We start from the raw sequence: 224,357 nt of genomic DNA on the forward strand, positions 1-224,357 counted from the left end.
GCGGCGGTGACGCGGGCGTCCAGGTAGGGATGGACGTCGGGCCAGACCGCCTGGGCCTCGCGGAGGTAGATGTCGGCGCCGGTCGGGCCGATGCCCGGGAACTCGGTCAGCGACGTGCGCAGCGCCGCCCGGTCGCCGGCCGCCGCCTTGTGCATGCGGCGCAGGTCGCCGCCCCAGCGATCGAGCGCCAGCTGGGCACCCTCCTCCAGTTGGCGGACGGCCGGCCCGCCGTAGCGGATGTAGTGCGCCGCCGCCAGCGCGTGCCAGCGGGTGTGCACGTCGGCCGCCACCATCGCCCGCGGCGAGGTGAGGCCCGCCTTGAACAGCTCCCGGGCGGCGGCCACCGCGATGCTCGCGGAGATCCGGGTGCTGAGCAGCTTGACCAGCACCAACAGCTGGTAGAGCGGCTGCGGCCGGTCGGCGAGCCGGATGCCCGCCTGGTGCGCGTAGGTCTCGCCGTACCGGTCGAGGAGCCGGTCGACCCGATCGTTCTCGGTCATGCGTCCCGGGTTTCCATCTGACGGCGGCTAAACCGGGCTGGGCTTGTCGACCCAGCCCGGTGCGCTGTCAGCCCGCGGTGCACGACCTGATCTGCGGTCGGGCGCTCGAGTTGCCGTTCATCATCGTGGTGAAGCCGAACGTGTTGCCGCTGCCGTTGGAGCGCATCGTCATCACCTGGCCGCTGCCGTCCCAGCTGGGGGAGCCGCTCCAGGTCGTCGAGATCCGCTGCGGGGCGGTGATCGCGACGACGACCGACCAGGTGCTGGCGCCGCTCACCGTGACGCTGGTGTTGTAGCGGTCGCCCCAGACCGTGCCCGGCGTGATCGAAGCGGTGCAGGAGCCGGCCGGCGGCGGTGTGGTCGGGTTGCCGGTGTCCGGCGGCGTGGTGGGCGTGGTGCCGTTGTTGAGGGCGGTGAGCACCGCGTTGTACGCGGCCTTCTTGTTGCCGCCGCCGTCGAACAGCAGCGGGCTCTCACCAGAGCGCCACGAGTCGGAGTCGCGGATCCCCCAGACCGTGATTCCCTTGCAGCGCGCCACCGCGAGACAGTCGTTGACGACGTTGCGGTACGCGTCGGAGGGCGCGTTGCGGATGTCCAGTTCGGTGATGTGCACGTCGACGCCGAGCGCGGCGAAGCTGGACAGCGTCGTGCGGTAGTTGCTCGGGTAGTTGGAGCCGCCGGTGAAGTGCGACTGCAGGCCCACGCAGTCGATCGGCACGCCGCGGCTCCTGAAGTCCTGCACCATCCGATAGACGGCCTGCGTCTTGGCGTCGTTCCAGTTGTCGATGTTGTAGTCGTTGTAGCAGAGCTGCGCGTTGGGGTCGGCGGCGTCCGCGGCCCGGAAGGCGGCCTCGATCCAGTCGTTGCCGGTGCGCTGGAGGTTGGAGTCCCGGCGGGCACCGCTGCTGCCGTCCGCGTACGCCTCGTTGACGACGTCCCACCACGTGACCTGACCGCGGAAGTGGGTGGCGACCTGGGTGACGTGGTTGAGCATCGCCTGGCGCAGGGTGCTGCCGGACAGGCTCTGCATCCAGCCGGGCTGCTGCGAGTGCCAGGCCAGCGTGTGGCCGCGTACCTTCATGCCCCGGCTCGTCGCGTGCTGCACGATCCGGTCGGCGCTGCCGTAGGAGAACTGCCCCCGTTGCGGCTCGGTCGCGTCGATCTTCATCTCGTTCTCGGGCGTGACCTGGTTGAACTCCCTGTTCAGGATGGTCGTGTACGCCGAGTCGGACAGCTTGTTGGCCGCCACCGCGGTGCCGAAGTAGCGGCCGCCGCGCTCGGCCGCCGAAGCGCCGAGGGTGGTCGCCGCGCTGGCGCTGCCGGCGAAGAACATCGCGCCGGCGGCGGCCGTCACCGCGACGACCGAGACGACGACGGTGGTGCGTAGTCGCATCTGGTTGGTCCTCCCACTCATCGATTCAGGTGGATCGGAGTATTGCGACGATGTTTCGAGCCGGTCAATAAGTTTCGGAAACTTCCGGTCCGCTGTTCCGGAAGCGATGAGTTCGCGATGCCGGCGCGGTACATACCTCGACCACCCTTGAAGGAGGAAGATCGAGATGATGTGGAAAGAGCCGCTCGACCGGGTGTACGCGGACTGGGCGCTGGCCGCCTACGCCAACGCGCCGGCGGCCGCGTGACCGACGTCGTCGAGGCGTACCGGCCCGAGCTTCTGGTGCACTGCTACCGGATGCTCGGGTCGGTGGACGACGCCGAGGACGGGGTGCAGGAGACGATGCTGCGGGCCTGGCGGGCGCGGGACGACTACGACCCGGCCCGGGCGTCGCGGCGCACCTGGCTCTACCGGATCGCCACGAACGCCTGCCTGACCGCGCTGGCCGGCCGGTCGCGCCGGCCGCTCCCGTCGGGCCTCGGCGGGCCACCGAGCGACGACCCGGACGCGCCGCTCACTCCCGCGTGGGATGTGCCCTGGCTGCAGCCGTTCCCGGACTCGCGGCTGCCCGAGGAGACCGTGCTCCGCCGTGGCAGCCTGCGGTTGGCCCTGGTCGCCGCGCTGCAGGTGCTGCCGCCGAAACAGCGCGCGGTGCTGGTGCTGCGCGAGGCCCTGGACTTCCCGGCGGCCGAGGTGGCGGCGATGCTCGACACCACCGTGCCGGCGGTCGACAGCGCGCTCCAACGCGCCCGCGCGGCCGTCGCGGCGGTGACCGAGGCGGAGGTGACCGAGCCCGCCGACGCGGCCGTGCGCTCCACGGTGGACCGTTATGTGCGCGCCTTCGAGATCGGCGACGTCAAGGGCCTCGTCCGCCTGCTCACCGACGACGTGGTCATGGAGCTGCCGCCGGTCCCGCTCTGGTACCGCGGCGGCGCCTCCTACGCGGCCTTCATGCGCCGGGTGTACGCGATGCGCGGCGAGATCTGGCGCGTCGTGCGGCTGGAAGCCAACACCCAACCGGCGTTCGCCGCGTACGCCCGTGCCCCGGAGGGCGATTTCGCCCTGCACACGCTGCAGGTCCTCACCGTGTCGGACGACCGTGTCGCGCACAACGTGGTCTTCCAGGACCCCGCGGTCTTCGCCGACTTCGCGCTGCCACCCCGCCTGCCCGCGCCGGCCTAGCATGAGCGGGTGCGGCTCGTGGTTCCTGCCGACGCCGCAGCCGAACACCGCGCTGTGGCGGGTCGCGAACACCACCGACCGGGCCCGACCGAATCGCGGGCGCGCCTCGCGGTGTTGCGCCGCGAGGGGCCTTCTTCGCGCGCCTTCGCGGTAAGGCGACGCTTCACCCCGGACGGCGCCCCGCTCCGCCGCCGCTGAGTGCCGCGCCGTGGACGGCTCGGCCGCCTCGCCGTTCAGGCCGCGTCCGGGTCGCCGCCCGGCGCCGGGCTCCCTAGTGTTGCGTGCCCGCTTTGCTCTGCAGCCAAATACGCAACACCGCCGATCGAAGGTGTTGCGTATTTGGCTGCAGAGCAAAGCGGCGTCGCAGCCTTCGGCCGTGCTCCAGCTGCGTTTGCTCTGCGCCCAGCCACGCGCCGCTGGTCAGCGTGGGTGGCGCGGGGATGGGTGCGGAGCAGGGCGGTCAGGTCGTGCCGGGTGCGGGGTCGATGCCGCGGTTGGTTCTGGCGCCTGCCGATTCCGGCGAAGGCCGGGCCTCCGCTTCCGTCCCGCCGCCCTCGGCGGCCGGTGAGCCACCGTCCGACGGCGGCGGGCCGTCGGTGGGTGGGGCGCCGGACGGGAGCGGCGCGTGGGCCTGGATCAGGAAGAAGATCAGGACCGCGCCCGCGGCGAAGATGCCCGCGGAGACCAGGAAGGCGATCTTGTAGCCGGCCACCGGTGCCTCGGCTGCGGCGGCCGGGCCGAAGTGGGTCGCCGCGTAGCTGGCCGTCACGCTCGTGGCGATCGTGCTCAGCAGCGCCGTGCCGATCGAGCCGCCGACCTGCTGCATGGTGTTGACCAGGGCCGACGCCACGCCGGCGTCGTCGCGGTCCACGCGTTCCGTCGCCGTGTTGATCGCCGGCGCGAAGATCAGGCCGAAGCCGAAGCCCAGCAGTGGCAGGGCCGGCAGGATGTGCGCCCAGTAGTTCGACGTCGAGTCGATGAAATAGAGGTAGACCATGCCGCCCGCGGCCAGGGCCATGCCGGTCGTGATCAGGATGCGGGACCCGAGGATCGGCTGCAGCTTCACGTTGGCCAGCGTCGAGCCGATCAGCACGAAGGCGATCATCGGCAGGAACGCGACGCCGGTCAGCACCGGGCTGTAGCCCTTGGTGAGCTGCAGGTAGAACGTCAGGAACAGGAACACCCCGAAGATCGCGATCGCGGCGAGACCGACGGAGAGGTACGCGCCACCGCGGCTGCGATCGAGCACGATGCGCAGTGGCAGCAGCGGCGCCCGCGACCGGCGTTCGACCTGCACGAACGAGACCAGCAGCACCACCGCGGCGATCAGGCTGCCGATCGTGACCGGATCGCCCCAGCCGTCGGAGGCCGCGCGGGCGAAGCCGTACACCACCAGGAAGAGACCGACCACCGCGCAGAAGGTGCCGATCCAGTCGATCTTCGGTTTGGTGGCCGGGCGCTGGTTGCGCAGGTAGTACTGGCCGCCGACCCAGGCGATGCCCGCGAAGATCAGGTTGACGAAGAAGCACCAGCGCCAGGACACGTACTCGGTCAGCACCCCGCCGAGCAGCAGCCCGACCGCGCCACCGCCGCCGGCGACCGCGCCGTACACACCGAATGCCCGGCCCCGTTCGGCGGGTGACTGGAACGAGTTCGCGATCGTGGACAGCGCCGCCGGGGCCAGCAGCGCGCCGAACGCGCCCTGTGCGGCCCGCGCGATCACCAGCACGGTGAAGTCGGTGGCGGCCCCACCGGCCGCGGACGCCGCCGCGAAGCCGATCAGGCCGATGATGAACATCCGTTTTCGCCCGAAGAAGTCGCCGAGCCGGCCGCCGAGCAGCAGGAGGGACCCGAAGGCGAGGGCGTACGCGGTCACCACCCACTGCCGGTCGCTGTCCGGGAACCGGAGCGCGTCCTGGGCGGCGGGGAGGGCGATGTTGACGATCGTGGCGTCGAGAACGACCATGAGCTGGGCGATCGAAACGATCACCAGGATGGTCCAGCGATGCTTGTGCTCGAACTCGCGGTCGGCGTCGTACCGCTGCGCCGTTGCGGTTTGTGTGGTCATATGTCTTCCTCGGCCGATAAGACCGGAAAAATCACTCTTTAGCGTGGCTCACATCCACGGTATGACGTGATCCGACCACGGCCAGCTACTACGCCGAGTTGATTGTGTGTGCTGGCTCTCCGTCGCGTGAGGCCGCTGCGACAGGGTTTACCGACCGTGGCGGCTGGCAACTCTTCTCCCCACATCGATGGGACCCCCGGAGGAGAAGCGCCATGGGCAAGTTGGCATACAAGCCGGTGGGCATCCTGCTCGGCGTCGCGGCCGGTTCGATCGCCGGCGCGGTGTTCAAGCAGGTCTGGAAAAGGGTGGCGGGCGACGACGACGCCCCCAACGCCACCGACGAGGACCGCGGCTGGGGCGAGATCCTCGCCGCGGCGGCCCTCCAGGGCGCGATCTTCGCCCTGGTCAAGGCGGCCGTCGACCGCGGTGGCGCGGTGAGCGTCAAGCGCGTCACCGGGCGCTGGCCGGCGTAACGGTTTGGGTCCCTGAGTCTGCGAGCTCAGGGACCCGCTGGCCGCGAGTCCGTACGATGGTGTCCGCCATGTCGACGCTCGCGCCCGGCCTTCGCCTGCACGACCGGTTCCTGCTGGTCGCGCGGATCGGCGTGGGCGGCATGGCCGAGGTGTGGCGGGCCGACGACACCGTGCTCGGCCGCCCCGTCGCCGTCAAGGTGCTCGACCCGTCGGTCGGCAGCGACACCACGATCCGCCTCGCCACCCACCGCGAGGCGCGCGCCGCCGCGGGCCTGACCCACCCCCACATCACCCGGGTGTACGACTACGGCGAGGCCGCCCTTCCCGCCGGCGGCCTGGCGCCCTATCTGGTGATGGAACTGGTCGAGGGCGCCGACCTCGCCGAGCGGCTGGCCGCCGGCCCGCTGGCGTGGCCCGAGGCCGCGCTGATCGCAAGCCAGGTGGCCGCGGGCCTGTCCGCCGCCCACGCCGCCGGGATCGTCCACTGCGACATCAAGCCCGGCAACGTCATGCTCACCGCCGGCGGCGTCAAGATCCTGGACTTCGGCATCGCCGGCCTGGCCGGCAGCCCGGAGAGCGGCGTCCGCTACGGCACGGTCGGCTACCTGGCGCCCGAGCGGCTGGCCGGTGCCGAGCCGACGCCCGCGGCCGACGTCTACAGCGTCGGGGTGCTGCTCGCCGAGGCCCTGCTCGGCCGGCGCCCCGAATCGTCGCGCGGCGTGGCCCAGTTCCCGGTCCTGCCCGGGGTGCCGACGACCCTCACCCGCGCCGGCGCCGCGTGCCTGGCCGCCGACCCGACCGCCCGCCCGTCGGCCGCGGCCCTGGCCGAAGCGCTCGCCGACCTGGCCGCCAGCTCCTGGCGCCAGCCCACCAGCGGCGCGGGGGCGGCCGGCATGCCGGTCAGCGGCGGTGGCGCCTTCGCGGGCTCGCCGACCAGCGGTGCCGGGGCGGCGGCGCAGCTGCCCGCGAACGGGTCGCGACCAGCGACGTCGGGCCGCGCCGTGGTGCCGGCGCCGACGAGCCTGATCCGCGGGCGCGCGGCCGAGCTCGAACCCGTCCGCGAGGCGGGCCCGACGCGCAACCCGATGCGGGCGGTCGCCGTCGGCGGGATCGCCGCGGCCGTCGTCGTGGTCGCCGTCGTGCTGGCCATCGTGGCCAACCCGGGCGGCGACGGCACACCCGGCGGCCAGGTCGCCCAGGCCGGCGCCAGCCCGCAACAGCCCGCGGGCGGCCCGGTGGCCGCCCCGAGCACAAAGGCCCCGGAGCCGACCCCGACCGACGACGCCGGCGCCATGGCCGCCTTCGAGGCCGCCCTGGCCGAGGCGGTCGACGAGGGAAAGATCGACGAGAAGGCCGCCGAGCGCATCTCGGACCGCCTAGACGACCTCCGCGACGCCATCGCCCGCGGTGGCGACGTCGGCCGGGAGGCCCGCGACCTGCGCAGCGAGCTACTGCGCGACCGCAACAAGGAACACGTCGACGAACTGGTCCGCCGCCAGCTCGTCCGCCTCCTGATCCCCTTCACCAGCGCCGACGACGACAACGACCGCTGACGCCCCGCGCGGGCCGGAGGTCCGGCGACTAGAGCAGGCCCGCCTTGCGGAGCGCGTCCGCCATGGCGCTGTTGACCGGGGCCGGCGTCGACGGGCGGCCGCCACCCTGGCGTCCGCCGCCGCGCTGGCCGCCCTGGCTGCCGCCACCTTGCCGACCACCGCCGCCCTGGCCGCCACCGCCGCCCTGGCCGCCGCCACCACGCTGGCCACCGTCGCGGCCGCCCTGACCGCCACCACCGCGCTGACCACCGCCACCGCCGGAACCCCGCTGGCCACCGCCGCCACCGCCGCGGCCCTCCGGGCGGCCGCCCTGGCGCTGCTGACCAGGCTGCCGCCCGCCGCCCTCACCACGACCGCCACCGCGCGGCGCGCCGGTCCCCGGCCCCTCGTCCAACCGCAGCGTCAACGAGATGCGCTTGCGCGGTACGTCGACGTCGAGCACGCGTACCTTCACCACGTCCCCGGGCTTGACCACTTCACGCGGGTCCTTGACGAACGTCTTCGACATCGCCGACACGTGCACGAGCCCGTCCTGGTGCACCCCGACGTCGACGAACGCCCCGAACGCCGCCACGTTCGTGACGACGCCCTCCAGCACCATGCCCGACGTCAGGTCGCCGATCTTCTCGACGCCGTCCGCGAAGCGGGCGGTCTTGAACGCCGGCCGCGGGTCGCGCCCGGGCTTCTCGAGCTCGCGCAGGATGTCGGTGACCGTCGGCACGCCGAACACCGCGTCGGCGAAGTCGCCGGGGCGCAGGCCGCGCAGCAGCGGCCCGTTGCCGATCAGCGCCGGGAGCTCCGCGCCGACCGACGAGAGGATCCGCCGGACCACCGGGTACGCCTCCGGGTGCACCGACGACCCGTCCAGCGGGTCGTCGCCACCCGCGATCCGCAGGAAGCCGGCACACTGCTCGAACGCCTTGGGCCCGAGCCGCGCCACCTCCTTGAGGGCGGACCGGTTGCGGAACGGCCCGTTGACCTCCCGGTGCGCCACGATGTTGGCGGCCAGGGACTCGCCGATGCCGGAGACCCGCGACAGCAGTGGCGCGGAGGCCAGGTTGACGTCGACGCCGACGCCGTTGACGCAGTCCTCGACCACCGCGTCGAGCGAGCGGGACAGCTTCACCTCGGAGAGGTCGTGCTGATACTGCCCGACCCCGATCGACTTCGGGTCGATCTTCACCAGCTCGGCCAGCGGGTCCTGCAGCCGGCGGGCGATCGACACGGCCCCGCGCAGCGAGACGTCCATGCCGGGCAGCTCCGCGGCGGCGTACGCGGACGCCGAGTAGACCGACGCACCCGCCTCCGACACCATCACCTTGGTCAGGCCCAGCTCGGGCCGCGCCGCGATCAGCTCGCCGGCCAGCTTGTCGGTCTCCCGCGACGCCGTGCCGTTGCCGATCGCGACCAGCTCGACCTTGTGCTCTGCCGCCAGCCGGCCCAGGGTGGCCAGCGCCGCGTCCCACTTGTTGGCCGGCACGTGCGGATAGATCGTGTCGGTCGCCACCACCTTGCCGGTCGCGTCGACCACGGCCACCTTCACGCCGGTACGGAAGCCGGGGTCGAGGCCCATCGTCGCGCGCGTGCCGGCGGGGGCGGCGAGCAGCAGGTCACGCAGGTTGGCCGCGAACACCCGCACCGCCTCGTCCTCGGCCGCCTGGAACAGCCGCATCCGCAGCGACATGTCGAGGTGCACGACGATCCGCGTGCGCCAGGCCCACCGCACCGTGTCGAGCAGCCAGCGGTCACCGGGGCGCCCCTGGTCAGAAAGCCCGAAGTGCCCCGCGATCCGCTGCTCGTACAACACCGGTCCGGTGGCCAGCGTCCCGGCCGCGACCGCGTCCGCCTCCTCGGCGTCGGGCTCCAGGATGAGGTCGAGCACCTCCTCCTTCTCGCCGCGGAACAGCGCGAGGATCCGGTGTGACGGCAGCGAGGTCAGCGACTCCGCGAAGTCGAAGTAGTCGCTGAACTTGGCGCCCGCCTCTTCCTTGCCCTCCTTGACCTTGGCCCGCATCCGGCCGCGTTCCCAGACCTGCTCGCGCAGCCCGCCGATCAGGTCGGCGTCCTCGGCGAACCGCTCGACCAGGATCGCCCGGGCGCCGTCGAGCGCGGCGGCCGCGTCGGCCACCCCCTTCTCGGCGTCGACGAAGCCGGCGGCAGCGGCCGCGGGGTCCTGCGACGGGTCACCGAACAGCAGGTCGGCCAGCGGCTCCAGGCCGGCCTCGCGGGCGATCTGCGCCTTGGTCCGCCGCTTCGGCTTGAACGGCAGGTAGATGTCCTCCAGCCGGGCCTTCGAGTCGGCGGCGTGGATCTGCGCCTCGAGCTCGGCGTCGAGCTTGCCCTGCGACCGGATCGACTCCAGGATCGCGGCCCGCCGCTCGTCGAGCTCGCGCAGGTAGCGCAGCCGCTCCTCGAGCGTACGCAGCTGCGTGTCGTCGAGACCGCCGGTGGCCTCCTTGCGGTACCGGGCGACGAACGGCACCGTCGCCCCACCGTCGAGCAGGTCGACGGCCGCGCTGACCTGCGTTTCGCGTACCCCCAACTCGCCGGCGATGCGGGCTGGGACGGACGGCGCTGGCGCCTGGATCTGGTCGGTCACGTCCGGCATTCTGCCGGACCGGTTCGTTTCCCGTGGCCAGTGGGTAGAAGCCACACCGAGGGAGGTACGCCAATGCTGGCCGAGCGACTGCGGGCCGTCGCGCCCGACGCACTGGTCGAGGTTGTCGACCACCACGTCCGCTCGGAGCTGGGCGGCTTACGCGCGGACGTGCTGCTGGCCGACTACCGGATCACGGGACTGTGGCCGGTGCTGCGGCCCGACGACCCGACGGCGGGGTTGCTCGCCGAGCAGACCATCGCCGCACGCTGCTTCGCCAGCCAGGACGCGCTGGTGGAGGACGTGCCGGAGACGCCGGGCGTACGCCTGTACGTGCCGCTGTCGGTCTGGGGTGAGCGGCTGGGGATCCTCGTCGCAGACTTCCCCGAGCGGCCCGACGACCTGACCGTCCGGCACTGCCACGTGGTCGCCGACGACCTCGCCGTCGCGCTGCGGGCCGCCGACCGTGACACGGACCGCTACCGCCTGGCCCGACGCCGCCAGCGGCTGTCGATGGCGGCCGAGATGCAGTGGGACCTGTTGCCGGGCCGGTGCGTGACCGACCACGGCTACGTGCTGGCCGGCCAGCTCGAGCCGGCCTACCGGACCTCCGGCGACAACTTCGACTGGGCGATCAACCGCGGCCGGCTGACCGTCACGATCGTCAACGGCAACGGGACCGGCCTGGCCGCCTCGGCGTTGACCTGCCTCGCGGTCAACGCGATGCGCAACGCCCGCCGCTCGGGCGGGACGCTGGTCGAGCAGGCCGAGCTGGCCTCCGACACGCTGTTCGCGGCCCATCACGGCGCGCGACCGGTGGAGGCGTTGCTGCTGGAGTACGACGGCGGCACCGGGCACGTCAAGGCGATCGACACCGGTTCGCCGAAGGCCTGGCGGGTCCGCGGCGGCGCCATCGCCCCGGTCGTGCTCGAGCAGCAGCTGCCGCTGGGCATGTTCGAGGAGACGCGGTACGGCACGCAGAGCTTCGAGCTCGACGTCGGCGACCGGCTGTTCATGGTCAGCGACGGGGTGCACGACGCGTCGCCGGGCGGCCGTCCCTCCTACGGCGAGCGGCACCTGGCCGCCGCGATCCGGGCGGCCCGACTGTCCCCGCCGGCCCAGGCGATCAACTCGGTGATGCGGGCGCTGAACGACTACCACGGGGACGTGGAGCTCGAGGACGACGCCGTCATCGTCTGCCTCGACCGCACGCATCCCGTCAACGGGACCGAAGGCACAGTGGATCAGTTCACGTCAAGGCGCATGGCGGAGGCGGCGTCCGGGTAAGTCAGCGATTCAATCGGCGGAACAACGGTTCCGTCGACTCGGCGAGAGGCGACGGGGATGGACCGCGGGACTAACCTGGCCAGCTCCATCGAGGCGGCCTCGGAGGCGCTGGTGAGCGTCCTCGAGGCGGCCCGCACGCGCCAGGAGTCACCCGTCTCGCCGACCCAGGTCCGGGTCCTTTCCATTATCAACGTGCGCCCCGACACCAACGTCAACCGACTCGCGGAACTGCTCGACGTGGTGCCGTCGTCGGCGAGCCGGCTGTGCGACCGGCTGGAGGCGGTCGGTCTGCTGCGGCGGGCCGCCGACGAGCGCGACCGGCGCGAGGTGCGGCTGGTGCTCACGGCGGCGGGCGCCGCCGTGCTGCGGGAACTGCGCGAACGCCGGGCCCAGGCGGTGCAGGCGGTGCTCGACCGGATGCCGCACCGCTCGCAGCACGACCTGCTGGTGGCCCTGCTGGCCTTCGGGCACGCTGCCGCGCAGGTCCAGGCCGAGTCGACGCAGCCCCGCACCGCCTAGCGCCGCGTTATCAGCGCGATCTCGCGCGCCGCGGCGGTGGCGGTGGCGTCCTGGGCCAGGGTGATCAGCGCTTTCCACAGGGCCCAGCCGCGGCCGCGCTGCCAGGTGGCGTCGTCGACGCCGAGCGCCTCCTTGAAGGCGACGCGGGCGGGCGCGTCGAGGAAGGTCCAGGCGATCACGGTGTCGCAGGCCGGGTCGCCGACGCCGGAGGTGCCGAAGTCGATGACGCCCGCCAGGCGGCCGGCGCGGACCAGCAGGTTGCCGGGCGCGAAGTCGCCGTGGAACCACACGGGGCGCCCACGCCACTCGGCGGCCAGCGCGGCGTCCCACTCGGCGGTGGCGGCGGCGCCGTCGATCCGGCCGTCGAGCGCCGCGATCGATTTCCGGGTCTCGTCGTCGTAGTGGTCGAGGGCCGCGCCCCGCCAGAAGCTGTGCCGCCCCGCGGCCGGCTCGCCGCCGGTGTCGACGCCCTGCAACGCGGTGGCGAAGCCGGCCAGGTCGACCGCGAAGGCGGTCAGGTCGGTGACGGTGTCGCGGCGGGCGGTGTCGCCGTCGACCCAGCGGTTGACCGACCACGGCCACGGATATCCCGCCCCGGGCCGGCCGTGCCCGAGCGGCGCCGGGATCGGCACGGGAAGGTGCGGCGCGAGCACGGGCAGCCAGCGTTGTTCCTTCTCGACGCTGGCCACGTAGCCCTCCGCGCTCGGCAGCCGCGCGGTCATCCCGTCGCCGATGTGGAACGTCCGGTTGTCGTTGCCGCCGACCGCCACCGGCGCCACCGGCAGGTCGGCCCATTGCGGGAACTGCTCGGCGAGCAGTCGCCGGACCAGCGCGACGTCGATGATCACGGCTCGATGATCGCCGTCGCGGCGGTGGGCGGGCAATGGATTAAAGCCGGTCGCCCGAGAGCACGCTGGAGAAGCCGCGGATCAGGCGGAGGTTGGCCTGCCCGCCCAGCGCCGGCGGGATCACCGAGGCGAGCCGGCGGGTGAGCGGGTTGACGGGCTTGTTGGTGGTCTCGCGGGCGGCCATCCGGGAGACGCGGCGCACGCGCCGGGCCCTGGTGCGCTCGTAGGCCCGCAGGTGTGCGGCCGTGCCGCCGGCCTGGATCGCCGCCCGCAGCAGCCAGGCGTCTTCGAGGGCCTGGTTGGCGCCCTGGGCCTGGGAGGGCGGGAAGGCGTGCGCGGCGTCGCCGAGCAACGTGGTGCGGCCGGCGCCCCAGGCATCGGGCACCTCGTGGACGACGTGCGGGAAGCAGCCGAGGTCAGTGTCCGCATAGGACGCGAGCAGGGTGCGCACCGGGGCGGGGTAGGCCGCGAACCGGGCGCGCAGGTCGGGTTCGGCTTCCGTGCTGTCGAACCACCATTGGAGCAGCCCGTTGCCGGCCGGCATGAGACCGACGAGCCCGGCGGGGCCGACGTAGAGGCGCGCCGTCGTGCCGGCCGCGATCTCCGGCAGCACGGGGGTGAGGCCCTGCCAGGTGGTCCAGCCGACCTCCCGGGCCGGCGGCCCGCCCCGGACCGCGGACCGGGCCCCGTCGGCGCCGACCACCACGTCAGCCCGGTGCACCGTCCCGTCCACACCGACCAACGCGGCCCTCTCTGGCCCGCCCTCCGCGTTCGCATTCGACCCGCCCTCGGCGTTCGTGTTCGGCAGGCCTTCGGCATTCGTGCGCTGATCGGAGGGCGCGGCCTTCGCGCGCGCCTTGCCGGCGCCGGCGCTCGCGACAGGATGCCCGTACCGGATGGTGCCGTCGGGAAGTCCGTCGGCCAGGTGGCGCAGCAGCCGGTTGCGCGGCACGGTGAGGACCGGGAAGCCGGTGCGGCGGTGGAGCACCGTGAGGTCGAAGCGGAAGATCGGCCGGTCCCGCTCGTCGCGCGCCTCCAAGCGGTCGATCCGGCCGCCGATCCCGTCCGGCAGCGGCGCGCCGAGCGCGGCCAGCGCCGCCGCGCCGTTGCTGTAGATCGTCACGGCCGCGCCGCCTTCACGGAGGCCCGGCGCGGCTTCCAGCACCCGCACGGCAAGCCCGTCGCGCACCAGGCCGCCGGCCAGCGCCAGCCCGCCGATCCCCGCGCCGGCGATCAGAACGTCCAGCATCTTCGCAGCTTAGAGTGGTGCGGCAAGTGCGGACATCGGGGACAATGAGACATGGCGTCGATGGCAGACAAGATCCGCGATTTCCTCCGCAGCCCCCGCGGCCAGCGCATGGTGCAGCAGGGCCGCGCCCAACTCGCCAAGCCCGAAAACCAGCGCCGGCTCCAGCAACTGGCCAACCGCCTGCGCAGCCGCGGGCGTTAATCCCGAGCGGTTCATGGCCAGGGGCGGCTAGCCTGCCCTGGCCATGACCACGTTGCCGCCCGTCGCGCACCTGCACGTGCACCTCGAGAGTGCCGTGCGGTGGTCGACGCTGGGCGAGATCGCCACGGCCAACGGCATCGCGTTCCCCGACCACCTGCGCGGCGGCGCCCACCGGTTCACGTCCTTCGGGGATTTCTTCGACCAGAACCAGCTCGTACGCGAGTGCCTGCGCCGCCCCTCCGACTTCCACCGGGTCGCGGTCGAGTTCTGCGCGGACCAGGTGGCCCAGGGCGTGGGTTATGTCGAGGTGTCGTTCACGGCGGCCGCGCACGGCGAGCGACTCGGCGACCTCGGCATGCCGCTCGCCGCGGTCCTCGACGGGCTCGCGGAAGGCGGCGAGCGCCACGGCCTCGACTGGAAGGTCATCCTCGACACCTCCCGCCGCCGCTCGGTCGAGCGGGCGTGGCGCACCCTCGACCTGGCCCGCAAACACGACCGCGTGGTCGCCGTCGGCCTGGCCGGCGACGAGGACCACCCGGCCGCGCCGTTCGCCGCGGTCTTCGCCGAGGCGCGGGAGGCGGGCCTGCACGTCGTGCACCACGCGGGCGAGGCGGCCGGCCCGGCCAGCATCCGCGAGGCGCTCGACGTGGGCCTGACCGAGCGCCTCGGCCACGGCATCCGGGTGCTCGACGACCCGGACCTGACCGCCGAGGTACGCGACCGTGCAATCCCGCTCGAAGTCTGCCCGACGAGCAACGTCGCACTGGGCTTCGTGCCGTCCCTTGTGGAGCACCCGTTGCCCCGCCTGCGCGCGGCCGGCCTGACGGTCACCCTCAACACCGACATCCCGGAGATGGTCCACACCACCCTGCGCGACGAGTACGCCGCCGCCGCGGCCACCTTCGCCTGGACCGCCGCCGACCTCGCAGAGCTCGCGCGGGCCTCGATCGACGCCTCCTTCGCCGACGCCGCTACGAAAGCCCGCCTCCGCGGCGAAGGAACGGTCCGTTCTTAACGCTTTCTGCATAGGAACGGTCCGTTGCTAACACGTTCCGCGCGGCGCGCGTTAGCAACGGACCGTTCCTATGCGAAAAGCGTTAGTAACGGGCCGTTCCTTGCTCTGGCCGGGTGGCGGAAGGCCCCTCGCCGTCGCCGACGGTGAGGGGCCTTTCCTCCGGGGGGAGGCCGGAAGCTCTCAGCGGCCGCGGACCGTGGCGCCCAGGACGTCGCGGTTGAGGGCGCCGATGACCGTGAGGGGGATGCCCTTCGGGCAGACGGCCGTGCATTCGCCGGTGTTGGTGCAGCCGCCGAAGTCGGCCGCGTCGTGGGCGGCGAGCATCGACGTGGCGCGCTGGGCGCGTTCCGGCTGGCCCTGGGGGAGGGCGCCGAGGTGGGCCACCTTCGCGGCCGTGAAGAGCATCGCCGAGCCGTTGGGGCAGGCGGCCACGCAGGCGCCGCAGCCGATGCAGGCGGCGGCCTCGAAGGCGGCGTCGGCGTCCGGCTTCGGCACCGGAGTCGCGTGGGCGTCGGGGGCGCTGCCGGTCGGCGCGGAGATGTAGCCGCCCGCCTGGATGATGTGGTCGAACGCGCTCCGGTCGACCACCAGGTCCTTGACCACCGGGAACGCCCGGGCCCGCCACGGCTCGACGTCGATCGTGTCGCCGTCGCGGAAGTGTCGCATGTGGAGCTGGCAGGCGGTGGTCAGCTTCTGCGGGCCGTGCGCCACGCCGTTGATGACCATGCCGCAGGCGCCGCAGATGCCCTCGCGGCAGTCGTGGTCGAAGGCCACCGGCTCCTCGCCGGCCGCGGTGAGCTGCTCGTTGAGCACGTCGAGCACCTCCAGGAACGACATGTCCGGTGACAGGTCGTCGACCTGGTAGGACACCATCGAGCCGCGGCTGTCGCGGTCCTTCTGGCGCCAGATGCGCAGGGTCAGGTTCACGAGTAGCTCCGCTGGCTGGGTGTCTCGTACTCGAAGGTCAGGTTCTCCTTGTGCAGCACCGGGGGAGAGGCGAACTCCCAGGCGCCCACATAGGAGAAGTGCTCGTCGTCGCGGAGCGCCTCGCCGTCGGGCGTCTGCGACTCGGCCCGGAAGTGCCCGCCGCAGGACTCGGTGCGGTGCAGCGCGTCGACGCACATCAGCTCGGCGAGCTCGAAGAAGTCGGCGACCCGGCCGGCCCGCTCCAGCGACTGGTTGAGCTCGGCGCCCGTCCCGGGCACGCGAACCCGCGCCCAGAACTCCGCCCGCAGCGACCGGATCAGCTCGATCGCCTTGCGGAGGCCGGCGTCGGTGCGCTCCATCCCGCAGTACTCCCACATGATCTTGCCAAGCTCGCGGTGGAACGAGTCGACCGAGCGGTCGCCGTCCACCGCCAGCAGCGCCGTGATCCGGTCGGCGACCGCGGACCGGGCCTCGGCCACCGCGGGGTGCTTCGGGGTGAGCTTCTGGAACGGACCGTCGGCCAGGTACGCGCCGATCGTGTTGGGCAGCACGAAGTAACCGTCGGCGAGCCCCTGCATCAGCGCGGACGCGCCCAGCCGGTTGGCGCCGTGGTCCGAGAAGTTGGCCTCGCCGATGACGAACAGCCCCGGGATCGTCGACCGCAGGTCGTAGTCGACCCACAGCCCGCCCATCGTGTAGTGCACGGCGGGATAGATGCGCATCGGCGTCCGGTACGGGTCGTCGCCGGTGATCCGCTCGTACATCTCGAACAGGTTGCCGTAACGTGCTTCCACAGTGGACCGGCCCAGCCGCTCCAACGCGTCGGCGAAGTCGAGATAGACGCCGCGCCCGCCGGGGCCCACCCCGCGGCCGTCGTCGCAGACGGCCTTGGTCGCCCGGGAGGCGATGTCCCGCGGCACCAGGTTCCCGTACGCCGGGTAGCGCCGCTCCAGGAAGTAGTCGCGCTCGTTCTCGGGGATGTCGGCCGGCGCCCGCGTGTCACCGGCGGAAGCCGGCACCCACACCCGCCCGTCGTTGCGCAGCGACTCGCTCATCAGCGTCAGCTTGGACTGGTGGTCGCCGGAGACCGGGATGCAGGTCGGGTGGATCTGGGTGAACGCCGGGTTGGCGAACAGCGCGCCGCGGCGGTGCGCCCGCCAGCTCGCCGTCACGTTGCAGCCCTTGGCGTTGGTCGACAGGTGGAACACGTTGCCGTAGCCGCCGCTGGCCAGCACGACCGCGTCAGCCAGGTCCACCGTCACGGCCCCGGTCTCCAGGTCGCGCACCACGATGCCGCGGGCCCGGCCGTCGACGACGATCAGGTCGAGCATCTCGTGGCGGGTGTGCATCTGCACGGTGCCGAGATTGACCTGCCGCTCCAGGGCCTGGTAGGCGCCGAGCAGCAGCTGCTGACCCGTCTGGCCCCGGGCGTAGAAGGTGCGCGACACCTGGGCGCCGCCGAAGGAGCGGGTGTCGAGCAGGCCGCCGTACTCCCGGGCGAACGGCACGCCCTGCGCCACGCACTGGTCGATGATCTCGACGGAGACCTCGGCGAGCCGGTACACGTTGGACTCGCGGGAGCGGAAGTCGCCGCCCTTGATGGTGTCGTGGAACAGCCGCTCGACGGAGTCGCCGTCGTTGCGGTAGTTCTTCGCGGCGTTGATGCCACCCTGCGCGGCGATCGAGTGCGCCCGCCGCGGGCTGTCCTGGTAGCAGTAGCAGCGCACCCGGTAGCCGAGCTCGCCCAGCGTCGCCGCCGCCGAGCCGCCGGCCAGGCCGCTGCCCACCACGATCACGTCGAGCCGGCGCCGGTTGGCCGGGTTGACCAGCCGACCGGTCGACCGGCGCTTGGTCCAGCGTTCCGCGAGCGGCCCGTCCGGCGCCGCGGTGTCGGCGATCGGGTCGCCTTCGACGAAGAACTCACCCGGGTACGTCATGCGGGTCCCACCCATCCGACGAGTACGGCGAACGGCACCACGAGGAAGCCGGCGCAGAGGAGGATCGCGAAGCCGAGCGCGGCCACCCGGGCCCGCTGCTCGCCTTTCGCGGTGCGCTGGCCGAGCGTGCGCAGGGCGCTGAACAGCCCGTGCCGCACGTGGAAGCCGACCGCGACGACGGCCAGCGCGTAGAACAGGGTGACGGGCCAGCGGCTCGGCGCGAAGCCGGCGGCGACGTTGGCGTAAGGGGTCGCCGGGTTGCCGACCGGGTTGACCGTTCCGACGGTCAGGTCGAGCAGGTGCCAGACCAGGAACAGCAGGATGATCACGCCGCCCCAGCGCATCGTGCGGGCCGCGTAGCTGCCCTGCACCTTGGGCCGGTGGGCGTAGCGGACCGGCCGGGCCCGTTTCGCCCGCAGCGCGAGGGCGGTGGCGGCCCAGGCGTGCCCGACCAGGGCGGCGGTGAGCACGAACCGCTGGATCCACAGGTACCACATGTGCGGCAGGACGGGCGCGCCGATGTCGCGCAGCCAGTGGGCGTAGTGGTCGAACGACTCGGCGCCGAAGAACACCTTGAGGTTGCCGGCCATGTGGGCGACCAGGAAGAGGAGAAGCAGCAGCCCGGTCACCGCCATGACCTGCTTCGCTCCTACCGTCGAGCGGTAGGACCGCGGCGCTTTTGTCGCCACGGCCGCGCGGTCGCGCGTACCCGATGCCACCATGCATCCGACGCTAGGGCGGCCTTAGTGATGCGTCCAATGCATGGCGATAGCAGTGCCGATAGCGCTACGCTATCGAAATGCGCCTGGAGCAGCTGCGGTCGTTCGTGGCGGTCGCCGAACTACGACATTTCACCCAGGCGGCCGTCGCTGTGGGTGTGGCCCAGCCCTCACTCAGTAAGCAGATTCACAGCCTCGAAGCGGAGCTGGGGGCGCCGCTGTTCACCCGGCTGCCGTCCGAGGTGGAGCTGACGCCCGCCGGCGAGACGCTGCTGCCGCTGGCGCAGCGGATCCTGGCGGACGCCGAGACGGCCCATCGGGAGGTACGCAACCTCGTGGGCCTCACCCGCGGCCGGGTCCGACTGGGGGCCACGCCGAGCCTGTGCACCTCGCTGGCGCCACGGGTGCTGCGCCGGTTCCACGCCGCCCATCCCGGCATCGAGCTGCGGGTGGCCGAGGGCGGCTCGCAGGAGCTGGTCAGCGCGCTGTCGCACGGCGAGCTCGACCTGGCGCTGGTGGTGCTGCCGCCGACCGGCATCGACCCGGCCCTGGAGGCCGCGCCGATCCTGGAGGAGGCGCTGGTGGTGGCGGCCGCGGCGGGCACGCCGCTGCCCGACCCGATGCGGATCGAGGACCTGCGCGACCGGCCGCTGGTGATGTTCCGGCCGGGCTACACCCTGCGGGACGACGCGATCGACGCGTGCCGGCGGGCCGGTTTCGAGCCCACGTTCGCCGTCGAGGGCGGCGAGCTCGACGCCGTGCTGGAGTTCGTCGAGGCCGGGCTGGGTGTGGCCGTGGTGCCGGAGATGGTGCTGGCCAACCGGCCCGGCCTGCGCTGCGTGCCCCTCGCCCCGCCGGGCCTGCGCCGCACCATCGCGATCGCCCGCCGCCGCGGCGTCGCCCTGACCCACGCGGCGGCCGCGTTGCGCGACGTACTGCTCGCCGAGGTCTAGGGTCGGCGAACGTGAAAGCTCTGCGCGATGTCGCGGCCCGCATGCTCGGGCGCCCCACGCCGCCCCGGGTGGTCCCGACCGGCTCGGTCCGGCAGCAGCGGCGGATGCCCGCCCCGCTGCGGCGGCGCTCCGACCGGATGCTCGACTACTCGCCCGAGCTCGACGGCCGCGCCGACCCCGGCGAGGTGGTCTGGACCTGGGTGCCCTACGAGGAGGACCCGCGGCAGGGCAAGGACCGCCCGGTGGTCGTCGTCGGCCGTCGCGGGCGCACGATGCTCGGCCTGATGCTGTCGTCGAACGACCGCCGCGACGGCCAGCACGGCTGGCTGCCGCTGGGCGCCGGCTCGTGGGACCGGGACTCCCGACCGAGCTGGGTGCGGCTCGACCGCGTGCTCACCGTCGACGAACGCGGCATCCGGCGCGAAGGCTCCATCCTGGACCGCGGCCGCTTCGACCGGATCGCGGCGAAGCTCCGCACCGACTACGGGTGGCGCTAGGGTCTGTCTCGAAGTCCTGACCGGGCTGCGGCGGACCCAGCCGCCGCCTGGAACCACGCCGGTCACGACCGGATACAACACCGGTATCCGACCGCGCCCGGCGCGGCCCCAGCCGACGCCTGGGCCTGGCCTCGCTCCGGCCATGACTTCGAGACAGACCCTGGCCGCACTGCCAGATCGACGACACTTTCCCGAGGCGGTCTCGGGTTACGGTCGGGCCGTGAGCGAATCATCAACGCATGCACATGTTCTGAGTCGGCGCGGTGTGCTGGCCGGCATGGGCGCCGTCGGCGTGGCCGCGGGCCTCGCGGGCGTCGCCGCCGCGCCCGCTGTCGCCGCCGCCGCGACGCCCACCACCCCGGGCGCCGCGCTGGCCAGCCTGCTGGCCGGCAACGCCCGCTTCCGCTCCGGTCACGGGCGCCACCCGCACCAGACCATCGCCGACGTGCACCGCCTCGCCGCCGGCCAGGACCCGTTCGTCATCGTGCTCGGCTGCGCCGACTCGCGGGTGTCGCCGGAGGTGCTCTTCGACCAGGGCCTCGGCGACATCTTCGACAACCGGGTCGCCGGCAACATCGTCGACCCGGTGGTCACCGGCAGCATCGAGTACGCGGTCGCCGAGTTCGCCTCCCCGCTGCTCGTCGTGCTGGGCCACGAACGCTGCGGCGCGGTGGCCGCGACCGTCGAATCGCTGGAGAGCGGCACGACGCCGCCGGGCTCGATCGGCGCGATCGTCGAGGCCCTGCGGCCGGCCGTCGAGCCGGTGCTGCACGAGCCCGGCGACACGGTCGAGAACGCGGTGCGGGCCAACGTCCGCTACCAGGTGCGCCGGCTCGTCGCCGGGAGCGCCATCGTCCGCGACGCGATCGCGGCCCGCACGCTGCGCGTGGTCGGCGCCCGCTACGACCTGGACACCGCCGCGGTCAGCCTGCTCTGACCCGCGGTGGCGCACCGCCCCTCCGGTCCACCCAGGCCGACCGGCAGGGGCGGTCGCGCAGCGGCCGGGGCAGTGCGTAAAGGTGCGGAAAGCGTTGAGAAGGGGCCCTTCCTTCGCGCGCGGCCAGCGCGAAGCGTGCGTTAGCAACGGGCCGTTCCTATGCGGAAAGCGTTAATAAGGGGCCGTTGCTTCGGTTGAGGCTGTCGGTACGAGGGCGGCGGCCTGGTCGAGTTGGGTGAGCTCTGTCGGGGTCATGGTCGGGTTGGCGCGGCGCATGTCGACCACCCAGGCCAGGGCGCCGGGTGACGGTGGCGGCAGCGCGGATCTGAGCGCCGCGAAGCCGTCGACGGCGATCTCCGCCAGGGCCGGCTCGTGGGTCCACAGCGTCACCTGCGCCATGATCAGCAGCGTCATCGCCACGTCGCGGTCGGGTGAGCCTTCGATGGCGTTCGCCCAGTCGAACAGCACCGGGCCCCGGCTCGTCAGCATGACGTTGTCGGGGTGCAGGTCGAGGTGGATGATCCGCGCGCCCGACGGGTCGGCCGACGGCGGTGGCAGGGCGTGCAGGCGTTCGTGCAGCTCGGCCAGGATCGCGGCGCCGGTCGTGGGGTCGGTGGTGCCGGCCAGGAAGGACGCCAGCAGGGTCTCGCCGTCCAGGCGTTCCATGACCAGGTCCGGGCCGGACGCGTCGTGCACCTTCGGCACCGGGAAGCCCGCCTCGGCCAGGTAGCGCATCAGCGCCGCCTCCCGCCCCGCGTCGCGGCCGTGGCGGGAGCGGCGGAGGACCCGGTCGGGGCCCAGCGCGTACACGTCGCAGTCCCGGCCTGATGCGATCAACTCCATGGGACGCCATCATGGCGGGCCCAGGCCGCCAGGTCGAGGGCGCGCAGCCGGTGCGGGTCGGCCAGCACGTTGATCTCCGCGATCCGGCCGTCACGGACGACGAACGACATGATCGAGATGACCTCGCCGCGCGGGGCGATGACCGCGCCCGGGGTGCCGTTGATCAGGGCCGGCCGGATCGCCGGGAACAGCTGGCCGCCGATCCGGGCCTGGCCGGCCACGGTGGTGGCGCCGCGAATGATCATCGAGATCGCCGGGCGGGCCGTGCCGCCGTCGGAGCGCAGCACCACGTCCGGGTCCAGCACCGCGACCAGCGCGTCGAAGTCGCCGGACCGCGAGGCCGCGTAGAACGCGTCGACCACCGCGCGCTGCCGGGCCAGGTCGGCGTCGGGCGGCGGGGCCGCGTCCTGCACGCGGCGGCGGGCCCGGCTGGCCAGCTGCCGCGTCGCGGCCGGCGAGCGGTCGACGATCAGCGCGATCTCGTCGAACGCGACCGCGAACATGTCGTGCAGCACGAACGCCAGCCGCTCGGCCGGTCCGAGCGTGTCGAGCACCACCAGCAGCGCGAGCCCGACGGCGTCGGCCAGCAGCGCCTCGTCCTCCGGTCCCACCCCCGACGCCGGGCTGACCACCGGGTCGGGGACGTGCGTGTCGAGCGGCAGCTCGGGCCGGGTGGCGCGGGACCGCAGCATGTTGAGGCAGATCCGGCCCACGACGGTGGTCAGCCAGCCGCCGAGGTTGACCACCTCCGCCGCGTCGGCGCGGGCCAGCCTCAGCCAGGCTTCCTGCACCGCGTCGTCGGCTTCGCTGAGCGAGCCGAGCATCCGGTAGGCCACCGCCCGCAGGCGCCCGCGGTGCTCCTCGAAGCGCCGCGCCAACTCGATCTCGTCCACCGGTCACATCCTTCCCCGGCCGCGTGTCATACCGGTAAGAGGGCCAACTCAAAGGGGGAAAAACGGTGGAAAATCCGATTCTGGTGACCGGCGGTACGGGCACGCTCGGGCAGCACGTCGTCGGGCGGCTGCGCGACAAGGGCGCCGAGGTGCGGGTGCTGACCAGGAACCCGCGGCCGGCCGGCGACGGCGTCCACTACGTGGCCGGCGACCTCGAGACGGGCGAGGGCGCGGCGGCGGCGGTCGAGGGCGTACGCACGGTGGTGCACCTCGCCGGCACCCAGAAGGGCGACGACGTCAAGGCCCGCCACCTGATGGCCGCCGCGGCCCGGGCGGGCGTCGGGCACGTGGTTTACATCTCCGTGGTGGGCGCCGAGCGCACCCCGGTGACGAGCGGGGTGGACCGGGCGATGTTCGGCTACGTGGCCGCCAAGCGCGCGGCGGAGGAGATCGTCGAGGCGTCCGGCGTGCCGTACACGACGCTGCGCGCGACCCAGTTCCACGAGCTCGCGTTCCAGGCGGTGGCGGCGATGGCGAAGCTCCCGGTCGTGTTCGCGCCCGGCGGCACGCGGATCCAGCCGATCGCCGCCGACGAGGTCGCCGCTCGGCTGGTCGAGCTCGCGCTCGGCGAGCCGCAGGGACTGGTGGCCGAGATGGGCGGCCCGCGGATCTACTCGTTCGCCGACCTCGCCCGCTCCTACCTGCGGGCCACCGGTCGCCGGCGGCCGATCCTGGCGGTGCCGGCCCCGGGCGGCGCGGCCCGCGCGTTCCGCTCCGGCGCCAACCTGACCCCGGACCACGCGGTCGGTCACCAGACCTGGGAGGAGTTTCTCGCCGAGCGGGTCTCGCGTTAGCGTGCCGGGGTGCGGATCAGGGTGGACGGCGCGGCCTCGCCCGCGGACGGGGTCGCGCTCTGGCCGGCGTACGACGAGATCTTCGGCGACCACCCGTCCTTCGAGAGCTGGCGCGACGGGGTCTGGGACCGGCACCGCCGCCGTTCCGGCTTCCGGCTCGCCCGCGCCCTCACGGCCGGCGGCACGCTGGTCGGGTTCGCCTACGGCTACACGGGCGAGCCCGGCCAGTGGTGGACCGACAACGCCCGCGCGGCGCTGCCGCCGGACGTGGCCGACGCGTGGCTCGGCGGCCACTTCGAGCTGGTCAGCATCGGCGTGGTCGCCGCCGCGCGCGGTCGCGGCATCGGCCGCCGCCTGCTGCGCACGTTGCTCGACGCCACCGATCACGACCGGCTCCTGCTGATGACGACCGCGGACGCCGACGACCCGGCCCGCCGCCTCTACGCCGCCGAGGGCTGGCAGGTCATCGGCCCGGGCATCGGCGCGGCCACGGTGATCATGGGCAGGCGCCGCTGACGGTGGCTGTCACACCGCCTCGGCCGCGTCCATCGCCTTGTAGATGCGTTGTTCCGACACCGGGTAGGGCGTGCCGAGCGCCTGCGCGAAGACGTTGACCCGCAGCTCCTCGATCATCCAGCGGATCTCGGTGACCGCCTCCGCGCGCCGGCGGCTCGGGGACAGGGCGGCCAGCATGGCGTCGTATTCCTTCTGCACCTGGGCGATCCGCGCCTGCCCGGCCCGGTCGCGGGCGGGATCCTGGCCGAGCCGGTCGAGCCGGCGCTCGATCGCCGCGAGGTAGCGCGGCAGGTCGCCGAGGTGCGTCCAGCCGGTCGCGGTGACGAAGCCGGGATAGAGCAGGCCGGTCAGCTGCGCCCGCACGTCGCTGAGCGCGCCCAGCGCGTCGAGGGAGGTCATCCGGCTGATCCGCTGCTCGACGGTGTGCTGCGCCGCGAGCGCCCGCTGCACCCGGTCGACCACCGCGACCACGGTATCGACGAGGTCGGCCCGGACCCGGTCGCGCAACGCCGCGAAGGCCTGCGGGTCCCAGGCCGGGCCGCCGGCCTCGGCCACCAGCCGGTCGACGGCCGCGCCGGCGCAGTCGCGGAGCAGGTCGGGGACGCTGCGGTGCGGGTTGCGGGACAGCGCCAGCTTCTGCGGGTTGGTCAGCCGGCCCTGCAAGAACGTCGCGGGGTTGGGCAGGGTGAGCAGCAGCAGCCGCCGGGTGCCGGCGACCATGGCCGCGGCCTGCTCGCCGGCCGTGTCGAAGACCTCCACCCCGACGGTGGCGCCCTCGTCGACCAGCGCCGGGTAGGCCGTCACCCGGAAGCCGGCCCGGTCCTGCTCCAACGTCGCGGGGAGCGGCCCGATGTCCCAGGCCGTCAGCCCGGTGCGGGCGATGCCGGGGGCGGCGGCGGTGACGGTCGCGCGTACCTCGGCCTTGAGCTGGGCCTGCAACGCCGCCAGGTCCTTGCCGCGGGCCACCTCGCGATCGCCGTCGACCACGCGGTAGGTGAGCTTGAGGTGGTCGGGCACCCGGCCGTAGTCCCAGGCGTCGTGCGGCACCGTCACACCGGTCATCCGGCGCAGCTCGTGGGTGACCGCGTCGACCAGCGACAGCCCGGGCGCCGGCGTGACGCGGGCCAGCACGGCCCGGGCGTAGTCGGGGGCCGGCACGAAGTTGGTGCGGATCGCCTTGGGCAGCGAGCGCAGCAGCGCGATCACCAGGTCCTCGCGCAGGCCCGGAACCTGCCAGTCGAAGTCCTCGGGGCGCACCTGGCCGAGCATCGGCAGCGGCACGTCGATCGTGACACCATCCGATGTGGAGCCGGGTGCGAACTCGTAGGACAGCGGCAACGGCGCCGACTCGGAGCGCCAGACGTCGGGATAGGCGGCCGGGTCGACGTCGCCGCGGCCCGCGTTGACGAGGAACTCCCGCGTGAAGGTCAGCAGCGCCGGGTCGGTGTGCCGGGCCTTCTTCCACCAGGTGTCGAAGTGCCGTCCCGAGACGACGTCGGCCGGGATCCGCTGGTCGTAGAAGGAGAACAGGGTCTCGTCGTCGACCAGGATGTCGCGCCGGCGCACCCGGTCCTCCAGCGCGGCCACCGACTCCAGCAGCGCCGCGTTGTCGCGGAAGAACCGGTGGTTGGTCTGCCAGTCGCCCTCGACCAGCGCGTGCCGGATGAACAGCTCGCGGGACAGCGCCGGGTCGATCCGGCCGTATTGGACCCGCCGGCCGACGACGATCGGCACGCCGAACAGCGTGACCCGCTCGACCGCGACCACGGACGCCTGCTTCTTCTCCCAGTGCGGCTCGCTGTAGCTGCGCTTGACCAGGTGCCCGGCCAGCGGCTCGACCCACTCGGGCTCGATGCGCGCGTTGACCCGGGCCCACAGCCGGGAGGTCTCGACGAGCTCGGCCGACATCACGTAGCGCGGCGGTTTGCGGGCCAGCGCCGAACCGGGGAAGACGGCGAAGCGGGCGCCCCGCGCGCCCAGGTATTCGCGTTTCTCGCCCTCACGCAGGCCGATCTGGGAAAGCAGCCCGGCCAGCAGCGACTGGTGCAGCCGCGCCGGGTCGGGCGACGACGAGGCGACCAGGCCCAGCGACTTCGTCGTCTGGCGCAGCTGCGCCTGGATGTCCTGCCACTCGCGGACCCGCAGGTAGTTAAGGTATTCGGCCCGGCACAGCCGGCGGAACGCGCTCGACGACAGCTCGCGCTGCTTCTCGCGCAGATGCCGCCAGAGGTTGAGGTACGCGACGAAGTCGGAGTCGGGGTCGGTGAACCGGGCGTGCAGCTGGTCGGCGTGCGTGCGGTGCTCGACCGGCCGCTCGCGGGGGTCCTGGATGGACAGTGCGGCCGCGACCACGGTGACCTCGTCGAGGCAGCCGTTGCGGTCGGCCTCCAGCACCATCCGGCCGAGCCGCGGGTCGACGGGCAGCTGGGCGAGCCGCCGGCCCGACTCGGTGAGCCGCTTGGCGTCGTCGAGGGCGCCCAGCTCCTGCAGCAGCGCGACGCCGTCGGTGATGTTGCGCCGGTCCGGCGGGTCGATGAACGGGAACTTCGCGACGTCGCCGAGCCCGATCGCGGTCATCTGGAGAATGACCGAGGCCAGGTTGGTACGCAGGATCTCCGGCTCGGTGTATTCGGGGCGCGACAGGAAGTCCTGCTCGTCGTAGAGCCGGATGCAGATGCCGGGCGAGGTGCGGCCGCTGCGGCCCTTGCGCTGGTTGGCCGACGCCTGCGACACCCGCTCGATCGGCAGCCGCTGCACCTTGAGCCGGTGGCTGTAGCGGGAGATCCGCGCGGTGCCGGGGTCGACCACGTACTTGATGCCCGGCACGGTCAGCGACGTCTCCGCGACGTTGGTGGCCAGCACCACGCGGCGCCCGGTGTGCGGCTGGAAGACCCGGTGCTGCTCCGCGGCGGACAGTCGCGCGTAGAGAGGGAGGATCTCCAGGTGCGGCAGGTCGAGCCGGCCAAGCGCGTCGGCGGTGTCGCGGATCTCCCGCTCGCCGCTCAGGAACACCAGGATGTCGCCGGGCCCCTCGGCGGCGAGCTCGGTGACCGCGTCGCCGATCGCCTGGATCGGGTCGCGCACGACCGAACCGGCGACCTCCTCGTCGTCCTCGTCGTCGACGGCCTCTTCCAGGACCAACGGTCGGTAGCGGACGTCGACCGGGTACGTGCGGCCGGAGACCTCGACCACCGGTGCCGGGTCGCCCGAGGGCTGCCGGAAGTGCTGGGCGAACCGCTCGGTCTCGATCGTCGCCGAGGTGATGACGACCTTGAGGTCGGGCCGGCGGGGCAGAAGTGACGCCAGGTAGCCGAGGATGAAGTCGATGTTGAGGCTGCGCTCGTGGGCCTCGTCGATCACCAGGGTGTCGTAGCGCAGCAGGTCGCGGTCGTTCTGCAGCTCGGCCAGCAGGATGCCGTCGGTCATCAGCTTGACCAGGGTGTCGTCGCCGCCCCGGTCGGTGAAGCGCACCTTGTAGCCGACGGCCCCGCCCAGCGGCACGCCGAGCTCCTCGGCGATCCGGTCGGCGACCGTGCGGGCGGCCAGCCGGCGCGGCTGGGTGTGCCCGATCTGCCCGCGCACGCCCCGGCCCAGCTCCAGGCAGATCTTCGGGATCTGCGTGGTCTTGCCGGAGCCGGTCTCGCCGGCGACGATCACCACCTGGTGGTCGCGGATCGCCGCCGCGATGTCGTCGCGCCGCTCGCTGACCGGCAGCTCGGGCGGATAGGTGATGACCGGGACGGCGGCCCGGCGGGAGGCGACCCGAGCCTCGGCCGCTGCCACCTCGGCCTCGATGGCGGCGATCGCCGCGTCCTTCTTGCCCGTGTCGCGGATCTTGCGGGTGCCCTCCAGCCGCCGGCCCAGCCGGTGCGCGTCGCGCAGGGTCAGGGTGGCCAGGCGGGTCGGCAGCGACGGTGCGGGCGCGTTCATCTCGCGCCCAAGGATAGGCGGGACGGGGTGGATCAGCTCGTGGATATCCGTACGACGTGATCTTTGGCGGTCGGCTCGGTGAAGCGGATCAGCTGCTCACCCTCGGCCTCCACCGCCGCGGCGGCCGCCTTGGTCAGCTTCTCGAAGGCCGTCACCGTGAGCGTCGCCACGCCGCGCTTGGTCTCGGTCGACCACACCCCGGCCACGAGGCCGTCGACGAGCAGCGTCGGCAGCCAGCGCAGGTTGCGGCGGAGATAGACGCGGTCCTTGTAGGCGTCGGGCAGGATCCGGGCCCGGCGGTTGGCGGCGTAGGCCAGCAGCGCGTTGTCGAAGGCCGGCAGGAAGCGGGGCGGCGCGTCCGTGTCGTCGGCCGGCCGGGGCGCGTCGGGCAGGTCCCAGAGCACCCGCCGGCCGCCCGTCTCGCCGAGGGTGACCAGGTCGAGCCGCTCCAGCGCGGCCTTGACCGGCCCGGCCGCGGCGCCCAGCCAGTAGGCGATGTCGTCGGCGCCGGCCGGCCCGAACGCGCCCAGATGCCGGCTGACCGCCGTCTCCCACGCCTTTTCGCTGGTCAGGCGGGCCGGCGTGGGCGGGCCGGCGTGGTAGGCGGCCGGTGTCTTCGCCCCCCACGAGCCGTTGGCCGGCACCTTGACGAAGGCCGGCTGGGCCCGGAACGGCCGCCACTTGTATTCCCGCTGGGCCGCCACCGCCTTGGCGGGCAGCACGTCGGGGTGCTGCTCCACCCACTGCTCCGCGAACGCGGTGAGCTCGTCGCCGGTGCGGGCCTGATCGGCGTACGCGATGGTGGCCTCGAGCATCTCCTGCGCCCGCTCCGGGGTCTCGACGCCGCGCAGCAGCCACCCGCCGACCCCGGTCTCCGCCGCGATCCGCGCCCAGACCGGATGCTCGGCCGCGCTGACCAGGTGCAGCGTGCGACGCATGAGGATGCCGGTGACCACGTCGCCCTTGTCGAGCACGGCCCAGAGGTCGTCGGCGGCGAAGTCGGACAACCGGCTCCACAGGCCGACGGGTGGCGATGACCACTGCTGGGCCTGCAGAGCGCCGATCTGTTCGATAGCCGACACGAGCGGTTTGCCGCTGTGTCGCGTCCCACCAGGGCCCTTGTGCCGGTCGAGCAGGCCCTGGCGGGCCAGCAGCGCACGGTTCAGACCGGCCGTCGTCGCGGTATCTTGGGGAGTTCGCATGGCCCCGGTTTCGCTTCCGGAAGGAACGTCGTTGTCTGAGCGCGTTGATCCTAGTCGCGTCCTCGATCCCACGGACTCGCCTGCCGAGATGGAAGCCGAGCAGAAATATGTGACGGGCCTCTACGACCGGCTCGACGGGATGCGGGCGCTGGCCGAGACGCGCCTGCAGGGCTCCCTCGCCACCACCGGCGGCACGCCGCAGGCCCGGTCGCAGCGCGAGTCGTCGGTGGCCATGTACACCGACCAGCTCGCCCAGCTCTCCGCGGTGGAGAGCGGGCTGTGCTTCGGCCGGCTCGACCCGGAGTCGGGCGCGCCGCTCTACATCGGCCGGATCGGGATCTTCGACGAGGAGGGCGACTACGAGCCGCTGCTGCTCGACTGGCGCGCGCCCGCCTCCCGCCCCTTCTACCTGGCCACCGCGGCCGACCCGCTGGGCATCCGGCGGCGCCGGCACATCCGCTCCAAGGGCCGCACGGTGGTGGCGCTCGACGACGAGGTGCTCGACCTGGCGGAGGCCGCCGGCAGCGCGACCCGCGACGGGCTGGCCGGCGAGGCCGCGCTGCTGGCCGCGGTCGACGCGCGCCGCACCGGCCGCATGCGCGACATCGTGGAGACCATCCAGGCCGAGCAGGACCGGATCATCCGGGCCGACCTGAGCGGCGTGCTGGTCGTCCAGGGCGGCCCCGGCACCGGCAAGACCGCGGTCGCACTGCACCGGGCGGCCTACCTGCTCTACACGCACCGCCGCGAGCTGTCGACGCGCGCTGTGCTCGTCGTCGGTCCCAACCCGACGTTCCTGCGCTACATCTCGCACGTACTGCCGTCGCTGGCGGAGACCGGCGTGCTGCTGTGGACGCTCGGCGACCTCTTCCCCGGCGTGACCGCGCGCGGCGAGGAGCCCGAGCGGGTCGCCGAGATCAAGGGCCGGGCCGCGATGGTCGACGTGCTCGCGGCCGCCATCGCCGACCGCCAGGAGCTGCCGACCGAGCCCACCTCCGTCACGTGGGACGGCGAGGAGCTGACCATCGACCGCCAGCTCGTCGAGACCGCCCGCGCGCGGGCCCGGCGCTCCGGTCGGCTGCACAACCCCGCCCGCGAGGTCTTCCGGGACGCGCTCGTCGAGGGGCTGGTCCAGCAGGCCGCCGCGATCATCGGCACCGACCCGTACGCCGACGACCCGCTCGGTGCGGGCGACGCGCCCGGCGACCCGATGCTGATGGGCGCCGCCGACCTGGCCGACATCCGGGCCGAGCTGACCGGCGAGCCGGGCGTACGGGCGGCACTCGACCGCTACTGGCCGCCGCTGACCCCGCAGCGCCTGCTGCGCGACCTGTTCTCCTCGGCCGACCGCCTGGCCGCGGCGTGCGCCGAGTCGCTCACGCTGGCGGAGGCGGCCGCGCTGACCCGCCCGGCCACCGCGCCGTGGACGCCGGCCGACGCCCCGCTGCTCGACGAGGCCGCCGAGCAGCTGGGCGAGCTGCCCGAGGCGGAGACGGCGGCCCGGATCCAGGCCGAGCGCGTACGCCGCTCCGAGCTCGCCTACGCCGAGGGCGCGCTGGAGATCGCCCGGGGTTCCGCCTCGATCGACGTCGAGGACGAGGACGACCCGGAGCTGCTGCTGGTCACCGACCTGCTGGACGCCTCCCGGCTGGCCGAGCGGCAGGAGGACGACCTGCGCCTCAGCGCGGCCGAGCGGGCCGCCCGCGACCGGAAGTGGGCGTTCGGGCACATCATCGTCGACGAGGCCCAGGAGCTCTCGCCGATGGCCTGGCGCCTGCTGATGCGCCGGGCGCCCAACCGCTCGATGACCGTGGTCGGCGACATCGCCCAGACGGGCGACCCGGCCGGCGCGGCGTCCTGGTCCGAGGTGTTCGCGCCGTACGTGGCCGACCGCTGGAAGCTGGCCGAGCTGACGGTCAACTACCGCACGCCGGCCGAGGTGATGTCGCTGGCCGGCGAGGTGCTGGCCCGGATCGACCCGGCGGCGACCCCGCCCCGTTCGGTGCGCTCCACCGGCGTCGCGCCGGCCCGACGCCCGCTGGCCGACCTGCCCGCCGTGCTCGGCGACGAGGCGGCGGTGATCGGCGAGGGCCGGCTGGCCGTGATCGCGCCGGCGGGACGGGTGGCGGCGCTGGCCGAGCAGGTGCGGGCGGCGCTGCCGGACCTCGCGGTCGCGGTGGGCGACGAGCCCGACCTGGAGAGCCCGGTCGCGGTGCTGTCGGCCCGGCAGTCCAAGGGTCTGGAGTTCGACTCGGTGGTGGTGGCCGACCCCGCCGGCATCGAGAACGAGTCGCCGCGCGGGCTCAACGACCTCTACGTCGCGCTGACCCGTGCCACGCAGCGGCTGACCGTCCTCGAGTGACGGCCAGCCGCCGCGCGGCCCCCCGTTGGCGTTAGGAACGGTCCGTTCCAATCGCTATGCGATTGGAACGGACCGTTCCTAACGCGGGCTCAGCGGAACCGGCGTCCTTCGTCGCGGCGGTAGGCCCAGACCGCGACGGCGCCGGCGGCCACCGTCCACACGGCGAACATGACCAGTGACAACGGACTGGGCCGGAAGTCGCCGACCGCCGCCCACATCAGCTCGACCGCGCCCCGGGTCGGCAGGTACGGGGCGATCGTCGCGATGATGCCGGGCGCCTGGTCGGGTGCGGACATCAGGCCACCGCCGAACGCCAGCGGGAAGAAGATGACCTGGCACACCACCAGGGCCGCCTTCAGCGGCAGGGCGTAGCCGATGGCCAGGCCCATCAGGGTGAACGGCAGGGCGCCGACGAAGACGGTGCCGATGCCGAGCAGCAGGCCGGTGAGGCTGACCGTGGCCTCGGTGAACAGCGCGCCGATCAGCACCACCGGGATCAGCGAGAGGAGCGCCAGCGTCATGCCGGCCAGGATCCGCCCGGTGAACCGGGGGCCGGCGCCGGCGGCCAGGGTGCGCATGTAGCCGTCCCACGGCTGGGACCGGTCCTCGGCCACGCCGACGCCGTAGGTGAACAGGCTGCTGACCATGATGGAGAACGTGACCATCGAGGCAGTGGCGAACGTGGCACCCACCGGGTCGTCGCCGGCGAACGGCACGACGAAGAACAGCATGGAGGCGGCCGGGAAGAACGCCGAGCCGATGAGGGCGATCGGAATGCGGATGGTCTCGAGGAGCTGGTATCTGGCGTGGACCAGGGCGAGCGTCACAGGGGTGGCTCCTTAGGCCGCGGTGGCGAGGGGTTCGGGCTCGGTGTCACCGGTGATCGCGAGGAAGGCCTCCTCGAGCGAGGTCGACGCCACCTCCAGGTCACGGAAGTCCACATCGGACGCTACGAGTGCCCTTACGAGCTGGTCGGAGTCGGGCGTGAGCAGGTGGACGCGACCCTCGCGGCGCTCGACGGCGACGATGCCCGGCAGCGCGGGTGGCTCGGCGTCGGAGGCGAAGCTGACCCGGCGCACGCCGACCATGCCGCGCACCGCGCTCACCGTGTCGTCGGCCAGCACCCGGCCGTGGCCCAGCACCACGACCCGGTCGGCCAGCGCCTCGATCTCCTCCAGGTAGTGGCTGGACAGCAGCACCGTGCCGCCCTCGGCGTGGTAGGCCTTGATGGCGTCCCACAGGCCGCGCCGGGACTGCACGTCGAGGCCGGTGGTCGGCTCGTCGAGGATCACCACGCGGGGCCTGCCGACGAACGCCAGCGCGATCGCCAGCCGCCGCTTCTGGCCGCCGGAGAGCCCGCCGGTCTGCCGCTTGGCCAGGTCGCTCAGGCCGAACCGGTCGAGCAGCTCGGCCCGCGGCACCGGGTCGGGATAGTGCGCGCCGACGAAGTCGACGACCTCGCCGACCCGCAGGGTGGCCGGCAGGCCCGTCTCCTGGGGCGTGACACCCAACGCCCGGCGGGTACGCGGATCGCGCGGGTCGCCGCCGCACAGCGTGACCCGGCCGGAGTCGGGCCGGCGTACCCCGGTCAGCAGGGTGGCCAGAGTGGTCTTGCCCGCGCCGTTGGGGCCCAGCAGCCCGACCAGCTCGCCCTCGGTGACCTGGAGCGAGACGCGGTCGAGGGCCGTGACCGCGCCGTAGCGGCGGCTGACCTCGATCGCCTCGGCGAGGATCATGTCTTCTCCTTGATGTCCGGGGGTTGCAGCAGGGCGCGTACGGATGCGGTGTATTCCTCGAACGCCATCCGGCCGCGGTGGGTCAGGGCGACCAGGGTGACCGGGGTGCGGCCGCGGTGGGTCTTGGTGATCTCGACGTAGCCGGCGTCCTCGAGCTTGCGCAGATGCACCGAGAGGTTGCCGGCCGTCATGGCCAGGATCTCCTGCAAGCGGGGAAAGGCGATCTGGTCACCGGCGCCCAATGTGGACAGAGCCGCCACGACGCGCAGGCGGGCCTGGGCATGGATGACCGGGTCCAGCGGCGTGTCGGTCATCGCGCCGCCGCGCGCCGGTGCCAGCGGCTCGACACCCAACCGAAGACGATCATGCCGCCGCCGGCCGCGACGCACATGAACAGCGACTGCCAGCCGGGGCCGGCCAGCACGCCGGCGACGTTGACGGCCGAGATCCAGGCGCCGAGCAGGAAGAGCTGGCGGTGGAGCCAGACCGCGCCGCCGGCCATGTGCAGGGCGCCGGTCAGGCCCGCCATCACGGCCGACCAGACCATCGTCCGCAGGTCTTCCGGGATCGCGTCGGTGACCCGCACGAGGATCACCGACATGGTGGTGAACGCGATGCCCCAGGCCCAGCCGTAGTAGGCGCCGCGCCGGGCCGACTCGCCGACGAGCTGGCCGTAGGCCCGCGCGCCGGTCAGGCCGGAGATCACGCCGGCGCCGATCAGCAGCACGTTGAGCGCCACCACCGGCACCCACTGGGGCATGTCGACGAAGACCCGGCCGTCGGGGCCGTAGCGCAGGAAGAGCAGACCGAAGCCGATCAGCCAGGCGAACCCCCAGGGCCAGAACCACCAGCGGTCGTCGACGTAGATCTTGCGGAGCGTGGCGGCGCGCTCCGCCTCGATCATCCGGAGTGCCTCGGCCGGATCGCCGGGCGGCTGGTCGTTGTCGGTAAAGCTCTCGGTCACGTAAAGAACTTTACGATACAAAGTCGAGGAGCGCTAGGCTGCGGCGCATGCGCTTCGATGCCCACACGCTGGTGGTGCTGGTCCGTCCCCCGGACGCGCCCGAACTGTCCGAAGACGCGGCCGCGGCGGTCCAGGACGCCCACCTCGCCTACCAGGCCGATCTCGCCGACCGCGGGCTGCTCGTCGTCGCGGGACCGCTGACCGACCAGACCGACGAGCGGCTGCGCGGAATCTGCGTGCTGGCCACCGATCTCGCCACCGCCCGCGCGCTCTACGGGCAGGACCCGGCGGTCCAGGCCGGCCGCCTCGCCGTCGAGGCCATGACGTGGCTGGTGCCGGCCGGTGGGGCGGCGTTCACCGCCGTGCGCCTGCCCCGCTCGACGGCGGAGGTGTAGGTGTTCCCGAACCTGCCGAATTTCCGCGACCTGGCGGGACTGCCGGCCGGCGACGGCGTGATCGGCCCACGGCGGCTCTACCGCAGCGACGCGGTCTCCCACCTGACGTCGGCCGAGGCCGCCCGGCTGACGGGCGACTACGGGCTGGCGACCGTTGTCGACCTGCGGGACGACAGCGAGGTGGCCCGGCACGGGCGCGGGCCGCTCGCGTCGGCGCCGCTGCGCTACGTCCCGGTGCCGCTCGGCGACATCACCGACATCTCCGATCGGGCGGCGTTCTACGTGGGCGTCCTCGCGCAGCGGGGAGAGGTGGTCGCGGCGGCCCTGCGTACGCTGGCCGATCCGGACGCCCTGCCCGCCCTCGTGCACTGCGCCGCCGGTTGCGACCGCACCGGCGTGTTCGTCGCGATCCTGCTCGACCTCGTGGGGGTGCCGCACGAGGTGATCTGCGCCGACTACGCCCGGACGGCCGACGCGGTCGACGCCATCAACGAGCGGCTGCGGCGCGACGCGCTCGCGATGGGCGAGCCCTGGCCGCCGGACTGGCCCGACGGGCTCAACTGGCACCCGGCGGCGCCGATGATGGCGACCGCGCTGGAGCGGATCCGCGAGCGCTGGGGCGACGGGCGTGGCTGGGCCCGGGCGCACGGCCTGACCGACGCGGACATCGCCGCCCTGCGGGGTGCTCTGGTGATCGCCGGGTGAAACCTCGCGAAGGCTCGTTCCGCCCGGCTCGACAGGCGTCCGCCGGTAGCGTCGGAAGCTGCCGACGGTGCAGTTCCGGGGCTGCGAAGGAGTGCCGCCATGTCCCACCATCTCCCGACGCCACAGGCGCCACAGCGCGGTCAGCTGTTCATCGACGACCTCTACGTCTTCGGTGGCGAGCGGTGCACGGTGCTCATGATGGACGTCAACTCGAACGTGACCGGCGCCGAGGTGATGCCGGGCTTTCATCCCGAGGCGCGCTACGAGTTCCGCGTCCACTTCGACGGCGCCGAGCACGAGGACCTGACCTACCGGGTGACGTTCGAGCCGCGCGGCGACGACGGGCAGCAGGCGTACGAGGTGCGCGAGCTGACCGGCAACGAGGCCAACGGTGACAACGGCAGCGGCCGCGTGGTCGTATCCGGCCGCACCGGCGCCGAGGCGGCCGGCGAGAACGTGCGGGCGTGGGCCGGGCGGATCAACGACCCGTTCTACATCGACCTCGACGAGCTGTTCGTGATCAACGCCGCGGTGCGCGACGGCGCCAAGATGGACCTGACCGAGTGGCGGGCGGGCCGGCCCAAGAACAGCTTCGCGGGCACCCAGGTCTACACGATCCTGCTCGAGGTGTCGTACGACCATCCGCGGTTGCGGCCCGGCGCCGAGATCGGCGTCTGGTGCGCCACGAAGCTGTCCGACGACGAGGGCTGGCACCAGATCAACCGGTTCGGGCTGCCGATGATGTGGCCGATCTTCTGGCCCGACGACCTCGACTTCAGCAACCCCGCGAACGGGCGGCACCCGTCGCAGGACTTCAACGAGGACGGCAAGTACATCGCGGAGAAGATCGCCGCCTTCGTCGCCGCCAACAACGGGAACTCGGCCGACCCGGACGGCTACGGGCAGCTCGTCGCGCGCCGGATCTTCCCCGAGGTGCTGCCCTACACGGTGGGCACGCCGGCGAGCTACGGCTTCACGGGGATCAACGGGCGGACGCTGGCCGACAACGCGCCCGAGGTGATGTTCTCGATGATGCTCGACGCCGCGACGAGCTCGGGCCTCGACCCGTCGGTGGCGGCGGACAACCGGCAGGAGTCGTTCCCGTGGGTGGTGCCGGCGGGCTGACTGCGCCAAGGTGGTGACATGAGTACGCGGATGCGCGACGCGATGGGCCAGCGGTTCAAGGAGCTGCGGCACGAACCGACGGAGAAACGGGTCCGGGCCGTGCTCGGCGACGAGACCATTGTGGACACCACCGACGCGGTGCTGGTGTGGGAGCCGCGACGGATCACGCCCACCTACGCGGTGCCCGCGGCCGACCTGCGCGCGTCGGTCACGCCGGCCGGGCCGGTGACGCCGGGCGGGCCGGGCCTGCTGCACCCCGGCATCCCGTTCTCGGTGCACTCCACGCCCGGCGCGGCCGTGTCGATCTCGGCCGGCGGGGTCGAGCGCCCGGAGGCGGGCTTCCGGCCGGACGACCCCGACCTGCGCGACTACGTGGTGCTCGACTTCGACGCCATGGACCAGTGGCTCGAGGAGGACGAGGAGCTGCACGGGCACCCGCGCGACCCCTACCACCGGGTCGACGCTCGGGCGAGCTCGCGGCACGTGCGGATCGAGGACGGCGGCGTGCTGCTCGCCGAGACCACCCGGCCGGTGCTCGTGTTCGAGACCAACCTGCCGGTCCGCTTCTATCTGCCGCGCGAGGACGTGGTGGCCGACCTGACGCCGAGCGACCAGCTCACCTACTGCCCCTACAAGGGCCAGGCGTCCTACTGGTCGACCGCGTCCCGGCCCAACGTCGTCTGGTCCTACCAGCAGCCGTTGCCCGATGCCAGGCCGATCGCCGGCCTGGTCGCGTTCTGGGACGATGTCCTCGACGTCTCGGTCGACGGCAAGCTGCGCGAGCGTCCGGGCGGCGCGATCGTGCGGTCGATGCGCGAGGAGTTCGGGGTCGAGTCCTAAGGCACCAGTTCGATCCAGCCCCGGATGTCGTCGGCGGTCTCGGTCTCGGCGAGATCCGGGTGTTCCGTGGCGACGTGTCGCAGGACGAGCTCGATGACGGCTTCGTCGGTGTCGCCGCGGGCGACGAAGCCACACTCGCATCGGACCTGCCGTGTCATCAGGTCCATTCTTCCGCGACGCGGGAGGTGTCGCATGCACCCGGCGACGCGGGTCCAACTGTGCGGCCCGCTGCTGGTCGAGCTGACCGGGCGGCCGGTGACGCTGCCGGGCCGCCAGGGCCGGCTCCTCTTCGCGTACCTGGTGCTCCACCGCCCCCGGCCGGTCCCGCGCGAGCAACTGGCCGCGGCGCTGTGGGGTGACGCCCCGCCGCCGGCCGCCGGGTCCGCGCTCAACGCCCTGATCTCCCGCGTACGCGCGGCGACCGGCCCGTCCGTCCTGCGGGGCCGCTCGGAGCTGGCCGTCGACCTGCCGCCCGCCGCCGTCGTCGACGTGGAGACGGCCGTGGCCGCGGTGCACCGGGCCGAGTCCGCGGTCGCCGTGGGGGAGTGGCGAAGGGCCTGGTCGGCGGCGCTGACCGGCCGGTTCGTGGCCGCCCGCCCGTTCCTGCCGGAGGCGACGCTCCCGTGGGCGGAGGCGCGCCGGGCCGAGCTGGGCGAGGTCTACGCCCGTGCGCTCGAGTGCTACGCCACGGCCTGCCTGGGCATCGGCGGCGCCGAGCTGCCGGGCGCCGAACGCGCGGCCCGCGACCTGGTGGCGGCGGCGCCGCTGCGCGAGACGGGACATCTGTTGCTGATGCGGTCCCTGGCCGCACGGGGCAACGTGGCCGAGGCGCTCGCCGCGTACGAACGGCTTCGGGTGCGGCTCCGCGACGAGCTGGGCGTCGACCCGTGCGCCGCGGTCCGCGACGCCCACGCCGCGCTGCTGCGGCTGGGCTGACGACGAGCAGGCTTGCGCGGCCGCGACCGTGGTGCGCCATGATGGCGCGATGGAGCTGCTGCCGTGCGGCCACGCCGCCCTGGTCGGGCCGCGGCGGGTGAGCCGGCACCTGTTGGCGCCCGACGCGGAGCTGGGGTATTTCCGGTTGTTCACGGGGCATGGCACCGACTACGAGGTCGTGTGCACCGCGTGCGCGGAGTCCACACCGGACCTGATGGTGGCCTGCGAAGGCTGTGTGGAGCGTTCGGCGGAGGACAACTTCTGCGAGGGCTACCGCGGAACGCCCGCGATCCTTTCCCGGCCGGGCGCGATCGGGGTTCGGTTGGAGCGGCGGAAGCTGCCTGTCGCGCCGCTGGACATCGCGCCGGTCCCCGATGGGTGGCTGCTGCTGACCGAGGCCGGCGTTCTCGGGCGGCCCGGCTTCATCCCCATCGACCTGCCGGCGGTGCCCGCGAAGGGCCATTTCCGCGAGTTGCCGCCCCGCCTGCGCCTGCACGCGTCACCGTCCGGCCGATTCTGCGCCGTGGTCGTCGACTTCGGCCGGCACGGTGTCGTGGTCGACCTCGCCGACGGGCGGGTCGTGGCGTCGCTGGACCGGGGTTCCTACCACCCCGGCACGCAACGGTTCCCGTTCGCGTTCCTCGCGCTGCCGGGCGGCGAGGAGGCGTATGTCCACGGAACCTCATGGAACGTGCTTGCCATCGCCGACGCCGCGACCGGCCGGCGGCTCCACGCTGACGACGGTCGGTCGATGGACTACTTCCACGGGGAGCTGTCGGTCTCGCCGGACGGGCGCTGGATCGCCGACGACGGTTGGGTCTGGAGCCCCGTCGGGATGCCGCTGGTCTGGTCGGTCGCGTCGTGGCTGGCCAACCCGGACGAGCCGGCCGACGGCCGCAGCCGGCAGCGCCTCGGGCAGCGTCCGGACTGGAACGAACCGATCGTCTGGTGCGGCGACCGCCTGGTCCTGCGCGGGCTCGGCACCGATGCCGACCCAGGCCTCATCCCGGGCGCGACGGTCTGTGACCCGACCGGGTCGACGCCCCTGGTCGAGTTCGCGGGACCGGTGGGGCGCCTGCTGTCGGTCGGTGAACGGCTCTTCGCGAGTGCGGAGGACGGGTTGACCGAGTGGGACCCGACCACCGGTGAACGGATCGGGCACGTGCCGGGCTTTCAGCCGGTCACGGGCCACCCCGTGACCGGCGAGTTGCTGGCGCTCGACGGTGCCGCCGCGGTCATCGGTGTGCTGGAGTGACGTGCTGGACCCAGAGGTTCTCCTCGACGTAGACGCCCTTGTCCCGTCCGCGGTCGATGTGGACCAGGTTGAGGGCGTCCGGGACGACGTAGTCGCCGGTCACGGGGAACGGCATGGCGGCCCAGCTCTCCCATTCGGCGACCGTGCCCTCGATGACCATCGAGCGGGCCGCCGGGGCGAGGATGCGGGCGCCCATGCGTTGGTGTGTGCGGATCCACGGGTCGATCGAGAGGCCGTCGGCACGGGTCCATCCGGCGTACTCCGCCATCGACGCCAGCGGGTAGCGGTGTTTCCAGGTCGGCCGCAGCGGCGCGATGACGTGGGTCAGGCCGTCCTCGCGGGCGCGGCCGGTCAACGCCGTCAGCACGGTGGTCGCCAGTCCGCGTCTGTCGTGTGTGGAGCTGACGGCCGCGGCCATGAAGCTGAGCGTCGTCGGCGCCGTGCCGGCCTCGTGTCCTTCGACCGCGCGGACCATCGCGTCGTCGTACCCGGACGGCAGGTCATTGACGTCGCCGGTCCACGCGAGCGGGACGCCCCAGCCGCCCGCGACCACGGCGCCGTCGTCGTCGAGCACCATGATGTCGTAGCGGGCGAAGAACTCCTCGACCCGGCTCAGGTACTGCTTGGGTACGTCGTCGTGGAAGATGAACTCCGGCCAGCGCTCCCGGAACACCTCGGCGGCATGCGCGTCGAGGTCCGGCCGGTCGGTGCGCGTCACGATCTCCACGTCAGGCCGCCGGCATCCGCAGGGTGAGCACGCGCGTGACCTCGGTGAAGCCGGCCCGGTCGTAGAGCCGGCGCGCCGGGTTGCCGTCGGCCACCGACAGGGCGAGCGCCGGGAGGCCGGCGGATCGTGTGCCGTGCAACGCGTGCAGCAGCAGGGCCTGACCGAGGCCGCGCCCCTGCCCACCCGGCCCGACGGCGATGTTGAGGATCCAGGCGCAGGGGTAGGCGGTCCACGGCACCGGCCCGGCGCAGAGCACGTGGCCCGCGCTGCGCCCGTCGGGGCCGACCAGCCGGGCGGACGCCGGCGCGAGCGGCGGGACGGGGTCGGCCGACTCGAACATCCCGCGTACGGTCGCGGTGTCGTTCTCGGTCCAACCGCCGTCGGGATGACCCGGCGCATAAGCCGCCGCGGTCGCCGCGGCCAGATCGTCGTCCCAGCCGGCCGCGGCGAAGGCCCAACCGTCCGGCAACGGCGCCGGCGCGGGCAGGTCGGCCAGGTCGTGCCGCAGCTCGGTGGCCGACCGCTCCAGCGGAACCCCGCCGGCCACCAGCGCGGCCGCCAGGTCGTCGTCGGGCGTCTCCAGCCGCAGCCCGGCCAGGTCGCGGCGCGCCTGCTCGGCCACCCGCGCGACCGGAACGCCCGGCTCGGGCCGGACACCGCCCGCCACGCGTTCGCCGTCGTCGTCGTGAAGCCACAACCGCGCCAGCGCGGTGCCGTCGTCGGCCTGGAGCAAGTCGTCGGTGAGGGGCACGGCGGAAACCCTAAGCGCCGGCTGATTCCGCCGCCAACGCAATCCGGCGCCGGCAGGTGCCGCCACGGGAGCGCACATGCTTCAGCATGTGGCTACATGCCAAACATGTCCGCTCGAAAGGACACTCATCCAGCTCAGCGACACGCCGGATCACCGACACGCCGGCGGCACTGGAGAGTCAAGACCCGCGCCGCGCTCTCTGCCGATGCCGCGGCACAGCGCGGCTTCTATCGAGTCCTTTCGACCGGCGCCACGCCGGCTGGCGGGGCGCAAGCCAGTCGGACGCCGTGAGGTTGGCGTTCCGAAGAAATGGAATGCCTCCGCAAGGTGGGCCTGACTCCGTGGTCACGCCCTTGTTCGGCCGGCAGGCCGAACCACCGAGCAGCTGCTTCGATCGACTGGCCATGCCCTATGGCGCGGCCGTGGCGTTGGGATGCGCGAGCCGCGATCGTTTGATCCGGCCGTCCCTGGCCGATGGGCCGGCGTGGGTGAACTCCGCGACCACGGTGGTCGGGCGGCGCCTGAACAGGCGAGCTTGCGCGTGCCAGCCCCGCGCGCCCTTTGTGACAACCCAGTGCGGGGCAATCGCTCACCGGTCAATTGCCGCAGCAGGGTGACCAGGCAGCAATGACCCGGCGGGCTCGCACGGCAGCCTTCGCGCGGTCTGCTTGGCCCTGAGCGACGGGCCGGCGCCTGTCCAGGTGTGCGGAAAGCCGCTGACGTCCTTGGCCCGGTGGGTCGGGGATCAAGTGCGGGAACGCGGGTTGCCCAAACGGCGACAGACCCGATGGTCGGCGGCAGCTTTTCCGGCCGGCCGTCGCCCACCCCGGTCGGGCTTGACCGACGGTTTTGGGTGGGCGGTGGGTTCTGGTGAGGCGGCGACTACCCAGGTGGTGGATAGGCGGCGGCCTTGGCGCCGGCGGTTGCTTGGCTGTTGGTGTTGGCCGCCGGTTGGGGGCGGACGCCCTGGGGGCTGGTGAGGCGGTGTGACCAGGTGGTGGGGAGGGCGGCGGCTTTGCCGGCCGGCCGTTGTCTACCCGGTCTTGGCTGACGCGGTGGGTGGGTGGCTGGGGTGCGTTAGGCGGCTACGGACCAGGTGGCGCGGAAGGCGGCGGCTTCGCCGGCTAGCCAGCGTTCGACCTGGTCCGACTTGGTGGAGGGGTCGGGGTGGTGGGCTACGCCGCGGCGGAGGTCGACCAGGACCGGGTCGGCGTGGGGGAGGACCTGGTCCATGTGGCGGGACATCAGGTGGAGGGTGGCCATGATGGTTTCGCGGCTCGGGGGTTGTTCGTCCATGTGGAGGCGGACGGCTTCGGCGGTGCCGTCGGGGTGGCGGAGGCCGAAGTGCGGGTTGATCTTGACCGGGAGGTCGCCCAGCATGGCGATCGCGTCGCGGGTCTGGGCCAGCTCCGTGCCCTTTTCCAGGGTCGACAGGTAGGTCAGGGCGCCCGGTAGGAGGGCCTCGTAGAGGGGCTTCCAGCGGGGCTTGACCTCATTGACCACCGCGTGGAGGTGGCGGCCGGCGCCGTGGAAGGCGATGTCGCTTTTGAGGGCTTTGATGAGTTGGCCGTGTGGGTTGAAGCCGGAGCGGGACTCGCGCTGCTTGCGGAGGCCGCCGACGAAAGTGGCCTTGGCCGGGCCCGTGCGGTCGACGTAGCGGGCGAACGCGAGAAGAGTGGCGTAAGGGACGGCGGGTGCGGTCACGTGGCCCTCCAGCTTCCAAGATCTCCGCTGGTCAGCGGCGATTTTCGTACACCTATTCTAATCGAAAGTCGCCGCTGTGCCCACCCGCGTTACGGTCACCGAGGCGACTCCGGCGGCGTCCGAGGCCGCCAGGTCGACCGTGGCCTCGATGGCCCAGTCGTGATCGCCCTCCGGGTCGTCGAAGATCTGCCTGACCTCCCAGCGGTCCGGCTTCTCGTCGATCAGCAGCAGCGACGGGCCACGCGCGTCCGGCCCGACGCCGATGTCGGCGTACTCCTCGAAATAGGGAGAAAGCGCCGCGGCCCATTCCGCGGCCGTGAACCCGTCCGCGCCGTCCAGCTCGCCCAGCGACTCCCAGTCCCGCAGCGCCGCCAGCTCCACCCGCCGGAACAGCGCGTTGCGCACCAGGACCCGGAAGGCGCGGCGGTTGCGGGTCACGGCCGGCGGTGGGCGTTCGACATCCGAGACCGCCTCCTCCACCGACTGCGGATCGCGCAGCCGCTCCCACTCGTCGAGCAGGCTGGAGTCGACCTGGCGCACGAGCTCGCCGAGCCACTCGATCAGGTCCCACAGCTCCTCGGTGCGCGCGTCCTCGGGCACCGTCCGGCGCAGCGCGTGATAGGCGTCGGCCAGGTAGCGGAGCACCAACCCCTCGGACCGGGACAGTCCGTAGAACGACACGAACTCGCCGAACGTCATCGCCCGTTCGTACATGTCCCGGACCACCGACTTCGGCCGCAGCTCGTGGTCGGCGACCCAGGGATGGCCGCGGGCGTACATGTCGTAGGCGTCTTGGAGCAGCGCCGCCAGGGGCCGCGGATAGGTCACGTCCTCGAGCAGCGTCATCCGCTCCTCGTACTCGATGCCCTCCGCCTTCATCGCCGCCACGGCCTCACCGCGGGCCTTGTGCTGCTGCGCCGACAACACCTGCCGTGGGTCGTCCAGAGTGGACTCGATGACCGACAGCGCGTCGAGGAAGTAATCCGGGGACTCCCGGTCCAGCAGCTCGATCGCCGCCAGCGCGAACGGCGACAGAGGCTGGTTCAGCGCGAAGTCGGCCTGCAGGTCGACGGTCAACCGCACGGTGCGCCCGGCCGCGTCCGGCGGGTCCACCCGCTCCACGACACCACCGGCCAGCAACGCCCGGTAGATGGCGATGGCGCGGCGGATGTGCCGCCGTTGCGCGGCCGGCTCCTCGTGGTTGTCGGTCAGCAGGTGCCGCATGGCGGCGAACGGGTCGCCGTGCCGGCCGATGACGTTGAGCAGCATCGCGTGCGAGACGTGGAACGACGACTGCAGCGGCTCGGGCTCCGCCTCGACCAGCCGGTCGAACGTCGGCCGTCCCCAACCCACCGTGCCGTCCGGTGGCTTCTTCTTGACCACCTTGCGCCGCTTGCGAGGGTCGTCGCCAGCCTTCGCCAGCGCCCGCTCGTTGTCGATCACGTGCTCGGGTGCCTGCACCACCACCGTGCCGACGGTGTCGAACCCGGCCCGCCCCGCCCGGCCGGCGATCTGGTGGAACTCGCGCGCCTTCAGCAGCCGCACCCGCGTGCCGTCGTATTTGGACAGTCCCGTGAAAAGGACCGTCCGGATCGGCACGTTGATGCCGACGCCGAGCGTGTCGGTGCCGCAGATCACCTTGAGCAGCCCGGCCTGGGCCAGCGTCTCCACCAGCCGGCGGTAGCGCGGCAGCATTCCGGCGTGGTGCACGCCGATCCCGTGCCGCACCAGCCGCGACAGCACGCGACCGAAACCGGCCGAGAACCGGAAGTTGCCGATGGCGGCGGCGATCGCGTCCTTCTCGGCCCGCGTCGCCACGTTGACGGAGGTCAGCGCCGAGGCCCGCTCGAGCGCGGCGGCCTGGGTGAAGTGCACGACGTACACCGGCGCCTGCCGGGTCTCCAGCAGCTCGGAGAGCGTCTCGTGCAGGGGAGTGACCGCGTAGGAGTAGAGCAGCGGTACCGGCCGCTCGACCGACTTGACCACCGAGGTGGGTCGTCCGGTGCGCCGGGTCAGGTCGCTCTCGAACCGCGACACGTCGCCGAGCGTCGCCGACATCAGCAGGAACTGCGTGTGCGGCAGCTCGATCAGCGGCACCTGCCAGGCCCAGCCCCGGTCCGGCTCCGCGTAGAAGTGGAACTCGTCCATCACGACCTGACCGACATCGGCGTACGCCCCGTCGCGCAGCGCGATGTTGGCCAGGATCTCCGCGGTGCAGCAGATGATCGGCGCGGTCTCGTTGACCGCCGCGTCGCCGGTCAGCATGCCGACGTTGTGCGCGCCGAAGATCCGGCACAGGTCGAAGAACTTCTCCGAGACCAGGGCCTTGATCGGCGCGGTGTAGAAGGTGCGCCGCCCGGTGGCGAACGCCGCGAAGTGGGCGCCGGTCGCCACCAGCGACTTCCCGGAGCCGGTCGGCGTGTTGAGGATGACGTTGGCGTCGGAGACCAGCTCGATCAACGCCTCTTCCTGGTGGGGATAGAGGGTCAACCCGCGCTCGCCGGCCCAGGCCGCGAACGCCTCGAACAGGTTGTCGGGGGTGACCTCGGCGGGCACCAGGTCCGCGAGGGTCGTCACGCCGCGCGCCTGCGGAAGACCAGGTCGAACACGTCGCGTCCCTGCCGGGCGGCCCGTCGTTCGAAGTGGGTGACGGCCCGGTGCGCCGGCCGGGGCGCGTAACCGTCGGTCGTGTTCACCAGTTCGGGGTCGGCCGAGAGGGTCGACAACATCGAGTCGGCGTACGGCGCCCAGTCGGTGGCGCAGTGCAGTACGCCAGTGCCCGGGGCCAACCGGGACCGCAGCAGCGCGACGTGCGCCGGCTGGATGATCCGCCGCTTGTGGTGCTTGAGCTTGGGCCACGGGTCGGGGAAGAAGACGTGGATCGCGTCGAGGCGGTCCGGCGGCAGCATCTGCCGCACGAGGTCGAGCGCGTCGCCGCGGGCGATCCGCACGTTGGTCAGCCCGCGCGCCTCGATGTGGCTGAGCAGCGACGCGATGCCGGGAACGTGCACCTCGACGGCCAGGTAGTCCCGGTCCGGATCGGCCGCCGCCATCGCCGCGGTCGCGTCACCCATGCCGGAGCCGATCTCCACCACCAGCGGCGCGGTGCGGCCGAACAGGGCGGCCGCGTCCAACGGCGCCGCGGACACCGGCACGCCGAAGGACGGCCAGAGGCGGGACAGCGCATCGTGATGCCGATCACCCATCCGCCCGCCACGGTTGTGGAAGGTCCGGATATGGGCGACAGCGATAGCACTCACCGAGCGATTTTGTCAGGTGTCGCGTCGGCGCTCCAAATGCGACAATCGACGCACGGGCGGCAGGGAGGTCAAGATGTCCGGTCGTCGGGCGCTGGCAACAATCGCATTGGTCGGGTGGCTCGTGGTCGTCACCGGTGGGCCGGCGCTGGCGGCGCCCGCGCCGACACCGACCCCGACGACCGAGCCGGTTCCGGCGGGGGTGTTCCTCGAGCTCACCCCCAGCACGGTCGCGGCCGGCTACCTCGTCGGCATCAAGGCGAGCTGCACCGACGCCGACGACGACCCGCCGGGCGACACCGAGGCGGCGACCGTCGACTCGACCGCCTTCGACGAGGTCACCGTCGAGCCGCAGTTCGGGCACCTGACCGGCACGGTCACCATCCCGGCCGACACCCGGGCGCGCTCCTACCGGGTCGTGCTCGACTGCCCGGGCTTCATGGGCGGCACCGCCGAGACCAACCTCAACGTGCTCAACGACAGCCGGCCCAGCCGCGGCCCGGCGACCGGGTTCGGGGGCACGGCCGGCGACGACGACAGCACCCTCGTGCTGACCGGCGGCGTCACCGCGCTCGCGGCCGGCCTGGTGCTGGCGGTGGTCACCCTGCGCCGGCGCCGCGCCGCGTAGCGATGGGCAAGGGCAGGCTCAGCGGCCCGCTGGCGGTGATGCTGATCGCCGTCGGTGGGCTCGCCACGTTCGCCGGGATCCTCCAGAAGGGCGGTTTCGGCCCTGACGACGTGCCGCCGCCCGGCCGGTTCCCGGTGATGGAGCCCAGCCGGCCGGTCGAGATCCGGATCCCGTCGCTCAAGGTCGACGCGCCCGTCCACGACGTGGGCCTGGCCGACGACGGGTCGATCGAGGTGCCGTCGCTCGGCAGGCACAACCAGGCCGGCTGGTTCGAGAACAGCCCGACACCGGGGCAATATGGCCCCGCGGTGCTGGTCGGGCACGCCGACACCCGCACCGGCCCGTCGATCTTCCACGACCTGGCCAAGGTACGACCCGGCGCGCGCGTCGAGGTCGTCCGGCGCGACGACTCGGTGGCCGTCTTCGAGGTCAACTCGGTGGAGAGATACAAGAAGGCCGACCAGCCGATCGACAAGATCTACGCGGACTTCAGCCGCCCCGCGCTGCGCCTGATCACCTGCGGCGGCGAGTTCAAGGGCGGCAGCACCGGCTACGTCGACAACATCATCGTCTTCGCCTCGCTGGTCGAGGCCAGGGACGACTAGAAGTCGACGATGATCGGCGCGTGGTCGGACGGACCTTTGCCCTTGCGGGCCTCCCGGTCGACCACGGCCGCCTCGACCCGGTCGGCCAGCGCGGGTGTCGCGTACACCAGGTCGATGCGCATGCCCTTGTTCTGGTGGAACATCCCGGCCCGGTAGTCCCAGTAGGTGAAGGGGAACGGGCCCTTCATCGGGGTGGGCACCACGTCCCGCAGGCCGGTGTCGAGCAGCGCGGCCAACGCCGCCCGCTCCGGGGCCGTCACGTGCGTGGAGCCCACGAACACCGAGCGGTCCCAGACGTCGGCGTCGGTCGGGGCCACGTTGAAGTCGCCGCAGACGGCCAGGTCGCCGCCGCCGGCCAGGTCGGCGGCCACCGCGTCGCGCAGGGCCGCCAACCAGGCCAGCTTGTATTGGTAGTGCGGGTCGTCCGGCGTACGCCCGTTGGGCACGTAGATCGACCAGACCCGCACTCCGCCGCAGGTCGCCGAGATCGCCCGGGTCTCCGGGTCGGGGAAGCCGGGCTCGCCGGGGAAGCCGCGCACCACGTCGTCGACGCCGACCCGGGAGAGGATGGCCACCCCGTTCCACCGGCCGTCGACGTGCGTGGCCGCGGTGTAACCCAGTTCACCCACCTGCTCCGTGGGGAACTGCTCGGTGGTCGACTTCACCTCCTGGAGGCAGACGACATCGGGCTTCTTGTCGTCGAGCCAGGCCAGCAGGCGCGGCTCGCGCGCCTTGACGGAGTTGACGTTCCAGGTGGCGAGTCGCATGGGTCAGGTCCCCGGGTTGTCGCCCGGCCGGGGCTGGGAGGCGAGGAACCGCTCCAGCTCGGCGCCGAGCTCGTCGGCGGTGGGCAGTGGGCCGGTCTGCGGGCCGAGCAGGTTGTTGCCGGACCGGCCGCGGTTGAAGGCGTCATATTGCTCTTCCAGCGCCTGGACCACGCCGGCCGCGTCGTTGGTCTCCTCGACCTGGCGGTCGATGTCGACCCGGACCGCCTCGGCCGCCGTCCGCAGCCCCTCGGTGGGCAGCAGCAGCCCGGTGGTGCGGGACACGGAGGAGAGCAGCACCTCGGCGGCCGCCGGGTATTCGGCCTGGGAGACGTAGTGCGGCACGTGGGCGGCGAACCCGATCGCGTCGCGGCCGGCCTGGCCGAGCCGGAACTCGAGCAGGTGGCCCGCGCTGCCCGGCACCTGCACCCGCTGGAGCCAGGGCTCGTAGCCGCCGATCAGCTCGCGCCGGGTGGCGTGCGCGGTGACGCCGGCGGGGCGGGTGTGCGGCACCGCCATCGGGATCGAGTTGAGGCCGATGGTGACGCCCACCCGGAAGCGCTCGATCAGCGCCATGACGGCCTTGGTGAACCGTTCCCAGTGCAGATCGGGCTCGGGGCCGCCGAGCATCAGATAAGGAGTGCCGGCGTCGTCACGGAGCATGCGGAGCTCGAGCACCGGGTCGGCGTACTCTTCCCAGTGGTCCTCCACGAAGATCATCGGGGGGCGCCGGGACCGGTAGTCGAGCAGCTGGTCGATGTCGAAGGTCGCGACGACGCGGCTTTCGGTCGTGGCCAGGAGATGTTCGCGGGCGAGCCGGGTGGCGTTGCCGGCGTCGACGAAGCCGGACAGCGTCTGGATCAGCACCGGCTCGCCCAGGTCGGGCAGGTCGCCGGAAAGCTCGTAGAGCGCGTGCGGATCGAGCACCGCGGTCCTTCCTCCTTGAGTGGTGACAGGTTCCGTAGGGGGAACCACGCGTCCATCTTCCTGCATTCCGGCAGCGGCTGACGTGAGGCCGGTCCGCGCTTCGCGCGAGTGGTCATTTCTATACGCAGAGTAGTCACTTGACGACGGGAGCGGCGTCGTGGGGCGGCCGGCGGAGGGTCGGATCGGCCGAACGGAGGACCCGATCGATGGTCACGGTACGTGTAGTCAATACCGGACGAAAGCCCGCAAGGATGCCCACCACAGCCTGATTTCCGACTTGCCTCTTACGCGTGGCTATGTGCGGGCAGTGAGCGCCCGATATCGACTGACCGATTAGGTATTCGGCTTTTGTGGCAACAGCCACTAAATAACAGTGGGTAATCGGCTTGGCGTCTGCCTAGCCTCGTCCAATGCGTGACGACCACACCCTCGAGAACGAGAACGGCGCCGCTACCCCCGCGGACCGTTCAGCCGAAACCCCCACCACCGAACGGACCACCGGCGCCCGCCGCCTCCAGGAGCGGCTCGCCCGCACCGCCGGCTCGATCAAGACCAGCCCGTACGCCGAGCGTGCGGCCGGCATGTGGACCGCTTCCCGGGACCGCATGACCGCCCTGCCCGCGTACGACAAGATGCGCGGTGTCCTGAACGAGCGCGGCCCCGCGCGGGTCGCGATCGCGGGCGGCGTCCTGGCCGCCGTCGGCGTGGCCGCCGCGGCCGGCACGGCCGCCGCCACCTCGGGCGACCACTCGGACACCCGGGCCACCAGCGCCGCCGTCGCGGCCGTGGACTCGGCCAAGAAGGCCGAGATCAGCCACTTCCCGACGGCCCCGCCGGTTTCGGGCGGCGACCACTCGGCCGCCGGCCAGCACGCCGGTGGCTCGAAGGGCGCCGACAAGCCGACCCCGTCGGTGGAGAAGCCGCAGGGCGAGCGCAAGGCCGCCCACGACAAGAGCGAGAAGAAGAGCGAGAAGCGGGCCGAGAAGAAGGCCGCCAAGTCCGTGCGCCCGACCCAGCCGAAGCCGGTCATGGGCCTGAGCCAGACCCAGATGAACAACGCCATGCAGATCGTCAAGGCCGCCGAGAAGCGCGGCATGGGCGAGCGCGGCGCGGTCATCGCCGTGGCGACCTCGATGCAGGAGAGCCAGCTGCTCAACCTGGCCAGCACCGCGGTGCCGGAGTCCTACGACTACCACCACGAGGGTCAGGGCTCCGACCACGACTCGGTCGGCCTGTTCCAGCAGCGGTCGACGTCGGGCTGGGGTTCGGTCAAGAACCTGATGAACCCGTCGTACTCGGCCGGCGCCTTCCTCGACGCCCTGAAGCAGGTGCCGAACTGGGACGACATGCCGCTGACGGCCGCCGCCCAGACGGTGCAGGTGTCGGCGTTCCCCGACGCCTACGCCCAGCACGAGTACCGCGCGACCCAGGTCGTCGAAGCCCTGATGAAGTGACCGCAAGGCGGCTCGCCGCGGAGCGGCTAGCCGGCTGAGGACGGGTCAGATAGCTCGTCAGCTCGTCGGGAGGGTGATCCGGTCGAAGTCCGGCGCCCACCCGTCCGAGTTGCCGAATTCGATGGTGTTCGGTCCGGCTGCCAACGGCAGCCGGACCGTCATCGTCCGCACGGTCTCCCGGCTGCCGGTCGACGGGAAGTCGACCCGGCCGACGAAGTCGCGGTTGACCTCGATCGCGGCCCGCCGCTGCTCGTCGGCCACGTAGGCGATCACCACGTCGTAGTCGCCGGCCCGGGCCACCTGCACCGTGAAGGTCAGCTCGCCGCGCCGGTAGCCGACCCCGGTCACCACCTCGTCGCCCGAGGCCGCGTCGACGTGCCGGGTCCGGGCCCAGCCGTCCAGGTCGGCGTCCTCGGCCTCGAACGACTCCGTCCGCACCTGGACGGTCTCCTGGCGCGCGCCCCTGGTCGGCGTGGCCGGCGGCGTCGTGGCGTGGGCCGGCGCCCGGACCGCGCCCCGGCTGGCCGGCGGCTTCGTCGGCCGGCCGGTGGTCGGCGCCGGCGTCGGCGCCTCCTCCGTCCAGGCCGACGTGCTCGGCGCGGGCAGCACCCGGTCCTCGGGCGACGGCTGGTCGAGGGCCGAGATCAGCAGCGGTACGCCGGCCGCCACCGCGACCGTGGTCACCGAGGCCACGACCGCCAGCATGGTGCGCCGGCCGATCCGGCGCGGCCGGGACTCCGGCGCCGCGGCGGACGGGGGCACCGGCTCGGGATCGTCCGAAATGGCCGGAATCATCTGGGTGACCGCGGCGTCGTCAGCCGCCTCCGGCGGTTCGGCCGGTGGCAGCCAGCCGCCGATCCGCAGCTCGCCGGGTTCCTCGCCGGCCGTGGACATGCGCACCCTCACGGTTGGTGGATCACGGTCAGTCAGGCGGGCACGCTACCGCAAACCGTGGTCGAGGTGAACCACGGAACGGGCGCGCCGGCCGGTCGACGGGTTCGCCGCTGGCGCCGTTGGGGTACAAAGAGTGCTCCCCCACATCCCCCGGAGGACGCCGTGACCCACCCAGAGACGGGTGCCGACACCCCGCCCCCCACGCCGCCGTCCGCATCGGACCCCGCGCCCGCGGTCGACGCCGGCACCAACGCGCCGCCGGCCGGGCTGTGGGAGAAGATGAAGGCCGACCCGCAGTACGCGCCGGAGCACCTCGCGCTCGAGGCGGTGCGCCGGCTCGGCCCCGAGGCACACGAGTGGCAGACCCGGGTGCGCGCGGAACAGCCCGGCATCCCACCGGACGCGCTGGCCGACCTCGCGGTGAAGCGGTTCGTCAACCTGGCCCGCCTCTCCGGCGCGGTCTCGGGCGCGACCGGCATCGCCGGCGCGGTCGTCGACGTCGGCGTGCTCGCCTGGAACCAGGCCCGAATGGTGCTGCACATCGCGGCCGCCTACGGCGTGGACCCGCGCCTCGACGAACGGGCCACCGACCTGCTCGTGCTGCAGAAGGTGCACAAGCTCGCCGAGACCGCGCGGCTGGCGCTGGGCGTCGCGGCCGGCCGCGAGCGGGCGGGCACGCTGCTGCGCGGCGGCGGCACCCCGATGCACCGGGTGCTGGTCAAGCTCGGCGTCAAGCTGGCCCAGATGGCCGGCATCCGGGCCGCCAAGCGGATCTTCGCGAAGATCGTGCCGGGCGCCGCCATCATCCTGGGCACCTGGGCCAACTCGTCGGCCACCACCGACCTGGCCCGCCGCACCCGCGAGCTCTACCGCCCGCAGGCCACCTGGTGGCCGACGCCGCCCCAGCTGCCGAGCCAACGCGAGGGCTGACCGCTGCGCCTAGGGCCTGTCCTGCCGATCAACGCGGCCTGCGACGGGCCCAGCCGCCGCCTGGCGGCGTCCCAGAATCACCCGGATACAACACCGGTATCCGGGCAATTCTGGGCCACCACCAGACGACACCTGGACTCCGTCTCGGCTCACGTTGATCGGCAGGACAGGCCCTAGTCCGTCCAGGATGGACGGACCAGGCCGGCCTCGTAGGCCCAGACCACGAGCTGGGCCCGGTCCCGCGCCGACAGCTTGACCATCGCCCGGCTGACGTGGGTCTTGGCGGTGGCCGGGCTGACCACGAGCCGCGCCGCGATCTCGTCGTTGGACAGCCCCGCGCCGACCAGCGACACGACCTCGCGCTCGCGGTCGGTGAGCTGGTCGGGCGGCGGCAGCGGCGGCACCGCCCGGCGGTCGCGCGACGCGAACTCGGCGATGAGCCGCCGGGTGACGCCGGGGGAGAGCAGCGCGTCCCCGGCCGCCACGGCCCGCACGCCGCGGATGAGCTCGACCGGCTCGGTGTCCTTCACCAGGAAGCCGGACGCGCCGACCCGCAGCGCCTCGAACAGGTACTCGTCGAGCTCGAACGTCGTCAGGATGACGATCCGGGTGGCTGCCAGCGCGGGGTCGGTGGTGATCCGCCGGGTCGCCTCGAGACCGTCGACGCCCGGCATCCGGATGTCCATCAGCACCACGTCGGGGCGGTTCGCGGCGGTCGCCCGTACCGCCGACAGCCCGTCGCCCGCCTCGGCGACCACGGTGATGTCGGCCTCCGCGTCGAGCAGGGCCCGGAAGCCGGCGCGGACGAGCGCCTGGTCGTCGGCGAGCAGCACACTGATCATCGGCCGGATCCTCCCTGATCGGGCAGGACCGCCTCGACCCGCCACCCGCCGCCCTCGGCCGGGCCGGCGGTGAGCGTGCCGCCCAGCGCCGCCGCCCGGGCCCGCATCCCGGCGATCCCGTTGCCGCTCGGGCCGGCGGCGACCGCGCCGCCGCCGGCGCCGTCGTCGGTGACCGTGACCGTCACCCGGTCCGGCGCGTACGCCACCGCCACCGCCGCCGACACCCCGGCCCCGGCGTGCCGACGCACGTTGGTCAGCGCCTCCTGCACGATCCGGAACGCGGCCCGGTCGACCTCGGCCGGCAGCGGCCGCGGCGCCCCGGTCACGGTGGTCTCCACGGGGAACCCGGCCCCGGAGGTCAGCTCGGTCAGCCCGGCCAGCCCCGGCCCGGGTGTCCGCGGCGCCGCCTCCTCGGCCGGCCGCAGCGCCGCCAGCACCGACCGCACCTCACGAAGCGCCTCCGCGCTGGCCGACTTGATCACTGTGAGCGCCTCCCGGGCATGTTCGGGTTGCTGGTCGATCAGGTGCAGCCCGACCCCGGCCTGCACGTTGATCAGGGACAGGTGGTGGCCGAGCACGTCGTGCAGCTCGCGGGCGATCCGCAGCCGCTCCTCGCTCGCCTGCCGGCGCTCCTGTTCCTCCTGGATGCGGCGCTGCTCGGCGCGCATCCGGGCCAGCGCCGCGAGCTGCTCACGATGGCCGCGGCCGAACTCGCCGGCCGCGAGCACGGCGATCAACCAGGCGGCGGCCACGGCGGCCTCGCGGTGCGCCACCGACGACCCGAGCGGCAGGCCGAAGCCACTGCGGAACCACCAACCACAGGCGAGGTACGCGATCACGCCGGCCGTCGACAGCACCAGCGCCGGCACGCGCCGACCCTGCACCACGGCGGAGAAGTAGGCGGCGGTCGCGGCCAGGAACCAGGGGCCGTAGGGATGCCCGGAGAACGCGTAGACCAGGGTCGCCGCGAGCACGACCGCCTGCACCGGCAGCGGGGCGCGCCGCCGCCAGGCCAGCGCGACCGAGGCCACGAGCAGCAGCGCCGCGCGGGGATAGCCGAGCTCGGCGCCCTCGTCGCGGGCCGCCGCCTCCGCGCCGACCACCTGCACCAGGGACACCAGCGTGGCCAGCCCGGCGCCGTGCCGCCCGTAGCGACGGCCGTCCCCGGACCGGGCCCAGGGCGCGCGTGGCCACCGCTCGTCGGCGCCGCGCCCGTGCATGGCACCGACCGTAGGGCACGTTGTGCAAGCGGGGAATCCACCCCGACGCCGGCCCGGGCCTACCGCGTGGGGCGTAGGGACGCCACATCCGCCCCACCCGTCTACTCCTGACGGAGTAGCGGGATAGCCGTCACAGGCCGCAGGCAATCGGTCGCGGAAAGGAGCAGTCTTGTAGGAGGTCGACATGAGCGGAGGGAGCCCATGACCACCCCACACGGCCCGCGGCTACGAGCCTCGGACGCCGAACGCGAGCAGATCGCGACCATCCTGCGCGCCGCCATGACCGAGGGCCGGCTCAACCTCGACGAGGGCGAGCAGCGACTGGCCGCGGCGTACGGCGCGACCTACCGAGACGAGCTCGGCCCGCTGACGGCGGACCTGCCCGACGGCGGTCGCGGGGCGCTCGCGCGTACGCCCGAGGCCGAGGCCCAGTCGAAGGCCGAGATGAAGCTGTTCCTGCGCCGCCGGGCGGGCGTGCTCGCCGCCATCGGGGTGCTCTTCGCCGCGCTGTGGATCGCCAACGGCGCGCTGTTCTTCCCGGTGTTCCCGCTGATCGTGCTGCTGTTCTTCCTGCACTGGGCCGGCCGGGGGCGGCGGGTCTACTACGCCCGCGGCCCGCGCGGCGACTGGTACCAGCAGGGCGACGCACAGGGTCGTGGCGATTGGCGGGGGCGCCGCGACTGGTACGGGCACGGCCGTTACGGGCATTGATGTGACGGAGGTTCCGGCCGGGTAGGGTGCGGAAATGCGCCGCCCGGTCGGAATCGTCGCCCTGCTCGCCCTGCTGGCCGTCCTGGTGACCGCCTGCGGGAAGGACGCGGCGCCGGCCGAGATCGCGCCGACCGGCAGCGTGTCGCCCGGCGCCGGCCTGGCCCCGGTCCCGATCGCCGGCACCGACCACACCGTCAACCTGCCCGCCGGATGGACGGCCGACGTCTATGCGCGGGTGCCCAAGGCCCGCTTCCTGCTCGTGCTGCCCGACGGCGCGCTGCTGGTCTCCCGGCCCGACGCCGGCCAGGTCGTCCGCGTGCCGGCCGGCGGCGGCCACCCCACCACGTTCCTCTCCAGCCTCGACCGGCCGCACGACATGGTGCTCGCCACCGTCGGCGGCCGGCAGTGGATCTACGTCGCGGCCGTGGACCGGGTGGTCCGCTATCCCTACGTGGCCGACGCCGCGACGGCCGGCGAGCCCGAGGTGGTGGTCGACGGCCTGCCCGACGAGAGCCTGCCGGAGCTCGGCGGGAAGTACGGCCACGTGCTCAAGAACATCGCCCTCGACGGCGACACCCTCTACGTCTCGATCGCCTCGACCTGCAACGCCTGTGCCTCCGACACCCGCAGCGACCCGATCCGGGGCGCTATCTACCGGTGGGACGCGACGGGGCACAACGCCGGCAAGGCGCTGGTGGCTCGCGGCATCCGCAACGCGGAGGGGCTGGCGATCGCGCCGGGCACCCACGATCTCTGGGTCGTCGTCAACAACCGCGACAACATCATCGACCCGGCCACCGGGCGCAAGGACACCGCGTACGTCGACAACCACCCGCCCGAGGAGTTCATCAAGATCCGGCAGGGCGGCTTCTACGGCTGGCCGTTCTGCAACCCGAACCCGGACGGCGGCCTGCGCGACATGCCCTACCAGCGCGACCACGAGCTCAACCGGGACGGCTCGGCCGCCGACTGTGCGACGGCGACCCCGGTCGACGTGGGCATCCAGGCCCACTCGGCCCCGCTCGGCCTGACCTTCGTGCCCGATCTCGGCGCCGTGGTCGCCCTGCACGGTTCGTGGAACCGCAGCCAGCCCACCGGCTACAAGGTGATCAACTTCCCGTGGGTCGACGGCCGGCCCGGCGACCAGCACGACCTGGCCACCGGCTTCCTGGGCGCCGAGGCGCCGTGGGCCCGGCCCGTAGACGTCGCCCGCCTCGCCGACGGCGCACTGCTGGTCAGCGACGACTACGGCGGGACCGTGTTCCGCTTCACGCCGCCGCCGTCCGGTTAGCCGTGGCGGGGGACGGGTAGTCGTCCCGTATGACCGGAAACCGTCCCCAGCGCCAGGCCCCCGGGCAGCCGCGCGGCGCTCGGGGGACCGTCGGGCGTCCGTACTCCGCGTTGAACCTGCGACTCGTCCTGGCGCTTTTCGGTCTGGTCGTGTTCGCCGTGCTGTGCTGGCTCGCCGCGCAGGCCGACCAACTGGTGCTGGCTGTGCTCTGCGGTGTCGTGGTGCTGACCGCCGCCGTCGACATCGTGGTCATCCAGCGCCGCCGCCGGGCCCGGCACCGCGCCGAGCCGGGCGTCCACCACTCGCTCTTCGAGTAAGGGAGTCCCATGGCCATCGCCACGACCAACCCCGCGACCGGCGAGATGCTCAAGACCTTCGAGCCGATGGGCGAGAAGCAGATCGACGAGATCCTCGCCAACGCGGCGGAGGCGGCCGCGGAACTGCGGGCGACCAACTTCGACCAGCGGGCGGCCTGGTTGCGCGAGGCGGCGCTGCTGCTGGAGGGCGAGCACAAAGAGGTCGCCCGGCTGATGACGCTGGAGATGGGCAAGCCGATCGAGCAGGCCAAGGCGGAGGTGGCCAAATGCGCGTCCGCCTGCCGCTACTACGCCGAGCACGCCGAGGGTTTCCTGGCCGACGTGCCGGTCGACGCCCGTGCGGTGGGGGCCCGGCGCGCGTACACCCGTTATGAGCCCCTCGGTCCGGTGCTCGCGGTGATGCCGTGGAACTTCCCGCTCTGGCAGGTCATGCGGTTCGCCGCCCCGGCCCTGATGGCCGGCAACCCGGGGCTGCTCAAGCACGCGTCCAACGTGCCGCAGACCGCGCTCTATCTCGACGAGCTGTTCGACCGGGCGGGCTTCCCGACGGGCGCGTTCCAGGCCCTGCTGGTGGGTTCCGACGCCATCGAGAACATCCTCCTGGACCACCGGGTACGCGCGGCGACGCTGACCGGCAGCGCCCCGGCCGGCCGGTCGGTGGCCGCGATCGCCGGCCGCGCGCTCAAGAAGACCGTGCTGGAGCTGGGCGGCAGCGACCCGTTCGTGGTGATGCCGTCGGCCGACCTCGACCGGGCCGTCGAGACCGCGGTGAAGTCGCGCTGCCAGAACAACGGCCAGTCGTGCATCTCGGCGAAGCGGTTCATCGTGCACGCCGACGTCTACGACGCGTTCGCGCGGGCGTTCGCCGACCGGATGGCCGCACTGGTGGTCGGCGACCCGCTCGACCCCGCCACCGACATCGGCCCGCTCGCCACCGAGCAGGGCCGCACCGACGTGACCGAGCAGGTCGACGACGCGGTGGCCAAGGGCGCGACCGTGCTGACCGGCGGCCGGGCGCCCGACCGGCCCGGCTGGTACTACCCGCCGACCGTGGTCACCGACCTGACCCACGACATGCGGATGTACGGCGAGGAGGTGTTCGGCCCGGTCGCCGGCCTCTACCGGGTGGCCACGCTGGACGAGGCGCTCGACCTCGCCAACGGCACCGAGTACGGCCTGGGCAGCAACGCCTGGACCAACGACCCGGGCGAGCAGGAGCGGTTCGTCGAGGGACTCGACGCCGGGCAGGTCTTCATCAACGGGATGACCACCTCCTATCCCGCGCTGCCGTTCGGCGGCGTGCGCGACTCCGGCTACGGCCGCGAGCTGTCCGACCTGGGCATCCGCGAGTTCTGCAACGCCAAGGCGATCTGGATGGGCTAGGCGATCGCAGAATTCTGTTTGCAAAATTATCTCTGTGATTGGTACGGTCCGTCGTATGGCGGATCGCATCATCACCGAGGTCGATGAACTTAAGGCGGTCACGCACCCGTTGCGGGTGCGGATGCTGGCCGCGCTGCGGGCCGACGGGCCGGCCACCGCGACCGAGCTGGCCCGCCGGTTCGACACCGACACCGGCACGACCAGCTACCACCTCCGCAAACTGGCCCGGCACGGGTTCGTCGAAGAGGCCGAGCAGCGCGACGGCCGCGAGCGCCGCTGGCAGGCCAGCCACCCGACCACGTCCTGGGACACGGCGGCCCTGTCGACCAGCGCCGAGGGCCGGGCGGCGATCTCGGTCATGCGGCAGCACCAGATGGCCTCCCTGCAGCGCACGATCACGGCGTACGAGACCGCGCAGACCGACCTGCCCCCGGAGTGGGTGGCCGCCGCCGGGATGAGCGACCTGCCGGCCCGGCTGGCGCCGCGGTCGTTGCACGAGCTCGAGCGGCGGATCGTCGCGGCGATCGAGGAGTTGGAAGCGGCCGACGCCGACGACCCGGAGGCGCGGCGGGTGCTGCTGCACTTCGGCGGGTTCCCCCGGATCGACCCGCCCGGCTGGGCCGACGTGGCCGACGCTGATTCCGCGGAGGAGTCGTGAGCGCCCGGCGCGCCGAATGGCGCTACGCGCTGCTGGTCCTGCTCTTCTGGCTGCCCACCGGCCTCTACCTGGCGACCAAGATCCTGCTGATGCTCGACCGCGGGCTCGGCGTCGCCGCGATCGGCACGGTCGTGCTGGTCTTCTCGCTGACCACCGCGGCGCTGGAGCTCCCGACCGGCGGCCTGGCCGACGTGATCGGCCGGCGCACGGTGCTCGCCGCCTCGGCGGTGGCCAGTTTCGCCGGTCTGGCGCTGCTCGCCGTCGCCGACTCGTTCTGGCTCTTCGTCGCCTCGGCCGTGCTGCGCGGCGTGGCCCGGGCCCTGTCCAGCGGCCCCGACCAGGCCTGGTTCGTCGACACCATGCACGCGGCCGACGGACCCGACGCGGTGCTGACCCCGGGCCTGGCCCGCGGCGAGGCGGCGTCGTCGGTCGGCCTGGGCCTCGGCGCGCTGGTCGGCGGCGCGCTGCCGCTCGCGATCGGCGCCGTCGGCCCACTGCCGGCGCTGGCCGTTCCGGTCGCCCTCGCGGCCGCCGTCGAGATCGTGCGGTTGCTGGTCACGCTGCTCGGCATGCCCGAGCCGCCGCGCCCGCGGACCACGCTGCGGGCGGTGCTGCGTGGGGTCCCGACGACCATCGCGAGCGGCCTGCGCCTCGGCGTCCGCGACGGGGTGCTGGCCCGCGTGCTGCTGGCCGGCGCCGGCATCGGGGTGGCCCTCGCGGCGATCGAGCTGCTCACGCCCGGCTGGCTGGCCGACCTGGTCGGCAACCCCGAACGCGGCGCCTCCACCTACGCCGTGGTGGCGGCGGCCGGCTTCGCCGCGAGCGCGGCCGGCAGCCTGCTCGGCCCCTGGGCCCAGCGCCGCCTCGGCTCGGCCGTCCGGGCCGGCGTGGCCGGCATCGCGCTCGGCGCGGTCGCGCTGCTGGGCGTCGCCGTGGCCGCCCCGCTGCTGCACGAAGCGGCCGTCGGCGTGCCGGTCATCGCCGCCGCCTACCTGCTGCTCTTCGTCGGCCTCGGGCTGACCGCGGCGCCGCAGGCGGCCCTGCTGCACTCCCGGGTCGCCCCGACCGAGCGGGCGACGGTCATCTCGGTCGAGTCGTTGGCCCTGCAGGCCGCGGGCGCCCTCGGCTCCGTGTGCTTCGGCGCCCTGGCCGCCGCCCGTGGCCCCGCGTTCGCCTTCGGCGTCGCCGGGGCGGCCCTGGTCGCCGCGGCCGTCGTGGTCGCGCGCATCAAGGACGCGTCGCCCGCGCCGGTCGCCGAACCGGTCGGCGCGACGCCGTGAGCGGCACCAGTCCACAAAGGATGACCACGGCGGCGAACGGCAGCGTGTCGAGCTCGACCGAGATGGCGAGGAAGCCGACGAGGACGAGGACCGGGCTCCAGACCGGCAGCCGGCGGGCGGCGGCGAGCTGGGCCAGCAGCGTGACCATGCCGAGCACGAACAGGGCCGGCAGCACGGCCTGGGCCACGTCCGGCAGCTCCACGTCGATGGCCGGGAACAGGTCGGTGAGGGTCACCCAGAGGAAGGCGGCGGTCCCGACCAGCGCGCCGCCCAGCGCCACGTCGCGCAGAGCGCGCTGCCAGCGCGCGGCCACCGGAACCAACCGGTGCATGTGCACGGCCAGCACGGCGTAGAGCACGAACGCGACGAAGAAGGCGGTGTGCCCGACGTCCCAGGCGAGCCCGTTGCCGCGATCGCCGTCGAGCCCGTCGACGAACCGCATGATGCCGTAGAACAACACGAGCAACGGCGCGCCGAGGGCGGTGAACCGGATGGTGGAGGTCATGGTCGAAGACTTCCTGGTTCACCGCCCTGAGCGACATCGGGAACGTCCCCCGCCGGTCCCGTAGGGCTTTCACCCGATCCAGTCGAGGAGCTTGGCGCCCTGCTCCTTGAGGGTCAGGACCGAGAAGACGCCGAAGAGCAGGACGCCCCAGATCAGGGCGATCACGCGGATGCCGCGCGGGCGTACCTTCTCCGGCAGGAACTTCTTGTTGATCAGCAGGAGCAGGCCCGAGTAGAGGAACATCATCAGGCCGCCGACGCAGGCCGAGATGACCAGCAGGACCAGCGGCTGGTCGAAGCCGCCGAGCAGGACCGCGATGCCGATCAGGACCAGGCCCCAGACCAGGGCGAAGTAGATCCGGTTCTCGGACGTCCGGCGCAGGTAGCTGACCTTGAGCACGTCGGCCGCCAGCCGGCTGGTGTAGTCGACGATGCCCATCGCCGCCGCGAACAGCGACACCGCGCCGATCGCCCAGAACAGCACGCCGAACCACTCGCCGACCAGCTCCTTGAGGCGCTGGCCCTCGACCTCGAGGAAGCTCACGCTGTTGGCCAGGCCCGGCACCCCGAACACGGTCGAGTAGGCCAGCAGCGACATCAGCGTGATCGTCACCAGGGTGATCAGCACGAACGTGTAGAGCTGCTCCTTGTTGGCCAGCTTCCACCACTGCCGCCAGCGGGCCATGTTGGCCTCGTTGTCCTCGAAGACGAATGCGACCGACTCGGGCGCCGCCTCCTCGCGGCCGGTGACGGGGGAGACGAGGCGCGGCACGTACGCGCCCATGCCGAAGCCCTTGTCGCGGATCCAGTTGGACTGCACCAGGTTCTGGCCGCCGCCCGCGCCGGCGAACACCAGCGCCGAGAGCATCAGGGCGAAGCCGAGCTCGGTCGGGAACTCGGGACGCACGATGTCGTGGCCTAGCGTCGACCAGGCGTCGGTCGTGACCGCGAAGATCAACGCGACCACGATGAACAGCAGGACGAGCCCGACCTTGAGGAACTCGACGCGCTCCAGCACGGTGTAGATCACCGGCGCCAGCGTCAGCGTGATGCCGATCAGCAGCAGCATGCCGATCGCGATCCAGCGCGGCTCGCCGCCGAAGATGTAGGTCACCATCGTGGCCGAGCTCGTCGCCCAGCCGGGCCAGAGGTTGGCGAAATAGGTCATGATCGCGAAGACCAGGCCCCAGTGCCGCCAGGTGCGCGAGAAGCCGGTCAGCGCCGTCTCGCCCGTGGCCAGCGTGTAGCGCTCGATCTCCATGTTGAGGAACCACTGGGTGATCAGGCCGACCAGCGCCGCCCACAGGAAGACCAGACCGACCTGCGAGGCGATGTACGGGAACAGGATGAACTCGCCGGACGCCAGTCCGACGCCCGCGGCGATGACGCCCGGCCCGATGATCCGCCAGTGTGAGCGGGGGGCGTCGGGCAGGTCGCGGACCTTGACCTCGTGGACGTGTCGGCTGCGGAAACGCTCGGCGGCGGTCTGGGTCATGGGTGCCTCCCGGGGGCAGGGTGGCGGCCCTCCTTCCCCATATCCACGAACGTCAAACCCGTACAGTCCTCATCGTCCGGACTGTCCTTTATGTTACGAATAGGAGAGACCGGTTCGCTTATCGCGGTTCTGAGGAGGCCCAGGTGCGCAGACGATCACTGTGGAGCGTCGCGGCCCTGGCGGCGGCCTCGCTGGCGGGCTGGTACGTGGTCTCGCTCGGCGGCGCCGACGCCGCGGCCGATCCGGTCGGCGACGAGGCCGCGCAGGCCCCGATCGTCCCGGGCCGGATGCCGGCGCTCGGTGTCAAGCTGCCGGCCTCGGAGGCGTCGGGCCTGGTCGCCAGCCGGACCTACCCGGGCATGTACTACTGGCTCCGCGACGGCGGCTCCAGCAAACCCGGCAAGCCCCGCGACGCGCTGTGGGGCATGCGGATCTCCGCGGGCGGCATACCGGAGCCGGTGCGGGGCAACGAGCTGTTCCCGTCGTACGCCGTGCAGGGCGCCAAGAACCTCGACTGGGAGGAGCTGGCGGTCGACGACGCCGGTGCGCTGTGGATCGGCCAGCTCGGCGCCAACAACTGCAAGGACGAGCAGCGGCTGCTCCGCGTCGCCGAGCCCGACCCGCGCGGTGCGGGACCGCTCCCGGTGGTGGCGGCCTACTCGCTGCGGTTCCCCGACAACACGAAGCCGGGCTGCACGACGTACAACTCGGAAGCTTTTCTCTGGCTCGACGGGCATTTCTATGTGTTCGCGAAGACCAGCGGCACGCCCGTCTATCGGGTCGACCTGCCGGCGGGCACGTCCGGGACCGCCACACTGACCCGCATCGGCCGCATGGGCCGCGACGTCGACAACATCTCGGCGGCCAGCATCTCCGACGACCGCACCCGGATGATGGTGCTCGACCACCAGCGCCTGTGGGTCTTCACCACGGACCCGGCGCGCCGCGGCGACGACTTCATGAAGGACGCGATCGCCCACCGCGCGACGGGCACGGCCCGCTTCGAGGCGCCGGGCGGTGCGTCGGTCGAGGGCGGCACGTTCGTACGCGACAGCCACGACATCGCCTTCGTCGCCGAGGACGGCAACCTGTACTACGCCCGCCCCCAGACCTACGGCGAGCCGCCCTGGACACCGGCCCCGACGGCGCCGCCGCTCCCGACGTCTCCGCCGGCCCCGACGTGGCCGCCGCTGCCCACCTGGCCGCCTCTGCCGACGGTCCCGCCGCTGCCGACGGACGACCCCACCTGGTCCGACCCATGGTTCGACGACCTGCCAACGCTCCCGACGGAGCCCGGCGACCCGGATCCGTCCACGACCTGACGCCCCTCCTGCTCTGCGGCCAGGGCGCGGGTGGGTTGCCGGGAGCGGACATGCGAAGGCGTGTGTGTACATGTTCTGGCATGTGCGCTCGCGGGGACCGGGATTCCCCGGCGCGGCGGGCGATCCGCTAGCGGGCGCGCCAGCGGCGCGCCCGGGTGTGGCCAGCGGCGGACCTGGCGAGCGGAGCGGTCCCTCGCGGGAGGAACGGTCCGCACCACCGCGGACCCGAGTAGATGATCTAAACGCTCATCCCAGCGTCTCGTCGACGTAGCACCACTTCCAGTTCTCGCCCGGCTGGAAGGACTTGATGACCGGGTGGGCGGTTTCCCTGAAGTGGGCGGTGGCGTGGCGGTTGGGGGAGGAGTCGCAGCAGCCCACGTGGCCGCAGGATTCGCACAGGCGCAGGTGGACCCAGTCGTGTTCGCCGGCGTTCAGGCAGTCCTGGCAGCCTTCGGTGGTCTGCGGCTCCGGGGAGTCGGCCAGGGTGATGTGCTCGCAGGTCATGGTTCCCCCATCAGTCTTCTTCCCGGCGGATCAGCAGGGACTCCTCGAGGTCCAGGTCGCGGTAGGCCCGGTTGAGCACCTCTTCCGGGATGCGGCCCTCGTCCCGGGCCGTCCGGAACACCTCGCGTTCGGCGTCGATCATTTCCTGCCGCAGTCGACCGTACGCCGCCGAGGGGGTTTCCCGCCCGTCTCCGCCCAGGCGTTCCCAGGCCGTGTTGGTGCGGTCCACCACCTGTTGGCGCAGCCGCTTCACCACCGACTCCGGCGCGCCCTCGAGGTTGTCCTCCAGGCGCTGTTTGGCCGCCCGGGTGGCGGCCTGCTGCACCGCCGCTTCGGCCAGGAAGTCCTTGGTCGGGTCCTCCGGCTCCAGGCCGATCCTGCGCGCGAAGGTCGGCAGGGTCAGGCCGAAGACGAGGAGTGTGAATACGATCACGGCGAACGCGATGAAGATGAAGACGTCGCGGGGATAGAGGGCCTCGCCCTCGCCGGTGCCCACACTCGGGAGAGCGAGGGCGGCGGCCAGGGTCACCACACCGCGCATGCCGGCCCAGCCGATGATCACTGGGTGGCGCCAGGTGAAGGTGCTTTCGCGCTGGCGTACGCGGGACGAGACCCGGGGCAGCCACGCGCCGGGGATGACCCAGACGTAGCGGGTGACGATCAGCGTGGCGATCACCGCGAAGGTCACGGCGGCGACGGTGCCCCACGGTGTGCTGATCTCGTCGATGACGCTGCGCAGCTGGAGGCCGACGAGCAGGAAGACCAGGCCTTCGAGCAGGAAGCGGACCAGCCGCCAGAACGCGTCCATCTGCAGCCGGGAGCCGGCGGCCATCAGCGTCGGCATGCGATGGCCGAGGGCGAGGCCGGTGACCACGACCGCGACGACGCCGGAGGCGTGGATGGCCTCCGACGGGAGCACGACGGCCCACGGGGTGAGCAGGGAGAGCGCGTTGTCGAGCAGCGGGTCCTTGATCCGCTTGTGCAGGAAGCCGAAGACCATCGCGCCGGCGATGCCGATCGCGATGCCACCACCGGCCGCCACCAGGAACTGCTCGGCCACCTCTCCGGTGCCGACTGCGCCGCCCACCGCTGCTGCGCTGCCGACCCGCAGCAGCACCAGGGCGGTGGCGTCGTTGATCAAGCTCTCGCCCTCGAGGATCGTGACGACCCGGCGTGGCAGGCCGATCCGGCGGGCGATCGCGGTGGCCGAGACCGCGTCCGGCGGCGCCAGCACCGCGCCGAGCGCGACACAGATGGCGAACGGCGCCTGCGGCAGGATCAGGTGCACGACGAAGCCGACGGCCAGCGCGGTGAACACGACCAGGCCGATGCCGAGCAGCAGGATCGGCCGCAGGTTGAACCGGAAGGCCGGCACCGAGGTCTGCAGGGCGGCGACGTAGAGCAGCGGCGGCAGGACGCCGATCAGCACGAACTCGGGCTCGAGGTGGAAGGTCGGGAAGCCGGGCAGGAAGGACAGGGCCAGACCGAGGATCATCAGCACGATCGGCGAGAGGAAGCCGATCTTGCGGGCCAGCGCCGCTCCGAACACGGCGACCGCCAGCAGGATGACGATCTCGGTCAGCCCGTCCATGCGCGAAATGCTATGTGGGGCGCGGCCGGGCGACCAATCAGGTCAGCTGCGGCAGGACCTTCGCGCCGAATGCGTCGATGAAGGCGGATTGCTCCTGGCCGACGTGGTGGAGATAGAGCCGGTCGAAACCGAGATCGGCGTACGCCCGCAGCCGGGCCGCGTGCCAGCCGAGGTCGGCCGAGATGTCGACGGTCGCGGCCACCTTCTCCTTCGGCACCTCGGCGGAGACCGCGTCGAAGTGGTCGGTCAGCTCCAGGTCCCAGCACACCGGCGGCGGGAACACGTTGGACCGCCACTGCTCGTAGGCCAGCGCCTCCGCCTCGGCGTCGCTGCCGGCCCAGCTCAGGTGGACCTGGAGGCAGACCGGCCCGCGGCCGCCGGCGTCCCGGTAGGCGGCGATCATCCGGGTCAGGTGGTCGTGCGGCGCGTTGACGGTGATCAGGCCGTCGGCCCACTGCGCGCACCACGCCGCCGTCTCGACGCTGACCGCGGCGCCGACCAGCATCGGGGGCTCGGCCGGCCGGGTCCACAGCCGGGCGCGGTCGACGGTGACCAGGCCGTCGTGGCTGACCTCCTCGCCGGCGAGGAGGGCGCGGATCACGTCGACGCACTCCCGCAGCCGGGCCGCCCGCAGCGACTTGCGGGGCCAGCCCGCGCCGGTGATGTGCTCGTTGCTGGCCTCGCCGGTGCCGAGCGCGGCCCAGAACCGCCCCGGGTACATGGCGGCCAGCGTGCCGATCGCCTGCGCGATGATCGCCGGGTGATAGCGCTGGCCCGGCGCGTTGACCACGCCGAACGACAGGTCCGTGGCCTGCAGCGCGGCGCCCAGCCACGACCAGGCGAACCCGGACTGCCCCTGCCGCTCGCTCCACGGCGAGAAGTGGTCGGAGCTCATCGCGGCGCCGAACCCGGCCTGCTCGGCCGCGACCACGGCGTCGAGGAGCGCGCGAGGATGGATCTGCTCGTGGGAGGCGTGCCAGCCGTAGACCGTCATGCGGGCGGTTACTACCCGGAACGCTACGGGCTGACACCGACCAGCTGGTCCTTGACGTGGTCGCGGAAGGCGGCGTAGTCGCGCTCGTTCTGGTCCGCGTAGTCCTCCGCGTAGGTCAGGATGGCGCGGTCGAAGCGGTCCGAGCCACCGAGGTACGCGCCGATCGCCACCGGGTCGCCGGAGCGGGCGTGGGCCCGGGCCAGCGTCCAGCCGCACATCCGGGCGTAGAGGGACAGGCCCTCCGGCCGCATCCGCTCGATCGGCGCCGAGAACTTCCAGTCGCGCAGCTGGCGCACGTAGAAGTCCCGGGTCGCCCCGTCCGGGGCCCGGACCCGTGTCCAGCCCAGGAAGATGTCGCTCAGCGCCTGCATCAGGTGCTGGCCGGCGACCACCCGCTCGCCCTGGTTGCGGTAGCGGCTGGCGCCGGCGTACGGCGCCAGCACCGACTTCTGCGCCTCCTTGGCCTGGAGGAAGAGCGGCTCGCCGTCACCGGTCTCCAGCAGGATGATCCAGGCCCGCGTGCCGACGCTGCCCACGCCGACCACCTTGCGGGCGACCTGGACGACCTCGAACTCGCCCAGCAGGTGCCGCCGGTCGGCCGGCAGGCTCCGCTGGTAGGACTCGACGACGGTGCCGAGCAGGTCGTAGATGACCTGCGCCTCCAGCCCGCTGAACACCTCCTCGATCGGCACGATGGTCGGCGGCTCGCTGATGATCCGCCGGCGCCCGTCGACCACCGTGGTCAGCTTCGACAACGCCTGCATGCTGTCCTTGCCGCGCGCCTTGGCCAGCAGCGTGGTCGCCTCGCTGTAGGCCTTCGGGCGCACCTGGTCGCGGAACCGCGGGATCGTCGCCTCGACGTCGAGGTGCGCGTACCAGACCGCGAGCCGGCCCTGGTCGGCGAAGACCCGGATGTTGTTCCGGTACGCCTCGACGCCCGCCCGCACGATGTCCTTGCGCTGCTTGCGCTTGAACCCGTTGTCCCGGGCCGCCACCACCAGGCTCGCCGCCAGCCGCTTGACGTCCCACTCGAACGGGCCCGGCAGCGTCTCGTCGAAGTCGTTGCAGTCGAAGACGAGCCGCCGCTCCGGTGACGCGAACGCGCCGAAGTTGGACAGGTGCGCGTCGCCGCAGAGCTGCACGGTCAGCCCGGAGCGGGGAGCGCGGGCGAGGTCGGCCGCCATCGGCAGCGCCGCGCCGCGGAAGTAGGTGAACGGCGAGACCGCCATGCGGGCGTGCCGGACCGGCACCAGTTCCGGCACCCGGGACTCCGCCTGGCCCATCAGCAGCCCGATCGGGTCGCGGCCGCCGTCGACCCCGGTGGCGGCGTGGGCGTCGAGCGGCACCTCGGCCCGGACCGCCTTGCCGGCCGCGGCCCGCTGCGCCCGGCCGGGATGCACGTGCCCGTCGGCGGTCATGGCGTCTGGATCCACGGGTGGTGAAGGTCGAGGTAGCGGGGCTGCTGCACGTTGAGGTGCCGCAGCTCGGACATCTGCTCCGCGAGGTCCTCCGGTGGCTTCTTGTGCTCGCCGGCCCGGGCCTCCTGCTCGTTGGTGAAATAGACGGCCACCGTGTACTCGCCGTCGCCGTACGCGCAGGCCGTGGTGCCCAGGATGTCGGGCCGGAACCGCGCCCACTCGTCGGAGTGGTCCACCATCAGCTCCATCGCCCGGTCGTGGTCGCTGCCCTTGCCCTGCATGATCTGCACGAAGCCGGCCCGGTCGGGGTCGCCGTGGTTGTCGGTGACGGCGTTCCAGCTGTCGTGGAAGGTGACCTCGCCGTCGAACAGCTGGGACGTCCGTTCCCACCACTGCCCCTGCTCGGGCCGGTCGCTGTTGTCCCGGGCCGACGTCAGGTCGGTGAAGCAGGCCAGGCCGATGAACTCGCCGTCGTCGGTGACACCGCCGGTCGAGCCGATCCAGCCGGAGGCGCCGGGGGAGAGGTCGCGTACCCACTGGTCCAAGGCGGCTTTCACCTGATCGGCGTCCCGCACGTGACCTTGGATGATCTGGACGAACATGATGAGCCTCCTTGCGGTACGAGGGGGCGGCTCTCCTTCGAACCTACGTCGGTCCGGCATGCAATACGGCGAATCGACCGTATGAGAGGAATGTCCCGATTAGAATGGCGGCGGTGACGTCCGCACCCGCTGCCCGGACCGGCGAGCGCGACCAGCCGGCCGCTCCGGCCCGCGCGGGCCTCGTGCTCACGGCGCTGATCCTGGTGGCCGCCGTGGCCAACCTCAACCTCTCGGTCGCCAACGTGGCCCTGCCGGACATCGGCCGCGCCTTCGACTCCTCGCAGACCCGGCTCGACCTGGTCGCGATCGGCTACTCCCTGGGCCTGGCCGCCTCGGTCCTCTATCTCGGCGCGCTCGGCGACCGGCACGGCCGCAAGATGATGCTGGTCATCGGCGTCGCGCTGGCCATCCCGATCAGCCTGCTGGCCGCCTGGTCGCCCTCGGACATCGTGCTGATCGCCGCCCGCATCCTCGGTGGCGTCTCGGCCGGCATGGCGTACCCGACGACGCTCGCGCTGATCACCGCGCTCTGGTCGGGCCAGGCCCGCACCAAGGCGATCGCCCTCTGGTCCGGCGTCGGCGGCGCGATCGCGGCGCTCGGCCCGACGATCGCCGGCGCCGTCCTGGAGGGTTTCTGGTGGGGCGCGGTCTTCCTCGTCACCCTGCCGCTCGCCGCCGTCGCCCTGGTGCTGGCCGTCGTCCTGGTGCCCGCGCACGTCAACGAGGGCGGCGGCCGGGTCGACAACCTGGGCGGCGCGTGCTCGATCCTGCTGGTCGCCGCGCTCGTGCTGGCCATCAACGACGCGGCCGTCCCCGGCGCCGGGCGACGGGCGATCGTGCTGGCCGTGATCGCGGTGGTCGCCGCGGCGCTGTTCGTCCTCCGTCAACGAAGAGCCGCCAACCCGCTCTTCGACCTCGAGATCGCCGGCCGCCGCACGTTCTGGGTCGCCGCCTGCGCCGGGATCATCGTGTTCGGCTCGCTGATGGGCGCCATGTTCGTCGGCCAGCAGTTCCTGCAGAACGTGCTCGGCTACTCGACGCTCAAGGCCGGCCTGTCGATCCTGCCCGCGGCCGCCCTGATGGTGCTGGTCGCGCCCCGCTCGGCGGCGCTGGTGCGGCGCCGCGGCTCCCGGGTCACGCTGCTCCTCGGCTATCTCTTCTGCCTGCTCGGCTTCGTCGCGATGCTGCTGCTCTGGAAGGAGGGCATCGCGTTCTGGCGGGTGGCGCTGGCCTACGGGCTGATCGGCATCGGGGTCGGGCTGGCCGGCACGCCCGCGTCGCACGCGCTGACGAGTTCGGTGCCGGTGCGCCGGGCCGGCATGGCGTCCGGCACCGCGGACCTCCAGCGCGACCTGGGCGGGGCCGTGCTGCAGTCGGTGTTCGGTGCGCTGCTCACCGCCGGGTACGCGAGCGCGTTCGCCAAGGAGCTGGCCGGCGCGCCGGCGGCGTACCAGCCGGCGATCGACGCCACCCAGACCGAGCTGGAGAACTCGTTCGCCAGCGCGGTCGACACGGCCCAGCGCTATCCGCAGTACGCGCCGCAGATCATCGGCGCCGCCCGCGAGGCCTTCCTCGACGGTGACCGCTGGACCTACCTCGCGGGCATCGGCGCCATCCTGATCGGCGCGCTGCTGGTGTTCTTCGCCTTCCCGAAGCCGCAACGGGAACGGCAACTGCTCGAGGAGTACGCGTCAGCCGACCGTTAGCGGCGTCGGCGCTGGCCGGCGGGCCAGCAGGGCGGCGGTGAGCAGACCGACCAACCAGATCGGGGCGTACAGCACGACCCGGTCGACGAGTCCGAGCGAGCTCTCGGGGTCATCGACGAGCAGCTGTTGGAGGTGCGTGACGACGCCGATCAGCACCGGCAGCGTGAGCAACGCGGTCAGCAGACCGAGGAGCGCGCCGGCGGCGGTCGTCCGGGCCAAAGCCGCCCCCAGGGCGAACGAGGCGAGTGGCACGCCGGCGGCCACCAAGCCGCTGGGCTCGATCGTCGCCGTGCCGACCACCACGGCGACCAGCGCCGATCCGGCGATGCCGCAGGCGTCCCACGGCACGTCCGGGCGGCGCCGGGTGAGCAGCACCCCGGCCACTGCGCCCACTATGCCCAGCAGCTGGACCCACGTGCCGCCCCAGGCGACACCCATGTTGCGGCCGCTGGCCGTGAAGAGCACGGCGGTGGCGCCGGCGATGGTGAGCGCGAACCGGCCGGCATCGGCGCCGGCCGTCCGTCCGCTCCAGCGGACCAGGGCACCGGTCAGCACGACCCACACTGCCATCGTCAGCAGCAGCACCAGCACGACCACGCCAGCGGGGGACTCCTCGGCGGCCCGGCGGACGTACTCCATGTGGAACGGGGCCGAGACCACCACGCCGAGCAGCGCGATCCGCGCGATCGTGCCGACGCCTGGTGTCCTGGGATCCGTGGAGGGGCGGGGTGCGACCACCGCCGCGGCGACGGCCAGCACCACCGAGGCCAGGTCGGCCCAGCCGATGGTGTAGCGGAGACTGGCGAACTCGGATATGAGCGCGACCGGCGTGCCCACGACGATCCCGGCGCTGAAGGCGGCGATCGGCCACGGATCGCCGCCGCCCGGGGTCGACGGCAGGACCGCCACGGCGGCCGCCCCGATCGCGATGCCGCCCGCCAGCGCGGCCACCGGCCGGATCAGCGGGTGCAGCTCACCGAACGCGGAGTCCACGTCGAGCGGGGCGAACGCGACCAGCGCGCCGGCGACCAGCAGCCCCATCGCGACCAGCGGCCAGCCGCGGAGGGGACCCGTGACCCGGGCGCCCACCGCCGCGCCGATCAGCAACAGCAGGACGGCGCCGCTGGCCGAGAGGATCCGGATTACGCCCTTGGCGTCGGCGCCGACGGGGAACCCTTCGAGACCGTAGAATAGGACCTCGCCGACCGGGCCCAGGATGACGATGCCGACCGCGAGCGCGGCCAGGCTGGCCACCACGCGACGGATCATGCCAGCGGCTCCAGGTCGGCGACGATGACGGTGATGTTGTCGGGGCCGCCGGCCCGCCGGGCCAGGTCGACGAGCCGGGCCGCGCAGTCGCCGCGGTCCGGGATGGTCCGCAGCACCTCGGCGATCGTGTCCTCACGCACCACGTTGGACAGTCCGTCGCTGCAGAGCAGCCAGCGGTCGCCGGGCTCGGGCACCATCGTCGTGAAGGACGGCGACACCGGTTCTCCCTGGAGCGCCTGGGTGACCACCGCGCGGCGGGGGTGGACGTGCGCCTCGTCGGGGGTGATCACGCCCTCGTCGACCAGCATCTGGACGAACGTGTCGTCCTTGGTCATCTGCTGGGTGACGCCGTCGCGCAGGAGATAGGCCCGCGAGTCCCCGACGTGGGCCAGCACCAGGGCCGTGTTGCCGGGCGCGAACAGCAGCGCGGTCAGCGTGGTGCCCATGCCGTCGCGGGTGGGGTCCTCGGCGACCGCCGAGCGGATCCGGACGGACGCGGCGTCGATCACGTGGCGCATCGCGTCGACGAGGCCGGCCTCCGAGTGGTCGGCGTCGGCCCGGGCGACGGCGTCGATGGTGATGGCGCTCGCGAGGTCACCGGCCGCCATCCCGCCCATGCCGTCGGCGACGGCCAGCAGCCGGTTGCCCGCGTAGACCGCGTCCTGGTTCGCCCGCCGGACCAGACCTCGGTCGGTGAGGGCGACGGACCGCAGCACAAGCGTCATGGCAGGCAGGATGCCAGGATGTGCGCCGGTTGTCTCTAGTAGATCACCTTCTCGGCCATCCGGATCGCGCCGTACGGCCATCCGGTGGTTTCGCCAAGAGTCCAAGATCGGCTAGTACGGGCCGCCGTGCGCCGCGAGAATGGCGCGATGGCGATGGATGGAGGGCGGCTCGCGCCCGGAGCGGCACGCGACTGGTGCGGCACGATGCCGGTGCACCGCCGGCTGCTGGACACCGACCCGGGCTACGCCCGGGCCCGCGAGGAGATCGAGACCTTCACGTTCGACGCGGCGCGCGAGGAGCCGCCGCCGCTCGGGCTGGTGACCATTCCCACGGTGGTGCACGTCGTGTGGTCGCAGCCGGCGCACAACGTCGGCGACGAGCAGGTGGCGAGCCAGATCGAGGGGCTCAACCGCGACTTCCGCCGGCGCAACGCCGACGTCTCGATCCTGCCGGCGGTCTGGGGCCCGCTGGCGGCCGACGCCGACCTCGAGTTTTCGCTCGTCGACGTGACCCGCACCCGCACCGACGTGGCGGCGTTCGACACCGACGACGGCGTGAAGTCGGCCGCGACCGGTGGCGCCGACCCGGTGGCCACCGACACCCACCTCAACCTCTGGGTCTGCCAGCTCGGCGGCGGCCTGCTCGGCTACGCCCAGTTCCCGGGCGGTCCGCCGGAGACCGACGGCGTCGTGGTCACCCACACCGCGTTCGGCTCGTCCGGCACGGCCGCGGCGCCGTTCGACCTCGGCCGCACCGCGACGCACGAGGTCGGGCACTGGCTCAACCTGCGGCACATCTGGGGTGACGACGGCGACGGCTGCGGTGGCGACGACTTCGTGGCCGACACGCCCAACCAGGCCGGCCCCAACTACGGGCGGCCGACGTACCCGAAGGTGTCCTGTGGCAACGCCCCGCACGGCGACATGTTCGTCAACTACATGGACTACACCGACGACGCCGCGATGGTGATGTTCACGCGGGGCCAGGTGGTGCGGATGGCGGCCGCGCTGCGCGGCCCGCGGTCGGGTCTGCTGGCGGCGGCGGCCGCGTCGTGACCGCGCCGCCCGCGGCGCTGTTCCGGCGGTGGGTGCACGTGCGGGAGGAGGACGCCGGGGGAGTACGCGTCTACCGCCCCGCCGACCGCCCGCTGCCGCCGGCCCGCGGCCGCGACGGCATCGAGTTCCGCCCCGACGGCACGTTTGCCGACCTGCGCCCCGGCCCGACCGACGCGCCCGTGGCCTCGGTCGGCCGGTGGACCGCGCCGTCCCGGAGCCGCGTGGCGCTGACCTATCCACCGGGCGCCCGCGGCGCAGGCGCGCCCACCGGCTACGAGATCGTCGAGGTGACGCCCGACGTCCTGCGGCTGCGGCCGACGTAGGCCGGCCCCGGTCGAGCGCTCCGGGGGCCGGCCGCCGCCGGGGGACCTTAGACGCCGTCCCAGTTGCCCGTCACGGGGCGGACGGTGGTGCTCGCCGGCCCGTACGTGAAGGTGATGTCCGACAGGCCCGACGAGTTGCTGTTGCGCAGGTGCCAGCCCGCGTCGGTGGGCTTCCAGAAGCCCGGCGTGTCGTCGCCGTCGCTGTCCCAGTCGCCGGTCAGCGGAGTGATTGCCTGGCCGAACAACCCGTACGTGAACGTCAGGTTGGACGGCCCGGCCGAGTTGCTGTTGCGCAGGTGCCAGCCGGAGTCCGACTGCTTCCAGTAGCCCGGCGTGTCGTCGCCGTCGCCGTCCCAGTCGCCGGTGATGGCCTGGATCCCCGTGCCGTACTCCCCGTAGAGGAACGTGTAGTTGGAGCCGCCCGGGGTGTTGGAGTTGCTCAGGTGCCAGCCGCCCTCCGCCGGGTCCCACCAGCCGACGGTGTCGATGCCGTCGCCGTTCCAGTCGCCGGTCACCGGCACGAGGGAGTCGTCGGCCGGGCCGTACAGGAACGCCAGGTTGGACGGGCCGGCCGAGTTGCTGTTGCGCAGGTGCCAGCTGCCGTCGGCCGGGTCCCACCAGCCCGGGGTGTCGTCGCCGTCGCCGTCCCAGTCGCCTGCCAGCGGCACGATGTCGCTGCTGGCCGGGCCGTAGAGGAACGTGTAGTTGGACGAGCCGGACGAGTTGGAGTTGCGCAGGTGCCACCCGCCGTCCGACGGGTTCCAGTAGCCGATCGTGTCGTAGTCGTACCCGACACCCGCGGAGGCGGACGGTGCGGCGACGACCACGCCGCCCACGACGGTGACCGCGGCGACGGTGGCCAGCAGGGTTGCCCTGATCTTCATGACGCCACTCTCCAGACAGAGGGATCGATGTCGGGGCAGCCGCAGCTCAATCTAGAGCGGCGAATTCATCGATGTAAAGACGCCAATCCGGAATGAACGAAATTCACGTCATGAGGGCCCGGGGAGCTTGGTCAGGGCTGGTCGAAGCGGCAGCAGGCGACCACGGCGGCCGACTCCGGTGGGAGGTCGACGCTGGTGTGGGTGAGGCTCACGCCTGGGCCGGTGGTGAAGACGACCGAGCGCGGCACGCCGGGCAGGCCGACCCGGGCCGGTGCGACGCCGATGTTGGCCGCGACCACCAGCGCGCCGCGGCGCATCGTGATCACCTCGGCGCCGCGCCGGATCGGCCGGGCCGGGTCCGGGCTGGTGCTCGCCAGGTCCGGGTGGGCCCGGCGCAGGGCGGTCAGCGCGCGCAGCGTGGCCGCCGGCAGGTCGTCGGACGCCGAGAGCAGCGGTGTCAGCGGCGCGGTGAGCAGCAGCGTGGCCGCGACGTCGCGCAACCCGGTCAGCGTGGCGACCGCGCCGGGTGGCGGCGGCGCGAGCGGCAGAGCCGGGTCCGGGACGGGATCCGCGTCGCCGGCCCGCCACAGCCAGGCGTTGACGCCGTCGAGGGTGCCGAGGGTCCCGCCGCCGGCCGGCACGAGGAAGCGACCCGACTCGGCCAGGGTCAGCGGCCGGCCGAGGTGGTCCGAGAGCGCGCCGACCGCGGCCGCGAACTCGCCGAGCGGCACCGGCGCGGGTGGGCCGTCGAGCCGCACGCCGTCGAGGGCGAAGCCGGCCAGCCACTGCACGACGTGGTCGACCACGGCCGGCCCGAGGATGCGGTCGCTGGCCAGGCGGAGGGTGACGCCGAGACCGTGGGACCGGGCCGCGGCCACACCCCGGCGCAGCGCCTCGTCGTCCTCGGGCGGCTCGATCTCGACGGCGTCGACGCCGAGGGCGGCCAGGTCGGCCACGGCGGACAGGTCGTCCACCGCGTAGACGACCCGGCCGGACACCTCACACTTCCCGGTCGAAGACGAGCAGGCTGCGCTCGGCCACGGTGGCGCGCCCGCCGGCGGGGACGGTGGGCGCGGGGTCCAGCTGCTCCTCCCGCGCGGTGTCGAAGACGACCTGCCACTTCTCGCCGTACTCGGCCGGCGGGAGGGCGAACTGGAGCGGCTCGTGGTGGCCGTTGAAGCACAGCAGGAACGAGTCGTCGACCTGGCGCTGCCCGTACCGGCCGCGCTCCTTGATGCCCTCGCCGTTGACGAACAGGGTCAGCGCGTTGACCTCGCTGTCCCAGTCGGCGATAGCGGTGCCGTCGGGGGCGAACCAGGCCATGTCGGCGACCGGGGTGGTCACGTCCCGGCCGGCGACCGGGGCGCCGGTGAAGAACCGCCGGCGGCGGAAGATCTTGTGGCGGGCCCGGAAGGCGGCCAGGTTGCGGACGAAGGCCAGCAGGTGCTCGTCGACGGTCGACCAGTCGACCCAGCTGAGCTCGTTGTCCTGGCAGTAGCCGTTGTTGTTGCCGCGCTGGGTCCGGCCGAGCTCGTCGCCGTGGCCGAGCATCGGCACGCCCTGCGACAGGAACAGGGTGGCGAGGAAGTTGCGCCGCTGCCGGGAGCGCAGCGCGAGCACGCCGCTGTCGCGGGTCGGCCCCTCGACGCCGCAGTTCCACGAGCGGTTGTCGGTCGAGCCGTCGTTGTTGTCCTCACCGTTGGCCTCGTTGTGCTTCCCGTTGTAGGACACGAGGTCGTTGAGCGTGAACCCGTCGTGGCAGGTGACGAAGTTGATGCTGGCCACCGGCCGGCGCCCGTCGTCCTGGTAGAGGTCGGCCGAGCCGCTGATCCGGGTCGCGAACTCCGCCAGCGTCGCGGGCTCACCGCGCCAGAAGTCCCGCACGGTGTCACGGAACTTGCCGTTCCACTCCGTCCACAATGGTGGGAAGTTGCCGACCTGGTAGCCGCCCGGCCCGACGTCCCACGGCTCGGCGATGAGCTTGACCTGGTTGACGACGGGATCCTGCTGGACCACCTCGAAGAAGGTGGACAACCGGTCGACCTCGTAGAACTCGCGGGCCAGCGTGGCCGCCAGGTCGAAGCGGAAGCCGTCGACGTGCATCTCCTGCACCCAGTAGCGCAGCGAATCCATGATCAGTTGGAGCGAGATCGGGCTGCGTACGTTGAGCGAGTTGCCGGTGCCCGTGTAGTCCATGTAGTAACGCGGGTCCTCGTCGGACAACCGGTAGTAGCCGGGGTTGTCCAGGCCCTTGAAGCCCAGCGTGGGCCCGAGGTGGTTGCCCTCGCCCGTGTGGTTGTAGACGACGTCCAGGATCACCTCGATGCCGGCGGCGTGCAGCGCCCGCACCATGCCCCGGAACTCCTGCACCTGCTGCCCGAGCCGGCCCATCGCCGAGTAGCCGTGGTAGGGCGCGAAGTAGCCGATCGTGTTGTAGCCCCAGTAGTTGCGCAGGCCCCGGTCGGTCAGGTGCTGGTCGTGCACGAACTGCTGCACCGGCATCAACTCGACCGCGGTCACCCCGAGGCGGGTCAGGTGCTCGATCGAGGCGGGGTGGGCCAGCCCGGCGTACGTGCCGCGCAGCTCCTCCGGCACCTCGGGGTGCCGCGCGGTCAGCCCCTTGACGTGCGCCTCGTAGATCACGGTGTCGTGGTAGGGGGTGCGCGGCGCGCGGTCGTTGCCCCAGTCGAACCAGGGGTTCACCACGACGGCCTTCGGCAGGTACGGCGCCGAGTCGGTGGTCGACATCGTGTCGGGGTCGGTGAGGTCGTGCCCGTAGACGGCGGGGTGCCAGTGCACGTCGCCGTCGATCGCCTTGGCGTACGGGTCGAGCAGCAGCTTGTGCGGGTTGCAGCGCAGCCCCTTGGCCGGGTCCCAGGGCCCGTAGACCCGGAAGCCGTAGCGCTGGCCCGGTTGCACACCGGTGAGGAACACGTGCCAGACGTACGCGTCGACCTCGGTCAGGTCGATCCGCCGCTCGTCGCCGTTGGCGTCGAACAGGCACAGCTCGACCGCTTCGGCGACCGCGGAGTAGACCGCGAAGTTCGTGCCGACACCGTCGTACGTCGCGCCGAGCGGATAACGCCGGCCGGGCCATACCAACATTTCCGCAGAGTAGCGGCTTTTGGTCCGAATTGAACCAAAATCGAGCTGGTACGACCCGGCGCGATCGTCAGGGTCAGACTGTCTCGCCCAGGTGGCCGCGGAGCTTGGTCAGCGCGCGGGCCAGCAGGCGGGAGACGTGCATCTGCGAGACGCCGATCTGGTCGGCGATCTGCGACTGGGTGAGGTTGCCGTAGAAGCGGAGCGTGAGGATCTTCTGCTCGCGCTCGTCGAGGGTGGCCAGCGCGGGGCCGAGGGCGACCCGCAGCTCGGCCAGCTCGAAGGAGGTGTCCTCGGAGCCGAGCAGGTCGCCGAGCTCGGTGCCGCGCTCGCTGTCGCCCGTCGGGGTCGACAGCGACACCGCGTTGTAGGCCCGCGCCCCTTCGAGACCCTCGAGGACCTCTTCCTCGGTGAGCTTGAGGTGGGCGGCGATGTCGGCGACCGTCGGGGAGCGGCCGAGGGACTGGAGCAGGGAGCTGTTGGCCTCGGAGATGGCCAGGCGCAGCTCCTGGAGGCGGCGGGGGACCCGGATGTCCCAGGTGCGGTCGCGGAAGTGCCGCTTGAGCTCGCCGATGATGGTCGGGATCGCGTAGCCGGCGAAGTCGACGCCGCGCGTGGGGTCGAACTTGTCGACGGCCTTGATGAGGCCGACGGCGGCGGTCTGGAGCAGGTCGTCGGTGGGTTCGCCGCGGCCGCTGTAGCGGTGGGCGAGGTGGTTGGCCAGGGGGAGCCAGGCCTCGATGGTGCGGTCCCGCAGCGCGGCGCGCGACGGGTGTCCGGCCGGCATGGCGGCCAATGCGGTCAGTAGCTCGGTCGCGCTGTCGGTGAGCGTGGCCGTCTCTACCTTCTCGGCCGTCTGCACGGTCATGGGGGGACCTCCTGCGCTCGATATGTGCATCGTGCTGAAGTTTGCTGTGGAGCACGGATAACCGTTCGGCACTCACCGTAGCCCGAGCGGCCGGCTAAAAGCTAGCCGAAAGGCCGATGTATATAACACGCGAAAGGTGCATACCCGGGTGTATTGCCTGAGAGTTTTCGGTCAGGACTAGGGTGTGTGGCCATGACGGCCGGGCTTGTCCTCGCCGCCGGCGCCGGTCGGCGCTACGGCGGACCGAAGGCGCTCGTCCGCCGCGACGGCGCCCTGCTGGTCGAGCGGGCCGTCGCCACCGCGCGCGCCGGCGGCCTGTCGCCGGTCTACGTCGTGGTCGGCGCGGCCGCCGATCGGGTCCGGTCCGACGCCGACCTCGGCGACGCGGTGCTGGTCGACAACCCCGACTGGGCGACGGGCATGGGCTCCTCGCTGCGGGCCGGCCTGGCCGCCCTCACCGCCACCGACGCGCCCGCCGCCGCGGTGCTCCTCGTCGACATGCCGGGCGTCACGCCCGCCGCCGTCGAGCGGGTGACCGCCGGCGCCGGCCCGCGCACCCTGGCCATGGGCGGCTACGACGACCGCCGCGGCCACCCGGTCGTGCTCGGCCGCGAGCACTGGGCGGGTGTCGCGCGGACCGCCACCGGCGACGCGGGCGCCCGAGCCTACCTGCGGGCCCACGCCGCCGACGTGACGGTCGTGCCCTGCGGCGACGTCGCCGACGACACCGACCTGGACACCCCCGACGACGGTGACACGCCGTCACCGGGTGCGGAACGCCTTGATCGCGGGCCCGCGCTGGAGTAGTCATTCGGTATCCGTCGTGAAGGGGGGCGTCATCGCCGACGTCGACCGGTTCAACCGGCTCTCACCCGCCGAGGCCGAGCGCGACCTGCTCGCCTGCTGCGCGGCGCCCACGTGGGCGGAGGCGGTCGCCGCCGGCCGCCCCTACGCCGACCGGGCCGCACTGCTGGCCGCCGCCGACACCGCACTGCGCAAGCTGACCTGGGCCGACGTGTCACTCGCGATCGCCGCGCACCCGCGGATCGGCGAGCGGCCGGCCGGCGGCGACCGGGAGTCCGCCTGGTCGCGGCGCGAGCAGTCCGGTGTCGCGGCCGACGCCGACACCATCACCGCCCTCAAGCGGGCCAACCTCGACTACGAGCGCCGGTTCGACCACGTGTTCCTCGTCTTCGCGACCGGGAAGTCCCAGGCCGAGATCCTCGACACGCTGCGGCACCGGCTCGACAACGACGTCGAGACCGAGCGCCGCGTCGTCCAGGAGGAGCTCCGCAAGATCGCCCTCCTCCGGCTGGAACGGCTCGTCACCGATCCCACCGCCCCGCTCTCCACCCACGTGCTCGACCTCGAGCGCGGCCGCCCGGCCGCCGGCGTCACGGTGCGGCTCGAGCGGGGCGCCGAGGTGCTGGCCAAGGGGCGCACCGACGACGACGGGCGGCTGCGCGAGTGGGTGCCGGCCGAGGGGTGGGAAGCCGGCGACTACCGGCTCGTCTTCGACGTGGCCGGCTACCTCGACGGCGCGACCTTCTTCCCCGAGGTCACCGTCGGCTTCCGGGTCACCGCGCCCGACCAGCACCACCACGTGCCGCTGCTGCTCAACCGGCACGGCTACACGACCTACCGGGGGAGCTGACCGCATGGCGATCACCCTGGGCGACAACCGGTACGGCAAGGCCGAGGTCCGCCTCGTCCGGGTGGTCCGCGACGGCCCCCGCCACGACCTGCGTGACCTGACGGTCAGCGTCGCGCTGGCCGGCGACCTGGCCGCCGCGCACGACGGCGACAACAGCGGGGTGCTGCCGACCGACACCCAGAAGAACACGGTGTACGCGTTCGCCAAGCGCTACGGCGTCGGCGAGCCCGAGGCGTTCGGCCTGCTGCTGGCCCGGCACTTCGTCGACACCCAGCCGACCATCCACTGGGCCCGCGTCGACCTGGTCGAGCACCCGTGGTCGCGCCTGGGTCCCCATTCGTTCGCCCGCGAGGGCGGCCCCACCCGGCACGCCACCGTGACCGTCACCGCCGACGCCTCGCACGTGGTCAGCGGCCTGTCGGGCCTGGTCCTGCTGAACACCACCGACTCCGAGTTCCACGGCTACGTCCGCGACGGCTACACGACGCTGCCCGAGACCACCGACCGGATCCTGGCCACCGAGGTCGACGCCCGGTGGCGGTGGGGGTCGGTCGGCGCCGGGCCGCCCTGGGCGGCGTCCTTCCAGGGCGCGCGGGACGCCCTGGTCGCCGCGTTCGTCGAGACCTACAGTTACTCGCTGCAGCAGACCCTCTACGCGATGGGCACGCGGGTGCTGGAGAAGCAGCCGGAGCTGGCCGAGGTGCGGCTGGCGCTGCCCAATAAGCACCACTTCCTGGTCGACCTGGCGCCGTTCGGGCTCGGCAACGACAACGAGGTCTACGTGGCCACCGACCGCCCGTACGGCCTGATCGAGGGCACCGTGCTGCGCGACGACGCGCCGCCGGCCCCGGAGGCGTGGTGACCATGGAGTTCCTGCGACCGTCCGACTGGGACGAGGCCCTGGCGGCCAAGGCGGCCCACCCCGACGCCGTGCCGATCGCCGGCGGCACCGACGTGATGGTCGACGTCAACTTCGACCGGTCCCGCCCGGCGGCGCTGCTCGACCTGACCCGGGTGGCCGCGCTGGCCGACTGGGGCGTCGACGGCGACCTGCTGCGGATCGGCGCCGGGGTCACCTACCGGCGGCTGATCGACGAGCTGGCCGGCCGGTTGCCGGGGCTGGCGCTGGCCGCCCGCACGGTCGGCTCGCCGCAGATCCGCAACCGCGGCACGGTCGGCGGCAACCTCGGCTCCGCCTCGCCGGCCGGTGACGCCCACCCGTCGCTGCTGGCCGCCGGCGCGCAGGTCGAGCTCGCCTCGGTGCGGGGCACCCGGCGCGTGCCGGTCACCGAGTTCTTCGTCGGGCCGAAGCGCTCGCTCCGGACGCCCGACGAGCTGATCGCCGCGTTCCTGGTGCCGGCCCGGCCCGGCGCCGAGCAGTTCGCCAAGGTGGGCACCCGCAACGCGATGGTGATCGCGGTCTGCTCGTTCGCGCTGTCACTCGACGCGGCGACGCGTACGGTCGGCACCGGGATCGGTTCGGCCGGGCCGACGCCGTTGCGCGCCACCGAGGCGGCCGACTTCCTCGCTGCGGAGCTGCCCTGGGAGTCACGGGACGCGGTGCCGGACGCGGTCGCGGCCCGGTTCGGCGAGCTGGTCGGCGCGGCGGCGCGGCCGATCGACGACGTGCGGGGCAGCGCCGACTACCGGCGGCACGCGCTGGCCGTGCTGGCCCGGCGGACGCTGGCGTGGGCATGGGCGGATCTGGGAGGTGCGGCGGCATGCGGGTGACGTGCGTGGTCAACGGCGAGACGCGGCAGGCCGACGACGTCTGGCCCGGCGAGAGCCTGCTCTACGTGCTCCGCGAGCGGCTCGGCCTGCCCGGCGCCAAGAACGCCTGCGAGCAGGGCGAGTGCGGCTCGTGCACCGTCTATCTCGACGGGCTGCCGGTGTGCGCGTGCCTGGTCGCGGCCGGCCAGGCCGAGGGCCGCACGGTGACCACGGTCGAGGGCCTGGCCCCCGGCTCCGGCGAGGAGCAGCTCGACCGGGTGCAGCGGGCGTTCCTCGCCACCGGCGCCGTCCAGTGCGGCTTCTGCACGCCGGGCCTGATCGTCGCGGTGCACGACCTGCTGGCCCGCGAGCCCGCGCCGAGCGACCCCGACATCCGCGAGGCGCTGGCGGGCAACCTGTGCCGGTGCACCGGCTACGAGAAGATCATGGAAGCGGTCCGGCTGGCGGCGACGTCATGATCCTCATCGAGAACTGCGCGATCGCGACCGTCGACGCCGACGGCACCGAATACGTCGACGGCCACGTGGTGATCGGCGACGACGGGCGGATCGCCGCGGTCGGCCCGGGGCACGCCGGCCGGTTCCAGTCGGTGCGCCGGGTCGACGGCACCGGCTGCCTGCTCACCCCCGGCCTGGTCAACACCCACCATCACCTCTACCAGTGGGCGACCAAGGGGCTGGCCCAGGACGGCACGCTCTTCGAGTGGCTGACCACGCTCTACCCGATTTGGGCCGGCATCGACGCCGAGATCGTCGGCGCGACCACCGCCGCCGGGCTCGGCTGGCTGGCCCTGTCGGGCTGCACGACCAGCACCGACCACCACTACGTCTACCCGGCCGGGGCCGGTGACCTGATGGCGGCCCAGGTCGAAGCCGCGCGCGAGGTGGGCCTGCGGTTCCACCCCACCCGCGGCTCGATGGACCTGGGTAAGTCGGGTGGCGGGCTGCCGCCCGACGAGGTGGTCGAGAAGACCGACGACGCGCTGGCGGCCACCGAGGAGGCGATCAACCGCTACCACGACCCGGCGCCCGACTCGCTGCTGCGGGTCGCGGTGGCACCGTGCTCCCCGTTCTCGGTCACCGGCCGGCTGATGGAGGAGGCGGCCGCGCTGGCCCGGCGGCACGGCGTGCGGCTGCACACCCACCTCGCCGAGACCGCCGACGAGACCGACTTCTGCCGCGACCAGTTCGACTGCACCCCGGTCGAGTACGCCGAGCGCGTCGGCTGGCTCGGCGACGACGTCTGGCTGGCCCACGCCGTGCACCTCGACGACGCCGCGATCGCGCGGCTGGCCGCCACCGGCACCGCCGTCGCCCACTGCCCGAGCTCCAACGCCCGGCTCGGGGCCGGCATGGCCCGGGTCCGCGAGCTGCTCGACGCCGGCGTGCCCGTCGGTCTCGGCGTCGACGGCGCGGCCTCGCAGGAGACCAACCAGCTCAGCGCCGAGCTCCGCCAGGCCCTCTACACGGCCCGGCTGCGCGGTGGGCCGACCGGGCTGACCGCCCGCGAGGCGCTGCGGCTGGGCACGATGGGCGGCGCCCGCTGCCTCGGCCGCGACGCCGACCTCGGCTCGATCGAGAAGGGCAAGCTGGCCGACCTCGCGCTCTGGCGGCTCGACGACCTCGGGCACGTCGGCATCGACGACCCGGTCACCGCGCTGGTCTTCGGCCCGCCGGCCACCTTGGAGCTGCTGACGGTCGGCGGCCGGACGATCGTGGAGTACGGCGAGCTGCGTACCGCCGACGACCGTGACCTGACCCGGCGCACCCGCCGGGCGCACCGCGCCCTGATGCGGAGGGCGCGATGACGACCGCGGTCCATTCGCCCAGCACCGTCGACGGCGGCGTCGGCACCTCGGCCCGGCGACCCGACGGCGTGCTCAAGGTGGCCGGCGAGTTCGCCTACTCGTCCGACCTGTGGGCCGACGAGATGCTCTGGGGCGCGACCGTCCGCTCGCCGCACCCCAGTGCCGAGATCCGCGGCATCGACGTGAGCGCGGCCCTGGCCGTGCCGGGCGTCTACGCGGTGCTGACGGCCGACGACGTGCCGGGCGCCAAGCACTACGGGCTCGAGATCGTCGACCAGCCGGTGCTGGCCATCGACGAGGTGCGCTACGAGGGCGAGCCGGTGGCGATCGTGGCCGCCGACCATCCCGAGACGGCCCGCCGCGCCGCCGCCCGGATCACGGTGGAATATGCCGTCCGCGCCCCGGTCACCGACGCCGAGGAGGCGCTGTCCCGCGGCGACCTGGTGCGGCACGTGCCCGTCCACCGGTTCGCCTCGGCCGGCGACACCGCGCTCGCCGCCGACGTGGTGGTCACCGGCACCTATGAGGTCGGCATGCAGGACCAGGCGTTCCTCGGCCCGGAGTCCGGCCTCGCGGTGCCGGCCGAGGACGGCGGGATCGACCTGTTCGTCGCGACCCAGTGGCTGCACGTCGACCAGAAGCAGGTGGCCGCCTGCCTCGGTCTGCCGCCGTCCAAGGTCCGGCTCAGCCTGGCCGGCGTCGGCGGCGCCTTCGGCGCGCGCGAGGACCTCTCGATGCAGGTGCACGCCAGCCTGCTCGCCCTGCAGACCGGCAAGCCGGTCAAGATGGTGTACGGCCGGGAGGAGTCCTTCTTCGGCCACGTGCACCGGCATCCGGCCCGGCTGACCTACGAGCACGGCGCCGACCGCACCGGCAAGCTGGTCTACGTCAAGGCCCGGATCGTGCTCGACGGCGGCGCCTACACCTCGTCGACACCGGCCGTGGTGGCCAACGCGGCGACCCTGGGCGTCGGCCCCTACGACGTGCCGACGGTGGTGATGGACGCGTACGGCGTCTACACCAACAACCCGCCGTGCGGCGCGATGCGCGGTTTCGGGGCGGTGCAGGCCTGCTTCGCCTACGAGTCGCAGATGGACAAGCTGGCCGCCGCGCTCGGCCTGGACCCGGTCGAGGTCCGCCGCCGCAACGCGATGACCACCGGTTCGGTGATGCCGACCGGGCAGCTCGTCCAGGGTCCGGCCCCGGTCGCCGAGCTGCTCGCGCGGGTGCGCGACCGCCCGCTGCCGCCGCCGGCCCTGCGCGACCCGCGCGAGCGGCCCGGCGGCGTGGCCAACACGACCCGCGGCGAGGGCGTGGTCCGGGGGGTCGGCTACGCGATCGGCATCAAGAACGTCTGCTTCTCCGAGGGCTTCGACGACTTCGCCACCGCCCGGGTCCGGCTGTCGGTGATCGGCGGCGAGCCGGCCGTGCTCGTGCACACCGCCGCCGCCGAGGTCGGGCAGGGCCTGGTCACCGTGCAGGCCCAGATCGCCCGCACCGAGCTCGGCGTCGGCCGGGTCACCGTGGCCACCGCCGACACCTCCGTGGGCAGCGCCGGCTCGTCGTCGGCGTCCCGGCAGACCTACATGACCGGCGGCGCGGTGCGCGCGGCCTGCCAGGCGGTCCGGGCGACCGTGCTGGCCCGGCTGGGCCGCGCCGACGAGCTGTCCCTTGTGGACGGCAAAGTGGTCGCGTCCGACGGCTCGGTGGTGGGGTCGCTGGTCGACCTGCTCGGCAACGACGTCGTCGAGGAGACGGTGGAGTGGCGGCACAAGCCGACCCAGCCGCTCGACCCGGCGACCGGCCAGGGCGACGCCCACGTCCAGTACGCGTTCGCCGCGCACCGGGCCGTCGTCGACGTCGACACCGAGCTGGGCCTGGTCCGGGTCGTCGAGATCGCCACCGCCCAGGACGTCGGCAAGGCGGTCAACCCGCAGGCCGTGGTCGGGCAGATCCAGGGCGGCACCGCGCAGGGGCTCGGGCTCGCCGTGATGGAGGAGGTCCAGGTGGTGGACGGAGTGATCCGCAACCCGTCGTTCACGGACTACCTGATACCGACGATCCTCGACATGCCCCCGATGGCGGTCGACGTGCTGGAGCTCGGCGACCCGGACGCGCCGTACGGGCTGCGCGGCGTCGGCGAGCCGCCGACCATCTCGTCGACCCCGGCCGTGGTCGCCGCCATCCGCGCCGCGACCGGGCTGCCGCTCACCAGAGTCCCTGTCCGCCCGGACCACATCGCGCTGTCATGACAGGGCGGCTGCCGGACTCGGTCTACCGGGACCTCGACCAGCGGCTCGCGCCCGTCGACGCGGTGCTGCGGGCGCGGCCCCGGCCCGCGGTGGCCGGGCGGCAGCCGGTGCACACGGTCTACGTACCCGCCGACAAGTTCGCCCCGTCCGTCGTCGCCACCTGGGGCGCCGAGGCGCTCGCCGCCCTGGACGCCGCCCCGCCGCTGCCGTTCCCCGAGGAGCTGCGCGAGCGGGTCCTGGCCAAGCTCGAGCGCGAGCCGATCGAGGACCTGCGGATCGACTTCGAGGACGGCTACGGCGCGCGCGGCGACGACGTCGAGGACGCCGCCGCGGCCGCCGCCGGCGCGGCGCTGCTGGCGCTCAGCCCCGCGCCGCCGTTCGTCGGCCTGCGGATCAAGTCGCTGGAGGCGGCCACCCGGCGGCGCGGCGTGCGGACGCTGGACCTGTTCCTCGCCGCGGTCGACGGCGGGCTGCCGCCGGGCTTCGTGGTCACGCTGCCCAAGGTGAGCGCGCCGGCCCAGGTCGCCGCGATGGCCCGGCTGTGCGCGCAGCTCGAGCTGGCCTACGGGCTGCCGCCGCGGGCGTTGCTCTTCGAGGCCCAGGTGGAGACCCCGCTGGCGGTGCTCGGGCCGGACGGCAGCGCGACGGTGGCCCGGCTGGCCGCGGCCGGCGAGGGGCGGCTGGTCGGCCTGCACTACGGCACCTACGACTACAGCGCCGCGCTCGGGGTCGCCGCCGCCGAGCAGAGCCTCGCCCACCCGGCCGCCGACCATGCCAAGGCGGTGATGCAGGTGGCGGTGGCCGGCACCGGCGTGCGGCTCTCCGACGGGTCGTGCAACGTGCTGCCGATCGGTCCGGGCATCCACGCCGCCTGGCAGCTGCACCACCGGCTCGTGCTGCGGTCCCTGGCCCGCGGCTTCTACCAGGGCTGGGACCTGCACCCGGCGCAACTGCCGACCCGGTTCGCCGCCACGTACGCGTTCTTCCGCTCCGCCTCGGCCGCCGCCGTCGAGCGGCTCGGCCGCTATCTGGAGCGGCAGGCCGGTGGCGTGCTCGACGAGCCCGCGACGGCCCGTGCCCTGGCCGGCTTCCTGCTGCGTGGCCTCGACTGCGGCGCCCTCGACCCGCCGGAGGTGCCGTTCACCCGCTCGACCCTGGAGGCGCTGTGGGCCGTGTGATCCGCTCGACGCGGGTGGTGCTGCCGGACGGCACGGTCGGCCCGGCCGGCGTCGAGGTGCGCGACGGGCGCATCGCCGCGGTCGTCCCCGGGCGCCCGCGGGCCGACGTCGACCTGGGCGACCTCGTGCTGATGCCCGGCCTGGTCGACACCCACGTGCACGTCAACGAGCCCGGCCGCACCGAGTGGGAGGGCTTCGCCACCGCGACCCGGGCCGCGCTGGCCGGCGGCGTTACCACGATCGTCGACATGCCGCTGAACTCGTTGCCGCCGACCGTCACCGCCGCCGCGCTCGCCGAGAAGCGGGCGGCGGCCACCGGGCAGTGCCACGTCGACGTCGGCTTCTGGGGCGGCGCCGTCCCCGGCAACGCGGGCGAGCTGGCCGCCCTGCACGCGGCCGGGGTGTTCGGCTTCAAGGCGTTCCTGGCCGACTCGGGGGTGCCGGAGTTCCCGCCGGTCACCCCGCTGGAGCTGCGCCAGGCGATGGCGGCGGTGGACGCGCTGTTTTTGGTGCACGCCGAGGACCCGGCCGGCCTGCTCGACGCCCGCCCGTCACGGGTCTACGCCGACTTCGAGCGGTCCCGGCCCGGTGCGGCGGAGCGTGCCGCGGTGGCTGCCGCGCTGGACGCGGCCGAGGCGACCGGGTCACGCGTACACGTGCTGCACGTCTCCGACGCGGACGCCGCCGCCGAGGTCGCGGCCGGCCGGGCCCGGGGCGTGCGGGTGACCGCGGAGACCTGTCCCCACTATCTGACCCTCGACGCGGCGCTGGTGCCCGACGGGGCGACCGAGTTCAAGTGCTGCCCGCCGATCCGCGGCGCGGCCAACCGCGACCGGCTCTGGGCCGCGCTGGCCGAGGGCGCGCTCGACATCGTGGTCTCGGACCACTCGCCGTCGACGCCGGCCCTCAAGCGACCCGACACGGGCGACTTCGCCGCGGCGTGGGGCGGGATCGCCTCGCTCCAGCTCGGGCTGCCGCTGGTCTGGACGGCCGCCGCCGCCCGCGGGCACGACATCGCCGACGTGGTGCGCTGGATGGCCACCGGCCCGGCCGACCTGGTGGGCCTGCGGCACAAGGGCCGGATCGCCGTCGGGGCGGACGCGGACCTGGTCGCCTTCGACCCCGAGGCCACGTCCACGGTCGCGCCGGACGGGCTGCACCATCGGCACCCGGTCACGCCGTACGCCGGGCAGCGGTTGACCGGTGTGGTCCGCCGGGTGTGGCTCGGGGGCGTCAAGGTCACGCCGGGCGACCCGCCGCGCGGCAAGCTGCTGAGCCGCTCCGCGGACCTGCTGGGCGCGGCTTCGTGACCCCGGCCTGGTTGTCGTTGCCGGACCTGGCGTCGCGGCGCCTCGGCGGCGGCGTGGTCGGCGCCAACGACGAGCTGTTCGCGGCCGCCGACAACCTGGTCACGCCGGAGCCGCCGGGGTTCACGCCGCGCACGTTCGGCCCCAAAGGCCAGGTGTACGACGGTTGGGAGACCCGCCGCCGCCGCTCACCGGGCGAGGACTGGGCCATCGTCCGGCTGGGCGCGTCCGGCGTGGTCCACGGCCTGGTGGTCGACACGTCGTTCTTCACGGGCAACTTCCCGCCCGCGGCGTCGGTGCACGGCTGCCGCCTGGACGGCCACCCGGCACTGGAGGAGCTGGAGTCGGCGGACTGGTTCCCGCTGTTGCCCCGCTCGCCCCTGGCCGGCGACACGGCGAACGCGTTCGACGTGGGCTCCGACGCGCTGGTCACCCACGTCCGCCTGGTGATCCACCCCGACGGGGGAGTGGCCCGGCTGCGGGTGCACGGCGAGGTGGTGCCCGACCCGGTCCGCTTCCCGGACGGCTGGCTCGACCTGGCCGCGGTCGACAACGGCGGCCGGGTGACCGCCTGCAGCGACCTGTTCTACGGCGCGCCGGGCCAACTGATCGAGCCCGGCCTGGCCCACACGATGGGCGAGGGCTGGGAAACCCGCCGGCGCCGCGACACGGGCAACGACTGGGTCGTGGTGCGCCTGGCGGCCCCGGGTCGGATCCGCCTGGCCGAGTTGGACACGAGCCACTTCAAGGGAAACGCCCCTGGTGCCGCGGCCTTGCACGGCGTCGACGACCGTACGGCCGACCCGGCCGACGGGACCGCCTGGCGCGAGCTCCTCCCACGCACCCCGCTGCGCCCGGACACCCGCCACCGCTTCCCCGTGGTCGGCGACCCGGTCACCCACGTCCGCCTGGACATCTACCCGGACGGCGGCATGGCCCGCCTCCGCCTCCACGGCCACCTCGACGACGGCGTCCTCGACACCCTGCGCGCCGCGTGGCGCTCGGCGGGCGTTCATGGCGGAAACTGAAGCAATGCTCAAGACGCTCCGGCCGCGTAGCTATGCCGACGTCATCCACGTCGGCCACCTGTTCTGCCACGACGTCACGGTCGTGATGGACCTGACCGAGCTCGCCGATCCTGACCCGACGCCGCTCGTCGACTTCGCCGCGGGGTTGATCGTCGCCCGCGACGGCGAGATGGAGAAGGTGGCGCCCAACGTGTTCCTGCTCAAGCCCCGCCGACCGCGGTAAGGATTCGCCCGCTACCGTTCCGGCGTGTCGATCAACCCTTCGCGCGTACTCGGCGCGCTTCTGGCACTGTGCACGGTCAGCGCCTGCGCCGCGACGGCGAGCCACGCGCACTCGCTCGTCTCGACGACGCGCGGGCCCGACCAGCCCAGCAGCACCGCGGCGCCGGCCCCCAGCCCGACGCCGAAGCCCAAACCCAAGAGCCTCGAGTGGTACGTGGCCCAGGTCCCGGAGTTCGCCCCCGCCCCGCCGGCGCGGCTGACGACGCCGCTGCCGACCGACGCGCCGCCGTTCTGGCTCCGGGTGCCGACCGACCAGAAGGTCGCCTTCATCACGATCGACGACGGCGGTCTCGCCCGCCCGGCCGACGTGCCGGCCTTCATCCGCGAGGCGCACATCCCGGTCACGCTGTTCCTCAACTCCCCGGCCGCGGAGGAGCACACCGACTACTTCACGGCGATCGAGGCGGCCGGCGGGGTCGTGGAGAACCACACGATCCACCACGAGTCGCTGCGCGGCCGCTCCTACGAGTTCCAGCGCCGGGAGATCTGCGGTTCCGCCGACAAGCTGGAGCACCTGTTCGGCGAGCGGCCGACCCTGTTCCGCCCGCCGTTCGGCGACCACGACGCCACCACGATCAGGGCGGCCAGGGACTGCGGCGCGAAGGCGCTGTTCTACTGGACCGAGACCGTCAACGAGGGTTACGTCCGCTACCAGACTCCTGACAAGGTGGTGCGGCCCGGCGACGTGCTGCTGATGCACTTCCGCCCCGCGCTGATGGCCGACCTGCTCGGCGCGCTCAAGGCGATCCACAAAGCCGGCCTCACCCCGGCTCTGCTGGAGGACTATGTGCGGTAAGCTGCTGGGAGCGCTTCCACTGACGGTCCTCTATCGCCTGAGCCAAGGAGAACCGCCATGCACCGCAGATCCGTCGCCGGCGCGGCACTGGCCGGCGCGGCCGCCGTCGCCGTCGCCCTGACCGCGCTGGTCGCACCCGGCCGCGCCGAAGCGGCCGACTCGGCGTTCTATGTCGACCCCGACACCAACGCCGCCCAATGGGTCGCCGCCAACCCCTCCGACAGCAAGGCGCCCGTGATCCGGGACCGGATCGCCACGGTGCCGCAGGCCCGCTGGTTCACCACCACCAACACGGCCGCCGTGCGCGGCCAGGTCGCCGCGTTCGTCGGCGCGGCCGCGGCCGCCGGCAAGATCCCGATCATGGTCGTCTACAACATCCCCAACCGGGACTGCGGCGGGGCGAGCTCCGGCGGCGCGCCGTCGCACGCGGCCTACCGCGCCTGGGTCGACGAGGTGGCCGCCGGGCTGGCCGGCCGACCCGCGGCCATCGTCCTGGAGCCTGACGTGCTCCCGCTGATGACCAACTGCCAGAGCGCGGCCCAGCAGGCCGAGACCAGAGCCTCGATGGCGTACGCGGGCAAGCGCCTCAAGGCCGGTTCGGCGCAGGCCAAGGTCTACTACGACGTCGGGCACTCGGCGTGGCTGTCGCCGAGCGAGGCGGCCTCCCGGGCGGTCGCGGCCGACATCGTCAACAGCGCCGACGGCATCTCGGTCAACGTCTCCAACTACCGGGCCAACAGCGAGGCGGTGCCGTACGCCAAGGCGGTCCTGTCGGCGATCGGCGCCTCCCAGCTCAAGGCCGTGATCGACACGAGCCGCAACGGCAACGGCCCGCTCGGCTCCGAGTGGTGCGACCCGGCCGGCCGGGCGATCGGCGTGCCCAGCACGACCGAGACCGGCGATCCGGCCATCGCGGCGTACCTCTGGGTCAAGCTGCCTGGCGAAGCCGACGGCTGCATCGCCGCCGCCGGCCAGTTCGTCCCGCAGCGGGCGTACGACCTGGCCATCGCGGCCGGCCCTTACAACCCGCCGACCTCCAACCCGCCGACCTCCAACCCGCCCACGTCGAACCCGCCGACGCCGACCGCCGAGCCCACGTCGCCGCCCGCCGGCACGTGCACCGTTCGCCTGCGGACCAACTCGTGGCCGGGTGGCTTCACCGCCGAGGTGACCGTGACCAACAACGGCGCCGCGCTGTCCGGCTGGACCCTGACCGCGACGCTGCGCGGCGACACCCGGCTGACCCAGGGCTGGAGCGCCACGTGGACGCAGTCGGGCACCCAGCTCACCGCCCGACCGGCGGCGTGGAACGGCAACCTGCCCACCGGCGGCTCGATCTCGCTCGGCTTCCAGGGCACCTACACCGGGACCTTCCAACCGCCGACGGACTGGCGGCTGGGTCCCACACCGTGCGCCGTGATTTGACGGAACGACTAGCTGACGACCGTTTTCCGGTCGAAGATCGAGGGAAGTGGTACGCGACCAAGGAGGAATCATGACCACACCCTCGACGCCGGCCGGCAACATCCCGCCCGGCCCGGGCGGCGTACCCGCAGCACCTGCCGGCTCCGGCGCACCGGTCCCGGGCGGCGGCCTCGGCGGTGGCGTCTTCGGTGGCGGTCCGGTCATCGACCAGGGCGTCAACCGCCCCACGGTGACCGTCGCGACCTACACCGACTACGCCGCCGCCCAGGCGGCCGTCGACTACCTTTCCGACAACCAGTTCCCGGTCGAGCACTCCGCCATCGTGGGCAGCAACCTGCGCCTGGTGGAAAATGTGCTCGGCCGGCTCACCACCGGCCGGGCGGCTCTGGCCGGCGCGGCCAGCGGCGCCTGGTTCGGCCTGTTCATCGGCCTCCTGTTCGGCATCTTCTCCGACGCCAACTGGTTCGCCGTGGTGTTCTCCGCCCTGGCGATCGGCGCCTTCTGGGGCGCCCTGTTCGGCGCCATCGCCCACGGCATGACCCGCGGCCAGCGCGACTTCACGTCGCGCAGCTCACTGCAGGCCACCGAATACGCGGTGATGGTCGACGCCGAGCACGCCGAGTCGGCCCGACAGCTGCTGACCCGGATGAACTGGCGGTCCAGCGGCGCGAGCTGAGGCTGTCTCTTCGGGGCGCCGCCTTTTCAGCGGCGGCGCCCCACCGCCCACCAGGGTTGGCGCAGGCGCGGTCTCGGCAGGGCCGGCGGCGGCGTCCCGCCGAACGCGGCCTCGGTGACGTCGCCGACGAGCTCCACCAGATCGGGCCCGTAGGCGGCCGGCTCCCGCACCCGCAGCGCCAGACAGAACGGGGACTGATCCCCGTATCGTCGCTGCAGCTCCCGGTGGTTCTCGGCCAGGTACCGCGCCGCCGCGAGGTTGCTCAGCGCCGTCTGCCCGACGAGCAGGAAGATCGGGTGCGCGGTGGGCACCACCCGGGCGAGCAACACGTGCGCCACGTGGTGCGGGTCGCGCTCGAACCGGTGCTCACCGACCAGCAGCGGCACGGGGTCGCCAGCCTCGGCGTAGGTCGTCACCCGCACCCCCGGCAGCAACGCTGCCAAATGAGCTTCGGTGCGCGGATTGCTCTCCCGCCCGCCGACACAGAACTCGGTGACTTTGCCCAGTTCTTTGGGCGCCTCCGCGGCCGGCACCAGATCGGCCCGCCCACCACACTCCTTCACGATCGCCCCGAGCTCGACGATCGCGGCGACGTCGTTGCGGTGCACACTCGACATCCGCGCCGAAGACCAGTGCCGCCCCACGATCAACAGACTCGGCGCGCCGTCCCGCAGCCCGAAGAACCCGCGCATCCGCGCCAACCGCCGATACGCCACGGCCCGCTGAACGACCCAAGCCGCCACCGCCGCGAGCACACTCGCCACCAAATTGATCGCCAGGTCCTGCACGCGTCGCACATTAGACGGTCGCGCCGTCACCGGCGGACCTCGATGCTCTCGCGAAGCGCGTCACGGATCACGTGACGCTCGCCCGAGGAGTGGCCCGCCCTGTTGATCAGGCCGAGTCGCAGGTCCGCTGGGCCGCTCGGCCGGCGAGGGTGACGAGGAGGTTGGCGTAGCCGAGGGCGTCGTCGATGGCGTGGTGGGTGTGTGCGACCTGGCCGAACCAGTCGGGCGGGAGGTCGAGGATCGCGAGGTCGACTGGCGGCCGGCCGGTGACGGCGGCGGCGTAGCTGGTGATGCACACCCCGGCGCCGTGGAAGAGGGGGTCGGTCTCGGCGTGTCCTGGGTGGAGGCCGTAGCGGGTGAACCGCCGCAGGTAGTAGTCGATCCATGGCCCGTCCAGGGACAGCGGCGCGGCCGCGAAGACGCGGCGGCCGGGCAGTGCCTGCAGCCAGGTGGTCCAGCGGTTGAGCACGGCGGTGACCGGTTCCGGGTTCTCGGTGGCCGCGGCCCAGGCCTGCGGGACCGTTTCGAAGAACGCGAGCGTGTGCTCGTTGGGCGCCGTGCCGGGCAGTGGTTCGAGGACGGCCTCGAAGCGGCCGTGTTCGGTGCCGTCGAGCGACACCGCGACCGAGGCGAAGGACCGCATCGAGTTGGCTCCGGGCCACGGCCCGTCGAGCTCGACATCGGTGACGACATAGACCCACGACGAATCCGACATGACCGCGATCATGCCCTGCCGACGCCAAGGAGGAGCCGACGCGTTTGAGCATGTGCGCACATGCCGAAGCATGTCGGCCCAACGAGACACCCATCGGTCGTCCCGGACTGACGGAGTTCGCGCCGAGGACCAGTGCCGCCCCGCAATCAACAAGCTCGGCGCTCCGTCACACAGCCCGAAGAACCCGCGCAAACGCGCCAACCGTCCATTGGCCAAGGCACGCTGAACGACCGGGGTCAGAGGCGGTGGAGGGCGACCGTGGTGAGGGCTCCGGCGGTGATCTCCGCCGTCATGAAGGTGTGGTGGGGCTGGCGGCGGCGGTCGGTGGGTGAGCCCGGGTTCAGCAGGCGCAGACCGTTCGGCGCCGTCGTGTCCCAGGGGATGTGGGAGTGGCCGAAGACCAGCACGTCCGTGTCCGGGAAGCGGGCCGCACAGCGGGCCTCGCGGCCCGTCGCCTGGCCCGTTTCGTGGATCACCGCGAACCGCACCCCGTTAAGGTCAGCCCGGGCCACCTCCGGCAGTCGGGCGCGCAGCGCCGGGCCGTCGTTGTTTCCGTAGACCGCGACCAGCCGGCGCGATCGGGCCTCGAGCTGGTCGAGCAGGTCGACCTCGACCCAGTCGCCGGCGTGCACCACGACGTCGGCCTCGTCCACCATCATCCATAGTGGAGCGGGGAGGTCCTTGGCCCGCTTGGGCAGGTGGGTGTCCGACATGATGACGACCAGCACACCTCACACGCTAGCGAACGACGCCGTGCGGGCGGGCAACACATGTGTCATGGTCGATAGGTGAACGACTACGTCCGCCCGGAGGCGCCCGTACACTGGGTCGCCGACGGCATGCCCCGGGTCGAGTTGGCCAACCAGTTCCTCGCGCAGCTCGATCATGCCGGGGGTACGCCCGACCTGGTGGTGCTGACCGTCGGGCAGGCGCTCGACAGCGGCACCCCGCCGACCGTGCTGTCGGCCCATCCGATCGGGCGCTACGGGCTCACCCCCGCGCGGCTCGACGAGCTGATCATGGTGTTGCTCAACGCCCGCCAGGAGCTGCTCGGGCTCGCCGAGCCGGCCCTGCCCACGGGCACCGACGAGACGGTGGGCAGACAGCGCGCGGCGACGGGCTGAAACCCGGTCGCGGCCGAGCGCGCCGGCGGCTAGCGTGCCCGCCGTGACCAGCAGCCGCCTCGCCCGCCTCGTGCTCGTCGACGCCCACGGCACCCCGCTCGGCGTGCTGCCTCCTTATCCCGTGCCCGTGCCCTGGTGGCAGGAGTCCGCCGATGTCGTCGACGGCGCGCGGGTCCACTTCGGGCTCGACGTCACGATCCTGCGCATCCTCTCCGCCGACCGGCCGAAGATGCCCGGCGGCACGGTCACCTACCTGGCCGAGTGCGCCACCGCCACCGCCCCCGCGGGCGCCGGGCCGCTGGCCGACGCCGGCATCGACCCCCGCACGGTGACGGACCCACAACCCCACCGCCGGGCGTACGCGGAACCGGGCGGTCCCGAACGCAGCCTCGCCTGGGCCCGGGCCCAACTCGGCCGCCCCGACGCCACCGCCCACCAGCACCGCACCTGGAACCTGTCGGCGATCTGGCGCCTCGACGCCGGCGCCGAGCGGGCGTGGCTCAAGCAGGTGCCGCCGTTCTTTCGCCACGAGGCGGCCGTGCTGCGTTGGCTGGAGCACGCCGCGCCGGGCCGGGCACCCCGGCTGCTCGCCGCCGGTGACGAGGGCCGCCTGCTGCTGGCGCACGTGCCCGGCGAGGACTGGTACGAGGCCGACGTCGCGGGCCGCCACCGGGTCGGGGTGATCGCCCACGGCATCCAGCGCGCCGCCCGGGGCGACCTGGACGCGCTCGTCGCCGCCGGCGTCCCCGACCGGCGCGGCCGCCGCCTGGCAGAGTGGATCCGCGCGACCCTGGCCCCGCACACCCCGAGCGTCGACGAGGTCCTGCCCGATCTCGACGAGCGCATCGCCGCGGCCGCCGGCCTGCCGGACACGCTCGTGCACGGCGACCTGCACCCGGGCAACACCCGCGTCACGCCCGGGGGCGACGCCGTGGTGATCGACTGGGGCGACTCGTTCGCCGGCAACCCGGTCTTCGACATCCTGCGGCTGAGCGAGACCGTCGACGGCGAGGGCCTGCGGGCGGCCTGGGCGGCGCGCTGGCGTGAGGCCGTGCCCGGTTGCGACCCCGAGGGGGCGATCGAGGCGCTGCGCCCGGTCGCCGCGCTGCGGTCGGCCGCGGTCTACGCCGAGTTCCTGGCCAACATCGAGCCGGCCGAGCACCCGTACCACGCCGCCGACGTGCCCCGGTGTCTCCAAGAAGCGCGTGAAGCGGCGGGGCGGCCTACCGTAGGTGCATGACCGACGCGCCCGCCCTCCGCGCCCGTCTGGTCGACGTGCTGCGCGCGGACGGCGGGCTCACCCGGGCCGACCTGATCCACGCCTTCGCGACCGTGCCGCGGGAGGTGTTCCTCGCCGACGGCTTCCACGACCGGGAGCAGGGCTTCCTGCGGCCGGATGACGACGGCTTCCTCGACGCCGCCTACCGCAACGACGCGCTCGTGACCAAGCTCGACGACGGCCGACCGGTCAGCTCGTCGAGCCAGCCGTCGCTGATGGCGTTGATGATCGAGGAGCTGGGCGTCGCGGCCGGCATGCGGGTGCTGGAGATCGGGGCGGGCACCGGCTACAACGCCGCGCTGATGGCGGCCGTCGGGGCCGACGTGACCAGCGTCGACGTGCAGCCCGACGTGGCCGCGCGGGCGGCCGCCGCGCTGACGGCGGCCGGCGTCGGCAACGCGCGGGTGCGGGTCGGCGACGGTTACCTCGGTGCTCCCGAGGGCGCGCCGTACGACCGGGTGATCGTCACCGTCGGCATCACCGGCGTGTCGCCGCACTGGCTGGCCCAGCTCCGTCCCGGCGGCCTGATGGTCGCGCCGATCGCGCACGCCGGCAACAACCCGGTCCTGCGCGTGTGGACCGAGCCGGGCGACGGCCGGGCCCGGCCCGACTGGCCTGCCCGCGACGACGTGTGGGCCGACGGTGTCTGTGGTGCCGGGTTCATGGCGGCGGCGGGCCCGCTCGGGGCGAGCTACCCGTGGGCCCATCCGGCGCCCGTGCGGGCCGACGGCCCGATCGTCCCCACGGTGCGGGTGCCGCCGCGGTGGCGGCAGCCGGTCGACGGCCTGCGCTACCACGACCTGTGGTTCGCCGTCGGCGCCTGGGACCGGCGGGCGACCAGCGCGCCGTTCGACGGCGGCACCGGCTGCGTGCTGCTCGACGAGACCCGGGGCGGTGGCGCGGCGATCCAGGCAGACGGGGCCATCCTGGCTGCCGGCGCGCACGCCGAGTCGTACGCGGGGGACGCCGGCATCCTGCTCGACCGCTGGGTCGACCTCGGCACCCCCGGCATCGAGCGGTGGCGGGCCGCGATGGTGCTCTCCGGCGAGCCCGAGGCGCCGATCTACGTGCCGCGCGAGTGGGCCCTGGTCGTCTAGAAGGCGCCCCGGAGGCGGTGGCGGAGCGGGCGGCCGTCCGGGTCGTAGACCAGGCGGTAGACCGGCACCGCCCAGAGCCGGGTGAGCCGGGGCAGCCGCTCGGGCGCGTGCGGCCGCAGCCGGCCGGGTGGGCGCGGGCCGCTCCGCCCGCCCCGGTGCCATTCCTCCAGCGCGGAGGCCGACTCGACCATGGCCGCGACGGCCTCGGCCGGATCGACCAGCGCGTCGGTGTCGGTGCGGTCGAGGTGCTCGCCCATCAACCGCAGCCGGAGGTCCCGGGCGTAGACCCGGGCGCCGTCACCGAGGCCGCCGGGGTCGCGCGGCGCACGCTCGTCGCGGGTCTCGTCGAGCACCGCGCAGGACAGCTCGCTGTCGTGTGTCCACGAACGACGGTTGAAGTTGTCGGAACCCACGCTGGCCCAGACGTCGTCGACGACACAGACCTTCGCGTGTACGTACACCGGTGTCCCCTGATGGTTCTCCACGTCGAAGACGTGCACCCGGTCGTGTGCCGCCTCCCGGCACAGCCGCAGGGCGAGCTCACGGCCCACCTGGTTGGGCGGCAGCGCCAGCCGGCCGTCGATGTCGGGGTGCCGGGGCACGACCGCGACCAGGTGCAGGTCGGGGTTGGCCTTCAGCGCGGCGGCGAACAGGGCGGCCACCTCGGTCGACCAGAGGTACTGGTCCTCCAGGTAGATCAACCGCCGGGCCCGCTTGATCGCCTTGCGGTAGCCGCGGGCCACGGTGCGCTCGCCGTCGGGGGCGAAGGGGTACGGGGGCCGGATCGCGGGATAGGTGCGCAGCACCTGCACGGCGTGCGGGCCGGCGGGGGCGGCCGCGGCCGGGCGGGGCGGCAGCGGGTCCGCGGAGAGGTCGGCGTGGTTGAGCTTGTCGCGCACGTAAGCGGCCGGGTTCTCGACGTCCAGCGGCATCGGGTCCTCCCAGCGCTCCCGGAACACCCGGTCGAGCAGGTCGACGACGGGGCCGTGCAGCTTGAGCTGGACGTCGTGCCAGGGCGGGCGCTGCCCGTACGCCTTGGCCATGGTCACCGGCTGCGGGTCGCCGAGGTGGTTCTCGTCGTCGCGGCGGCTGTGGCACAGGTCGATGCCCCCGGCGTACGCGACGTCGTCCTCGGGGTGCTCCGGGCGGCGGACCACGACGAGCTTCTGGTGGTGCGAGCCGCCCCGGCGGACGCGCTGGTCGAGCAGCACCTCACCGCCGGCGCCCTCGACCGCCTCGCCCAGGTGGCGGTTCTCCTCCTCGCTGTACTGGAGCTTGTCGAGGTGGGACCGCCACACCAGCCCCTTGACCACCACGCCGCGCTCGGCGGCCCGGGAGAACAGCTCGGCCACCGTCGGGCCCTCGGGCAGGAGGCGCTCGTCGGGGTCGCCCCGCCAGTCGGTGAACAGCAGGTGGTCGCCCTTGCCCAGGCTGTCGACCGAACGCACCAGGTCGGCGAAGTACGTCGCGCCGTGGATCAGCGGCTCGCAGAGGTTGCCCTCGCTCCAGGCGGGCAGGTCTGACGAGGGATTGCCCCGTTCTGTCCGGCTGAGAAACCAGTCCTCGATCGGCATTGGAGTGGTATTGCCCAGGCCGCCCCTTGGTCACACCCCGGCGCCCACAGCCTGGGGCGGCCCGACACGTTGACACAGAACCGCCGAGCCTGGCGCGAAACCGCGATTTCTCTCCGTAACGGCGCGCCTACCGTCATTGTCGAAGGACGGCAGGTAAGGGAGGCCCCGATGAGCAGTGAGATCATTCCGGAGTCGGAAAGCCGTACGCGGGAGGCCAACAGCGAGCAGGGCCTCCTTCTCGCGGTCCTGATAATGGTGCTGCTCGGCGTCGTCGCGATCTTCCTGGTGACCGCCTGATCCTGCCCTACGGGCGGTCGCCCTCGCCCGCCGAGTGCGGCACCCGGCCCGCCGGAATGACGCCGAGCCGGCCGGCCTGGTAGTCCTCGAACGCCTTGACCAGCTCGGCCCGGGTGTTCATGACGAACGGGCCGTAGTGCGCGACCGGCTCGCGGATCGGCTCGCCGCCCATGATGTAGAGGTCGAGGGCCGGCGTGTGCGCGTCCTGCTGGAGGTCGGCGGTGATCCGCAGCGCGTCGCCCTTGCCGTGCACGGCGAGCTGGCCGGTGTGCATCGGGCGCTTGTCGACGCCGACGGTGCCACGCCCGCCGAGCACGTAGACCAGCGCGTTGAAGTCCGGCCGCCAGGGCAGGTCGACCTCGGCGCCGGGCTGCACGGTCAGGTGCGCGATGGTGATCGGCGTGTGGGTGGTGCCGGGGCCGGCGTGGCCCGCGATCTCACCCGCGATCACGCGAACCAGCGCGCCACCGTCGGGCGTCGTCAGCAGCGCAGACTCCTTGCCACGGATGTCCTGGTAGCGCGGCGCGCTCATCTTCTTGACCCGCGGCAGGTTGACCCAGAGCTGCAGCCCGTGGAACAGGCCGCCGCTCATCACCAGGTGCTCCGGCGGCGCCTCGATGTGCAGCAGGCCCGACCCGGCGGTCATCCACTGGGTGTCGCCGTTGGTGATCGTGCCGCCGCCGCCGTTGGAGTCCTGGTGGTCGAAGATCCCGTCGATGATGTACGTCACGGTCTCGAAGCCCCGGTGCGGGTGCCACGGCGTGCCCTTGGGCTCGCCCGGCGCGTAGTCGACCTCGCCCATCTGGTCGAGGTGGATGAACGGGTCGAGGTCGGTCAGCGGCACGCCCGCGAACGCGCGGCGCACCGGGAAGCCCTCGCCCTCGTAGCCGCTCGGCGCGGTGGTCAGCGACCGGACCGGCCGGAACGCGGTGGTGGCGGGGTCGAGACGGGGCAGGCGGGGCAGGACGAGGACATCCTCGACGGTGACGGCGGGCATCGGACTCTCCTAGCGTGACTCTGCTCGGGCGGCGGTCAACCGCTCTCCGAGACGGGTGAAGACCTTGGTGAGCGCGGCGAGGTCGGCCTCGTCGAGATCGTCGACGAACAACCGGCGTACGGCGTGCAGGTGATGTGGCGCCGCTTCGCGCAACGCGCTCAGCCCGGCGTCGGTGAGCACCGCTTCGCTGCCCCGCCCGTCGTCCGGGCAGGGCTGCCGGCTGACGAGGCCACGCTTCTCCATCGTGCCGACGTGGTAGGTCAGCCGGCTCGGCGAGAAGATCAGCCTGCTGGCGAGCTCACCCATCCGCAGCCGCCGCCGCGGCGCCTCTGATAGCAGCACCAGCACGTGGTAGTCGGCGAAGTTGAGCTCGCTCGTGTCCCGCAGGTCGTCGTCGAGCGCGGTGAGCAGTCGCTGGCTGGACTCGATCACCGCCCGCCAGGCGGCCATCTCTGCCGGGTTCAGCTCGCTCACCATGCCGTACACGGTAGCGGGTATTTCAAATTTCAACAACCTGCTTCTTGGTTAGCCTGGGAGCCGTGGATGATCTCGATCTGGCGGACTGGCGCGAGCGGGTCGCCCGCCTTTACGTGTCCGACACGGACCTGGCCGGCTTCCGCGCCGGGCGCGACGAACTGTTCGCGACCCACCCGCAGTCACCGATCCCGCCGGCGGAGCGCCCGTCGTTCAGCGGCCTGCCCTATTTCGCGCCGAACCCGGCCGCGGTGGTGGAGGCCGCGGTCCGACCGGCGAGCGGCGGCGAGCGCATCGACACGGGCGGCCCGGACGGCGTGGTCCACTATCGCCGGGTCGGCGTGGCGGACACCCCGTGGGGCCCGCTGACGCTGTGGTGGATCGAGGCCTACGGCGGCGGCCTGTTCCTGCCGTTCCGCGACGGCACCTGCGGCCCCCACTCCTACGGCGGAGGCCGCTACCTGACGGACACGGTCAAAGGCACCTTCGGCCGCGGCGTGACCCTGCTCGGCCCCGACCGGGTGCGCCTGGACTTCAACTACGCCTACAACCCGAGCTGTGCCTACGACGACCGCTGGGCCTGCCCACTGGCCCCGGAAGAGAACCGGGTCGCGGCCCCCATCGAGGCCGGGGAACTGAAGTACCACTAACTTCGCTGGTCTTCCCCTCCAATCCTCAGGATCGCGGCCTCGACATCACGATCACGGGGGGCTAAGGCTCGACCGCCGCGGCTTCACGAACCGGACGCCCGCGCGTGCCCGAAGAGATCCAACAGCGCAGGCGGCATGTCGACAGCCATCGCTCATTCCGCGTCGCGGATCCCCCGCCGGAAGCTCGCGTGTCCGGACCACGGAGGGTGTGTCCCGGCGGGCCGACATACTTTGGCATGTACGTACATGCAGAAACATGTCGGCTCCGGGCGACACCTTCGCCCCCGTCAGGGCATCTCGAATTCGTGGTCGGTGTATGTCGTCACCGACGTCGAGCTGGACGGCCCGTGGCCGAGAGCCAACTCGATGCGGTCCTTCGTCTCGGTCTCGCTCGACGGCACCGAACACGGCCGTTACTCGCTAGCCTCGCCCCAAGGCGGCAGAGCAGCACGGCGGCTAATCGAGCCGCCGGTTCACCGCGGGTACGCTTCTGCCCGACAGATCGCCATCAGGGGCGAGAGCGACCTTGACACGGGTAGACGTCGCAATCCCGACAGGCCCGTCAGCCTTGCGGTGTGGGGCGGGCGTGGCAGCCTAGGGGACCGTATGTGCCACCCGCGAAGGAGCTGGAGTGTCTCGCTTCCCCGCCGCATTCGGCGTTGTCGCGCTCGTCGCCGCCGTCGCCCTGTCCGCGTGCGGAGACGACAATGCGCCCGCCGCTCAGGCTCCGGCCGGTGATTCGACGACCCCGAACGCCGCGCCTGCTACGACGGTCGCGGCAGAACCGATGGACGCGAGGGGCGTTATCGACTCGCTCGCCGCGGCCGGTCTGCCGCTGACGTCCATCGTCGAGCAGGACGAGAACACGGACCCTAATGGCAAGCTCGGCCGCCCCGGTGGCTACACGTCGCGTGCCTCGGCCGACGTGCCTGAGGGTCGGAAGGACGGCGAGAAGTACGGCATCGACCGTGGGCTCGTGGTTGAGGTCTTCGCCACCCCCGAGGACGCCGCGACCCGGTCGAAGTTCATCCAGGACGCCCTGAAGGCCGCCCAGATTCTCGGGACCGAATACCACTATCAACCAGCGGACAAGCGGGTCCTCGTCCGCCTGACCGGGGCCGTAAAGCCGTCGAGGGCGAAGGTCTACGAGGTCGCCGTCACCAGCTTGTAGCCCGCGGAGGCGGACGACCTCGTTTTGAGGTCAGGCCGCCCACCGGCGTGCGGGGTCAGCCGCCGTTGGAGGGTTGGTAGCGCGGAGCGCGGGCGATCCGGGCCGTGGGGTCGCCGGTGAGAGTGTCGACCGTGTCCAGGAAGGCGCGGCCCATCCGGGCGCGGGCCTGGACCGCCGGGTGGGTGGCGCCGAAGTCGTCGGCGCCGGGCTGGCCGTCGGCGAACAGGGCGTACGTCAGGATCGGCGCGCCGGAACGGTCGAAGATGATGCCCGCCTCGTGCCGGGCCGAGTCGAACCAGCCCGCCTTCGTGGCGACCCGCAGGCGCTCGTCGGAGGACATCACCCGGCGGATGCCGTCGGTGAAGGCGATCGGCGCCCGCAGCTTGCCGAGCAGGGCCGCCGTCGACGCGGGGGAGAGCAGCGTGCCGGCCACCAGCGCCTGGAGCAGGTCGTGGGTTTCGCGTGGCGTCGACCGGCCCAGGAAGAAGCGGTTGGGGTTGGCGACCGGCTCGACCTGCGTGTTCGGGAAGCCTTTCGCGACCAGGATCTCGTTGATCTCCGCCGCCGGCGCGACCAGGCCGCAGAGGCGGACCGCCGTGTCGTCGGAGACCGTGAGCAGCGCGGCGAGGACGTGGCCGAGGGTGACCGAGCTCGGGTACGCGCCGTCGAGGCTGAAGATGCCGTCGCCGCCCGGTACGACGATCGCGGCCGTGACGTCGACGCGTTGGTCGAGGGTGAGCAGGCCGCGGTCGACCTTGTCGAGCACCGCCGTCGCGACCGCGATCTTGTTGACGCTGTAGGCCTCGAGGACCGTGTCGCTCTCGTCGGAGACCGCCACCTCGGCTGACCCGGCGACCGTGACGTAGGCCTGCCAGTTGCCACCGGCCTCCGTCGTCTCGCGCGCGTAGACCCGGCCAACCTTGCGGGCGGCCCGCAACGGCGTCGGTTCGGCGGAGGCTGTCGACGGCGCGGCCGAGGCGACGGCCGGGGCACCGATCACGGCCCCCGCCGTCGCCAGCGTGCCGAGTCCGAGTCCGAGTGCGGTGCGACGGTTGAGCGGCGAAGCCATGCGAAACCCTCCCTGTTGGACACAGATCGCTCTACCCAACCATGAAAGCGTTTCGCTCGCGGCCCCGGAAAACCGCTCAGACCCCCGCCAGCCCGCTCACCGCGTCGATGAACGCGCGCCCCATCCGGGCCCTGGCCCGCACCGCCGGATGGGTGGCGCCGAAGTTCCCGGCCCCCGCCTGACCGTTGGCGAAAATGGCGTACGTCAGCACCGGCCGACCCGACCGCCCGAAGATGACGCCGACCTCGTGCCGGCCGTCGCCCCACCAGCCGGCCTTGGTGGCGATGCGGCCCCGCTCCAGTGACGACATCTCCTTGCGGATCCCGTCGGTGAACGCGATCGGCGACCGCAGCCGCGACAGGATGGCCTGGGTCGACGACGGCGACAGCAGTTTCCCGGCGACGAGCCGGCGCAGCAGCGTGTGCGTCTCGCGCGGCGTCGTGCGGCCGAGGTAGAACCGGTTCGGGTTCCCGGTCGGCTGCAACCGGGTCTGCCGAAAGCCTTTAGCGGCCAGGATCCGGTTGACCTCCGCGGTCGGCACCAGGTCGCCGCACAGCCGCGCGGCCACGTCGTCGGAGACCGTCAGCAGCGCGGAGAGCACATGGCCCAGCGTGACCGCGCTCGGATAGGCGCCGTCGAGCCGGAAGATGCCGTCGCCGTCCCCGGCCGCGACCCCCGCCGACACGGTGACGCGCTGGCTGAGCGACAGTGCCCGCCGGTCGACCTTGTCCAGCACCGCGATGGCCAGTGCGATCTTGTTGACGCTGTAGGCCTCGACCACCGTGTCCGGTTGGTCGGCCACCGCCACGACCTCGTTGGTGCCGGCCACCGTGACCAGCGCCTGCCAGTTGCCGCCGGCCGCCCGGGTCTCCCTGACGTAGACCTGCCCCGCCAGCCGTGCGGCCTGCGCCGGGGTGGCCGGCGCGGCCCGTTCCAGCGCCGGCGCGGACGCGAAGGCGGCTGACGGTGAACCGAGCACGGCGCCCGCGGTGGCCAGGGCGCCCAGCCCCAGCGCGGAGCGACGAGTCGCTGGAATCATGCGAAAACCCCCGTAATCGACACTAGGGCCGATTCAAGCATGAACAGCGCGTTCGTCACCCTCACTTGTCTCACCAGTACGCTCTCCGGCGCGATCCAGCAACGACATGACCGGGGTCGCGGCGATCCCGTGCACCACCACCGACACGATCACCGCGAGCCCGACGGTGGCCCACAGCAGCGGCTCACCGGGGAAGTCGGCGTGCGACGTGGCGTACGCCAGGTAGTAGAACGAGCCGATGCCCCGGATGCCGAACGCGCCGATCACCCAGTGCTCGGCCGACCGCCCCGGCGCCCCGCGCAGCGACAGCCAGCCGGTCAGCGGCCGGACGAGGAACACCAGCGCCAGGGCGACCAGCGCGGCCGGCCAGGTCAGCGGCTCCAGCAGGCCCGAGACGACGGCGCCGCCGAAGAGGAGCAGCAGGAGTACGGTCAGCAGCCGCTCGACCTGCTCGGCGAAGTCGTGCAGCACCTGGTGGTACTCGTGCGAGCGTTCGGCCGCCCGGATCGCCCGCGCCGCCACGAACACCGCCAGGAACCCGTAGCCGCCGATCACCTCGACCAGGCCGTACGCGAGGAAAGTGGCGGCCAGGGCCAGGAAGCCCTCGGAATGGTGGGCCAGCCGCAGCTTCTCGGAGCGGGCCCGGAAGAACAGCTTGCCCAGCAGCTTGCCGACGAGCAACCCGCCGACCACGCCGACCGCTCCCTTGTAGAGCACGTCGACGCCGATCCACTCCGTCAGCCAGCCGCTCGGCGCCAGACCGTGCTGGGCGATGAGGATCGCGGCGTAGACGAAGGGAAAGGCCAGCCCGTCGTTGAGCCCGGCCTCCGAGGTGAGGGCGAACCGCACCTCGTCCTCGGAGTCCTCCTCGTCGGTCGGCTCGCCGACCTGGACGTCGGCGGCGAGCACCGGGTCGGTCGGGGCGAGCGCGGCGCCGAGCAGCAGCGCGGTGGCCGGCACCAGACCGGCCCACCACCAGCCGAACAGCGCGACCGCGGCGATGGTGACCGGCATCGCGATGGCCAGCAGCCGCCAGGTCGACGACCAGCGCCGCCAGCCCAGCGGCCGGTCGATCTTGAGTCCGGCGCCCATCAGCGCCACGATCACGCCGACCTCGGTGAGGTGGGTGGTCAGCACCGGGTGGGCGATGGGGTCCGGTGTGGGCAGTCCGAGCGGCAGGCCGAAGACCGCCATGCCGAGCAACAGAAAGGCGATCGGCATCGACAGTGGACGGCGCTCCAGCAGCCGGGGCAGCACCCCGGCCAGCAACGCGCCGACACCGAGGATCGCGAACGCGGTGTCGGCGGCGCTCACGCCGCCGTCAGCGGTGACTCGTCGAGGTGGGCGAGCAGGTCGGCCGGGTCCTCGTAGACGGCGACCGCGCCGGCGCCGGCCAGCTCACCGCGCGAGGTGCCGCCGCAGGTGAGGGCCACGCAGGGCACACCGAGCCGGGCGCAGGCGGCGACGTCCCAGATGGAGTCGCCCACGTAGACGACCTGGTCGGCGGCCAGGCCCGCCTGGTCGAGCGCCGCCTGGATGATGTCCGGGTCGGGCTTGCTGCGCTCGGCGTCACCCGAGGAGGTCGCGACGTCGACCACGTCGTCGACGTCGAGCGCCTTGCGCATCGCGGCCAGCTCCTCGGGCGTCGCCGACGACGCGAGAGCCACCCGCTGGCCACGCTCGTGCACGGCCCGCAGCAGGTTGGCCGCGCCGGGCAGGGGCCGCAGCTGGTCCAGGAAGGCGCCGTACCGCTCGCCGTGCACCGCCCGGATCACCTCGTCGCGGGACCGGTCGCGCTCGGCGCCCAACAGGTGGTCGAGCAGCCGGTCGGAGCCCATGCCGACGGCCCGGTGGATCTGGGCGACCGGCACGTCGTAGTCACCCGCCCGGAAGCCCTCCCACCACGTCACGGCATGCAGGTAGGTGGTGTCGACCAGGGTGCCGTCGACGTCGAAGAAGACGCCCGCGGGTGCAGTCATGGCACCCCGATACCCCGCTAGCCGCCGTTCGAAGCACGCAGCCCGATCTCGAACCAAACGGTCGAACCGCGCACCGCGGGGTCCGTGCCCCAGGCGTCACTCAGCTCCTCGATCAGCCCCAGGCCGCGGCCGCGGCTGCTCAGCGTCTCCGCGTGGGCCCGGGTGACCGAGCCGCGGGTGCCGCTGTCGGAGACCGCCACCAGCAGCCGCTCGGCGCTCAGGTCGACCTGGACCCGCGCGGCCGTGCCGGCGTGCAGCAACGCGTTGGTGGCCAGCTCGCTGGCGCACAGCACAGCCGCGCCGATCACCTGCTCCGGCACGTTCCAGGCGGTCAGCTGGGCCGACATCCAGTGGCGGACCCGGCCCGGCGCGGTCGGCTCCGCGGGGATCTCCATGCCGGCCGACCGGCTGGGCGCGGTCGCGTGCTCGACCGCGAGCACCGCGACGTCGTCGTCGGTGGTGCCGCCGACGGCGGACGTGGCGACGGCGCACAGCGTGCGCGGGTCGCCGCCGCTGGCCGCGGCCACGGTCGCCGCCACCTTCTCCAGCCCGGCGCCCACGTCGAGGCCGCGTCGCTCGACGACGCCGTCGCTGAACATCAGCAGCGTGTCGCCGGGCCGCAGCCGGGCCACCACGGAACGCCGGGCGCCGCCGAGGCCGAGCGGGGTGCCGGCCGGCACGTCGAGATAGTCGGCGCCGCCGGCCGCGTGCCGGACCAGCGGCGGCGGGTGGCCGGCGGTCGACACGGTCAGCGTGCCGTCGCGCTCGAGCACCGCGTAGGCCACCGTGACGAACAGCTCGTCGGTGCGGGCCTCGGCGCCCAGGCTCGCCACCAGCCGGTCGAGGCCGGTCAGCACGCTGGTCGGCGCGGAATCGGCCAGCGCCAGGGCGCGCAGCGCGGCCCGCACCTGACCCATCAGCGCCGCCGCCCGCACGTCGTGCCCGGCCACGTCGCCGAGCACCACCGCCAGCCGGTCGCCGGGCAGCGCGAACGCGTCGTAGAAGTCACCGCCGGCCGCGTTGCCGTCGACGCCGGGGTCGTAGCGGGCGGCCAGCCGGAAGCGTGGGTCGTCGGGCAGGTTCTCCGGCAGCATGCTGCGCTGGAGCAACTGGGCGGTGCCGTGCTGGTTCTCGAACCGGCGGGCCCGCTCGGCCGCCTGTGCGACCAGCTTGGCCGCCGCGGTGAGCAGCGCCCGCTCGGCCGGCGACCACGGGTGCTGGTCGTGCCGCCCGACGGTGAGGGCGCCCCGCAACGACGGCGTGCGCAGGGGGAGCGCGGCCAGTGCGCGCACCTTCTCGTCGTGCCGGTCCTGAGCGGCGTCGCGTAGCGGCTGGCCGTCGGCAGTGAACCGGGCGAGCCCCGCGCCGGCCGCCACCGCGAGCGGAGAGCCGGAGTCGGCCGCGATGCGGCGCCACACCGGCGGGAGCCGTTCGTCGGCGTCGTCGAGCACGTCGCCGCGAACCCGGCGGACCACCCGCCAGTCGTCGCCGTCGTCGACCCCGAACGCCACCTGGTGCACGTCGGTGAAGGAGAGCCCGTAGCGCAACGCCACCCGGGCCACCTCGTCCAGGGTGAGCGTGCCGGCCAGCGCCTCGGCGAGCTCGCTGAGCCCCTGGAGCCGGTGCGCGACGGGGACCGGCTCGGCCGCGACGACCAGCACGCCGGCGATCCGGCCCGTGCCGTCGCGCACTGCGGAGAGCCCGCGGGTCGGCAGCGCCGGGTCCGGCTCGGTGCCGTCGCCGGCCGGCCACTCCTGGTCACGGGGCACGTACCCGGTGTGCAGGGCCTCGCGGACGGCCGCCCCGGCGGGACCGTCCCAGGCGGCGCCGAACACCTCACCGGCCGGCGAGCCGTAGGCGTCGGGATGGCGGTCGCCGAGCAGCTGCCCGTACGCGTCGTTGTAGATCAGTCGCAGCCGGTCACCGTGCAGGAAGGCCATCGCCACGGGTGAGCCCAGCACGAGGTCGACCACTGCGAGCAGGCCCGGATCCCAGCCGTCGGTCGGCAGCGCGGGCGTGCCCGCCGGTGGCGGCGACGACGCACCGGAGCCTGGCATGCCAGCAGCGTAACCGCCGGTGGCCCGGGCGGCGCGGCGGCGGCTGCCGGGGATTGCCGCGAGGCCGGTTCGGGTATTGCCGTCCGCTGACATCCACCCCGACGGAAGGTCTGACATGGACATCGGCGCCGCCCTCACCGACATGTGGCGGTCTGTGCTGCTCTTCGTCCCGAAGGCGCTGGCCTTCCTGGCGATCCTGCTGGTCGGCTACCTGATCGCGCGCGTCGTCCGGAAGTTGGTCGACGCGCTGCTCACCAGGGTCGGCTTCGACCGGGCGGTGGAGCGGTCCGGCATCGGCCGGCGGCTGGAGCGATCGCGCTACGACGCCAGCGACATCCTGGCCCGGCTGGTCTACTACGCGATCCTGCTGTTCGCCCTCCAGCTCGCGTTCGGCGTCTGGGGTCCCAACCCGATCAGCGACCTGATCTCCGCGGTGGTCGGCTGGCTGCCGAAGGCGTTCGTCGCGATCGTCATCGTCGTGGTGGCCACCGCGATCGCCAGCGCGGTCCGCGACCTGATCTCCGGCGCGCTCGGCGGGCTCTCGTACGGCCGGCTGATCGCGACCGTGGTCTGGGTGTTCATCGTCGGCCTCGGCGTGATCGCGGCCCTGAACCAGGTCGGCATCGCCACCACCGTGACCACGCCGGTGCTGGTGGCCGTCCTCGCCACGATCGCCGGCATCCTGATCGTCGGCGTCGGCGGCGGGCTGATCCGGCCCATGCAGTCACGCTGGGAGCGCTGGCTCGACCGGGTGGCCGCCGAGTCGGCGGTGATCCGCGAGCGCGCGCAGGCGTTCCAGGCCGAGAAGGCGGCGGCGGAGCAGCGGCGCGTCGAGGAGGCGGCCGCGGCCGAGCGGGCCGCCGCCGAGGCGGCCGCGCGCCGGGAGGCGGACCGGGTCGCGGCCGAACGGGTCGAGGCGGAGCGGGCCGAGGCGGCCCGGCTGGAGGCGGCGCGGCTCGAGGAGGACCGCCGGCAGGCGGCCCAGGTCGACCGGGCCGACACCGCCGTGATCAGCTCCGAGGCCGAGCAGACGCAGGTGATCCCGCGGCCGGACGAGATGCACATCGTGCCCGGCATGGGTGCGGAGCGGCTCGACGAGCCCACGCCCGCCCAGGGCGCGCCGGCGGTGGCCGACCCGACGCCCACTCGCGAGACGCCGGTGACCGACACCGACACGGCGGAACAGACGCAGGTGATCCGGCCGCGCGACGGCAAGGACTCCTGAGCGGGAGCGGCGCCGGTCGGTCGCTACTCGACGCTGTCGGCGACCGGCTGGCGCCGCTGCGCGTCGTCGACCAGAATCAATGTCCCGATCATCATGCCGACGAGAATGCTGAGCAGCCAGGAGTCGTCTTGCAGGAGGTGGGCCGAGATCGGCGCTTGAACGGCGATCGCCAGGAAGGCGAGCCAGGCGAACCGGCGCTGGCTGACCGTAAGGATGCTTGGGGTCGTCTCGCGCATTTTCGCAAGTCTGCCTGGCGACCCCGGATGCACCAGTCGGCCGTTCGGCCGAAGTTTGCCCGACTCGTGCGAGGAGGCCGCGGATGACCCGGTTGAGGCGGGCCGCCGTACCACTGATGGGTGCCCTCCTGCTCCTGGCGGCCTGCACCGCCCCCGGCCCGGCGCGGCCGCGACCGCACTGGGCGGCCGAGCCGGCCCGTGGCGCGGCGCCGCTCGACCACACCGTCACCGGTCCGCGGGCCGGCCTCGACGCGGCCACGTTCGAGCTGGCCAGCGGCGTCACGACGGTCACGGTCCGCGTGGCCGACCTGGGCGGCGACCTCTACCGCGTGCGCACGCCCGACGACGCCTCGGTCGCGCCCTGGATCGCCCGCGACGGCGCCGACCTGCGGCTGGTCACCCAGGGCACCGGCCTCGGGGGCCCGGCCGACGTCGAGGTCACCCTGCACCGGGCGGTCCGCTGGCACCTGCGGCTCGGTGGCGGCGCGCAGCAGGAGGAGATCGACCTGCGCGGCGGCGCGGTCTCCGGTGTCGAGTTCGTGGCCGGCGCCGGGCGGATCGCGCTCACTTTGCCAGCACCGCGCGGCACCGTGCCGGTCCGGATGACCGGCGGCGCCGGCGAGTTCCGGATCCAGGTGACGGGCGACGCGCCGGCCCGGGTGCGGGTCGGCGGGGGAGCGGGCAGCGTGGTCGTCGACGGTGTCGCCCGCACGGGCATTCCGGGCAACACGGTGATCGAGGGTACGGGCTGGGCGTCGGCCGGCGACCGTTACGACGTCGACGTGGCGGCCGGGGTGTCGAGCCTGGTCCTCGCCCGGGCCTGACCGCGCACGGAAAGCGCTCTCATCTTTATCATCGCCCGGTGACGACCCCCTCGGCCCGGCCGATCCGCATGTCCCTGCTGCTGCTCGCGTACTTCGCGTTCATCAGCCTCGGCCTGCCCGACGGCCTGCTCGGCGTGGCCTGGCCGTCGATCGCCGGCGACTTCAAGGTCGCCACCGAGGCGGTCGGCCTCCTGCTGATCGCCTCGACGACCGGTTACTTCATCTCCAGCGTGGCCGCGGGCTTCACGATCGCACGGGTCGGCGTGGGCTGGCTGCTGGCGTTCAGCACCGCCGCCGCCAGCGCCGCCCTGGCCGGCTACGCGATCTCCCCGGCGTACGCCGTGATGGTGCCGTTCGCCCTCCTCGCCGGCTTCGGCGGTGGCGCCATCGACTCGGGGCTCAACGCCTACGCGGCCGCGGCGTTCGGCGCCAAGCACATGAACTGGCTGCACGCGTTCTTCGGCCTCGGCGTCGCGATCGGTCCGCTGATCATGACGGCGGTGATCAGCGGCGGCCTGAGCTGGCGCTGGGGGTACGGCATCGTCGCGTCCGCCCAGGCCGGCCTGGCGCTGGCGTTCTTCGTGACCGTGCGGCGCTGGGTCCGGCACGGCGAGGTGGGCCCTCCGCCGCCAGAGGTCTCCGTCCCGGTCGGCGACGCGGTGGCGACGGCGGTCGCGGTCAAACCGGCCACGAAGGTACGCACCCGCGAGACGCTGGCCATCCCCGCGGTCTGGCTGGGGGTGCTGGCGTTCGCCGTCTACGTCGCGGTCGAGGCGGGTGCGGGCCTGTGGGCGTTCCTGCTGCTGACCGAGGCCCGCGGGGTCAGCGCCGCGGTCGCCGGCGTCTGCGTCTCGCTCTACTGGGGCATGCTGTTCGTCGGCCGGGTCGTGCAGGGCGTCGCGTCCGAGCGGGTCAACCCCACGAAGATCCTGGTCGGCAGCCTGTTCGGGATGGCGGCCGGCGCGCTGCTGGTGGCCCTGCCCCTGCCGGCCTGGGTGACGGTCTGCGGCCTGGCCGTCATCGGGTTCGCCGCGGCCCCCGTCTTCCCGCTGCTCACGCTGACCACCGCCGAGCGGGTCGGCCCGGCCCACGCCGACCGCGCGATCGGCATGCAGATCGGCGCCGCGGGCCTGGGCGGCTCGCTCATCCCGTCGGGCATCGGCATCCTGATGGGCCGCTACGGCGCCGGCGTGCTCGGCACCTGTCTGCTGGTGCTGTCGGTCCTGCTGATCGTCTTCTACGGCGCCGCGACGTCGGCTAGAGCTCGCGCCGCATCACGGCCCGGCGTGGCGTCGGCCGGCTGACCTCGGTGAAGCCGGCTTCGGCGAACACGCTGACGGTGCCCACGAACAGCTCGCCGCCGCCGACCTGGCCGGGCTCCATCCGCACCGGGTAGCCCTCGACGGCCCGGGCGCCGCGCCCGCGGGCGAAGTCGACGGCCGCCTCGGCGAGGGCCCGGCTGACGCCCCGCCGCCGGTAGCCGGCCCGCGTGACGAAGCACGTCACCGCCCACACGTCGGGGTCGGCCTTGTCCTCGGCGCGCCCGGTCCACGGCACCCGGGCCCGGAGCAGCCGCTCGTACGCGATCCGGGGCTCGACCGCGCACCAGCCCACCGGCTCGCCGTCGAGGTAGGCGACGAGCCCGCTGGTCTCCTTGGCGTCCGCCTCGCCGCAGTGGGTCTGCGCCCGCAGGCGCGCGGTCCGTTCCGGCTTCGGGATCTTCCAGACGTCGCGGGCCTTGAACCACTGGCACTGGCAGTTGGCCGGGTCGCCGCGCTCGCCGAACACCGCCCGCAGGTCGGCCCAGCTGACCTCGTTGGCCGGGCGCACGGTCACCGTCATCCGCGCGACCTTACTCAGTCGCGGGCGGGTGTCCAGCCGGCCGCGCGGAAGCGGTGGGCGTCGCGGGGACGGCGGTCGTCGAAGATCGGGCCGCGCGGGCCGGTGACCCGGACCGCGTCGACGTAGACGCCGCGGCCGTGCGGGGCCGGACCGGTGGTCACCCGCCAGCGCAGGTGGGTGGTGCCGGCGGGGACGGTCGCGGCGGCGGTCACCCACTGGCGGCCCTGGAAACCGGCGAACGTGCCGTCGGTCGCCCACCGGTAGCCGGGCGCCCGCAACAGCAACGGCAGTGGCCGCCAGGTGCGCCCGCCGTCGGCCGACGCCTCGACCGCGCCGGCGTCGGTCTCGGCGGTGTCCCACCAGAGGTCGAAGGCGAGCCGGGCCCGGCCGTCGCGCGGCACGCGGGCCGGGATCGTCAGCGTCGCGGTCGTGCTGTCGGCCGTGCCGGCGAACCAGGCGGTCGGCCCCTGGCTCGGGCGGACCGGCACGGCCATCGCGAGGTCGGTGCCGACGGCGGCGCGGGACGGGTTGTTGCTGCCCCAGTCGCGGGTCGGGTGCACCCGGTTGGTCAGCAGGATGGCGAACGAGTGGGCCAGCGGGTCGAGGACGATCGACGTGCCGGTGAAACCCGTGTGCCCGGCGGTGACCGGCGAGCTGAGCGCGCCCATGTAGCGCCGCTGGTCGAGTTCGAAGCCGAGCCCGTGGTCGTGCGTCGGGAAGGCCTGGTTGTAGTTGGTGAACAGGCTGCGCGTCGACCGTTGGGAGAGGATCCGCGCATCCTGGTAGCGGCCGCCGTTGAGCAGGGCCTGTGCCAGCGTCGCCAGGTCGCGGGCCGGGGCGAAGACACCGGCATGCCCGGCGATGCCACCCAGGCAGTACGCGTTCTCGTCGTGCACGCTGCCCCAGACCAGGCCCCGGCCGGGCTGGTATTCCTCCGCGGCGATCCGCGGCCGGAGCCGGGCCGGCGGGTTGAACATCGTCTCCCGCATGCGCAGGGGCGTGGTGATGCGGGCCGCGATGACCCGGTCCAGCCGCTGCCGGGTGACCGTCTCGATCACCTTGCCGAGCACCATCATGTTCGTGTCCGCGTAAAGGAAATCCGTGTCGGGCGGGTTGAGCGGCTTGATGCCGAGGACGGCGGCCCAGCGCTGCGCGTCGGTCTGATAGGTGCACAGCGACGGCTCCGGGTCGGCCGGCAGCCCCGAGGTGTGGGTGAGCAGGTTGCGGATGGTGATGTCGGACTTGCCCTCGGCCGCGAAGGCGGGCAGGTAGCGGACGACCGGCGCGTCCAGCCCGATCCGGCCGGCCTCGACGAGCTGCACCGCGGCGATCGAGGTGAATAGCTTGGTCATCGAGGCGACGTCGAAGATGGTGTCGCGGCGCATCGGGATCCATTGATCGCGCGGCAGGTCGGCGCCGGCCGCGTCGGCGTAGCGCAGGGCGTGACCGACCGCGTCGTGCGCGACGATCACCCCGCGCCGCCCGGCCAGCGCGACCGCGCCCGGATACATCGGGTGGGTGGGTGAGGGCTGGAGGTACGCGGCGATGGTGTCCCGGATGTGGGCGATGTGCCGCGGTGTCAGACCGGCCTCCCGCGCGCTGCCGTAATGCAGGGTCAGCGGCGGGCGCGCGAACCGGATGTCAGCTGCCGTGACGGTCGGCGGCCGCGGCGCGTCGGGCGGCGCGACCACGGCCGAGGCCGGAGTGGCGGCCAGCGCCGCGACGGTGGCGATCGCCGCGAGGGCGCGCAGGTGACGTGCGAATCGCATGGGCCGGCTCCCCGAAGCAGCACACAGGATCGCCGTCAGCCTAATCGCTCCGAATCGGACAGTGGTGGCGGGAAACGCCGGGCGGTCACATCGGGTGCCCGTGGTGGGTGACGAGGGTGGTGAGCAGGCGGGTGAGCTGGTCGCGTTCCCGGGCGTTGAGCGGGGCCAGCAGCTCCTCCTCGACGGCGGCCAGGACCTTGTCGAGCCGGGTCAGCTGGCGGCGGCCCTTGGCGGTGAGCGTGATGACGTTCTGGCGGCGGTCGTCGGGGTTGGGGGAGCGGTCGACCTGGTCGCGGGCGGCCAGCTCGTTGACCACGGCGACCACGTCACTGCGGTAGATGCCCGTGCGCTCGCTGAGCTGCGCCTGGCTGGCGGGGCCGAGCTCGGCCAGCGTGGCGAGCACCGCGTAGTGCCACTTGCGGGCGTCGGCGCCGGCCAGCGCCTCGTTGACCAGGCGGTCGGACGTGATGGCGGCCATGGACAGCAGGCGGGTGCGCAGGTTGCGGAGGCGGTCGGTCACGCCGACGATCGTACCCCTTGCGTTAGTCGGACTAACGAACTAACTTCGTTGGTGTCACTAACGAATCGGGAGGACCACCGCCATGACCGAGTTCACCGCGCAACTGCTGGGCCGCACCGAGAAGGCCCTCAACGCCATCCTCGAGCGCGAGCTCGCCGGCATCGGGATCGACGAGCCGCAGTGGGTGGCGCTGACGCTGACCGTCACGGGCGGCCCGGCCGCCCCGGATGCCGCCGCGCGACGGGTGGCGGAGGCGCTCAAGGTTCCCGTCGCCGAGGGCCGGCGGCGGCTCGACGAGCTCGTGGCCGCCGGACTGGTGCGCCTCGACGAGACCGTTGCCGCCACGGACGAGGGCGTGGCCCGCTGGCATCGGGTCCGCGCCGCCATCGGGCCGATCCAGCAGCGGCTCTGGGGCGACCTGCCGGCGGCCGACCTCGACGCGGCCGGCCGAGTCCTCGACACCGTGCTGGGCCGGGCCAACACGCTCCTGGTTTAGGCCACCAGGCCGTCGAGCAGGCGGGCCAGGCCGAACGCGAACCACTGTTCCAGCTCGTGGTCCGCGTCGGAGCCCGCCTGCACGGCGGCCAGCCACCCGGCGCGCCGCACGCGGCTGAACGTCCGGGCGGACCAGGCGCCCCAGGGCATGCTGCCGGCGTCGCGCTCGGCCCGCTCGGCGACGTGCAGCAACGCCATGCCCTGCACGTAGCCGCTGAGCGCGAGATAGCCGGCCAGCGCGTTCCGTGGCTCGTGGCCGGCGTCGACGAGCGCGTCCACGGCCGCGTCGGCGACAGCCAGCACCGCCGGACCGATCGGCGGCCGGCTGCGGGCGAGCACGGCGAGCAGCCACGGATGCCGCCGGTACAGCGACCACTCGGCGCGGGCGAGCCCCTCGAGGCGCTCGCGCGGGGTCCCGCCCGCCGGACGGGTCCGCGCGCGGGCCAGCACGCGCTCGGCCATCGCGCCGAGCAGGTCGTCCCGGTTGCGCACCCAGCGGTAGGCCGCCTCCGCGGCGACCCCGGCCCGGTCCGCGACGCAACGGATCGACACGGCGTCCAGACCGTCCGCGTCGGCCAGCCGCACCGCGACCCGGATCAGCTCGTCGCGGGTGCGGGCGCCCTCGGCGTCGCGGACCCGCGCCGGACGCCGGGCCGGGCGCCGGGCCGGCGCGGTGCGGCCGTGGTCGCGGCGGCGCCGGTAGGCCCGGCCCTGACAACCGCGCGAGCAGTAGCGCCGTGGCCGGCCCCGTCCGGTGGACTGCGGGAGCCCGGCACCGCATTCGACGCATCCCATCCGGCAGCCACCTTTTTGTCACGCGCGACGGTGTGACGAAAAGTCTCCCGGCCCGGGTGGCCGGCCGGCAAACCTCGAGCCATGACCGACATCCACGTCCGGCCTGCCCGGTCCACCGATGCCCTGCTGCCCGCCTACCTCGCCGCGTTCGCCGACGAGGCCGTCCTCTCCTGGGTGTTCCCCGACCCGGGCGATGCCGCGCCCCTGCTGCGCGCCCTGCTGGCCGGGCTCGCCGACGACCAGATCGTGCTCGCCGAGCAGGCCGACGGCGCGATCGTCGGAGTCTCGGTGTGGCAACTCCGGCCAGGCCCCGACCCGGCGGTGCCGGTGGTCGACGCTCCGTGGGCGCGCCGGTTGGCGGCGATCTACGAGACCGTGGTCGTCGCCGACGAACCGCACGTCTATCTGGCGTCGATGGCCGTGCGGCCCGACGCCCGCGGTCGCGGCATCGGCGGCCGGCTGCTCGCGGAGGGTCTGCGCCGGGCGGATGCCGCGGGCCTGCCGACCCATCTCGAGGCGTCGACCGAGCGCAGCCGCCTGCTCTATCTGCGCCACGGTTTCACCGACCACGGCCGGCCGTTGCCGCTGCCCGAGGGCGGTCCGGTGCTCCGGCCGATGCGCCGGCCACCGGCCTGATCTCCCGGGATGTTCCGGAAGTTTCGCGGGCGCCTGATCGACTGGGCGAGCACCGATCCACGATGGACACAGGAGGAGCAACATCGAACTGCGCCACTGCATCTCATTGACGTACGCCGCTGTTAATCGTAGCGTGTGGGAAATCTTCCGGAAGAGTTTCGAGATGTATCGGGGCTCTTCTCGAACGAACCATGCCGGCGCCAGCCGGGGTCGTCGCGTGCGGCGGTCCGGGCCGATGGCGGCTGTCCGGATCACGTGGGAAGGGGACGACGGTGGGCCAACCGACGGGTGGCACGCCGGCCATGGTCGAGGATCCGGCACCACCGCCGCGGTCGGAAACGGCCGGCGCCACCCCGCCCGGCCGGCTGCGCCGCGACCGCTTCCTGCTGCTCGCGATGCTGCCCGGCCTCGGGCTGCTGCTGACGTTCCACTACCTGCCGCTGCTCGGCAACGTCATCGCGTTCAAGGACTTTCAGCCGTACCTCGGTCTGGTCGACAGCCCGTGGATCGGTTTCGCGAACTTCCGGGTGATCACCGAGGGCGACCCGCTCTTCCTGACCGCCCTCGGCAACACCTTGGTGATCATGCTGCTGCAGATCGGCATCGTGTTCACCCTGCCGATCGCCCTCGCCCTGCTGCTGGACAGCCTGCTCTCCGAGCGGCTCAAGCGGGTGGTGCAGACGATCCTCTACCTCCCGCACTTCCTGTCGTGGGTGATCGTCATCTCCATCTTCAACGAGCTGCTCGGCGGTAGCGGGCCGATCAACACGTTCCTGCGGCAGCACGACCTCGGCACGATCGACATCATCGGCAACGCCGCCGTGTTCAAGGAGCTGATCACCGGTCAGGTGCTCTGGAAAGAGGCCGGCTGGGCGATGATCCTGTTCCTGGCGGCGCTGTCCCGGATCGACCCGGAGCTCTACGAGGCGTCGGCGGTCGACGGCGCCGGACGCTTCCGGCAGATGTGGCACGTCACGCTGCCCGGGCTGCGCAGCGTCATCGTGCTGCTGCTGATCCTGCGGCTGGGCGACGCGCTGACCGTGGGCTTCGAGCAGATCATCCTGCAGCAGCAGGCGGTCGGCATCCAGGCCAGCGAGGTGCTCGACACCTACGTCTACAACAACGGCATCGTGCAGAGCGACTGGGGCGTCAGCGCCGCCGTCGGTCTGGTCAAGGGGCTCGTCGGCGTCGCCCTGGTGCTCGGCGCCAACCGGCTCGCGCACGCGTTCGGCGAGCCGGGCCTCTACCGCCGGGAGGTCCGATGAAGGGCTCGGCGACACCGGTGCCCGTACGGGCCCTCAAGGGCGTGTTCCTGACCGTCTGCTGTGCACTGATCATCGTGCCGTTCGTCGGCATCGTCTCGACCAGCCTCGCCACCCGCGAGCAGATCGTCCGCTCCGGCGGCTTCGTCATCATCCCCGACGAGGTCACCTTCGCTGCCTACCGCGCGCTGTTCACCGGCGGCGTGGTGCCCCGCGCGGTCGCGGTCAGCGTGTTCATCACGCTCGTCGGCACGGCGCTGAGCCTGGCCAGCACGACCCTCCTGGCGTACGGCCTGAGCCGGCCCGGATCGTTCGCGCACCGGCCCGTGCTGATGGTGGTGGTCGGCGCGCTGCTGTTCACCCCGGGCATCATCCCCGGCTATTTGACCATCGACCTGCTCGGCCTGATCGACTCGTACTGGGCGGTCATCCTGCCGGCCGTGGTCAGCGCGTTCAACGTCGTGATCCTGCGGGCCTTCTTCATGGAGATCCCGGCCGAGCTGGTGGAGAGCGCCCGCATCGACGGTGCGTCCGACGGCCAGATCTTCGCCCGCATCGTGCTGCCTCTCTCCAAGGCCGTGCTCTCCGTGGTCGGCCTGTTCTACGCGGTCGGCTACTGGAACGCGTTCTTCAGCGCCCTGCTCTATCTCAACGACGCCGCCAAGTGGCCGATCCAGCTCGTGCTCCGCACCTATGTGGTCAACCAGCAGCAGCTCGGTGTCGACCAGATCGGCACCGGCGACCTGCCGCCGCAGGAGGCGCTGCAGATGGCGATCCTGGTCGTCTCGATCGTGCCGATCCTGCTCGTCTATCCCTTCATCCAGCGCCATTTCACCAAGGGCGTGCTGGTCGGGGCCGTCAAAGGATGACAAGGAGATCCCGATGAGCTACCTGCACAGACCCGTCAACCGTCGCACCCTGCTCACCGGCGCCACCGCGCTGGCCGCCGGCTCCGTGCTCGGCGGCTGCGGTGGCGACGGCGGCGGCAACGACAACACCGCCACGGCCAACCAGAACGTCAAGCTCCCCGCGTACGTGCCGTCCACGGTCGTCAAGCCGGACCTCGCCGGCAGCGCCAACGGGCTGCTGAACGCGTTCCGCGCCTACCCGAACCCGCCCGTCCAACAGTTCAGCGCCCCACCGCTGGAGGGCGGCACGGTCTCCGCTTTCGTGCTGACCGGCTCGCCCGTGCCGCCGCCCAAGGGCAACAACCCGTTCTGGCAGGAGCTCGACCGCCGGCTCGGCACCGACCTGCAGCTGACCATCACCCCCAGCGCGGAGATGGCCACCAAGTTCTCCACGCTGATCACCGGCGACGACCTGCCGGACCTGATCGTGCCGGCGCTGTTCCTGCCCAACGGCGTGCCGGCCGGCATCGGCAACCTGCCACAGTGGATGGCCGCCAAGTGCACGGACCTCACGCCGTACCTAGGTGGCGACGCGGTCAAGGAGTTCCCCAACCTGGCCAACATCCCGAGCGCGGCCTGGAAGCAGTGCGTCTACAACGGCGGCATCTACGGCGTGCCGGTGCACCGCGGCGTGGCCGGGACGCTGATGTTCCGCCGCGACGACATCGTCGCCAAGCTCGGCATCGACCCCGACCCCACGAGCTTCGCGGAGTTCCGGGACTTCTGCCGGCAGGCCACCGACGCCAAGGCCAACCGGTGGGCGATCGTCAACGCCGGCGGCCTCATGCACCTCGTCCAGCAGATGCTGGGGGCGCCCAACGGCTGGCGCTGGGACGGCGGCAAGCTGACCAACGTCGTCGAGACCGAGGAGTTCCGCAAGGCGCTGTCCGATGTGGTCGCCCTCTACAAGGACGGCGTGGTGCACCCCGACAGCTTCGCCAACAACGCCCCGGTGAAGCGCTGGTTCAACGCCGGCGAGGCGGTGCTGACCGCCGACCGCTACACCGCCTGGCCGCAGTTCTACGCGGAGAACATCGCCGGACCGGAGTTCGCCATCAGCGGCATGCGGCCGCCGAAGTACGACGGTGGCGGCTGGGCGCCGACCTGGCAGTCCAGCGCCGGCTCGATCAACAACTTCACCGTGTTCAAGAAGGCCGACGAGGGCCGGATCCGCGACCTGCTCAAGCTCTGCGACTACCTCGCCGCGCCGTTCGGCACCGCGGAGTGGCTGTTCCGGCGCTACGGGCAGGAGGGCCCGCACTACACCATGCAGAACGGCGGTCCCGTCTACACCCAGGCCGGCGTCAGCCAGACCGCGCTGGGCATCCGCTACATCGTCGACGCGCCGGACACGATCTTCATCCCCGGCCGGCCGGAGGCCACGCAGGCGTCGTACGACTACCAGAAGACCATCATCGACACCTCGGTGGCGGACCCGGTGGTGGCCAACAACCTGTTCTCCGACGAGTGGTCGCGCAAGCAGCCGACGCTGGGCCAGCTCGTGCTCAACGGCCAGAACGACATCATCGCGGGCCGGCAGCCGCTGAGCCACCTCGACGAGGTGATCGCCAACTGGCGCTCGCAGGGCGGCGACAAGGTCCGCGGGGAGTTCACCGAGCAGCTGCAGAAGTCCGGCATCCGATGAAGGTCGCGCTGGTCGGCACCGGCACCATCGCCCGGATCCACGCCGAGGCCCTCCGGGGTCTCGGCGACCGGGTCGAGATCGTGGCCGGCGTCGACGTCGACGGGTCGCTGGCCCGCGCGTTCTGCGCCACGCACGGGATACCCCACTCCGGGACGGACCTGGCCCGGGTGCTCGAGCGGACCCGGCCCGACCTGGTGCACGTCTGCACGCCGCCCGGCGCGCACCTCGAGGCGGCCCGCACCGCCCTGGCGTACGGCGCGCACGTGCTCGTCGAGAAGCCGCCCACCCTGACGCTGCGCCAGTTCGCCGAGCTCGAGGCGGCGGCCGGCCACAGTGGACGGCACGTGGCGACGGTGTTCCAGCACCGGTTCGGCTCGGGCGCGCGCCGGCTGCGGGCGCTGCACGAGTCGGGCGTGCTCGGCCGGCCGCTGCTGGCCGTCTGCCACACCACGTGGTTCCGCTCGCAGGAGTACTTCGACGTCCCGTGGCGTGGCCGCTGGGACACCGAGGGCGGCGGACCCACGATGGGCCACGGCATCCACCAGATGGACCTGCTGCTGGCCATCCTCGGCGAGTGGACCCAGGTCAGCGCGCTGGCCCGGCGGCAGGCCCGCGACGTCGACACCGAGGACCTGTCGCTGGCCCACGTGAGTTTCGCCGACGGCTCGGTGGCCAGCGTGGTCAACAGCGTGCTGTCGCCCCGCGAGCAGAGCTACCTGCGGTTCGACTTCGCGCGGGCCACGGTCGAGCTGACCCACCTCTACGGGTACGGCGAGGACGCCTGGCGGGTCACCCCGGTCGCCGGCCACGAGGAGGCGGTGCTCAGCGCCTGGCACGGCGGGGAGCGCGGCGTGCCGAGCGGGCACCGGGCCCAGTTCGCCGCGGTGCTCGACGCGCTGGCGGCGGGGGAGCGGCCACCGGTCACGCTGGCCGAGGCGCGGCGGACGATGCGGCTCGTCGCGGCTATCTACGCGTCGGCGTTCACCGGCCACCCGGTCGGCCCGGGCGACCTCGGCCCGGGTTCGCCGTTCCACGAACGGATGCAGGGCGGCGGACCGCCCTGGCGGATCGTCGCGCGGCAGGAGGTGGCATGACAACCGAGCCGGGGCACGCCGGGCTGGCCCTGACCCACGAGCACGACCGGGCGCTGCGGGTCAGCTGGCGCGACCGCGAGCTGTTCCGCTACGTCTACCGACCCTGGGACGACCAGCGCGAGTCACCCCGGCCCTACCTCCATCCGATGTGGACCCTCGACGGGCGGCCGGTCAGCCTCTACCGGCCGCACGACCACGTCTGGCACAAAGGCCTGTCGCTGGCCCTCTCCAACGTCGGCGCCGACAACTTCTGGGGCGGCCCGAGCTACCTGCGGTCCTACGGCGGCTACGCCCAACTGCCCAACAACGGCACGCAGCGGCACGACGGCTTCTCCCGGCTGGTCGCGGACGCGTCCTGCGTGGGGGTCACGGAGGAGCTGACCTGGCTGGCCGAGGACGGCCGCGCGGTGTTCGCCGAGGAGCGCACGCTGGACGTCGTGGCGCTGCCGGACGACAACGCGTGGCGGCTCGACCTGACCACCGCGCTGCGCAACACCTCCGGCGCCGAGCTGGTCATCGGCAGCCCCGAGACCGAGGGTCGCGCGGGCGCGGCGTACAGCGGCCTGTTCTGGCGCGGCCCACGCAGCTTCAGCGGCGGCACGGTCCGCATCCCCGACGCGGAGGGCACCGACGAGCTCAACGGCGCGCGGGCGCCGTGGATGGCGTTCACGGGCCGGCACGACGGCGACGGCGAGCACGCGACCCTGCTGATGGCCGACCAGGACGGGCCCACCGCCTGGTTCGCCCGCAGCGAGGTCTACGCGGTGCTCTGCCCGGCCGCGTTCGCGGAGGTGCGCCGGGTGGGCCCGGACGAGACGCTGCGCCTGGCCTACCGGGTCGTCGTCGCCGACGGCGACCTCGACCACAAGACCTGCGCGAGGCTGGCCGGATGAGCCTGTTCCCCGGCGGCACCGGCGTCACCCACCTCTCGGTGTACGACTGGACGGGCCCCGACGGCCTGCCCGGCGGCTCGGCCCACGTGCACCTGGTCTGCACGGAGGGTTATGTGGTCCTGGAGGGCCGCGGCCGCCTGCAGACCCTGGGCGCCGACGGCTACGCCGAGACCCCGCTGACCCCGCTGACGGTGGCCTGGTTCGCTCCGGGAGTGGTGCACCGCCTGATCAACGACGGCGGCCTGCGCATCCTGGTGGTGATGCAGAACGCCGGCCTGCCCGAGGCGGGCGACGCGGTGCTCACGTTCCCACCGGACCACCTGACCGACGCGCCCACCTACCAGGCCGCCGCGGCCCTCCCACCCGACGACCCGGCCGCCGGCGCCCGGCGCCGCAAGGACCTGGCGGTCGACGGCTTCCTGGCCCTGCGCGCGGCCGTGGAACGCGACGGCCCGGAGGCGCTGGCGGCCTTCTACCAACGCGCGGCGGCCCTGGTCCACGACGAACTGCCGGCCTGGCGGGACCGCTGGCAGAACGGCCCGTTCGCGGCCGCGAACGCCACGGGCCACCAACTGGCCCGCCTGGCCGAGGGCGGCTTCCACCACCTCCACGACGGCCGTCTCACCGTCCTGGGCCCACCCCCGACCCCCACCTACGGCATGTGTGGGCGGTTGCTCACCTATCCGACCTGAGCCGGTGTGCGCGCGGGCTGTGACGGCGCGCCTATAGTCGGCCGGGTGCGGCACGAGACGGTCTTCGACCAGCACCGCTCCAGGCTCACCGCGGTCGCCTACCGCGTGCTGGGCCGGTGGAGCGACGCCGAGGACGTCGTCCAGGACGCCTGGTTGCGGTGGAGCGGCGTCGACGTCGACGAGATCGACAATCCTGAGGGCTATCTCGTGCGGGTGACCACCCGGCTGGCCATCGACCGCCTGCGCAGCGCCGCGGCGCGCCGGGAGACCTACGTCGGGCCGTGGCTGCCCGAGCCCATCCTGACCTCGCCGGACGTGGCCGACGACGTCGCCCGCGAGGAGTCCGTGTCGCTGGCGATGCTGCTGGTGCTCGAGTCGCTCTCGCCGCTGGAGCGCGCCGTCTTCGTGCTGCACGAGGCGTTCGGCTACAGCCACACCGAGATCGCCGACATCGTGGAGCGCAGCCCGGAGGCGGTGCGCCAGACCGCGGCCCGGGCCCGGGAGCACGTGCGGGCGCGGCGGCAGCGCTACGACACCGACCGGGCGACCCGGCGGCGGGTGACCGAGTCGTTCCTGTCGGCCAGCGCCGGCGGCGACCTCGCCTCGCTGATGGCGGTGCTCGCGCCGGACGTACGCCTGGTCTCCGACGGTGGCGGCCTGGCGCCGGCGCCGCGCAAGGAGATCGTGGGCGTCGAGCTGGTGGCCCGGGCGTTGATCACCTTCGCGGGTCGCATGCCGCCGGAGCCCCGGATCGTCCTGACGGAGGTCAACGGCGGTCCGGGCGTCGTGGTCTACTCCGGCGACGAGCCGGCCGCGGCCGTCGTGCTCCATCTCGTGGACGGCCGGGCGCAGGAGATCCACCTGGTCAGCAACCCGGAGAAGCTCGGCGCGCTGCGCGGTCTGTGACCCGGGCCACAGCGGCTCACGGTTCGCGCGCGCCGCCCCGTCCGGGGGGCATGACCGACACGAAGCAGGTACTCGTCATCGGCGCCGGCTACACCGGCGTGCTCACCGCCCTCGGCGTGGCCAGGCGGACGAAGGCCCGGGTCACCCTGGTGAACCCGTGGGACACGTTCACCGAGCGGCTGCGGATGCACCAGACCGCGACCGGCCAGCGGCTCGCCGCCCACCGCATCGCCGACCTCGTGCGCGACACCCGGGTGACCTTCGTCCAGGGCTGGGTGACCGGCATCGACACCGCCGCCCGGACCGCCACGGTGTCCACCATGGACAGCCCCATCCCGTACGACATCCTGGTGTACGCCGTCGGCAGCACCACCGACACCAGCCGCGTGCCCGGCGCGACCGAGCACGCCTTCACGCTCAACGATCCGGACACGGCGCGGCGGATGGCCGACCACCTGACGGCCAGCCGCAGCTTCCTGGTCTGCGGGGCCGGCCTCACCGGCATCGAAGCAGCGACCGAGATCGCCGAGTCCCACCCCGACGTCCGGGTCACGCTGCTGAGCCGGGGCGAGCCCGCGGAGATGATGGGCCCGAAGGCGCACGCGTACCTCATGGGCGCGTTGGAGCGGCTCGGCATCACCGTCCGGTCGGGCGTGACCGTGACCAAGGTGCTGCCCGACGGGGTGGAGCTCGACGACGGCGAGTTCGTGGCCGCCGACGGCTGCCTCTGGACCACCGGCGTGTCGGTGGCGCCCCTGGCCACGCGGGCCGGGATCGCCACCGACGCGACCGGGCGCATCGTCACCGACCCGACGCTGCGGTCGGTCTCGCACCCGGAGGTCTGGGCCGTCGGCGACGCCGCCGCGATCAGGCAGGCGTACGGCGTCATGCACGGCACCTGCCAGAGCGGCATCCCGAGCGCCGCCCACGCCGCCGCCAACATCGCGCGCGCCCTCCGGGGAAAGGCGGGCCGGCCGTTCCGGTTCGGCTACGTGCACCAGCCCGTCAGCCTGGGCCGCAAGGACGCCGTCATCCAGTTCACCTTCGGCGACGACACACCGCGGCGCTGGTTCATCACGGGCCGGCTGGCCGTCCGCTACAAGGAGACGGTCAGCAGCAGCCCCATCCCGACGTTCGGGCTGTCCCGGCGGCTGGCCCTGCCGCCCCGGATCCTGGCCACGACCGGGGGCCGCCGCAACCGCGGCACGTTAGCCGGCCCACCGGCCGGGTACTGACCGGACATGACGAGCCTGACGTACGACCGCGGCCGGCCCGCCCCGCACCGCTGGTGGGCCCTGCTGGGGTTCGCGTTCGCGGTCACCGTCGCGGCGGCGATCGGCGGTCTCGGTGTCTCCGGCACGACGGCGGAGTACCAGCAGCTGGAGCAGCCGGCCTGGGCGCCGCCGTCGGCCGTCTTCGGTCCCGTGTGGACGGTGCTCTACGCGACGATCGCGGTCGCCGCGTGGCTGGCCTGGCAGCGGGCGGGGTTCGGCCTGCCGCTGCGGTTCTGGGTCGGCCAACTCGTGCTCAACGCCGTCTGGACCCCGCTGTTCTTCGGCGCCGGCCGCTACGGGCTCGCCTTCCTCGACATCTGCCTGCTCTGGGTGGCGATCGGCGCCACGGTGGTCCTGTTCCACCGCGTGCACCGCGGCGCCGCCTGGCTGCTCGTCCCCTACTGGGCCTGGGTCACCTACGCCGCCGCCCTCAACCTCGCCATCTGGCGCCTCAACGCCTGACGTGGACGGCCCCGCGTCCGCCGCGTGAACAGCTGATTTCGTGTGATCCAACCGTCGGCGGCGCCAGTTGACCATGATCGCGAGCCCGTGGTGGACTGACCCCCGCCGGTCCTTGTTGCCAACACTATGCAATAGCCGGATCGGCGCAATATGCTACCGGCGACTTTGCCGCCACGACCCGTGACCACGGCGGACCTGGCGGCTCGTGCGCCTCGGGGAGGGGTCCATGAACGGTGTGGCGATGCACATCGCCAACGGCATCGTCAACGCCCAGGTGTCGGCGATCTTCGCCGCCATCGCGGCGGCGGCGCTGGCGATCTGCGTGTGGCGGGGACGGGCCGATCTCGACGACCGGCTGGCGCCCATGGCGGGCCTGGTCGCGGCGTTCATCTTCGCGGTCCAGATGCTCAACTTCCAGGTGCTGCCGGGCGTCTCCGGCCACCTGCTCGGCGGCGCGCTCGCCGTGGTGCTGGTCGGCCCCTGGGTCGGCGCGCTCTGCGTGGCGACCGTGCTGATCATCCAGTGCCTGCTGTTCGCCGACGGCGGCCTGACCGCGCTCGGCCTCAACATCACCAACATGGCGATCATCGGTACGGCGGCCGGCTACCTGCTCGTCGCCGGCCTGCTCCGGGTGCTGCCGAAGACGGCCCGGGGCGTGGCGATCACCGCGTTCGTCGCGTCGGTCGTCAGCGTCGTCGTCGCGTCGCAGGCCTTCGTGCTCGAGTACGCGCTCGGCGGCACCACCCAGCTCTCGCTCGCCACGATCGCCGGCTCGATGTTCGGCGCGCACCTGCTGATCGGCATCGGCGAGGGCATCATCGCGGCGGTCACGGTCGCCACCGTCGCCCGGGTCCGGCCCGACCTGGTCTACGCGCTGCGCCGGTTCCGCCGCTCCACCCAGCCGGCCGCCCGGCCGTCCGCGCCGGCCCCGGCCCAGACCGCCGGAGGTGCGGCATGAGGAAGCGACTCGGTTGGTTCATCGCCGGCGGCCTGCTGGTCGCCGCCCTGCTCGCGGGCGTCGTCTCCAGCTTCGCCTCGTCGAGCCCCGACGGCCTGGACGCCGCCGCCCGCGAGGGCTGCACGTTCGACGCCGACGACAACATCACCGGCGGCACCTGCATGGCCCAGCAGGAGCAGGACCACCAGCTCAAGGACAGCCCGCTGGCCGACTACGGCATCAGGGGCATCGACAACGAGTTCCTGTCGACCGGCCTGTCCGGCGTCCTCGGCGTGGCGGTCACCTTCGCGATCGGCGGTGGCGTCTTCTGGCTGGTCCGCCGCCGCGGCAACGACCAGGACAAGAGCGACGCGACCTCTGGAGTGACGGGCGCCTGATGGGTGCGGGGCACGCCCACCCGCTGCACCTCGACCACGACAGCCCGGTCCACCGGCTGCCGGCCGAGGTGAAGATCGTCGCGACCCTGCTGTTCACGATTGTCGTCGTGCTCACCCCTCGCGAGCGGTTCCTGGCCTTCGCCGGCTACCTGGTGCTGCTCGTGGGGGTGCTGGTCCTGGCCAAGGTCCCGCCGCTGTGGCTGGCCAAGCGGGCGACGATCGAGCTGCCGTTCGTGCTGCTCGCCGTCGCCCTGCCGTTCGCGGGGCACGGCGAGCGGGTGCACTGGCTGGGGATGTCACTGTCGATCGACGGGCTGCACGGCGCCTGGAACATCTTCGCCAAGGGCACCCTGGGCGTGCTGGCCTCGCTCCTGCTGGCCGCGACCACGACGGCCCGCGACCTGATCCTCGGGCTCGACCGGCTACGCTGCCCGCAGGTCTTCACCCAGATCGCGACGTTCATGCTCCGATACCTCGACATCCTCGCCGACGACGCCCGCCGGATGCGCGTAGCGCGCCTCTCCCGCGGCTATGACCCGCGCTTCCTGTGGCAGGTCAAGGCGTTCGCGGTGGGCGTGGGCGCCCTGTTCATCCGGTCCTACGAGCGCGGCGAGCGGGTCTACCTGGCCATGGTCGCCCGCGGCTACAGCGGCCGGCTCCCGCGCCCCGACGGCGCGGCCGCCACGACCGCCGACTGGGCCCGCTCGGCCACCCTCCCGATCGCCGCCGGCGCGATCGCCCTCGCGGCGGTGCTGTCATGACTGCGTCGTTGACCATCACGGACCTGCGCTTCGCCTATCCCGACGGGCGCGAGGTGCTGCACGGCGTCGACCTGACCGTCGGGGCGGGGGAGCGGGTGGCGCTGCTGGGGCCCAACGGCGCCGGCAAGACGACCCTGGTGCTGCACCTCAACGGAATCCTGCACCCGGGCTCCGGCTCCGGCGGCGGCACCGTCGACGTGGCCGGGCTCACCGTCGACCCGACCGACCGGGCCGGCATCGCCGAGATCCGGCGCCGGGTCGGCATCGTCTTCCAGGACCCGGACGACCAGCTGTTCATGCCGACCGTGGCGGAGGACGTCGGCTTCGGCCCGGCCAACCTCGGGCTCAAGGGCGACGCGCTGCGCGAGCGGGTCGACGAGGCGCTGGCCGCCGTCGGCATGAGCGCGCACCGCGACCAGGTGCCGCACCACCTCTCGTTCGGCCAGCGCCGGCGGGTCGCCGTGGCGACCGTGCTCGCGATGCGCCCGGAGATCCTGGTCCTCGACGAGCCGTCGTCCAACCTGGACCCGGCGAGCCGGCGGGAGCTGGCCGAGATCCTGCGGTCGCTGCCGGTCACCGTGCTGATGGTGACGCACGACCTGCCGTACGCGCTGGAGCTGTGCCCCCGCTCGGTGATCCTCGACGGCGGCCGGATCGCCGCCGACGGGCGGACGGCCGACCTGCTGAGCGACGCGGAGCTGATGCGCGGCCACCGCCTCGAGCTGCCGTTCGGTTTCGACCCGGCGCACACGGCCGCCAGAGCATGAGAATGGGGAGCCTGCGCGCGCAGGCTCCCCATCCGAATCAGGCCGGTCTACGGCACCGGGCGGTCCACTTCACCCCGCCAGCCACCGGTCTCCGTGCCACGGCTCTCGATGAACTCCTTGAACCGCTTGAGGTCACCCTCGACCCGGCGGTCGACCACGTGGAGCTTCTCGCCGGCCTTCTCGAGCATGCCGTCCGGCTCGAACTCCATCTGCGCGGTGACGCGGGTGTGCTCGGCGTCGAGCCGGTGGAAGGTCACGACGCCGGACTGCTTCGTGCCGCCGATCGACGTCCACGCGACCCGCTCGTCCGGCAGTTGCTCGGTGATCTGGGCGTCGAACTCCCGTTTCACCCCGGCGATCTCGGTCTTCCAGTGCGTGGTGCGGTCGTCGATCTGACGGATCTCCTGGACCCCCTCCATGAAGCGGGGGAACTCTTCGAACTGGGTCCATTGGTTGTACGCGGTCCGAACCGGCACCGCGACGTCGACGGACTTGGTCACGCCACCCATGTGGCTTGATACCTCCTCTGTCAGCCGGATCTCGCGCCTGGGCGCGCGGTCACCAGCGTTGCGTCTCGTTGTGGTGTCCGAGCGCGGCCCAGGCCTCGGACACCGTCTGGAACTGGACTCCGGACGGGAGCCGGTCGATCTCGGCGAGCACGTCGTCGGGCGCCTCGTTCTGCTCGGCGTCGCGGCGGAGCCGGTCGCGGTCGCCCGGCAGCGCGGATCGGTTGATGAACCGACCGAACCGGCTGCGCAGCTCGACCTCTTCCGGCGTCATGCCCTGCGGCACGCCACCGCGGTCGTCGCCTTCCGGAACCACGCTGGCCTCCGGTTGGTCCTCACCGGCCGGCTCGGGTTCGCGGAACTCCTCGACCCGGCCACCGGCGGTGCCCTTGACGATGCCGTCGACCTCGTGTGCGAGCTCGTCGTCGACACGTGGACTGTGTTTTGCGTTGCCCCGTTCCATGCGTTTTGTGCTACCCCTGGGCTAGGTGCCTAAACCGGCCCAGCCGAACCAACCGTCGCAGTGGTCTCAGTCGGCCGGCTCGCGCGGCGGCAGCACCGGGTCGTCGACGTGGTCGGCCCCGGCCTGTAGCTCCCGGCCGCGCTGCACCTCGGCGTTGACCTCCACGCCGAACATGACCGCGGAGTTGACCAGGTAGACCCAGACCAGGAACGCGATCACGGCGCCGAGGCTGCCGTACGTCTTGTCGTAGGAGCCGAAGTTGGCCACGTAGAGGCCGAAGCCGAACGACGCGAGCCCCACCGCCAGCAGGGTGATGAAGCCGCCGACGGTGAGCCAGCGGAACCGGGGCTGCCGCACGTTGGGCGCGATCCAGAACAGCAGCGCGAGCAGCAGCATGGCGATCAGCACGAGCACCGGCCACTTGGCCACGGTCCAGGCCAGCCGCGGGGCCTCGCCGAGGCCCAGCCGCTCCCCGAGCACGGTGGTGACCGGGCCGCTGACGATCAGCATGAGGGCGACGAGCGCCAGCAGGACGAGGGCGGCCATGGTGAGCAGGATCTGCAGCGGGCGCAGCTTCCAGATCGGCCGGCCCTCCTCGACCCCGTAGATCGCGTTGGAGGCCCGGGTGAAGCCGCCCACGTAGCCGGAGGCCGACCAGATCGCGGTCAGCAGGCCGAAGCTCAGCAGCACGCCGGCCGCGCTCTTCTGGCTGACCACGCCCTCGATCGCGTCGACCACGCCCTGGTTGTCGACCAGCGAGGACGCGCCCATGTCGCGTAGCAGGCCGACCACGGTGTTGACCGTCTGGTCGCCCTTGGAGACCAGGTTGACCAGGGCCACCACCACGATGGCGGACGGGAACAGCGCCAGCACCGTGTAGTAGGTGAGGCTGGCCGCCCAGTCCGAGCAGTTGTCCTTGACGAAGCCCTTGCCGGCGCGGACCAGCACGCCGCGCCAGGTGCGCCAGTTGAGCTGCCGGATCCGGCGCGGCAGGGCCGCGCGATCGAAGTCGACACCGGCCGTGGTCGCCATGCGTCCGCCCCTTCACGCCGGCCCCCGGCACCTGGCCCGATGGGGCGTCACTACGAGCGGGCACCTCCGTACCCAGGGCTATTGCCCGACAAACCCGGGACCGGTGTGCTCTGGGACATACGGGACAGGTGAGGTTTAGCACGGCGCTGACCGGGAAGCTCTCAGCCCTGGCGAGGTCCGAATCACGAGTTGAATCGCCGGGAACGCCAGACTTAGACGGGTTCGCCGGTTCGGCGCGGGAGGATGAACGCATGCGCATCGCGATGATCTCCGAGAACGCGGACCCGTCCGACGGGGCGTGGGCCGGCGGTCGTGGCGCGTACGTGGGCGACCTGTCCGCGGCGCTCGCGGCCGCGGGTCACGAGGTACGCGTCTACACGCGCCGGATCGGCGAGGGTGGCGGCGACGTCACCGAGGCGGGCGTGCCGGTGGTCCGGGTGCCGGCCGGCCCCGCCAAGCCACTCCCGGACGCGGAGCTGCTTCCGTACACCAAGGATTTCTCGCGATGGCTCGTCGACCGGTGGCGCGGTGACGGCTGGACCCCGACGGTGGCCCACGCGCACTTCTGGACCAGCGGGCTCGCCGCGGTCACGGCCGGGCGGCAGACCGGGGTGCCGGTCGTGCAGTCCTACCACGAGCTCGGGTCCGCGGCCCGGCGCAACAACGTCTTCGCGGGCCCGCCGCAGCGGCCCGGCTACGAGCGGGTGCTCGGTCGCGCGGTCGACCGGGTCGTCGCGCAGAGCCAGGACGAGCTGCGCGAGCTGGTCCGGATGGGCGTGCCCCGGTCCCGTCTGGTGCTGATCCCCGGCGGGGTCGACGACGACCTGTTCCACCCCGAGGGGCCGGCCAAGGAGCGCGGTCCCCGCCGCCGGGTGCTCTCGGTGGGCGCGCTGACCGAGCGCAAGGGCCACCAGGACGTGATCTCCGCCCTGCGCCTCGTCCCCGACGCCGAGGCCGTCGTCGTCGGCGGGCCGCCGGCGGACGCCCTCGACGGCGACCCGGGCGCGCGCGAGCTGCGCGAGCTGGCCGACCGCTTCGACGTCGGCGACCGGGTCCACCTGGTCGGCGGCGTGCCGCGCCGGGAGATGCCGCTCTGGTACCGGTCGGCCGACCTGCTGGTCGCGGCGCCCTGGTACGAGCCGTTCGGCCTGAGCCCGCTGGAGGCCATGGCCTGCGGCGTCCCGGTGATCGGCACGGCCGTCGGCGGCATCGCGGAAACCGTGGTCGAGGGCCTGACCGGCGACCTGGTCCCGCCCCGCGACCCCCGCGCCCTGGGCACCGCCATCCGCCGCCTGCTCGGCGACCCGGTCCGCCACCTGGCCTACGCCACCGCGGCGATCGACCGGGCCCGCCAGGTCTACTCCTGGAAGCGCGTGGCCGGCCAGCTCTCGGGCGTCTACACGGCCCTGTCCGGCCTGCGCACCCGGCCCAGCGGCGCCGTCGCCTGACCATCCGCGGCACGGACGGTACGCGCATCCGCGTATCGCGCCGGCGCCCGCCCGCTCCGCACAGTTATCCCCGCCGATCCCGCTGTGGGTTCGGCGTACGAGGGGGGATTGTGCGTGAAGCGCATGCGCAGACGGGTGCGGTCGCTGCTGGCGGTCGCGCTCGCCACGGTGGTCGCGGCGGCGGTGGGGGCCGCCGTGCCGGCCGCTCCGGCGGCCGCGAGCTACGGATCCACGGTCACGGTGGTGGCCGACGAGATGCACACCACCGAGTGCCTCGACCGGGTCTGGTTGGTCTTCTGCGACCCGGTGGAGCTGTTCGGGGTCGCGATCATCACGCAGGACAACGGGCAGCAGCAGCGGTGTGAGATGGCGTTGCCGGCGCCCCCCGGCGCGGACATCACGACGCCCAACACGATCTGTTCGGCTCGCACGGTGACGGGCGACTTCCGGGTCTCCTTCGAGCTCTGGGAGGACGACTCGACAGAGGGCGGCAGCCGCGAGCAGGCCGATCTGAACCCGGGCCCGGCCAAGGACTGGGCGACCACCAGCCTGGTCGGCGGCGCGGGCGGCTCGTCGACGTGGACCACGAGCGGCGGGCCGTCGCGCGCCGTCTTCACGGTCAGCGTCACCGCGCGGCCGACCACCATCGGCATCTCGTCGCCGCCGCCGACCGGGGCGCCACGCGAGTTCGACCCGCGCCTGGGCGAGACGCTGACGATCGGCGGGACGCTGTCGGTGCCGTCGGCGTTGCGGTTCACCATCACGTCGCAGGCGACCGGCGCGGGCTTCGTCTACTACCAGGCGCCGTTCCAGGGGAGCAACTTCACCATCACCTGGGACGGCCGGTGGTCGGACGGCACCTACGCGCCCGTCGGCGCCTACACGATCACCGTCGTCGACCCGACCAACGCGGCCTCGGCGAAGACCACCCAGGCCCGGGTGATCCAGCGGGTCGGTCTGGTCTTCACCAACATGGCCAGCCAGCCGGCGTCCGGCTGGCAGTACCGCAGCGGTCCGATCACGGTGAACGCCGTCGCCTCGGCCGCCGGCACCTTCCGGATGGTGGTGCAGCGGGCCGGCACGGAGGTGTTCCGCACCGCGGACCAGCGCCGGGCCGCGGGCGCGCTCGGCTTCTCCTGGAACGGCCGGCACGCCGACGGCACCTGGGCCATCCCCGGCTCGTACACCTATGTCCTGCAGGGCAACGCCGACGACGGCCGGGCCTTCACGCCGGTCTCGCTGGTCACCAGCGCGGTCAACCCGCAGACCGGCCTCGAGGTGTACGCGCTGGCCGAGCCGGGCGTGCCCGCGGTCAACCCGCAGGCGGTGCCCGGCACCTCGATCCGGGCCAAGGTCGTCGCGGCCGACCACGGCGCCCGGCCGGCGGCGCGGATCACGGTGGAGATGAGCCCGGCCGGCTGGGTGGGTCGTCCGGTGCCACTGGCGGCGCGGGTCGTCAAGACCTGCGTGCAGGCCAGCGAGTGCCAGGCGGTGATTCCGGCGGACATCCTGGCCGGCGAGGCGGTGGCCTACCGGATCACCGCGAGTGAGGCCGACGGCGTGCCCGACCAGCGCACGGCGACCGCGGACTGGCGGATCACCGACCTGAACCCGCCCGAGCCGTCGGAGGGTCCGGAGGTGACGCTGGTGCCGTTGTGGCGGGCGAGCGTGCCGGCCGAGGTCGACAAGGACGGGCGGGTCGACACGCGGCCGCTCAACCGGACGCTGGACGTGGCCTACGCGCCCGGCACCGGTTACGACACCTCGACGCTGACCGGCGCGCGGCAGTTCGGCAACGCCGTCGACGACAACGCGTGGCAGTTGCTCGGCCTACGCGGACGCGTCTTCCCGAGCTCCATCGCGACGCACTGGTCGGAGGTCGGGATCTGGGTGCAGAACGTGCCCGTCGAGATCACCGTCAGCGCCGACAGCGACGCGCTGTGCCGGCGCGGCCCGTTCGGCCCGGTCAGCTTCGCCGAGGCGAACGGCATCCTGCACACCGTCAACTGTCGCGACAACGCGTCCGGCAACATCTTCACCGCCGACTCGCCGACCGTGGGCTGGCACGAGTTCCACCACGACGCCTACCACGAGGGCGACGAGTACTGCTGCGACGGCGGCTACTGGTACGGCGCCGGGATCAACACCTACAGCTCCCTTTCGGACTGTCAGCGCGACGGCTCCGACGCGAGCACCTGCAACGAGATCACCGACGGCACCACGCGTACGGGCTGGTGGCGCAGCGACACCACCGGCATGGACGTGATGATCGACAACACCGTCGAACGGGCGGACGACCTGCGGGCGGCCGAGGCGGCCTTCGCGAAGTGCGGGAGGGCACAATGCTGAGCCGACGTCTCCGGCTGCTCGTGGCGGCGGTGCTGGCGGTGCCGGCGCTGGCGGGCGGCGCCATCGCGGCCTCGGCCGCGCCGGTTCAGCCGGCCCCGACGGTCGATTGGACCGACCCGACGCAGGGCAGCCACCTGCGGCTCGGGCTGCGCCTCGACAAGGGCGGCGTGACGCCCACGCTGATGGAGATCGACCGCGGCTTCACCTCGTCGTTGCGCGGCTCCGACGGGCCGTTCGTGCTGCGGCTGCGCGACAGCGCCGGCGCCGTGCTCGACGTGCTGGCCCTGGACGATCCGCTGGCGCTGCGCACGTACAACGTCAAGCAGAAGGCGCACGGCACGCTGCGGCTCGAGGCGGCCGACGTGGTGGTCGACCTGCCCGTGGTGGACACGGCCACCACGCTGGAGGTGATCCTCGACCGGCGTCGCATAGGGACGGTCGACGTGGGCTCGCTGATCCAGGCGTGCCAGGGCAAGCGGCTGCCCTGCGCGTTCAGTTAGCCGCCCGCTGGCTGGGCACCTCCACGATGCCGAGCTCCACCGCCCGCATGACGGTGGCGACCGGCCCGGAGGTGCCCAGCTTGCGGTGCACGTTCTCCAGGTGCTTGCGCACGGTGCCTTCGGCCAGCCCCAGTCGACGCGCGGCGGCCGGCACCGTCAGCCCGTCGGCGATGGCGCGGACCACCTCGGCCTCCCGTCCGGTCAACGGGTTGCCGCCCGGCAGCGAGGTCCGGCGGTGCACGGCGATCAGCGCCGGCTGCAGCCGCTCGAGCAGGTCCATCTCGCGCCCGTCGAAGGCCCGGTCGCGGTTGAACTGATAGAACCGCAGCACCGGCGGCGAACCGACCACCAGGGCGACGGTGTGCAGGCCGATGCCCTGCGGCGCCAGGATCTCGCGGTAAAGGGCGTGCTGCCGCCACCGGCGCTCCGGCAACACGTCGGTGACCTGCAACGGTGGGCCGGGGAAGGGATGCGACCCGCGCACGGTGGCCGCGAAGAGCGGGTGGGCGGTGAGCTGGTCGTGCATCTGCCGCACCAGCGCGCGGTCGACCGGGCGGTCGGCGGCGAGGTCCGGCAGGCGCAAAGTTCCCAGGTCGAGCTCGGCATAGGTGGCGAGGTCGGTGTGCAGGCGCGCACCGATCGCGGCAATGGCGGCGTCGGCCAGCGGCCGGCCGCGCAGCGCGCCCACCTCGGCCGCCACGGCCCGCACCCATGCCCGATCGTCCGCCGTCCGCAGAATGGTCACGGCCGGACGATAGGAACCGGCCCGGCGATCACCGGTCGCCGATTGGACAGCGGTCGGCTTTACGTCAGCAGCCGCTCCATCGCCGCGGCGGACGCGGATCCCGGCTCGGTGCCGTAGACGTAGAAGATCTGGTCGTCGGTGCCGGAGACCGGGAACGCCTCGTAGGTCACGGTGATGTCGCCGACCTCCGGATGCCGGTAGCGCTTGTGTCCCCAGCGGTGCTGCACCACGTCGTGCGCCGACCACCAGCCCGCGAACTCGGGCGACGCGGCCGACAGCTCCTCGACCAGCGCGCACAGCTCCGGGTCGGTGGGGGAAGAGGCCGACCTGGCGGCGCAGTGACGCCACGTTGTCGCGGGCCACGGCGTCCCAGTCGAGGTAACGCTCGCGGGCCAGCGGGTCGAGGAAAACCCAGCGGGCGTGGTTGCGGTCGCGGGGGGCCGCGCGTCGAAGTCGACCAGCAGCCGGCGCGCCGCCGCGTTGGTGCCCACGATGGACAGGCAGCGGCCCAGCACGAACGCCGGGGTAGGGATCGCGTCGAGGATCCAGCGCAGCTGCGGGCGCAGTTCATAGGGATCGGCCCCGCCCTGGCCGGGCGTGCCGCGGACCAGGGTCACCAGGTGGGCCTGTTCGTCCGCGGTGAGCCGCAGCGCGTGACCGACCCGCACCAGGATGTCGTCGGACGGCGCGACACGGCCCTGTTCCAGCCGCGTGTAGTAGTCGACGCTGACGTCGACGAGCTGGGCGACCTCCTCGCGCCGCAGCCCGGTGACGCGCCGCGGCTTGTGCCCGTTGGGAATCCCGACCTCGTCCGGCGTGAGACGGGCCCGCCGCGCGCGCAGGAACTCGCGCAATGCCTCGTTACCGGGCATTTCGCCAGTATACGACTCTCTCGGGTGGGTCAACCGGACCCCCGGTCACGCGGACCCCCGGTCACCGGCACCCTTCCGCGCCCGCCCGGCGCGTGCTGCCGTGGAGAGATCCCGGCAAGGTCCCGCACCCGCACAGAGAGGAGCCGGAGAGATGCAGGAGATGAAAGCAGCGGTCGTACCCGAGGTCGACGCCCCATGGGAGCTGCGCGACGTGCCGATGCCCGCGGCCGGGCCGCACCAGGTGCTCGTCCGGATCCATGCCTGCGGCCTCTGCTACACCGACGCGCTGATCGCGCGGGGTGTGCTCAGCTTCCGGCCGTTCCCCATGGTGCTCGGCCACGAGGGGGTCGGCGAGGTCGTCGCCGTGGGCGAAGGCGTGACGGCGCGCCGGGTCGGTGACCGGGTCGGCCTCCCGATCACGCAGAAGGCCTGTGGCCGGTGCGCGTTCTGCCGCGAGCGCCACCCCTACAGCTTCGTCACGGCCAACCACTGCGCGGCGCCGGTGCTCACCGGCGTCAACGTCGACGGCGGGCAGGCCGAGTACATCGCCGCCGACGAGGAGGGCACGATCCTGCTGCCCGACGACATTCCCTACGAGTACGCGGCCCCCACGGTCTGCGCCGGCTACACGGTCTGGGCGGCGCTGCGCCGGGCCGACCCCAAGCCGGACGCCCGGGTCGCCGTGCTGGGCATCGGCGGAGTCGGCCATCTCGGCATCCAGTTCGCCAAGGCGGCGGGCTACCACGTCACCGCACTGACCCACTCGCCCGCCAAGCACGACCTCGCCCGTGAGCTCGGCGCCGACGAGGTCGTGTCCGACGGTGCCGCGCTCGAGGCGGCAGGCGGCGCGGACGTGCTGCTGCACACGTCGCCGCGGCACGAGGTCGCGGTCGACGCCCTCGCGGGCCTGCGCCCGTGGGGCAAGCTGGTCCTGATGGGCATCTCGGCCGACGACGCCTTCCCGCTGCCGGCGCTGGCGGTGACGAGCCACAGCTTCCAGGTGATCGGCTCGGCCCACAACAGCCCCGAATACCTCGCGGAAGCGCTGGAAATCGTCGCCCGCGGCGACGTCACACCGATGGTCGACGTGTTCCCGAAGGAGAAGGTCGACGAGGCCTACCAGCGCCTGCTGGCCGGCCAGCTCCGCTTCCGCGGCGTCGTCACCTATTGATCCGGGGTCACTCGAACCGGGACGGGTCGCCGGCGCCGTGGCGGAGGATGACCGGCTCGTCGTCGCTCCAGTCGACCACCGTGGTCGGGACCGTGCCGCAGTCGCCGCCGTCGACGACCGCGTCCACGGTGTGGTCGAGGCGTTCCTTGATCTCCCAGCCCTGGGTCATCGGTTCCTCGTCGCCCGGCAGGAGCAGCGAGCTTGACACCAGCGGCTCGCCGAGCTCCGCGAGCAGCGCCTGCGCCACGACGTGGTCGGGGATGCGGACACCGACCGTGCGCTTGCGCGGGTGCTGCAGCCGGCGCGGCACCTCGCGGGTCGCCGGGAGGATGAACGTGTAGCTGCCCGGCGTCGCGGCCCGCACGGCCCGGAACCGCGCGTTGTTGATCTGCACGAACTGGCCGAGCTGGCTGAAGTCGCGGCAGACGAGCGTGAAGTGGTGGCGGTCGTCGAGCTGCCGGGCGCGGCGGATCCGCTCGACGCCCTCGACGTTGCCGAGCCGGCACCCGAACGCGTAGAGCGAGTCGGTGGGATAGACGATCAGCCCGCCGTCGCGGATCAGCCCGACCACCTGCCCGACCGCCCGCGCCGCCGGGTTCTCCGGATGCACGTCGAAGTACCTCGCCACGGCGGCAGCCTAGCCCCTCACCTGGGCGGGTGAAGAATCACATATACCGTCGTCCATGGATGTGTGGTAGAAATCTTCAACTCTTGTGTGAGGTGCGCAGGAAATCTTCGTGAGGAGCTTGCTGATGCGCAGGACCGTCGCGCGGGTGGTGGGGTTGGTGGTCGCCGCCGTCGGGTGGTTGGTGGTGCCGGCGGCGGGGCCGGCGGTGGCGGCCGTGGCGCCGCAACCCGGCACGTTCGTCGGGCGCGGGTTCGACACCTGCACCGCGCCGTCGCAGTCGGCGATGAACGCCTGGCGGGCCAGTTCGCCCTACCGCGCCGTCGGGATCTACATCAGCGGGGCCAGCCGGTCCTGCGCACAACCGAACCTCACCGCCACCTGGGTCGCCAACCAGGTCGCCAACGGGTGGCGGCTGATCCCGATCGAGCTGGGCTACCAGGCGCCGTGCGGCACGCGTACGCCGAAGATGTCCGCCAATCCCGCCACGGCCCGCACCCAGGGTGGCACCGCCGCCGACAGCGCCGTGAACGCCGCGCGCGCCCTGGGGATCGGGGCCGGCAGCACCATCTACAACGACATCGAGCACTACCCGACCAACGCGTCCTGCAAGGCGGCGGTGCTGTCGTTCCTGTCGGGCTGGACGCAGCGGCTGCACACCCGCGGCTACCTCTCCGGCATGTACTCCAGCGGCTCGTCCGGCATCCGCGACGTCTGCGACGCCTACCACGACCCGGCCTACACCCGGCTCGACCAGCTCTGGATCGCCTGGTGGAACGGGGTCGCGGACACCGACGCGGGCAACTACTGCCCGGACGACTACTACGCCAACCACCAGCGCCTCCACCAGTACGCCGGTGAGGTGACCGAGACCTGGGGCGGCGTGACCATCCACATCGACCGCAACTACCTCGACGTCAGCAACGCGGCGGGCCCGCCGCCGGGGGAGGAGTGGAGCGTCACGGTCGACAACACCGGGCCGGGCTTCACCGCCAGCGCCAACTGGGGCACGTCGGCGTTCTCGGCTCAGCGGTTCGGCGCCGACTACCGCTTCGCGAACCCGGTGTCGCAGAGCGACGTCGCCTGGTACGCGGCCACCACGCCCGCCACGGGCTCGTACGCCGTCGACGTCTGGTATCCGGCCGACGCCGGCTACAACAACCTGGCGCCGTACATCGTGGCCACCACGACCGGCAACCAGTCCGTCACCGTCAACCAGCGGGTGGGCGGCGGCCAGTGGGTGTCGCTGGGCGTCTTCACGCTCCCGGCCGGCGCCGGCAACAAGGTGGGTGTGAGCCGCTGGACGAGCGGCACCGGCTACGTCGTCGCCGACGCGGTGCGGCTCACCCGGCTGTGAAATGGGCGCGGAGCAGGCCGGTCACCCGGTCGGCCTGCTCCACATTGGCCAGATGTGCCGCGCCGGGCACCACGACGAGCGTCGCGTCGCCACCGACACCGTCCACAATGGTCGAGGCCAGCGCGGCCGGTGTGGCCGGGTCCGCGTCGCCGGCGACGACCAGGGTCGGCGCGCTGATCCGGCCGAGCACCGGCCGCAGGTCCATGCCGGCGATGGCCGCGCAGCAGCCGGCGTAGCCCTCCGGGTCGATCGCCACCAGGGCGCCGGTGAACGCGGCCACCACCTCGGGCGCGCAGGCGGGCGTGAACCAACGCGCCACCACCGCGTCGGCGACCGCTGCCATGCCACGGGCCCGCACGGTAGCCGCCCGCTCGTGCCAGCCGGACGCGGGCGGCAGGTGCGCCGCCGTGCACAGCAACGCCAGCCGGTCGACCCGCTCGGGCGCGTGGGCCGCGAGCCACATCCCGACCATGCCGCCCAGTGACAGCCCGGCGTAGTGGACCCGCGCGAGCCCGAGGTCGTCGAGCAGCGCGAGCACGTCGTGCCCCAACTCCTCCAGCGCGTACGGCCCGGGCGGCACCGGCGAGCCGCCGTGTCCGCGATGGTCGTAGGCCACGATCCGGAAGCTGTCCCGCAGCGCCGCCACCTGTGGCGCCCACATCGCGTGGGTCGTGCCGAGCGAGCTGCCCAGCACCAGAACGGGGCGCGTCCGGCGGCCCGGCCGTCTCGTATGCGAGCAACACCGACTCCTGAAAGTCGAGCGGGGCTCACGACGTTAGCAGGTCCAGGACGACGCGCCCCCGGGCCGAACCCCGCTCGAGCAGCTCGTGCGCCTCCGCGATGTCGGCCAGCGGCAGCCGGGCTTCGATCGGGTAGCGCAGGTCCCCGGCGACCAGGGCCGCGGTCAGGTCCGTCGCGGCGGCCTCGTTGGCCGCTTCCGGGAAGTCGTCGTTGCTGAGGAACCGGATGGTGATGTTCCGGAAACCCAGCTCCCAGTACGGGATCCGCGGCTGCGCGTCGCGGGTCGCGTAGGTGGCGACGACGCCGTTGTAGCGCAGGATCTCCAGGTTGGTGGCCAGGTTGGCGTCGAACGCGAGCTCGGCCACCCGGTCGACCGGCTCGCCGCCCGTGGCTTCCAGGATGCGGGCGGCCACGTCGCCGCCGGCGGTGTCGACGGCGTGGTGCGCCCCGGCCGCCAGCGCCTCGTCGATCTGGTCGGCGCTGCGCACGGTGGCGATCACCGTCGCACCGCCCCGGCGGGCCACGGCCATCGCGGCCCGGCCGACCGCGCCGAGACCGCCCGTGACGACGATCCGCTGCCCGGTGACCGGGCCGTCCGCGAAGATCGCCCGGTGGCCGGTGATGCCGGGGATGCCGAGCCCGGCGGCCTGCTCGTCCGGCACGGCGGCCGGCAACGGGACGGCGTGGTGGGCCGGGACGACCGTGTAGTCGGCGGCGGTGCCGAACGGCCGGTAGGACTGGGCGAGGTAGACCCAGACCCGCTCGCCGACGCGAGCCGGGTCGACGCCCGGCCCGACCGCGTCGATGGTGCCGGCGCCGTCGCCGTGCGGCACGACGCGGGGGAACGGCATGGTCGAGCCCCACCAACCCTGCCGTTTGCCGATGTCGCCGACGTGGATGCCGGAAACGGACACCCGCACCCGAACCTCGCCCTCGCCTGGCGTCGGGTCGGGCAGCTCGCCGACCTGGAGCACCTCGCGGGCCGGCCCCTGCCGGTCGTACCACGCGGCCCGCATCACGCCACCGCCTCGTCGGTGGTGCCTTCCTCACTGCTGACCAGCTCGTCGATCAGCGCGAAGAACGCCTGGATCCCGGGCCGGTCGGCGCCGCGGCGGCGGGACTCGGCGAAGTCCTCCGGCGCGCGCCAGACGACGATGTCGAGCCATTCGTCGCCGGGCAGCCGGACCAGCCGCGCGCCCAGGAAGCCGGCGCGATCGGACTGGAAGTCGCCCAGCATGGCCGGGCGGGCGGCCAGCAGCTCCTCGCCGCGGGCCGCCCGGAAGCGGGTGATCTCTACGGTGGTCATGCTCCCAACGTAGTCCAGGTTCGTGATAGTCACAAACTTGGACTACATCCGGAGCGTCAGTCGTTGAGCACGGCCGAGAGGCGGTCGCGGAAGATCCGCTCCGAGTCGGTGACCACGTCGCCACCGACGCCGAGGATGCCGCCGGACGGGGCGGCCGTGACCACCTGCTCGGCGATCGTCACGAGCCAGTGCTTGTAGGCGCCGGCCTCGCCCTCGCTGGCCTTGGCGGTCAGCAGCTGGGCCGCCGCCCGGGCCCGGGCCAGCACGTCGTCGGCGTACGCCTGCGGGTCGCTCGGCTCGATGGCCGGCAGCTCCTCGCCGGTCTCCGGGTCGCCGACGCGGGTGACCAGCTCCGCCGCGACGGCGGTGACCAGCGGGCTCGCCGACTCGCGGCCCTCGGCGATCGCCTCGAGGCCGGCGTGGTTCTCGGCCAGGGTGCGGCGGGTGCCGTCGTGTTCGGCCGCGCTGGCGGCGGTCAGCACCGACTGGGGCAGGCCCACGAGCAGGCCCCACTCCGCGTCGGAGAAGCCGAACTCGGTGAACACCGGGAGGTCAGTCACGTCGCGCAACCTTTCAGTGGGATAACAGTGCTACAGCGTAGTCAGGAGGTCTCGGCGACCAGCAGGCCCTGCTCGGAGACGACCGGCACCGACAGGGTCTTGTAGCCCACCTCGTCGAACAGCACCGTCATCTTGTCGTCCTCGTAGCCCATCACCAGCCCGCTGCCCCACTCGGCATGGCGGACGGTGCTGTGGACCGGGAAGGGGCCGACGGCGCCGTTGTCCGGCTCGCCCCGGCCGGCCGCGCAGTTGTCGCAGTGCCCGCAGACGTGGTTCATCTTCTCGCCGAAGTACGCGAGCAGCGCCTGACCGCGGCAGCCGCGGGCCTCCGCGTAACCCCGCATCATGTCGGTGCGGGACTTCTGCAGGCTCTGCTGCCGCTCCGCCTCGGCCACGGCGAGCGCGGCGACCTCGGCCGGTTGTGGCGCGTACCGCGGGCTCGCGACCTTGCCGCCCGATCGGGTGACCGCGCCGCCGACCTGCTCCAGGAGGGCGACCAGCTGGCCGAGCTTGCGGGTGCCGAGGCCGGTGCGCTCGCCCAGCGCCTTCTTGGTCAACGGGCCGTCGGCGCGCAGCACGGCGGCCAGGTCACGCAGCTCCTCGGCCGCGGGCGGCGCCCCGGTGAAGTAGCGCTGCAGCCCTTCGTCCTCGGCCCGCCACAGCAGCAGCGTGCGGGCCGGCAGCCCGTCGCGCCCGGCGCGGCCGATCTCCTGCAGATAGCTGTCGGGCGAGTCGGGCAGCGCGACGTGCGCGACCCAGCGGATGTTGGGCTTGTCGATGCCCATCCCGAACGCCGACGTGGCCACCATGATCGGCACCTTGTCGGCGAGGAACTCCTCGTGCAGCTTCTCGCGCGCGCCGGCCGCCATCCCGCCGTGGTAGTGCGCGGCCGCGTGGCCGGCGGCGGTGAGCCGTTCCGCGAGCTCCTCGGCGGCGCGCCGGGTCGGCACGTAGACGATCCCCGGCGTCTCGCCCTCCGCCAGCAGCGCCAGCAGGCGGCGCCACCGGTAGTCCTCGGTGGCGCAGTTGGCGGCCTCGAGAAAGAGGTTGGGCCGGTCGAGGCCGGTGACGATCAGCTTCGGCCGCTCCAGGCCGAGCCGGTCCACGATGTCCTCGCGCACCGGCGGCGACGCGGTCGCGGTCAGCGCCACGACGGGCGGGCGACCGAGCTGCTTGATCACGTGGCCGAGCGCGAGGTAGTCCGGCCGGAAGTCGTGCCCCCACGCCGAGATGCAGTGCGCCTCGTCGACCGCGACCAGCGACGGCTTGAGCGCCTTGACGGCGGCCAGCCGGTCCGGGTCGGCGAGCTGCTCCGGGGTGATGAACAGGAACTCGGCCCGCCCGTCGCGCAGGGCCTCCAGGGCGGCCTCGCGCTGCTTGGGCGTCTCGGCCGACGAGATGCGCACGGCCTTGAGCGGGGCGGAGCCGCGCCGTTCCAGGCCGCCGATCTGGTCCTGTTGCAGGGCGAGCAAGGGGGAGATGACCAGGGTCGGCCCGGGCAGCTGGGTCGCCGGCACCTGGTAGAGCGCCGACTTGCCGGCACCGGTGGGCATGATGGCCAGCACGTCGTGGTGGCGCAGGATCGCGCGCATCGCGTCGAGCTGACCGGGGCGCAGGGTCTTCCAGCCGAAGAGGGTACGGGCGGCCCGGCGCAGGCGCAGGGAGGTGATGGTTGATTTCATCGCCGAGCCGGACTACCCGGGCCGCCGCACCGCGAAACGCTACCGGCGCAGCTTCGGCAGCACCGACGACTCGTAGAGGTCCATCAACCCCTGCCAGTGCGGGCCGGTATTGGCCACGTAGATCTCGTCGAAGCCCGCCTGCGCGTACCTGTCGATCATCTCGAGGTGCTCGCCCGCGTCGTTGCCGCACACGAACGCCTCGGCCACCTTCTCCTGGGTGGCCAGCTGCGACGCCTGCTCGAAGTGCTTCGGCGTCGGCAGGATCTGCGAGAGCTCGCCCGGCACGGCGGCGTTGGGCCACTTCTCGAACGCGATCCGCGCGCCCTCCTCCGCGCTGTCGGCGTAGGCCGCCTTGAAGCCCGCCTGGGCCGGCTTGTCGCCGCCGCCGTTCTCGCGGAACGCCTTGACGAGGTCGCCGTCGGGCATGGTGCTGACGTAGCCGTCGCCGATCCGCCCGGCGAGCTCGACGGCCTTGGGGCCGAACGCGCTCACGTACACCGGTGGCGGCTTGTCGGGCAGGGTGTAGAGGCGCGCGTTGCGGACCGTGTAGTGGGGGCCGCGGTGCGAGACCACGCCGCCCTGCCACAGCTCGCGCATCACGGCGACGGCCTCCTCGAGCATCTCCAGGCGCACGTCGGCCTCGGGCCAGTCGTCGCCGAGGATCTGCTCGTTGAGCGCCTCGCCGCTGCCGACGCCGAGGCGGAAGCGGCCCTCGTGCAGCACGGCGCTGGTCGCGGCGGCCTGCGCGACCACGGCGGGGTGGATCCGGATCGTCGGGCACGTCACGGCCGTGGTCACCGGCAGCGTGCAGACCTGGCTCAGCGCGCCGATCGTCGACCAGACGAACGGGCTCTGCCCCTGGGCGTCGACCCAGGGGTGGTAGTGGTCGGAGATCCACAGTGCCTGGAAGCCGGCCTTCTGCGCGGCCTTGGCCTGGGCGATCAGCTCCGCGGGGGTGTATTCCTCCGAGGACAGGAAGTATCCGATGCGCATGGCGGGTCGGTACCCCCGCGCGGTCGCGTCAACCCTGGCCGCTACTTGAAGATGCGCCGGATCGCATAGATCAGGATGAGCGTGCCGATGATGGCGCCGAAGATCTGGACACCGGGTACGTCGTACCAACTCACGTTCTCCGCCGCCACGCGCATGCGGGCAGCGTAGCGCCGTTAACAATTGGAAAGTTTGTTGACTATTTCCGGGGCGGGTGTGACCATTTCGGGGACCGGATGCCTGTCTACGGGGGGATACACAGATGACCGAGCCTGGCGGCGAACTGCTGCGGCTGGCCGCGACCGTTCTGCAGCCCGGGTTCGTGGGGACGGCGCCGCCCGACTGGGTGCGCCGGTGGCTGGGGGAGGGGCTCGGTGGTGTCGCGCTGTTCGCCCGCAACGTCCGCTCGCCGGAGCAGATCGCCGCGCTGACCGCGACGTTGCGGGCCGAGCGGGCCGACGTGCTCGTGGCGATCGACGAGGAGGCCGGCGACGTCACCCGCTTCGAGTCCCGCACGGGCAGCTCGCGTCCCGGCAACCTGGCCCTCGGCGCCGTCGACGACGTCGCGCTCACCCGGGAGGTCGCCTGCGATCTCGGCCGGGAGCTGGCCGCGGTGGGCGTCAACCTCGACTACGCGCCGGACGCCGACGTCAACAACAACCCCGACAACCCGGTCATCGGCGTACGCAGCTTCGGCGCCGACCCGGCCCTCGTCGCCCGCCACACCGGGGCGTGGGTGACCGGCCTCCAGGCCGCCGGCGTGGCCGCCTGCGCCAAGCACTTCCCGGGCCACGGCGACACGGCCGTCGACTCGCACCACGACCTGCCGCACATCCCGCGCGACCGCGCGGGCCTCGACGCGGTCGAACTGCTCCCGTTCCGCGCCGCGATCGCCGCCGGCGTGCAGGCGGTGATGACCGGCCACCTGCTCGTGCCGGCCATCGACCCGTCGGTCCCGGCGACCCTGAGCCGCAACGTCCTCACCGGACTGCTGCGCGACGAGCTCGGCTTCGAGGGCGCGGTGATCACCGACGCCATGGAGATGCGCGCGGTCGTCGACCGCTACGGCTTCGAGGGCGCGGTGGTGGCCGCGCTCGCGGCGGGCGCCGACGCGATCTGCGTGGGCGGCGAGAACGCCGACGAGGCCACCGCGGACCGCCTGCGCACGGCCATCGCCCGCGCGGTGGTCGACGGCCGCCTGGCCGAGGACCGCCTGGTCGAGGCGGCCAAGCGGGTGCAGCACCTGGCAGCCTGGGCCGCGACGGCGCGGGCCTCGTCCGCACCGGGCCCGTGGTACGGCGCGGCCGGCTCACCCGTCGGCCTGGCCGCCGCCCGCCGCGCCGTCAAGGTCGGCGGCTTTGCGCCGTCGTTGCCGCTGCCCGCGGCGCCGCACGTGGTCGAGCTGTCGCCACCGGCCAACATCGCGGTGGGCACCGACACCCCGTGGGGCGTCGCGGCCCCGCTGGCGGCGCTGCTCCCGGGCACGACCGCGGTCCGCCTGACGCCCGCGGACCAGCCGTCCCCGACGACGATCCTCGCCGCCTCGGCCGCCCGCCCACTGGTCGTCGTGGTCCGCGACCTCCACCGCCACGCGTGGATGTCCACTCTGGTGGACGCGTTACTCTCCGCCCGGCCGGATTCCGTGGTGGTCGAACTCGGTGTGCCGGCCGCGGTGATCGGCGCGACCCACCTCGCCACCCACGGCGCAACCCGCTCAGGCGCCCTCGCCGCCGCCGAACTCCTGGCGGGCAGGCGCCCCTGACGTCGGTGGGTCGGTTCTTGGGTCGGCCAGTGGTTTGTTGGCGGGTGGGTGCCGGTGATGTGGGTGGGTCGGTTCTTGGGTCGGCCAGTGGTTTGTTGGCGGGTGGGTGCCGGTGATGTGGGTGGGTCGGTTCTTGGGCCCGCCAGTGGCTTCTTGGCGGGCAGGTGCCGGTGATGTGGGTGGGTCGGTTCTTGGGCCCGCCAGTGGCTTCTTGGCGGGCAGGTGCCCGTGAGGTCGGTGGGTCGGTTCTTGGGCCCGCCAGTGGCTTCTTGGCAGGGAGGCGCCCCTGACGTCGGTGGGCCGGCCCTTGGGCTGGCCAGCCTCGACCGCGTGGCCGCTGAACGGCGGCAGGGACGAGACCGACCGCAGGCTTCTGGGTCGTCGACGCCGAGGCGGCGGGCGCGCACGCACGGGCTCTGTGGCGCCATCACCGCGCCGCGACAGCCCGGCTGCGGCCCATCGCCATCCTCGATCAGCGTTGGCGCCGCGGCGGTTGATCCAGCACCGGCTCGTGCGAAACGACAGCGGCGTCGTGTTGAACGCCGGCTTGACGATTGTGGCATTCCGGGTCGCGGGCGCGATCGGACAACTCGGCCGCGACGGATGATCACGTCGGGGCCACGGCATGTCTTGGTTGGTTTGTTCCTGGTAGGGCAGGACGCCGCGAATTGCTGTTAAACGCCCGAGGACCCGGCCTATGGCAGCAAGCTCGATGCCCGTGTTGAGCAAACCGGTTATGCATTCTGCAATGCGCCATGTTCCGGTCTGACCGACTCTACCTGTCGGTGTCGAAATGCGCGGGGCGCGGCCGTCGATGGACCCGCGCCCAATTTCGCTGATTCACCAGACCGACTGAATCCGCGGCGGCGCGGCCTTTGTCGGCGGCGCGGATTGGCCGGTGCCGTGGCAACGGCCGCCTTTTTGGACTCGGTCGACCTCGCGTTCCTGATCGAGGTCATTGCCTTGGTTGGGCGTGGGTCGTGGGCCGGGGTTTTGGTGAATGTCGTCGCTTTGGTTGGGCTTGGGTCGTGGGCCGGGCATGTGGGTTGGTCGGGTGTCGAGGGCTTGGTGGAGGTCATTGCTGTGAATTGGGCCGGCTGGGTGGGTTGGTCGGGTGTCGGGGCGTTGGTGGAGGTCACCGCTCTGGTGGCGCTCAGCGGGTTTTCCGGGCTTCCGTCTTCGGCCGAGCTCGCGTTGTCGACCGGCCCCGCTTTGGTCATTGCCTTGATCGGGCTCACGGCTTCGAGCGAAGTCGTGAGCCCGACCGGCTTCACGTCCGCGCCCGAAGTCGCCGCCTCGAGCCGGCCGGGCTCGTGGGCTTCGTCGTTGGCCGGAAGGCCGCGCGATGGACAGCAAGGAGGGGGGCTCGGCACTCCGGACGGGACTCGGTCGACGCGGGCCCGCTCGCTCGTAGGCCTGGGTGCCACCCGTTGTTCCGCGTCCTGTTCCGCGCGTATCCGGCGGAGCTTTTCGGCGTGGCGCTGCGCCAATCCCCACGTTCGCCGACATTGATGCGCGCGGCGGAATGCCTCGCGCTCCGGGGAATATCCGCGTGCCCTCGTCCGGTCACGCATGGCGGCCAACTCAGCCTTGGTAAACAACTGAAGCTGCCGCATGCTTCAATTATCCTGCGGCGAGTCGCTTCGCGCATCCCCGGCTCGGCAATCAAGCATGCCAATCTTTTGACCGTGCTGGAATCAATTCGCCGCGCCGATCCGCAGGGCACGCTCCCTCCGCACCAGCCCGGCGCGATGAGATAGGCGACATGCACACCCACAGCGACAGCGCGTGGCTGTGGATGCCGAATGCGGCTGTCGCGACGCGCGAGAAGTGGTGCAGCGTGACTCGAACAATTGCCGATTCGGCGCGTGAGCGAGCCGGCTCCGGTCCCGGCTTCGTGCGGCGCGAGGAGTGGTGCCGTGATTCCCGTCATCGGCGCAGCGCGCGTGCGGACCGGCCTCCGGTCCCTCCGAGCCGCTTTGTGCGGCGGACCGGACGGCTGCTGTGCGGCGGGCCGCATGTTGGGCGGCGGGCCGGAGGGCTGCTGTGCGGCGGGCCGGATGTTGGGCGGCGGGCCGGAGGGCTGCTGTGCGGCGGGCCGGATGTTGGGCGGCGGACCGGAGGGCTGCTGTGCGGCGCGCCCGTTCTTGCGCGGCGGGCAGGCCGGCTGCTGCGCGGCGGGTGCGTTGCTGTGCGGGCCGGCTGTTGCGCGGGCTCGTTGTCCGCGCGGGCCGGTTGTGGCGTGGGCTCGATGGGCGTTGGCCGGCTGTTGCGCGGGCTCGTTGGCCGGCTGTTGGGCGGCGGGCTGGACCGGTTGGGATGGCGGGCCCGTTCTTGCGCGGTGGGCAGGCCGGCTGCTGCGCGGCGGGTGCGTCCCTGCGCGGGCCGGCTTCTCCGCGGGCTCATTGGCTGCGCGGCCCGCTGTTGCACGGGCCCGCAGTTGCGCGGACTCGTTGGCCGCGCGGGTCCGTTGTGCTCTGGCCAGTTGGCGCACAGGCCGAGACCTGTGCGGGCGGCCGGCTTATTGCCCGGTCAGGCGGAGGATTTCGTCGACGACGTGGGTGATCGGGGCGGTGGTGTCGATTGCGGTGCCGGTTTGTGGAAGCATTTCTCGCGCACGGTGTCGCCGCGCGATTAATTCCCGCTCTTCGGGTCTGCCGCCCCAGTCCGACGGGTCGACGGCCACGCGCTCGTCGATCCGGCGCATCACCTCGGCGAGGTCGGGGACCTCGAGGATGAAGACGCCGTCGAACAGGTCGACGTACTTCGCGACGTTGCCGGAGCCTCCACAAAAGAACGTCACCGGCTCGCTCTCGTCCGCGATGATCGTGCGCACGCGGTCGAGGTTCCAGATTCGGGGTCTGGTCGGGGCGGGCGGTCTCGGCTCGCCGGTCTCCGGGTCGCCGGCATAGGACAACTCCCGGTCGCCGTGGATCACGTGGTGACCGCGGCGCTGCAACTCCGTGGCGACCGTGGTCTTGCCGGTCCCGGAGCCTCCGTCGATCAGGTAGTTCCGGACGCCCAATGCCTCACCCCCGATCATCACTGTGCGGCCTCGATCCGGCCAACGCCAGCCAAATAGCTGGCGGAGTGAGTGCTCACTCCGCTAGCCTCGGGCTTGACCTGACGTGGGGTAGAGGTTCGAGGGTGGGCACATGACCGAGAGCGAGACCCGGCGGCGCGCGCCGGGGATGAGTCCCGAGCAGCGGCGGGAGGCGGTGGTCCGGGCCGCGTTGCCGTTGGTGGCCGAGCACGGGGCCGCCGTCACCACCGCCCAGATCGCGCGGGCGGCGGGGATCGGCGAGGCGACGATCTTCCGCGTCTTCGAGGACAAGGCGGCGGTGCTCGACGCCTGCGTGAGCGCGGCGCTCGATCCGACGGTGGTGTTGCAGGAGCTGCGGTCGATCTCGCTCGAGCAGCCGCTCGCGGTGCGCCTGGTGGACGCCGCCGACGCGCTCGAGGCGCATTTCGCGCGGATCGGGTCCGTGCTCGGCGCCCTGCACGCCACCGGGCACGCCGGGCCGCGGCGTGGGCCCGCGCCGGAGGGTGGCCGGGAGCGGTCGGTCAGCGAGACCTTCGCGGCCGTCGCCGAACTCATCGAGCCCGACCAGGACCGGCTCCGGCTCCCGGTGGAGACCCTCACCAACGCCTTTCTCGGCCTGCTCTTCCCCGCCCGCGTGGGCGGACCGAGCACGCCGCGCGCGGTGCCGATCGAGGACCTGGTCGACGTCCTCCTCTACGGCGCCGTCAAGGCTTAGGGCCACCCCGCCGCTCAACGCGGCGCCTGCGACGGAGTCAGGCGCCGCCTCGCGGCTGATCGGCAGGCCCGGTCCTAGACCACCCGGACGCCGGCGCGGAAGACGGCCTCGACCGTGCGGAGCGCGGTGATGTCCGTCGTCGGGTCGCCGGCCACCGCCAGCAGGTCCGCGTCGTAGCCGGCGGCGACGCGACCCTTCGCCGAACCGACCCCGCAGGCCGCCGCCGCGTCGGCGGTCACCGCGCGCAGCGCCGCGGCCGGCTCGTCGCCGAAGAGCAGGAACATCTCGGCGGCGTACGGGAGGACGTCGTGCGGCTTGGACGGGTCGATGCCGGCGTCGCTGGTGACGATCATGCGGACGCCGGCCCGGCGTTGCTGGGTGAAGATCGCCGTCAGGGTGGCGGAGATGGCCGCCGTGCGCGGGTTGACCGGTTGGCCCGGCAGGTAGCCCAGCGTCGCCGAGACGATCGAGTCGCTCGCGGCCAGCTGCGCGATCACCGCCTCGTCGGCCGCCGCGCCGGCCTCGGTGAGGAACGAGCCGTGCTCGATCGTGTCGAAGCCCGCGTCCACCGCCGCGGCGATCGCGGCCGCGCTGTGGGCGTGGGCGGCCGCCGGCAGGCCGTGCCGGTGTGCCTCCTCCGCCGCGACCGCGAGCTCGGCGGGGGTGAACTGCGGGAGGTACGGCTTGGTGCCCGGAGTGATCTCGCCGCCGGTGGCCAGCACCTTGATCACGTCGACGCCCCGGGCCGCGTGGTCGGCGACCGCCGCCCGGATCTCGTCGGCGCCCGAGACCTCGCCGCCCAGCCACCAGCAGTGGCCGCGGGGGCTGGTCAGCGGCGGGCCGGCCGACAGGACCAGCGGGCCGGTGTGCGGCGCGGCGTCGAGCTCGGCCCGCAGGCGGCGCGCCACGTAGCCGCGGTCGCCCAGGTCGCGCACCGTGGTGATGCCGGCGTGCAGGGCCCGGGTGGCCGCCACCCGGGCGCCGCGGAGGAGCTCCTCGTCGTCGACCGTGCGCAGCCGCGACACCGGGTCCGGGCCGCTGTCGAAGACGAGGTGGGTGTGCGCGTCGACCAGGCCCGGCAGCAGGGTCGCCGCGCCGAGGTCCAGCACCGGCACGCCCGAGGGCGGCGGCGTGGAGGTCACGTCGACCACGGTGCCGCCCTCGACGTACACCGTCGGGTCGGAAACGATCGCCAGCCCGTCGAACAGCCGCGCCGCGCGGATGGCCAGCACGTCAGTCGGCGGCCAGCAGGTCCGCGTACTCCGGGTGCTTGTCGATGTAACCCGCGATGAACGGGCACTGGGCGTAGACGCGCAGCCCGCGGGCGCGGGACTCGTCGAGCGCGGCGCGGGCCAACTTGCTGCCGAGGCCCTGGCCCTCGAAGCTCGGGTCGATCTGCGTGTGGGTGAAGGTGATGGCGCCGTCGCGCAGGCGGTACGCCGAGAAGCCGGCATCCTGCCCGTCCACGACGATCTCGAAGCGGTTCCGGCCGGGGTTGTCCTTGACTACGGGTTCCACGCCTACAGTTCTACCCCGTGGGCCGCCCCTTGCGATCGCTCCCGGCACCCGCCGACGTCCAGGCGCTCGTGGTCGCCACCTACGACCTGCCGGCGTCCGGCGTCACCCTGCTGCGGACCCTGGTCAACGACGTCTACCGGATCGACTCCGCCGCCGGTCCGCGAGTGCTCAAGATCTATCGCCACGGTCGGGCCCACGCCGACGTGGCCTGGGAGGCCCGGCTCGCCAACCACCTCGCGGACGGCGGCGTCCCGGTCGTCCGCGCCCACCCCACGGCGGGCACGTTCGACGCGCCCGAGGGCGAACGCGCCTACCTGCTGTGGGAGTGGGCGCCGGGCGCGCTCCCGGGCGCCCGCATCGACGACGACGTGGCGGCGGAGTTCGGGCGAACCGTCGCCGCCCTCCACGCGACCGCCGACGCCGGCGGTCCACCACCGCCCAGCCGCGAGCGCGACCTTCCAATCGCCGCGCTGCACGGCGTCCTCGAGCCCGCCGACCGCCAGCTGCTCGACCTGCTCGCCGCCGCGCTGCCCGAGCGGATCGCCGGCGCCGCCCTCGACCGGGGGATCTGCCACGGCGACGTCTCGCTGGACAACGTCCACGTCGACGGCGGCCGGCTGGTGCTCTACGACCTCGACCGGGCCACTGTGGACTACCGGGCCGCCGACCTGACCGGCGTCGCCACCACCCCGTGGTGGCCGGCTTTCCTGGCCGGCTACCGCGCGACGCGCGAGCTGGCCGACGCCGACCTCGCCGCCCTGCCCTGGCTGCGGGTGCGGGAGCTGATCGCCAACCTGCACTTCCACCTGGTCGACAAGCCGACCTTCCGGGGCACCGACTCGATCGGCGAGGGGTGGGCGGAGCGGGAGCTGTCGGCGCTGCGGGCGGCGGCCGGCCGGCTGCTGGCGTGAGGTCCGTACCCTTGGGCGGGTGAATACGCGACGAACGACCGTGAGCCTTCTCGCGGCGCTCGCCCTCGGCGGCGCCCTCCTCGCCGGCTGCAGCTCCGAAGGAGCCTCCACCAACTGCGGCCTCGACCAGTGCACCGTCACCTTCGACCGGGGTGTCCAGGGCAACGCCAGCATCCTGGGCGTGGACGCCAAGTTCGTGCAGGCCGACGCCAACACCGTCACCCTCGAGGTGGCCGGTGAGCAGATCTCGCTGAGCACCGGCGGCCAGGCCGTCGACGTGGGTGGCCTGCAGGTCTCCCTGTCGTCCATCACCGACAGTGAAGTGTCCGTGCAGATCGCGCGTAACCCCGGCTAGCGCGTTTGAAAAGTTGGCGTGGCGGTCACATTGACCGCCATGTCAACAGCCAGTCGCGCACAGTCGACCGCGTCCCGGGCAGCCAACAGCTCGGCCCTCGAGGGCCTGACCCGGGCCGGCTTCATCGGATACGGCATCGTCCACCTGCTGTTCGCCTGGTTGGCGCTGCAGATCGCGTTCGGCAAGCCCGCCGCCGAGGGCGACCAGTCCGGCGCCCTCATGACCCTGGCGCAGCAGCCGCTCGGCAAGTTCCTCGTGGTCGCGATCGCGGTCGGCCTGCTGGCCATGGCGATCTGGCAGCTCTCCGAGGCGCTCATCGGGCACCAGGACGAGCAGGGCAAGCGGCGGGTGTTCGAGCGGATCGCGTCGGCGTTCCGCACGGTCGTCTACGCCTACTTCGCGTACACCGCGTGGAAGGTCTTCAAGGGCGCGCCCTCCTCGGCCGCCGACAGCCAGCAGAAGAAGACCGAGGACCTGCTGTCCAGCGGCGGCGGCCGGGCCGTGGTGATCATCGCCGGCCTCGCGCTGGCCGGGCTCGGCATCGGGCTCGTCGTCTACGGCGTCAAGAAGGTCTTCGAGCGGCACCTGAAGACCGGCCAGATGTCGCCCTCCACCCGCCAGTTGTCCCGGCGCCTCGGCATGGCCGGTTACAGCGCCAAGGGCGTGGCGTACGGCATCGCCGGTGTGCTGTTCGTCGTCGCGGCGGCCACCTACGACCCGCAGAAGGCGCGCGGCCTCGACGCCGCCCTCGAAACGCTCCGCGGGCAGGCGTACGGCGCTATCCTGCTGACCCTCATGGCCCTCGGGATCGCGGCTTTCGGCCTGTTCTGCTTCCTGCAGTCGAAGTACCGCAAGGTCTGACACACTGATCATGGGGATATGTCCGTTCCGGGAGGTATCCGCCACGCACCCGTGACTCGCTCCGGACACGAGGATTGACCGGAGCGGACACGGGGCATACGAAAGGCAGCAGTGAGAGGAGGCCCGATGGTCGACGCCCGCAACGCCGCCGCACCGCCCCGTGCCGACGCCGATCCGTCGACGGGTGAGCTGGTGCAGCGCGCCACCGAACAGGTTTCCCGCCTGGTCCGCGACGAGCTCGCGCTGGCCAAGGCCGAGCTGACGCAGAAGGCCAAGCACGCCGGCATCGGCGTCGGGCTCTTCGGCGGCGCCGGCGGCCTGGCCTTCTTCGGGATCTCCGTGCTGATCGCCACCGCGATCATCGCGATCGACATCGCGCTGCCGCTCTGGCTGTCGGCGCTGATCGTCGGCGCGTTCCTGATGATCCTCGCCGGCCTCTTCGCGCTGGTCGGGCGCGGCCAGGTCAAGCGGGCCACGCCGCCGGTGCCGCCGGACGTCACCGAGGGGCTCAAGGCCGACCTCCAGACCGTCAAGGACGGCTTCCGCCACAATGGCCACAAGAACGGCCGCGGCTCAGGGGGTACGGCGCGATGACGGCAGGCAACGGCAACGGCCACAGCAACGGCAGCACCTCGTCGGACCCGGCCGTCCTGCGCGCGGAGATACGGCGCACGCGGGCGGAGCTCGGCGAGACGGTCCAGCTGCTCGCGGCCAAGGCCGACGTCAAGTCCCGGATGAAGGTCTCGGCGAGCCACGCGGCCGACCGCTTCAAGGCCAAGGCGAGCACCGCCGCGGCCCGGGTGCGTGACACCAACGGCGGCCGGCCCGCGGGCCAGGCCGCCCTGCGGGCCAATCCGGTGCCGGTGGCGACGCTGATCGGCGTCGCGGCCAGCGCTGTCGCTGTCATCCTGATGGTGATGCGTAGACGTCGCCGTTAACCGGCGAGGTCCGGGGTTCTACGGGGGGAACCAGTGACCAAGCAGATCAGCAAGTCGAGCTACAAGCCGGTCGGCATCGTGCTGGGGCTCGCCGCCGGCACGCTGTCCGGGATGGTCTTCCAGCGGATCTGGGCGATGACCATGCGCGGCGACGCGCCGCACCCGATCGACGAGGAGCGGGGCTGGGGCGAGGTGCTGCTGGCGGCCGCCATGCAGGGCGCCATCGTGGCGGTCATCCGCGCGTCGATCGACCGCGCGGGCGCGACCGGCATCCGGAAGTTCACCGGCCACTGGCCGCACGACTAGACGGGCGGGGAGCGCCGGGATGAGTAGCATCCCGGTATGCGTCCTCCCCGCACATTCATCATCGCCGTCCTGCTGGCGGCGCTGGCCTCGGTCGGCGCCTGCGGCGACGGCGACAACGACGCCACCGCCGGCGACCCGAACCTGCCGGCGGCCGCCACGCTGCTCTCCGAAGCGGCCGCCAAGATGCGCACGGTGACCTCGGCCGCGTTCGACATCACGACCGAGGGGGAGACCGGCGCGCTGCCGATCCGGTCCGCCAACGGGTCGATCGACCAGACCGGCACCGCCCAGGGCACCGCGACGCTCGACCAGGTCGGCATGCCGATCGAGCTGTCGTTCGTGGCCAAGGACCAGTTCCTCTACGTCAAGGGCCTGACCGCCGGCTGGCAGAAGGTGCCGCTGGCGCAAGCGGCCGCCATCTACGACCCGACGGCGATCCTCGACCCGGAGAAGGGGATCGGGGCCGTGCTCGCGTCGGCCCAGGGCACCACCAAGAGCCGGGAGACGCTCGACGGGGTCGAGCACTACGTGGTGGACGCGACCTTCGACGGCGCAGCGATGGCGCGGCTGGTGCCGGGCGTCACCGGCGACGTGAACGGCACGGTCTGGATCGCCGGCGACACCAAGCTGGTCAACCAGCTGCGGTTCACCGTCCCGGGCGACAAGCAGGGCACCGTCACGATCAAGTTCGCCGACTTCGACAAGCCGGTCGATGTCGACGTCCCCACCGTCTAGTCGCGGCCGCCTCGCCCTCTCCGCGGGCGGGGTGGCGGTGCTGCTGGCGGCGCTCGACGCGTACGTCGTCGTGACCATCCTCGTCGAGATCATGAAGGACCTCGACGTGCCGGTGAACCGGCTGGAGCGGATCACTCCGGTGGTCACCGGCTACCTGCTGGGCTACGTGGCCGGGATGCCGCTGCTCGGCCGCCTGTCCGACCGCTACGGGCGGCGCCTGGTGATCCAGGTCTGCCTGGCGGGGTTCGCGGCCGGCTCGCTGGTGGCCGCGCTCGCGCCCGGCCTGACCGTGCTCACGGCCGGCCGGGCGCTCCAAGGGCTGGCCGGCGGCGCCCTGTTGCCGGTGACCATGGCCCTGGCGGCCGACCTGACCGTCGAGCGACGCCCCCTGGCCCTCGGCCTGGTCGGCGCGGCGCAGGAGCTGGGCAGCGTGCTCGGGCCGCTCTACGGGGCGCTGGTCGCCGCCGTGGCGGGCTGGCGTGGCGTCTTCTGGATCAACCTGCCGCTGGCGCTGCTGGTCGCCGTGGCGGTGCACCGGGGCCTGCCCGGGCGGGCCGAGGAGAGACGCGAGCGGCAACCGGTCGACGTGGTCGGCGGGCTGCTGCTGGCGGTGGCGCTGGGCCTGCTGGTGGTCGCCCTCTACAACCCGGATCCGGCCGAGGCGGTGCTGCCCAGCTGGGGCTGGCCGGCGCTGGGCGGCGCGGCCGCCGTGGTGCTCGCGTTCGTCGCCTGGGAGGCGAAGGCCCGGGTGCGCCTGCTCGACCCGGCGGGGGCGCGGCTCCGGCCGTTCTCCGCCGCGCTGGTGGCCAACCTGCTGGCCGGCGCCGCGCTGATGGTCACCCTGGTCGACGTGCAGCTGCTCGCGCAGACCGTGCTCGGGCGCGACGGGCTCGACGGCGCGCTGGTGCTGACCCGCTTCCTCATCGCGCTGCCGGTCGGCGCGGTGCTCGGCGGGCTGCTCACACGGCGGCTCGGCGAGCGTGCGCTGACCTTCGCCGGGCTCGGGCTCGCCGCGGCGGCGTACCTGCTGATCGCGAACTGGCCCGCCGATCTCGCGGCCGCCCGGCACGGTCCGCTGCCCCGGATGGACACCGACCTCGTGCTCGCCGGCCTCGGGCTCGGTCTGGTGATCGCCCCGCTGTCGGCGGCGGTGCTGCGCGCGGTGCCCAGTGCGCAACATGGAATCGCGTCGGCGGCCGCGGTGGTCGCCCGTACGGTGGGGATGCTCGTGGGTGTCGCGGCGTTGACCGCCTGGGGCCTGCACCGTTTCCAGGAGCTCACCCGCGACCTCGTGCCGCCGCTCGGGTTCGGTGTGGACGCACAGACGCAGGCGGAGCGGATGGCGGCCTACCAGGCGGCCGTCGCGGCGGCGCTGCGGCAGGAGTACCGGGAGATCTTCCTGGCCACGGCCGTGTTGTGCGCGCTGGGAGCGCTCGTCGGGCTCGCGCTGGCGGGGCGACACGTCGATGCCCGTACTCCGGATGTATCCATTCCGGTATCGAACTCCGACGCCGCAGATCACATGTCGGAGAAATTCGTCGGGTAGGCTATGCGGAGTTTTTCGGTACGTGGTTTGCTGGTCCCCGCTGTTGATGAGACATCGGGGTTGAGAGACCTCCTTCGTTGAGATGGAGGCCGACTCAGGCGCCGCTGCTCGAAAACGGCCAACCGGCCGCACGGCGTTCGGCCGCCAGTTTCGACAAGGAGATACACATGGCGCAGGGAACCGTGAAGTGGTTCAACGCAGACAAGGGCTTCGGCTTCATCACCGTCGACGGCGGGGGTGCTGACGTGTTCGTCCACTTCTCGGCCATCCAGACCAGCGGCTACCGCACGCTGGAGGAGAACCAGCGGGTGGAGTTCGAAATCGCCCAGGGCCAGAAGGGTCCGCAGGCCGAGCAGGTCCGCCCCATCTGACGTTTCACGAACCAGACGTATAGACCGGCACGCGCCGGTCGCGATTGAGTCGAGCTCCGCACCCTGCCCTGTGTGCGGGGCTCGATTCGTGTCCGGGCCCATGCTCACGGCTGCCGCTTCGCGCGGTTGCGGGCCCGCAGGCCGACGACGAGCAGCACGAGCCCGAGGACGACCACGATCGGGCCGACGATCGTCCACACGTCGTCGCCCGACATGAGGCTGCCCCGCAGGTAGCCGAGGCCCTGCAGGGTCCACACCAAACCGACGACGACGGCCAGCAGGCCGAGCGTCAGGCGGAACCAGCCCGTCATGTCGTCACCACCGGTCGTGGACCGCCGGCCGGATGAGCTCGTCGTAGGTGTCGCGCACGGTGCCCAGCGCGTCCGGCGTGAGTGGCGACAGGTCGGCCGCGACCAGGTTCGCGCGTGCCTGCTCGGGGTTGCGGGCGCCGGGGATCACCACGGTCACGCCAGGCTGGTCGATCACCCAGCGCAGCGCGAACTGGGCCATGGTGGCGCCGGCCGGCACGTGCGGGCGCAGCCGGTCGACCGCGCGCAGGCCCGTCTCGAAGTCGACACCCGAGAACGTCTCGCCGGCGTCGAACGCCTCGCCGTGGCGGTTGTAGGTGCGGTGGTCGTCGGCCGCGAACGTCGTGCCCGCGTCGTAGCGGCCGGAGAGCAGGCCGCTGGCCAGCGGGACGCGGGCGATGATGCCGACGCCGGCCGCCTGGGCCGCCGGGAGCACCTGGTCGAGCGGCTTGAGCCGGAACGCGTTCAGGATGATCTGGACACTGGCCACCTGCGGGCGGGCGATCGCGGTCAGCGCCTGGTCGACGGTTTCCACGCTGACGCCGTACGCCGCGATCGCGCCGTCGTCGACCAGCGCGTCGAGCGCGTCGAAGATCTGGTCGTCGTGGAACACGGCGGTCGGCGGGCAGTGCAGCTGCACCAGGTCGAGCCGGTCGACGCCCAGGTTGGCGCGGGACCGGTCGGTCCAGGCCTTGAAGTTGGCCGCGGTGTAGTTGGCGTGCTCCTGCGGCACCCGGCGGCCCATCTTGGTGGCCACCATGAGCTGTTCCGGTCGCCGGCGGAGGAACCGGCCGATGAGCTGCTCGCTGCGGCCGTCACCGTAGACGTCGGCGGTGTCGATGAACGTGGCGCCCGCGTCGACGGCGGCGTCGAGCGTGGCGAACGCGTCGTCGTCGCTCACCTCGCCCCAGTCGGCGCCGAGCTGCCAGGCGCCCAGACCCACCACGGACACGTCCCGGCCGATCCGGCCGAACCTGCGGTACTCCACGGTGGCACCCTATCTGGAACGTTTAAAGGGGCTTGCCGGCGGTCCCGCATGCTCCGTAGTCTCGCTAACAAGACGGACGTACGGTTTGGAGGATGCGATGTGGGACCCCGCGGTCTACGGGCGCTTCGGTGACGAGCGCTCCCGCCCCTTCCACGAGTTGGTCGCCCGGATCCCGGCCGAGCGCCCGCGCCAGGTGGTCGACCTCGGCTGCGGCCCCGGCACGCTGACTGCCACGCTGTCGGCGCGCTGGCCGGACGCCTTGGTCCGCGGCATCGACTCGTCCGCCGAGATGATCTCGTCGGCTCGCGCGCTGGACGCGCCCGTCGACTTCGCGGTCGGCGACCTGCGCGACTTCGTGCCCTCGCCCGGCGTCGACGTGGTCGTCTCCAACGCCGCGCTGCAGTGGGTGCCCGGCCACGAGGCGCTGCTGCGGCGCTGGGCGGGCACGCTGCCGGCCGGCGCCTGGCTGGCCTTCCAGGTGCCCGGCAACTTCTCCTCGCCGGCCCACGACGCGCTCTACGAGCTGGCCGCCGCGCCGCGCTGGAAGGCGACGCTGGGCGACGTGGCGCGGCGGATGCCGGTGCCGTCGGCGGCGGAGTACGCGGCCGAGCTGACCGCGGCGGGCTGCGCCGTGGACGCCTGGGAAACTACCTACGTGCACCTGCTCCCCGGCACCGCCGCCGACCACCCCGTCCTCGCCTGGCTCGAGGGCACGGCGCTGCGCCCGGTCCGGGCCGCGTTCGGCGCCGACGAGGCCGGCTGGGCCGCCTACCGGGCCGAGCTGGGTGAGCGGCTGGCGGCGGCCTACCCGATCCGCCACGACCGCGCGTTCTTCCCCTTCCGCCGCGTCTTCGTCGTGGCACAGATCCAAGGAGCGACCCCGTGACCGACCTCGCCGCGTTCATCGCCGGCCTGCCCAAGGTCGAGCTGCACGTCCACCACGTCGGCTCGGCCTCACCGCGGATCGTGGCCGAGCTGGCCGCCCGGCACGCCGGCAGCACGCCGGTGCCGACCGACATCGACGAGCTCGCGTCCTATTTCGAGTTCCGCGACTTCGGGCACTTCATCGAGGTCTACCTGTCGGTGGTCGACCTGATCCGCGAGCCGGAGGACGTGCGGATCCTGACCTACGAGGTGGCCCGGGAGCTGGCCCGGCAGCAGGTGCGCTACGCGGAGCTGACCGTCACGCCGTACTCGTCGGTCCGCCGCGGCATGCCGGCGCCCGAGTTCTGCGCGGCGATCGAGGACGCGCGACTGGCGGCCGAGAAGGAGCTCGGCGTCGTGCTGCGCTGGTGCTTCGACATCCCCGGCGAGGCGGGCCTGCCGTCGGCCGAGGAGACGCTGCGGATCGCGCTCGACGAGCGGCCCGACGGCCTGGTCTCGTTCGGGCTCGGCGGACCGGAGGTGGGCGTGCCGCGCCCGCAGTTCAAGCCCTACTTCGAGAAGGCGCGGGCGGCCGGCCTGCGCCTGGTGCCGCACGCCGGCGAGACGACCGGCCCGGAGACCGTCTGGGACGCCGTGCGTGAGCTCGGCGCCGAGCGGATCGGCCACGGCATCTCGGCGGCCCAGGACCCGGCGCTGATGGCGCATCTGGCCGCCGAGGGCATCCCGCTGGAGGTCTGCCCGACGTCCAACGTCCGGACCCGGGCCGTGGCGTCGCTGGCCGAGCACCCGCTGCCCACCCTGGTCGCGGCCGGCGTCCCGGTCACCATCAACTCCGACGACCCGCCGATGTTCGGCACGACCCTCAACGACGAGTACGCCGTGGCGGCCCGGCTGTTGGACCTCGACGCCTCGGGCCTGGCCCGGCTCGCGGTTGCGGCGGTGGACGCGTCGTTCCTGCCGGCGGGGGAGAAGGCGCGGATCACCGCGGAGATCAACGCCTACGCCGCCGCCGCGAGCTGAACCGAGGTCGAAGCGGCGGAAGGGACCCTTCCAATCGGTTTGCGCGCGACGGGCCGCGGACCTGGCAGCGAAGCGGTCCCCGGCGGGAGCGACGGTCGCGCCCACCGCGGGCCCGGGAACGCCGCCCTTATCTCTTGGCCGTCGCCTTGGATCGCGCCGGCTTGGCCGGCGGCGTCTCGGCCGCGCGGCGGTTGCGGAGCATGAGCGCGAGCACCGCGCAGCCGATGCCCCCCAGGGCCGCGATGCCGATCAGCAGCCAGGCGGTGCTGTTGCCGCCGCCGTCGCCCTCGCCGGCCGGGGCCGAGGCGGCCAGCGGGGTCGGCGCGTCGCAGTTGGACTGCTGCGTGTTGTTGCTCGTGCCGGCGTCGAACGCGGCCGTGCAGGTGCGGGCGATCGGCGGGCCGAACTCGACCGTGACGTCCCACTTGCCGGCCGGCAGCGTGCTCATGTAGACGAGGGTGCCGGGCGCCGACGACTGCACCATCTTGGCCGGCGCGACCGCGGTGCCGTCGGCCTCCTTCGCGGAGAACGTGGCGTCGACGTAGCCCTCCGCCGGATGCCCGTCCTCGTAGGTCACGTTGACCCAGACCGACCCGCGGCCGTCGGTGTTGACGGTGATCTTCGCTCCGCCGTGCGCGGCGGCCGGCGACGGCCAGGCCAGCAGGACCAGAACGGCGGCGAGCAACAGACCGGCGGCGCGGCGGGGGGTCAGCGTCACCGCGCCAGTATCGCCGCCGGTCGATCGTTCGCGAAAGGGCCTAATCTTTCTGGCGGCGCTTCTCGCGGCGGCGGGCGGCGGGTTCGCGGGCCAGGCGGCCGACCAGGCCGAACCGGCTGACCTGCTTCTCGGGGGTGTCGGGGTCGCGCAGCAGCATCACGACGCTGGCGCCGCCCAGCTGGGCCCGGTCGATGCTGACCGAGCCGTGTGCCTGCAGCGTGACCCGCTTGGCGATGTCGAGGCCGAGGCCCGTCGAGCCGCGGTCGCTGGCGCCGCGGCGCAGGGCTCGCTCGGGGTTGGCGATGCCGGGGCCCGCGTCGTCGACCCGGACCGCGACGTAGCCGTCGCGGCGGGAGATCGCGACCTCGAACGCCGTGCTCTGCGGCGTGTAGCGGAAGACGTTGCCGATGATCGCGTCGATCGCGGCGGCGAGCTCGGCCCGCGGGACCGGCACCTGGATGCGGGTGTGCGCGCCGACGACCCGGTGGGGGCGGTTCTGGTCGTCGGCGAGCTGCGACCAGAAGACCATCCGCTCGCGGACGACCTCGCTCGCGTCGCAGCTGCCCGGCCCGGCGTCCTGCGAGATGGTCTTGCGGGTGGTCTTGATCAGCACGTCGATCTCGCCCTCGAGCGTGACGATCGCCTGCCGGATCCGCCGGATCGTGCGCCGCCGGTCGAGCTCGGCCTCGCTGAACGAGCCGATGCTGGTGTCGTCGGAGTCCAGGGCGTCGGCGTCCAACCGCAGGACGGTCAGCGGCGTACGCAGCCGGTGCGACAGATCGGCCACCAGCTCGAACTCGTCGGTGCGGGTGACGCTGAGCCGCTCGGCCATCCGGTTGAAGGCCAGCCCGGCCAGGGCCAGCTCGTGCGGGCCGCTGGGCTGGACGCGGTAGGTCAGGTCGCCGTCGCCCAGCGCGACCGCGGCGTTGGCCAGGGTGCGGGCCGCGCCCACGGCCCGGCCGGCGATCCGGTCGACCACGATCACCGTGACGATCACCAGGGCCAGCGCGATGCCGAACAGGATCAGCCAGGTCTGCCCGGAACCGCCCGACAGCACCGGGTCGGCCACGAACACCTCGATCACCGCGATCTTGTTGCCGACCCGCACCGGCTCGAGCCGCAGCGCCCCGCCGTCGACGTCGACCACCACCGGCTCGGTGCCCGCCGAGGCGCGCTCGATGTCGACGCCGGCGGCCTTGGACTTGGCCCCGGCCTCGACGCCGTGCACGTGGATGTCACCGCCGGCGGCGGCGATGGCGGTGTCGAGCTGGCCCGGGTCGGACGTGACGGTCAGCGCGCCGGCCACGATGCCGCTGCGCCGGGCGGCGTTGGCCAGCGCGTCCTCCCGGTTGTCCCGCTGCACCGTGATGCCGAGCGGGATGAGGAACGCGAGCGCGACGATCGTCGTCATGCCGGCCGTCAACGCGGCCAGCGCCGGCCTCAGTCGGGGGCCACCAGCCGGAAGCCGACCCCCCGCACGGTGCGCAGGTAGCGCGGCTTCGCCGCGGACTCGCCCAGCTTGCGGCGTAGCCAGTAAAGATGGACGTCGATCGTCTGATCCTCGCCGACGGACGGCTGGCGCCATACCTCCTCCAACAACTCCCGGCGGGAGACTACCCGGCCCGGGCGTGCCGCGAGGTAGGCCAACAGGTCGAACTCTTTGCGGGTCAATGCCAGCGCCTCGCCGTCGAGGTGCGCGCTGCGTTCGCCGACGTCGACGCGCAGCCCGCCGACCTCGTGCACGGCGGGGGCGACGGTGCGGCTGGCCCGGCCGACCCGGCGCAGCACCGTGGTGATGCGGGCGTCGAGATGGGCACCGGTGAACGGTTTGACCATGTAGTCGTCGGCGCCCGCCCGCAGCAGGCGCACGATGCCCTGCTCGTCGTCGCGCGCCGTGGCGATGATGATCGGGACGTCGGTGATGCCGCGCAGCATGCGCAGCGCGTCGGCGCCGTCGAGGTCGGGCAGGCCGAGGTCGAGCACGACCAGGTCGGGCGTCTCGGCGGCGACCCGGCGCAGGGCGTCGAGCGCGGTGCCGACCGCGTGGACCGCGTGCCCGCGATCAGCGAGGGACCGCAGCATGGCGCCGCGTACGACATGGTCGTCTTCGACCAGGAGGACCGTGGCCACGTGAAGAACCTACTGCCCTTGGCAAGTCGGCGAACGCCCGCACTGTCCGTCAAGCGACACACTGCGCCCGAAAAGCCGGGATTGCACCGTCTTATTCGGACATTCCCGCCCGATCGCCCGGTGCATACGGCCATTCCTCGAATTCCCGACACCTGCCGTCGTCGGCGAACCGCATGACCCACAGGTCGCGGTACTCGTGCGGCTGCGGCTCGGCGTAGCGGACCTCGACCCGCGCAACCGCCGTGTCCCCGTCGACCGCCACGATCCCGGTCGTCATGGTGAACGGCTCTTCGGCGCCGTCCCTGGTCTTCTCCCACATGGCGCCGATGGCGGGCAACCCGTGCACGGGCTCCTCGTAGGGCCCCTGCGAGTAACGCGCGTCCTCGGTGAAGATCTCCGCCAGCGCCGCGGTGCCCGGCGTGCGCCACACCTGCTCGTACGCCTCGAGCCAGTCGGTCACCCGGTCCCGGTCAGTCCCTGCTGCGTCCATGCCCACCTATTGCCCAAGGAACGGGCCCTTATTAACGCTTTACGCATAGGAACGGTCCGTTGCTAACGCTGGGCGTTAACAACGGACCGTTCCTTTCTTCGTTACGCCGGTTCGACGACGACGGGCGGCTCCGGCTGGCGGGTCGGTGGGCGGATCGAGCGGAAGCCGAGGGCTACCGCGACCAGGCCGGCCGCGATCACCACGGACACCACGTTGGCCGCGTTCATGCCGTGCACGAAGCTCGCCGCGTCCGTCGTGCCCGCCGCGCCGGCCGGACCGACCGCGGCGCCGAACACCGCGATCAGCACCGCGAGCCCCAGCGTCGCGCCGATCTGCTGCATCGTCTGCAGCACGCCACTGGCGGCGCCGGCCTCACGCGGTTGCACGGAACCCATGATCACGGGCGTCAGCGGTACGAACGTCAGGCCACCGCCGAGGCCGAGCAGGATCATGGGGCCGAGCAGCGCGCCGGCGTACCCGCTGGTGGTGGAGAGCTGGGTCAGCCAGGCCAGGCCGGCGATCATCAGCGGCGCGCCGGTCAGCGCGAGCGGGCGTGGCCCGATCCGCGGTAGGAGCCGGGGGACGACCCGGGTCATCGCGAACATCGAGGCGGCCATGGGCAGGAAGGCGAGGCCGGTGGTCAGCGGTCCGAAGCCCAGCACGATCTGGATGAACTGGGTCAGGAAGTAGAACGCCGACATCATCGCGGCGGGGCCCAGCAGGAACCCGACGTAGCCGACCGCGCGGTTGCGGTCCTTGAACAGCGACAGCGGCACGAGCGGCTGGGCCGACCGCAGCTGGATGGCCAGGAACGTGATCAGCAGCAGCACGCCGAGGCCGAGCGCCGCCAGCGTCTCGCCCGCGGTCCAGCCGTGCGTCGAGGCGTGGATGAAGCCGTAGACCAGCGCGCCGATGCCCAGCGTCGCGGTCAGCGCGCCCGGCCACTCGAGCCGGCCGGGGTGCCGCTCCGGCTCCCGCACGTGGCGGGGCGCCAGCAGCACCGCGGCGACGCCGAACGGCACGTTGATGAACAGCACCCAGCGCCAGGACAGCGCGTCAGTGAGCACGCCGCCGATGATCAGGCCGATCGCGAAGCCGGCGCTGGCCATGGCCGAGAGCAGGGCGAGCGCGCGGATCCGCTGGCGCGGCTCGGTGAACGTCGTCGAGATCAGGGCGATGGTGTTGGGTCCCGCGAGCGCGGCGCCGACACCCTGCGCGACCCGGGCCGCCAGCAGCCAGGTGGCCGAGGTGGCCAGCCCGCCGACCAGGGAGGCGAGGGTGAACAGCGCGATGCCGATGATGAACAGGCGGCGCCGGCCCAGGATGTCGCCGGCCCGCCCGCCGAGCAGGAGCAGGCCACCGAAGGTCAGCGTGTACGCGTTGATCACCCAGGACAGGCCGGCGGTGGAGAAGCCCAGGCCGGCCTGGATGTGGGGCAGCGCGACGTTCATGACGGTGCCGTCGACGATCAGCATGAGCTGGGCGCTCACGATGATCAGCAGCGCGAGGCGGCCCGGGGCGCGGGCCTCGGTGCCGGCGCTCGTCGAGACGGCCGGCACGGTGGTTTGGGTTGACAAGGTTTCTCTTCCCCCGGAGAGGCATGGAAGCGGAGATTTCCTCCGCTTAGCTCTGAGCTAGCATATGGAGGACGTCTCCGATTTCGCAACACTATCCGGAGACAGTCTCCGGAAATAGTGTGCTGTCCCACAGTGACCTGGAGGTGCGGGAGCGGTGAACACCGAACGTCCGCTGCGCGCCGACGCGCGGCGCAACCGGGAGAAGGTCATGACCGCGGCCCGCGCGGCCTTCACCGAGCACGGCGAGAAGGCGACGCTCGACGACATCGCCCGCCGGGCCGGCGTCGGGCCGGGCACGCTCTACCGCCACTTCGCCGACCGGGAGACGCTGCTCGCGACGGTCTACCGGCACGACATCGAGGCCCTGGCCGAGCGCGGCCGGGCTCTCTCCGCGCAGCACCCGCCGGGCGAGGCGTTCGCCGAGTGGCTGCGGCTGGAGTTCGAATACATCAAGGCCAAGCGGGGCCTGGGCACGGCGGTCAAGCAGATGCTCGGCACCGACTCCCCGACCATGGTCGAGTGCAAGAGCCTGATGCGCGGCGCGATCGGCGACCTGCTGGTGCGGGCGCAGGAGACCGGCGACATCCGCAAGGACGTCGAGCCCGACGACGTGCTGCGCCTGGTGCACGGCGTGGTCATGGCGACGCAGACGGCACCCGAGCAGGCCGACCGCCTGCTCGGGTTCGTGCTGGACGGGCTCAGGGCCTAGGCCGGCGACGCTTCGGGCATCTTGAGCACCCAGCGGTAGGCCTGCACCAGGCCCGTGTCGAAGCCGGCCGCCGAGCCCCACAGGAACAGCCGGAACCGCCGGTAGAGCGGCTCACCCCAGCGGGCGACGATCTCGTCGCGCCGCTCGTCGAGCCGCTTCGCCCACTCGCGGCACGTCAGGTAGTAGTTGTGCCGGTCGTCGTCGATGCTGATCAGCTCGAACGGCGAGCGGGCGACCTGCTTGAGGTACTGGTGCAGCAGCAGCGGCGCCGAGTTGCCCGGGTAGATGTAGCGCTTCATGAACGTCGAGATGCCGTGCTTGCGGCGCATCGCCAGCGCGTCCAGGTAGACCCGGCCGCCGGGCTTGAGCAGCTCGGCGTACTTCGCCAGCGTGGTCTTGTAGTCGGGCAGGTGCTCGGTGACGCCCATGTTGACGATCGCGTCGAACTTCTGGTCGCTGCGGTAGCCGAAGATGTGCTGGCGCACCACGTTGACCGGCAGCTTCTCGCGCGCGAACAGGTCCTTGAGGTAGCGCTCCGACTCGACCGCCAGCGTGGTCGTCGTCACGTCGATGCCGCGCTTGGCGGCGTGCTCGGAGAACGCGCCCCAGCCGCCGCCGACCTCCAGCACCCGGTCGCCGGGCTTGACCTCGATCGCCTCGAGCGCGAGGTCCATCTTGCGGGTCATCGCGTCTTCCAGCGGCTCGTCGTCGCTGGCGAACACGCCCTCCGTGTAGCAGCGGTGCCGGGTGTCGAGGAAGGTCAGGAAGAACTCGCTGTCCTCGTCGTAGTGCTGGGAGATGTTCTTCCGGTCGTTCTCCTTGCGCCCCTCGAACAGGGCGGTCGGGGTGAAGCGGGACAGGAAGGCGATCGGGTGGAAGTCGTTGAAGAACCTGCGCATCCGCAGTGCGGCGGCCAGGTCGCCGTCGACGTCGAGCCAGCCCTGGAGGTAGGCGACGGCGACACCGAACTGGTCGAGGGCGGCGAGGGCCTTGGCGCCCCGCCGGTCCTTGACGGTGATCGTGAAGAGCGGGTCACCGTTGCCGAACACGTGCGCCGGCGCGCCGGCGGGTGCGACGGCGAACGGGACCGCCGGCTCGTTGGCGAAGAACGTCTGGTAGCGGCGCTGCAGCGCGGCGATCATGTCCGACGGGCTCACGAGCTGAATGTAACGCCCGGGTCCGGCTGGCCGCAGCGTCGCCAGGCGTGATGACTAGCATTTACCCAAACGTCCCACCGACCGAGGAGCTCCGCGTGTCCGCATCCCGCACCCCCGCCGTGGCCGACCCCGTCGTCGTCGCCGCGGGGACGACGGCGGCCGACGCGGTGGCCGCGGCCGGCCTGCCCATGACCGGCCCGAAGGCGATCGTCGTGGTGCGCGACGGCCAGGGACGCCTGCGCGACCTCGACTGGGCCCCGGCGGCAGAGGCCACGGTGACGCCCGTGGCGATCGACGAGCCCGACGGGCTCAACGTGCTGCGGCACTCGACCGCGCACGTGCTCGCTCAGGCCGTGCAGGACGTGTTCCCCGACGCCAAGCTCGGCATCGGCCCGCCGATCGACAACGGCTTCTACTACGACTTCGACGTGGCCAAGCCGTTCCAGCCCGACGATCTCGCCAAGCTCGAGAAGCGCATGCAGGAGATCGTCAAGTCCGGGCAGCGGTTCCGCCGGCGCCGGTTCGGCTCCGTCGAGGAGGCCCGGGCCGAGCTGGCCGACGAGCCCTACAAGCTGCAGCTGGTCGACCTCAAGAGCGACGGCGAGCTCGACTCCGAGGAAACCGTCGAGGTCGGCGGCGGCGAGCTGACGATCTACGACAACATCGAGGCCGACAGCGGCAAGACCTGCTGGTCCGACCTCTGCCGCGGCCCGCACCTGCCCAACACCCGGCTGATCGGCGCGTTCAAGCTGATGCGCTCCGCCGCGGCCTACTGGCGCGGTTCCGAGAAGAACCCCCAACTGCAGCGGGTGTACGGCACGGCGTGGCCGACCCGGGACGCGCTGAAGGCGTACCTGAAGCTGCTCGAAGAGGCCGCCCGACGGGACCACCGCAAGCTCGGCGCGGACCTCGACCTGTTCTCGTTCCCGGACGAGATCGGCTCGGGGCTCGCGGTGTTCCACCCCAAGGGCGGCATCATCCGGCGCGAGCTGGAGGGCTACTCGCGGCTGCGGCACGAGGTCTCGGGCTACGAGTTCGTCAACAGCCCGCACATCACCAAGGGCCACCTCTTCGAGACCTCGGGCCACCTGCCGTACTACAAGGACACGATGTTCCCGCCCATGCAGCTCGAGGGCGCGGAATACTTCCTGAAGCCGATGAACTGCCCGATGCACAACCTCATCTTCTCCTCGCGCGGGCGGTCCTACCGGGAGCTGCCGCTGCGGCTCTTCGAGTTCGGGACGGTCTACCGCTACGAGAAGTCGGGCGTCGTGCACGGGCTGACCCGGGTCCGCGGCCTGACCATGGACGACTCGCACATCTACTGCACCCGCGAGCAGATGCCGGGCGAGCTGCGGTCGTTGCTGGCCTTCGTGCTCGACCTGCTGCGCGACTACGGCATCTCCGACTTCTACCTCGAACTGTCCACTCGCGACGATTCGCCGAAGTTCATCGGCGACGAGGCCGACTGGGCCGAGGCCACCGCCCACCTGGAGGCGGCGGCCCGCGAGTCCGGGCTGGAGCTCGTGCCCGACCCGGGTGGCGCGGCGTTCTACGGTCCGAAGATCTCCGTGCAGGCGCGCGACGCGATCGGCCGCACCTGGCAGATGTCGACGATCCAGGTCGACTTCAACCAGCCGAAGCGGTTCGGGCTCGAATACCAGGCGGCCGACGGCACCCGGCAACAGCCGGTGATGATCCACCGGGCGCTGTTCGGCTCGATCGAGCGGTTCTTCGGCATCCTGACCGAGCACTACGCGGGCGCGTTCCCGGCGTGGCTGTCGCCGGTGCAGGTGGTCGGCATCCCGATCCGCGACGACCACGCCCGTTATCTGCGGTCGTTCGTCGACGCGCTGCGGGCGGAGGGGATCCGGGCCGAGGTCGACACGTCCGACGACCGGATGCAGAAGAAGATCCGCACCGCGCAGCAGCAGAAGATCCCGTTCATGGCGATCGCCGGCGACGACGACGTCTCGGGTTCGACGGTGTCGTTCCGCTACCGCGACGGGTCGCAGCGCAACGGCGTGCCGCTGGCCGAGGCCGTGGCCCACGTGGTCGAGGTGGTCCGGTCGCGGACGAACGTCTCGCCGTCGGCGGCCTGATGCCGGGCGCTGGGTCGGGGGCGCCGGGCTCGCCGGACGGGCTCGACCGGCTGTGGACGCCGCACCGGATGGCCTACATCAAGGGCGGGTCGCCGGCGCAGGGTTGCCCGTTCGACCGGGCGCCCCACCTGCCCGACGAGGAGAGCCTCGTGGTGGCCCGGGGCAAGGTCGTCTACGCGGTGCTCAACCTCTACCCGTACAACCTGGGGCATCTGTTGATCTGCCCTTACCGGCACGTGGCGGACTACACCGATCTCACCGACGAGGAGACGGTCGAGGTCGCGTCGTTCACCCAGGAGGCGATGCGCACCGTCCGCCGGGTCAGCGGGGCCCACGGGTTCAACATCGGGCTCAACCAGGGCTCGGTGGCCGGGGCGGGGATCGCGGCGCACCTGCACCAGCACGTGGTGCCCCGGTTCGGCGGCGATGCGAACTTCATGCCGATCGTGGGCCAGACCAAGGTGCTGCCGCAGCTGCTCACGGACACCCGGGTGTTGCTGGCGGAGGCCTGGGGGGACTCCTAAGGTGAGGCGGTCTCTCGTACCCTCTCGCCATGAGACGAACTCGGGCGGCGTTGGTGCTGGTCGCGGCCGGTGCGCTGGTCGCCGGGTGTGGGGCTGAGGTCGAAGGGCCGCGCTGGCGGTCGGGTGGGCCCTCCCCGTCGGCGTCGCCCACGCCGTCTGCCACCGCGGCCGCTCCGGTCGAGCTGACGCTGGCGTTCGCGGGTGACGTGCACTTCACCGGGCGCACGCTGGGTCTGCTGGACGAGCCGTCGTCGGCGTTCGGCAAGATCAGCTCGACGCTGTCGGACGCGGACCTGACGGTCGTCAACCTGGAGACCGCGGTGACCTCCCGGGGCACGCCCGAGCCGAAGCGGTTCCACTTCCGGGCGCCGGAGACGGCGTTCGACGCGTTGCGGGCGGCCGGGATCGACGCGGCGTCGGTGGCCAACAACCACGCGCTCGACTACGGCCGGGTGGGGCTGCTCGACACGCTCACCGCGGCCACCGAGGCGGAATATCCGATCTTCGGGGCCGGTAGGAACACCGACGAGGCGTACGCCCCGTGGGTCACGACCGTCAAGGGAGTGCGGATCGCGCTGCTCGGGATGTCGCAGGTGGGCGAGCTGGCGGGGTCGTGGAAGCCGACCGCGTCACGGCCCGGGGTGGCGATGGCGTTCGACGGTGCGCGGGCCTCGGCGGCGGTCAAGGCGGCGCGGGCGCAGGCGGACCTCGTGATCGTGTTCATGCACTGGGGCGTCGAGGGCAGTTCGTGCCCGTCCGGGCAGATGAAGACGTTCGCGCAACGGATGGCCCGCGACGGCGCCGACATCGTGGTCGGCACCCACGCCCATACGCTGCTGACGGACGGCTGGCTCGACTCGACCTACGTCCACTATGGACTCGGAAACTTCCTGTGGTACGGCAACTCGCACAGCACCGACTCGGGCGTGCTCCGGCTGACGGTGCGCTCCGGCGCGGTGGTCGGCCGCAAGTTCCTGCCCGCGACGGTCTCCGGCACCGGCCAGCCGGTGCTGGTGTCCGGCACGGCCAAGAAGCGCATCGAGGACAAGCTGCGGGTGGCGGCGCGCTGCACGGGGCTGGGGACCGCGCCGTCCTGATGTCACCTCTCCACCCGTGTCGTGGGTCGTAGTGGGTGTGACGGTGGACGACGACCCCGACCTGCGGGCGATCTATCACGCCAGCGTGGCCCGGCTCACGGCGCAACTGTTCGGGCTGACCGGCGACCTGGCCGAGGCGCAGGACGCGGTGCAGGAGGCGTTCGCGCGGGCGCTGGCCAAGCCGGCCCTGCTGCGCGGCGTGCTCAACCCGGAAGCCTGGCTGCGCACGGTCGCGGTCAACGTGGCGCGGTCGCGGCACCGCCGACGGGCGCTGTTCGACCGGTTGGCCCGGTCCGGGCGCCTGCGGGCGGACACGGTCGTACCCGGGATGTCCCCGGACCACGTGATGCTGGTGGCGGCGCTGCACCGGCTGCCGCGGGCGATCCGCGAGGCGGTCGTCCTGCACTACCTCGCCGACCTGCCGGTCGCCGAGGTCGCCTCGACGCTCGGCTGCAGCGTCGAGGCGGTCAAGACGCGACTGGTGCGGGGCCGGCGGGCGCTCGCGGCTGAGCTCGGCGACAGGGAGGCGTTGACCGATGCGTGAACGGGACTACGCCGGACTGGTCGCGGTGGTCAGGGAGGCGGTCAAGCCGGACTGGGCGGACGTGGTGGCCCGGGCCGGGCGGCGCCACCGTTTCCGGCGGGCGCTGGGAGCGATGGCGGTGGCGATCGCGGTGGCGGCGGGCGGCGGGGTCGTGGTCGCGACCGGCAGCGGTGATCCGTCACCGGCGCCCACACCGACCCCCTCGTTGGTGCCGGGCTCGATGGTGTCGCTGGCGCGCAGCCAGTTGGTCGTCGGCGACCTCGACCGGTACTACACGGTGGTCGACGCGTGCGTGGGCAAGGCGTGCCGGCCGGCGGTGGCGGTGAGCGAGGACCGCGGCCGCACGTGGACCCGGCGGCCCGCACCGGGCACCGGGATCAACATCAGCATCGCGGGCGCCGGCGGGCGGACGATCGTGGTCCGCGAGGTCGTGCCGAAGACGAACGACTTCGCCTGGTGGGCGAGCACGGACGCGGGCGAGACGTGGCATCGGTCGCGCGAGCACCGGCGGGCGTCGGTGCCCGACGACTGGCCCACCTACCGGGCGACGGTCTCGCGAATCGGGGCGTTCGACCCGCGTACCGGTGATCGGGTGGCATTCCCGGTCTCGGGGACGCCGGTCCGCTCGATCAGCCTGCGGGACGGCGGTCGGTGGCTGGTGACCGTGCGGGACGACGTGGTGACGTCGCTGGTGCGCCCTGGTTCGGATACGACGCGCCTTGACCTGGTCGGCGCCGCCTTCCGCGACGTGGCCACCGCCGACGGCCGGACCGTCTACCTGGCCAAGTGGGAGAAGGACCTTCGGGTGCGCCTCTTCGTCTCGACCGACGGCGGCCGTTCGTGGCGTCAGGGGGCGGCGATCCGTGACGAATATCCGGGGCTTCGCCTCCTGGTCGCCGACGACGGGACGCTGTTCGTCTCGGGCGCGACGGGTGTCTATCGCAGCACCGACCGAGGGCGGACGCTGGAGCCGCTGGGCGCGGACTCGCCGCGGGCGGGGTCGGCGATGGCCCGGTTCCCGGGCGGCTACGCGATGGTCACCGGCTTCATGGGTCCCGACCAGCGGATCTGGTGGTCGACGGACGGGAAGACCTGGACGGTGGCGCAGCTCCAGCTCTAGGTCGCGGTCGGCGGGCCGGGTCGCGTAACCGGTTGGGCGCGAGGTCGTTGCGGGGATCAGGAGGCTGGGTTCGCGGGGGACCGGCTCGGCCGGCTCGACGCGAGGAGGCCGTCATGTTCCCGGCAACCCAGATGCCCAACGACCCGTCGCCGTCGCAGCGGCGGGCCAGGCGGGCGGCGCTGATCATCGGTGGGGCGGCGGTGCTCGCGCTGGTGATGATCGGGCTCGTGGCGGTGACCGTGTCGCCGGCCGAGGAGCCCGAGAACGTCAACACGCTCGAGGTCGCGCAGTCCGTGTGCGACGCGGGCCGGCACGGCACGCGGCTCGAGGACAACGGCTCGACGCTGGTCGTCGACATGCGGGGCGGGGCGGACAAGGCGGGCGTCGACCTGGTCACCCTCGAGTGCATCCTGGAGAAGCTGCGGGTGCCCGAGGGCGTCAAGCAGAAGATGTTCTCGACCCGGCCGCGCGACGGTCGGCAGGACGGCACCTGGGCCGGCACGACCGCGTCGTGGACCTACGACCCGGACACCGGCCTGGACCTGACCGTCAGCCGGGCGGGCTGACCGCCCGGAAGTCGTCGGCGTGGTCGGCGGCCCAGCGCTCGAAGCTGCGCGCCGGCCGGCCGAGGATCTCCTCGACCGTTGCGGTGACCGGCTCGGGACGCTCGACCAGCTCGGCCCAGTAGGCCAGCGCCTGGTCCGCCCATGCCGCGTCCGCCCAGGCGGTCATCGCGGCACGCGCCTCGTCGGGTGGCTGCTCCACGTGGCGCACCGGTCGGCCGATGGCCGCCCCGATCGCGGCGACCTGGTCGGCCTGGGAGATCGCGGCCGGTCCGGTGAGCACATAGGACCGTCCGATGTGGTCGCCGGTGAGCGCGGCCGCGGCCACGGCGGCGATGTCCGCCTCGTGGATCAAGGATCGTTTCGCCAGCGGGTACGGGATCCGGACCGGCTCGCCCGCCCGGATCGCCGGCGCCCAGCCGAGTGTGTTGGTGGCGAACCCGCTGGCGCGCAGGAACGTCCACCCGAGCCCGGCGTCGACGATCGCCTGCTCGACCTCGCCCCAGACCCCGACGCTCCGGCGGTTGTCGTCGGTGACGTGCAGGGCGGAGACGTAGACGACCTGGCGCACGCCCGCTCCGGCCAGCGTGCCGACCACGTCGTCGATCCCGCCGGATTTCAGTGCCGGCCAGAGCAGGAACACCCGGTCGACGGTGGCGAGGGCCGGCCCGAGGCTGCCGGGATCGGTGAGGTCGCCGGGCGTCACCGCGGTCCCGGCGGGCAGCTCTTTGACGGCCGTGGCCGGCCGCCGGGCCAGCACCCGGAACGGCGCCCCGGCGGCGCGCAGGTGGTCGACGAGATGGCGGCCGATGTTTCCGGTGCCGCCGGTGACGAGGATGGTGTCGGTCATGCCCCCACCCTCAAACCTCAACATTTGTTCAAGTCAAGCTAGGGTGGCCGGGTGCCACCCGCGAAAGAGCTGACGATCGGCGAACTCGCCGACCGCAGCGGCGTCCCACAGTCGGCGCTGCGGTTCTACGAGCGCCAGGGCCTGATCTCGAGCCGGCGCACGAGCGGCAACCAGCGTCGCTACGACCGCACCACTCTGCGCCGGGTGGCGTTCATCAGGGCGTCGCAACGCGCCGGCATCCCGTTGGCCCAGGTGGGCGAGGTGCTCGGCTTCCTGCCGGACGGCCAGCCGCCGACCCGCGAGTTCTGGCTGCGGGCCTCGGAATGCTGGCGCGAGGCCCTCGACGACCGCATAGCCCAACTCCAACGCATGCGCGACCGCTTCACCACCTGCATCGGCTGCGGCTGCCTGTCCTTCGACGAATGCGCCCTGGTCAACCCCGACGACACCCTCGCCCGACGCGGCCCCGGCGCCCACCTTCTCAACGCCCGCACCCCGCGCGACTGACCCGGGCCGGCGGTGCGCCGATCCGTCGGCCTGATCCCGCGCCAAGCGGCGGACCGGCCGCCAGATCGCTCGCCGCACCGCGGAGCGGGCCGCCAAGGCGGACCGCCGGCGTAGTGCCGCCGACAGTCGCCGGGTGGGCGCCGGCGTCGTGCGGCTGACGGTGGCCGGGTGGGTGTCGGCGTCGTGCGGCTGACGGTCGCCGGGTGGGCGCTGGCGTCGTGCGGCCGACGGTGGTCGCCGGGTGGGTGTCGGCGTCGTGCGGCCGACGGTCGCCGGGTGGGCGCTGGCGTCGTGCGGCCGACGCTGGCCGGGTGGGCGCTGGCGTCGTGCGGCCGACGGTGGCCGCCGGGTGGGCGCCGGCGTCGTGCGGCCGACGGTGGCCGCCGGGTGGGTGTCGGCGTCGTGCGGCCGACGCTGGCCGGGTGGGCGCCGGCGTCGTGCGGCCGACGGTCGCCGGATGGGCGACGCCATGACCGTGGCGTCCGTCGACTCAGACGTAGGTGACGGTCACCGGTAGCCCTGTGAAGGCCGCATAGCGGTCGATCTCCGCGGCCAGAGCCTTGCGGTGCCGGGCGGTCGGCTCGATCAGCAGGTCGATCTCCAGGGCGATCCCTTTCGGCTTGACCTTGCGACGCCAGAAGGCGCCGACCTGGCCGTCGAAAGCGATCGGGTGGAACATCATGTTGTCGGTGTAGCGGCCCGGGTCCGGGGACGCGGACGCGACGTTGTAGACGAACTTGGTGTCGCTGTAGGCGACCACGTATTCGTCGTAGCCCTGCAGCAGCGACGCGGCCGGGGCGGGGGCCGGGGGAGGGGCGTCCGCGGCGAACCACAGCGTCCGGCCGTCGACCACCTCGTGCGCCAACGCGTCACCGCACAGGGCGATGCCCTGCTTGATCTCCGCGACCGTCAGGCTCGACCACCACGCGAAGTCCTTGACCGTGGCCGGGCCGTGGCTGGTGAAGTAGCGCCGCGTCAGCTCGGCCAAGGCCTCCGGGGCCGACAGGGTGACCGGGTCCGGCACGCGTTCCGAGACCAGCGCGTAGGTGTGCTGCTTCCCACGCATCACCCCGTTGGCGATCAACCCCTCGAGCTCGGCGAACATCACCACGTAGGCCAGCTTGTTGCCCGTCGCCTCGAAGCCGGCGGCGGCCAGCGCGGCGCCGAGCTCGTTGCGGGTCAGGTGGTTGCCGCCGCGCAGCGCCGAAGTGATCACCTCGTTGGTGCGGGCCGCGACCTCCGGGGTCAGCCCGTGACCGCGGTTGTAGTAGCCGTTGAACACGTGCACCCGGTGGGCCGTCGCCGCCTGGATCCAACCCAGCTCCGAACCCAGCACGAAATGCCACGTCGGACGCAGGATGTGCGTGCGCAGGATGACGCCCTCGTCGAGCAGCGACTGCACCGCGGCATCGGTGACACCACCGCCCGACCGCTGCCCCAGCGACCACTTGGCCACCGCGTATTCCTGTGCCTGCACGCACCCCAGGCGCCGCACCGCCTCGACCGGGTCCGCGGACGGCGGCCCGGCCAGATGCTGCTGGTGCAACCGCCGAGGCCCGATCTCCGTCGCGTCCATGGCCAAGAGTCTAAGAAGGACCACCGACAGGAAACGGCGCGGCGGCCCAAGGACGAGGGGCCGCCGCGCCACGCGCGACACCTAGGACGCGTGCTCCTTGCGCACCGCCTCGGCCAGGTGACTCGGCATCGGCTCGTACCGCGCGAACGACCGCCCGAACGTCCCCGAGCCGGAGGTCATCGACCGCAGCTCCACCGCGTACCGCACGAGCTCTGTTGCCGGCACCTCCGCCCGCACCAGCGTGCGCTCACCGCCCGCCGGATCCGGCTCAGTGCCCAGCACCCGCCCGCGCCGGCTCGACATGTCGGACATCACCGCGCCGACGTAGGCGTCCGGGATCCGGATGACGATCTCGTCGACCGGCTCCAGCAGCGTGACCAGACCCTTGTCGGCCGCGTCGCGCAGCGCCAGCTGGCCCGCCGTCTGGAACGCCGCGTCGGACGAGTCGACGCTGTGCGCCTTGCCGTCGAACAGGGTCACCCGCAGGTCGACGACCGGGTAGCCGGCCACTATCCCGCGCTCCATCTGGGCGCGCACGCCCTTCTCCACCGACGGGATGTAGTTGTGCGGCACCGCGCCGCCCACCACCTTGTCGGCGAACTCGAAGCCGGACCCGCGCTCCAGCGGCTCCACCTCGATGTCGCACACGGCGTATTGCCCGTGGCCGCCGGACTGCTTCACGTGCCGGCCATGGCCCTTGGCGCCGGTGACGAACGTCTCGCGCAGCGCCACGCGTACGGGCTCGGTGTCGATGTCGGCCCCTCCGCCGCGCAACCGGTCGAGCACGACGTCGGCGTGCGCCTCGCCCATGCACCACAGCACCATCTGGTGCGTCTCCGGGTTGCGCTCGAGGCGCATCGTCGGGTCGCCCGCCACCAGCCGCCCGAGGTTCTTGGCGAGCGTGTCCTCGTCGGAGCGGGTCTTGGCGACCACCGCGACCGGCAGCATCGGCTCGGGCATCTCCCAGGGCGCGATCAGCAGCGGGTCGTCCTTGGCCGAGATCGTGTCGCCGGTCTCCGCGGTGCCCGACTTGGTGATCGCGCAGATGTCGCCGGCGATGCACCGCGACACCTCGCGCAGCTGGGCGCCCAGCGGCGAGTAGATGTGCGCGATCCGCTCGTCGGAGTCGTGGTCGGGGTGGCCGCGTTCCTCCATGCCGTGGCCGGAGATGTGCACGGTCGCCTCCGGGGACAGCGTCCCCGAGAAGACCCGCACGAGTGACACGCGCCCGACGTGCCGGTCGATCGTGGTCTTGACCACCTCGGCCACCAGCGGGCCGTTGGGGTCGCACGTGAGTGGCGGCCGCGGCGAGCCGTCGACGCCGGTGACCACCGGCAGGTCGTGCTCGAGGGGCGACGGGAAGGCCGACGTCAGCACCTCGAGCAGCGCGTCGATGCCCACCTTGCTCTCGGCGCAGGTCGGGATCACCGGATAGAAGTGGCCGCGGGCCACCGCCGTCTCCAGGTCGTTGATCAGCACCTCGGTGTCGATCTCCTCGCCGGCGAGGTAACGCTCCATCAGCGTCTCGTCCTCGCTCTCGGCGATGATCCCCTCGATCAGCTCGTTGCGGGCCTCGGCGATCGCCGGCACGTGCTCGGGATCGGGGTCGCGCACCTCGGGCGGGTAGCCCTTGCTGTAGTCGAAGACCCGCTGCGTGATCAGCCCCATCAGGCCGACGGTCGAGACGCCGTCGTCGCCGAGCATGGGCAGATAGAGCGGGAGTACGTTGTCGCCGAACACGCGCTGGCAGAGCGCGACCGTCTCGTCGAAGTCGGCGCGCTGGTGGTCGAGCCGGGTGACCGCGACCGCGCGCGGCATGCCGACGCTGGCGCACTCCTCCCACAGCGTCGCGGTCGCCGCGTCCATCCCGTCGGCGGACGGCACCACGAACAGCGCCGCGTCGGCCGCGCGCAGGCCGGCGCGCAGCTCACCGACGAAGTCGGCGTAGCCCGGGCTGTCGAGCAGATTGACCTTGATGCCGTTGTGGACGAACGGCGCGGCGGCGAGGCTCACCGACCGCTGCTGTTTGACCGCGGCCGGGTCGTGATCACAGGTCGTGGTGCCCTCGGTGACCGAGCCGGCGCGGCTGATCGTGCCGGTGGCGGCCAACAGTGCTTCGACGAGGGTCGTCTTTCCCGACCCGGAATGTCCGACGAGCACCACGTTGCGTACCCTGCCGGGCTCATCCACCACCGGCGCGGGGCCGGTGACTCCCTTCTCCTGACCCTTCTGAGCCATCGGGACCTCCCTGGTGAGCTAGCTCACGTCATCTCTCGATCCCACACCCGCAACCCGCCGTACACAAGCCCGACGCCAAAGGTGAGCAAGTGACGGACGACCCGCCCGGGAACAGCGGGCACCGTATCGTCGCGGGCGTCGCACCGTTATCGTGGGTGCGCCATGGCGAAGATCTTCCAGGTGTCCGCGCGGGCCGCGATGGCCCACGTGATCGAACCCACCGCCCGGCGGCTCATCGCCTGGGGCGTCACGCCCAATCAGGTGACGGTCGCCGGGACCATCGGCGTGGTCGGCGCCTCGGTCGGTCTGGGCGCGACGGGCCATTTCATCGCCGGCGCGCTGGTTGTCACGGTCTTCGCCCTTGTCGACCTGGTCGACGGCACGATGGCCCGGCTGTCCGGGGGTTCCACCCGGTTCGGCGCGCTGCTCGACTCGACCATGGACCGCATCGCCGACGGCGCGATCGTCGGCACGGTGATCTACATCCTGGCCGGGCGGGGTGACCGCTGGGGCGTGGTGGGCGGCATCGTCTGCCTGGTCCTCGGCGCGGTCGTGTCCTACGTCAAGGCGCGGGCCGAGGGGCTGGGCATGACGGCCAACGTCGGCATCGCCGAGCGCGCGGAACGTCTGATCATCATCGGCGTCGGCGGGCTGCTGGCCGGCTTCGGCCTCGCGTGGGGTTTCGCGGCGGCCATCTGGTTCCTGGCCGCGCTCTCGACGATCACGGTCGGGCAGCGCCTGGCGTACGTCTACAAGCAGGCGAAGGCGGCCGACGAGGCCGACCGGGCCCGGGCCGCCGAGTCGCCGTCGTGAATCCCGTCGACCTCGGCTACGCGGCCGGGTGGAAGCTGGTCCGCGGCATGCCCGAGCCGGTCGCGCGCTCGGTGTTCCGGGCCGCCGCCGACTACGCGCACCGCAAGGGCGGCAAGGGCACGGCCCGCCTGCGCGGCAACCTGCGGCGGGTCGTCGGGCCGGACATGCCCGAGGCCGAGCTCGACGAGCTGACGCAGGCGGCCCTGCGGTCGTACGCCCGGTATTGGCGTGAGGCCTTCCGCCTGCCGTCGCGGACGCACGAGCAGCACCTGGAGGACTTCCGGGTCGCCAACTGGCACCTGCTGGCGAAGATAATGGAGGAAGACCCGGGCGTGATCATGGCGCTCAGCCACTCCGGCAACTGGGACATCGCCGGCGCCTGGGTCACCGCGATGGGCTGGAAGCTGACCACCGTCGCCGAGCGGCTCAAGCCGGAGTCGGTCTACGAGCGGTTCGTCGAGTTCCGCCGCAGCATCGGCATGGAGATCATCCCGCTGACCGGTGGCGAGCAACCGCCGTTCGACATCCTGGTGGACCGCCTGCAGGCCGGCGCGATCGTGCCGCTGCTGGCCGACCGCGACCTCTCGAAGCGCGGGGTCGAGGTCTCGTTCTTCGGCGGGCGCACGCGGATGCCGTCCGGTCCCGCGTTGCTGGCGATCCGCACGGGCAAGCCGTTGCTGGTGATCGACGTGTGGTACGACGACGAGTGCACCCGGGGGTACGTGAACCCGCCGGTCGAGATACCCGGGCCGGAAACGGGAACGTTGCGGGAACGGGTCGCGGTGGTGACCCAGCGTATGGCCACCATGTTCGAGGCCGCGATCGCCAGACATCCCCAGGACTGGCACATGCTCCAGCGGGTCTGGTTGGACAAGCCGCCGACCCCGGAGGTCTGAGGAGGTGGGCAGCATGCGGATCGGCATCGTGTGCCCCTACTCCTTCGACGTGCCGGGTGGCGTGCAGAACCACGTCCTCGACCTGGCGCGGGCCCTGATCGCGCTCGGTCACGAGGTCTCGGTGCTGGCGCCGGCGGACGACGAGGCGGAGCTGCCGCCGTTCGTGGTCTCGGCCGGCCGGGCGGTTCCCCTGCCCTACAACGGTTCCGTGGCGCGGATCGCGTTCGGGCCGATCTCCAGCGCGCGGGTACGGCGATGGCTGTCGCGCGGCGACTTCGACGTGCTGCACGTGCACGAGCCGTTGACGCTGAGCCTGTCGATGCTGGCGGTGCTCAACAGTCGGGGGCCGGTGGTGGCGACGTTCCACACGGCCATGACGCGCTCGCGGGCGCTGTCGGCGGCGCAGGGCGTGCTGCGGTTGGTGCTGGAGCGGATCACCGCGCGGATCGCCGTGAGCGCGTTGGCGCGCAAGGTGCAGGTGGAGCATCTCGACGGGGGAGCGGTCGAGATCCCGAACGGGGTGGATGTCGCCCGTTATGCCTCTGCGGTTCCGCTGCCTGGTTGGCCTGGGCCCGGCGGGGCGCTGGGCTTCCTTGGGCGCTTCACGGAGCCGCGTAAGGGCTTTCCGGTGTTGCGGGACGCGTTCGTGCGGCTGGCGCCGTCGCGGCCCGGGCTGCGGCTGCTGGTGGCCGGCCCCGGTTCGCGCGACGAGCTGCTGTCGGGTGTGCCGGCCGGGTTGCACGACCGGCTCACGTACCTGGGGCTGGTGTCCGAGGCCGAGAAGACGCGGATGTTGCGTAGCGTCGATCTCTATGTCGCGCCCAACACGGGCGGCGAGTCGTTCGGGATGATCCTGACCGAGGCCATGGCCGCCGGTACGGCGGTCGTGGCGAGCGACCTCGACGCGTTCCGCCGGGTGCTGGACGGTGGCCGCGCGGGGCAGTTGTTCCCGACGGGGGACGCGAGCGCTTTGTGCTCCTCGCTGTCGTCCCTGCTGGACTCGCCCGCGACGCGTTCGGAGCTGGTGTCGGTGGCCAGGTCGGTGGTGGCGGGCTACGACTGGCCGGTGGTCGCGCTGCGCGTGCTGGAGGTCTACGCGGCCGCGATCGAGGCGACCGACGGCCGTGTCATCGATGTCGAATGGTTGTGAATCTTCTTCACTCGCCGGTAGGACATGATCCCTGTTCCGGGTACTCGCACTACGATGCGCAACATGTGGTGGGTCGTAGTCGTGGTCGCCGTGGTCGCGGTGCTGGCCACGTACCTGACGTGGACGGCCCAACGGGTCGACCGCCTGCACGACCGCTCCGCCGCGGCCGCCCGCGCGCTGGACGCCCACCTCATGCGCCGCGCGGCCGCCGCCGCGGTCCTGGCGGAAGACCGCCAAACACCCGAGTTGTACGCCGCCGCCCGGATCGCGCTCGACGCGGTCCCTGAGGAACGTGAGGCCGCCGAGAACGACCTGACCCGGCAGCTCCGTGCGATGGACCTGTCGGCGGAGGAGCGGCGTGAGGACGCGGTGATCGCGGCCAGCCGGCGCCTGGTGCTGGCCCGGCAGGTGCACAACGACCTGGCCCGGGAGGCGCATGCAGCCCGGCGGCGGCGCCTGGTGCGGATCTTGCTGCTGACCCGGCGGCACGACCGGCCGCGCTTCTTCGACATCGACGACCCGACCTTGACGCCGGCCCGCGCGGCGGCGCCGGTCTCACCGGCCCCGGTGATCGCCCAGCCGCCGGCTGCGGGGGTGGCCGGCTAGGTCGAGCGGTGCAGGCAGCGTGTTCTCGGCGCCGGCGCGGAGGTGACACTGACGCTGCCGGCGTGTCGCGGCTGCGCGCGGTGACACCGGGCCGGACACGTGATCGTGTGCAGCACGTCGAGACCTCAAGCCGCTCTCCGCATGATCAGGTGCAGCCCATCGCGACGTTCAGCGGCGTGTCGCCCAGATCTGACGCACCTGATCGTGGACGCATCAGTCGATCCGCCAGGCAGGGCGCACACGATCAAGTCGACCGCCGCGGGCCGTGCCGGTCAGCATCTGGGCTGGCTCGCCTTCGGCACGCCAGCCGGCTCGATACTGACCCGATTCGTGATCGGCCAGCGCCGGTCTGTGCTGTTGGCGGCCCGATGCCGTTGAGTCTGATCATGGGATCGGCACCATCTCAATTCCGATCGGAGCGGCGCGTCCGCCCATAACCACTGACGCCTGCAACCCTTCCGCCGAGGCCACAGATATTCGCGCCAATTTCGTGTCGGTCGTGAACCATCGCCGGCCACTTCGGTACTCATCAGCATGAGACCAACGATCTGGCGACCGGCCCCGCAGGCACGGCGAATCCGCGGCGCGGCGCCACCTGTTGGCGGCGCAGATGAGCCCGCTGTCGATGGTCATCGACGGCTCACCCGCCGCCGGCAGGTAGACCCATGCGCCTGACGTTGAGTCCCGATCCGCCGACAGGCCCGCCCGGGGGAGACGGCGTCCGGCGTCGACGCCAACGCGTTCAGACGCACCTGCGACATCCCGAAGCGCCTCGAGATCAGCCCCGTCCGCGCGTGCGACGCCGAGCTGCTGGGCGTGCCGGGGCGGGCGTCGCCGCCAACCAGATCGGCCGTTCCCGGATGACCAAGGGGGAGGCGGTCGTTTGTGCGAATTGGTCCGACCGGCAGCGCGCGGCCGGCCACCGCGGCCTGGTCGGATCGGCGGCATTTCGGTTGCTGGTTGTTGGCCTTGTCCGCCGCGGATCTGGCAGGGACGGGCCCCCTCGGGCCCGGCCCGGTCTCCGGCGGGAGCGACGGTCGTGCCCACGGCGAACCCGGGACATGATTTTGATCGATTGGTGTTAGACAGGCCACCAGGGGGTCGATTGGATATCGGTTGAGAGCCAATTCCGCACTAACCTGGCTCTTCGACGGGGTCGGCGAGAGGAGTGTGGGCACGTGACCGAGACCACCGAGCAGGGCGGCGTGACTGGCACGTCGCGGGTCAAGCGCGGCATGGCGGAGATGCTCAAGGGCGGTGTGATCATGGATGTGGTCACGCCGGAGCAGGCCAAGATCGCTGAAGACGCTGGCGCGGTCGCGGTCATGGCGCTCGAGCGGGTGCCGGCCGACATCAGGGCGCAGGGTGGGGTGTCGCGGATGAGCGACCCCGACATGATCGACGGCATCATCAACGCCGTGTCCATCCCGGTGATGGCCAAGGCGCGGATCGGGCATTTCGTCGAGGCGCAGATCCTGCAGGCGCTCGGCGTCGACTACGTCGACGAGTCGGAGGTGCTCACGCCGGCCGACTACAGCAACCACATCGACAAGTGGGCGTTCAGCGTGCCGTTCGTGTGCGGCGCGACCAACCTCGGCGAGGCGCTGCGGCGGATCACCGAAGGCGCCGCGATGATCCGGTCCAAGGGCGAGGCCGGCACCGGCGACGTATCCAACGCGACCACTCACATGCGCAAGATCGGCGGCGAGATCCGCCGGCTGACGTCGCTGTCGCCCGACGAGCTCTACGTGGCGGCCAAGGAACTGCAGGCGCCCTACGAGCTGGTCGCCGAGGTCGCCAGCACCGGCAAGCTGCCGGTCGTCCTGTTCACCGCGGGCGGCATCGCCACCCCGGCCGACGCGGCGATGATGATGCAGCTCGGCGCTGAGGGCGTCTTCGTCGGCTCGGGCATCTTCAAGTCGGGCAACCCGGCGGAGCGCGCGGCCGCGATCGTCAAGGCCACCACGTTCCACGACGACCCCGACGTGCTCGCCAAGGTCTCCCGCGGCCTGGGCGAGGCCATGGTCGGCATCAACGTCGACGACATCCCGCAGCCGCACCGGCTCGCCGAGCGTGGCTGGTGACCCGACCAAGCGAGCGCGGCTCGCGGTCGCGCCTGTCGGGGCCGAGCGAGCTCGGCCTGCGGCGGCGACCGTTCGGGCTGAGTGAATGCGGCCCGCGGCGCCCGTCCGAACGGAGCGAGCGCAGCCATAGGCCGCGCTCGTCCCGGCCCAGCGAGCGCGGCCTATGGCGGCGCCCGTCCCGGCCCACCGAGCGCAGCCTGCGGCCGCGCTCGTCCCGGCCCACCGAGCGCAGCCTGCGGCCGCGCTCGTCCCGGCCCACCGAGCGCAGCCTGCGGCCGCGCTCGTTCGGGCGGAGTGAGTGCGGTCTGCGGTGGCGTCCGTCGGAGCCGAGCGAGCGCGGTCTGCGGTTGGACCCGTTCGAGCGGAGCGAGGTAGCGGAATGACGGCTCGTCCGGTTGTTGGCGTGTTCGCGTTGCAGGGCGACGTGCGTGAGCACGTACGCGCGTTGACGGCCTGCGGCGCCACCGCTGTCCCGGTGCGCCGGCCCGCGGAGCTCGACGAGGTCGACGGCCTGGTCATCCCCGGCGGCGAGTCCACCACGATGAGCAAGCTGTCGATCGATTTCGGCCTCTACGACCCCATCGCGAAGCGGCTCGCCGACGGCATGCCCGTCTACGGGTCCTGCGCGGGCATGATCATGCTGGCCACCACGGTCCTGGACGGTCGCGCGGACCAGCGCAGCTTCGGCGCGCTACCGATGACGGTGCGTCGCAACGCGTTCGGGCGCCAGGTGGACTCGTTCGAGGCCCCGGTCGCGGTGGCGGGCCTGGAAGGCGACCCGTTCCACGCGGTCTTCATCCGGGCGCCCTGGGTGGAGTCGGTGGGCGACGAGGTCACCGTCCTGGGCACGATCGACCGCGCCGGCGCCGACGGCGTCACCGCCCCGCACGTGGTGGCGGTGCGCCAGGGGTCGGCGCTCGCGACGTCGTTCCACCCGGAGCTGACCGGCGACCTCCGCCTGCACAACCTGTTCGTCGAGATGGTCCGCGAGGCGGCCTGAGCGTCGGCGCGAGCCGACTACCTCTCGAGGGCATCGAGTGGGCTGGGCGTCAGCCAGCGGAACTGAAGCTCGCCGTCGTCGTCACGATGGTCGAGTACGCCGGCCTGCGTGAGGTTGAACAGCATGTCGTGCAGCGCCTGCCCGAGTGGGTTGTCTGTCCAGAACACCCACTTCACGTCCCCGAACGATTGATCGGCGAACAGGCCGACCACTCGCCCGAGTTGATACTGGGCTCCGTCGATGTCGGTCCAGTCGGCCAATGCGTCCGCGAGCGCCACGAGCGGCATCGTCGCACACGGACGGGCCCGTCAACCGCCCGCGAACGTCGTGTGCGCCCGGCTTGGTCCCTGCCGCGGCTCGACGGGACGGTGGTTCGGAGTGAATCGGTTCGATCGTGGGAGCGGCGTCAATGGGACCGTTCGGGCGCCTTTGTTCGGTCTCGGTACAGCCCGGCCGGCTTGGGGTCTGACGACGGTCCGGGCGTGGGTCGGCGGGCGGTGACCGGCTTGGGGTCTGACGACGGTCCGGGCGTGGGTCGGCGGGCGGTGACCGGCTTGGGGTCTGACGACGGTCCGGGCGTGGGTCGGCGGGCGGTGACCGGCTTGGGGTCTGACGACGGTCCGGGCGTGGGTCGGCGGGCGGTGACCGGCTTGGGGTCTGACGACGGTCCGGGCGTGGGTTGGCGGGCGGTGACCGGCTTGGGGTCTGACGACGGTCCGGGCGTGGGTCGGCGGGCGGTGACCGGCTTGGGGTCTGACGACGGTCCGGGCGTGGGTTGGCGGGCGGTGACCGGCTTGGGGTCTGACGACGGTGCCGGCGTGGGTCGGCGGGCGGTGTCCGACGCGGAGGCGCGGCGGCCCAGTGCGGGCTGCCGGGTTCAGTCTTCTCCGACCGAGGGCCTGGCAGGGACGGCTCCCTGGGCTTGGCCCCCGCATCCGACCGCGGGCCTGGCAGGGACGGGCCCCCTGGGGCCCGGCCCGGTCTCCGGCGGGAGCGACGGTCGTGCCTACGACGGGCCCGGGACAGGCTCCCCGGTTTGATCTTGTTGATCTTCTGCCGTTGAGGCGGGTGGGGCCTGGGCCGCTCTGCTCGGTAGACTTGGTGGCTTGGGCAGCCCAGCCCGCCCGTTTCCGCTGCCCAACTGGGGTTATTTCGGAGGTCATCCATGTCCGGCCACTCAAAGTGGGCGACGACCAAGCACAAGAAAGCAGTCATCGACGCCAAGCGCGGCAAGATGTTCGCCAAGCTGATCAAGAACGTCGAGGTCGCGGCGCGGACCGGTGGTGGCGATCCGGCCGGTAACCCCACACTTTACGACGCCATTCAGAAGGCCAAGAAGAGTTCCGTGCCCAACGACAACATCGATCGCGCGGTCAAGCGTGGGTCGGGGCTCGAGGCCGGCGGTGCGGATTACCAGACGATCATGTACGAGGGGTACGGCCCGAACGGTGTCGCCCTGTTGATCGAGTGCCTGACCGACAACCGCAACCGGGCGGCGACCGAGGTGCGGACCGCGCTCACCCGCAACGGTGGGTCGTTCGCCGACGCCGGGTCGGTGTCCTACATGTTCACGCGCAAGGGTGTCGTGATCGTGCCCAAGGCCGGCCTGTCGGAGGACGATGTGCTTCTGGCCGTCCTCGACGCCGGCGCGGAAGAGGTCAACGACCTGGGCGAGGCCTACGAGGTGGTCTCCGAGCCGACCGACCTCGTCCCGGTGCGCACGGCACTGCAGGACGCGGGCATCGACTACGAGTCGGCCGAGTCGTCGCTGGTGCCGAGCGTCAACGTGCCGCTCGACGAAGAAGGCGCCCGCAAGATCTTCAAGCTGATCGACGTGCTGGAAGACTGCGACGACGTCCAGAACGTGTACGCGAACTTCGACGTCTCCGACGACGTGATGGCGCTGATCGACGCCTGACCGGCGGACGGGCTGGCGCTGGTACGACAAAGACCCCCAGAGCTTTCGGGGGTCTTTGTCGTCTCGCCCTGGATTGAAGATGTCTATCAGGCCCACCTGTATCCAGCGCGTCGTTGGATATCGTCCGCTCGGAGGTGTCTGAATGGCCAAGACTGATCGACGTTGACGAGGACCTTCTCGCGGAAGCAACGACGGCTCTGGGCACCGCGACCAAGAAAGACACCGTGAACGAAGCGCTGCGGCAAGCGGTCGAATCTTCGCGGGAGCGGCGACGTGATGCGCTCGAGAGCCTGCAACGCATCGCGGACGACGGCGGGTTCGACTTCGACCGGCTCGACGAGCTCGACAGGTGAGGTACCTCGTCGACACGAGCGCGCTGGTCCGGATCATTCGGCGTCAGGTCGACCCGGTCTGGTATGACACCGTCGATCGAGGGCTGGTCGCGATCTGCGATCCCGTGCTGGTCGAGACGCTCACGATCGCTGACGCCAAGAGCTACAGCCGGGTCGAGGAGGAGCTTCGCGCCGCGTACCCGTGCGTTCCCGTGCCGGACGACGTTTGGGCCGTGGTCACATACGCATATCCATGGAGGTGTGACCTCGCCTCGTCGGGCGCGCCCTGGCCCGTAATGGGGCGTTCGTCATTTCCAGCCGTCGGTGCGGGCTCGGACGAAGGCGCCGCCGATCGCGCCGACGATGGATCCGGCCGCGCCGATCATGAGGGCGACGCTGCCGGCCACTCCCGCCGCGCCGTCAGCGACGATGTTCAGCACGCCGCCAGCGATGATCAGGACCGCTGACGTGGCCATGGTCGCGATCACTTTGGGCCAGGTCCACATCGTCGCTCTGCCTCCGCTCCGCGAGATCGGCAACCGCGAATCTACCCGGGCCCCTAGACTGCGGCGGGTGACCGAGAGAAGGCCCGGGCTCATCGCCAGCATGTTGGGGACGGTCGTCGCGGCGGCGGGCGTGATCAGCATCTTCGCGCAGTACGGCCGGCCCCACGAACCCGACGGCATCCTCATCGGTGGCGTACTCGTCATCGCCGGTCTGTTGTTGCGCATCGAGGGTGCGATCCGCGCCGTCCGGTCCGCTGATGACGCCGAGCCGGATCCCGACCCCCGGTCGTGACGTCCGGTTCGCCGCCACGCCGCCGTGGGCGACGCACCGCTTGAGCGTGAAGTGTCCACAGTGGTCAGACGACAAATCTGTGGCGGGCGCCGGTAACGTGAAGGCGTGACCGAGCCGCGTAGCGCACCCGCATGGTTGTCCGACGCCGTCCTTTATCAGATCTATCCGCAGAGTTTCGCCGACTCCAACGGGGACGGCATCGGGGATCTGCCGGGCATTCTGGACCGGCTCGACTACCTGCAGTGGCTGGGTGTCGACACGGTGTGGTTCAGCCCGTGCTTCCGCTCGCCGTTCGCCGACGCGGGGTACGACGTCAGCGACTACCTCCAGATCGCGCCGCGCTACGGGACCAACGACGACCTCGTCGCGGTGACCGAGGCGGCGCGGTCCCGTGGCATCCGGATCATGCTCGACCTCGTCGCGGGGCACACGTCCGACCAGCATCCGTGGTTCCGGGCCTGGGCCGACGACGCCGACGACGACCGCTACATCTGGTCACCGCGCGTCGGTGCGCCGGCCGGGGCGTGGGCGCCGACGCCGGGGCAGCGGGGCGGCTACTTCATGCTCAACTTCTATCCGTGCCAGCCGGCGCTCAACTTCGGCTACGCCCGCGACGACGCGCGCGAGCCCTGGCGGCAGCCGGTCGACGCGCCCGGGCCACGGGCCAACCGCGAGGCGTTGCGCGAGATCATGGCCTACTGGTTCGACCGTGGCGTCAGCGGCTTCCGCGTCGACATGGCGTCGTCCCTTGTCAAGGACGATCCCGGGTACGTCGAGACCGGCAAGCTCTGGGGCGAGATGCGCGCCTGGATGGACCGCGCGTACCCCGACAACGTCCTGATTCCCGAATGGGGCGACCCGGCCGTGGCGGTGCCGGCCGGCTTTCACGCGGACTTCTTCCTGCACTTCCGCGGCAACGCGCTGCTCTCGCTGTGGCACATGGGCATCGGCACCGCCGACCCGTCGTGGCCGGCCGAGCCCGCCTACTTCGACGCCGAAGGGCTCGGGGCGATCACCGAGTTCGTGACGCAGTGGCAGCGCGCGGCGGAGGCCATCGGCGGCACGGGGCAGATCGCGCTGCCGACGTCCAACCACGACTACGCCCGGCTGGTCACCGGCACGCGGTCGCGCGAGCACGCCGGCGCCGCGTACGCCTTCCTGATGACCTGGCCGACCCTTCCCACGATCTACTACGGCGACGAGATCGGCATGCGGTACGTGCCCGACATGCCCGACAAAGAAGGCAGCATGCTGTCGCCGCTGAACAACCGGACCGGATCGCGTACGCCGATGCAGTGGGACGCCTCGCCCAACGCCGGCTTCTCGACGGCGCCGGCCGACCAGCTCTACCTGCCGATCGACCCGGACCCGGCCCGGCCGACGGTGGCGGCGCAGCGCGACGACGAGGGCTCGCTGCTCAACCTGGTCCGGCGGTTGATCGCGCTGCGGCGGGCGACGCCGGCACTCGGGAGCGGGTCGCCCGTCGAGGTGCTGCACTCCGGTTATCCGTTCGTCTATGTGCGCGGCGGGAGTCATCTGGTCGCGGTCAACCCGCGTCGTGCGCCGGCCGCGGCGCCGCTGCCGGCGGGGTTGGTCGGCGACAGCGTCCGTGCGCTCGAGGTGCACGGGGCCCGGCTCGCCGACACCGAGATCAAGATCGACGGCTTCGGGTACGGGATCTACGCGCTCTGACAGCGGACTCGGCTGGCGCGGGTGGGCTCGGTTCCCGCAGCGGCTCGGTTCGCGTGGCGGTCTCGGCTTGTGTGGCGGTCTCGGCTTGTGTGGCGGTCTCGGCTTGTGTGGCGGTCTCGGCTTGTGTGGCGGTCTCGGCTTGTGTGGCGGTCTCGGCTTGTGTGGCGGTCTCGGCTTGTGTGGCGGTCTCGGCTTGTGTGGCGGTCTCGGCTTGTGTGGCGGTCTCGGCTTGTATGGCGGTCTCGGCTTGTGTGGCGGTCTCGGCTTGTGTGGCGGTCTCGGCTTGTGTGGCGGTCTCGGCTTGTGTGGCGGTCTCGGCTTGTGTGGCGGTCTCGGCTTGTGTGGCGGTCTCGGCTTGTGTGGCGGTCTCGGCTTGTGTGGCGGTCTCGGCTTGCGCAGCGAGCGGGGCTCGCGGCGGGGCGGCTCGCGGGGCGAGCAGCCTTCGTGCCGCGAGCAAGGCGAGAACGACCCTCGGCGAGCACGACTCGGCGCGGGCAGACCTGCGAGCGGGCAATTCCGCAGGCGTGCGAGGCAGTCCGGGCCCTCGCGGCGGGCACGGTGGGCTTGGTCCGCACGGCGGCCACGGGTGGGCTTGGTCCGCACGGCGGCACGGTGCGGTTGCTCGGCACGGCGGTCACGGTGCGCTTGGTCCGCGCGGCGAGTCGGGCGCGTCTGCCGGACCAGGGTTCGCGGATTGGACCGTGTGGTGGGCGGCGGTGGCGGGATAGCGTCGGGATCATGGATCTTGTCGCTGCGCAGCAGCTCTGGGAGCCGGTTCCGGGTTGGCTCAACACGGCGAGCTATGGCCTGCCGCCGAAGCCCGCGTGGGACGCGCTGCAGGCCGCGCTCGACGACTGGCGGGTCGGGCGCACGTCGTGGGAGCCGTGGGACGAGGCGACGCAGCGCTGCCGGGCCGCGTACGCCCGGTTGATCAATGTGCATCTCGCCGACGTCGCGGTCGGGAGCGCCGTTTCGCAGCTTGTCGCACCGATCGCCGCGGCCATCCCCGCGGGCACCAGGGTCGTGCTGCCCGAGGTCGACTTCACCTCGATCGTCTTCCCGTGGGCGGCGCACGGCCTCGACGTGGTGGCGGTGCCGGTCGAGAAGCTGGCCGACGCCGTCGACGCGAACACCGGCGTGATCGCGTTCAGCCTGGTGCAGTCGGCGGACGGCACGATCGCGGCGTACGAGGACATCGTCGCCGCCGCCCGCGCCGCCGGCGCGCTGGTGATCGTCGACGCCACGCAGGCCTGCGGCTGGCTGCCCATCGACGGCTCGCTCGCCGACGCGGTGCTGACCGGCGGCTACAAGTGGCTGATGGGCCCGCGCGGGACGGCCTACGGCTACTACTCGCCGGCGTTGCGGGAGCGGATGACGCCGTCAGCGGCGGGCTGGTACGCGGCCGCCGACGTGCACAGCTCCTACTACGGCCTGCCGATGCGCCTCGCCGAGGACGCCCGCCGCTTCGACATCTCGCCGGCCTGGCACAGCTTCGTCGGCTCCGCGCCGGCGCTCGAGCTGATCGAAGAAGTCGGCGTGGCCGCGATCCGCGACCACAACGTGCGACTCGCCGACCGGTTCCTCGCGGGGCTCGGCAAGCCGCCGGCCGGCAGCGCGATCGTCACGGTCGACGTCCCGGACGCCAAGGACAAGCTCGCGCGCGCCGGAATCCGGGCCGCGGTCCGCGCCGGCCGCGTCCGCGCCAGCTTCCACGTCTACTCCACCGACCACGACGTCGATCTCGCCCTCGAGGCGTTGGGGTGAAGGGATAGGAGCTGGTTCCTGGCTCGGGACCGCGGTGGCCCGGACCGTTCCTCCCGCGAGGGACCGCTCCGCTTCGCTCCGCTGCCAGGCCCGCCGCTGGTTGCGGCCAGGGAATCAACCGCCCGACCTGCGGCGCCCGACCTGCGGCGCCCGACCTGCGGCGCCCGACCTGCGGCGCCCGACCTGCGGCGCCCGTCCCGCGGTGCCCGACCTGCGGCGCCCGTCCCGCGGCGCCCGTCCCGCGGCGCCCGTCCCGCGGCGCCCGACCCGCGGCGCCCGACCCGCGGCGCCCATCCCGCGGCGCCCGACCGACGCGCCCGACCGACCCGCGGCGGCCGTCCCGCGGTGCCCGACCGACGCGCCCGACCCGCGGCGCCCGACCCGCGGCGCCCGACCCGCGGCGCCCGACCCGCGGCGCCTGACCGACGCGCCTGACTGACGCGCCTGACCGACGCGCCCGCCGGGCGCGCCCGGCCGCCTCGCGATCGCACCGACGCGGCGTGAGCACCTCCGCGAGGTCGGCGGCCAAGCTTGGATGACTCGCCTGGCCACCATCCACCGCGACGGCGCGACCAGGATCAGCCGCCGGCGGCGGAACGGTGAGTGGATGGGCGCGGCGAGAACGAAGCAGGTGTTGGTCAGCCAAGAACGTGGTTGGTCGGCCAGCTCCCTGCGGCAACGCGGCGCGCAGGTGAAAGCCGCGCACGTGAGAAAACCGACCGGTCCACTACCGCCATGCGGCGTCGATAATCTCGTTGAGCGGCCAATCGTCCGAAGTGGACTTGACGCACGACGTGTGTTGGCGACTGATGCACCCGCCCTTGCCGCCCAACGCGGTGGTCATGCGCCGCAATCACCAGCGGCAGGGACGTGGGACGCGGCCGCCGGTCAGGCGTTCTGCTGCGGCGCCATCCCGGCCAGCAGCAGGTCGACGACCTGTTCCGGCATCTTGTCGGCGTCGAGGTCCGGGTGCCAGCGCATCACGCGCTGGACCAGGATCGGTCCGATGAGGACGGTCATCGTCAGCTCGATGTCGAGGTCCGCGCGGAGCTCGCCGTTCTCGACGCCGCGGCGCAGGACCTCGCGGATCCGGCGCCGACGCGGCTCGATGATCTCCTGGTAGGCCTGGTAGTTGGCCTCGCTCCGCGCCACCTGGGGCAGGATGCACGGCATGATCTTGGCGAACCGCGGGTCCTTGTTGGCCGGGCCGCCGACCTGCGACAGCATCGTGATCAGGTCGTCGCGGACGGAGGTGCCGGCCGGCTCGGGCCCGGGCTGCTTCAGCGTGGCCAGCGCGTCGACGAGTAGGGCATCCTTGCCCGGCCACCGGCGGTAGATCGTCGCCTTGCCGACCCCGGCGCGCGACGCGATGGACTCGATCGAGAGCACATCGATCGACGTGCCCTCGGCGAGCAGGTCGAGGGTGGCGGAGATGATGGCCTCGTCGACGCGGAGGCTCCGCGGGCGACCCGGCGCCCGCGGAGCTTCCTCGACGTCTGGCATGAAACCCATTCTCGCTTATCTCAGCCGGCCGTTGCCAGTTCCCCGGCTTCCACCTCGACCGGCTGCACGTGCTCGGCGCCCGCGCGGCGGCCCGGCATCCAGATCAGCGCGGCCAGGATGCCGAACGCCAGGATGATCGCGCCGGAGCCGGCCGCCCAGTGCATGGCGGTCATGAAGGCGTCGTTGGCCGCCGAGATCAGGCCGTTGCCGGCCGGGCCCGCCTGGGCCGCGACCCCGTACGCCCCCGAGATCGACTCGTTGGCCACCTCCCGGGCCGGGCCGGGCAGCGCGGTGGTGGTCGGCTCGATCTGGCTGCGGTAGACCGCCGCGAGGATCGAACCGAGGATCGCGATGCCGAGCGCGCTCGCCACCTGGCGGATCGTGTTGCTGACCGCCGAGCCGACGCCGGCCTTCTCGCGGGGGAGCGACGACATGATCGACTCGGTGGCCGGCGCCATGATGTTGGCCATGCCGACGCCCTGGATGAAGAAGATCAGCAGCAGGAGCCACACCGCCGTCTGGGCGTCGACGAAGACGAAGCCGACCAGCGAGAGCGCGACCAGCGACAGGCCGACCGCGGTGACCGCCTTCGCCCCGAACCGCTGCACCATGGCGTGGCTGCGCGGCGCGAAGATCAGCTGAGCGGTGGCGAACGGGAGGAAGAGGAGGCCGGTCTCCAGCGGCGAGTACCCGCGGACGAGCTGCAGGTAGAACGAGCTGAAGAAGAACACGCCCATCGACGCGAAGAACGTCAGGCCGATCGCGGCGATCGGGGCCGAGAACCGGGGGATCTTGAACAGGCGTACGTCCAGCGACGGGAACGCGATCCGCGACTCGTACCAGACGAATGCCGCCAGCACGACGAGCCCGCCGCCGCCGGTGATCAGCACCTCGGCGTTGCCGAAGCCGTTCTCGCCGCCCTTGATGATGCCGTAGGTCAGGCCGACCAGGCCGACCACCGACATGAGCACGCCGGCGATGTCGATGCGACCGGGGCGCGGGTTGCGTGACTCGGGCACCAGCAGCGCGACGGCTACCAGGCCGACGATCACCACCGGCACGTTGATCAGGAAGACCGAGCCCCACCAGAAGTGCTCGAGCAGCGCGCCGCCGAGAATCGGGCCGATCGCGATGGCCAGGCCGACCGCGCCGGACCAGACGCCGATCGCCTTGCCTCGCTCGCGCGGGTCGAACACGTTGGAAATGATCGACAGCGTCACCGGCATGATCGCCGCGCCGCCGAGGCCCATCAGCGCACGGGCGCCGATCAACTGCGCAGGACTCTGCGCGTACGCCGAGAGCAGCGACGCCAGGCCGAACAGCGCGAGGCCGATCATGAGGAACCGCTTGCGCCCGAAGCGGTCGCCGAGCACACCGAACGAGAACAGCAGGCCGGCGAACACCAGCGTGTACGAGTTGATGGCCCACTCGAGCTCGCTCTGCGTCGTGCCGAGCCCGTGCACCGGGTCGGCCAGCGTACGCAGGGCGACGTTGAGGACCGTGTTGTCCAGCACGACGACGAGCAGGCTCACCACCAGCACACCGAGGATCGCCCAGCGCCTCGGGTGCCCGGTGTTGGCGTGTTGCTCCACGTCCGTCTCCCCCCGATAGATCTACTTCTGCATTACGAAACGGCACAGGTTCGTATCGGCTCGGAACGCTACGCCGGTCGGAATGCGATACGGAACGGTCCCGTATCAAAATGTGAGGCCCGTCACCGCGGGGACTTGCGGGCCCGCCGCCGGCGGCGATGATGGTGGTGGATGCGCTTGTCGGGAGGAGGGCGCGGTGGTCGAGCTGCTGCCGAAGATGGCGCCCGAGGCGCCGGACGGCTACGTGTCCTTCGTCGACCGCCACCTCGCGGCCCTGCGGTCGGAGTCGGCCCAGCTCGCGGGGGACGCGTGGCGGGCGGAGGAGATCTATCCCGAGGTGCTCAGCGACGTCGCGGCCCGTTGGCAGTGGTTGGAGCTGCTGGCGACGCGGTTCGGGCGGCCGCGTGCGGCCGACGACTACCTGCGGCAGGTGCTGACCAGCCGGGCCAAGCGGTGGCGGGCCGAGCAGATCTACGAGGTCGAGATGGTCGTCCTGCGCGCCGATCCCGCAGCGCCGGCGATCGACGCGGGCCAGGCGCCGTCCGGGGTCGCGGTCCGGCCGATTCTCGGCGACACGGCGTCGGAGCGGGCGACGGCGGTCGCGGCACGCCCGACGGCGGCGCCCTTCGGGGGTGGCGCACCGGTGGTCGAGGGCCGCCCGGTGGCGCCCTTCGCGGGTGGCGGGCCGGTGGTCGAGGGCCGCCCGGTGGCGCCCTTCACGCGCGGCGGACCGGCAGTCGAGGGCCGCGGCCCGGCGGCGCCCTTCGCGGGTGGCGGACTGGCGGTCCAGGGTCGCCCGGCGGCGCCCTTCTCGCGCGGCGGGCCGGCGGTCCAGGGCCGTTCGCCGGCGCTGCCGGCGCCCTTCACCGGCGGCGCGGCGGTGGGCGGCAGCGCCGGCCTGGCCCGATACCGGCGCACGGGTCCGGGCCGGAGCAGCATGGGGTTGAAGCAGGCGAAGTTCCTCAGCCCGCTGCGCCACCAACCGGCACCGATCGCGGAAGCGGCGATCGCGTGGTGGCACGCCTACGTGGCCCAACGCCGCCGCAAGCGCGTGGCGGCCGTGATCGCCGTGATCCTGGTCCTGGCCGCCCTGTTCAACCTCCGCGCCACGAACCAGATCTGACTCATCCTAGGACGCTCTGGAGGTGGTGCCGCACCACCTACGAGCAGAAGGCATCGAGCGGGCGGTGCGGGTCAGGAGGTCGTGCCGGTGCGGAGGCGGTGCAGGCGGAGCGCCAGTTGAACCTCCAGCGCCCGTTCGGGCTGCTGCCAGTCCGTGCCGATCAGCTGGCCCACCCGCTCGAGCCGCTGCGTGACCGTGTTGACGTGCACGTGCAGCAGCTCGGCGGCCTTGGCCAGCCCACCACCAACGCCGAAATACGCCTCCAGCGTCCGGACCAGCGCCGTCCCGCGACGGACGTCGTAGTCCACCACCGGGCCGATCGCCGCCGCGATGAAGCGGGCCACCTCGCCGTCCCCGGCCGCGCCCGTGGTGCCCAGCAGCAGACCCACGAAGCCCAGCTCCGCCGCGCCCGCTCCTTCGCCCACCCGGCCCAGCGCCGTCAACGCCGACAGGCACCGATCCGCCTCGGCGAAAGCGGCGCCCAACGAATCAGGCCCCGACGTCGGGCCACCCGCACCGGCGGTCATCGGCCGACCCGCCACGCGAGCCGCGTCCTTCGCCACCAACCGCGCCGCCGCGCCAGGGTCCGAGCCCGGCAGCATCAACAGGACCCGGCCATCGCGCGCCGCGGCCAGCCCGCCCCGCGACAACGCAAAAGAGGTAGCCCACGACAACACCCGCTGCCGCCCCGCCGTGTCGTCGCCGACCGCGACCAGCACCTGCGGCGCGTCCAGGTCGACACCCAGCCGCCGCGCCCGGGCCCGCAGCGACTCCGCGTCGCGTACCGGGCGGGAGACCAGCTCGTCGAGCAGCTCACCGCGGACCCGCCCCTCGGCCTCAGCCACCGTCCGCCGAAAGAGCAGCAGCAACGCCGTGACCAGGGCCGCCCGTTCCAAAATCCGCTGGTCCGCGTCGACCAGCTCGGCGGTCGGCCGCAGCACCAGCGCGCCGAGGTCCTCGGTGCCCGCGACGACCGCCGCGTACCAGCTGTCGCCCCGCCGCACCGACCGCCGCTCCGCCCGCGACGCCGCGACCGCCTCGGCCAGGGTCGTCCGGTCCGGCTCGTCGATCGAGCCGACGCGGGCCAGCTCGCGGCCGTCGGCGTCCAAGGCCAGCAGTGCGCCGCCGAGCACGTCGGTCACCGCCGCCACGACGTCCTCGACCCCGCCGCCGCGCAGCACCAGGGCCGTCATCCGGTCGTGGGCCGACGCCGCCCGCTCGACCGACGCGCTGTGCGCCTGGATCGTCGAGTTCGCCAGCGACAGCTCGGCCAGCGCCACCCGCGTCTCGGTCAGCAGCCGCGCCGTGTCGAGCGCGACCGCCGCGTGCGCGGCCAGCGAACCGAGCAGCGCCACCTCCTCCCGCGCGAACGGGCGCGCCGACCGGTTGGCGGCATACAGCACACCCAGGGACGACGAACCCAGCCGCAGCGGTACGCCGAGGATCGCGACGAGCCCCTCCTCGCGTACGCCGGCGTCGATCTCGCCCGTGTGCCGGAACCGCTCGTCGACGTGGTAGTCGGCGGTGACGTAGGGCGTGCCCGTCTGCGCGACCAGCCCGCCGAGCCCGGCCCCCAGCGGGAGCCGCAGCCGCTGGAAGCGGGCCGACACGGAACCGTCCGTGACCCGCATGTAGATGTCGCCGCGGTCGTCGTCGTTGAGAGTCAGGTAGGCCACGTCGGCGCCGAGCAGCGTCCGGGCCCGGTGCACGATCGCCCGCAGCACGTCGTCGACGTCGCGCAGGCCCGCCAGGTCGGCCGCCGTGTCCACCAGGCCGGAGAGCTCCACCTCGCGCTGCCGGCGCCGTTCCAGCAGGGAGCGCACCCGCAGCGCGGCGACCTTGGCCCGTTCGAGGTCCGCGACCTGGTCCGGGGGCAGGCCGGCGGCCCGGGCGGCCAGCAGGGGGCCCTCGAACTCGACCGCCGCGGCCTCCCGCGCCAGCAGTTCGAGATACTCAGCCGCCGTCATGGCGTTCAGCTTGCCGTCCATCCCCCGTCCATCGCGATCGAGGCCCCGGTGATGAAGGATGCCGCGGGCGTGCACAGATAGGCCAGCAGCTCGGCGACCTCGGCCGGTTCGACCAGGCGCTTCATCGCCGACCGGGCCAGCATGATCGACGAGACGACCTCCTGCTCGGGGATGCCGTGGGTGCGGGCCTGGTCGGCGATCTGACCTTCGACCAGCGGCGTACGCACGTACCCGGGATTGATGCAGTTGGCGGTGACCCCGTGCGGCGCGCCCTCCAGGGCGATCACCTTCGACAGGCCCTCGACGCCATGCTTTGCCGTGACATATGCCGACTTGTACGCCGAAGCGCGCAGACCGTGCACCGACGAGACCGTGACGACGCGGCCCCAGCCCCGCTCGTACATGTGCGGCAGCGCCCGCCGGACCAGCCGGAACGGCGCCTCCACCATGACCCGCTGCAGGACCGCGAACGTGTCCGGCGGGAACTCCGGCAGCGGCGCGACATGCTGGAAGCCGGCATTGTTGACCAGCACGTCGACGTCGACGTCGATGCGGTCGACGGCCTCGGAGTCGGCGAGGTCGAGCTCGACGGCGACGCCACCGATCTCGGCCGCCACCTCCTGCGCGGCCGCCGCGTTGCGGTCGACGACCACCACCTTGGCGCCGGCCGCGGCGAGCCGGGCGGCGCAGGCCCGCCCGATGCCGCTGCCGCCGCCGGTGACCAGCGCGGTGCGCCCGGTGAGGTCCAGCCGTACGACGTGGTGGTCAGCCACCCGATCTGCCGCCATGGCGCATGAATGTACGAGCCCGGCGGGGTGCCGCCCATGGCGTGCCGCCACACACTGCCCCGGGGTGTTATGTGGCAGGGGCGTCGATGCGCGGGAAGACGGCGGCGGGCTTGTCGACCCGGGTGCCGGCCAGACCGTCGAGCCAGGTGCCCGGGTCGAGCCGCCACGAGGCCGGTGCGCCCAGCGCGCCCAGGATCTCCGCCGCCGCGTCCGGCAGCACCGGGCGGAGCAGCGCGGCCAGGGCGCGGACCGCTCCGGCGGCCTGGAGCAGGCAGGTGTCGAGCCGGTCGGCTTCGGCGGGCTGCTTGGCGAGGTGCCAGGGCGCGTGCTCGTCGACGTACGCGTTGGCCCGCCCGACCAGCGTCGTCAGGTGCTGGATCGCGACGCGGTGGTCGAAGCCCTGCCACGCGGCGGCGGAGTCGTGGAGGGCGGTGGCGACCGCCGGGCCGAGGCCGCCGGCCGGGTCGCCGGCGGGCACGACGCCGCCACGGTAACGGCCGATCATGCTGGTCACCCGGCTGACCAGGTTGCCGAGCCCGTTGGCCAGGTCGTTGTTGTAGACGGCGACGATCCGGTCCTCGGTCAGGTCGCCGTCACCGAACGGCGCGAACGTGGCCAGCAGTGCATATCGGACAGCCCGCGCGCCATGACGGGCGATCAGCTCGCCGGGGTCGACCGCGTTGCCGAGGCTCTTGCCGACCTTGCGGCCGCCGGCCGTGATGTAGCCGTGCACCACCAGGTCGGTCGGCAGCGGCAGGCCGGCGGAGAGCAGCATCGCCGGCCAGTAGACGGCGTGGAACCGGATCACGCCCTTGCCCAGCACGTGCACGCGCCGCGCGGCGTCGGCCCAGAACCGCTGGTAGCGGGGGTCGTCGCGGGTCCAGCCCAGCGCGTTGACGTAGTTGGTCAAGGCGTCGATCCAGACGTACATCACCTGGGTGTCGTCGCCGGGCACCGGGATGCCCCAGCCGCGCGCCCGATGCGCCGAGCGGGAGACGCTGATGTCCTGCAGGCCGGCGCGGACGAACGAGATGACCTCGTTGCGGCGGGTCTCGGGGTGGATGGCCAGCTCGCCGGATTCGAGGACTTTGAGCAGGTCGTCCTGGTAGCGCGACAGCCGGAAGAAGTAGTTCTCCTCCCGCACCCGCTCCGGCGCGACCAGGTGCTCGGGGCAGCGTCCGTCGACGAGCTCGTCCAGCTCCCAGAACTGCTCGCAGCCGACGCAGTAGAGCCCCTCGTAGGCCCGCGAGTAGATGTCGCCGCTCGCGGCCAGCCGCCGCCAGATCTCCACCGCGCCTTCGAGATGCAGCGGGTCGACGCTGGTGCGGACGAAATGGTCGGGCGCGCAACCGAGGTCGGTCTGCAGCCGCGCGAAGGCCTGCGCGTTGCCGGCGACGAGATCGGCGGTCGACATTCCCGCGGCCTCGGCGGCCAGCACGTTCTTCAGCGCGTTCTCGTCGGAACCCGTCAGGAAGAAGACGTCGTCGAGCTCGGTGCGCATGAATCGCGCATAGGCGTCGGTCTCGACGAACTCGAGCGCGTGACCGAGATGGGGGCGCGCATTGACGTAGGGAATCGTCGTGGAAATGAAGCCGGTGCCCGTCACAGTTCCCACGCTAGTGAGGCCCGCCACCGGTTATCGGGCGCCGGTGTGTCCGGGCCACCGCCGCGCCGGCCGACCCGTAAGGTGTCGAACACACGTACAGGGGGAGGACGGTTGTGCGGGTGCTCGGCGTCGACCCGGGGCTGACGCGCTGCGGCGTCGGCGTGGTCGAGGGTGTGCCGGGTCGACCGTGCACATTGGTCGCCTACTACGTGGTCTACACCGACCCCGGCGACGACCTGCCGCTGCGGCTGCTGCACCTCGACCGCACGCTGACGGACCTGGTCGCCGAGCACAAACCGCAGAGCGTCGCGGTGGAGCGGGTGTTCAGCCAACACAACGTGCGTACGGTGATGGGCACCGCCCAGGCCAGCGCCGTCGCCGTGCTGTCCGGGGCGCGGGCCGGGCTGCCGGTGTCGACCTACACGCCGAGCGAGGTCAAGGCCGCCGTCACCGGCTCCGGCCAGGCCGAGAAGGCGCAGGTGACGTCGATGGTGACCCGGCTCCTGCGGCTCGACGCGCCGCCGAAGCCGGCGGACGCCGCCGACGCGCTGGCGCTGGCGATCTGCCACATCTGGCGGGGCGGCACCAAGGCGAAGATCGAGGCGGCGGCGGCCGTCAGAAGGGCAGGTCGAAGGTGATCGCCAGCGTGAGCGGGGTCGTCGCCGCGGTGTCGCCGGACGGCGCGGTCATCGAGGTCGGCGGCGTCGGGCTGTCGGTGCACTGCGCCCCCGGCACGCTCGCCGGCCTGCGGCTGGGCCAGCCGGCCCGGCTCGCCACCAGCCTGGTGGTGCGCGAGGACTCGCTTACCCTCTACGGCTTCGCCGACGACGACGAGAAGCACCTCTTCGAGCTGCTCCAGACGGCCAGCGGCGTCGGGCCGCGGCTGGCCCAGGCGGTGCTCGCCGTGCACCACCCCGACGTGGTGCGCAAGGCGATCGCCAACGCCGACACGGCGACCCTGACCCGGGTGCCGGGCATCGGCAAGAAGGGCGCCGAGCGCCTGGTGCTGGAGCTACGCGACCGAATCGGCCCGATCGCGGTCGGCGGCGACGGCGCGACGGGCGTGGTCGGCGCGGTGTGGCACGAGCAGGTCCGCCAGGGCCTCGTCGGTCTGGGTTGGACGGCGTCGCAGGCCGACCAGGCCGTGGCCGCGGTGGCCGAGAAGGCGACCGGCACCGAGCCCGTGCCGATGCTGCTCAAGATGGCGATCCAACTGCTCGGCCGCACGCGATGAGCGAGGTCTCCGCCTACATCGCCGAGGGCGAGAGCGACGCCGAGGCCACGGTCCGCCCGAAACGCCTGGCGGAGTTCATCGCCCAGCACCGCGTACGCGACCAGCTGGACCTCCTGCTGCGCGGCGCCATGGGCCGCGGCACCCCACCGGACCACATCCTCCTCTCGGGGCCTCCTGGCCTGGGTAAGCCTGTGTCGGTCGACGCGCTGGTGCTGCTCGAGGACGGGACGCGGCGGCGGCTCGGCGACGTCGTGGTCGGTGACCGGGTCATCACCCGCACCGGCGAGGCGGCGCGGGTCGAAGCAGTGCACGAGCAGGGCGAGCTGGATAGCGTGCGGATCCGCACCACGACCGGCCGCGAGGTCGTCGCCGCCCCGGACCATCCGTTCTGGACCACCGACGGCTGGGTCAAGGCCGGTGACCTGACGGTCGGGGACAAGCTGGCCAACGTGCTGCGGCCGGAACTGGTCGCCGACGGCACCGAGCGGACCGAGGAGTTCGCGCTGGCCGGCTACCTGGTCGGCGACGGCTGTGTCACCAACCAGGTCACCTTCACCAGCGGCGACGACGACGTCCTGGCCGACTTCAAGGCGACCTGTGACCGCCTGGGCCACCGGCACCTCACCCGGCCGAACTCGGCCAACAGCTCACTCGTGCGGATCTCGGGCCTGCGCGGGTGGTTGGCCGAGCACGGCCTGCTCGACAAGAACGCCTGGCAGAAGCGCGTTCCGGAGTTCGTGTTCAAGGGCGACGAGTGGCAGGTCAGCGCCTTCCTGGGCGCCTACTTCGCCTGCGACGGCACGGTGAGCCGCCGCGGTCGCGACCGCTACGACGTGGTGATCGAGTTCTACAGCGTCTCCCGCGAGCTGTTGCAGGACGTGCAACACCTGTTGCTGCGCCTGGGAATCCAGTCGCGACTCAAGCTCAAGCGCGGGCTCTACCAAGGCCGTCGCCACGAGTCGTGGCGCTTGAGCGTCACGAGTCAGGACGACGCCGCTCGGTTCGTCGAGCGGATCACCGTGATCGGGCGGCGGGGCGAGCGACTGCGGGAGTGGCAGCCGCGCCGGGACCGGTTCGAGGAGTCGCTCGCGGTCGACGGCGTGGCGGCGGTCGAGCCGGCCGGCCTGCACGAATGCCGCTGCCTGACCGTCGCCGGCGATCACACGTTCACCGTCAACGACCTGGTCGTGCACAACACGACCCTGGCCAACATCGTGGCGGCGGAGTTGGGCAGTGGGATCAGGGTGACCAGTGGGCCGGCGATCGAGCGGTCCGGGGATCTCGCGGCCATTCTGACCAGTCTCGGCGCCGGTGATGTGCTGTTCATCGACGAGATCCATCGCATCGCGAAGCCGGCCGAGGAGCTGCTCTACTCCGCCATGGAGGACTTCCGGGTCGACGTCGTCGTCGGGAAGGGGCCCGGCGCCACCGCGATCCCGCTCGACGTCGAGCCGTTCACGCTGGTCGGGGCCACCACCCGGTCCGGGCTGCTGACCGGGCCCATGCGCGACCGGTTCGGGTTCGTCGCGCACCTCGACTTCTACGCCGCCGCCGATCTGGAGGCGCTGCTGCACCGGTCAGCGCGGATTCTCGGCGTCCCGATCACCGACGAGGGCGCCGTGGAGATCGCCGGGCGGTCGCGGGGGACGCCGCGCATCGCCAACCGGCTGCTGCGCCGGGTCCGCGACTACGCCGAGGTCCGTGGCGACGGCACGGTCACCCTGACCACGGCCCGCGAGGCCCTCCAGGTGTACGACGTGGACGCGCTCGGCCTCGACCGGCTCGACCGGGCCGTGCTGACCGCCCTGGTCGACTCGTTCAAGGGCGGCCCGGTGGGCCTGTCGACCCTGGCCGTGGCGGTGGGGGAGCAGCCGGACACCGTCGAGGAGGTGTGCGAGCCGTTCCTGGTCCGGGCGGGGCTGCTGGCCCGTACGCCCCGGGGACGAGTGGCCACCGACACCGCCTGGCGGCACCTCGGGCGGACGCCGCCGACGGCGAATGGCGCACCCGATCTGTTCTCCAGCGACCAGCGTTTTCCGTGATCCGAAAGTGACCCGCGCGGCATTCGGCGTTCCCAGCCAGACCGACTAGACTCGCCGCGGTCCGTAGGGGACGACATTTCTGCCTGCGCCGAGCGCCCCCCACGCCCGGCGAAGGCCAATGGGAAGGTTTTTCACCGTGCTCGCAGCACAAGCCTCAGGTGGCGGCGGTTTCCTGCCGCTCCTCATGATCGTTCTGCTCTTCGGCGTCATGTACTTCATGATGATCCGCCCCCAGCAGAAGCGCCGCCGCGAAGCCCAGCAGATGCAGTCCACCCTTGGCGCCGGCTCCGAGGTCGTGACGATCGGCGGCCTCCACGCCACGGTCGTCGACACCGACTCCGAGACCGTGACGCTCGAGGCCGCCCCCGGCGTGCACCTGCGCTACGCCCGGCAGGCCGTGGCCCGGGTCATCAGCAACAAGGCCGAGACCGTCCCGGAGCCGGCCGAGCCGCCCGCCGCGGAGACGATCAAGTCTCCGGTCGAGCCGGCCAAGGACTGAATCCCGGGCTGGGTGCCGGGGTCGACAGCTAACTCACAGCGACCCCGGCGTAGCCTTCTGCTCGACGACCGGCCCCCCGGCTCGATCGACTGTGATGGATAATCACGCTGGCTCCGTCCCCGGAGAGCCGGCGCCCCACGCCTGCCCGGCGTGACCGCTGCATCGACCCGCGCCGCCGCACCCGCGACGGCCCCCAGCACAGGGAGACCCGCTGCCGTGGCACCACCTCAGCGACAGATGCACCCGGGGCGGCAGCTAGCCGTCCTCGCGGGGCTCTTCGTCATCCTCTACGCCCTGGTGTTCTTCGCGGGCGCCAGCGGGAGCGTGCAGGACCGGCTGCATCCGAAGCTGGGGCTCGACCTGGTCGGCGGCACCCGGATGACGCTCCAGGCGACGACCGAGGGCAACCGCCCGCCGTCGGCGGAGTCGCTCGACCAGGCCCGCGACATCATCGAGCAGCGGGTCAACGCGCGCGGTGTCGCCGAGGCCGAGGTGGTCACCGAAGGAAACCGCAACATCGTCGTCTCCCTGCCGGGCGAGAACGCCGACCTGAGCGGCATCGCCCAGACCGCCGAGCTGCGGTTCCGCAAGGTCCTCAACGTCACCAACGGGACCGGGCCGGCGCCCGCCCCCTCGGCCAGCGCCACGCCGGCGCCCGGCGGCACCCCGAACCCGAGCGGCAGCCCGTCGGCGCCGCCCGCTGCGACCGGCCAGCCGTCGGCGACGGCGACCCCGGGCACCGGCGGCACGGGCGGTGGAGCCGAAGCGCCCGCGACGCCCACTCCCACCCCGACCGCGACCGCCCCGGCGGCGAACCCGACTCCGGCGCCGTCCGGCTCCGCGGCCCCGGCCCCGGTGCCTGCCGACGTCGAGGCGGCCCGCAAGGCCGTCGAGGCCAAGGTCGGCCCCGCCGCGTGGGCGGCCGCCAGCGCGCTGCAGGCGCCCGACCCGGGCACCGACCCGACCGTGGCCGAGACGCTCAAGCCGTTCGGCCAGCTCAGCCCGACCGAGGTCGCGGTGCTGACGCCGCAGATGCAGTTCAACGTGCCGACCATCACGTGTGACCAGCTCGACAAGCGCCCGGCCGGCTCGATCAGCAAGACCGACCAGCAGGCGATCGCCTGCGAGGCCGGCGGCAAATACCTGCTCGACGTGGCCAAGGTGGCCGGCACCGACGTCGGCAACGCCACCGCGCAGCTCGACCAGCAGGGCCAATGGGTCGTCAGCCTCGACTTCAAGGGCGGCGGCCAGGAGAAGTGGACGGCGCTGACCCGCGAGGCGTACCAGAACAGCGGTCAGACCTGTGACCAGTCGACGCTCGAGAACGGCAACTGCCGCGTCGCCGTGGTGCTCGACAACAAGGTCATCTCGTCGCCCGAGATCCAGGGCGTGCTGACCGGCGACTCGCAGATCTCCGGCAGCTTCGACGCCAACAGCGCTGACGAGCTGGCCGGCCAGCTCCGCTACGGCGCCCTGCCGCTGACCTTCACCGCGGCCAACCAGGAGAACCTGTCGCCGACGCTGGGCGCCGAATACCTGCGGGCGGGCCTGATCGCCGCCGGCATCGGCCTGCTGCTCGTCGCGATCTACGCGTTCTTCTACTACCGCCTGCTGGGCACCGTGATCGTGCTGAGCCTCGTGCTCTCCGCCGGCCTGGTCTTCGGTGCGCTGGTCTTCCTCGGCCGCCAGATCGGCTTCACGCTCACGCTCGCCGGCATCGCGGGCTTCATCGTCTCGCTAGGTGTGGCGGCGGACTCGTTCGTCATCTACTTCGAACGATTGAAAGACGAGATCCGCGAAGGCCGGTCGCCGCGCAGCGCGGTGCCGCGCGCCTGGGCCCGCGCCCGCCGGACGATCATCTCCGCCAACGCGATCTCGATCATGGCGGCGGTGGTGCTCTACATCGTGTCCGTCGGCACGGTGAAGGGCTTCGCCTTCGCGCTGGGCCTGGCCACGATCCTCGACCTCGTCGTGGTGTTCCTCTTCCGACACCCGATCATGACGATGTTCGCCAACACCAAGGCGTTCCTCTCGCCGCGGGTCAGTGGCCTCGGCCGCATCCTGGAGCAGCACGAAGACGACGGCGACGAGCCGCGCAACCCGCGTACGCGTTCGCCGCGTCGCCCCAAGGAGGCCTGAGATGTCCAAGTCGGGTTTGGCCAACCGGCTCTACCGCGGTGAGGCCGGTCTCAACCTGATCGGCAAGCGGAAGATCTGGTTCGGCGTCGCCGGGGCGTTGATCCTGGTCGCGCTGTTGAGCTTCGGGATCAACCGGTTCTCGCTCGGCATCGAATTCGCCGGCGGCAACCAGTTCATCGTGCCGGCGAGCAACGGCGTCACGCTCAACGAGGCGCAGGACGCCGTCAACAAGGCGCTGGCCGACAAGGACCCGGAGGCCACCGCGCTGCCGGCCACGCAGGTCGGTCGCGGCGGCGACACCTGGTACGAGATCCGCACCTCGGCCCTCGACCCCGAGCAGACCAACGCGATCAAGGAGCAGGTCGCTCAGCAGCTGGGCGTCGCGCCGAACGACATCAACGACAGCGGCGTCAGCGCGGCCTGGGGCAAGCAGGTCACCGAGCGGGCGCTGCTCGGCCTCGTGATCTTCGTGGCGCTGGTGATGGTCTACCTGATCCTGCGGTTCGAGTGGCGCATGGCCGTCGCGGCGGTCTCCTCGCTGTTGCTCAACCTGGTGCTGACGGCGGGCCTCTACTCCTTAGCCAAGTTCGAGGTCACGCCGGCGACGATCATCGGCTTCCTCACGATCCTCGGTTTCGCGCTCTACGACGTCGTCGTGGTGTTCGACAAGGTGCAGGAAAACACCAGAGGCATCACGGCGAGCAGCACCCAGACGTACGGCGAGGCCGCCAACCTGGCGATCAACCAGACCCTGATGCGGTCGATCAACACCGGTCTGGTCGCGCTGCTCCCCGTCGGCGGTCTGCTGATCGCCGGCCTGTCGGGCGCGAGCACCCTGGCCGACCTCGGCCTCGTGCTGTTCGTCGGTATGGCCGTCGCGGTCTACTCGTCGATCTTCTTCGCGACGCCGGTGCTGGTGACGCTCAAGGAGTTCGAGCCCAAGATCCAGGCGCACACCAAGCGCGTGCTGGCCCGCCGGGCGGCGATCGCCCGCGGCGAGATCGCGCCGAAGAAGACCGAGGCCGGCGCCACCGCGCGCCAGCCGCGGCAGGCCGCTCCCGAAGGCTCCGAGGTCGGCGCCCTGGCCGGCTCGACGTCGACGCCGAAGGTGGGCGCCCGGCCGACCGGGGCCAAGCGCTCCGGCGGCGGGCGGGGTGGCCGTCCCGGTGGCAACCGCCCCGGTGGCAAGCGCCGCTAGTCGATGGATCGCAAGGAAATAGCCGATCTGGTGGTCGGGCACGTCGTCGACGTGCCCGACTTCCCGCATGCCGGCATCCTGTTCAAGGACATCACCCCGCTGTTCGCCGACGGCCCGGCGTTCCGGCAGGTCATCGACGCCCTGGTCGACCACCACGGCCGCGCCTCGTTCGACGTGGTCGCGGGCGTCGAGGCCCGCGGTTTCCTGCTCGCCGGGGCCATCGGGTACGCCACCGGCGCCGGCGTGCTGGCCGTCCGCAAGGCCGGCAAGCTGCCGCGCGAGGTGCTGACGGCGTCCTACGCGCTGGAGTACGGCGAGGCCACGCTCGAGGTGCACCAGGACGCCATCGAGCCCGGCCAGCGGGTCCTCGTGGTCGATGACGTGCTGGCCACCGGCGGCACCGCCGAGGCGACCCTGTCCCTGGTCGAGCGGGCCGGGGGAATCATCACCGGGTTCAGCGTGTTGATCGAGTTGGCGTTCCTCGAAGGTCGGGCCCGCCTGGCACCCCGCGACGTTCACGCCCTGCTGACTGTTTAGTGCCCGTCCCGGCGTTTCCGCCGCTCCGGGCGGGGATCGGCCGGACGGGTAGAATTGAGCGCGCCCGGTCCCGACCCGACCCGGATCGCCGCCACCTGGCTAGCGCAGGTGTGGCCGGCCCGATACGGTCGGTGGATCGCGAGGTGTTGAGGAGGCCGGTGTCCCACGACGTCGCCCCACCGGTGGCGGGTTCCGCCCGTCCGACCGGCGAGGCAGAGCAGACGACCGGGCGCACGACAGAGTCGGCCCCGGCGGCCAGTGAAGCACGCCCCGAGACGGCCCCCGAGGCCCCCAGCGGCAACGGGAGCGCCCCCGGCGCACCGATCGTCACCGCGGCCCGCCCCGGCGGCAACGTCGGCGCCGCCGCCACCGTGACCCCGGACGCCGCCGGCGCCAAGGCCCGCGCGGCCAGCAACGGCGCGAAGACGGCCGCCGAGCCGGCCGCGAGCGCGTCCGCCACGCCGACCGAGACCGCCACCGCCCACCGCACCGCCGCCGGCGTCCCCGACGCCGCGCCGACCACGACCGACGCGGACCCGTCCGATCCGGCCTCCGCCGACTCCACGACCGCTGCCACCGGCTCAGCCACGACCGGCGCCGCCGGCTCGACCGGGTCTGCCACGTCCGGCAGCGCGGGCCCGACTGGCTCCGCGGGCCCGACCGGCTCGCCGGGCACGACTGGCTCCGGCGGCACGACTGGCTCGGCGGGCACGAGTGGCTCCGCCGGCACGACTGGCTCCGCGGGCTCCGCCGGCGCGACTGGCTCGGCGGGCACGACTGGCTCCGCCGGTTCCACGGCCACGGCTGGCTCGGCCGGTTCTACGGCCACGGCTGGCTCGGCCGGTTCCACGGCCACGGCTGGCCCGGTGCCGACGGCCGACGCCACGACAGGCTCGGCTGCCTCCGGCGGCGGGTCGGGCGCGGCGGCGCCGGCCTCGAGTGCGACCGAGGCCGCCGGCTCAGCGGACCAGCGCGTATCTCCGAAGGTTGTTGATCCTGAAAGTCGGGTCGACGAGGACACGGTGGAGTGGCCGGCCAACGGGCGTTCGCCCTATGACGTCGACGACGAGCCCGAGGGTGTCGTCGTGCCGTTCCGGGAGCGGCAGGGCACCACGCGCGACGTGGCGGGGGAGACCGGCACCGGGTTCGGGCTGGCCGGCACGCCGACCGGGCGACGGGTGCGGGCGCGGCTGGCGCGGTTCAACGCACCCTGGCAGGCGCCGCAGGTCAGCGAGGTGCTCGAGCCGCTGATCGCGACCCACCGGGCGAGCCACCCCAAGGCCGACGCCCGGCTGCTGCAGCGCGCCTTCGACACGGCCGCGCGCTGGCACTCAGGGCAATATCGCAAGTCCGGCGACCCCTACATCACCCACCCGCTGGCCGTCGCGACCATCCTGGCCAACCTGGGGATGGACACGACCACGCTGGTCGCCGCGCTGCTGCACGACACGATCGAAGACACCGAATACACGCTCGACTCGATGCGCAACGACTTCGGCGGCGAGGTCGCGCTGCTGGTCGACGGCGTCACCAAGCTCGACAAGGTCAAGCTCGGCGACGCGGCCAAGGCCGAGACGATCCGCAAGATGGTCGTCGCGATGGCCAAGGACCCGCGCGTCCTGGTGATCAAGCTGGCCGACCGGCTGCACAACATGCGCACCCTGACCTTCCTCCCGCGGCCCAAGCAGGAGCAGAAGGCCAAGGAGACCCTGGAGATCCTCGCGCCGTTGGCCCACCGCCTCGGTATGAACACGATCAAGTGGGAGCTCGAGGACCTGGCGTTCGGCACGCTGTTCCCGAAGCGGTTCGAGGAGATCAACCGCCTGATCGGCGAGCACCAGCCGCAGCGCGAGGCGCTGTTGCGCCAGGTGACCCAGAAGGTGCACACCGACCTGCGGTCCGCGAAGATCAAGGCGGAGACGACCGGCCGGCCGAAGCACCTCTACTCGATCTACCAGAAGATGATCGTGCGGGGTCGCGACTTCAACGACATCTACGACCTCGTCGGCGTCCGCATCCTGGTCGAGACCGTCCGGGACTGCTACGCGGCGCTCGGTGTGATCCACGCGAACTGGCAGCCCGTGCCGGGCCGGTTCAAGGACTACATCGCGATGCCGAAGTTCAACATGTACCAGTCGCTGCACACGACCGTGATCGGCCCGACCGGCAAGCCCGTCGAGATGCAGATCCGGACGTACGCGATGCACCGCACCGCGGAGTTCGGCATCGCGGCGCACTGGAAGTACAAGGAGCAGAAGGGCGCGACGATCGTCGGCCCGCCGGCGCACATCGACGAGATGACGTGGCTGCGCCAGCTGCTCGACTGGCAGCGGGAGGCCAGCGACCCGAGCGAGTTCCTCGACGCGCTCCGGTTCGACCTCTCCAGCCAGGAGGTCTACGTCTTCACGCCCAAGGGCGACGTGATACCGCTGCCGACGGGCTCGACCCCGGTCGACTTCGCGTACGCGGTGCACACCGAGGTCGGCCACAAGTGCATCGGCGCCCGCGTCAACGGCAAGCTGGTGCCGCTCGAGTCGACGCTGTCCAACGGCGACGTGATCGAGATCTTCACGTCGAAGTCCGACACGGCCGGCCCGACCCAGGACTGGCTCGGCTTCGTCAAGTCGCCGCGGGCCCGCACCAAGATCCGCCAGTACTTCAACAAGGAACGCCGCGAAGAGGCGATCGAGGCCGGCAAGGACGCGATCGTCAAGGCGATGCGCAAGCAGGGCGTGCCCCTGCAGCGCATGCTGACGACCGACAACCTGATGACCATCGCCCGCGACCTGCACCTGGCCGACGTGGCGTCGCTCTACGCGGCGGTCGGCGACAACCAGGTGTCGGCCCAGTCGGTGGTCCAGCGCCTGATGGCGTCGTACGGCGGGGAAGAGGGCGCGGCCGAGGACCTGGCCGAGACCGCCGTCGCCACCCGCCCGCCGCGCAGCCGCACCGCCGGCCACGACCCCGGCGTCGTCGTCAAGGGCGTCAGCGACGTCTGGATCAAGCTGGCCCGGTGCTGCACCCCGGTGCCGCCGGACTCGGTGTTCGGCTTCGTCACCCGCTCCGGCGGCGTGTCGGTGCACCGCGAGGACTGCGCCAACGCCGAGGACCTTAAGGCCCAGCCCGAGCGGGTGCTCGAGGTGAGCTGGAAGCTGACCTCGGCGTCGACGTTCCTGGTCGCGATCCAGGTGGAGGCGCTCGACCGGCACAAGTTGCTGGCCGACGTCACGCGGGTGCTCTCCGACGAGCGGGTCAACATCCTGTCCGCGACGGTCACCACCACGCGCGACCGGGTGGCGGTGAGCCGGTTCAGCTTCGAGATGGCCGACCCCAAGCACCTGGGCCACCTGCTGGCCGCGGTCCGCAAGGTCGACGGCGTCTTCGACGCTTACCGCGTGACGTCTGGCGCTTAGTCCTCGGCCAGATTCACCTCGTAGGCGAGTTCGCGTACGTCGGGCTCGGCGTGGGTCACGCGCAGGGTCAGCAGGAGGTCGCGGCGCGGCGCTGTCCATTCCTGGCCCGAGCCCGCCAGGATCCGCACCGCGAACAGGCCTCCGGCGAGGTCGCCGCGGCCGGCCCAGCGCGTGGCGACCGCCAGGACGTCGGCGTCGGGCCAGGCCTGGTAGGCCACCTTGCCGATCTCCTCGGCCGTCCGGCCCGCGAGGGCGGGGCGGCCCGCGCACAGGTCCGCGAGGGCGTCCGCGTTGTCGAGCAGGGCGACGTCGGTCAGCGCGATCACCGCGGTGTGGGTGAAGCCCGGCTGCGCCGCGAGCCGGCGGAGCGCGGCGGCCATCGCGGGCACCTCGGGTGAGCGCCGCTGGCGGCGCCAGGTCGCGGCCGCCCCCGCGATGTCCTCGATCCGTCGCCGGGCCGGGCGGTCGCTGTCGGGGTCGCCGGGCCGGTCGTCCGCGGCGTCCCGCTCGACCAGGCGGGCGAACGTCGTCGTCGCCGCGTCCTCGTCCAGGAGACGCAGCAGCTCGGCGATCTCCCAGCGGTGTTGCCGTTCGCCGAGGTCGGTGAGCCGGTCGACGACGAGCCCGCTGGCGCCGTCGACCCAGCGGGCCCAGCGCGGCAGCCGCGCGAAGGCGGCCCGGCGCAGCTCGCGGTCGGCGGCGCGGCACTCGGCGACGACGAGCGCGGCATAGCGGGCGCGGTGCCGGTCGGCGACCTGGCGTGGTGCGGCGTCGAGGATCGCCCGCCGTTCCTCGCGGCTCCCGGTGCCGGCGTCGGCGAGGATCGCCCAGCTGTCGTCGACGCCGAGCCGCTCGGTGGCAGCGGCGACGATGGCGGCCCGGACGTCGCGGTGCGCCCCGTCGTACGCGGCCCGCAGCGTCGCCATCACCTCCGGCGGGCCGTAGCGGGCCAGCATCCGCGCGGCCGCCTTGCGACTGGTCACCTTGGCCGGGCCGCTGATCACCGGCGCGAGCAGTTCGGGCAGCCGGGCCGGCGCGACGTACCTGGCCGCCCGCTCGGCCGCGTAGAGCGCCACCCGCGCCCGGTCGTCGCCGGCATGCGCGAGCAGCACCTCCAATGCCTCGGCGGGCCGGTCGGTCCAGACCAGCGCGCCCAGGGCGGCCTCGGCGATCACCACCTCGGCGGCGTCGACGTGCCGGAGCACCAGCTCGCGGCCGGCGCCCGGAATCCGCGCCGCGCCCTTGATCGCCGCGGCCCGCTGCCACACCGCGACGTCGCTGTCGTCGACGACGAGTTCGAGCAGCCCGGCGAACGCGGCCTGCTGGCGTGGCACCCACCGCCGGGCGTACGTGGGCATCGGCACCCAGCGCACGCCGTGCTCGACGAACCGGCCGCGCGGGCGCCGCCGGAGCACCCGGTCGAGCAGGTCGGTGCGGGACCTGATGACCGTCTCCCACACCACGGGCAGCGCCACCGCGGTCGGATCGAGCGCGAGCACCTCTCCGACCCGCTCGTAGCGGGTGGCCGGGTCGTCGAGCCAGAGCCGGATCGCCTCGCCCGCGGTCCAGCTCGTGGTGTCCGGGATCGCCCGCCGCAGCATGTCCTGCAACGCGGGAACCCGCCGGGCGCGCCGGCCGAGCGCGTGGGTGAGCGCGAACAGCGGCCCGTACCAGCCGCGCGCCGCCGCGTTCGTCACCCAGCCGCTCAACCGGTCGACCACGAGCCGCTCCTGCCCGCGGCGCAGCACGAGGTCGAAGCGGCGCAGCATCGGCACCCGCGCCGCGGCGGTGGTGCGGTCGATCGTCGTGAGCGCCCACTCCCGCAGCTCCGGGACGTCGACGTGGTCCCGCAGGACGTCGGCCGCGAGCGAGCTCAGCGCGCCGGTGGTGGCGGCGGAGGTGTCGCGGGCCTCGACCGCGTCGGTTGCCAGCCGGGTCAACGCGGCGACGCTAGCGGGGCCGAGCAGCCGGGACACCTTGGCCAGCGCGGTGAGGGCCGCCGCCCGCACCGGGTCCTGCTCGTTGCGGAGCCGGTCGAGCCGGGTCAGCAGGTCGGCGACCGCGGCGGGATCGCGGCTGCGCCGGGCGGCGTCGACCAGCAGCCGGTACGCGTGTGCCCGCTCGTCGGCGTCCCCGGACCGCGACGCGCCGGCCAGCGCCGCCACCGCCGCGGGCCAGGGCAGGAAGGCGCTCCACTCGCGGACCAGGGCCTCCCGCTCGCGGATCGCGGGCAGACCCAGCGCCCTCCGCGCCTCACGCTCCCGCAGCACGGCGGGCAGCACGTCCACGACCTCGTATCCCGGCACGCGCTGCCCGCGGCCCGGCTCCGCCAACGCGTCGCGGCCGCTGACGACCCGCCGCTCGTCGCCCGGCTCGGCGGGCGCGTCGGGGACCTGTGGTCCGTCGCCCGGCTCGGCGGGCGCGTCGGGGGCCTGTCGCCCGTCGCCCGGCTCGGCCAGGGCGCCGTCGTAGAGCGCGGCCCGCCGGCCCGGCGACACCGCCCGCAGCACGGCGGCCGTCGCGGAGAAGTTGTGCCGTCGCGCGCGCAGTAGCGGCAGCAGGTCGCCATCCGGCAGGCCGGCCAGGCGGCGCAGCAGGCCGCGCGGCAACCTGACGTCCCGCAACCACACGGTGCGTCCCGGCGCGGCCAGCAACCGGGCCACCCGCCCGGCGTCGTGGGCGGCGAGCACCCCGTAGGCCGCCGGCCGGCCCGGCAGGCGATCCTCCGGCGCGTACCGCTCCAGCAGGTCGAGCACGCCGGCGGGAGCGCAGCGCAGCACCGCCGTGACGGTCTCGGCCCAGACCTCGTCGCGATCGACCGCCTCGGCCAGCCGGGTCCCCACCCGGTCGAGGACCACGGCGGCATGCCGCCGGACCAGGGCCGTCAGCTTGACCGCGTGTTCGAGCTCGGGCAGCAGCGCGCGCACGGTGTCGGACCCGCAGGCCGGCAGCAGCGCGGCCGCCTCGGTGTCGTCGTAACGCGTCCGAACCTCGTGGATCAGCCCGTCAGCGAGCGACTGAGGCAGCCGGCGCAGCGTGCGATAGATCAGCCGCCGCTCGGCCGCGGACGGGTCGATCGCCGACCAGTCGAGCGTGCCCGACCGGAGGGCGGCCCGGATCGCGACGGCCCGCACCACGGGGTCCGGGTCACCGGCCGCCGCCGCGATCCCCGCCGCGTCCCGCGCGACCATCGCCGCCACCAGCGCGAGATGCCGCTCATATGTTCCGCCGGCACGCAGGTCGGCGCAGACCTCGGCGCGATCGGAGGCGGCGGCGGCCCACGAAGCCAGCTGCCCCATCCGGCGCGGATGGGGCAAGGGGTCGAGCGCGGCGAGCAGGTCCCGCGTGGCGTCCAGCACGGCGATCATTGTGCCGGTCCGCACACGACAGCGCCGCCCCGCGAAGACTCGCGAGGCGGCGCTGCGGCGATCAGCGGACCACGGGATCAGGCCGCCGGCGCGCTCACCGTCAGCGTCTTGATCTCGATGTCGTTCTTCGGGTGGCCGCCACCGGGCGACGGGTCGAACGCGCCGTCGTGGCCGGGCTCGGTGGCCTTCTTGATGTTCTCCAGGCCCTTGGTGACCTTGCCGAGCACCGTGTAGTCCGGCGACAGCTCGACGTCCTGGTAGATGAAGAAGAACTGCGAGCCGTTGGTGTCGGGGCCGCTGTTGGCCAGCGCCACCACGCCCTCCGGGTACGCCGGCCGCTGGTCGACGGGCAGGTTCTCGTTGGCGTAGCGGTAGCTCGGACCGCCCGTACCGTCGGTGTCACGGTAGCCCTTGCCCTTGGCCGACGGGTCGCCGCACTGCAGCATGCCGGGGAACATCCGGTGGCACTTGGTGCCGTCCCAGAAGTTCTTGCTCGCGAGGAAGCTGAAGCTCTCCGACGAGCACGGCGTCTTCGACAGGTCCATCGTGACCTCGACCGGGCCGTAGCTCGTGTCGACCGTCATCACCTTGGTGCCGGTGCTCGGCGGGGTGGTGGTCGGCGGGACACCGACGTCCTTGGTGGTGGGCGAGCGCTGGTCGGCCGGGACCTCGGACCAGACGCAGGCGACCGGCGCGGCGGACGGATCGCCCGCGGCGGTCGTCTTGTCGTCGCCGCCCAGGCTGCTGACCAGCCAGATCACGCCGCCCGCGACGATCAGCAGGGCCACGCCGGCGCCGATGAAGGCCTGCCGCTGGCGACGCTTGTGCGCTGCGGACTGCCGGTCGGCCATCTCCTGGGCGAGCCGCGCCCGCGCCGCCGCGCGCTGCCGCTCTCTCGTGGACGTCACGGGACTCTCCTCCTGCTTCCGCTCTCGCGTTTCCGGGGTGACCTTAGCTCGCGTTCGTGGGCGTCCCCGACGGCGCGCCGGACGGCGTCGCGGTCGCGGACGGGGTGGCCGACGGATCGGGCGTCGCGCCGCTGTCGGCCGGGTTGCTCTGCACCGCCCCGACGGTCAGGGCCTGGATCGTCACGTCGGTCTTGGGCTTGACCTTGGCGCCGTTGCCGTTGTCGACGGTCTCGATCTTGCTGATCTTGTCGACCACGTCGAGGCCGGCGCTGACCTTGCCGATGATCGGGTACGCCGGTTCGGCGGCGGGCGTGAAGTCCTTGAAGAAGATCAGGAACTGGCTGCCGTTGGCGCCCGGCGGGTTCGGGTAGAGGGCGACCGTGCCGGCCGGGTAGGTGGCCGGCGTGCCCGGTGCGGGCGAGGCCGACGGCGACGGCGTCGGGGCCGCGGCCGGCACGTTCTCGTTGGCGAACGTGTAGGTCGGGCCGCCCAGGTTGGTGCCGCTCGGGTCGCCGCAGTGCAGCGCGCCCTCGGTGGTGATCTCGTGGCAGGTGGTGTTGTCGAAGAAGCTCTTGCCGGCCAGGTAGGTCAGGCTCGCGCCGGCGCAGGGCGCGCTGGTCAGGTCGAGCTGGACCGTGACGTTGCCCTGGTTGGTGGTGATCGCCATGTCGCGGGTGCCGAACGTCGGCACGTCGGTGGTCGACGGCAGGCCCACGTCCTTGGCGTTGACGTTGACGCCCGGCTCCTGCGGGGTCCACACGCACACGTCGGTCGCCGTGTTGACCGGCTCCTTGTCGAACCCGCCGAGCGCCCAGAAGGCACCCAGGCCGATCAGCACCAGCGCCAGCGCCCCGCCCAGGCCGGCCTGGATGCGGCGCTTGCGGCGCAGGGTGGCGGCCCGCCGAGCCATCTGCCGATCGAGCTTGGCCCGCGCCAGCTTGCGCTGCCGATCCCTGCTGGATGCCACCGGTGCTCCTCTTTCGGGTGTGCCACTCGCCACAAACGTCCGGGAGAGCATACGGGCATTCGCTGGGAGCATGGTGAGAGGTCCTGCGCTTTCAGCGATCAAAGATCGTGATTGCCGGTGGCGTGTGGCGGCCGGTAATCGGATCGCGCCGCCCGCTAGGCTGGCCACAACGACCGGAAGGGGACGACTGTGCTGATCACGGGTTTCCCGTCCGACGTCTTCGGCACCAACTGTTACGTGGTGGCCGCGGCGCCGGGGGAGCAGTGCGTGATCGTCGACCCCGGCATCGGGGTGGAGAAGCGGCTCGACGCTCTCCTCGCCGAGCACCGGCTGCAGCCGGCCGCGGTGCTGCTGACCCACGGCCACCTCGACCACACGTTCTCCGTCGCGCCGGTCTGCGGCGCCAAGGGCATCCCGGCCTACGTGCACCCGGCCGACCGTGAGCTGCTGGCCGACCCCGGCAAGGCGCTCTCCATCGACCCGGCCCAGCTCTTCGGCGGCCGCTTCCCCTACACCGAGCCCGACGACGTCGCGCCGCTCGTCGACGGCGAGGCCCTCACGATCGCGGGCCTCGAGATCACCGTCGACCACGCCCCGGGCCATACCGGCGGGTCGGTGCTGTTCCGGCTGCCGGCCGGCGCCGCACGGGGCTGGGAGGCCGACGAGATCTGCCTCTCCGGTGACGTGCTGTTCGCCGGCTCGATCGGGCGCACCGACCTGCCGGGGGGAAGCATGACGGCGATGACAGCCAGCCTTCGTGACCGGATCCTCCCGCTCGCCGACGACACCATCGTCCTGCCGGGCCACGGCCAGGCGACCACGATCGGCCGGGAACGCGCGACCAACCCGTTTCTGCAGGAAGTCATGCGACCGGCCCCGACCAGAGGGCTATGACCACCATGAGCAAGCCACGGCCGATCTCCGGCTTCCCGGAGTGGCTGCCGCCGCAACGCATGATCGAGCAGCGGTTCATCGACAAGATCAAGAGCGTCTTCGAGCTCTACGGGTACGCCCCGCTGGAGACGCGCGCCGTCGAGCCGCTGGACCAACTGCTGCGCAAGGGCGAGACCTCCAAAGAGGTCTACGTGCTGCGCCGCCTGCAGGAGGAGGCCGCGTCGTCCGGGGACGACTCCCTGGGGCTGCACTTCGACCTGACCGTGCCGTTCGCCCGCTACGTGCTGGAAAACTCGGGCAAGCTGCAGTTCCCGTTCCGCCGCTACCAGATCCAGAAGGTGTGGCGGGGTGAACGGCCGCAGGAGGGCCGCTACCGCGAGTTCGTCCAGTGCGACATCGACGTGGTCGACCGCGACACGCTGCCGGCCCACTACGAGGCCGAGATGCCGCTGGTGATCGGCGACGCGCTCGGCTCGCTCCCGATCCCGCCGGTGACCATCCAGGTCAACAACCGCAAGGTCTGCGAGGGCTACTACCGCGGTCTGGGCGTCGGCGACCCGGAGGCGGCGCTGCGGGCCGTCGACAAGCTCGACAAGATCGGTCCGGCCCGCGTCGCGGAGCTGCTGGTGGAGACGGCCGGGGCCACCGAGTCGCAGGCCAAGGCCGTGCTGGCGCTGGCCGAGATCTCGTCGCCGGACGCCTCGTTCGCCGACTCGGTTCGCGCGCTCGGGGTCAGCGACCCGCTGCTCGACGAGGGCCTGGCCGAGCTCGTCGACGTGGTCGAGACGGCTGCGGCGTACGCCCCGGGGTTGTGCGTGGCTGATCTGAAGATCGCGCGCGGCCTCGACTACTACACGGGCACGGTCTACGAGACCCAGCTCGCCGGGTTCGAGCGGTTCGGGTCGATCTGCTCGGGCGGGCGCTACGACAACCTCGCGACGTCGGGCAACGACCGGTTCCCGGGCGTGGGCATCTCGATCGGGCTCACCCGCGTGCTCGGGCTGCTGTTCGGCGCCGACAAGCTGGCGATCTCCCGCGACGTGCCGACCTGTGTGTTGGTGGCACTGGCCGACGAGGAGCACCGCCGGTCGGCCGACGGGATCGCGGCCGCGCTGCGCCGGCGCGGCATCCCGACCGAGGTGTCGCCGACGGCGGCCAAATACGGCAAGCAGATCCGGTACGCGGAGCGCCGGGGCATCCCGTTCGTCTGGTTCCCGGGCGAGCCGGGCTCGGTGAAGGACATCCGCTCCGGCGACCAGGTGGAGGCCGACCCGGCGACCTGGGCGCCGCCGGCGGCCGACCTCCACCCGACGATCAACTAGCGGGGATCTCGAAGAGCAGGCAGGTCGACGTCGCGTGGGCCACGAGGCGCCCCGCGGCGTCGGTCAGCCGCGCCTCGCCCAGCGCGGTGCGCCGGCCGCGCTGGATGACCGTGCCCACGCAGGTGAGCAGCTCGGAGCCGACGGTGACGGGCCGCAGATATTTCACCGACAGGTCGACCGAGGTGTAGCCCATGCCGGCCGGCAGTGTCGTGTGCACCGCGCAGCCGGCGGCGGTGTCGAGCAGCGTGGCGAGCACGCCGCCGTGCACCGAGCCCAGCGGGTTGTAGTGGAACTCCCGCGGCGGCATCTCGACGGTGACCCGGCCCTCCTCGGCGGTCAGCCGGGTCATGCCGAGCAGCTCCATCACCGGTGGCGGCGGCAGCTCTCCGGCGATCATGGACTTGAGCAGGCTCAGCCCGCTGCTCCGGCCGATCTGGGCGGCGTTGGTCGCGGGGTCGGACCACGTGAAGGTACGGCTGCGCTCGACCTGCGTCTGAGTCATGGATCCAGCCTCCCAGCCGCTTGCTGGGTCTGTCAACGAGACTTAGGCTGATCGGATGAGCGAGCGAAGCGAGCCCGGTCAGCTCAGTCGCCCGCGACCCGCTGCCCTGGAGTGGTCCGTCGACAACTGCACGGTGGGCCGGGCGATGGAGATCCTCGGGGAGCGCTGGACCTTTGTCGTGCTGCGGGAGATCGCCAACGGCATCCGGCGCTTCGACGACATGCGGGTGCGCACCAACATCCCGCGCCAGGTGCTGACCAACCGGCTCGCGCTGCTGGTCGAGAGCGGTGTGCTGCGCAAGGAGCCCTATCAGGACCCGGGCGCGCGGGTCCGCCACGAGTACCGGCTGACCGAGATGGGCTTCGACCTCTGGCCCGTGATCGTCGCGGTGCTGCAGTGGGGCGACCGCTACCTCGCCGACCCGGAAGGCTCGCCGCTGGCCACCGTGCACCGCGGCTGCGGCGCGCCCGTGCGCTCAGTGCTGCGCTGCGACGCCGGCCACGAGGTCGCCAATCCGCGCGAGGTGGCCGCCCGCCCCGGCCCCGGCGCGAAGCGCCGGGTCTGACTCGCCCCCGGGGCCTCGGCGGGGACGCGAATCGGTCCCGTCGCCGGGTGTGTTCCCGCGCGGAGCTGGCTCGACGCGCCAGCGAGTTTGTCCGGCGGGAGCGACGGTCCGGACCACCGCGGACCCGGGCAAGAATGCTCGGATTAGGTGCCATCGATCCGGGTAGCGTGATCGACGTGCCGCCGGAGCCGCGTCCGCGCAGCGCGTCCGCGTGGGCGCCGCTGGGTGTGACGACGTTCCGGTGGCTGTGGCTGGCGCTGCTGGCGTCCAACATCGGCACCTGGATGCAGACCGTCGGGGCGCAGTGGTTGCTGGTCGACGCGCCCGGCGCCGACGCTCTGGTGTCGCTCGTGCAGACGGCCAGCATGCTGCCGATCGTGCTGCTCGCGCTGCCGTCCGGGGCGCTGGCCGACACGTTCGACCGGCGGCGCCTGCTGCTCGTCGTGCAGTCGGCGATGTGCGCGGTCGCGGTGCTGCTCGCGGTGCTGACCTGGCTCGACCGGATGCCGCCGGCGCTGCTGCTGACGCTGACGTTCGCGCTCGGGGCCGGCCAGGCGCTGACCGTGCCGGCCTGGCAGGCGGTGATCCCCGAGCTCGTGCCCCGGTCGCAGCTGGCCTCCGCGTCGGCGCTCGGCGCGATCAGCATGAACGTCGCCCGCGCGGTCGGCCCCGCGGTGGCCGGCGTCCTGATCGCCTCCACCGGCGTCGCGTCGGTGTTCCTGCTCAACGCGCTGTCCTTCGTGGTCTTCGCCGCCGTGCTGGTGTGGTGGCGCCGCCCGGACGACGACGACCTCGGCCCGCCCGAGCGGTTCACGGCGGCGGTCAAGGCGGGCGGGCGCTATGTGACGCATTCGGTCGTCGTACGCCGCATCCTGTTGCGGGCCGGCCTCTTCCTGCTGCCGGGCAGCGCGATCTGGGCCCTGCTTCCCCTGGTGGCGAGCCGCCGGCTCGGTCTCGGGTCCGGCGGCTACGGTGTGCTGCTCGCGGCCCTCGGCGTCGGGGCGGTGGCCGGGGCGGCCCTGCTCCCGCGGATCCGGCAACGGCTGTCGCCGAACCGGATGATGATCTTTTCGGGGCTGCTGTTCGGTGCGGTGATGATCGTCGTCGGCCTGGTCCCCGTCGAGGCGGTGGTCGCGCTCGTGCTGGTCCCGGCCGGCCTGGCCTGGGTGACGGTGCTGTCCAGCGTCAACGCCAATCTGCAGCTCTTCCTGCCCAACTGGGTACGCGCCCGCGGCCTGAGCATCTACCAAATGATCTTCGCGGGCGCCCAGGGCGTCGGCGCGCTGCTGTGGGGCCTGCTGGCCGGGGCGACCAGCGTGCCGGTCGCGCTGCTGGCGGCCGGCGCGCTGATGCTGGCCGGGGCGGCCACCACCGTGCGCTGGCCGATGCCCTCGATCGCGGGCCTGGACCGCGAGCCGACCTCGTACTGGCCGGAGCCCCACCTCGACGTCGAGCCCGAACCCTATGGCGGGCCGGTGCTGGTGACGCTGCGCTACCAGGTGCCGGCGGCGAACGAGGCCGAGTTCCGGACCGCGATGGACCGGGTGCGGCTGTCGCGGCGGCGCAGCGGGGCGGTGCGGTGGGGTTTGTTCCGGGAGGGCGAGCACGGTGACCGGTTCGTCGAGGTCTATCAGGTGGCGTCCTGGGACGAGCACCGGCGGCAGCACGAGCATCGGCTCACCGGGACCGACCGGGAGATCGAGGCGGCGGCGCAGGCGTTGGCCGACGGTCCGCCGGAGGTGACCCACCTGCTGCCCGCGGAGTCGGCGCCCGCGGAGTCGGAGCCCGGGCCTGGGGAGTCACGGCCTGCGGGATCGGAGCCTGCCGGGTCGGGGTCCGCTGGGTCGGTGCCTGCTGGGTCGCGGTCCGGTGGCTCGGCGCCTGCGGGGTCGGCGCCTGCGGGATCCGCGCCCGCCGGCTGAAGGCCGGTCGGGCACCTGGGTTTCTCGGCCGTTCGCCCGCCGCCTGCTCGGCCTGCCCAGCGTTGTCGGCGAGGGCGGTCGCGGCTCCCGGAATGACATAGCGGGTCGAGCGCCCCCACGCGCCCGACCCGCATGTCCGCCGGGTCCCGGTGTGCCCGCCGGGACCGGAAGCTGTTACCGGTTGTTGTTGCTCCGGTTGTTGCTGTTGCTGCGGTTGTTGTTGCGGTTCTGCGCGCGGTCGCCGGCCTTGCGCGCGGCGTTCTGGGCGCGGTCCACCTTCTCGGCGACCTTGCCCTGGGTCTTGGCGTCGACGGCGTCGCCGGCCTGGTCGATGCGCTGGTCGCGCTCGTCCTTGTCGTTGATCTGGTCCTTGGCCTTGTCCATGGCGTCGCCAAACCTGTCGCTGATGGCCATTGCGGCTCTCCCTCCGGTGTACGACCGCCCCACGCGGCCGTCCACACCCACCGAACGTAGACGGGAGCCTCAGCTTTCGCGGCAAATGTCGAGTTCCGCATCCGGATCATCGGCCCATGTGGTAGCCGTGAGCGCCGTCCGTAGCGCCCGGGCGTCCTGGGCGGCGGCCGTGATCAGGGCGGCTGGGCCGCGGGCGAGCGGCATCAGGGCGGCGGTGCCGCTGACTGCCGGTTTCGTCGGAGCTCCGGGGCCGACCAGCAGCAGCGTGCCGACGGCCCGGGCGGCGCCGGCTATGGCGGGGCCGTCCCAGCCTTGCGCGTGCGGGCCGATGCCGAGGTCGTGGCGGAGGATGGTGCGTCCGGCACAGCGGACGGCGGTGCTGGTGCGCAGGTCGCCCGCCGGCTCGGCGTGCCGGCCGGCGACGATCTCCTCGCGCCACGTGAGCCGGGCCCCGTCCGCGAGGTCCACGATGGACCGCTGGTGGTGGTCACAGCCGATGGCGGCGATGGTGGGTTCCGGCAGCCAGTCGAGAGCGGCTCCCGCTTCCACCGTTGCTACGACGTCGAGTCGGCTCGGCATCCGTGGGTCGCTGGGCTGGGCCAGAGCCGCGGCGATGGTACGGACGACGAGGTGGGCGCCGGTTCGCACGGTGATGGCGACGCGGAGGTCGTCGCCGCCGAGGGGACCGGCCGCGCCGCCGACGAAGTGCACCTCGGCGGCGCGGTGGTGCGGGTTGGTGCGGCGGGGGAGCAGGGGCGGCTCTCCGTACACCGTGGACAGCCGGGTGCCGCCGCGGCCGTCGGGCTCGGCGACCAGACGGGCCTCAGCCCGCACCGGCGGTGCTCGTCCGGGCGTCAGCGGTCGTGCCGGGCGCGGTGGCCGGGTGGCTGTGGGTGGGCGCCTCGGGTCGGTGGCTCGCGGTCTCGGGGCCGGCGGCGACCCGTTCGCGTACCCACGCGGCCACCGGCGTGGCCGCCGGGTCGCCGACCAGGGTGAGGAAGACGGTCGGCAGGTCGCCGCGCCGGGCGGCGGCGTCGCGGGCCATCACACCGAGGTCGGCGCCGACCAGCGGGGCCAGGTCGGTCTTGTTGACGACGAGCAGGTCGGCGGTGGTGACGCCCGGCCCGCCCTTGCGCGGCACCTTGTCGCCGCCGGCGACGTCGACGACGAAGATCTGGTGGTCGACCAGCCCTCTGCTGAAGGTCGCGGTGAGGTTGTCGCCACCGCTTTCGACGAGTACGAGGTCCAGCGGCTGTTGCGCCTCCAGCGCTTCGACGGCGTCGAGGTTGGCGCTGATGTCGTCGCGGATGGCGGTGTGCGGGCAACACCCGGTCTCGACCGCGCGGATCCGCTCGTCGGGCAGCACACCCGCCCGACGGAGGAAGTC

At 72.7% G+C, this 224,357-nt stretch carries 216 protein-coding genes and 4 pseudogenes (2 of these 220 running past the window's edge); 124 read left to right on the forward strand and 96 right to left on the reverse strand.

Going from position 1 to position 224,357, the window contains the following annotated elements:
• Together O7635_RS20330 and O7635_RS20335 are read right to left on the reverse strand one after the other, a co-directional pair.
• Positions 1-500: the 5' portion of a hypothetical protein gene (locus O7635_RS20330; RefSeq protein ID WP_278082028.1), read on the reverse strand. Its footprint begins 127 nt before the window's first position; the window shows 500 of its 627 coding nt (coding positions 1-500); it begins with the start codon at positions 498-500; its stop codon lies off the left edge, out of view.
• Positions 501-567: 67 nt separating this feature from the next.
• Complete coding sequence (locus tag O7635_RS20335) at positions 568-1,893, reverse strand: endo-1,4-beta-xylanase (protein ID WP_278082029.1); 1,326 nt, start codon at positions 1,891-1,893, stop codon at positions 568-570.
• A 243-nt stretch (positions 1,894-2,136) separates the two neighbouring features.
• Here O7635_RS20335 and O7635_RS20340 point away from each other — a divergent pair, with 243 nt between their 5' ends.
• Positions 2,137-3,075 (forward strand): RNA polymerase subunit sigma-70, encoded by a 939-nt coding sequence (locus O7635_RS20340; protein WP_278082030.1) that lies wholly within the window; start codon positions 2,137-2,139, stop codon positions 3,073-3,075.
• 460 nt (positions 3,076-3,535) lie between these two features.
• Here the strand turns inward: O7635_RS20340 and O7635_RS20345 are convergent, their stop codons facing one another.
• Entirely contained in the window at positions 3,536-5,143 is a 1,608-nt protein-coding gene (locus tag O7635_RS20345) for a DHA2 family efflux MFS transporter permease subunit (RefSeq protein WP_278082031.1), read from the reverse strand.
• Between the two features lie 212 nt (positions 5,144-5,355).
• Here O7635_RS20345 and O7635_RS20350 point away from each other — a divergent pair, with 212 nt between their 5' ends.
• On the forward strand, positions 5,356-5,616 hold the full coding sequence (locus O7635_RS20350) for a DUF4235 domain-containing protein (RefSeq protein WP_278082032.1): 261 nt from the start codon (positions 5,356-5,358) through the stop codon (positions 5,614-5,616).
• A gap of 68 nt (positions 5,617-5,684) precedes the next feature.
• Complete coding sequence (locus O7635_RS20355) at positions 5,685-7,169, forward strand: serine/threonine-protein kinase (protein ID WP_278082033.1); 1,485 nt, start codon at positions 5,685-5,687, stop codon at positions 7,167-7,169.
• Between the two features lie 28 nt (positions 7,170-7,197).
• On the opposite strand, the gene O7635_RS20360 is transcribed toward O7635_RS20355, so the two are convergent.
• A complete protein-coding gene (locus O7635_RS20360; RefSeq protein WP_278082034.1) occupies positions 7,198-9,768 on the reverse strand; it encodes a Tex family protein in 2,571 nt (856 codons plus the stop codon).
• A 72-nt stretch (positions 9,769-9,840) separates the two neighbouring features.
• Between O7635_RS20360 and O7635_RS20365 the strand changes: the two genes are divergently transcribed.
• Entirely contained in the window at positions 9,841-11,052 is a 1,212-nt protein-coding gene (locus O7635_RS20365) for a PP2C family protein-serine/threonine phosphatase (RefSeq protein ID WP_278082035.1), read from the forward strand.
• 57 nt (positions 11,053-11,109) lie between these two features.
• Complete coding sequence (locus tag O7635_RS20370) at positions 11,110-11,571, forward strand: MarR family transcriptional regulator (RefSeq protein WP_278082036.1); 462 nt, start codon at positions 11,110-11,112, stop codon at positions 11,569-11,571.
• Here O7635_RS20370 and O7635_RS20375 read toward each other — a convergent pair.
• On the reverse strand, positions 11,568-12,419 hold the full coding sequence (locus O7635_RS20375; protein WP_278082037.1) for an aminoglycoside phosphotransferase family protein: 852 nt from the start codon (positions 12,417-12,419) through the stop codon (positions 11,568-11,570). The genes O7635_RS20370 and O7635_RS20375 overlap by 4 nt on opposite strands.
• A 40-nt stretch (positions 12,420-12,459) precedes the next feature.
• Entirely contained in the window at positions 12,460-13,668 is a 1,209-nt protein-coding gene (locus O7635_RS20380; RefSeq protein ID WP_278082038.1) for an FAD-dependent monooxygenase, read from the reverse strand.
• Positions 13,669-13,728: 60 nt separating this feature from the next.
• Here O7635_RS20380 and O7635_RS20385 point away from each other — a divergent pair, with 60 nt between their 5' ends.
• Together O7635_RS20385 and add are read left to right on the forward strand one after the other, a co-directional pair.
• The gene (locus O7635_RS20385; RefSeq protein WP_278082039.1) at positions 13,729-13,869 is read left to right on the forward strand and encodes a hypothetical protein; all 141 of its coding nucleotides are present in this window, start codon (positions 13,729-13,731) and stop codon (positions 13,867-13,869) included.
• A gap of 43 nt (positions 13,870-13,912) precedes the next feature.
• Entirely contained in the window at positions 13,913-14,884 is a 972-nt protein-coding gene (gene add / locus O7635_RS20390; protein ID WP_278082040.1) for an adenosine deaminase, read from the forward strand.
• A 180-nt stretch (positions 14,885-15,064) separates the two neighbouring features.
• Here the strand turns inward: add and O7635_RS20395 are convergent, their stop codons facing one another.
• From O7635_RS20395 to O7635_RS20405, 3 genes are read right to left on the reverse strand one after another with little or no spacing between them, the layout of a single operon-like run.
• Positions 15,065-15,811, reverse strand: coding sequence for a succinate dehydrogenase/fumarate reductase iron-sulfur subunit (locus tag O7635_RS20395; protein ID WP_278082041.1), 747 nt, complete (start codon positions 15,809-15,811; stop codon positions 15,065-15,067).
• Positions 15,808-17,748, reverse strand: a complete 1,941-nt coding sequence (locus tag O7635_RS20400) for a fumarate reductase/succinate dehydrogenase flavoprotein subunit (protein WP_278082042.1) — start codon at positions 17,746-17,748, stop codon at positions 15,808-15,810. The genes O7635_RS20395 and O7635_RS20400 overlap by 4 nt, the downstream gene beginning before the upstream one ends.
• Complete coding sequence (locus O7635_RS20405) at positions 17,745-18,470, reverse strand: succinate dehydrogenase cytochrome b subunit (RefSeq protein WP_278082043.1); 726 nt, start codon at positions 18,468-18,470, stop codon at positions 17,745-17,747. Before O7635_RS20405 ends, O7635_RS20400 begins: the two co-directional genes overlap by 4 nt.
• A gap of 71 nt (positions 18,471-18,541) precedes the next feature.
• Here O7635_RS20405 and O7635_RS20410 point away from each other — a divergent pair, with 71 nt between their 5' ends.
• The 3 genes from O7635_RS20410 (at position 18,542) to O7635_RS20420 (ending at position 20,854) form a co-directional block, all read left to right on the forward strand.
• On the forward strand, positions 18,542-19,420 hold the full coding sequence (locus O7635_RS20410) for a LysR family transcriptional regulator (RefSeq protein WP_278085537.1): 879 nt from the start codon (positions 18,542-18,544) through the stop codon (positions 19,418-19,420).
• A gap of 41 nt (positions 19,421-19,461) precedes the next feature.
• Positions 19,462-19,917 (forward strand): type II toxin-antitoxin system PemK/MazF family toxin, encoded by a 456-nt coding sequence (locus O7635_RS20415; RefSeq protein WP_278085538.1) that lies wholly within the window; start codon positions 19,462-19,464, stop codon positions 19,915-19,917.
• Positions 19,918-20,137: 220 nt separating this feature from the next.
• Positions 20,138-20,854 carry a carbonic anhydrase gene (locus tag O7635_RS20420; protein ID WP_278082044.1) on the forward strand — a complete coding sequence of 239 codons (717 nt, stop codon included), beginning with the start codon at positions 20,138-20,140 and terminating at the stop codon, positions 20,852-20,854.
• A 171-nt stretch (positions 20,855-21,025) separates the two neighbouring features.
• Here the strand turns inward: O7635_RS20420 and O7635_RS20425 are convergent, their stop codons facing one another.
• Positions 21,026-21,697 carry a phosphotransferase gene (locus O7635_RS20425; protein ID WP_278082045.1) on the reverse strand — a complete coding sequence of 224 codons (672 nt, stop codon included), beginning with the start codon at positions 21,695-21,697 and terminating at the stop codon, positions 21,026-21,028.
• Complete coding sequence (sigJ, locus tag O7635_RS20430) at positions 21,688-22,581, reverse strand: RNA polymerase sigma factor SigJ (protein WP_278085539.1); 894 nt, start codon at positions 22,579-22,581, stop codon at positions 21,688-21,690. The genes O7635_RS20425 and sigJ overlap by 10 nt, the downstream gene beginning before the upstream one ends.
• A gap of 74 nt (positions 22,582-22,655) precedes the next feature.
• Between sigJ and O7635_RS20435 the strand changes: the two genes are divergently transcribed.
• Positions 22,656-23,444, forward strand: coding sequence for an NAD(P)H-binding protein (locus tag O7635_RS20435; RefSeq protein WP_278082046.1), 789 nt, complete (start codon positions 22,656-22,658; stop codon positions 23,442-23,444).
• Between the two features lie 9 nt (positions 23,445-23,453).
• Positions 23,454-23,960: a GNAT family N-acetyltransferase gene (locus tag O7635_RS20440; RefSeq protein ID WP_278082047.1), complete on the forward strand. Its 507-nt coding sequence runs from the start codon at positions 23,454-23,456 to the stop codon at positions 23,958-23,960.
• Positions 23,961-23,969: 9 nt separating this feature from the next.
• Here O7635_RS20440 and hrpA read toward each other — a convergent pair whose 3' ends face one another.
• Positions 23,970-27,890, reverse strand: coding sequence for an ATP-dependent RNA helicase HrpA (hrpA, locus tag O7635_RS20445; RefSeq protein ID WP_278082048.1), 3,921 nt, complete (start codon positions 27,888-27,890; stop codon positions 23,970-23,972).
• Positions 27,891-27,922: 32 nt separating this feature from the next.
• Positions 27,923-29,092, reverse strand: a complete 1,170-nt coding sequence (locus O7635_RS20450) for a winged helix DNA-binding domain-containing protein (protein WP_278082049.1) — start codon at positions 29,090-29,092, stop codon at positions 27,923-27,925.
• An 88-nt stretch (positions 29,093-29,180) separates the two neighbouring features.
• Between O7635_RS20450 and O7635_RS20455 the strand changes: the two genes are divergently transcribed.
• Complete coding sequence (locus O7635_RS20455) at positions 29,181-31,454, forward strand: ATP-binding domain-containing protein (RefSeq protein WP_278082050.1); 2,274 nt, start codon at positions 29,181-29,183, stop codon at positions 31,452-31,454.
• A gap of 89 nt (positions 31,455-31,543) precedes the next feature.
• Here the strand turns inward: O7635_RS20455 and O7635_RS20460 are convergent, their stop codons facing one another.
• From O7635_RS20460 to O7635_RS20475, 4 genes are read right to left on the reverse strand one after another with little or no spacing between them, the layout of a single operon-like run.
• Complete coding sequence (locus tag O7635_RS20460) at positions 31,544-32,281, reverse strand: ABC transporter permease (RefSeq protein ID WP_278082051.1); 738 nt, start codon at positions 32,279-32,281, stop codon at positions 31,544-31,546.
• Positions 32,282-32,293: 12 nt separating this feature from the next.
• Positions 32,294-33,190, reverse strand: coding sequence for an ABC transporter ATP-binding protein (locus O7635_RS20465; protein ID WP_278082052.1), 897 nt, complete (start codon positions 33,188-33,190; stop codon positions 32,294-32,296).
• On the reverse strand, positions 33,187-33,504 hold the full coding sequence (locus O7635_RS20470) for a transcriptional regulator (RefSeq protein WP_278082053.1): 318 nt from the start codon (positions 33,502-33,504) through the stop codon (positions 33,187-33,189). The genes O7635_RS20465 and O7635_RS20470 overlap by 4 nt, the downstream gene beginning before the upstream one ends.
• Positions 33,501-34,154, reverse strand: a complete 654-nt coding sequence (locus tag O7635_RS20475) for a transporter (protein WP_278082054.1) — start codon at positions 34,152-34,154, stop codon at positions 33,501-33,503. Before O7635_RS20475 ends, O7635_RS20470 begins: the two co-directional genes overlap by 4 nt.
• A gap of 47 nt (positions 34,155-34,201) precedes the next feature.
• Between O7635_RS20475 and O7635_RS20480 the strand changes: the two genes are divergently transcribed.
• The 4 genes from O7635_RS20480 (at position 34,202) to O7635_RS20495 (ending at position 37,219) form a co-directional block, all read left to right on the forward strand.
• Positions 34,202-34,549 carry a YciI family protein gene (locus tag O7635_RS20480; protein WP_278082055.1) on the forward strand — a complete coding sequence of 116 codons (348 nt, stop codon included), beginning with the start codon at positions 34,202-34,204 and terminating at the stop codon, positions 34,547-34,549.
• On the forward strand, positions 34,550-35,254 hold the full coding sequence (locus O7635_RS20485) for a tyrosine-protein phosphatase (protein ID WP_278082056.1): 705 nt from the start codon (positions 34,550-34,552) through the stop codon (positions 35,252-35,254).
• 99 nt (positions 35,255-35,353) lie between these two features.
• Entirely contained in the window at positions 35,354-36,379 is a 1,026-nt protein-coding gene (locus O7635_RS20490; RefSeq protein ID WP_278082057.1) for a DUF4331 family protein, read from the forward strand.
• Between the two features lie 18 nt (positions 36,380-36,397).
• Entirely contained in the window at positions 36,398-37,219 is an 822-nt protein-coding gene (locus tag O7635_RS20495; protein WP_278082058.1) for a DUF427 domain-containing protein, read from the forward strand.
• On the opposite strand, the gene O7635_RS20500 is transcribed toward O7635_RS20495, so the two are convergent.
• Positions 37,216-37,377, reverse strand: coding sequence for a DUF1059 domain-containing protein (locus O7635_RS20500; protein ID WP_278082059.1), 162 nt, complete (start codon positions 37,375-37,377; stop codon positions 37,216-37,218). The genes O7635_RS20495 and O7635_RS20500 overlap by 4 nt on opposite strands.
• A gap of 34 nt (positions 37,378-37,411) precedes the next feature.
• Between O7635_RS20500 and O7635_RS20505 the strand changes: the two genes are divergently transcribed.
• Complete coding sequence (locus O7635_RS20505; protein ID WP_278082060.1) at positions 37,412-38,155, forward strand: BTAD domain-containing putative transcriptional regulator; 744 nt, start codon at positions 37,412-37,414, stop codon at positions 38,153-38,155.
• A 49-nt stretch (positions 38,156-38,204) separates the two neighbouring features.
• Positions 38,205-39,410, forward strand: a complete 1,206-nt coding sequence (locus O7635_RS20510; RefSeq protein WP_278082061.1) for a hypothetical protein — start codon at positions 38,205-38,207, stop codon at positions 39,408-39,410.
• On the opposite strand, the gene O7635_RS20515 is transcribed toward O7635_RS20510, so the two are convergent.
• The 5 genes from O7635_RS20515 to trmB form a co-directional block, all read right to left on the reverse strand.
• Positions 39,391-40,128, reverse strand: coding sequence for a hypothetical protein (locus O7635_RS20515; RefSeq protein WP_278082062.1), 738 nt, complete (start codon positions 40,126-40,128; stop codon positions 39,391-39,393). The two genes, O7635_RS20510 and O7635_RS20515, sit on opposite strands and share 20 nt — an antisense overlap.
• A 10-nt stretch (positions 40,129-40,138) precedes the next feature.
• Positions 40,139-40,888 carry a GNAT family N-acetyltransferase gene (locus O7635_RS20520; protein ID WP_278082063.1) on the reverse strand — a complete coding sequence of 250 codons (750 nt, stop codon included), beginning with the start codon at positions 40,886-40,888 and terminating at the stop codon, positions 40,139-40,141.
• 1,077 nt (positions 40,889-41,965) lie between these two features.
• A complete protein-coding gene (locus O7635_RS20525) occupies positions 41,966-42,592 on the reverse strand; it encodes a hypothetical protein (RefSeq protein ID WP_278082064.1) in 627 nt (208 codons plus the stop codon).
• Between the two features lie 57 nt (positions 42,593-42,649).
• Complete coding sequence (locus O7635_RS20530; protein ID WP_278082065.1) at positions 42,650-45,169, reverse strand: DEAD/DEAH box helicase; 2,520 nt, start codon at positions 45,167-45,169, stop codon at positions 42,650-42,652.
• Positions 45,166-45,798 carry a tRNA (guanosine(46)-N7)-methyltransferase TrmB gene (gene trmB / locus O7635_RS20535; RefSeq protein ID WP_278082066.1) on the reverse strand — a complete coding sequence of 211 codons (633 nt, stop codon included), beginning with the start codon at positions 45,796-45,798 and terminating at the stop codon, positions 45,166-45,168. Before trmB ends, O7635_RS20530 begins: the two co-directional genes overlap by 4 nt.
• Positions 45,799-45,925: 127 nt before the next feature.
• On the opposite strand from trmB, the gene O7635_RS20540 reads away from it, so the two are divergent.
• Positions 45,926-46,477 (forward strand): hypothetical protein, encoded by a 552-nt coding sequence (locus O7635_RS20540; protein ID WP_278082067.1) that lies wholly within the window; start codon positions 45,926-45,928, stop codon positions 46,475-46,477.
• 2 nt (positions 46,478-46,479) lie between these two features.
• Positions 46,480-47,082, forward strand: a complete 603-nt coding sequence (locus O7635_RS20545; RefSeq protein ID WP_278082068.1) for a class F sortase — start codon at positions 46,480-46,482, stop codon at positions 47,080-47,082.
• On the opposite strand, the gene O7635_RS20550 is transcribed toward O7635_RS20545, so the two are convergent.
• Together O7635_RS20550 and O7635_RS20555 are read right to left on the reverse strand one after the other, a co-directional pair.
• The gene (locus O7635_RS20550) at positions 47,079-47,849 is read right to left on the reverse strand and encodes an exodeoxyribonuclease III (RefSeq protein WP_278082069.1); all 771 of its coding nucleotides are present in this window, start codon (positions 47,847-47,849) and stop codon (positions 47,079-47,081) included. The genes O7635_RS20545 and O7635_RS20550 overlap by 4 nt on opposite strands.
• Positions 47,850-47,852: 3 nt before the next feature.
• A complete protein-coding gene (locus O7635_RS20555) occupies positions 47,853-48,773 on the reverse strand; it encodes a PAC2 family protein (protein ID WP_278082070.1) in 921 nt (306 codons plus the stop codon).
• 410 nt (positions 48,774-49,183) lie between these two features.
• Here O7635_RS20555 and O7635_RS20560 point away from each other — a divergent pair, with 410 nt between their 5' ends.
• Entirely contained in the window at positions 49,184-50,227 is a 1,044-nt protein-coding gene (locus O7635_RS20560) for a hypothetical protein (RefSeq protein WP_278082071.1), read from the forward strand.
• Positions 50,228-50,284: 57 nt separating this feature from the next.
• Here O7635_RS20560 and O7635_RS20565 read toward each other — a convergent pair whose 3' ends face one another.
• On the reverse strand, positions 50,285-51,133 hold the full coding sequence (locus O7635_RS20565; protein ID WP_278082072.1) for a CBM35 domain-containing protein: 849 nt from the start codon (positions 51,131-51,133) through the stop codon (positions 50,285-50,287).
• A 150-nt stretch (positions 51,134-51,283) separates the two neighbouring features.
• Between O7635_RS20565 and O7635_RS20570 the strand changes: the two genes are divergently transcribed.
• Entirely contained in the window at positions 51,284-52,051 is a 768-nt protein-coding gene (locus O7635_RS20570; RefSeq protein WP_278082073.1) for an EcsC family protein, read from the forward strand.
• Between the two features lie 173 nt (positions 52,052-52,224).
• Here the strand turns inward: O7635_RS20570 and O7635_RS20575 are convergent, their stop codons facing one another.
• Both O7635_RS20575 and O7635_RS20580 read right to left on the reverse strand, forming a co-directional pair.
• On the reverse strand, positions 52,225-52,893 hold the full coding sequence (locus O7635_RS20575) for a response regulator transcription factor (protein ID WP_278082074.1): 669 nt from the start codon (positions 52,891-52,893) through the stop codon (positions 52,225-52,227).
• Positions 52,890-54,113, reverse strand: a complete 1,224-nt coding sequence (locus O7635_RS20580; RefSeq protein ID WP_278082075.1) for a sensor histidine kinase — start codon at positions 54,111-54,113, stop codon at positions 52,890-52,892. The genes O7635_RS20575 and O7635_RS20580 overlap by 4 nt, the downstream gene beginning before the upstream one ends.
• A gap of 201 nt (positions 54,114-54,314) precedes the next feature.
• Between O7635_RS20580 and O7635_RS20585 the strand changes: the two genes are divergently transcribed.
• The 6 genes from O7635_RS20585 to O7635_RS20610 are packed head-to-tail and all read left to right on the forward strand — an operon-like array spanning position 54,315 to position 59,753.
• Entirely contained in the window at positions 54,315-54,824 is a 510-nt protein-coding gene (locus tag O7635_RS20585; protein WP_278082076.1) for a DUF1707 domain-containing protein, read from the forward strand.
• A gap of 34 nt (positions 54,825-54,858) precedes the next feature.
• Positions 54,859-56,115 carry a gluconolaconase gene (locus tag O7635_RS20590; RefSeq protein WP_278082077.1) on the forward strand — a complete coding sequence of 419 codons (1,257 nt, stop codon included), beginning with the start codon at positions 54,859-54,861 and terminating at the stop codon, positions 56,113-56,115.
• Between the two features lie 29 nt (positions 56,116-56,144).
• On the forward strand, positions 56,145-56,432 hold the full coding sequence (locus O7635_RS20595; RefSeq protein WP_347405296.1) for a DUF6343 family protein: 288 nt from the start codon (positions 56,145-56,147) through the stop codon (positions 56,430-56,432).
• Positions 56,433-56,441: 9 nt separating this feature from the next.
• Positions 56,442-57,815, forward strand: coding sequence for an NADP-dependent succinic semialdehyde dehydrogenase (locus O7635_RS20600; protein WP_278082079.1), 1,374 nt, complete (start codon positions 56,442-56,444; stop codon positions 57,813-57,815).
• 55 nt (positions 57,816-57,870) lie between these two features.
• Positions 57,871-58,473 (forward strand): winged helix-turn-helix domain-containing protein, encoded by a 603-nt coding sequence (locus O7635_RS20605; protein ID WP_278082080.1) that lies wholly within the window; start codon positions 57,871-57,873, stop codon positions 58,471-58,473.
• Positions 58,470-59,753 (forward strand): MFS transporter, encoded by a 1,284-nt coding sequence (locus tag O7635_RS20610; RefSeq protein WP_278082081.1) that lies wholly within the window; start codon positions 58,470-58,472, stop codon positions 59,751-59,753. Before O7635_RS20605 ends, O7635_RS20610 begins: the two co-directional genes overlap by 4 nt.
• Here the strand turns inward: O7635_RS20610 and O7635_RS20615 are convergent.
• Positions 59,701-60,258 carry a hypothetical protein gene (locus O7635_RS20615; protein WP_278082082.1) on the reverse strand — a complete coding sequence of 186 codons (558 nt, stop codon included), beginning with the start codon at positions 60,256-60,258 and terminating at the stop codon, positions 59,701-59,703. The genes O7635_RS20610 and O7635_RS20615 overlap by 53 nt on opposite strands.
• A gap of 69 nt (positions 60,259-60,327) precedes the next feature.
• The gene (locus tag O7635_RS20620; RefSeq protein WP_278082083.1) at positions 60,328-61,752 is read right to left on the reverse strand and encodes an Nramp family divalent metal transporter; all 1,425 of its coding nucleotides are present in this window, start codon (positions 61,750-61,752) and stop codon (positions 60,328-60,330) included.
• Positions 61,753-61,895: 143 nt separating this feature from the next.
• Here O7635_RS20620 and O7635_RS20625 point away from each other — a divergent pair, with 143 nt between their 5' ends.
• Positions 61,896-63,074: a hypothetical protein gene (locus O7635_RS20625; RefSeq protein WP_278082084.1), complete on the forward strand. Its 1,179-nt coding sequence runs from the start codon at positions 61,896-61,898 to the stop codon at positions 63,072-63,074.
• 246 nt (positions 63,075-63,320) lie between these two features.
• Here the strand turns inward: O7635_RS20625 and O7635_RS20630 are convergent, their stop codons facing one another.
• The 5 genes from O7635_RS20630 to O7635_RS20650 are packed head-to-tail and all read right to left on the reverse strand — an operon-like array spanning position 63,321 to position 68,183.
• On the reverse strand, positions 63,321-63,578 hold the full coding sequence (locus O7635_RS20630) for a UBP-type zinc finger domain-containing protein (protein WP_278082085.1): 258 nt from the start codon (positions 63,576-63,578) through the stop codon (positions 63,321-63,323).
• Between the two features lie 10 nt (positions 63,579-63,588).
• Complete coding sequence (locus tag O7635_RS20635) at positions 63,589-65,169, reverse strand: Na+/H+ antiporter (protein ID WP_278082086.1); 1,581 nt, start codon at positions 65,167-65,169, stop codon at positions 63,589-63,591.
• A 37-nt stretch (positions 65,170-65,206) separates the two neighbouring features.
• Positions 65,207-66,163: a TIGR03885 family FMN-dependent LLM class oxidoreductase gene (locus O7635_RS20640; protein ID WP_278082087.1), complete on the reverse strand. Its 957-nt coding sequence runs from the start codon at positions 66,161-66,163 to the stop codon at positions 65,207-65,209.
• A 23-nt stretch (positions 66,164-66,186) separates the two neighbouring features.
• Complete coding sequence (locus tag O7635_RS20645; protein ID WP_278082088.1) at positions 66,187-67,596, reverse strand: DUF2252 domain-containing protein; 1,410 nt, start codon at positions 67,594-67,596, stop codon at positions 66,187-66,189.
• Entirely contained in the window at positions 67,578-68,183 is a 606-nt protein-coding gene (locus O7635_RS20650) for a hypothetical protein (RefSeq protein WP_278082089.1), read from the reverse strand. Before O7635_RS20650 ends, O7635_RS20645 begins: the two co-directional genes overlap by 19 nt.
• 113 nt (positions 68,184-68,296) lie before the next feature.
• On the opposite strand from O7635_RS20650, the gene O7635_RS20655 reads away from it, so the two are divergent.
• Positions 68,297-69,889, forward strand: coding sequence for an MFS transporter (locus O7635_RS20655; protein ID WP_278082090.1), 1,593 nt, complete (start codon positions 68,297-68,299; stop codon positions 69,887-69,889).
• Here O7635_RS20655 and O7635_RS20660 read toward each other — a convergent pair.
• Entirely contained in the window at positions 69,875-71,158 is a 1,284-nt protein-coding gene (locus tag O7635_RS20660) for a hypothetical protein (protein WP_278082091.1), read from the reverse strand. The genes O7635_RS20655 and O7635_RS20660 overlap by 15 nt on opposite strands.
• Positions 71,155-71,883, reverse strand: a complete 729-nt coding sequence (locus tag O7635_RS20665) for a protein phosphatase 2C domain-containing protein (RefSeq protein WP_278082092.1) — start codon at positions 71,881-71,883, stop codon at positions 71,155-71,157. Before O7635_RS20665 ends, O7635_RS20660 begins: the two co-directional genes overlap by 4 nt.
• A gap of 147 nt (positions 71,884-72,030) precedes the next feature.
• Here O7635_RS20665 and O7635_RS20670 point away from each other — a divergent pair, with 147 nt between their 5' ends.
• Positions 72,031-72,939: a zinc metalloprotease gene (locus O7635_RS20670; RefSeq protein ID WP_278082093.1), complete on the forward strand. Its 909-nt coding sequence runs from the start codon at positions 72,031-72,033 to the stop codon at positions 72,937-72,939.
• Positions 72,936-73,262: a hypothetical protein gene (locus O7635_RS20675; RefSeq protein ID WP_278082094.1), complete on the forward strand. Its 327-nt coding sequence runs from the start codon at positions 72,936-72,938 to the stop codon at positions 73,260-73,262. Before O7635_RS20670 ends, O7635_RS20675 begins: the two co-directional genes overlap by 4 nt.
• A gap of 47 nt (positions 73,263-73,309) precedes the next feature.
• Here the strand turns inward: O7635_RS20675 and O7635_RS20680 are convergent, their stop codons facing one another.
• From O7635_RS20680 to O7635_RS20695, 4 genes are all read right to left on the reverse strand, one after another.
• Complete coding sequence (locus tag O7635_RS20680; RefSeq protein WP_278082095.1) at positions 73,310-74,146, reverse strand: hypothetical protein; 837 nt, start codon at positions 74,144-74,146, stop codon at positions 73,310-73,312.
• Between the two features lie 131 nt (positions 74,147-74,277).
• Positions 74,278-75,144, reverse strand: coding sequence for a DUF3459 domain-containing protein (locus tag O7635_RS20685; protein ID WP_278082096.1), 867 nt, complete (start codon positions 75,142-75,144; stop codon positions 74,278-74,280).
• Between the two features lies 1 nt (position 75,145).
• Positions 75,146-77,251, reverse strand: a complete 2,106-nt coding sequence (gene glgX, locus O7635_RS20690; RefSeq protein WP_278082097.1) for a glycogen debranching protein GlgX — start codon at positions 77,249-77,251, stop codon at positions 75,146-75,148.
• Positions 77,252-77,324: 73 nt separating this feature from the next.
• Positions 77,325-78,116 carry a SigB/SigF/SigG family RNA polymerase sigma factor gene (locus O7635_RS20695; protein ID WP_278082098.1) on the reverse strand — a complete coding sequence of 264 codons (792 nt, stop codon included), beginning with the start codon at positions 78,114-78,116 and terminating at the stop codon, positions 77,325-77,327.
• A gap of 192 nt (positions 78,117-78,308) precedes the next feature.
• On the opposite strand from O7635_RS20695, the gene O7635_RS20700 reads away from it, so the two are divergent.
• From O7635_RS20700 to O7635_RS20765, 14 genes are all read left to right on the forward strand, one after another.
• Entirely contained in the window at positions 78,309-78,923 is a 615-nt protein-coding gene (locus tag O7635_RS20700; RefSeq protein WP_278082099.1) for a nucleotidyltransferase family protein, read from the forward strand.
• A 16-nt stretch (positions 78,924-78,939) separates the two neighbouring features.
• Positions 78,940-79,770: a 2-oxo-4-hydroxy-4-carboxy-5-ureidoimidazoline decarboxylase gene (uraD, locus tag O7635_RS20705; RefSeq protein WP_278082100.1), complete on the forward strand. Its 831-nt coding sequence runs from the start codon at positions 78,940-78,942 to the stop codon at positions 79,768-79,770.
• Positions 79,771-79,774: 4 nt separating this feature from the next.
• On the forward strand, positions 79,775-80,632 hold the full coding sequence (pucL, locus tag O7635_RS20710) for a factor-independent urate hydroxylase (protein WP_278082101.1): 858 nt from the start codon (positions 79,775-79,777) through the stop codon (positions 80,630-80,632).
• A 2-nt stretch (positions 80,633-80,634) separates the two neighbouring features.
• Positions 80,635-81,501 (forward strand): FAD binding domain-containing protein, encoded by an 867-nt coding sequence (locus O7635_RS20715; protein WP_278085540.1) that lies wholly within the window; start codon positions 80,635-80,637, stop codon positions 81,499-81,501.
• Positions 81,492-81,959 (forward strand): (2Fe-2S)-binding protein, encoded by a 468-nt coding sequence (locus O7635_RS20720; RefSeq protein WP_278082102.1) that lies wholly within the window; start codon positions 81,492-81,494, stop codon positions 81,957-81,959. The genes O7635_RS20715 and O7635_RS20720 overlap by 10 nt, the downstream gene beginning before the upstream one ends.
• On the forward strand, positions 81,956-83,308 hold the full coding sequence (locus O7635_RS20725; protein ID WP_278082103.1) for an 8-oxoguanine deaminase: 1,353 nt from the start codon (positions 81,956-81,958) through the stop codon (positions 83,306-83,308). The genes O7635_RS20720 and O7635_RS20725 overlap by 4 nt, the downstream gene beginning before the upstream one ends.
• Positions 83,305-85,560, forward strand: a complete 2,256-nt coding sequence (gene pucD, locus O7635_RS20730; protein ID WP_278082104.1) for a xanthine dehydrogenase subunit D — start codon at positions 83,305-83,307, stop codon at positions 85,558-85,560. The genes O7635_RS20725 and pucD overlap by 4 nt, the downstream gene beginning before the upstream one ends.
• Positions 85,557-86,738 carry an aldolase/citrate lyase family protein gene (locus O7635_RS20735; RefSeq protein WP_278082105.1) on the forward strand — a complete coding sequence of 394 codons (1,182 nt, stop codon included), beginning with the start codon at positions 85,557-85,559 and terminating at the stop codon, positions 86,736-86,738. Before pucD ends, O7635_RS20735 begins: the two co-directional genes overlap by 4 nt.
• Positions 86,726-88,048 carry an allantoinase AllB gene (gene allB, locus O7635_RS20740; RefSeq protein ID WP_278082106.1) on the forward strand — a complete coding sequence of 441 codons (1,323 nt, stop codon included), beginning with the start codon at positions 86,726-86,728 and terminating at the stop codon, positions 88,046-88,048. Before O7635_RS20735 ends, allB begins: the two co-directional genes overlap by 13 nt.
• On the forward strand, positions 88,045-89,073 hold the full coding sequence (gene alc, locus O7635_RS20745; RefSeq protein WP_278082107.1) for an allantoicase: 1,029 nt from the start codon (positions 88,045-88,047) through the stop codon (positions 89,071-89,073). Before allB ends, alc begins: the two co-directional genes overlap by 4 nt.
• 4 nt (positions 89,074-89,077) lie before the next feature.
• Entirely contained in the window at positions 89,078-89,296 is a 219-nt protein-coding gene (locus O7635_RS20750; RefSeq protein ID WP_278082108.1) for a cell division protein SepF, read from the forward strand.
• Between the two features lie 24 nt (positions 89,297-89,320).
• Positions 89,321-90,151, forward strand: a complete 831-nt coding sequence (locus O7635_RS20755; RefSeq protein ID WP_278082109.1) for a polysaccharide deacetylase family protein — start codon at positions 89,321-89,323, stop codon at positions 90,149-90,151.
• A gap of 57 nt (positions 90,152-90,208) precedes the next feature.
• Positions 90,209-91,576: a glycoside hydrolase family 6 protein gene (locus tag O7635_RS20760; protein WP_278082110.1), complete on the forward strand. Its 1,368-nt coding sequence runs from the start codon at positions 90,209-90,211 to the stop codon at positions 91,574-91,576.
• 70 nt (positions 91,577-91,646) lie between these two features.
• Positions 91,647-92,252 (forward strand): general stress protein, encoded by a 606-nt coding sequence (locus tag O7635_RS20765; RefSeq protein WP_278082111.1) that lies wholly within the window; start codon positions 91,647-91,649, stop codon positions 92,250-92,252.
• 26 nt (positions 92,253-92,278) lie between these two features.
• Here the strand turns inward: O7635_RS20765 and O7635_RS20770 are convergent, their stop codons facing one another.
• From O7635_RS20770 to O7635_RS20780, 3 genes are all read right to left on the reverse strand, one after another.
• On the reverse strand, positions 92,279-93,070 hold the full coding sequence (locus O7635_RS20770; RefSeq protein ID WP_278082112.1) for a hypothetical protein: 792 nt from the start codon (positions 93,068-93,070) through the stop codon (positions 92,279-92,281).
• 76 nt (positions 93,071-93,146) lie between these two features.
• Positions 93,147-93,755: an exonuclease gene (locus O7635_RS20775; protein WP_278082113.1), complete on the reverse strand. Its 609-nt coding sequence runs from the start codon at positions 93,753-93,755 to the stop codon at positions 93,147-93,149.
• Positions 93,756-93,991: 236 nt separating this feature from the next.
• Positions 93,992-94,483 carry a metallophosphoesterase gene (locus tag O7635_RS20780; RefSeq protein ID WP_278082114.1) on the reverse strand — a complete coding sequence of 164 codons (492 nt, stop codon included), beginning with the start codon at positions 94,481-94,483 and terminating at the stop codon, positions 93,992-93,994.
• A 60-nt stretch (positions 94,484-94,543) separates the two neighbouring features.
• Here O7635_RS20780 and O7635_RS20785 point away from each other — a divergent pair, with 60 nt between their 5' ends.
• From O7635_RS20785 to O7635_RS20795, 3 genes are read left to right on the forward strand one after another with little or no spacing between them, the layout of a single operon-like run.
• On the forward strand, positions 94,544-94,879 hold the full coding sequence (locus O7635_RS20785; RefSeq protein ID WP_278082115.1) for a hypothetical protein: 336 nt from the start codon (positions 94,544-94,546) through the stop codon (positions 94,877-94,879).
• A 43-nt stretch (positions 94,880-94,922) separates the two neighbouring features.
• Entirely contained in the window at positions 94,923-96,119 is a 1,197-nt protein-coding gene (locus O7635_RS20790; RefSeq protein WP_278082116.1) for an aminoglycoside phosphotransferase family protein, read from the forward strand.
• Positions 96,116-97,255: a methyltransferase domain-containing protein gene (locus O7635_RS20795; protein ID WP_278082117.1), complete on the forward strand. Its 1,140-nt coding sequence runs from the start codon at positions 96,116-96,118 to the stop codon at positions 97,253-97,255. The genes O7635_RS20790 and O7635_RS20795 overlap by 4 nt, the downstream gene beginning before the upstream one ends.
• On the opposite strand, the gene O7635_RS20800 is transcribed toward O7635_RS20795, so the two are convergent.
• The gene (locus tag O7635_RS20800; RefSeq protein WP_278082118.1) at positions 97,252-98,829 is read right to left on the reverse strand and encodes a phospholipase D-like domain-containing protein; all 1,578 of its coding nucleotides are present in this window, start codon (positions 98,827-98,829) and stop codon (positions 97,252-97,254) included. The genes O7635_RS20795 and O7635_RS20800 overlap by 4 nt on opposite strands.
• A 168-nt stretch (positions 98,830-98,997) precedes the next feature.
• On the opposite strand from O7635_RS20800, the gene O7635_RS20805 reads away from it, so the two are divergent.
• Positions 98,998-99,126 (forward strand): hypothetical protein, encoded by a 129-nt coding sequence (locus O7635_RS20805; RefSeq protein ID WP_278082119.1) that lies wholly within the window; start codon positions 98,998-99,000, stop codon positions 99,124-99,126.
• A 7-nt stretch (positions 99,127-99,133) separates the two neighbouring features.
• Here O7635_RS20805 and O7635_RS20810 read toward each other — a convergent pair whose 3' ends face one another.
• Positions 99,134-100,123, reverse strand: coding sequence for a pirin family protein (locus O7635_RS20810; RefSeq protein WP_278082120.1), 990 nt, complete (start codon positions 100,121-100,123; stop codon positions 99,134-99,136).
• Positions 100,124-100,132: 9 nt separating this feature from the next.
• On the reverse strand, positions 100,133-100,600 hold the full coding sequence (locus O7635_RS20815; RefSeq protein ID WP_278082121.1) for a MarR family transcriptional regulator: 468 nt from the start codon (positions 100,598-100,600) through the stop codon (positions 100,133-100,135).
• A 62-nt stretch (positions 100,601-100,662) separates the two neighbouring features.
• Here O7635_RS20815 and O7635_RS20820 point away from each other — a divergent pair, with 62 nt between their 5' ends.
• Both O7635_RS20820 and O7635_RS20825 read left to right on the forward strand, forming a co-directional pair.
• Positions 100,663-101,247: a DUF1684 domain-containing protein gene (locus O7635_RS20820; RefSeq protein WP_278082122.1), complete on the forward strand. Its 585-nt coding sequence runs from the start codon at positions 100,663-100,665 to the stop codon at positions 101,245-101,247.
• Positions 101,248-101,878: 631 nt separating this feature from the next.
• On the forward strand, positions 101,879-102,418 hold the full coding sequence (locus O7635_RS20825; protein WP_278082123.1) for a hypothetical protein: 540 nt from the start codon (positions 101,879-101,881) through the stop codon (positions 102,416-102,418).
• 55 nt (positions 102,419-102,473) lie between these two features.
• Here O7635_RS20825 and O7635_RS20830 read toward each other — a convergent pair whose 3' ends face one another.
• From O7635_RS20830 to O7635_RS20850, 5 genes are all read right to left on the reverse strand, one after another.
• On the reverse strand, positions 102,474-103,487 hold the full coding sequence (locus O7635_RS20830) for a serine hydrolase (protein ID WP_278082124.1): 1,014 nt from the start codon (positions 103,485-103,487) through the stop codon (positions 102,474-102,476).
• Positions 103,488-103,563: 76 nt separating this feature from the next.
• Positions 103,564-104,526, reverse strand: a complete 963-nt coding sequence (locus O7635_RS20835) for a serine hydrolase (RefSeq protein ID WP_278082125.1) — start codon at positions 104,524-104,526, stop codon at positions 103,564-103,566.
• 33 nt (positions 104,527-104,559) lie between these two features.
• Complete coding sequence (locus O7635_RS20840) at positions 104,560-105,840, reverse strand: cation:proton antiporter (protein ID WP_278082126.1); 1,281 nt, start codon at positions 105,838-105,840, stop codon at positions 104,560-104,562.
• The gene (locus O7635_RS20845) at positions 105,837-106,505 is read right to left on the reverse strand and encodes an HAD family hydrolase (RefSeq protein WP_278082127.1); all 669 of its coding nucleotides are present in this window, start codon (positions 106,503-106,505) and stop codon (positions 105,837-105,839) included. The genes O7635_RS20840 and O7635_RS20845 overlap by 4 nt, the downstream gene beginning before the upstream one ends.
• 17 nt (positions 106,506-106,522) lie before the next feature.
• Positions 106,523-108,445, reverse strand: coding sequence for a SpoIIE family protein phosphatase (locus O7635_RS20850; protein WP_278085541.1), 1,923 nt, complete (start codon positions 108,443-108,445; stop codon positions 106,523-106,525).
• 232 nt (positions 108,446-108,677) lie between these two features.
• Between O7635_RS20850 and O7635_RS20855 the strand changes: the two are divergent.
• A pseudogene (locus tag O7635_RS20855) lies at positions 108,678-109,388 on the forward strand (hypothetical protein); the annotation flags it as partial.
• A gap of 422 nt (positions 109,389-109,810) precedes the next feature.
• On the opposite strand, the gene O7635_RS20860 reads toward O7635_RS20855, so the two are convergent.
• Positions 109,811-110,023, reverse strand: a complete 213-nt coding sequence (locus O7635_RS20860; protein WP_278082128.1) for a hypothetical protein — start codon at positions 110,021-110,023, stop codon at positions 109,811-109,813.
• An 83-nt stretch (positions 110,024-110,106) separates the two neighbouring features.
• On the opposite strand from O7635_RS20860, the gene O7635_RS20865 reads away from it, so the two are divergent.
• Both O7635_RS20865 and O7635_RS20870 read left to right on the forward strand, forming a co-directional pair.
• Positions 110,107-110,847 carry a hypothetical protein gene (locus tag O7635_RS20865; protein ID WP_278082129.1) on the forward strand — a complete coding sequence of 247 codons (741 nt, stop codon included), beginning with the start codon at positions 110,107-110,109 and terminating at the stop codon, positions 110,845-110,847.
• Positions 110,848-110,885: 38 nt separating this feature from the next.
• Complete coding sequence (locus O7635_RS20870; protein WP_278082130.1) at positions 110,886-112,151, forward strand: MFS transporter; 1,266 nt, start codon at positions 110,886-110,888, stop codon at positions 112,149-112,151.
• Here O7635_RS20870 and O7635_RS20875 read toward each other — a convergent pair.
• From O7635_RS20875 to O7635_RS20885, 3 genes are all read right to left on the reverse strand, one after another.
• Positions 112,105-112,689: a GNAT family N-acetyltransferase gene (locus tag O7635_RS20875; protein ID WP_278082131.1), complete on the reverse strand. Its 585-nt coding sequence runs from the start codon at positions 112,687-112,689 to the stop codon at positions 112,105-112,107. The genes O7635_RS20870 and O7635_RS20875 overlap by 47 nt on opposite strands.
• 14 nt (positions 112,690-112,703) lie before the next feature.
• The gene (locus tag O7635_RS20880; protein WP_278082132.1) at positions 112,704-114,458 is read right to left on the reverse strand and encodes a serine hydrolase; all 1,755 of its coding nucleotides are present in this window, start codon (positions 114,456-114,458) and stop codon (positions 112,704-112,706) included.
• 85 nt (positions 114,459-114,543) lie between these two features.
• On the reverse strand, positions 114,544-114,978 hold the full coding sequence (locus O7635_RS20885; protein ID WP_278082133.1) for a MarR family transcriptional regulator: 435 nt from the start codon (positions 114,976-114,978) through the stop codon (positions 114,544-114,546).
• An 82-nt stretch (positions 114,979-115,060) separates the two neighbouring features.
• Between O7635_RS20885 and O7635_RS20890 the strand changes: the two genes are divergently transcribed.
• Positions 115,061-115,474 carry a hypothetical protein gene (locus tag O7635_RS20890; protein WP_278082134.1) on the forward strand — a complete coding sequence of 138 codons (414 nt, stop codon included), beginning with the start codon at positions 115,061-115,063 and terminating at the stop codon, positions 115,472-115,474.
• Here O7635_RS20890 and O7635_RS20895 read toward each other — a convergent pair.
• Complete coding sequence (locus O7635_RS20895) at positions 115,471-116,268, reverse strand: TetR/AcrR family transcriptional regulator (RefSeq protein WP_278082135.1); 798 nt, start codon at positions 116,266-116,268, stop codon at positions 115,471-115,473. The two genes, O7635_RS20890 and O7635_RS20895, sit on opposite strands and share 4 nt — an antisense overlap.
• A gap of 81 nt (positions 116,269-116,349) precedes the next feature.
• Between O7635_RS20895 and O7635_RS20900 the strand changes: the two genes are divergently transcribed.
• From O7635_RS20900 to O7635_RS20965, 14 genes are all read left to right on the forward strand, one after another.
• Positions 116,350-116,904: a GNAT family N-acetyltransferase gene (locus O7635_RS20900; protein WP_278082136.1), complete on the forward strand. Its 555-nt coding sequence runs from the start codon at positions 116,350-116,352 to the stop codon at positions 116,902-116,904.
• Positions 116,905-117,176: 272 nt separating this feature from the next.
• Entirely contained in the window at positions 117,177-118,169 is a 993-nt protein-coding gene (locus O7635_RS20905) for an ABC transporter permease subunit (protein ID WP_278082137.1), read from the forward strand.
• Positions 118,166-119,035, forward strand: a complete 870-nt coding sequence (locus tag O7635_RS20910; protein ID WP_278082138.1) for a carbohydrate ABC transporter permease — start codon at positions 118,166-118,168, stop codon at positions 119,033-119,035. Before O7635_RS20905 ends, O7635_RS20910 begins: the two co-directional genes overlap by 4 nt.
• 13 nt (positions 119,036-119,048) lie before the next feature.
• Positions 119,049-120,719 carry an extracellular solute-binding protein gene (locus O7635_RS20915; RefSeq protein ID WP_278082139.1) on the forward strand — a complete coding sequence of 557 codons (1,671 nt, stop codon included), beginning with the start codon at positions 119,049-119,051 and terminating at the stop codon, positions 120,717-120,719.
• Positions 120,716-121,813, forward strand: coding sequence for a Gfo/Idh/MocA family oxidoreductase (locus O7635_RS20920; protein ID WP_278082140.1), 1,098 nt, complete (start codon positions 120,716-120,718; stop codon positions 121,811-121,813). Before O7635_RS20915 ends, O7635_RS20920 begins: the two co-directional genes overlap by 4 nt.
• On the forward strand, positions 121,810-122,706 hold the full coding sequence (locus O7635_RS20925; RefSeq protein ID WP_278082141.1) for a PmoA family protein: 897 nt from the start codon (positions 121,810-121,812) through the stop codon (positions 122,704-122,706). The genes O7635_RS20920 and O7635_RS20925 overlap by 4 nt, the downstream gene beginning before the upstream one ends.
• Positions 122,703-123,398 (forward strand): cupin, encoded by a 696-nt coding sequence (locus O7635_RS20930; protein WP_278082142.1) that lies wholly within the window; start codon positions 122,703-122,705, stop codon positions 123,396-123,398. Before O7635_RS20925 ends, O7635_RS20930 begins: the two co-directional genes overlap by 4 nt.
• A gap of 45 nt (positions 123,399-123,443) precedes the next feature.
• On the forward strand, positions 123,444-124,304 hold the full coding sequence (locus tag O7635_RS20935; RefSeq protein ID WP_278082143.1) for an RNA polymerase sigma-70 factor: 861 nt from the start codon (positions 123,444-123,446) through the stop codon (positions 124,302-124,304).
• Between the two features lie 50 nt (positions 124,305-124,354).
• Positions 124,355-125,539, forward strand: coding sequence for an FAD-dependent oxidoreductase (locus tag O7635_RS20940; RefSeq protein ID WP_278082144.1), 1,185 nt, complete (start codon positions 124,355-124,357; stop codon positions 125,537-125,539).
• A gap of 6 nt (positions 125,540-125,545) precedes the next feature.
• Positions 125,546-126,040, forward strand: a complete 495-nt coding sequence (locus O7635_RS20945) for a TspO/MBR family protein (protein ID WP_278082145.1) — start codon at positions 125,546-125,548, stop codon at positions 126,038-126,040.
• Positions 126,041-126,266: 226 nt separating this feature from the next.
• Positions 126,267-126,998 (forward strand): energy-coupling factor ABC transporter permease, encoded by a 732-nt coding sequence (locus O7635_RS20950; protein WP_278082146.1) that lies wholly within the window; start codon positions 126,267-126,269, stop codon positions 126,996-126,998.
• Positions 126,995-127,375, forward strand: coding sequence for a PDGLE domain-containing protein (locus tag O7635_RS20955; protein WP_278082147.1), 381 nt, complete (start codon positions 126,995-126,997; stop codon positions 127,373-127,375). The genes O7635_RS20950 and O7635_RS20955 overlap by 4 nt, the downstream gene beginning before the upstream one ends.
• Positions 127,375-128,136 (forward strand): cobalt ECF transporter T component CbiQ, encoded by a 762-nt coding sequence (gene cbiQ / locus O7635_RS20960; protein WP_278082148.1) that lies wholly within the window; start codon positions 127,375-127,377, stop codon positions 128,134-128,136. Before O7635_RS20955 ends, cbiQ begins: the two co-directional genes overlap by 1 nt.
• Positions 128,133-128,903: an ABC transporter ATP-binding protein gene (locus tag O7635_RS20965; protein WP_278082149.1), complete on the forward strand. Its 771-nt coding sequence runs from the start codon at positions 128,133-128,135 to the stop codon at positions 128,901-128,903. Before cbiQ ends, O7635_RS20965 begins: the two co-directional genes overlap by 4 nt.
• Positions 128,904-128,950: 47 nt before the next feature.
• On the opposite strand, the gene O7635_RS20970 is transcribed toward O7635_RS20965, so the two are convergent.
• From O7635_RS20970 to O7635_RS20980, 3 genes are all read right to left on the reverse strand, one after another.
• Positions 128,951-129,412 (reverse strand): SRPBCC family protein, encoded by a 462-nt coding sequence (locus O7635_RS20970; RefSeq protein ID WP_278082150.1) that lies wholly within the window; start codon positions 129,410-129,412, stop codon positions 128,951-128,953.
• 49 nt (positions 129,413-129,461) lie between these two features.
• On the reverse strand, positions 129,462-129,872 hold the full coding sequence (locus O7635_RS20975; RefSeq protein ID WP_278082151.1) for a DUF2795 domain-containing protein: 411 nt from the start codon (positions 129,870-129,872) through the stop codon (positions 129,462-129,464).
• Positions 129,873-129,938: 66 nt separating this feature from the next.
• Positions 129,939-130,904 (reverse strand): YihY/virulence factor BrkB family protein, encoded by a 966-nt coding sequence (locus O7635_RS20980; RefSeq protein WP_278082152.1) that lies wholly within the window; start codon positions 130,902-130,904, stop codon positions 129,939-129,941.
• A gap of 251 nt (positions 130,905-131,155) precedes the next feature.
• Here O7635_RS20980 and O7635_RS20985 point away from each other — a divergent pair, with 251 nt between their 5' ends.
• The 3 genes from O7635_RS20985 to O7635_RS20995 all read left to right on the forward strand — a co-directional run bounded on the left by O7635_RS20985 (position 131,156) and on the right by O7635_RS20995 (position 135,201).
• Entirely contained in the window at positions 131,156-132,352 is a 1,197-nt protein-coding gene (locus O7635_RS20985; protein ID WP_278082153.1) for a glycosyltransferase, read from the forward strand.
• A gap of 123 nt (positions 132,353-132,475) precedes the next feature.
• Positions 132,476-134,701, forward strand: a complete 2,226-nt coding sequence (locus O7635_RS20990) for a hypothetical protein (RefSeq protein WP_278082154.1) — start codon at positions 132,476-132,478, stop codon at positions 134,699-134,701.
• Positions 134,695-135,201 (forward strand): hypothetical protein, encoded by a 507-nt coding sequence (locus tag O7635_RS20995; protein ID WP_278082155.1) that lies wholly within the window; start codon positions 134,695-134,697, stop codon positions 135,199-135,201. The genes O7635_RS20990 and O7635_RS20995 overlap by 7 nt, the downstream gene beginning before the upstream one ends.
• On the opposite strand, the gene O7635_RS21000 is transcribed toward O7635_RS20995, so the two are convergent.
• Entirely contained in the window at positions 135,194-135,946 is a 753-nt protein-coding gene (locus tag O7635_RS21000) for a LuxR C-terminal-related transcriptional regulator (protein ID WP_278082156.1), read from the reverse strand. The genes O7635_RS20995 and O7635_RS21000 overlap by 8 nt on opposite strands.
• A gap of 59 nt (positions 135,947-136,005) precedes the next feature.
• Positions 136,006-136,818, reverse strand: coding sequence for a helix-turn-helix domain-containing protein (locus O7635_RS21005; RefSeq protein WP_278082157.1), 813 nt, complete (start codon positions 136,816-136,818; stop codon positions 136,006-136,008).
• 151 nt (positions 136,819-136,969) lie between these two features.
• On the opposite strand from O7635_RS21005, the gene O7635_RS21010 reads away from it, so the two are divergent.
• On the forward strand, positions 136,970-137,989 hold the full coding sequence (locus O7635_RS21010) for an alcohol dehydrogenase catalytic domain-containing protein (RefSeq protein ID WP_278082158.1): 1,020 nt from the start codon (positions 136,970-136,972) through the stop codon (positions 137,987-137,989).
• Positions 137,990-137,996: 7 nt separating this feature from the next.
• Here the strand turns inward: O7635_RS21010 and O7635_RS21015 are convergent, their stop codons facing one another.
• The gene (locus O7635_RS21015; RefSeq protein ID WP_278082159.1) at positions 137,997-138,617 is read right to left on the reverse strand and encodes an L-threonylcarbamoyladenylate synthase; all 621 of its coding nucleotides are present in this window, start codon (positions 138,615-138,617) and stop codon (positions 137,997-137,999) included.
• 124 nt (positions 138,618-138,741) lie between these two features.
• Here O7635_RS21015 and O7635_RS21020 point away from each other — a divergent pair, with 124 nt between their 5' ends.
• Entirely contained in the window at positions 138,742-139,971 is a 1,230-nt protein-coding gene (locus tag O7635_RS21020) for a glycoside hydrolase domain-containing protein (protein ID WP_278082160.1), read from the forward strand.
• Here the strand turns inward: O7635_RS21020 and pcaD are convergent.
• The 6 genes and pseudogenes from pcaD to O7635_RS21050 all read right to left on the reverse strand — a co-directional run.
• Positions 139,958-140,674 (reverse strand): annotated as a pseudogene (pcaD, locus tag O7635_RS21025) (3-oxoadipate enol-lactonase); the annotation flags it as partial. The gene O7635_RS21020 and the pseudogene pcaD overlap by 14 nt on opposite strands.
• 64 nt (positions 140,675-140,738) lie before the next feature.
• Positions 140,739-141,728: an NADPH:quinone reductase gene (locus O7635_RS21030; protein ID WP_278082161.1), complete on the reverse strand. Its 990-nt coding sequence runs from the start codon at positions 141,726-141,728 to the stop codon at positions 140,739-140,741.
• Positions 141,728-142,018, reverse strand: a complete 291-nt coding sequence (locus O7635_RS21035) for a hypothetical protein (RefSeq protein ID WP_278082162.1) — start codon at positions 142,016-142,018, stop codon at positions 141,728-141,730. Before O7635_RS21035 ends, O7635_RS21030 begins: the two co-directional genes overlap by 1 nt.
• 56 nt (positions 142,019-142,074) lie before the next feature.
• Positions 142,075-142,578 (reverse strand): hypothetical protein, encoded by a 504-nt coding sequence (locus tag O7635_RS21040; protein ID WP_278082163.1) that lies wholly within the window; start codon positions 142,576-142,578, stop codon positions 142,075-142,077.
• Between the two features lie 41 nt (positions 142,579-142,619).
• Positions 142,620-144,260 carry a RecQ family ATP-dependent DNA helicase gene (locus O7635_RS21045; RefSeq protein WP_278082164.1) on the reverse strand — a complete coding sequence of 547 codons (1,641 nt, stop codon included), beginning with the start codon at positions 144,258-144,260 and terminating at the stop codon, positions 142,620-142,622.
• Positions 144,261-144,299: 39 nt separating this feature from the next.
• Positions 144,300-145,253 carry a TIGR03557 family F420-dependent LLM class oxidoreductase gene (locus O7635_RS21050; protein ID WP_278082165.1) on the reverse strand — a complete coding sequence of 318 codons (954 nt, stop codon included), beginning with the start codon at positions 145,251-145,253 and terminating at the stop codon, positions 144,300-144,302.
• 259 nt (positions 145,254-145,512) lie between these two features.
• On the opposite strand from O7635_RS21050, the gene O7635_RS21055 reads away from it, so the two are divergent.
• Positions 145,513-147,012 carry a glycoside hydrolase family 3 protein gene (locus O7635_RS21055; RefSeq protein WP_278082166.1) on the forward strand — a complete coding sequence of 500 codons (1,500 nt, stop codon included), beginning with the start codon at positions 145,513-145,515 and terminating at the stop codon, positions 147,010-147,012.
• 1,430 nt (positions 147,013-148,442) lie between these two features.
• A complete protein-coding gene (locus tag O7635_RS21060; RefSeq protein WP_278082167.1) occupies positions 148,443-148,772 on the forward strand; it encodes a hypothetical protein in 330 nt (109 codons plus the stop codon).
• Between the two features lie 761 nt (positions 148,773-149,533).
• Here O7635_RS21060 and O7635_RS21065 read toward each other — a convergent pair.
• The gene (locus O7635_RS21065) at positions 149,534-149,848 is read right to left on the reverse strand and encodes a hypothetical protein (protein ID WP_278082168.1); all 315 of its coding nucleotides are present in this window, start codon (positions 149,846-149,848) and stop codon (positions 149,534-149,536) included.
• Between the two features lie 319 nt (positions 149,849-150,167).
• On the opposite strand from O7635_RS21065, the gene O7635_RS21070 reads away from it, so the two are divergent.
• Entirely contained in the window at positions 150,168-150,770 is a 603-nt protein-coding gene (locus O7635_RS21070; protein WP_278082169.1) for a TetR/AcrR family transcriptional regulator, read from the forward strand.
• 74 nt (positions 150,771-150,844) lie between these two features.
• Here O7635_RS21070 and O7635_RS21075 read toward each other — a convergent pair whose 3' ends face one another.
• Both O7635_RS21075 and O7635_RS21080 read right to left on the reverse strand, forming a co-directional pair.
• On the reverse strand, positions 150,845-152,002 hold the full coding sequence (locus O7635_RS21075; protein ID WP_278082170.1) for an amidohydrolase family protein: 1,158 nt from the start codon (positions 152,000-152,002) through the stop codon (positions 150,845-150,847).
• A gap of 1 nt (position 152,003) precedes the next feature.
• A complete protein-coding gene (locus tag O7635_RS21080) occupies positions 152,004-152,288 on the reverse strand; it encodes a GNAT family N-acetyltransferase (RefSeq protein ID WP_278082171.1) in 285 nt (94 codons plus the stop codon).
• 17 nt (positions 152,289-152,305) lie between these two features.
• On the opposite strand from O7635_RS21080, the gene O7635_RS21085 reads away from it, so the two are divergent.
• The 9 genes from O7635_RS21085 (at position 152,306) to O7635_RS21125 (ending at position 158,311) form a co-directional block, all read left to right on the forward strand.
• The gene (locus O7635_RS21085; protein WP_278082172.1) at positions 152,306-153,199 is read left to right on the forward strand and encodes a phosphotransferase; all 894 of its coding nucleotides are present in this window, start codon (positions 152,306-152,308) and stop codon (positions 153,197-153,199) included.
• A 19-nt stretch (positions 153,200-153,218) separates the two neighbouring features.
• Positions 153,219-153,554, forward strand: a complete 336-nt coding sequence (locus O7635_RS21090; RefSeq protein ID WP_278082173.1) for a hypothetical protein — start codon at positions 153,219-153,221, stop codon at positions 153,552-153,554.
• 39 nt (positions 153,555-153,593) lie between these two features.
• Positions 153,594-154,415, forward strand: a complete 822-nt coding sequence (locus tag O7635_RS21095; protein WP_278082174.1) for a DUF1206 domain-containing protein — start codon at positions 153,594-153,596, stop codon at positions 154,413-154,415.
• A gap of 126 nt (positions 154,416-154,541) precedes the next feature.
• Positions 154,542-155,009, forward strand: coding sequence for a phage holin family protein (locus O7635_RS21100; RefSeq protein WP_278082175.1), 468 nt, complete (start codon positions 154,542-154,544; stop codon positions 155,007-155,009).
• Positions 155,006-155,353, forward strand: coding sequence for a DUF3618 domain-containing protein (locus O7635_RS21105; protein WP_278082176.1), 348 nt, complete (start codon positions 155,006-155,008; stop codon positions 155,351-155,353). The genes O7635_RS21100 and O7635_RS21105 overlap by 4 nt, the downstream gene beginning before the upstream one ends.
• Before the next feature lie 33 nt (positions 155,354-155,386).
• Positions 155,387-155,659, forward strand: coding sequence for a DUF4235 domain-containing protein (locus tag O7635_RS21110; RefSeq protein WP_278082177.1), 273 nt, complete (start codon positions 155,387-155,389; stop codon positions 155,657-155,659).
• Between the two features lie 36 nt (positions 155,660-155,695).
• Positions 155,696-156,394, forward strand: coding sequence for an LppX_LprAFG lipoprotein (locus tag O7635_RS21115; protein ID WP_278082178.1), 699 nt, complete (start codon positions 155,696-155,698; stop codon positions 156,392-156,394).
• Positions 156,372-157,940 carry an MFS transporter gene (locus O7635_RS21120; protein WP_278082179.1) on the forward strand — a complete coding sequence of 523 codons (1,569 nt, stop codon included), beginning with the start codon at positions 156,372-156,374 and terminating at the stop codon, positions 157,938-157,940. The genes O7635_RS21115 and O7635_RS21120 overlap by 23 nt, the downstream gene beginning before the upstream one ends.
• A gap of 167 nt (positions 157,941-158,107) precedes the next feature.
• The gene (locus tag O7635_RS21125) at positions 158,108-158,311 is read left to right on the forward strand and encodes a cold-shock protein (RefSeq protein WP_007075740.1); all 204 of its coding nucleotides are present in this window, start codon (positions 158,108-158,110) and stop codon (positions 158,309-158,311) included.
• A 104-nt stretch (positions 158,312-158,415) separates the two neighbouring features.
• On the opposite strand, the gene O7635_RS21130 is transcribed toward O7635_RS21125, so the two are convergent.
• Together O7635_RS21130 and O7635_RS21135 are read right to left on the reverse strand one after the other, a co-directional pair.
• Positions 158,416-158,622: a hypothetical protein gene (locus O7635_RS21130; protein WP_278082180.1), complete on the reverse strand. Its 207-nt coding sequence runs from the start codon at positions 158,620-158,622 to the stop codon at positions 158,416-158,418.
• 4 nt (positions 158,623-158,626) lie between these two features.
• Positions 158,627-159,607, reverse strand: a complete 981-nt coding sequence (locus O7635_RS21135) for an aldo/keto reductase (protein WP_278082181.1) — start codon at positions 159,605-159,607, stop codon at positions 158,627-158,629.
• Between the two features lie 97 nt (positions 159,608-159,704).
• Here O7635_RS21135 and O7635_RS21140 point away from each other — a divergent pair, with 97 nt between their 5' ends.
• Positions 159,705-160,493 carry a trans-aconitate 2-methyltransferase gene (locus tag O7635_RS21140; RefSeq protein WP_278082182.1) on the forward strand — a complete coding sequence of 263 codons (789 nt, stop codon included), beginning with the start codon at positions 159,705-159,707 and terminating at the stop codon, positions 160,491-160,493.
• Positions 160,490-161,512, forward strand: coding sequence for an adenosine deaminase (locus tag O7635_RS21145; RefSeq protein ID WP_278082183.1), 1,023 nt, complete (start codon positions 160,490-160,492; stop codon positions 161,510-161,512). Before O7635_RS21140 ends, O7635_RS21145 begins: the two co-directional genes overlap by 4 nt.
• Before the next feature lie 127 nt (positions 161,513-161,639).
• Here the strand turns inward: O7635_RS21145 and O7635_RS21150 are convergent, their stop codons facing one another.
• The 5 genes from O7635_RS21150 to O7635_RS21170 all read right to left on the reverse strand — a co-directional run bounded on the left by O7635_RS21150 (position 161,640) and on the right by O7635_RS21170 (position 166,427).
• Positions 161,640-162,230, reverse strand: a complete 591-nt coding sequence (locus tag O7635_RS21150; RefSeq protein ID WP_278082184.1) for a hypothetical protein — start codon at positions 162,228-162,230, stop codon at positions 161,640-161,642.
• A gap of 40 nt (positions 162,231-162,270) precedes the next feature.
• The gene (locus tag O7635_RS21155) at positions 162,271-163,641 is read right to left on the reverse strand and encodes a HAMP domain-containing sensor histidine kinase (protein WP_278082185.1); all 1,371 of its coding nucleotides are present in this window, start codon (positions 163,639-163,641) and stop codon (positions 162,271-162,273) included.
• 29 nt (positions 163,642-163,670) lie between these two features.
• A complete protein-coding gene (locus O7635_RS21160) occupies positions 163,671-164,360 on the reverse strand; it encodes a response regulator transcription factor (RefSeq protein WP_278082186.1) in 690 nt (229 codons plus the stop codon).
• A 91-nt stretch (positions 164,361-164,451) separates the two neighbouring features.
• Positions 164,452-164,850, reverse strand: a complete 399-nt coding sequence (locus O7635_RS21165; RefSeq protein ID WP_278082187.1) for a nuclear transport factor 2 family protein — start codon at positions 164,848-164,850, stop codon at positions 164,452-164,454.
• 101 nt (positions 164,851-164,951) lie between these two features.
• On the reverse strand, positions 164,952-166,427 hold the full coding sequence (locus O7635_RS21170; RefSeq protein ID WP_278082188.1) for an MFS transporter: 1,476 nt from the start codon (positions 166,425-166,427) through the stop codon (positions 164,952-164,954).
• 154 nt (positions 166,428-166,581) lie between these two features.
• Between O7635_RS21170 and O7635_RS21175 the strand changes: the two genes are divergently transcribed.
• Positions 166,582-167,136, forward strand: a complete 555-nt coding sequence (locus O7635_RS21175; RefSeq protein ID WP_278082189.1) for a TetR/AcrR family transcriptional regulator — start codon at positions 166,582-166,584, stop codon at positions 167,134-167,136.
• Here O7635_RS21175 and O7635_RS21180 read toward each other — a convergent pair.
• Positions 167,133-168,293, reverse strand: coding sequence for a class I SAM-dependent methyltransferase (locus O7635_RS21180; protein WP_278082190.1), 1,161 nt, complete (start codon positions 168,291-168,293; stop codon positions 167,133-167,135). The genes O7635_RS21175 and O7635_RS21180 overlap by 4 nt on opposite strands.
• 95 nt (positions 168,294-168,388) lie before the next feature.
• Between O7635_RS21180 and thrS the strand changes: the two genes are divergently transcribed.
• The 6 genes from thrS to O7635_RS21210 all read left to right on the forward strand — a co-directional run bounded on the left by thrS (position 168,389) and on the right by O7635_RS21210 (position 174,246).
• The gene (thrS, locus tag O7635_RS21185; RefSeq protein WP_278082191.1) at positions 168,389-170,395 is read left to right on the forward strand and encodes a threonine--tRNA ligase; all 2,007 of its coding nucleotides are present in this window, start codon (positions 168,389-168,391) and stop codon (positions 170,393-170,395) included.
• On the forward strand, positions 170,395-170,919 hold the full coding sequence (locus O7635_RS21190; protein ID WP_278082192.1) for an HIT domain-containing protein: 525 nt from the start codon (positions 170,395-170,397) through the stop codon (positions 170,917-170,919). Before thrS ends, O7635_RS21190 begins: the two co-directional genes overlap by 1 nt.
• A gap of 29 nt (positions 170,920-170,948) precedes the next feature.
• Positions 170,949-172,016, forward strand: coding sequence for a CapA family protein (locus tag O7635_RS21195; protein ID WP_278082193.1), 1,068 nt, complete (start codon positions 170,949-170,951; stop codon positions 172,014-172,016).
• 43 nt (positions 172,017-172,059) lie between these two features.
• A complete protein-coding gene (locus tag O7635_RS21200) occupies positions 172,060-172,560 on the forward strand; it encodes a sigma factor-like helix-turn-helix DNA-binding protein (RefSeq protein WP_278082194.1) in 501 nt (166 codons plus the stop codon).
• Positions 172,553-173,680 carry a sialidase family protein gene (locus tag O7635_RS21205; protein ID WP_278082195.1) on the forward strand — a complete coding sequence of 376 codons (1,128 nt, stop codon included), beginning with the start codon at positions 172,553-172,555 and terminating at the stop codon, positions 173,678-173,680. The genes O7635_RS21200 and O7635_RS21205 overlap by 8 nt, the downstream gene beginning before the upstream one ends.
• A gap of 113 nt (positions 173,681-173,793) precedes the next feature.
• Positions 173,794-174,246 (forward strand): hypothetical protein, encoded by a 453-nt coding sequence (locus tag O7635_RS21210; protein WP_278082196.1) that lies wholly within the window; start codon positions 173,794-173,796, stop codon positions 174,244-174,246.
• Here O7635_RS21210 and O7635_RS21215 read toward each other — a convergent pair.
• On the reverse strand, positions 174,230-175,093 hold the full coding sequence (locus O7635_RS21215; protein WP_278082197.1) for an NAD(P)H-binding protein: 864 nt from the start codon (positions 175,091-175,093) through the stop codon (positions 174,230-174,232). The two genes, O7635_RS21210 and O7635_RS21215, sit on opposite strands and share 17 nt — an antisense overlap.
• Positions 175,094-175,144: 51 nt before the next feature.
• Here O7635_RS21215 and soxR point away from each other — a divergent pair, with 51 nt between their 5' ends.
• Positions 175,145-175,600 carry a redox-sensitive transcriptional activator SoxR gene (gene soxR, locus O7635_RS21220; RefSeq protein WP_278082198.1) on the forward strand — a complete coding sequence of 152 codons (456 nt, stop codon included), beginning with the start codon at positions 175,145-175,147 and terminating at the stop codon, positions 175,598-175,600.
• A gap of 490 nt (positions 175,601-176,090) precedes the next feature.
• Here soxR and O7635_RS21225 read toward each other — a convergent pair whose 3' ends face one another.
• Complete coding sequence (locus O7635_RS21225) at positions 176,091-177,176, reverse strand: winged helix DNA-binding domain-containing protein (protein WP_278082199.1); 1,086 nt, start codon at positions 177,174-177,176, stop codon at positions 176,091-176,093.
• A gap of 81 nt (positions 177,177-177,257) precedes the next feature.
• Complete coding sequence (locus tag O7635_RS21230) at positions 177,258-179,414, reverse strand: elongation factor G-like protein EF-G2 (protein ID WP_278082200.1); 2,157 nt, start codon at positions 179,412-179,414, stop codon at positions 177,258-177,260.
• 162 nt (positions 179,415-179,576) lie between these two features.
• Here O7635_RS21230 and pgsA point away from each other — a divergent pair, with 162 nt between their 5' ends.
• From pgsA to pdxT, 6 genes are all read left to right on the forward strand, one after another.
• Entirely contained in the window at positions 179,577-180,227 is a 651-nt protein-coding gene (pgsA, locus tag O7635_RS21235; RefSeq protein ID WP_278082201.1) for a phosphatidylinositol phosphate synthase, read from the forward strand.
• Positions 180,224-181,123: a phosphatidylinositol mannoside acyltransferase gene (locus tag O7635_RS21240; protein ID WP_278082202.1), complete on the forward strand. Its 900-nt coding sequence runs from the start codon at positions 180,224-180,226 to the stop codon at positions 181,121-181,123. Before pgsA ends, O7635_RS21240 begins: the two co-directional genes overlap by 4 nt.
• 13 nt (positions 181,124-181,136) lie before the next feature.
• Positions 181,137-182,273 (forward strand): glycosyltransferase family 4 protein, encoded by a 1,137-nt coding sequence (locus tag O7635_RS21245; protein WP_278082203.1) that lies wholly within the window; start codon positions 181,137-181,139, stop codon positions 182,271-182,273.
• A 63-nt stretch (positions 182,274-182,336) separates the two neighbouring features.
• Positions 182,337-182,879, forward strand: coding sequence for a hypothetical protein (locus tag O7635_RS21250; RefSeq protein WP_278082204.1), 543 nt, complete (start codon positions 182,337-182,339; stop codon positions 182,877-182,879).
• Between the two features lie 1,178 nt (positions 182,880-184,057).
• A complete protein-coding gene (pdxS, locus tag O7635_RS21255; protein ID WP_278082205.1) occupies positions 184,058-184,963 on the forward strand; it encodes a pyridoxal 5'-phosphate synthase lyase subunit PdxS in 906 nt (301 codons plus the stop codon).
• Positions 184,964-185,342: 379 nt separating this feature from the next.
• Entirely contained in the window at positions 185,343-185,963 is a 621-nt protein-coding gene (pdxT, locus tag O7635_RS21260; protein ID WP_278082206.1) for a pyridoxal 5'-phosphate synthase glutaminase subunit PdxT, read from the forward strand.
• 17 nt (positions 185,964-185,980) lie between these two features.
• Here pdxT and O7635_RS21265 read toward each other — a convergent pair whose 3' ends face one another.
• The gene (locus tag O7635_RS21265; protein ID WP_278082207.1) at positions 185,981-186,241 is read right to left on the reverse strand and encodes a hypothetical protein; all 261 of its coding nucleotides are present in this window, start codon (positions 186,239-186,241) and stop codon (positions 185,981-185,983) included.
• 887 nt (positions 186,242-187,128) lie between these two features.
• Between O7635_RS21265 and O7635_RS21270 the strand changes: the two genes are divergently transcribed.
• The 6 genes from O7635_RS21270 to O7635_RS21295 all read left to right on the forward strand — a co-directional run bounded on the left by O7635_RS21270 (position 187,129) and on the right by O7635_RS21295 (position 192,467).
• Entirely contained in the window at positions 187,129-187,881 is a 753-nt protein-coding gene (locus O7635_RS21270) for a YebC/PmpR family DNA-binding transcriptional regulator (protein WP_278082208.1), read from the forward strand.
• 113 nt (positions 187,882-187,994) lie between these two features.
• Entirely contained in the window at positions 187,995-188,234 is a 240-nt protein-coding gene (locus O7635_RS21275; RefSeq protein WP_278082209.1) for a type II toxin-antitoxin system VapB family antitoxin, read from the forward strand.
• Positions 188,231-188,680: a hypothetical protein gene (locus O7635_RS21280; protein WP_278082210.1), complete on the forward strand. Its 450-nt coding sequence runs from the start codon at positions 188,231-188,233 to the stop codon at positions 188,678-188,680. The genes O7635_RS21275 and O7635_RS21280 overlap by 4 nt, the downstream gene beginning before the upstream one ends.
• A 106-nt stretch (positions 188,681-188,786) precedes the next feature.
• Entirely contained in the window at positions 188,787-189,011 is a 225-nt protein-coding gene (locus tag O7635_RS21285) for a hypothetical protein (RefSeq protein WP_278082211.1), read from the forward strand.
• Between the two features lie 105 nt (positions 189,012-189,116).
• On the forward strand, positions 189,117-190,703 hold the full coding sequence (locus O7635_RS21290) for an alpha-amylase family glycosyl hydrolase (protein ID WP_278082212.1): 1,587 nt from the start codon (positions 189,117-189,119) through the stop codon (positions 190,701-190,703).
• A gap of 738 nt (positions 190,704-191,441) precedes the next feature.
• Positions 191,442-192,467: an aminotransferase class V-fold PLP-dependent enzyme gene (locus tag O7635_RS21295; protein ID WP_278082213.1), complete on the forward strand. Its 1,026-nt coding sequence runs from the start codon at positions 191,442-191,444 to the stop codon at positions 192,465-192,467.
• An 888-nt stretch (positions 192,468-193,355) separates the two neighbouring features.
• On the opposite strand, the gene O7635_RS21300 is transcribed toward O7635_RS21295, so the two are convergent.
• A complete protein-coding gene (locus tag O7635_RS21300; protein WP_278082214.1) occupies positions 193,356-193,970 on the reverse strand; it encodes a TetR/AcrR family transcriptional regulator in 615 nt (204 codons plus the stop codon).
• Positions 193,971-193,990: 20 nt separating this feature from the next.
• Entirely contained in the window at positions 193,991-195,562 is a 1,572-nt protein-coding gene (locus O7635_RS21305) for a DHA2 family efflux MFS transporter permease subunit (protein ID WP_278082215.1), read from the reverse strand.
• A gap of 196 nt (positions 195,563-195,758) precedes the next feature.
• Between O7635_RS21305 and O7635_RS21310 the strand changes: the two genes are divergently transcribed.
• Positions 195,759-196,685: a hypothetical protein gene (locus O7635_RS21310; RefSeq protein WP_278082216.1), complete on the forward strand. Its 927-nt coding sequence runs from the start codon at positions 195,759-195,761 to the stop codon at positions 196,683-196,685.
• Positions 196,686-196,756: 71 nt separating this feature from the next.
• Here O7635_RS21310 and O7635_RS21315 read toward each other — a convergent pair whose 3' ends face one another.
• From O7635_RS21315 to metG, 3 genes are all read right to left on the reverse strand, one after another.
• Positions 196,757-198,673 carry a helix-turn-helix domain-containing protein gene (locus O7635_RS21315; protein ID WP_278082217.1) on the reverse strand — a complete coding sequence of 639 codons (1,917 nt, stop codon included), beginning with the start codon at positions 198,671-198,673 and terminating at the stop codon, positions 196,757-196,759.
• On the reverse strand, positions 198,658-199,440 hold the full coding sequence (locus O7635_RS21320; RefSeq protein ID WP_278082218.1) for a 3-hydroxybutyrate dehydrogenase: 783 nt from the start codon (positions 199,438-199,440) through the stop codon (positions 198,658-198,660). The genes O7635_RS21315 and O7635_RS21320 overlap by 16 nt, the downstream gene beginning before the upstream one ends.
• Before the next feature lie 67 nt (positions 199,441-199,507).
• The gene (metG, locus tag O7635_RS21325; RefSeq protein ID WP_278082219.1) at positions 199,508-201,046 is read right to left on the reverse strand and encodes a methionine--tRNA ligase; all 1,539 of its coding nucleotides are present in this window, start codon (positions 201,044-201,046) and stop codon (positions 199,508-199,510) included.
• 113 nt (positions 201,047-201,159) lie between these two features.
• On the opposite strand from metG, the gene ruvC reads away from it, so the two are divergent.
• From ruvC to O7635_RS21370, 9 genes and pseudogenes are all read left to right on the forward strand, one after another.
• Positions 201,160-201,684, forward strand: coding sequence for a crossover junction endodeoxyribonuclease RuvC (gene ruvC, locus O7635_RS21330; protein WP_278082220.1), 525 nt, complete (start codon positions 201,160-201,162; stop codon positions 201,682-201,684).
• Positions 201,681-202,280, forward strand: a complete 600-nt coding sequence (gene ruvA / locus O7635_RS21335) for a Holliday junction branch migration protein RuvA (protein ID WP_278082221.1) — start codon at positions 201,681-201,683, stop codon at positions 202,278-202,280. Before ruvC ends, ruvA begins: the two co-directional genes overlap by 4 nt.
• Positions 202,277-202,468 (forward strand): annotated as a pseudogene (locus O7635_RS21340) (Holliday junction branch migration DNA helicase RuvB); the annotation flags it as partial. The gene ruvA and the pseudogene O7635_RS21340, both read left to right, overlap by 4 nt.
• 465 nt (positions 202,469-202,933) lie before the next feature.
• A complete protein-coding gene (ruvB, locus tag O7635_RS21345; RefSeq protein WP_347405339.1) occupies positions 202,934-204,322 on the forward strand; it encodes a Holliday junction branch migration DNA helicase RuvB in 1,389 nt (462 codons plus the stop codon).
• A gap of 136 nt (positions 204,323-204,458) precedes the next feature.
• Complete coding sequence (gene yajC / locus O7635_RS21350) at positions 204,459-204,821, forward strand: preprotein translocase subunit YajC (protein ID WP_278082222.1); 363 nt, start codon at positions 204,459-204,461, stop codon at positions 204,819-204,821.
• A 216-nt stretch (positions 204,822-205,037) separates the two neighbouring features.
• On the forward strand, positions 205,038-206,960 hold the full coding sequence (secD, locus tag O7635_RS21355) for a protein translocase subunit SecD (protein ID WP_278082223.1): 1,923 nt from the start codon (positions 205,038-205,040) through the stop codon (positions 206,958-206,960).
• 1 nt (position 206,961) lies between these two features.
• Positions 206,962-208,158, forward strand: a complete 1,197-nt coding sequence (secF, locus tag O7635_RS21360) for a protein translocase subunit SecF (protein ID WP_278082224.1) — start codon at positions 206,962-206,964, stop codon at positions 208,156-208,158.
• A 3-nt stretch (positions 208,159-208,161) separates the two neighbouring features.
• Entirely contained in the window at positions 208,162-208,695 is a 534-nt protein-coding gene (locus tag O7635_RS21365; protein WP_278082225.1) for an adenine phosphoribosyltransferase, read from the forward strand.
• Positions 208,696-209,813: 1,118 nt separating this feature from the next.
• Positions 209,814-212,108, forward strand: a pseudogene (locus tag O7635_RS21370) (bifunctional (p)ppGpp synthetase/guanosine-3',5'-bis(diphosphate) 3'-pyrophosphohydrolase); the annotation flags it as partial.
• Here the strand turns inward: O7635_RS21370 and O7635_RS21375 are convergent.
• The 3 genes from O7635_RS21375 to O7635_RS21385 form a co-directional block, all read right to left on the reverse strand.
• The gene (locus O7635_RS21375; RefSeq protein WP_278082226.1) at positions 212,105-215,476 is read right to left on the reverse strand and encodes a hypothetical protein; all 3,372 of its coding nucleotides are present in this window, start codon (positions 215,474-215,476) and stop codon (positions 212,105-212,107) included. The pseudogene O7635_RS21370 and the gene O7635_RS21375 overlap by 4 nt on opposite strands.
• Positions 215,477-215,553: 77 nt before the next feature.
• Positions 215,554-216,384: a peptidylprolyl isomerase gene (locus tag O7635_RS21380; protein ID WP_278082227.1), complete on the reverse strand. Its 831-nt coding sequence runs from the start codon at positions 216,382-216,384 to the stop codon at positions 215,554-215,556.
• Between the two features lie 43 nt (positions 216,385-216,427).
• Entirely contained in the window at positions 216,428-217,351 is a 924-nt protein-coding gene (locus O7635_RS21385) for a peptidylprolyl isomerase (RefSeq protein ID WP_278082228.1), read from the reverse strand.
• 189 nt (positions 217,352-217,540) lie between these two features.
• Between O7635_RS21385 and O7635_RS21390 the strand changes: the two genes are divergently transcribed.
• Both O7635_RS21390 and hisS read left to right on the forward strand, forming a co-directional pair.
• Positions 217,541-218,245: an MBL fold metallo-hydrolase gene (locus O7635_RS21390; protein WP_278082229.1), complete on the forward strand. Its 705-nt coding sequence runs from the start codon at positions 217,541-217,543 to the stop codon at positions 218,243-218,245.
• Positions 218,246-218,250: 5 nt separating this feature from the next.
• A complete protein-coding gene (hisS, locus tag O7635_RS21395) occupies positions 218,251-219,567 on the forward strand; it encodes a histidine--tRNA ligase (protein ID WP_278082230.1) in 1,317 nt (438 codons plus the stop codon).
• On the opposite strand, the gene O7635_RS21400 is transcribed toward hisS, so the two are convergent.
• On the reverse strand, positions 219,560-220,069 hold the full coding sequence (locus O7635_RS21400; RefSeq protein ID WP_278082231.1) for a PaaI family thioesterase: 510 nt from the start codon (positions 220,067-220,069) through the stop codon (positions 219,560-219,562). The genes hisS and O7635_RS21400 overlap by 8 nt on opposite strands.
• Positions 220,070-220,124: 55 nt before the next feature.
• Here O7635_RS21400 and O7635_RS21405 point away from each other — a divergent pair, with 55 nt between their 5' ends.
• Positions 220,125-220,634, forward strand: coding sequence for a helix-turn-helix domain-containing protein (locus tag O7635_RS21405; protein ID WP_278082232.1), 510 nt, complete (start codon positions 220,125-220,127; stop codon positions 220,632-220,634).
• A 176-nt stretch (positions 220,635-220,810) separates the two neighbouring features.
• The gene (locus tag O7635_RS21410) at positions 220,811-222,556 is read left to right on the forward strand and encodes an MFS transporter (RefSeq protein WP_278082233.1); all 1,746 of its coding nucleotides are present in this window, start codon (positions 220,811-220,813) and stop codon (positions 222,554-222,556) included.
• Positions 222,557-222,730: 174 nt separating this feature from the next.
• On the opposite strand, the gene O7635_RS21415 is transcribed toward O7635_RS21410, so the two are convergent.
• The 3 genes from O7635_RS21415 to ureG all read right to left on the reverse strand — a co-directional run.
• Positions 222,731-222,970: an antitoxin gene (locus O7635_RS21415; protein ID WP_278082234.1), complete on the reverse strand. Its 240-nt coding sequence runs from the start codon at positions 222,968-222,970 to the stop codon at positions 222,731-222,733.
• 69 nt (positions 222,971-223,039) lie between these two features.
• Positions 223,040-223,804: an urease accessory protein UreD gene (locus O7635_RS21420; RefSeq protein ID WP_278082235.1), complete on the reverse strand. Its 765-nt coding sequence runs from the start codon at positions 223,802-223,804 to the stop codon at positions 223,040-223,042.
• Positions 223,794-224,357 carry the 3' portion of an urease accessory protein UreG gene (gene ureG, locus O7635_RS21425; RefSeq protein ID WP_278082236.1) on the reverse strand. The gene runs 159 nt beyond the window's last position, so only the last 564 of its 723 coding nucleotides appear in the window; the start codon falls outside the window, past its right edge; its stop codon occupies positions 223,794-223,796. The genes O7635_RS21420 and ureG overlap by 11 nt, the downstream gene beginning before the upstream one ends.

The organism is Asanoa sp. WMMD1127, assembly GCF_029626225.1.
Taxonomy (GTDB): Bacteria; Actinomycetota; Actinomycetes; order Mycobacteriales; family Micromonosporaceae; genus Asanoa.

Bases quoted from the DNA above. Each gene is read 5' to 3' on its own strand.
- O7635_RS20335 (WP_278082029.1), bottom strand. From the start codon at position 1,893: ATGCGACTACGCACCACCGTCGTCGTCTCGGTCGTCGCGGTGACGGCC.
- O7635_RS20345 (WP_278082031.1), bottom strand. From the start codon at position 5,143: ATGACCACACAAACCGCAACGGCGCAGCGGTACGACGCCGACCGCGAG.
- O7635_RS20350 (WP_278082032.1), top strand. From the start codon at position 5,356: ATGGGCAAGTTGGCATACAAGCCGGTGGGCATCCTGCTCGGCGTCGCG.
- O7635_RS20355 (WP_278082033.1), top strand. From the start codon at position 5,685: ATGTCGACGCTCGCGCCCGGCCTTCGCCTGCACGACCGGTTCCTGCTG.
- O7635_RS20365 (WP_278082035.1), top strand. From the start codon at position 9,841: ATGCTGGCCGAGCGACTGCGGGCCGTCGCGCCCGACGCACTGGTCGAG.
- O7635_RS20370 (WP_278082036.1), top strand. From the start codon at position 11,110: ATGGACCGCGGGACTAACCTGGCCAGCTCCATCGAGGCGGCCTCGGAG.
- O7635_RS20380 (WP_278082038.1), bottom strand. From the start codon at position 13,668: ATGCTGGACGTTCTGATCGCCGGCGCGGGGATCGGCGGGCTGGCGCTG.
- O7635_RS20385 (WP_278082039.1), top strand. From the start codon at position 13,729: ATGGCAGACAAGATCCGCGATTTCCTCCGCAGCCCCCGCGGCCAGCGC.
- add (WP_278082040.1), top strand. From the start codon at position 13,913: ATGACCACGTTGCCGCCCGTCGCGCACCTGCACGTGCACCTCGAGAGT.
- O7635_RS20400 (WP_278082042.1), bottom strand. From the start codon at position 17,748: ATGACGTACCCGGGTGAGTTCTTCGTCGAAGGCGACCCGATCGCCGAC.
- O7635_RS20405 (WP_278082043.1), bottom strand. From the start codon at position 18,470: ATGGTGGCATCGGGTACGCGCGACCGCGCGGCCGTGGCGACAAAAGCG.
- O7635_RS20415 (WP_278085538.1), top strand. From the start codon at position 19,462: ATGCTCGGGCGCCCCACGCCGCCCCGGGTGGTCCCGACCGGCTCGGTC.
- O7635_RS20425 (WP_278082045.1), bottom strand. From the start codon at position 21,697: ATGGAGTTGATCGCATCAGGCCGGGACTGCGACGTGTACGCGCTGGGC.
- hrpA (WP_278082048.1), bottom strand. From the start codon at position 27,890: ATGAACGCGCCCGCACCGTCGCTGCCGACCCGCCTGGCCACCCTGACC.
- O7635_RS20450 (WP_278082049.1), bottom strand. From the start codon at position 29,092: ATGCGAACTCCCCAAGATACCGCGACGACGGCCGGTCTGAACCGTGCG.
- O7635_RS20455 (WP_278082050.1), top strand. From the start codon at position 29,181: ATGGAAGCCGAGCAGAAATATGTGACGGGCCTCTACGACCGGCTCGAC.
- O7635_RS20465 (WP_278082052.1), bottom strand. From the start codon at position 33,190: ATGATCCTCGCCGAGGCGATCGAGGTCAGCCGCCGCTACGGCGCGGTC.
- O7635_RS20470 (WP_278082053.1), bottom strand. From the start codon at position 33,504: ATGACCGACACGCCGCTGGACCCGGTCATCCATGCCCAGGCCCGCCTG.
- O7635_RS20480 (WP_278082055.1), top strand. From the start codon at position 34,202: ATGCGCTTCGATGCCCACACGCTGGTGGTGCTGGTCCGTCCCCCGGAC.
- O7635_RS20490 (WP_278082057.1), top strand. From the start codon at position 35,354: ATGTCCCACCATCTCCCGACGCCACAGGCGCCACAGCGCGGTCAGCTG.
- O7635_RS20495 (WP_278082058.1), top strand. From the start codon at position 36,398: ATGAGTACGCGGATGCGCGACGCGATGGGCCAGCGGTTCAAGGAGCTG.
- O7635_RS20500 (WP_278082059.1), bottom strand. From the start codon at position 37,377: ATGACACGGCAGGTCCGATGCGAGTGTGGCTTCGTCGCCCGCGGCGAC.
- O7635_RS20505 (WP_278082060.1), top strand. From the start codon at position 37,412: ATGCACCCGGCGACGCGGGTCCAACTGTGCGGCCCGCTGCTGGTCGAG.
- O7635_RS20510 (WP_278082061.1), top strand. From the start codon at position 38,205: ATGGAGCTGCTGCCGTGCGGCCACGCCGCCCTGGTCGGGCCGCGGCGG.
- trmB (WP_278082066.1), bottom strand. From the start codon at position 45,798: ATGGGTGATCGGCATCACGATGCGCTGTCCCGCCTCTGGCCGTCCTTC.
- O7635_RS20540 (WP_278082067.1), top strand. From the start codon at position 45,926: ATGTCCGGTCGTCGGGCGCTGGCAACAATCGCATTGGTCGGGTGGCTC.
- O7635_RS20545 (WP_278082068.1), top strand. From the start codon at position 46,480: ATGGGCAAGGGCAGGCTCAGCGGCCCGCTGGCGGTGATGCTGATCGCC.
- O7635_RS20550 (WP_278082069.1), bottom strand. From the start codon at position 47,849: ATGCGACTCGCCACCTGGAACGTCAACTCCGTCAAGGCGCGCGAGCCG.
- O7635_RS20560 (WP_278082071.1), top strand. From the start codon at position 49,184: ATGCGTGACGACCACACCCTCGAGAACGAGAACGGCGCCGCTACCCCC.
- O7635_RS20575 (WP_278082074.1), bottom strand. From the start codon at position 52,893: ATGATCAGTGTGCTGCTCGCCGACGACCAGGCGCTCGTCCGCGCCGGC.
- O7635_RS20580 (WP_278082075.1), bottom strand. From the start codon at position 54,113: ATGCACGGGCGCGGCGCCGACGAGCGGTGGCCACGCGCGCCCTGGGCC.
- O7635_RS20585 (WP_278082076.1), top strand. From the start codon at position 54,315: ATGACCACCCCACACGGCCCGCGGCTACGAGCCTCGGACGCCGAACGC.
- O7635_RS20590 (WP_278082077.1), top strand. From the start codon at position 54,859: ATGCGCCGCCCGGTCGGAATCGTCGCCCTGCTCGCCCTGCTGGCCGTC.
- O7635_RS20595 (WP_347405296.1), top strand. From the start codon at position 56,145: ATGACCGGAAACCGTCCCCAGCGCCAGGCCCCCGGGCAGCCGCGCGGC.
- O7635_RS20600 (WP_278082079.1), top strand. From the start codon at position 56,442: ATGGCCATCGCCACGACCAACCCCGCGACCGGCGAGATGCTCAAGACC.
- O7635_RS20605 (WP_278082080.1), top strand. From the start codon at position 57,871: ATGGCGGATCGCATCATCACCGAGGTCGATGAACTTAAGGCGGTCACG.
- O7635_RS20615 (WP_278082082.1), bottom strand. From the start codon at position 60,258: ATGACCTCCACCATCCGGTTCACCGCCCTCGGCGCGCCGTTGCTCGTG.
- O7635_RS20620 (WP_278082083.1), bottom strand. From the start codon at position 61,752: ATGACCCAGACCGCCGCCGAGCGTTTCCGCAGCCGACACGTCCACGAG.
- O7635_RS20630 (WP_278082085.1), bottom strand. From the start codon at position 63,578: ATGACCTGCGAGCACATCACCCTGGCCGACTCCCCGGAGCCGCAGACC.
- O7635_RS20635 (WP_278082086.1), bottom strand. From the start codon at position 65,169: ATGGACGGGCTGACCGAGATCGTCATCCTGCTGGCGGTCGCCGTGTTC.
- O7635_RS20640 (WP_278082087.1), bottom strand. From the start codon at position 66,163: ATGACGGTCTACGGCTGGCACGCCTCCCACGAGCAGATCCATCCTCGC.
- O7635_RS20650 (WP_278082089.1), bottom strand. From the start codon at position 68,183: ATGTTCGTCCAGATCATCCAAGGTCACGTGCGGGACGCCGATCAGGTG.
- O7635_RS20660 (WP_278082091.1), bottom strand. From the start codon at position 71,158: ATGATCCGTCGCGTGGTGGCCAGCCTGGCCGCGCTCGCGGTCGGCATC.
- O7635_RS20665 (WP_278082092.1), bottom strand. From the start codon at position 71,883: ATGACGCTTGTGCTGCGGTCCGTCGCCCTCACCGACCGAGGTCTGGTC.
- O7635_RS20670 (WP_278082093.1), top strand. From the start codon at position 72,031: ATGGCGATGGATGGAGGGCGGCTCGCGCCCGGAGCGGCACGCGACTGG.
- O7635_RS20680 (WP_278082095.1), bottom strand. From the start codon at position 74,146: ATGAAGATCAGGGCAACCCTGCTGGCCACCGTCGCCGCGGTCACCGTC.
- glgX (WP_278082097.1), bottom strand. From the start codon at position 77,251: ATGTTGGTATGGCCCGGCCGGCGTTATCCGCTCGGCGCGACGTACGAC.
- O7635_RS20695 (WP_278082098.1), bottom strand. From the start codon at position 78,116: ATGACCGTGCAGACGGCCGAGAAGGTAGAGACGGCCACGCTCACCGAC.
- O7635_RS20700 (WP_278082099.1), top strand. From the start codon at position 78,309: ATGACGGCCGGGCTTGTCCTCGCCGCCGGCGCCGGTCGGCGCTACGGC.
- pucL (WP_278082101.1), top strand. From the start codon at position 79,775: ATGGCGATCACCCTGGGCGACAACCGGTACGGCAAGGCCGAGGTCCGC.
- O7635_RS20715 (WP_278085540.1), top strand. From the start codon at position 80,635: ATGGAGTTCCTGCGACCGTCCGACTGGGACGAGGCCCTGGCGGCCAAG.
- O7635_RS20720 (WP_278082102.1), top strand. From the start codon at position 81,492: ATGCGGGTGACGTGCGTGGTCAACGGCGAGACGCGGCAGGCCGACGAC.
- O7635_RS20725 (WP_278082103.1), top strand. From the start codon at position 81,956: ATGATCCTCATCGAGAACTGCGCGATCGCGACCGTCGACGCCGACGGC.
- pucD (WP_278082104.1), top strand. From the start codon at position 83,305: ATGACGACCGCGGTCCATTCGCCCAGCACCGTCGACGGCGGCGTCGGC.
- O7635_RS20735 (WP_278082105.1), top strand. From the start codon at position 85,557: ATGACAGGGCGGCTGCCGGACTCGGTCTACCGGGACCTCGACCAGCGG.
- O7635_RS20750 (WP_278082108.1), top strand. From the start codon at position 89,078: ATGCTCAAGACGCTCCGGCCGCGTAGCTATGCCGACGTCATCCACGTC.
- O7635_RS20760 (WP_278082110.1), top strand. From the start codon at position 90,209: ATGCACCGCAGATCCGTCGCCGGCGCGGCACTGGCCGGCGCGGCCGCC.
- O7635_RS20765 (WP_278082111.1), top strand. From the start codon at position 91,647: ATGACCACACCCTCGACGCCGGCCGGCAACATCCCGCCCGGCCCGGGC.
- O7635_RS20775 (WP_278082113.1), bottom strand. From the start codon at position 93,755: ATGTCGGATTCGTCGTGGGTCTATGTCGTCACCGATGTCGAGCTCGAC.
- O7635_RS20795 (WP_278082117.1), top strand. From the start codon at position 96,116: ATGACCGACGCGCCCGCCCTCCGCGCCCGTCTGGTCGACGTGCTGCGC.
- O7635_RS20800 (WP_278082118.1), bottom strand. From the start codon at position 98,829: ATGCCGATCGAGGACTGGTTTCTCAGCCGGACAGAACGGGGCAATCCC.
- O7635_RS20805 (WP_278082119.1), top strand. From the start codon at position 98,998: ATGAGCAGTGAGATCATTCCGGAGTCGGAAAGCCGTACGCGGGAGGCC.
- O7635_RS20810 (WP_278082120.1), bottom strand. From the start codon at position 100,123: ATGCCCGCCGTCACCGTCGAGGATGTCCTCGTCCTGCCCCGCCTGCCC.
- O7635_RS20815 (WP_278082121.1), bottom strand. From the start codon at position 100,600: ATGGTGAGCGAGCTGAACCCGGCAGAGATGGCCGCCTGGCGGGCGGTG.
- O7635_RS20830 (WP_278082124.1), bottom strand. From the start codon at position 103,487: ATGGCTTCGCCGCTCAACCGTCGCACCGCACTCGGACTCGGACTCGGC.
- O7635_RS20835 (WP_278082125.1), bottom strand. From the start codon at position 104,526: ATGATTCCAGCGACTCGTCGCTCCGCGCTGGGGCTGGGCGCCCTGGCC.
- O7635_RS20845 (WP_278082127.1), bottom strand. From the start codon at position 106,505: ATGACTGCACCCGCGGGCGTCTTCTTCGACGTCGACGGCACCCTGGTC.
- O7635_RS20850 (WP_278085541.1), bottom strand. From the start codon at position 108,445: ATGGCCTTCCTGCACGGTGACCGGCTGCGACTGATCTACAACGACGCG.
- O7635_RS20860 (WP_278082128.1), bottom strand. From the start codon at position 110,023: ATGCGCGAGACGACCCCAAGCATCCTTACGGTCAGCCAGCGCCGGTTC.
- O7635_RS20865 (WP_278082129.1), top strand. From the start codon at position 110,107: ATGACCCGGTTGAGGCGGGCCGCCGTACCACTGATGGGTGCCCTCCTG.
- O7635_RS20875 (WP_278082131.1), bottom strand. From the start codon at position 112,689: ATGACGGTGACCGTGCGCCCGGCCAACGAGGTCAGCTGGGCCGACCTG.
- O7635_RS20880 (WP_278082132.1), bottom strand. From the start codon at position 114,458: ATGCGATTCGCACGTCACCTGCGCGCCCTCGCGGCGATCGCCACCGTC.
- O7635_RS20890 (WP_278082134.1), top strand. From the start codon at position 115,061: ATGACCGAGTTCACCGCGCAACTGCTGGGCCGCACCGAGAAGGCCCTC.
- O7635_RS20895 (WP_278082135.1), bottom strand. From the start codon at position 116,268: ATGGGATGCGTCGAATGCGGTGCCGGGCTCCCGCAGTCCACCGGACGG.
- O7635_RS20900 (WP_278082136.1), top strand. From the start codon at position 116,350: ATGACCGACATCCACGTCCGGCCTGCCCGGTCCACCGATGCCCTGCTG.
- O7635_RS20910 (WP_278082138.1), top strand. From the start codon at position 118,166: ATGAAGGGCTCGGCGACACCGGTGCCCGTACGGGCCCTCAAGGGCGTG.
- O7635_RS20915 (WP_278082139.1), top strand. From the start codon at position 119,049: ATGAGCTACCTGCACAGACCCGTCAACCGTCGCACCCTGCTCACCGGC.
- O7635_RS20920 (WP_278082140.1), top strand. From the start codon at position 120,716: ATGAAGGTCGCGCTGGTCGGCACCGGCACCATCGCCCGGATCCACGCC.
- O7635_RS20925 (WP_278082141.1), top strand. From the start codon at position 121,810: ATGACAACCGAGCCGGGGCACGCCGGGCTGGCCCTGACCCACGAGCAC.
- O7635_RS20930 (WP_278082142.1), top strand. From the start codon at position 122,703: ATGAGCCTGTTCCCCGGCGGCACCGGCGTCACCCACCTCTCGGTGTAC.
- O7635_RS20940 (WP_278082144.1), top strand. From the start codon at position 124,355: ATGACCGACACGAAGCAGGTACTCGTCATCGGCGCCGGCTACACCGGC.
- O7635_RS20945 (WP_278082145.1), top strand. From the start codon at position 125,546: ATGACGAGCCTGACGTACGACCGCGGCCGGCCCGCCCCGCACCGCTGG.
- O7635_RS20950 (WP_278082146.1), top strand. From the start codon at position 126,267: ATGAACGGTGTGGCGATGCACATCGCCAACGGCATCGTCAACGCCCAG.
- O7635_RS20955 (WP_278082147.1), top strand. From the start codon at position 126,995: ATGAGGAAGCGACTCGGTTGGTTCATCGCCGGCGGCCTGCTGGTCGCC.
- cbiQ (WP_278082148.1), top strand. From the start codon at position 127,375: ATGGGTGCGGGGCACGCCCACCCGCTGCACCTCGACCACGACAGCCCG.
- O7635_RS20965 (WP_278082149.1), top strand. From the start codon at position 128,133: ATGACTGCGTCGTTGACCATCACGGACCTGCGCTTCGCCTATCCCGAC.
- O7635_RS20970 (WP_278082150.1), bottom strand. From the start codon at position 129,412: ATGGGTGGCGTGACCAAGTCCGTCGACGTCGCGGTGCCGGTTCGGACC.
- O7635_RS20975 (WP_278082151.1), bottom strand. From the start codon at position 129,872: ATGGAACGGGGCAACGCAAAACACAGTCCACGTGTCGACGACGAGCTC.
- O7635_RS20980 (WP_278082152.1), bottom strand. From the start codon at position 130,904: ATGGCGACCACGGCCGGTGTCGACTTCGATCGCGCGGCCCTGCCGCGC.
- O7635_RS20985 (WP_278082153.1), top strand. From the start codon at position 131,156: ATGCGCATCGCGATGATCTCCGAGAACGCGGACCCGTCCGACGGGGCG.
- O7635_RS20990 (WP_278082154.1), top strand. From the start codon at position 132,476: ATGCGCAGACGGGTGCGGTCGCTGCTGGCGGTCGCGCTCGCCACGGTG.
- O7635_RS20995 (WP_278082155.1), top strand. From the start codon at position 134,695: ATGCTGAGCCGACGTCTCCGGCTGCTCGTGGCGGCGGTGCTGGCGGTG.
- O7635_RS21005 (WP_278082157.1), bottom strand. From the start codon at position 136,818: ATGCCCGGTAACGAGGCATTGCGCGAGTTCCTGCGCGCGCGGCGGGCC.
- O7635_RS21010 (WP_278082158.1), top strand. From the start codon at position 136,970: ATGCAGGAGATGAAAGCAGCGGTCGTACCCGAGGTCGACGCCCCATGG.
- O7635_RS21020 (WP_278082160.1), top strand. From the start codon at position 138,742: ATGCGCAGGACCGTCGCGCGGGTGGTGGGGTTGGTGGTCGCCGCCGTC.
- O7635_RS21030 (WP_278082161.1), bottom strand. From the start codon at position 141,728: ATGCGGGCCGCGTGGTACGACCGGCAGGGGCCGGCCCGCGAGGTGCTC.
- O7635_RS21035 (WP_278082162.1), bottom strand. From the start codon at position 142,018: ATGACCACCGTAGAGATCACCCGCTTCCGGGCGGCCCGCGGCGAGGAG.
- O7635_RS21045 (WP_278082164.1), bottom strand. From the start codon at position 144,260: ATGAAATCAACCATCACCTCCCTGCGCCTGCGCCGGGCCGCCCGTACC.
- O7635_RS21050 (WP_278082165.1), bottom strand. From the start codon at position 145,253: ATGCGCATCGGATACTTCCTGTCCTCGGAGGAATACACCCCCGCGGAG.
- O7635_RS21055 (WP_278082166.1), top strand. From the start codon at position 145,513: ATGACCGAGCCTGGCGGCGAACTGCTGCGGCTGGCCGCGACCGTTCTG.
- O7635_RS21070 (WP_278082169.1), top strand. From the start codon at position 150,168: ATGACCGAGAGCGAGACCCGGCGGCGCGCGCCGGGGATGAGTCCCGAG.
- O7635_RS21095 (WP_278082174.1), top strand. From the start codon at position 153,594: ATGTCAACAGCCAGTCGCGCACAGTCGACCGCGTCCCGGGCAGCCAAC.
- O7635_RS21100 (WP_278082175.1), top strand. From the start codon at position 154,542: ATGGTCGACGCCCGCAACGCCGCCGCACCGCCCCGTGCCGACGCCGAT.
- O7635_RS21105 (WP_278082176.1), top strand. From the start codon at position 155,006: ATGACGGCAGGCAACGGCAACGGCCACAGCAACGGCAGCACCTCGTCG.
- O7635_RS21115 (WP_278082178.1), top strand. From the start codon at position 155,696: ATGCGTCCTCCCCGCACATTCATCATCGCCGTCCTGCTGGCGGCGCTG.
- O7635_RS21120 (WP_278082179.1), top strand. From the start codon at position 156,372: ATGTCGACGTCCCCACCGTCTAGTCGCGGCCGCCTCGCCCTCTCCGCG.
- O7635_RS21125 (WP_007075740.1), top strand. From the start codon at position 158,108: ATGGCGCAGGGAACCGTGAAGTGGTTCAACGCAGACAAGGGCTTCGGC.
- O7635_RS21130 (WP_278082180.1), bottom strand. From the start codon at position 158,622: ATGACGGGCTGGTTCCGCCTGACGCTCGGCCTGCTGGCCGTCGTCGTC.
- O7635_RS21140 (WP_278082182.1), top strand. From the start codon at position 159,705: ATGTGGGACCCCGCGGTCTACGGGCGCTTCGGTGACGAGCGCTCCCGC.
- O7635_RS21155 (WP_278082185.1), bottom strand. From the start codon at position 163,641: ATGACGACGATCGTCGCGCTCGCGTTCCTCATCCCGCTCGGCATCACG.
- O7635_RS21165 (WP_278082187.1), bottom strand. From the start codon at position 164,850: ATGGACGCAGCAGGGACTGACCGGGACCGGGTGACCGACTGGCTCGAG.
- O7635_RS21190 (WP_278082192.1), top strand. From the start codon at position 170,395: ATGCCGGGCGCTGGGTCGGGGGCGCCGGGCTCGCCGGACGGGCTCGAC.
- O7635_RS21195 (WP_278082193.1), top strand. From the start codon at position 170,949: ATGAGACGAACTCGGGCGGCGTTGGTGCTGGTCGCGGCCGGTGCGCTG.
- O7635_RS21205 (WP_278082195.1), top strand. From the start codon at position 172,553: ATGCGTGAACGGGACTACGCCGGACTGGTCGCGGTGGTCAGGGAGGCG.
- O7635_RS21210 (WP_278082196.1), top strand. From the start codon at position 173,794: ATGTTCCCGGCAACCCAGATGCCCAACGACCCGTCGCCGTCGCAGCGG.
- O7635_RS21215 (WP_278082197.1), bottom strand. From the start codon at position 175,093: ATGACCGACACCATCCTCGTCACCGGCGGCACCGGAAACATCGGCCGC.
- O7635_RS21225 (WP_278082199.1), bottom strand. From the start codon at position 177,176: ATGGACGCGACGGAGATCGGGCCTCGGCGGTTGCACCAGCAGCATCTG.
- O7635_RS21230 (WP_278082200.1), bottom strand. From the start codon at position 179,414: ATGGCTCAGAAGGGTCAGGAGAAGGGAGTCACCGGCCCCGCGCCGGTG.
- pgsA (WP_278082201.1), top strand. From the start codon at position 179,577: ATGGCGAAGATCTTCCAGGTGTCCGCGCGGGCCGCGATGGCCCACGTG.
- O7635_RS21245 (WP_278082203.1), top strand. From the start codon at position 181,137: ATGCGGATCGGCATCGTGTGCCCCTACTCCTTCGACGTGCCGGGTGGC.
- O7635_RS21250 (WP_278082204.1), top strand. From the start codon at position 182,337: ATGTGGTGGGTCGTAGTCGTGGTCGCCGTGGTCGCGGTGCTGGCCACG.
- pdxT (WP_278082206.1), top strand. From the start codon at position 185,343: ATGACGGCTCGTCCGGTTGTTGGCGTGTTCGCGTTGCAGGGCGACGTG.
- O7635_RS21270 (WP_278082208.1), top strand. From the start codon at position 187,129: ATGTCCGGCCACTCAAAGTGGGCGACGACCAAGCACAAGAAAGCAGTC.
- O7635_RS21295 (WP_278082213.1), top strand. From the start codon at position 191,442: ATGGATCTTGTCGCTGCGCAGCAGCTCTGGGAGCCGGTTCCGGGTTGG.
- O7635_RS21300 (WP_278082214.1), bottom strand. From the start codon at position 193,970: ATGCCAGACGTCGAGGAAGCTCCGCGGGCGCCGGGTCGCCCGCGGAGC.
- O7635_RS21315 (WP_278082217.1), bottom strand. From the start codon at position 198,673: ATGGACGGCAAGCTGAACGCCATGACGGCGGCTGAGTATCTCGAACTG.
- O7635_RS21320 (WP_278082218.1), bottom strand. From the start codon at position 199,440: ATGGCGGCAGATCGGGTGGCTGACCACCACGTCGTACGGCTGGACCTC.
- secF (WP_278082224.1), top strand. From the start codon at position 206,962: ATGTCCAAGTCGGGTTTGGCCAACCGGCTCTACCGCGGTGAGGCCGGT.
- O7635_RS21365 (WP_278082225.1), top strand. From the start codon at position 208,162: ATGGATCGCAAGGAAATAGCCGATCTGGTGGTCGGGCACGTCGTCGAC.
- O7635_RS21375 (WP_278082226.1), bottom strand. From the start codon at position 215,476: ATGATCGCCGTGCTGGACGCCACGCGGGACCTGCTCGCCGCGCTCGAC.
- hisS (WP_278082230.1), top strand. From the start codon at position 218,251: ATGAGCAAGCCACGGCCGATCTCCGGCTTCCCGGAGTGGCTGCCGCCG.
- O7635_RS21400 (WP_278082231.1), bottom strand. From the start codon at position 220,069: ATGACTCAGACGCAGGTCGAGCGCAGCCGTACCTTCACGTGGTCCGAC.
- O7635_RS21405 (WP_278082232.1), top strand. From the start codon at position 220,125: ATGAGCGAGCGAAGCGAGCCCGGTCAGCTCAGTCGCCCGCGACCCGCT.
- O7635_RS21415 (WP_278082234.1), bottom strand. From the start codon at position 222,970: ATGGCCATCAGCGACAGGTTTGGCGACGCCATGGACAAGGCCAAGGAC.